This window comes from Mycobacterium sp. P2_H7 (genome assembly GCF_056403275.1).
The window spans coordinates 112,268-338,140 of sequence record NZ_JBFUFU010000005.1; the positions used below are offsets into that span (position 1 = coordinate 112,268).

The following is a 225,873-nucleotide window of genomic DNA, read 5'->3' on the forward strand; positions in this document are numbered from 1 at the left end:
GGCATGTGGGTCTCGCCGACACTTGGGTCGCTGCGGTGGTCGACCGGCCGCGAATCTACCTGCGGTGAATGAGTACCGGGATCCGGAGCGTGGGGCGTCGGAGCTGGGGGAGTCTCCGGTGACGTGCTCGGAGCATCGTGAGTTCCTGTCGGGCTGGGTGATTCCGGCGCGTCGGCCCGTCCCGGCCCGGCATCCGCCGGTGGAACGGAGCGCCCCGGCGGATCGGGCGGGGGACCGTCACCCGAACCGGCACCCTCGTGAGCAGGACCCGGTGTGCTCTGCGGCCCCGGTGGATCCGGCGGCCCGGACGGACCCTCGAATCCACGTGGTGCGGGCGGTGTCTCGATACCGTGGGGCGCCGGCGGTCCGCCGACCAGCGCGTCGGGTACCGCGCCGGCCCTGACTTCTGGAACATCTGGAATCGCCTGTCCGCCAGGAAGATTGTCCAGTCCCTCGACCCTGGGCGCGCCGCGGCTCCATTGACCGATCTCGCCGAGCTTGGGTAGTCGACCTTCCTCCACGATGCGCCTGCCCATGTTCAGGCTCTTGGCGACACTGCCCGTCTTCGACAACGCGCCACCGGGCACGAACAGCGACCCGATGTTGAAGGCCGCCTCACCGGCGCCGCGTCCCGGATGGTCGCCTTTCCACTGGTCCAGGGCGATGAACTGCTTACCCATCTCGGCGAGAACCCCGGGCGCGGTTTCGGGATTGTTGGCCACCGCCCACGCGGTCTTGGCCAGGCCCTCCCACATCTCCGGGTCGGCCATCGACACCACGCCGGACACGGTGTTGATCAGACCGTTCGCGATACCCACTTCGAAGTCGGTATACAGCGTGGCGGCGTCGGCCAGGAAATTACCGACTCCGTCGCCGAACTGGGCCACCAGGACCGGCCGGACCCATTTCTCGAAGGCGTCGGCCGCATCACTGATGAGGTTCTTGAGTTCGGTCAGCAACCCCACAATGCCCTTGACCTGGCGCTGAAAGTTGCCGAGTACGGTGCCGACATCGCGAGCCACTTCACGTACGACCTTCATGCCGTCACCGTTGAAGAAGTCGGTGACGGTGTCCCACAGGCCCGAGAGCGACAACCGGTCCATCAATCGGCGGATGGCGTCCTGTGTCTGCTGCACTTCACCGGCGAAATTCGTGATCGCGTCCGCCAAACCGGAAGAGGCGGTAGCCAGGCTGTTCATCCGGTCACCGAGGTCCTTGAACGCCTCCGCGATCTTCCGGCCTTCCGGTATGTTCTGCGCCGCCACGCCGGGTGTCAGTGCGTTCAGCTCGGACTGGAAGATCGCAAATCCGGTGGCAAAGTTACGCCATTGGGCAGCAACAACATTCATGAGTGCGGCATGCCCGGACGGCCAGGTCATGCCCATGCCTGCGATCAATCCGATCCCGGGCAGCGCCTGCAGGAGGGGTTCGATGACGTACCACATGGTGGGCGGGGGCACCATGATCCCGTTCGGTCCCGTGGGCATGTCACCGGCGGTCGTCTCAGCCGGAGCGGGCCCCAGACCGCCGGCGGGACCGGGCCCGCCAATAGTCGACGCCGCGTCGGCGTTCTTGTAGTTGTAGCCGGTAGCCTCCAGCATGTAGCCGACGGATTTGTACGCATTCGCCGCCACGGCAAGGGTTTCCGCGAACCTCTGGGCGCTGCGCCCATATTCCAGCGCGAAGCTGAGACCGGCCGTGTCATTGCCGGCCGCCAGGCCGCTCGCCAACGCCGAACCCAGCGAGTCGCTCAGCATCGCGAGCTGCGATCCCAGCGAGCCCACCCGCTTGCCCGCGTTGATCAGGACGTCCGGGTCGACCTCGATCCGGCCGTGCGCCGAGGCGACTACCCCCACATCGCGCCGTTCTTGGTGACGGCTTCCGAATAGTTCTTCTCCGCGGACTGGGCGATCGAGCGCAGCTGCTTGAGCGCCGACTTCATCTGCTCGGCGCCGTCCTCCCACTGCTGCTGAGCCTGCGCCTGGGCATCGGAACCATCGCCATGCCAGGACGACCGCAAGGCGGCCATGGTGTGGTCGATGTCCGCGAGGGTTTCGGTGACGTCACGCTCGAAGGCCTGCATGTGCTCGATTGCGGCCTGCATCGTCCCGAAGTCGACCACCAGTTCCGTCATCGCGGTACCTCCCCGTCGCGCGTCTGTGGATCGGCCCGGTTCTGATCGACCGGCGCGGGGCGGGTGTTCGCGTCATCGCCGGGCGACGCATCGTCGCGGTCCTCGGGCTTCGCCGACTGCTCGACAGCCTTCTCGACAACTTGCTCGACAGCCTGTCCCACCTGTTGCGCGAACCCGGCCGCCGACTGGCCGGCCTGCGCGAGTCCCGATGCCACCTGACCCCCGAGCTGTCCCACTTGGGCGGCCGCGCCGGTACCAGAACCAGAACCCGGAGCCGGAGCCGGAGCCGGAGCCGCCGACGATTGCGTCGTCGCCGCAGAGGAGGGAGAACCCGGCCCCGAGCTCGAACCGGAAACGGTGGACGCGAGCGCGCCGGCGCCCTGCTCATCGGTCCTGGCGTATTGATCGCCCGCGACCTTCAACAGGTCCGACATGGTCTGCACGCCCCGGACCACCTGGCCGGCGCCGGTGTGCCACTGCTCCCATGCCGCCGCGAACGCGGACGCCGCATCTCCCTTCCACCCCGAGCCCAACAACTCGCGAGTCTCCAGATCCACACCGGACAAGCCGTCCTGCAGACGCTGCCCGGCGTCGCGGAGACGCGTCGCAGCCAAATGCAGATCCGACACCACAACTTCCACCGGACGCGACATCTCACCCCCGAGTTACTAGACGGCCGGCTCCACTGTGCAGCTTATTCGCCGTGGAGGGGGTCCGATTGCACCAGTTACGCTCGGCCCCGTGCTCATCGTCATCGAAGGTCTGGACGGCGCAGGCAAGCGAACCTTGACCGAAGGGCTGCGCTCGGCCTTCGAGGCCGACGGCAAGAGCGTGACCACGCTGGCGTTCCCGCGCTACGGCGAATCGGTGCACGCCGACATCGCCGCCGAGGCCCTACACGGCGGGCACGGCGATCTGGCCGACTCGGTCTACGCGATGGCGACGTTGTTCGCGTTGGACCGTGCCGGCGCGCACGGCGAGATCAACCGCCGCAACGATTCTCACGACGTGGTCATCCTGGACCGCTATGTGGCGTCGAACGCCGCCTACAGCGCCGCCCGATTGCACCAGGCTGCCGACGGTGAGGTGGTGGCCTGGGTGCACGACCTCGAATTCGGCCGGCTGAACCTGCCCCGACCGGACTGGCAGGTGCTGCTCGACGTCCCGGTCGAGTTGGCCGAGCGGCGCGCCGTGTCCCGCGCCGCGCTGGAGGCCGATCGCGCCCGCGATGCCTACGAGCGCGACGGCGGACTGCAACGCCGGACCGGCGAGGTGTACCGCGCACTGGCCGCAGCCGACTGGGCCGGCCGGTGGGCGGTGGCCGCTCCGGATATCGATCCCGGGCAACTGGCCGGCACGCTCTTCGCATAGGTCGAAACCGTCGCGGTGTGGCACCGGCGGTTTGTCACGGTTTGGTGACACGATGGGGCGCATGAGGCAACGGATCCTGGTCGTGGACGACGACCCCTCCCTGGCCGAGATGCTCACCATCGTGTTGCGGGGGGAGGGTTTCGACACCGCGGTCATCGGTGACGGCACCCAGGCGCTCACCGCAGTTCGCGAGCTGCGCCCCGACCTCGTGCTGCTCGACCTGATGCTGCCCGGCATGAACGGCATCGACGTGTGCAGGGTGCTGCGCGCCGATTCCGGCGTGCCGATCGTCATGCTGACGGCCAAGACCGACACGGTCGACGTGGTGCTGGGCCTGGAATCCGGTGCCGACGACTACGTGATGAAGCCGTTCAAGCCCAAGGAGCTGGTGGCCCGCGTCCGGGCCCGGCTGCGTCGCAACGACGATGAGCCCGCCGAGCTGCTGTCGATCCACGACATCGACATCGACGTGCCCGCGCACAAGGTGACCCGTGCGGGCGAACAGATTTCGCTCACTCCACTGGAGTTCGACCTGCTGGTGGCGCTGGCACGCAAACCGCGGCAGGTGTTTACTCGGGATGTGCTGCTCGAACAGGTGTGGGGATACCGCCACCCCGCGGACACCCGTTTGGTGAACGTGCATGTCCAGCGGTTGCGGGCCAAGGTTGAGACCGACCCGGAGAACCCGCAGGTGGTGCTGACCGTTCGAGGAGTGGGATACAAGGCCGGACCTCCGTGAACTCGAGCGCGGGGTCGTCGTCGTGATCTTCGGCTCGCGACGACGCGTCCGCAGCCGCTTCCGCGGCTCCGGCCCTGTGGTGCGCGGGCTCGGTGCGCTCGGCCGCGCAATCGGTTTCGCGTGGCGACGATCCCTGCAGCTGCGGGTCGTCAGCCTCACCCTCGGGTTGTCGCTGGCCGTCATCATGGTGCTCGGTTTCGTGCTCACCAGTCAGATCACCGACCGCATTCTCGAGGTCAAGGTGCGGGCCGCCACCGAGGAGATCGAACGCGCCCGTAACACGGTCAGCGGCATCGTCGGCGGTGAGGAGACCCGCTCCCTCGACAGCAGTCTCCAACTCGCCCGCAACACCCTGATCGACCGCAAGGTCGACACCGGTGCGGGGCTGGCCGGTGCCTTCGACGCGGTCCTGGTGGTGCCCGGCGACGGTCCCCGCGCGGCCACCGCGGCCGGGCCGGTGCAGCAGGTGCCCAAGGAGTTGCGCGACTTCGTCAAGGCCGGCCAGGTCAGCTATCAGTACGCGGCCGTGCACACCGACGGCTTCTCCGGGCCTGCCCTGATCGTCGGCAGCCCGACGTCGTCGCCCGTCACGAATCTTGAGCTTTACCTGATCTTTCCGCTGACCAACGAGGAATCGACCATCTCGCTGGTGCGTGGCACCATGGCCACCGGCGGCATCGTGCTGCTCGGCCTGCTCGCCGCGATCGCGCTTCTGGTGGCCCGCCAGATCGTGCTCCCGGTACGGTCCGCATCACGGATCGCCGAGCGCTTCGCCGAGGGACATCTCACCGAACGGATGCCGGTCCGCGGTGAGGACGACATGGCGCGACTGGCGGTGTCGTTCAACGACATGGCCGAAAGCCTGAGCCGGCAGATCACCCAACTCGAAGAGTTCGGAAACCTGCAGCGCCGCTTCACCTCTGACGTCAGCCACGAGCTGCGCACCCCGCTGACGACGGTGCGCATGGCGGCCGACCTGATCTATGACCACAGCGAGGATCTGGACCCGGCGCTGCGGCGGTCCAGTGAGCTGATGGTCAACGAACTGGACCGGTTCGAGACCCTGCTGGCCGACCTGCTGGAGATCTCCCGGCACGACGCCGGTGTCGCCGAATTGGCTGTCGAGGCAGTCGATCTGCGATCGGTGGTGCAGAGCGCGCTGGACAACGTCGGGCACCTGTCGGCCGACGCCGGCATCGAGCTGGACGTGGACATGCCGTTGACCGGCGTGATCGCCGAGGTGGATCCCCGTCGGGCAGAGCGCATCCTGCGCAATCTGATCGCCAACGCCATCGATCACGCCGAGCACAAGCCGGTTCAGATCAGGATGGCCGCCGATGAGGACACCGTCGCCGTGACGGTCCGCGACTTCGGTGTCGGTCTGCGCCCCGGTGAGGAGAAGCTGGTGTTCAGCCGATTCTGGCGGTCGGATCCGTCCCGGGTCCGCCGCTCCGGCGGCACCGGGCTGGGGCTGGCCATCAGCATCGAGGACGCCCGGTTGCATCAGGGCCGGCTGGAGGCCTGGGGCGAACCCGGCAAGGGTGCCTGCTTCCGGCTGACCCTGCCGCTGGTGCGCGGCCACAAGGTGACCACAAGTCCGTTGCCGCTCAAGCCCGTCGACCAGACGGCGCCCCCGCGCCGGGATCGCGAACCGGCGGGGGAGGGCGTGTGACGCGCCGCCTGCTGGCGGTGCTCTGCGCGCTGATGCTCGCGCTGTCCGGCTGCGCCGGAGTGCCGACGTCGTCGTCCCCCCAGGCGATCGGCACCGTCGACCGCCCGGCGCCGCCGAGCCTGCCGACGCCCACCCCGGGGATGGACCCCGACGTACTGCTGCGTGAATTCCTCAAGGCCACCGCCGATCCCGCCAACCGGCACTTGGCGGCCCGGCAGTTCCTCACCGAATCCGCCTCCCGCGGGTGGGACGACGCCGGCAGCGCCCTGCTGATCGACCGTGTCGTGTTCGTGGAAACCCGCGGGCCCGATCGGGTCTCGGTGAACATGCGGGCCGACATGCTCGGTTCGCTGTCCGACATCGGGGTGTTCGAAACCGCCGAAGGCGCGCTGCCGGACCCAGGGGCCATCGAACTGGTGAAGACCTCCGGCGGCTGGCGCATCGACAAGCTGCCCAATGGGGTCTTCCTGGACTGGCAGCAGTTTCAGCAGACGTACAAGCGCAGCACCCTGTATTTCTCCGACCCCACCGGCAAGACGGTCGTGCCGGATCCGCGGTATGTCGCCGTCTCTGATGCCGACCAGCTGGCCACCGAACTGATCACCAAGCTGATCATCGGCCCGCGCCCGGAGATGACACGCACGGTTCGCAACCTGCTGGCCGCCCCGCTGCGGCTGCGAGGCCCGGTGACCCGGGCCGACGGCGGGAAGACGGGCGTGGGCCGCGGCTACGGCGGCGCGCGAATCGACCTGGAGAACCTGTCGACGACGGACCCGCACACCCGCCAACTGCTTGCGGCACAGATCATCTGGACCCTGAACCGGGCCGGCCTCAACGGGCCGTACGTGATCAACGCCGACGGCGCGGCGCTCGACGACCGCTTCGCCGACGGATGGGACACCGCCGACGTCGCGGCAAGCGACCCGGGTGCAGCCGATGGTGCCGCGGCCGGCCTGCACGCCCTCATCGGTGGCTCGATGGTGTCCCTGGACGGTCAGAACGCACCGCGGGTGCCCGGCTCGTTCGGTCAGATGCCCGGCCAGGTGTCAGCAGCCCTGTCACGCAGCGGTCAGGAGGCGGCCTCGGTGGTGGTGCTGCGTCCCGGCGCCCCCGACATGTCGTCGTCGCTGTGGATCGGCCCGCTCGGCGGGGACACCGGGCAGGCGATCGACGGCCGCACGCTGACCCGCCCCACCTGGTCGCTCGACGACGCCATCTGGATCGTCGTCGACGGCAACAACGTGGTCCGCGTGCTGCAGGAGGCGGCCTCCGGGCAGCCCGCACGCATCCCCATCGACTCGACGGCGATCGCYACCAGATTCTCCGGGCCCATCTCCGAATTGCAGTTGTCCCGCGACGGCACCCGCGCGGCCATGGTGATCAACGGCCAGGTGATCATGGCGGGTGTCGAGCAGACTCCGGGCGGCCAATACGCGTTGACCTATCCGCGCCGCCTGGGCTTCGGGCTCGGCGACACCGCGGTGTCGCTGTCCTGGCGCACCGGCGACGACATCGTCGTCACGCGCACCGATTCGGCGCACCCGGTCTCATACGTGAACCTCGACGGGGTGAACTCCGACGGCCCGGCCCAGAACCTGCTGGCCCCGGTGACCACCGTCGCGGCCAACCCGTCCACGGTGTACGTCGCCGATCAGCGCGGGGTGTTGCAACTGTCCGGATCGGCGGCCGAGGACGGGATGAACTGGGCCGAGGTACGCCCGCTGATGGTCGCCGGCGCGCTACCCGTGCTGCCCGGCTGACACCTGGGGCGAGCGAGCCACGGGAAATCAGCCCTGCGCTGCCCGCTGCTGATTCACGAAGCGGATGGACATCCGCTGCAGCAGTCCGGGTGCCAGCCGGCTGAACAACCATGCGGTTCGCGCCTGCCGCGGCCACACCAGCAGCGCCTTGTTGGCCTCGATGGCCGCCAGGGTGTCGCGGGCCAGATCGTCGGCGCTGGCGAACCGGTCGCTGCGCTGTCCCATCTTGTAGAAGTCGCGGCCGACGAACCCGCCGACCGATCCCTTGTCCAGGATCGGGGTCTCCACCGCGGTGGGGCAGATCGCCAGCACTCCGACACCGCGCCCGGCCGCCTCGGAGCGCAGTGCGAGTGACAACCCGACGATGGCGTGCTTGCTCATCACATAACTGGTGATCTGCCCGGCGGCCGCCAGCCCCGCCATCGATGCAGTGTTCACGATGTGGCCGTGGCCCTGGCGCACCATCAGCGGATAAGCGGCCGCCACCCCGTGCACGACGCCGCGGATGTTCACGTCGATGATCGCGTTCCACTGATCCAGGGCCAGCAGCTCGGTGTCCCCGCCCCAGGTGATCCCGGCGTTGTTGAACATCAGGTCCAACCGTCCGGCCCGGCCGACGACGTCGTCGACGCAGGCCTGCACGGCCGCGGCGTCGGTGACGTCGAGGCCGCTCCAGCGCGCGCCGAGCGGTTCGGCGGTGGCCCGCGCCGCATCGGCGTCGATATCGGTGCACACCACATCGGCGCCCGAACCTGCCAGGGCGCGGCACAGCGCCGCGCCGATACCGGAGCCGGCGCCGGTGACGATCGCTTGTTTCCCGCTGAATGAGCCCACGAGTCTCCTGTCGTATCTACGGTAAGAGACACGGTAGCCGAGCTGTCGGTGCCCACAGCGAGACTGGCGGAGTGCTGCTCGATCTGGTGCTTCCCGTGGAATGCGGGGGCTGCGGTGCTCCAGGTGTGCGGTGGTGTCCTGCTTGTGCCGCCGAGTTGCAGGCCAAGGCCGCCGAACCCCGCGTGGTGACACCCCGGCTGGACCCCGGCGTGCCGGTGCTCTCGCTGGGCCGCTACGCCGCGGCGCGCAGGCAGGCGATCGTTTCGGTCAAGGAACGGGGCCGTGCCGATCTGGTGCGTCCGCTGTCCCTGGCGGTGCACACCGGCCTGACGCAGCTGCTCACCTGGGGCCTGCTGGAGGTGCCGCTGACGATCGTGCCCGCACCCACCCGCTGGTCAGCGGCCCGGCGGCGTGGGGGCGACCCGGTCACCAGGGTGGCCGAGGCCGCGGCCGGCGGGTTGCCCGGCGTCACCGTCACCCGGGCTCTGCGGCTGACCGGCTTCGCGCGGGACTCGGTGGGGTTGTCCAGCGCGGACCGGCAACGCAACCTGGCGGGCCGGGTCCGCCTCCGCGCGACGCCCGGGATGCCCGTACTTCTGCTCGACGATGTGGTGACCACCGGCGCCACCGCGTGTGCGTCGGTCGCCGCGCTGCAAACCTCCGGCGTATCGGTGCAGGCGGTCCTCGCCATCGCCAATGCCTGATCACCCGTGCCCGCGCAGGCCCGTCGATTGCCGTCAGATGAAGAACTCAAAACAGGTCTGCGAAATTGGTGGCACAGTCAGGTGAACACGGACTACGTTGGGGCCAACCACCCGTGAAGGTTTCGCGGCGGCACCCCTCCCGGGGCGCCCGTGTAAACCGAGCGGCTGCCAAGACGCGGTAGGAGGTGAGTACTCGACACCTTGCCGGCGGGCGCCGCGTATGCACTTTCCCGCTGACGCACTTTTTGACAATCCGGGCACGCACCGCGCGTGCGACTCCGTACAGAAACGAGTTGTCAAGTATGTCAACCAATTCCGTGCAAATCGATCGCACAACCATGGTCGTCGAAGACGAGGACACCCCGCCGGCGACCAACGCCGACGTCGTCGTCAAGGGCCGCAATGTCGAGGTTCCCGACCACTTCCGCCTCTATGTATCCGAAAAGCTGGCACGACTGGAGCGCTTCGACAAGACCATCTACCTGTTCGACGTCGAACTCGACCACGAGAAGAATCGGCGCCAGCGTAAGAACTGCCAGCACGTCGAGATCACCGCGCGCGGCCGCGGCCCCGTAGTACGTGGGGAAGCCTGCGCGGACAGCTTCTACGCTGCCCTGGAATCGGCGGTCTGCAAACTCGAGAACCGGTTACGACGCAGCAAGGACCGTCGCAAGATCCACTACGGCGACAAGCGGCCCGTCTCGCTCCACGAGGCGACCGCCATGATCCCGCCGGAGGACCTGCCCACCATCGCGCCAGAGTCGGTGCAGACCGAGATCGCCGTCGACGACCATGAGCCCGGCCGGATCGTGCGTACCAAGGAGCACGAGGCCACGCCGATGACCGTCGACGACGCCCTGTATGAGATGGAACTGGTGGGACACGACTTCTTCCTGTTCCACGACAAGGAATCCGACCGGCCGACGGTGGTCTACCGCAGGCACGCCTACGACTACGGGCTCATCAGACTGTCCTGACCCCCACTGATCGAGATCCGAGCACGAGCCCCCGGCACGCTGCCGGGGGCTCGTCGCGTCTTCGGGGCAGCCGCCACGACCGGTCACCTACGATGGACCGCAGTTACCAGCTGAGATGTTCATCCACTGAAGAGGAAATAACGTGCTCGATAAGTTGCTCCGTCTCGGTGAAGGCCGCATGGTCAAGCGCCTCAAAAAGGTCGCTGACTATGTGAACACCTTGTCCGATGACGTGGAGAAGCTGACCGACGCCGAGCTGCGTGCCAAGACCGACGAGTTCCGCAAGCGTGTCGCTGACGGAGAACAGCTCGACGATCTGCTGCCCGAGGCGTTCGCGGTGGCCCGGGAAGCCGCCTGGCGCGTACTGGGCCAGCGGCACTTCGACGTCCAGATCATGGGTGGCGCGGCGCTGCACTTCGGGAACGTCGCCGAGATGAAGACCGGTGAGGGCAAGACCCTGACCGGTGTGTTGCCTGCCTACCTCAACGCCCTGTCCGGCAAGGGCGTGCACATCGTCACGGTCAACGACTACCTGGCCAAACGCGACAGCGAGCAGATGGGTCGCGTGCATCGCTTCCTGGGTCTGGAGGTCGGCGTCATCCTGTCGGGTCTGACGCCCGACGAGCGTCGCGCCGCGTACGCCGCGGACATCACCTACGGCACCAACAACGAGTTCGGCTTCGACTATCTGCGCGACAACATGGCGCACTCGGTTCCCGAGATGGTGCAGCGCGGCCACAACTTCGCCGTCGTCGACGAGGTCGACTCGATCCTCATCGACGAGGCCCGTACCCCGCTGATCATCTCCGGCCCGGCCGACGGCGCGTCGAACTGGTATTCCGAGTTCGCCCGGCTGGCGCCGCTGATGAAGAAGGACACCCACTACGAGGTGGACCTGAAGAAGCGCACCATCGGTGTGCACGAGATCGGCGTCGAGTTCGTCGAGGACCAGCTCGGCATCGAGAACCTGTACGAGGCCGCCAACTCGCCGCTGGTCAGTTACCTCAACAACTCGCTGAAGGCCAAGGAGTTGTTCGAGCGCGACAAGGAGTACATCGTCCGCAACGGTGAGGTGCTCATCGTCGACGAGTTCACCGGCCGCGTGCTCATCGGCCGCCGCTACAACGAAGGCATGCACCAGGCCATCGAGGCCAAGGAACACGTCGAGATCAAGGCCGAGAACCAGACGCTGGCCACGATCACGCTGCAGAACTACTTCCGGCTCTACGACCGGCTCTCCGGCATGACCGGTACGGCCGAGACCGAGGCCGCCGAGCTGCACGAGATCTACGCCCTCGGCGTGGTGGCCATCCCCACCAACCGGCCGATGATCCGCGTCGACTCCTCCGATCTGATCTACAAGACCGAAGAGGCCAAGTACATCGCCGTCGTCGACGACGTCGTCGAACGCTATGAGAAGGGTCAGCCGGTCCTGATCGGCACCACGTCGGTGGAGCGTTCGGAGTACCTGTCGCGGCAGTTCACCAAGCGCAAGGTTCCGCACAACGTCCTCAACGCCAAGTACCACGAGCAAGAGGCGAACATCATCGCCGAGGCCGGGCGGCGCGGGGCCATCACCGTCGCCACCAACATGGCCGGCCGTGGTACCGACATCGTGCTGGGCGGCAACGTCGAGTTCCTCGCCGACACCCGGCTGCGCGCGAAGGGGCTGGACCCCGTCGAGACGCCGGAAGAATACGAGGCGGCCTGGGAGTCCACCGTCAAGGCGATCAAGACCGAAGCCAAGGCGGAGGCCGAGGAGGTCATCAACGCCGGCGGTCTCTACGTGCTGGGCACCGAGCGTCACGAATCGCGGCGTATCGACAATCAGCTGCGTGGCCGCTCCGGCCGGCAGGGTGATCCGGGTGAATCGCGGTTCTACCTGTCCCTCGGTGACGAACTCATGCGGCGCTTCAACGGCGCCACCCTGGAGACGTTGCTGACCCGGCTGAACCTGCCCGAGGACGTGCCCATCGAGGCCAAGATGGTGACTCGCGCGATCAAGAGCGCGCAGACGCAGGTCGAGCAGCAGAACTTCGAGGTCCGCAAGAACGTCCTCAAGTACGACGAGGTGATGAACCAGCAGCGCAAGGTCATCTACGTCGAGCGCCGGATGATCCTTGAGGGCGAGAACCTGCAGAAGCAGGCCCACGACATGCTGGTCGACGTCGTCACCGCCTACGTCGACGGCGCCACCGCCGAGGGTTACTCCGAGGACTGGGATCTGGAGAAGCTGTGGGAGGCGCTCAAGACGCTGTACCCGGTGGGTATCGATCACCATGATCTTCTGGACTCCGGATCTGTCGGCGAGCCCGGCGAGCTGACCCGTGAAGAACTGCTGGGCGCGCTGACCGAGGACGCCGAGCGGGCCTACGCGGCGCGCGAGAAGGAGATCGACGCGATCGGCGGCGAGGGTGCGATGCGTCAGCTGGAGCGCAACGTGCTGCTCAACGTGATCGACCGCAAGTGGCGCGAGCACCTTTACGAGATGGACTACCTCAAGGAGGGCATCGGCCTGCGCGCGATGGCCCAGCGTGACCCGCTGGTCGAGTACCAGCGCGAGGGCTACGACATGTTCGTCGCGATGCTCGACGGCCTCAAGGAGGAGTCGGTCGGCTTCCTGTTCAACGTCGCAGTCGAGGCCGCACCCCCGGCGCCGGCCCCCGAGGTGCAGGCGATGTCGCAGGGGCTCGCCGACTTCGCCGCGGCCGCGGCCCAGGCCCAGAAGGCTCAGGGTCAGGGTCAGGTGGCCACGAAGCAGCGGCCATCGGGCCTGCACGCCAAAGGAATTGAGGACAGTGAACGTGCGCCCGCGTTGACGTATTCGGGTCCGGCCGAGGACGGTTCGGCCGAGGTGCAGGGCCCCACCGGCGGGCGGCACTCGGCACCGGAACCGGGCACCCGCAAGGAGCGCCGCGAGGCGGCCCGTCAGCAGGCCCGCGACGCGAAGACCAACCGGCGCTAGTCAGCCCACCTGAAGCGCCACCACCTGCCAGCGGCCGTCGAGGAGTTCGATGCGTGCCGCGATCGCCCGCACCCGCGTACCACGTGTGTAGCTGGCGAACACCTCGGCAACGCGGGCCTGGTCGGCATCGCCTTCGTCGGTTCGGCGCAACCCGACGCGGCGCAGCGTGGCGGTGCCGCCCGGCTGGGGTGTGCGGGTCAGGGCCACCGTGGCGTCGATGAGCGCCGGCACCAGCAGGCCCCGCAGTTGGGTGGCGGGTCGCCGCCGGTCGATCACCTCCAGCACGCGGCGCAAAGCCGCGTCGGCGAAGGCGCCCGCGGGCGGCGGCATGGGCGGCGGCAGCTCGATACGCGCAACGGAACGCAGGTGCGCGGCGGACCGCTTGCGCAACACCGGCGGTGGGCACAGTACGGTGCCCAGCGGCGGTGGCTCGCAATCGATGATGGGCATCGCCACACACGCCGTGGCCGGCTCGGGGGCGGTGTACGGAAGGGTCGTCACTGTGTCTCTCCACGGCAATCCAGCGATACGGCACGGACAGGGCGCTGCTGGAGAGGCACAGGCATATTGATGATCGCACGGTTTGACAGGTGTCCCACGCACCCGTGATGCAGCGCTCGGCCGATGCCGACTAAGTTGACGGTCATTCGTGGATTTATCTGAAACATCAGGTCGGACCAGGGGAGGGGCCACACCGCGATGGTGACCAGGCTGTCGGCATCGGATGCGGCTTTCTTCCACATGGAGAACACCGCCACCCCGATGTACGTGGGGTCGCTGTCGATCGTGCGCAAACCACGCGCCGGGCTGAGCTACGAGTCGGTGCTGGAGACCGTGGAGCGGCGTCTGCCGCAGATCCCGCGCTACCGGCAGAAGGTCCGCGAGGTCAGTTTCGGGCTGGCCCGGCCCGTGTGGGTCGACGACCGCGATTTCGACATCACCTACCACATCCGACGTTCGGCGCTGCCGTCCCCGGGCAGTGACGCGCAACTGCACGACCTGGTGGCCCGCCTGGGTTCGCGGCCCTTGGACAAGACCCGCCCGCTGTGGGAGATGTACATCGTCGAGGGGCTGACCCACAACCGGATCGCCATCTACACCAAGACCCATCAGGCGCTCGTCAACGGGATGTCGGCGCTCGAGATCGGCCACGTCATCGCTGATCGCACGCAGAAGGCACCGGAGTTCGGCGAGGACATCTGGATTCCCGGGCGCGAGCCCAGCGACACCGGGCTCCTGCTCGGTGCTCTCGGCGAATGGATCACCCGGCCCACCGCTCAGCTGGCCGCGATGCGGTCGTCGGTGACCGAGGTGGCGACCAATGCCAGCGCGCTCGTCGACGTCGGCCGCCGGGTCGCCGACGTGGCCCGCACGGTGGCGCGCGGCACCGCGCCGAGCAGCCCACTCAACACCACGGTGTCGCGTAACCGGCGTTTCACGGTCGCCGGCCACCGGTTGGAGGACTACCGGTCGCTCCGTGCCCGGTACGACTGCGATGTCAACGATGTGGTGCTGGCGGTGGTCGCCGGTGCCCTGCGCAACTGGCTGCTGTCCCGCGGCGAGCCGGTGACGGCCACCTCCAGCGTGCGCGCGATGGCACCGAACTCGGTGTACCCCGACGCGGAGATCGATTCCACCGGACCGGGGCAGGCGATCAGCGAGGTGTCCCCGTTCCTGGTGGACCTGCCGATCGGGGAGGGCAACGCGGTGGTCCGGCTGTCCCAGATCGCGCACGCCACTGAGTCCCATTCGACCGCGGCCAGCCTGGTGGATGCGCGCACCATCGTGACGTTGTCCGGGTTCGCGCCGCCGACCCTGCACGCCATGGGCATTCGCGTCGCCACGAGTTTCTCCGCCCGCCAGTTCAACCTGCTGATCACCAACGTGCCGGGCGCGCAGAAGCAGATGTACATCGCGGGCACCAAGCTGGTCGAGACCTACGCGGTGCCACCGCTGCTGACCAATCAGGTGCTGGCCATCGGGGTGACCTCGTATAACGGCATGCTGTACTTCGGGATCAATGCCGACCGCGACGCGATGAGCGACGTGGACGTGTTCCCGATCCTGCTGCGAGAGTCGCTGGACGAGTTGTTGGAAGCGGCCCGCTGACCTGGGTTTGTTTGGTTTCGGCCGGTTCTGGGTAGGCCGATGCTTGACATGTCAACAGAAATACAAGACAACGACCCTGATCTCGCCTCTGCACCGCACCCGGTACTCGATGTGCCGATCGATGAGGATGCGCTCATCCACGACGGCCGGCTCGACTGGGTGGTCTTCGGCGTCACGGCCCTGATCGCGGTCGGGTTCCTGTTCTGGGGTTTCCTGGACACCGCCTCGCTGGCGGCGGCATCGGGTGACGCCCTGCACTGGGTGCTGACGAACACCGGCTGGCTGTTCACTCTGACCGCCTCCGGTTTCGTGGTCTTCGTCTTGTGGATCGCCCTGGGCCGGTTCGGCAACATCCCCCTCGGCCGCGACGGCGAGGAACCCGAATTCCGTACGGTCTCCTGGGTCGCGATGATGTTCAGCGCCGGCATGGGGATCGGGCTGATGTTCTTCGGCGTCTCCGAGCCGCTGTCGCACCTGACGACGCCGCCGCCGGGGACCGGTGACCCCGGAAATCCCGACGCCGTCCAGACCGCGATGGCCACCACGCTGTTCCATTGGACGCTGCACCCGTGGGCCATCTATGCCGTCGTCGGGCTGGCCATCGCCTACGGCGTCTACCGCAAGGGTCGTTTCCAGCTCATCAGCGCGGCCTTCGAACCGCTGCTCGGATCCCGCGTCAACGGCGGGTGGGGCAAGGTCATCGACATGCTGGCGATCTTCGCCACGCTGTTCGGGTCCGCCGCCTCACTCGGCTTGGGAGCCCTGCAGATCCGCAGCGGCCTGCACATCGTCGCCGGCATCGGGGAGACCGGCAACGCCGTCCTGATCGGCATCATCGCGCTGCTCACCTGCGCCTTCGTGCTGTCGGCGGTGTCGGGTGTGGCGCGCGGCATCCAATGGCTGTCCAACATCAACATGGTGCTGGCCGTGCTGCTGGCGGCATTCGTGTTCCTGGTCGGCCCGACGGTGTTCATCCTCAACCTGCTGCCGACCTCGCTGGGCAGTTACTTCCGGGATCTGGCCATGATGTCGGCGCGCACCGGCGCCGAGGGCACCGACGTCAACGAATGGCTGGGCACCTGGACCGTCTTCTACTGGGCCTGGTGGATCTCGTGGACACCGTTCGTCGGGATGTTCATCGCCCGGATCTCCCGCGGCCGGACCATCCGGCAGTTCGTCACCGGCGTGCTGCTGGTGCCCAGCTTGGTGTCCCTGGTCTGGTTTTGCGTGTTCGGCGGCGCCGCGATCGACGCCCAACAACACGGCGCGGACCTTGCAGGCAAGGGCAGCGTGGAGGCTCAGCTGTTCGGGTTGCTCGCGCAGTACCCGATCGCGTCCGTGGCCACGGTCGTCGTGATGGTGCTGGTGGCGATCTTCTTCGTGTCCGGCGCGGACGCCGCGTCGATCGTCATGGGCACGCTGTCCGAGCGGGGCACCATCGAGCCGCAGAAGCGCACGGTCATCTTCTGGGGTGTCGCCACCGGCGCGGTGGCCGCGGTGATGCTGCTGGTCGGCGGCTCCGACGCACTCAACGGGTTGCAGACGATCACGGTCGTCGCTGCGCTGCCGTTCGTCGTGGTCATGGTCGGGCTGGCGGTGGCGCTGGTGAAGGACCTGCGCACCGATCCGATGGTCGTTCGGCGGGAGTACGCGGCAGAGGCTGTCGACTCGGCGGTCATCGCCGGAGTCACCGCGCACGGCGATGATTTCGTCTTCGCGGTGGAGAAGGACCCTGCTGCGGACTGATCCCGATTGCGGCGCACGCTAACCTGCCCTGGTGCGCGTCTATATCCCGGCCACGTTGGCGATGTTGCAACAGTTGGTCTCCGACCGGGTGATCCACGCCCGTAGCGGCACTGCGTTCGCGCTCACCCCGACGCTGCGTGAGGCCTACGCCCATGGTGACGACGAGGAACTCGCCGAGGTGGCGCTCGGTGAGGCGGCGATGGCGTCGCTGCGACTGCTCGCCGGCGGCGTCGGGGATCTGCCGCCGCGGCGCGTGGTGCTCGTCGCCGATGCGCAGGACGTCACTGTGCGGCCCGACCTGGATGACGCGGTGGTGCGGCTGGCCGGTCCGATCGGCTACGACGACGTGGTCGCGGTGTACGTCGACAATGCCGCCGCCGAGGCCGCGGTGGTGACGGCCGTGGAGGTCATCGACRACGCCGACCTCGGCGACGAGGATGCCGAACTCACCGTCGGCGACGCCCAGGATCACGATCTGGCCTGGTATGCGCCCCAGGAGCTTCCGTTCCTGCTCGAACTGCTCTGAGATTGTCGGCGTCGTCACAACGATAAGTTACCGGCGAGTACTAGATACGGAACCGTAGGTTACGGTACCGTAGGTTGCGTGGCCAAGAACACCGTCAAGACCTCGGCCAATGTGGCCGACACGGTCCGTCCTGCCGTCGGTGGAGCGCCGCATTGGAAGACGTTGCGCGCCGTCGCGGGCCGGATCACCACGCCGCTGCTGCCCGACGATTACCTGAAGCTGGCCAACCCGCTGTGGTCGGCCCGCGAGCTGCGTGGCCGGGTCGTCGAGGTGCGGCGGGAGACCGCCGACTCCGCGACGCTGGTGATCAAACCCGGCTGGGGATTCACCTTCGACTACGAGCCCGGCCAATACGTCGGCATCGGGCTCCTCATGGACGGGCGCTGGCGGTGGCGGTCCTATTCGTTGACCTCGGCGCCGGTCCCTGGCCGCGGCAAGCGCACCATCAGCATCACCGTGAAAGCGATGCCCGAGGGGTTCCTGTCCACCCACCTGGTGGACGGGGTCACGCCGGGCACCATCGTCCGGCTCGCCGCGCCGCAGGGCAACTTCGTGATGCCCGACCCGGCACCGGCTCAGGTGCTGTTCGTCACCGCGGGCTCCGGTATCACGCCGGTCATGTCGATGCTGCGCACGCTGGCCCGGCACGACCAGATCACCGACATCGTCCATGTGCATTCGGCGCCCACCGAGGCCGATGTGCTGTTCGCCGCGGAATTGGCCGAGTTGCAGCGGGCACACCCGAGTTACCGGCTGATCGTGCGGCCCACCCGTACGCAGGGCCGACTCGACCTGCTGCGGCTGGCCGACGTGGTGCCGGACTGGCGTGACCGTCAGGTGTGGGCCTGCGGTCCCGAGGGCATGCTCAACGATGCGGAACGGATCTGGACCGCCGCCGGGCTACCCGAACGGTTGCACCTCGAGCGGTTCGCCGTGACTCGAGCCGCTCCACACGGCACCGGCGGGGCGATCACGTTCGAGCGCAGCGGCAAGACGGTCCAGGCCGACGCGGCGACGTCGGTGATGGAGGCCGGCGAGGACGCCGGGATCCGGATGCCGTTCGGCTGCCGGATGGGGATCTGCCAGTCCTGCGTCGTCGGGCTGGTCGAGGGCCACGTGCGGGACTTGCGCACGGGCGTGGAACACGAGCCGGGAACCCGGGTGCAGACCTGTGTCTCGGCGGCGTCCGGCGACTGCGTCGTGGACGCCTAACTGTTAACCGAGAGCTAACCTACGGTTGCGTAGGTTACGCTACAGTAGGAACCGGATAGGAGGTTTGACCAGTGGCTATTACAGATGTACCGGCGTTCGCGCACTTGACCGACGCCGATATCGAGAGCCTCGCCGTCGAACTCGACGCGATCCGCCAGGACATCGAGGACTCCCGCGGTGAGCGCGATGCGCGCTACATCCGCCGCACCATCGCCGCGCAGCGCGCCCTTGAGGTGAGCGCCCGCCTCGTGCTCGCGGCCAGCTCGCGCCGGTCGGCCTGGTGGGCCGGCACCACCGCGCTCGGCGTGGCCAAGATCATCGAGAACATGGAGATCGGCCACAACGTCCTGCACGGCCAGTGGGATTGGATGAACGATCCCGAGATTCACTCCTCGTCGTGGGAGTGGGACATGAACGGCGCCTCCAAGCACTGGCGGTTCACGCACAACTTCATGCATCACAAGTACACCAACATCCTCGGCATGGACGACGACGTGGGCTATGGCCTGCTGCGCGTCACCCGGGATCAGCGGTGGAAGCCGTTCAACCTGTTCAACGTGCTGTACAACACCGTGCTGGCGATGCTCTTCGAGTGGGGCATCGGACTGCAGCATCTGGAGCTGGGCAAGATCGCCAAGGGCCGGGATGACCGCAAGGCGACCATGGTGCGCCTGCGTGAGGTCGGCGCCAAGATCGGGCATCAGCTGTTCAAGGACTACGTGGCCTTCCCGGCACTGACGTCGCTCTCGCCGGCCGCGACCTTCAAGTCGACGGCGAAGGCCAACTTCTGGGCCAACGTAATCCGCAATGTCTGGGCCAACGCCGTGATCTTCTGCGGCCACTTCCCGGACGGCGCAGAGAAGTTCACCAAGACCGACATGATCGGGGAGACCCGCGGCGAGTGGTACCTGCGCCAGATGCTCGGCAGCGCGAACTTCAAGAACGGTCCGGTGTTGCGCTTCATGAGCGGCAACCTGTGCCACCAGATCGAGCACCATCTGTATCCGGACCTGCCCAGCAACCGGCTCTACGAGGTGTCCATCCGGGTGCAGCAGGTGTGCGACAAGTACGACCTGCCCTACACCACGGGTTCGTTCCTGGTGCAGTACGGCAAGACCTGGCGCACCATCGCCAAGCTGTCGCTGCCGAACAAGTACCTGCGCGACACCGCCGACAACGCGCCGGAGACCCGTAGCGAGCGGATGTTCACCGAGTTGGAAGGTTACGGGGTCGCCGATCCCGAGACCGGGAAGCGGCGCGGCCTCAAGACCGCGATCGCGACCGTGCGGGGCTGGCGTCAGGACAAGCGCGCCGCGTAGCTCAGTACGTCGGCTCGTTCAGCGTCACCAGCAGCCGGCGCGCCCCCCCCCCCCCGCGATGTGCGCCAGCCCGAACGACCGGATGCCCGGGGTGTCGATCACCCAGCCCGACTCGCGCAGCGGCAACGCGATGGACTGCGTGGACGTGTGCCTGCCCTTGCCCACCCCGGTCACCGAACCGGTGGCGCGCTCCGCTTCTGGCACAAGGCGATTCACCAGCGTCGACTTGCCCACCCCGGAATGGCCCAGTAGCACCGTCACCTTGCCCGTCAGCATCGGGGCCACCACATCCAACGGATCGTCGCGGCCGGCGGTCACCACCGTCAGATCCAGATCGACGAACTGAGCGGCAAACGATTCCGGCGCCGCGAGATCCGACTTGGTCAGGCACAGGATCGGTTCGAGCCCGCCCGCATAGGCGGCGATCAGGGCCCGCTCCACGAAACCGGTGCGGGGCGGCGGATCGGCCAAGGCCACCACCACGAGCAGCTGATCGGCGTTGGCGACCACCACCCGCTCGGTCGGATCGGTGTCATCGGCGGTGCGGCGCAACACCGTTCGCCGCTCGGAACGACGCACGATACGCGCCAGGGTGTCCGCTCGCCCGGACCGGTCACCGACGATCCCGACCTCGTCGCCGACGACGATCGGGGTGCGTCCCAGCTCCCTGGCCCGCATCGCGGTCACATGCCGGTCCGGGTCGCCGTCCAGCGCGCAACCCCAGCGGCCGCGGTCGACGGTGACGACCATCGCCTCGGCCGCGTCGGCGTGGTCGGGACGGTTCTTGGTGCGCGGCCGCGAGCCCTTGCCTGGGCGCACCCGCACATCGGACTCGTCGTAGTCGGCCGCTTTCACGCTATTCCTGGTCGTCCAGCAGCATTTCGGTCCACATGCCGGGGAAGTCCGGCAGGGTCTTGGCGGTGGTGCCGATGTCCTCGACCGTCACACCCGGCACCCGTAGCCCGATGATCGCGCCCGCGGTGGCCATCCGGTGATCGGCGTACGAATGCCAGGTTCCGCCGTGCAACGGTCCGGCCGTGATCTCCAAACCATCGGGGGTTTCGGCACACTGACCACCCAGGCCGTTGATCTCGGTGGTCAGCGCCGCCAGCCGATCGGTCTCGTGCCCACGCAGATGGGCGATGCCGCGCAGTGTCGACACCGACCCTTCCTCGGCCAGGGCGGCCAGGGCCGCCATCGACGGGGCCAGTTCGCCGACGTCATGCAGGTCGACGTCGATGCCCTGGTAGGAGGATGCACCTTGGACCTCGAGGTACGAATCCTTCGGTACCGCAACGACACCCAGAAGATCGAGCAGGCCTAGGATGACGTCTGCCGGCTGGATGCTCACCGCCGGCCAGCGGCTGATCCGCACCGTCCCGGCGGTGACGGCGGCCGCGGCCAGGAACGGCACCGCATTGGACAGGTCGGGTTCGATCTCCCAGTGCCGCGCGGCGACCGGGCCAGGCTCCACCCGCCAGCGATTGGGCTGCGAATCATCCACGGCCACACCGGCATCGCGCAGCATCGACACCGTCATCCGGACATGCGGCGCCGACGGCACCGACTCACCGGTGTGCACGACGGTGAGCCCATCGCGGAAGGTGGCACCCGCCAGCAGCAGACCCGAGACGAACTGCGACGAACCGGATGCGTCGATGTGCACTTCGCCGCCGTCGGCCGCGCCCCGCCCGCGCACGTCGAACGGCAGACCGTCGCCGTCGATGCGCACCCCGACACCGCGCAACCCGTCCAGCAGCGGGGCGATCGGCCGGGCCCGCGCCTGCTCGTCACCGTCGAAGGTCACCGTCTCGGTACTCAGCGCGGCCACCGCGGGGACGAACCGCAGCACGGTGCCGGCCAGCCCGCAGTCGATGCGGGTACCGGGCGCCGGTGCGATGGACCCGCCGACCGTCAGGTCCGTGTCGCCGGTGACGGTCAGCCCGAGCGCCTGCAGCGCGCCGATCATCAGGTCGGTGTCCCGGCTGCGCAGCGCACCACTCACGGTGGAGCTCCCGTCGGCAAGGGCGGCCAGGATCAACGCTCTATTGGTCAGGGACTTGGAGCCGGGCACGGTCACGGTCGCGTTCACGGGTTCCGATGTCGACGGCGCCGCCCAGTCAGTCACGACCTCTATCCTGCCTGGTATGTGTGGGCGATTTGCGGTGACCACCGACCCGGCGTTGCTGGCGGCGAAAATCGAGGCTCTCGATGAAACCGTGGAGGCCGCCAAAGACGGCGGTCCCAATTACAACGTGGCACCCACCACGACCGTGAGCGCCGTGGTCAAACGGCATGATCATTCCCCGTCGCTTCGCTCGCCCCAGGGAGAACCCGACGACGAGTCGACCCGCCGCATCCGGTCCATGCGGTGGGGCCTGGTGCCGCCGTGGGTCAAGTCCAACGCCAAGGGCGGCCCGGACACCAAGGGCCCGCTGTTGATCAACGCGCGTGCCGAGACCTTGACCACCTCGCCGGCGTTCCGCGGTTCGGCGAAGAGCAAGCGCTGCCTGGTCCCGATGGACGGCTGGTACGAATGGCGGCCCAACCCCGCCGAGGAAGGCAAGACGGCCACCAAGACGCCGTTCTACATGTACGCCGGTGACGGCGAACCGCTGTTCATGGCGGGCCTGTGGTCCACCTGGCGTCCGAAGGACGCACCCAAGGACGCCGCCCCGCTGCTGAGCTGCACCATCATCACCACCGACGCGGCCGCCCAACTGTCCGACATCCACGATCGGATGCCGCTGACCATCAGCCCGGCGGACTGGGATCGCTGGCTGGACCCCGACGCACCCATCGACGAAGGACTGCTGCGCGGACACGGCGATCTGGATCGCATCGAGATCCGCGAGGTGTCCCGGCTGGTGAACAGCGTCCGCAACAACGGCCCGGAACTCATCGAGGCCCTGTGACCCCTGAGCTGATCGACGCACTCGGGGAGGACCTGCGCGCGGCCGGGTACACCGTCGACGGCGTGGCCGCATTGCTCGGCGAGGACGCGCACGCCGCCCTCGGCAGGGGCGTGTGGTGGCCCGCATCGCGCGCCTGCGACGCCACCGACGGGCCGCTGGCCACTGTGGTGCGGCTGTTCCTGCTCGGCGCCGACGAGAGCCCCCAGCGGGTCGCTGCGGCGTTCCCAGCGTCGGGCCTGGCCGCCCTGACCGCCGCGGGCGTGCTGGAGGACACCGGCCACACCGTGCGGGCCATCCTCGACATCCGACCCCACAGCGACGGCGCCCAGGACTTTCTGGTGGTCTCCGATCAGGACGCCGCCCTGCGCAGCGGCCCCGTCCAGTCCGATCATGTGCTCGGCATCGGTGGCGCGTCGTTGTCGCTGGCCCGTGCCGTGGTGCGCACGCCGGTGGGGCGGGCACTCGATCTCGGCACCGGCTGCGGTATCCAGGCCCTGCACCTGGACGGGCACTGCGCCGCGATCGTCGCGACCGACACCAACGAGCGGGCGCTGGCGCTGGCCGCGGCCACGGCCCGGCTGAACGCCATGTCGTGGGATCTGCGCCACGGCAGCCTGTTCGAGCCGGTCGCGGGGGAGCGGTTCGACCTCATCGTGTCCAACCCTCCGTTCGTGGTGAGCGCAGGCAGTCAGGACTACATCTACCGCGACTCCGGTGTCGCCGGAGACGGGTTGTGCCGCAGCATCATCAGTCAGATCGCCGACCACCTGAACCCCGGCGGTACCGCGCACATCATGGCCAACTGGATTGTCCGGGGCGATGATTGGCGCCCACGGGTGCAGGAGTGGCTGGATGGCACCCGCCTGCACGCCTGGGTGGTGCAGCGCGAACTGGCCGACCCGGTCAGCTACGTGTCGCTGTGGCTCGCCGATGCCGGGGAGGAACCCGAGCAGGCCGCGCAGCGCGGCGGTGCCTGGCTGGACTGGTTCGCCGAGCAGGGCATCACCGGTATCGGGATGGGGCTCATCTCGCTGCGGGTACCGCGTCCGGGTGAAGCCTCAGAACAGATCCTGGAGGAGATCCTCGACGAACCGGTGACCGGCCCCGAGGCCGAGGCGTTCTTCGCGCGCCGGGCCTATCTGCGGGATACCACCGACGAACGGCTGCTGGCCGCCCGACTGTCCACCGCGCCGGTGTTCCTGGAGGAACAGTCGTTACCCGGACCGGACGGCTGGCAGCAGGTCGGTGCGGCGGTGCGCAGGCCCGGTGGCCCGGCCGCGGTGCTCGGTGTCGACGAGGTGCTGCGGGCCCTGCTGGCCGGCTGCCGCGGCGAGGTGGCGCTGGGGACACTGCTGCAACTGCTGGCCGCCCACCACGGTGTCGACGCCGACGCACTGGCCGAGGCCGCGCTGCCCGAGGTCCGCCACGCCATCGGCCGCGGAATCCTCTACCAGGCGCAGTGATCAGCGGCGCACGGCCGTCAGCACCGCGTACGACGCACCGAACACCACCCCGTCCGGGCCGGCGTGTGCCTCGAACGCCGCGCTGAATGCCGCCACCAACCGCGCCCTGGTCGCGTCGTCCAAGCGGCCCAGGACGGCCAGATGCATGGGGGATTCGTGGGTGATGAACCGCACCGCCAGCTCCAGTGACGCGAATCGCCAAGGGTGCGTGCCGTTTTCGATCCGGATGTCGGTGAAATCGGTCGCCAGGCGGGATCTGGCGGTGTCCGGTTGGCCCCACTGATCGGGGCTGTACGGTGCGGGCGGGGGCGGCCCGAGCACCTCGACGATCGGAGTGAAGAACGGGTTGTCGGTGTCGCGCACCCAGGTGGAGAACCCGAGCACACCGCCGGGCCGCAGCAGCCGCGCCAGTTCGGCGGCCATGGCGGTGGGCTCGACGAAGATGATGCCCATGTTCGACACTGCCGCACCGAAACCCGCGTCCGGCAGACCGGTGGCACTGGCATCGGCGGCCACCCACCGCACCCCGGCGCCGCCGGGTTTCGCGGCGGCGATCGTCAGCAGTTCGGGTGTGATGTCCACACCGGTGACGGTCGCGCCCGCCGCGGTGGCGGCCAGGGCTACGTTGCCTGTCCCGCAGGCCAGGTCGACCAGTTCGGCGCCTGACAGGGCCGTCCGGTCTCCGACCGCGGCGACCACCTGTGCGGCGATGGGTGCGATGTGTTCGGCGACGGACTCATAGCGTCCCGCGGACCACAGTGACGGCTCAGGCACGGCGCCAGCCTATGTCAGGATGACGCGGTGTCAGGCTTCTCCGTCGCCGCGCCGCCGCTACCGCGCCCGGTGTTCATCGGACAGTTCTGGGGCGACTTGACCTTCGTGCACTGGCCCGTCGATCCGCAGTCCGTCGCGCACCTGTTCCCGGCCGGCACCCGCCCGGATGTGTTCGACGACGGGCTCACCTACGTCGGGCTGGTGCCGTTCGTCATGCGCCGCAGTGCGCTGGGGGACCGGGTGCCGTTGCCCTATGTCGGTGCCTTCGCCGAGACCAATGTCCGGCTCTACTCCGTCGACGACGCAGGGCGGCACGGGGTGCTGTTCCGGTCGCTGGAGACCGAGCGGCTCGCGGTCGTCGGGCTCACCCGCGCCGGCCTCGGCGTGCCCTACACCTGGGCGAAGATGCGAGTCACGCGGCAGGACAACCGGATCCGCTACACCAGTGTCCGGCGCTGGCCGCGGCGCGGCCTGCTGTCGCGGGTCGAGGTGATCGTCGGGGACCCGGTGGCACCGACCCCGCTGGAGATCTGGCTGACCGCACGCTGGGGCGCGCACACCCGCAAGGCGGGGCGTACCTGGTGGGTGCCCAACGAGCATCCGGCGTGGCCGCTGCGCGCCGCTGACATCGTCGACTTCGACGACGACCTGGTGTCGGCCGGCGGGGTGACGGTCGCGGGTGACCGGCTGCGGGCGCTGTATTCGCCGGGGGTGGCGGCCCGCTTCGGCCGCCCCGGGCTGGTCAACTGACCGGCCAGCCGATCAGGTACGCGCCGACGCCCAGGCACGCGGCGCCCACCAGCGTGCTGACCACTCCGCGGCGTGCCGTCAGCAGAGCAACCCCGGCCAGCGCCAGCACGCCGAACTGCCACGCCTGTTGGTTGGCCATCGCCAGCGGCACCGCCGACCCGGTGATCGCCCCAATGACGGCCGGTCCGGCTCCGGTCAGGAACGCCTGCACGTACCTGTTCGCCCGCAGCGCGTCGAAATGCGGACCGCCGGCGATCACCATGACGAAGGACGGACCAAACGCGAAGAGCGCGGCCAGGGCCGCCCCGCCGAACCCCGCGGCGGCGTAACCGACCACCGCGACGGTGTGCAACACCGGGCCCGGTGTGATCTGCCCCAGCGCCACCGCGTTGAGGAACTCCGCGTCGGTCATCCAGTGATGCCGATGTACGGCGTCGTCCTGCATCAGCGGGATGATGACGAACCCGCCGCCGTAGGACAGGGCACCCACCTTGAGCGCGGTCCACACCAGGGCGGGAATGCCGGCCAGCGCCGGGGCGGCGGCCAGCAGCACCGGCCAGGCGTGCGCGGTGACATTCGTCGGGCGGATCCGGGCCGCGATCTCGAGCAGGCCCGCGGCGATCAGCACCAGCACCAGCCACGGACCGGTCAGCGCCGCGGCGACCGCACCCGCGGTGAAGTAGGCGACCCATCGGATCTTCGGTCCCGGGGCGGTTCCGGCGCGTCGCCAGCTCGACGGGATCAGCCCGACCGCGGCGTGCACCGCGACCGCCGCCACGGCCGCACCCGCGCCGGCCGCCGCGCCACGCGCCCAACCGGGCGCACCGCCGGACAGGAAGAACGCCGCCAGCGCGAGGATCACGAAGAGGCCCGGCAGGATGAACGCCAACCCGCCCACGATGGCGCCGCTGAACCCACGTTGCCGCCAGGCCGTGTAGATCGCCAGCTGCGTCGACGCCGGGCCCGGCAGCAGGTTCATGGCAGCGATGGCGTCCTCGAACTCGTCGGCGTCCAGCCAGCGGCGCTGTTCCACGCACAGCTCACGCAGTAACGCGATGTGTGACGGCGGGCCGCCGAAACCCAGACAACCGATCCGGCCCCACTGTCCCGCGATGGTCGTCAGCGGCACCATCAGCGTCGGCGGACCAGCTCGACCGCCGCCTCGGTCACCTCGTCGACGGAAGAGGCGAAGGCTTCATCTTCGGAATGCTTGTCCACAAAGCTTTTCACGAACGGGCACAGCGGGACGATGCGGAGGCCGGATTCGACCGTTTCCGCCAATGCGTGCCGGATGAGCGTGCCGGCCAGACCCTTTCCGCCGAACTGCTCACCGATCTCGGTGTGGAAGAAGAGCCGCCGGCCCTGGTGGTCGAGGTACTCGGCGAAGCCGGCGAGGTCATCGCCGAGGTACACCTCGAAGCGGGACAGCTGCGGTGCGTGGACGACCGTGGGTTGCATGTATTCATGATGCAGGTACCCGGATACTCGATCCGCCGGACCGAGGCGGATCGATACTCGGGCCATGACCCGGACGCAGCCCGCCACAATCACCGTGCGCAACCCGGCCGACGGGCGCGAGGTCGGTTCGGTCCCCGTCGACTCCGCCGGCACCGTCGCCGCCAAAGCCCGGGAACTGCGGCTGTTCCAGCCCGCGTGGGAGGCGCTGGGCCCGCGCGGCCGACGGGCGTGGCTGCTCAAATTCCAGTGCTGGGTGCTCGACCACGCGGAACAGATCATGGACACCGTCTAGTCCGAGACGGGGAAGAGCCGGGCGGACACCAGTTTCGAGCCGATCGCGGTCAGCGGTCTGATCGATTACTGGGCCGGCCACGCCGAGAAGTTCCTGTCCGACGAGCACCCGCGGTCGTGGCATCCCATTGCGATCAGCAAGCGGCTCACCACCGTTCACCGGCCGTATCCGGTGGTAGGCGTCATCACGCCGTGGAACTTCCCGTTCCTGATGCCGGCGCTGGACCTCGTCGCCGCGCTGTCCGCAGGTGCGGCGGTGCTGCTCAAACCGTCGGAAGTGACGCCGCTGAGTGCGGCCGCGCTGGTGCGCGGGTGGAACGAGATCGGCGGCCCACCGGTGCTGGCCCTGGCGACCGGTTACGGCGATACCGGTGCCGCGGTGATCGCCAACTCCGACTGCGTGCAGTTCACCGGATCGACGGCAACCGGCCGAAAGGTGGCGGTGGCCTGCGCCGAGCGACTGATCCCTTACAGCCTGGAACTCGGCGGCAAGGATCCGGCGCTGGTGCTCGCCGACGCCGACCTCGACCGCGCCGTGAACGGGATCACCTGGGGCGGCATGTTCAACTCCGGCCAGATGTGCGTGTCGGTCGAACGGGTCTACGCAGAGGCGCCGATCTACGACGAGTTCGTCAGCCGGCTCACCGCGAAGGTCGGCGCGCTGCGCCAAGGCTGCGACGGCGCGGGGTGGAAGACCGACATCGGTGCGCTGTCCACCGAAAGCCAGCGCGAGATCGTCATCCGCCATGTCGACGGCGCGGTGGCGGCCGGTGCTCGAGTGCTGACCGGCGGCAACCCGGCGGGCATGGGCACCTTCTTCGAGCCGACGGTGCTTGTCGACGTGGACCATTCGATGGCCTGCATGACGGAGGAGACGTTCGGGCCCACCATCCCGGTCATGAAGGTCGCCGACGAGGACGAGGCGATCCGGCTGGCCAACGATTCCTCCTACGGGCTCTCGGCGACGGTGTGGACGCGCGACCTTGAGCGCGGTGAGCGGGTAGCCCGCCGGCTCGATGTCGGTGCCGTCAACATCAACGATGTGTTGTCCAACGCTTTCGCGAGCGAGGTGCCGATGGGCGGCTGGAAGAACTCCGGCATCGGTACGCGTGCCGGCGGCGCGCACGGAATCCTCAAATACTGTCGGCCGCAGGTGATCACCGCCCCGAGGATCCCGACATTGGCCAGCGAGCCGTTGTGGTATCCGGCATCGAAGCGGCGCAGTGCCGCCGCGGTGGGGCTGGTGCGGGTGGCCACCTCCCGCGGTCTGCGACGGCTGGGCATCACCCCGAAAGGCTGATCAGGGCGCGACGTATCCCGGCGGGTTCGGGGTGTCCACCCACAGGTCGACCCCGAGATCGGACCCGGGGATGCAGTCATAGACCGACAGGTCGGTCACCCCGGAATCGAGCAGCACGTCCTCGCACAGCAGGCTCTGCCCGGTGTATTCGCGGGCCGGCCTGGTGAAGATCGCGTACGCCGCATCGGAGTACACCTCGGGTTTGCGGGCTCGGGCCATCGCCTCGTCACCGCCGAGCAGGTTCTGCACCGCTGCGGTGGCAACCATGGTGCGCGGCCACAGCGTGTTCGACGCGATCCCGGCGTCCCGCAGTTCCTCCGCAATTCCCAACGCGCACAGCGTCATACCGAACTTCGCCATCATGTAAGCGGTGGGCGTGAGCCATTGCGGTTCCAGCCGCAGTGGCGGCGACAGGGTCAGGATGTGCGGATTGGCCCGGCCTTTCATATGCGGGATACAGGCCTGGGACACGGCGTAGGTGCCGCGGATCTGGATGCCGTTCATCAGGTCGAAACGCTTGAGCGGCACCTCCTCGATGGAGCCGAGGTTGATCGCCGAGGCGTTGTTGACGCACAGGTCGATACCGCCGAACTGGGCGACTGCCTGTGCGACGGCGGAGGTCACCGATTCGCCGTCGCGGACGTCGCCGACGATGGGCAGGGCCTGGCCGCCGGCCTCCTCGATCTCCTTGGCGGCCGTGTAGACGGTGCCCTCGAGCTTGGGGTGTGGTTCGGCGGTTTTGGCCAGCAGCGCGATGTTGGCACCGTCGGCGGCGGCCCGTTTGGCGATTGCCAGCCCGATGCCGCGGCTGGCGCCGGAGATGAACATGGTCTTCCCGGACAGAGGCGCTTCAGTCATGGCCCAACCCTAAGCCGGATATCGGCGATCACGGCGTCGGTCGCGGTGCTGAGGTCCTGGGGCGCCAGCGCGACATCCCAGCCGCGCTTGCCGGCGCTGCACAGCACCCGGTCCCAGGCCAGCGCGGAGGCGTCGAGGACCGTCGGCAGCCTGCGACGCTGACCCAGCGGCGAGATGCCACCGAGCACGTAGCCGGTCGAGCGTTCGGCAGCGGCCCCGTCGGCCATCACGACCTTCGCGTAGCCCAGTGCCGCGGCTGCCGCCTTCAGCGACAGCTTCGCCGGTACCGGCAGCACGGCCACCGCCAGATCCCGGCCCGAGGCCACCACGAGAGTCTTGAAGATCTGCCCTGGTTCCAGGCCGTGCGCCGCCGCCAACTGGGCGACGGCCTCCTCGCCGAACGACTCGACCCGCGGGTCATGGTCGTAACGCAGGATCTCGTGGGGGAGTCCCGCGGCGATGAGCGCCGTGATGGCCGGAGTCGCTGCACGTGCCACGACCTCAGCGTAGGGCGGGCTCCCACCGGCGGGAATGACCGAGGCCGGTACCGGTGTTACTGCAGGTGCGACGGGGCGCAAACGAAGCCGGCGAGAATTGTCGGCGGCAACCTTTAGAATCGTGGAAGGAGTTTTCAGTGTCTACGGCATGCCTGGAACGTCCGGTGTACTTGCTGGAGCCGTTAGGTCACGCCGCGACGGAAGGGATGGGTCCTGTCACGATGACCGATTTAGACGAGGCTGCGCCCGCTCCGACCGAAGAGTCCGACGCCGAACTCACTGCCCGCTTCGAACGCGACGCCATCCCGCTGCTCGATCAGCTGTACGGCGGCGCGCTGCGGATGACACGCAATCCGGCCGACGCCGAAGACCTGGTGCAGGAAACCATGGTCAAGGCATACGCGGGGTTCCGGTCGTTCCGTGAGGGCACGAATCTCAAGGCGTGGCTCTACCGCATCCTGACCAACACCTACATCAACACTTACCGCAAGAAACAGCGGCAGCCTGCGGAGTATCCGACCGAGGAGATCACCGACTGGCAGCTGGCGGCCAACGCCGAGCACACCTCGACGGGGCTGCGGTCGGCTGAGGTGGAGGCGCTGGAGGCGCTGCCCGACAGCGAGATCAAGGATGCTCTGCAAGCATTACCTGAGGAATTCCGCATGGCGGTCTACTACGCCGATGTCGAAGGGTTCCCGTACAAGGAGATCGCGGAAATCATGGATACCCCGATCGGGACGGTGATGTCCCGACTGCACCGAGGCCGTAAGCAACTGCGCGACCTACTGGCCGATGTGGCCCGCGATCGCGGGTTCCTGCGCGGCGAAGCGCTGGCCACCGAGGAGGTCTCCTCATGAGCGACGAGCACACGTTCGTACCCCCGGTCGGCCCGGTCGACCCTGATCATCCCGAGTGTGCGGCGGTCATCGCCGAAGTGTGGACGCTGCTCGACGGCGAATGCACCGCCGAGACGCGCGACAAGCTGCGCCACCACCTCGACGAGTGCCCGACCTGCCTGCGGCACTACGGGGTAGAGGAGCGGGTGAAGAACCTGATTGCCGCCAAATGCGGCGAGAAGGCGCCTGACACGCTTCGTGCGCGGCTGCGGCTGGAGATCAGCCGCACGACCATCGTCAGGGGCTGAACAGCGCCACAAACGAAACCGCCCGGACTCTGTGAGTCCGGGCGGTTTCGTTATGCGTATGGGTCAGCGCACTGCCTTCGAGCCGCAGTTGGGCCGCTTGCCGTGGTTGGCCTTGGTGTGCTTCCGATCGCGCTTCTTGCGGCCTCGCTTGGCCATGGTGTTACCTCCGTGTTTGTTGACGCTTACCTCGATTGTCTCATGGCGCGGGTGGTGCTCTGTCCACTGCCGGGTGTGGTTCGATAGACACCTCTAGTAAGTGTTCGCCGGAAGATGGGGTGAAGATGGCCGAGGATGTGCGCGCCGAAATCGTGGCCAGTGTGCTCGAGGTCGTCGTCAAGAAGGGTGACCAGATCGGCGCCGGCGACACCGTGGTGCTGCTGGAGTCCATGAAGATGGAGATCCCCGTGCTGGCCGAGGCGGCAGGCACGGTGACCGAGGTCAGCGTCGCGGTCGGTGACGTCATCCAGGCCGGCGACCTCATCGCGGTCATCAGCTAGAACCCCGACAACCCATGTCCACTCTCGGCGACCTGCTTGCCGAGCACACCGTTCTGCCCGGCAATGCCGTCGATCACCTGCATGCGGTGGTCGGAGAGTGGCAGTTGCTCGCGGACCTGTCCTTCGCCGACTACCTGATGTGGGTACGCCGCGACGACGAGCAGCTGGTGTGTGTGGCCCAGGTGCGGCCCAACACGGCCCCCACGGTGCTGTTGACCGACGCCGTCGGCACCACGCAGGAGGCCCCGGCCATGCCTGTCGTGGAGGCCGCCTTCAACTCCGGCAGCATCGGCCGGGAGAGCGATACCGGGGAGGGCGATTCGCAGGACGGCAACTGGCTGAACGTGGAGGCGGTCCCGGTTCGGCACCGTGACCAGGTGGTTGCCGTGCTGACGCATCAGACCGCGCTGGCTGATCGCCGCAAGGTCAGTCCGCTCGAGCGGGCCTATCTGGACTGCGCCCGTGACCTGCTGCGCATGCTCAACGAGGGCACCTTCCCCAACGTCGGCGACGCCGCCATGTCACGCTCCAGTCCCCGCGTGGGCGACGGGTTCATCCGGCTGGATGTGAACGGCGAGGTGACGTTCGCCAGCCCGAACGCGTTGTCGGCATATCACCGGATGGGATTGAACGCCGAACTGGAGGGCCACAACCTGGTGGCCGTCACGCGGCCGCTCATGATGGACCCGTTCGAGGCCCAGGAACTGGCCAAACACGTCCGGGTCTCGGTGGCCGGCGGGGCGAGCACCCGGATGGAACTCGACGCCGGCGGGGCGGCGGTGCTGCTGCGCACCATCCCGCTGCTGACGGGTGGGGAAGCGGCCGGTGCGGCCGTCCTGATCCGCGACGTGACCGAGATCAAGCGCCGGGACCGGGCACTGCTGTCCAAGGACGCCACCATCCGGGAGATCCACCACCGGGTGAAGAACAACTTGCAGACCGTGGCCGCACTGCTGCGGTTGCAGGCGCGGCGCACCAACAACGCCGAGGGTCGCGAGGCACTCAACGAATCGGTGCGCCGAGTGTCCTCCATCGCGCTGGTGCACGATGCGCTGTCGATGTCGGTGGACGAGGAGGTCAACCTCGACGAGGTGGTCGACCGGATCGTGCCGATCATGAATGACGTCGCCTCCGTCGACAGCCCCATCCGGATCACCCGGGAAGGGGATCTGGGCGTGCTGGACGCGGACCGTGCCACCGCCCTGATCATGGTGATCACCGAGCTCGTCCAGAACGCGCTGGAGCATGCGTTCGACGGTCAGGTGCTCGGAGCGGTCACGATTCGCGCCGAGCGGTCCGCCCGGTGGCTCGACGTCGTCGTCCACGACGACGGGCGCGGTCTGCCCGAAGGCTTCAGCCTGGAGAAGTCCGACCGGCTGGGACTGCAGATCGTCCGGACCCTGGTATCCGCCGAACTGGACGGTTCGCTGGGCATGCACGATGTCCCCACCGGGGGCACCGATGTGGTGTTGCGGGTGCCCATCGGTCGCCGCAGCAGGTTCACCCTCGACAGCAAGCTGTGACGCGCGCCATAAAGCATTGGTGAAAAAAGGTGTGGCCCCGCCGATTTCGGCGGGGCCCCCCCGTTACGCGCGGGGCGGCAGACGCCGCGGGGGGGCGTCGGGCGGGTTGCAGACGATCTTCGCGTCAGCAATCTGAGCGATGGCCGGGCCGCTGTTCCCCACGGGGAAGAACAGTTCCGGATCCTCGTCGCGACAGACCGCCTTGTGGCGCCAATCCATGAGTCCAACTCCTTTAGCGTTTGCGCGCGGCAGCGCGCGAGTTTTTATTCTTCGGCTGTTGTTAACGCGTGCACATGAAATGTTTCTGCACTGTTGCATCCGATGCTTTCACAGGCTGAACAGATGTCAATAGCGGCGCGTTAACTCGTGGGCAATGTCACTACCCGGGTGGGTTACCGGTCCCATTACCCGTTTGTACTACACTCAACTCACTTGCGCTCAAAAATTTTTGAGGCTTCTCTAAATTCCCTGGTCAAACCGCTTTTGACGGCGGCGCTACGACGGCCAGTGCGTCCGGGACCGACGTGAACGTCATGGTTTCCCGCTTTCCGATGTAATCACCGTCAATCTGGCAGTCCACCGGTGTGGCACTGCTCACTCGCATCCACGGCAGGTCGTCCTCGCGGATCAGGTGCCCGGCCTTGATGTTCGGTTTGGCCGACACCATGCGCCGCACCAGCGCCAGGTTGGCCCACACGTTCATGCTCGTGATGGCGAAGACGCCCAGGCCGGTGTCGAAGGTCGTGGTGGGATTCGTCCAGACGGGACGGGTGTTGGCGTAGGTCCACGGGCTGGAGTTGGACACGAAGGCGAAATGCACGCCCGACACCGGATCGCGGTCCGGCAGCTCCAGTGTCAGGATCGGCTCTTTGCGGGCGCTGGCCAGCATCTCGCGGATCGCCACCCGGATGTAGCGGGACGCGGTCACCTTGCGGCCCTTCTCGCGCTGCGCCTCCACCGCGGCGACCACGGCGCCGTCGACGCCCATCCCGGCGGTGAACACGCCCCACCGCTCACCGCAGTGCATCAGGCCGATGCGGCGCCACGGGGTGCCGTTGCGGTGCGCACCGAGCTGGTCGATGAGCTGGTTGGTGGCCTCGATCGGGTCCGGGCTGATTCCCAGCGAGCGGGCGAACACGTTCGCCGATCCGCCCGGCACGACGCCCACCGCGGGCCGTTGCGGCGCCTCGGTCTGCAGGATGCCGTTCACCACCTCGTTCACCGTGCCGTCGCCGCCGTGAACGATCACCACGTCGATGCCCGTCGCGGTGGCCTCCTGGCCGATCTCGATGGCATGTCCGCGGTGGTTGGTGTGCACGACGGTGAGCTCGGTGCGGCTCTCCAGGGCGTGCGCCAACAGGTCACGGCCTGCGGCGGTGGTCGACGTAGCGTTCGGGTTCACGATCAGCACTGCACGCACGGGGTACCACCCTATCCCCGAACGGCCGTACTGCGCCGCGGCTACTGCAACGCGAGGTGGCCGGGATGTGGCCATCTGGTGTTGGCATGGCGCGCAGCCCGTTTGGGGGCGGATGTCAGGTGCCGGGGGTGGCGAACACGAACAACGCCATGAAAGCGATGTTGATGAAGTAGATCGCCTCGACCAATCCGACGGTGATGAGAAACGGCGTGAAGAGTCTCGACTGTGCTTCCGGTTGCCTGGCGATGCCGGCGCCGATTGCACCGCCGGCGAGGATGATGGCTCCGGACAGGAGTGCGTATCCCATCAAGGGTGGATCGGCCATGACACTCCTTCAGGTCAGCTTTTTCTCGATGATCGAAATCGCCTGTCCGATGCCGTCTTCTGCATTGATCCCGGCCGCGATTCGATCGGTGCACGCCTTCAGCGTGGGATCGTGCGCGGCGCGGATCGCGTCGGCGAGGCGCTCTGCTGTGAGCCGTCGTTGCGGGACTGTCGCTGCACAGGCGCCCACATCGCGCAGTCGGGCGGCCCAGAACGCACCGTCGCCGTAACCGGGCAGGGCGATGGTGGGCACTCCCGCCCGCAGTCCCGCCGCGACGGTGCCCGCGCCACAGTGGTGGGCGACGGCCGCGGTCTGTGGGAACAGCCAGTCATGCGGCGCCTCGCCGATGGTGAGCACGCGGTCGGTGCCGACGTCGAGGCCGGCCCAGCCGGACTGGACGATCATCCTGACGCCGGCGAGGTCGGCCGCTCGCACGAAGATCTCGCTCAGTTCCCTCGCGCGTGCGCTGTCGGTCATGACGCTGCCGAGCCCGACGAACACCGGTGGCGGTCCGTCGGCGAGGAACGTCGCCAGCTCATCGGAGGGCTCCCAGTCAGGGGACGCAGGCGGCCACCAGTAGCCGGTGACCTCCAGCCCGGGTCGCCAGTCTTCCGGGCGGGGCGCAACCAGCGCTGAATACCCGTGCAGCACCGGCCATTCTGCGGCAGTCCGCTCTCTGCGCAGCTCGCGCGGGGAGTTCTTCGGCAGTCCGAGTTCGCGGCGGAGGTCTGCCGCCACCCCGCGGTAGAGGCGGTCGACAAGCCAGGTTCCGGCGTCTGCAGCCCATCGATTGCCACGTGGGCCGAGGCTGCGGGCGCCGAGTACGGCAGGGGGATAAGCGGTGGTCGCCGACAATGGCTGCAGGCGAACCCCCACTGCTGTAATGCCTTTCGCCTCGGCGAGCGCATGTCCCGCCATCTCGGCGAATGGTGAGAGCAGCACCATGTCGGCGGGTTCGCCGGCATCGGCCGCCACGATCGCCATGCCGAGGTCGCGCATGCCGGACGGTGCGACGAATGCGGCAAGTTCCTTCATCGGGTCGTCAGTGCCCTCGAGTGCGGCGGGCAATTCCCGAAAGGTGAGGCCACAGTCGGTGATTGTGGTTTCGAAAGGGGAGTATGCCGTGACGGCCACCTCGTGACCTGCCCGTGCCATCGCGGCTCCGAGTCCGGCCAAGGGGGCGACGTCGCCGCGGCTGCCGACGGCGATGATGCTGATCCGGCTCATCTGGGCGCTCCCACGGCTCGGGCGAAGATCGCCACCAGATCCTCGCCATAGGTTGTTGCGTCGAAATCGGGCTCGCGCAAGATCTTTTCGACGACCGCGTTGACCGCGCCGCGCAGCGCGACGGCCATCGACTCGGTGGGGAACTCACCGAATTCGCCGTCGCGTTGGCCTGCGGCGAGAATTGTTCCGGGGTCGAGCGCCGCCAGTTGTTCGCCCAGTTCCCCGCTCATCCCGAGCTCGTCGAAGCGACGTCCGTCGGTGGGGGAGAAGTTGGCGCTGATCTGTGTGAGGGCGAGCAGGTGTAGGCGGTTGGTGTCGAAGTAGGCGACGTTGGACCGGATGTAGGCGGCGAGCTTGCCCTGCGCTGTGGTCTCGGCCTCGAGTGCGGGGCGCACCACCTCCAGTGCTGCCCGGTACATCGCCTCGATGATCGCGTCGACCAGTTTGTCCTTGGTGCCGAAGTGGTAGAGCACTGCGCTCATGGCGACGCCGACCCGGTCGGCGATCTTGCGGATGGAGGTCTTGGTCCAGCCGATCTCGGCAACGACCTCGATGGCGCTGGTGACGATCTGTGCGCGGCGGGCCGCCTGGATGAACGTCAGCGGCTTCGCGTCCTCAGATCGCATGATCAAAGAATAGATCATTTGATCTGGTTGTCACAGTGGTGCGCCACCGATGCGCCTGTCAGAAGGGCGGTGAGTCCTCGTTGGCGGCGACTCGGGCTTCGTGTTCGCGGCGCCGGCGTTCGAGGCGGTTGCGGTTGGCTGTTCGTTCGGCGTCGATCCGTCGGGTGCGGTCTTCGGCGCGGGTGCGCTTTCGGGGCGGCATGCTGTGGCACCGTCCGGGTGCGGTGATGACCGGTGCGGCGGTTGCGATGCCGGTGGGGGCGACCAGTCCGGGGAACCAGTGCGCACCTTCGGGTTCGGTGAGGTAGGTGTGGCCAGTTGGCGCGGTCCAGACGACGGTGCCGTCGGGAAGCTGGAAGTCGCTCCACCCGGTGTGGAATGTTTTGAGAAGATGATGAAATCTGCACAGGCACTTCAGGTTTGACGGATGGGTGGGGCCGGCCGGAAACGCTACGGTGTGGTCGACGTCGCAATCCCATGCGGACACATCGCAGCCGGGGAATCGGCAGGTGAGGTCGCGGCACCGGACGAACTCGGCCAGCGCGGTCGAGGGCCGGTACCGCGGTTCGACCCGCGCGGGTGGGACCGTGATCTCGCGCGTCTTGGCGTGTTCAGCGATGTTTCGCAGCACCTCGGCGGCGATGTTGCCGTGGCCGGGCAGGTAGGCCGGTGTGTCGGATTCGCCGTCCAGGGCGGCTTTTTCGGCAACCACGTGAATCAGTACGCCGACGGTGGCCGGCGTCGCGGGTGTGCTGCGGGCGGGACAGCTGGTGTCGTCGCACTGGCATCGTGCATAGTGGCCGGTCGGCACCGCGGCGAAGGCGTCGGCGCGGCGTTCATCCTTGGTGCGGGTGTCGGCAGGGCACACTTTCTCCGCGAGGGCGTCGAGCAGCGCGTCCCACGCCGCGGCCGCGAGGGCGTCGATATTGGCCCACACCGCGCCCATCCCGGGATCTGTCGGAGTGACCTCGACATGACGCCGCCGGCGATGGCGATCAGGATCGCGGACCGCGATGGGATCGGCTGACGCGACTTCGGCGTCTATCCGCTGCTCGGTCTTCGGCCCGGACAACCGCGCCCATCTGCCGACCTTCTCGGCCAGTCGGATGTCGATGCGGGTCATCAGTTCGTCGTCGGTGATCAGCTAGATGCGGGACACGATCATGGCGATCATCCGGTAGTCGATGGCCCCGGTGGCGTACACGGCGGCCACCCGAGGGAGTTTCGTGCGCAGCGTGACGGCCATCCTGACCTGCGCTTCGGCGCGTTTACGGCTGATGGCCAGGGCGGTGGCGACCTCGGCGACAAGGCTCAGGTGTCCGTCGATGGCCCAGCAGCGCTTCTCGACGTCGTCTTCGGGCGCCCGGATGTCGTAGAGGTCGCCGATGGCGGCCAGTCGCAGCGCGCCTTCGGCATTCTCTCGCCGGGCATTGCCTTGCATGCGGTCGATGACAGCGCTGGCGTTGGTATCGAACATGTGTTCGATTTTACTCGGATCGACGACAAGCTGACGCACGGATTTTCATCGTCGCCGCTTAGGTGAGCTAGCTAAATCAGGGTTTCCCTAGCTGATCTAAGCGACGAGGGTCCCATCTAGCCCGCGGCGTCGGGCAGCAGCACTGGGCAATTCCCGTACGGGTCAGCCGTCAGCTCGAAGTGCCACAGCTCGTTGGCATACGTCCGGCACAGCCCGAAGCGCGCGCCGTTCGCGATCAGCCATTGGTCGGCACCCGTCCCGCCCACGTCGACCGCGGCGCCGTACACGTGCTTGGAGTGCTCGGGGGTCTGCACGTACTGGCGGGCGGCTGCAACGGTGCCGTAGGTGGCCACTGCGTCGTCGAGCAGGCGCTGCTGGAATTCGGGGGAGCGCCAGCCGGAGGTGATCGTCATCGTGATGCCCTCGGCGGCGGCCGCGGTGGTGGCGTTCTGGATGGCCGCCAGCAGCGCCGGATCCAGCCGGCCGATCGCCGGATTCTGTACGTCGAACGCGGTCAGTGTCTGGTCGTTCGTCAGCGACCCGTCCGTGGTGTCGGCGTGTGCCACGGGTGCGGCGAACACGCCGATCGCCAGAGCGCCCACCGCCAATGCCGTACGCATGGCCGCCAGCCTACGTTCGCTCGCCGGGGAACACGCCGTCGACATAGCACCACGCACCGTCGGAGTCGCGACGGAAGCGGCTGCGTTCGTGCAGAATCTGTCGCCGGCCGTCCTGCAGGTATTGGGCGCGGAATTCGACGACGCCGGTGGCGTCATCCGGGCCGCCGGCCTCGGTGTCCACGATCTGCAGCCGACGCCAGATGATGGCGTCGTCCAAGTCCAGCACATCGGGTCGGGTGTCCGTATCCCAACTGAGCAACAGGTAATCGGTGTCACGGACAGCGAAAGCGCTGAAACGCGAACGCATCAGAGCTTCGGCGGTCGCGGCGGGCCGCTCACCGCGGTGCACCGCACCGCAGCACGGCGCGTAGTCCTCGCCGGATCCGCACGGGCAGGCGTCATGGCCGGACACGCGCACGCTCCAACTCCTCGGCCAGCTGATCCACCAGCGCCTCCAGGGCGGGCTGTTCGGCCACCCATGCCAGCGCGATCTGAGCTGGCGCCCAAGTGCTTTCGTCGATCGGGATGAGCTTGAACTCCGGTGGCGAGAAGATCCTGCCGATGAACGACGCCGGTGCGTAGGTGACCAGTGCGACCAGCTGGCGATTGAACACCTGGGTCGCCATCTCCAGCTCGCCGCCGAGTTGGTTGGTGGTGCGCACGATTCTGGTGATGCCCTTGGCGGTGAGGCTGCGGGTCAGGCCGGCCAACACCACCGGATTGGGCCGGGCGAAGTCGATCACCACCTCCCGGTCGCGCAACTGCTCGATGGTGACGAGATCGTGTACGGCCAGCGGATCGTCGTGGCGCACCGCGATCGCACCCGGATACCGGGCTACCACGCGATGGCGCAGGCGCTTGTCCGACGACGGCAGGTGGATGAGGCCGATGTCCAGATGTCCGGACACCAGCTTGGCCGTCACCTCGGCCGCCGAGCCGGGCAGGCTGAACTCCGACGGTACCGGGACGGCGGACACCGTGCTCTCCAGCAGCGCAAGGAAATCCGACGGCGCGTACGCGGTGGCGCCGATCCGCACGGGCGCGGCGGCCCCGGTGATGCGGGCCGCCATCGCCCTCAGATCCYCGACCTGATGCAGGATCTCACGCGCGGGCCCGAGCAGTTGTACGCCCAGCGGCGTGAGCCGAACCTCGTGGTAATTGCGTTCGAACAGCGGTCCGCCGAGTTCGTGTTCGAGCAGTTTGATCTGCTTGCTCAGCGGTGGCGGGGTGATCATCAGGCGGTCCGCGGCGCGCTTGAAGTGCAACTCGTCGGCGACCGCGACGAAGTATCGCAACCGGGTGATGTCGATACCCATGATCCCCGCATCGTACGAGGGTGTCAGGGAGCGGGGATCTCCAGCACACCGCGGGTGATCAGTTCCTCGATCTGCGCGTCGGGCAGTCCCAGCAGGTCGCGGGCGATCTCTCGGGTCTGTTCACCCAGCAGCGGCGCTTGGCGCAGCGGCGGGTCGGCGATCCGTTCGGAGTGGATCTGCACGTTCTCCAGCACGAATGGCTCCGCCCCGTAGGGGTGCAACTCTTCGCGGAAGTCCCGACGCGCCACGTAGTACTCCCAGTCCGGCACGTCGGCGGCGTGGAACACCGCCCCGGCGGGCACGCCGGCGGCCTGCAGCGCCTCCATGGCTTCGACGGGGGTGTGCCGGGCCGTCCAGTCGCTTAGGTCCTCGTCGCCGAGCACGGAGCCCAGCGCCTTCTGATCGTCGTCATCGCGGACGGTCACCGCGACCCAGGCATCCTCGCCGGCGGAAGGGAACAGCCCCCAGGGGCGCTCGGGCTCGACAGCGCGGGTGTGCCCGCGCCGGCTGAGCACCTCGCCGGCGATCTCGGCCGCGAGGTGGCTGAGCATCACCTCCGATTGCGCGACGCTGACGGAGCCGCCGGTCCCGGTGCGTTCCCGGCGTAGCAGCAGCGCCAGCGCGCCCAGCGCGCCGATCCGGGCGGCGACGTGGTCGGGGTAGACGGTGACGGTGTCGCAGAAGGTGTCCTTCTGGTCCGGGTACACCCACAGATCGGTGAAGCCGGCGGCCGCACGGACCAGCGGCCCGTAGCCCATCCGGTTGGCCCATGGGCCGGTCGGTCCGAACGCCGAACTGTCCACCACCACGATGCCCGGGTTGATGGCGCGCAGGGTGGCGTGGTCCATGCCGAGCGCCTCGGCCACCCCCGGTTTGAAATTGGTGAGCACCACGTCGGAGATCTCGACGAGGCGGTGCGCCAGCGCACGGCCTTCCGGTCCGCGCAGATCGATGCCGACGGACCGCTTGTTTCGATGCCCCGCAGCATAGGTGTGACTTACGGCGGTCAGATTGCCGCGCAAGCCATCTGGGAACGCGGAGTTCTCGATCTTCACGACGTCGGCACCGAGGTCGCCGAACAGCCGGCCGGTGTCGCTGCCCACCACGATCACCCCGAGGTCGAGCACCCGCAGCCCTTCCAGCGGCAGTCCTTCGTTGCGGCGGGACCGCGCGGTCAGGATCGGCGCGCTGCGCGGTGGCTCGGCGGCCACCTCGGGTGCGTTGAGCGCGCTGGCCCGATGGCCGTCGATCTCGTTGACCCCCAACGGTATCGGGGCTCGCAAACCACCGCCCAGGTCCACCTCGCGGAAGAAGCCGCGCTGCTCGACCTGCTCGGTGCGCAGCGCCTCGGAGACGGTGAGTACCGCCGCGGTGGGCACGCCGTGGCGCTGGCCATCGACCTCCAACTCGGCACGGGTCTGATCTGCGCAGAACCGGCCGATCGCCGCCAGCAGCGCCGGTGAGCTCAACCGGGTCCGCAGCCCGTTGAAGGACGGGTCGGCGAATTCCTCGGGACGGCCCATCCATTCGAACATCCCTTGCCACTGGCGTTTGGCCAGCAGACAGATCCGGATGTGCCCGTCCTTGCACGCGATGATCGGGTAGCGCAGCTGTTCGGCGTGCCAGTTGCGCCGCTGCGCGTTCAGCGCCACCCCGGCCGACGCGGTTCCCGCGGTCCCGAACGGCGGGTCGAGGGTCTGCATCGCCCCGTCGAGCACCGAGAAGTCGATCAGATCACCTGCGCCGGTGCGCAACCGGTCCAGGTACACGCTGACCGTCATCACGGCGGCCTGGGCGGCGGCGACGTGGTACGGCAGCTGGTGAGCCGGCGGTACCAGGGGTTCACGGCCCGGGATGCCCGAGCGGGACAGCTCACTGCTCAGGGCGTGCAGCACCGGGGTGGTGGCCTGCCAGCCGCTGAACCGGGTGTCCCGGCCGAAATCGCTGATCGACAGGATGACCAGGCCTGGGTGCTCGGCGCGGATCGCCTTGACGGACAGCGCCTTTTCCGCGGCGGAGCCCGGGCGGGTGCTCTCGATGAGGATGTCGGCGCCGGCGACGAGGGCCGCCCAGCCGGTCGCGTCCACCTCGACGGGCGTCATCCCGTGCCTGTTGATCGCCGTCGCTACCGGCAACGAATCAATCTGTGGTCCAACGGGATTATTCTCGGTTACGCCTCGCAGCAACACCGGGGTCACGTCCGCGCCGAGGTCGGCGAGTAGGCGGCCGACGGCGGTCATCGGGCCGGCGGACAGGTCCAGGATGCGGACCCCGGACAGGGGCGGGTCGTAGGTCATCCCTTCAGCTCCGCCGGGCCTGGCGGAAGGGGATGTCGCGGTCCACTTCGGGTTCCTTGGGCAGGCCCAGCACCCGTTCGCCGATGATGTTGCGCTGGATCTGGTCGGTACCGCCACCGATGGAGGTGAAGAAGGCGTTGAGCGCCAGGAAGTTCACGTCGTCGGCCTCGGCGTTGTCGGGTCCGGCCAACAGGGCCTCGGCGCCGATCAGCTCGGTCTTCAACGCGGCCTCCGCATGCAGGATGCGCGACATCGCCAGCTTGCCCAGCGACATGATCGAACTGGAGGTGCCTTGTGCTGTTTCGGCTTTAGCACGGGCGTTGTTGAGAGCGTTCAGTTCTCGCAGGGCCAGTACGTCCGCCAGTTCCCGGCGGATGGCCGGGTCGTTCAGGCGGTCGTGGTCGCGGGCCAGTTCGATCAGGCTGTCGGCGCGGGACCGGTTACGGGATCCGCGGCCGGCGTCGCCCATGATCGACCGCTCGTAGGCCAGCGCGGTTTGGAGTACCCGCCAGCCATTACCTTCACCGCCGAGCAGGTTGGCGTCGGGCACCCGTGCGTCGGTGATGAACACCTCGTTGAAATGCGATTCCCCGGTGATCTGGACCAGTGGGCGCACCTCGATCCCGGGCTGGCGCATGGGGATCATGAAGAAGCTGATGCCCTTGTGCTTGGGCACATCCCAGTCGGTGCGCGCGATGAGCAGCCCGTACTCGGCGGACGCCGCGCCGGAGGTCCAGACCTTCTGACCGTTGATCACCCAGTCGTCCCCGTCGCGCACCGCGGTGGTGCGCACCGCGGCCAGATCCGATCCGGCACCGGGTTCGCTGTACAGCAGGCAGGTGCGCGACCGTTCGGTCAGAAAGGCGCGCAGCAGTTGGGCCTTGATCGCGTCACTGCCGAACTTGAGCACGGTGTTGGCGGGGATGCTGTATTTGTCCTGGCGCGCGCCGGGCGCCTTGACCGCCCGGAATTCCTGCTCGATGACGGCGGCCAATTCGCTGGGGTACCCGCGGCCGAACCACTCGGCGGGGTAGGTGGGTACCGCGAAGCCGGCGTCGAGGACCTTCTCCAGCCAGGCGATCTTCTCCGGCGAACTGGCCCACGGGTCGGTGGATTTCGGCAACCCGGTCCAATGCTGGGCCAGCCATTCGCGTACCTCGGTGCGCAAGTCGGACATGTCAGGCACCCTTCGCGGCGAGGTAGCGTTCCCGGAACTGGGCGGGACTGCCGAACAGATGCACCCCCGTGCGGGCCCGGCGCAGGAACAGGTGCGCCGGATGCTCCCAGGTGAAACCGATCCCGCCGTGCATCTGGATGGCCGCCATGGTGGTGGTGTGATAGGCCTGGGCGCAGGCGAAACCGGCGAGTGCGATTGCCGCGCGGGCATTTTCGGGGTCCGCATCGAACTGGGTAGCGGCGTGCTGGGCCGCCGAGGTGGCCGACTCGACCTCCAGCAACAGGTCGGCGGCCATGTGTTTGAGGGCCTGGAAACTGCCGATGGGCCGGCCGAACTGGATCCGGGTCTTGAGGTATTCGATCGTGATGTCGAAGATCCGTCGCGCCCCGCCGGCTTGTTCGCCGGCCAGTGCGATCACCGCGAGGTCGAGTGCCCGTGCGACGGCCTCCCATCCGGCGGTGCCGAGGCGGCGGCCCTGCGCGCCGTCGAAGGTGAAGGTGGACAGCGGCACCGACGGGTCGAAAACTGTTGCGGCCGTGCGCTGCACGCCGGATGCGTCCGATGACACCTCGAAGACACCGATCTCGTGACCGGTGCGCGCCGCGACCAACAGCACATCGGCCACCTGCCCGTGCAGGACGTAGTGCGCGGTGCCGTGCAGGGCGTCGCCGTCGGCGCGCACCGCGACCCCATCTGCGGTCCAGGTACCGCCCGCGCCGGTCAGCGCGACGGTGCCGATCCGGGTGCCGTCGGCCAGGCCGGGCAGCAGCCGGGCCCGGTCGTCCTCGGTGCCGGCCGCCGCGATCAGTGCGGTCGTGAGCACCGCGCTGCCCAGAAACGGAGCGGCTAGCAGCGCCGCACCGGTCTCCTCGGCCACCGCCTCCAACTCGCCGGCGCCCAGGCCCACCCCGCCGTACTCGGTGTCCACCAGCAGGCCCGCCACCCCCTGCGCGGCCAGCTTCCGCCACAGATCCGGGTCGAACTCGCCGGGCGCCTGGCTGGAAAGCAGGTCGCGCACCGCTGATCGCAGTTCGGCGCGTTCGGCCACGCTGATCGTCATGGGTCCATGCAACGGCACCGCGGGCGTGCTGTAAATCACGCATTGCGACACCGGCGCGTTTCCGATCGGGAAATGAGCGGTACCGTACGAGCGTGACCGAACGTGTGCTGCTGCTCGTCAACGGGCCGAACCTGAACCTGCTGGGCACCCGGCAGCCCGAGGTTTACGGCGCCACCACGCTGCCCGAGATCGAGGCCTCGGTGACCGCCCTGGCCACCGAGTTCGGATTCGCGGTGCGTGCCGTCCAGAGCAATCACGAGGGCGCCCTGATCGACGCCATCCACGCCGCGCGCGGCGAATGTGCGGGCATCATCATCAATCCGGGTGCCTACAGCCACACCTCGATCGCCATCCGCGATGCGCTGTCCTCGGTCGAACTGCCGGTCGTGGAGGTGCACCTGAGCAACATCCACGCCCGCGAGGAATTCCGGCACCACTCCTTCGTCTCGGGAGTGGTCGACGCCGTCATCGCAGGGGCGGGCCCCGCCGGGTACGAATACGCGGTGCGTCACCTCGCCGCCACGCTGGCATGAGCCTGCAGCCCCCGATCGTCCGCTACGCCGGTTTTCTGGTCGCCGCGGAAGCGGTGACCGCCATCGTGGTCGCCGTCGTGCTGGCGGTGCTGGCCACCGGCGGCACCGACAAGCACACCCAGGGGTTCAACTCCTATGCCACCGCGGGCTGGTTCGCGATCATGGGCGCGGGGCTGTTCGCCGGTGGCTGGGCACTGATCACCGGCAGGCGCTGGGGCCGCGGGATCGGTGTGTTCGCCAATCTTCTGCTGCTCGGCGTCGCGTGGTACGTCTTCACCTCACACCAGGTGGCGTACGGGATCGCGGTGGCGGGTCTGGCATTGGTCACCCTGGGCATGCTGTTCAGCCCGTCGGCCGTGCAGTGGACCACAGGTCAGGACTGAACCTCGCCGGCCAGCGCCGTGAGTTCCGGGCCCGACACCCGGTAGGTGGTCCACTCGTTCTGCGGTTTGCCGCCGACCGCGTCGTACAGGGCGATGGCGTTGACATTCCAGTTCAGCACCGCCCAGGACAGCCGCGTGCCGCCGCGCCGCACGCATTCGTCGGCCAAGGTGGCCAACAACTTCCGGGCCAGGCCGCGCCGACGGAAGGCTGGACGCACGAACAGGTCCTCCAAGTAGATCCCGGTCACCCCGTCCCAGGTGGAGAAGTTCAGGAACCACACCGCGGTGGCCGCGGCCTGCCCGTCGATCTCGATCACGTGGGCGTAGGCCACCGGTTGCGGCCCGAAAAGGGCGGCATGCAACAGCGTTTCGGTGACGGTGCACTCGTCGGAAGCCTTCTCGAACTCGGCGAGCTCCTGGATCATCGCGACGATCTCGGGCTCGTCGCCGGGTACGGCCCAGCGGATCAACTCAGACATTCTGTGCTCCCAGCCCCGTGAGGATCGTCCGGAATTTGGTGGTGGTCTCGTCGACTTCGTCATCGGGATCGGATTCGGCGACGATCCCGCCCCCGGCGTGTGCCAGTGCCGTGCGGCGGTCCGTGGACAGCACCGCACAACGGATCGACACCACCCACCGGCCGTCGCCGCGGGCGTCACACCAGCCCACCGCGCCCGCATAGAATCCGCGATCACCCTCGAGTTCGGCGATCAAGGCAGTTGCCGCATCGGTGGGCACGCCGCCCACCGCAGGGGTGGGATGCAGCGCCAGGGCGAGATCCAAAGCGGTGGTGCTACTTTCGCGCAACCGTCCGCGGATCGGTGTGCTCAGATGCCACAGCGCGTCGGTGGCGTGCAATTCGGGTTCGGTGGCGATCTGCAGGTCCACACACAACGGGTCCAGCGCCGCGCGCATGACGTCGACGACGAACGCATGCTCGCGACGGTTCTTGCCCGAGGCGGCCAGGCCGGCGGCGTTGGCCGCATCGGTCGCGGGGTCCTCGGAGCGGGGGGCGGATCCGGCGAACGGCTGGCAGCTGACCGTGTCACCCTCGCGCGCCACCAGAAGCTCCGGGCTGGCGCCCACCAGGGTGCCTGCCGCACCGAGGTCTGCCAGGTAGACGGTAGCCGCCGGATCGGCGTCGGCCAGGCGGCGCAGCACCGAGCGCGGATCCCAGGCGCCGTCGGCGGTCAGTTTGAGCGCGCGGGCCAGCACCACCTTGTCCAGGGCTGATTCGCGCAGCCTGCGCACCGCTTCGGTGACCCGGGCCCGGTGTACCTCGCCGGGCGGCAGCGTCTCGCGGGTGAGCACGGCCGGGGCGGCGGTCACCGGCCAGTCCGGCAGCGCACTCGCGAAATCCACCCGCTCGGGGGTGAAGAGCGCGGCGGGCCCGTGCAGGTCAAAAGGCAACGCGCCCAACACAACAGGCGTATCGCCGGCTCGCAGTGCCTCCTGCGCGTCCGGGATCCGAGGGTAGTGCCGGATGGCTCCGTCGGCCAGTACGGTGCCTGACGGTCCGGACAGTACGAACGACGGCGTCACGCCGGCAGACACGGGTTGACGTGGCCGGTCAAGCCCAGTGCGGTGATCTGGCGTACGCCGTGCTCGAATCCGCACACCGCGATGGAGGCCGCCGCCATCGACAGCCGGATGCCCTCGGAGACCGGCAGTTCGATCCACCGGGTCAGCATCGAGCGGGAGAAGTGCCCGTGCCCGACGAACACCACGTCACGGTCGGCCATGTTGTCCAGGGCCAGCGCCACCGCCGCGTCGGCCCGTGCGGTGACATCGTCGATGGTCTCGCCGCCCGGGCAGGGGTGGGTCCACACCGTCCAGTCGGGCACCGTCTGCCGGATCTCCGGTGTGGTGAGCCCCTCGTAGTCGCCGTAATCCCATTCGGCCAGCAGGGGAGAGACCTCGTCGACAGTCAGCCCGGCCAGCTCGGCGGTCACCAGGGCGCGCGTACGCGGACTGCTCACCACCAGCGGATCGCGCAGTTGCAGATCGCTCAACGCTTCGGCGGCGAGCTTGGCCTGTTGGCGCCCGGTGTCGGTGAGCTCCAGATCTGTGCGCCCGGTGTGCTTGCCGCTCTTGGACCATTCGGTCTCGCCGTGCCGAAGCAGAAACAGCCGGTGCTGTTGGACGGTCACCGTAGGGATTCTGCCCCACGGCGGGCCGGATCGGACGGCCGCGTGCTTGGATGGTGGTGTGACGCGAGTATTAGCGGTCGCCAATCAAAAGGGTGGGGTTGCCAAGACGACGACGGTGGCGTCGCTGGGTGCTGCCTTCGTCGAGCAGAAGCAGCGGGTGCTGCTGGTGGACTTGGACCCGCAGGGCTGTCTGACGTTCTCCCTGGGCCAGGACCCCGACGACCTCGCGGTCTCCATCCATGAGGTGCTGCTCGGTGACGTGGAGCCCAATGCCGCGCTGGTGACTGCCGCCGAGGGCATGACGGTGCTGCCCGCCAACATCGACCTGGCCGGTGCCGAGGCGATGCTGCTGATGCGCGCCGGCCGTGAATACGCGCTCAAACGGGCGCTGGCCAAGGTGGCGGACCAATTCGACGTCATCATCATCGACTGCCCGCCGTCCCTCGGTGTCTTGACGCTCAACGGTCTGACCGCCGCCGACGAGGTGATCGTGCCGCTGCAGTGTGAGACCTTGGCGCACCGCGGCGTCGGGCAGTTCCTGCGCACCATCGACGACGTCCAGCAGATCACCAACCCGGACCTCAAACTCCTCGGCGCGTTGCCCACGCTGTACGACTCGCGCACCACCCACAGCCGCGACGTGTTGTTCGATGTCGTCGACCGCTACAACCTGCCTGTGCTCGCGCCGCCGATTCCGCGGACAGTGCGGTTCGCCGAGGCCAGCGCTTCCGGCGCGTCGGTCCTGGCGGGGCGGAAGAACAAGGGCGCCAACGCTTATCGTGAACTGGCCACCGCCCTGCTGCGGCACTGGAAGTCCGGCAAGGCGCTGGCGACGTTCACGCCCGAGGTCTGACTAACCCAGCGCAACCAGGGTGCCGCCGCGCTGCTCCAGCAGCGTGGAACCCGCAGCCGCGGGAATCACGGGGTCCTGCGACGGCGGGCGCTTGAGGTCGATATGGCGCACCCCCGCGCCGGTTTCGGGATTGAACACGTCATACCCCGAGGTGACCGGCACCAGCAGCTCGCCGGCCATCAGGGTGGCGGGTCCGACGGGCGCGTTCGCTCCGGACGGGGCCACCGTGTACTTGTAGCGCAGGTGGTTCGCGTCGAACACCAGCACCGAATCGCCGGTCCACCAGGTGATCAGGTCGCCGGGGTGCGACACCGCAGCCTTGGGGGACACCGCCTGGTTCAACAGGGTGCTCGCTATCACCGTCCCGGTGTCGTCGACGACGTTCACGGCCGGCTTGGGGGTCGGCACATACACCGCAGTGGTGGTGTCGGACACCGCGATCACGCGTGCGTCGGAGTCGACCGAAACACCGGGCTGCTGCTCGAATTTCGTGGTCGGGGTGTCCTCTTCATCCGACGGCGTCAGCAGCGACAGGCGCATATCGGCCTGATTGGGGCAGGCTTCCAACACCGAGACCTGCGATGAGCTGGCCGCGGCGGACACCAGCCGGCACAGCGGATCCTGCGGCACATCGGGTTTGATGCGGGCGTCCAGCGTGCCCCAGCTGAGCGTTCGCACCATGTCCGAACGCCACTGCTCCAGGCGGCTGTCGCCGGCCGAGAGCACCGTGCTGCCGTCGGAGGACAGCGTGACCTCGGGGTCGGCGTAGGCGGAGCGGGTGGGGCCACGACGCCCGGTCTGGGCGTCGATGGTGCTGACCTGCCCGCAGCCCCGGTTGTCCGGGTACACCGCGACGGCGTACTGGTAGACCGAAGTCACTCCGCACAGCTCGAGATCGCGGGCATACGACCACAGCGTGGCCCCGCCCGCCGGATCGTGCCCGACGACCTCGCGGCGGTCGCCGGTGACGACGGCACCGGAGATCACCAGGGGCTGGGTCGTCTTGGCGCTCGGCGCCGACCAGAGCTCGCGCAGCGTGTCCGGCACCTTCGTGGCGGGTTTGAGGCTCGGCACCGGCGACGCGGCGGGCGTGCTGATCGTGGCCCGCGCATCACTGGTCCACCAGATCAGCGCGGCCACCACCGCCACCACCACCACGATCGCCGCGGCTGCCACCATGTCGCCGCGGGTGCGGCGCTCCGGCGGAAGGAGTGCGGGCATCTAGCCGGCGGCGGGGGTCGCGGCCTTGCGCGGACGACGACGGCGCCGGCGCTTGGGGGCGCCACCGGCCTCGCCGCTGCCCTCGTCGGCGGTCTCACCGCTGGTACCGGCGCCGTCGTTCAGCGCCGCACCGTCGACCTGCTCGGGATGGCCGGATGCGCCCTGGCCGCCGCCGCGGGTACGACGACGGTTGCGGGTGCTGGCCGGGCGCTCGGTCTTCTCGGCGCGCTCGCCACCTTCGTCGGTGCGGGTCTTGGGCTTGCGCGGGGCCGCGATCGAGCCCCTGGCCTCGGCCGGGATGTTCAGCTCGGCGTACAGGTGCGGCGAGTTGGAGTAGGTCTCGGCGGGATCGGGGGTGTCGAGTCCCAGGGCCTTGTCGATCATGGTCCAGCGGGGCAGTTCGTCCCAGTCGACCAGGGTCACGGCGATGCCGGTCTTGCCCGCGCGGCCGGTACGCCCGATGCGGTGCACGTAGGCCTGCTCGTCTTCGGGGATCTGGAAGTTGATGACGTGGGTGATGTTGTCGATGTCGATACCGCGGGCGGCCACGTCGGTAGCCACCAGCACGTCGACATCGCCGTTACGGAAACCCTTGAGGGCCTTCTCCCGTGCGATCTGGCCGAGGTCGCCGTGCACGGCGCCGACCTTGAACCCGCGCTCGTTCAGTTCGTCGGCAACCTTCTGCGCGGTGCGCTTGGTGCGGGTGAAGATGATCGTGGCGCCGCGGCCCTCGGCCTGCAGGATCCGGCTGACCATCTCCACCTTGTCCAGCGCGTGCGCGCGGTAGGCGAACTGCTCGGTGGTGTCGTGGGTCTGCGACGACATCGGTGCCTCGGCCCGGATGTGGGTCGGCTGATTCATGAAGGTGCGGGCCAGCGTGATGATCGGGTCCGGCATGGTCGCCGAGAACAGCATGGCCTGGCGCGTGTCGGGGGTGAGCCGCAGGATGCGCTCGATGTCGGGCAGGAAGCCCAGGTCCAGCATCTCGTCGGCCTCGTCGAGCACCAGCACCGAGAGCCCACCGAGCTGCAGGTGGTTTTGCTGGGCCAGGTCCAGAAGCCGGCCCGGGGTGCCGACGACGACGTCGACGCCCTTCTGCAGGGCCTCGATCTGCGGCTCGTAGGGGCGTCCGCCGTAGATGGCGGTGACCTTCAGCTTGCGGCCGTCGGGGCCGGGGACGTACTTGGCGGCGGTGGTCAGGTCCTCGAAGACCTGCAGGCACAGCTCACGGGTGGGGACGACGATCAGCGCGCGGGGGGCGCCGGTCAGGGGGCGGGTCTCATCGGTGGAAACCCGGTGCAGCAGGGGGACGCCGAACGCGAGGGTCTTACCCATGCCGGTGCGGGCCTGGCCGATCAGGTCGTCGCCGGCCAGCGCCAGCGGCATGGTGAGTTCCTGGATGGCGAAGGGGTGTTCCTTGCCGCTCTCGGAGAGAGCACGCACGATCTCTTCGCGCACGCCGAGATCGGCGAAGGTGATGTCAGGTTTGTTGGTCAGAGCGGTCATATGGTGGTCGGCATAGCTTTCGCTGCCTTACTGCCTTTCGGGGTCATTCCTCGTCGCGTTATGTCGTCACGCGCGCACGAAGATGACGAGAAAGCGGTCGCTTCTCCCCGGGGGTGGGGTGATGTCAGCCCGCTGGGCCCTGCCCAGTCGATCGGGCCGGCCGAACCACGTGCACGCACATTGCCGTAGGCGGCGGCGGCAGAAACAGGCCGCTACCTTAGGCCATGATAGCTGGCTCAATCGCCGGTCGGTCGCAACGGCACCTGGCGTCTAGAGTTGGCCCATGCCTCAGACGTCCCCGGCGCAGTCGGGCACCGAGCCGAATCCGGCCGTGTCGGTCGACCATCCCGGCGTCACCGAACTGTTCGCGCTACTGGCCTACGGCGAGGTCGCGGCGTTCTACCGGCTCACCGAGGAGGCGCGGATGGCGCCCAACCTGGCCGGCCGGATCAGCATGGCGAGCATGGCCGCCGCCGAGATGCGGCACTACGAACTGCTGCGCGACGCGTTGGCCGAACGCAATGTCGACGTCGTCCCGGCGATGACGAAATATGCTGCTGCACTTGAGAATTACCATCGATTGACGACTCCGAGCACTTGGCTGGAGGCGTTGGTGAAGACCTATGTCGGCGATGCGCTGGCTGCAGATTTCTATCTCGAGATCGCCGACGTGCTGCCCGACGCGGCGGCCGACGTGGTGCGGTCGGTCCTTTCGGAGACGGGCCACTCGCAGTTCGTGGTCGCCGAGGTGCGTGCCGCGGTCACCGCCAGCGACCGGCAGCGCCATCGGCTGGCGTTGTGGTCGCGGCGGCTGCTCGGTGAGGCCATCACCCAGGCCCAGTACGTGATGGCCGACCATGACGAGCTCGTCGACCTGGTGATCAGCAGCAGCGACGGGCTGCTGCAGATGTCGGAGTTCTTCGACCGGCTGCAGCGCACCCACGCCAGCCGGATGCAGGAACTCGGCCTGGCCTGATCCCTACTTGGTGCATGTCGCGATGATCGTGTTGTTGGCCTGAGTGACCAGCGGTGCGCCCGCCGCGTCGCTGATCGCGCAGTTGAGCTGCGCCCCGATGCTGGTGGCGGTGACCGAGCTGAGCTGCACCCCGGGATCCAGGGTGACCGTCTTGCTCCACGGCAGCGCGGCGTTGACGTCGGTCTGCAACGCGCCCTGCTGATCGGTGTAGATGATCGTGACCAGGTCCAGCATCTGGCGATTGCCGGTGACGGTGTAGGTGATGGTGCGCGCGGCGGCCGGGTCGACGGCGGGTGCGGGCGCGGCGACCGGGGCTTCGGTGACCGGCGGGACCGTGATGGCCGTCGGCGTCGGGGTGACGGTGGTGACCGTCTCCGCCGGCAGGGCCGGGGTCTGCTGCACCGGTGGCACCGGCACCGGGGCAGGTGCCGACGTCGTCGCCGGCGCGCTCGTGGTCGCTTCCGCGGTGGATGTCGAGGCCTGGGTGGCCGACACCGAACCGCTGTCACCGCCTCCGAGGATCACCCCGGTGCAGATGACGGCGATCATCAGGATGACGCCCGCGACGCCCGCGACCCAGATCCATCGGCGGTCCAATTCGTCGTGGTAGTCGGCGGGGTACTCGTATTCGTACTCGGCGCCGGTGTCGGCGTCGGCGTCGTCGTACTCATAGGAGTCGTCCGCGTAGTCGCGGTCGTCGGAATAGCGAGACCGGTAGCCGGTGTCGCGTGTCGCGGTGCTTCGTGAATAAGGCCTGCTCATAGCGCTTCCCCGGTGGTCTCGGTGCGTACTTGGCCGACACTAATGGGGCCGAAGTGACGGGTGAGGCCGACGCGGCGGGGGCAGCGGTCACGGTCCGGACTCGTTCCGATGACCGTCATGTCGCGGCGCGGCAGCACCCACGTGCACATCGCCATTCGCTCTCGGCGTACCGACCTTGGCGTCGCTCGCCGGGCTGCGTCCACTAGCCTGATTGCACGTAAGGCACACCAATCGAAAGGGTCGCAGCGTGGACGTCAAGATCGGGGTGGCCGACAGCCCGCGAGAGCTGGTCATCAACAGCGCGCAGACCCCTGCCGAGGTCGAAGAACTCATCACCAAGGCGCTGGGTTCCGACGGTGTGCTCGCGCTGAACGACGAGAAGGGCCGCCGCTACCTGGTGCAGTCGTCGAAGATCGCCTACGTCGAGATCGGCGCGGCCGATGTGCGCAAGGTCGGTTTCGGGACCGTTGGAGCCGAGGCCCTCAAGAACGGGTGAGCGGCACGTGTGACAGGCCGCCCCAGGCGAACTGCACCGTGCCCTCGATGGCCGCCTCTTTCGTGATGGGGCGGTCATTGTCGAGCCAGTACCGCGCGCAGTCCACACTCGTGGACACCAGGCCGACCGCGATCATCCTGGCTCGATGCGCTTCCAGGCCGGAATCCCGGCTGATCAGGTCGAACACCGCATCGGTGCACGACTCGGTGGCGACCTTCACCTGGGCAGACACCTGCGGCTCGGTGACGTAGTCGTTCTCGAAGATCAGCCGGTAGCCCTGGCTGTCATGCTCGACGAAATCGAAGAAGGCCTGCACCGCCGCCCGCAGCCGCTGCCGGTTGTCGGTGGTGGTGCGCAGGGCTTGACGCACCCCGGACACCAGGTTGTCCACGTGCCGTTGCAACACCGCCAGGTACAGCTCCAACTTCGACGAGAAGTGTTGGTACAGAACGGGTTTGCTGACACCGGCCCGGTCGGCGATCTCGTCCATGCCCGCGGCGTGGTAGCCGCGGTCCACGAATACCTCGCTGGCAGCGATGAGAAGCTGCCCGCGGCGTTCGTCACGGGGCAGCCGATTACCGCGCCGGGTGCCACCGGTGCCCGCCTTGGCGCCTTTGCGTTCGGCGGCGTTGGCGAGATCGCTCATCAGGTCCTCAATCTTGAAAACTCATCTGCGCACTCAAGCGCTACGGGGCATTTGCCCATGTGTTGATCGTCACGACACTACTACCGCACGGTGGGTGAAGCTTCCTCGCAGGTCGTGTGTCGGTGGCGCGCCGGACCGGCGCACGTCACCGTCTATGTAATCCTGGTTCGGTGACCTACGACCCGGAGCGTCGCGGGAGCGACCGCGCGCCGCACACGGGTGAGCGGGGAAACGTGCCCATGCTGCGCAGTGACCGGCGGGAGCCACTGCGTGCCCAGCGTGACCCGCTGGCCGACGACCAGGGCCGGACCCGTTCCAACCGTGACGACCGCCAGCATCTGCGCAAGCAGACCTGGCTGGGCCGGTTCGTGTCCACCTACGGATGGCGGGCCTACGCGCTGCCGGTGCTGGCCGTGCTCACCGTCGTCGTGCTCTATCAGACCGTCACCGGCACGAGCGCGCCCCCGCAGGCCCAGGCCGAAGGCCCCGTGCAGGGTCCGCCGACCATCGAAGCGCCGGGCACCGCCATCATCGGCGCGCCGCCCAAGGGGTTGTCCCAATTCGACGTCAATCTGCCGACCGGGATCCTGCCCAACGGCGGCCCGTTCACCGAGAGCGGCGCCAAGACGTGGCACGTGGTGCCGGGCACCGCGCCCAAGGTCGGCGCGGGCGACTCCAAGACCTTCCGCTACACCGTCGAGGTCGAGGACGGCGTGGACACCACGTCCTTCGGTGGGGACGAGGGCTTCGCGCGCATGGTCAGCGAGACCTTGACCAACCCGAAGAGCTGGACGCACAACCCCCAGTTCGCCTTCGAACGGGTCGACGGCGACGTGCAGCCCGATTTCCGGGTGTCGCTGACCTCGCCGATGACGGTGCGTGAAGGCTGCGGATACGACATCCCGTTGGAGTCGTCCTGCTACAACCCGGCCTACGACGGAAGCCAGCCGCGGGTGTTCGTCAACGAGGCCCGCTGGGTGCGTGGCGCCGTCCCGTTCCAGGGCGATATCGGCTCCTACCGGCAGTACCTGATCAACCACGAGGTAGGTCACGCCATTGGCTACCCGAAGCACGAGCCGTGCCCGGAGAACGGCGCACTGGCGCCGGTGATGATGCAGCAGACGTTCTCCACCGCCAACGACGACGCCTCCAAGTTCGACCCCGAATCGGTCAAGGCGAACGGACTGAGCTGCAAGTTCAACTCCTGGCCATATCCCATCGCCTGAGAGTGAAACCGGGGAAGCATTACCCCTGGATTACCGTTGAAGCTGTGGGCCTGGTGAGATTGACGCCAGCATTGCGATCGACTCAAGGAGAGCCACGGTGACGTCGTTACCACCGCTTGTGGAACCAGCCGCCGAACTGACCCGGGACGAGGTCTCGCGGTACAGCAGGCACCTGATCATCCCGGACCTCGGGGTGGACGGCCAGAAGCGCCTCAAGAACGCCAAAGTGCTGGTCATCGGTGCCGGCGGACTGGGCTCCCCGACGCTGCTGTACCTGGCCGCGGCCGGTGTCGGCACCATCGGGATCGTCGAATTCGACGTCGTCGACGAATCGAACCTGCAGCGCCAGATCATCCACGGCCAGTCCGACATCGGCCGGTCCAAGGCGCAGAGCGCCCGTGACTCCGTGCTCGAGGTCAACCCGTACGTCAACGTCGTGTTGCACGAACTGCGCCTGGAACCCGAGAACGCGGTGGACCTGTTCGCGCAGTACGACCTGATTCTCGACGGCACCGACAACTTCGCGACGCGCTACCTGGTGAACGACGCCGCCGTGCTGGCCCACAAGCCGTACGTGTGGGGTTCGATCTACCGGTTCGAGGGCCAGGTGTCCGTGTTCTGGGAGGACGCGCCGGACGGGCTGGGGTTGAACTACCGCGACCTGTACCCCGAGCCGCCGCCCCCGGGCATGGTGCCGTCCTGCGCCGAAGGCGGCGTGCTGGGCATTCTCTGCGCGTCCATCGCCTCGGTGATGGGCACCGAGGCCATCAAGCTCATCACCGGCATCGGGGAGACCCTGCTGGGCCGGTTGATGGTGTACGACGCGCTGGACATGACCTACCGCACCATCAAGATCCGCAAGGACCCGGCCACGCCGAAGATCACCGAACTGATCGACTACGAGGCCTTCTGCGGTGTCGTGTCGGAGGCTGCCGCGGACGCTGCGGCGGGTTCCACGGTGACTCCTCGGGAGCTGCGCGAGCTGCTGGATTCCGGTAAGCCGGTCGCGTTGATCGACGTACGCGAGCCCGTCGAGTGGGAGATCAACCACATCGAAGGCGCCGAGCTCATCCCGAAGTCGGCGCTGGAGGCCGGCGCCGGTCTGGCCAAGCTGCCGCAGGATCGGGTCGCGGTGCTCTACTGCAAGACCGGTGTGCGGTCGGCCGAGGCGCTGGCCGCGGTGAAGAAGGCCGGATTCGCCGATGCGCTCCATCTGCAGGGCGGAATCGTGGCCTGGGCGAAGCAACTCGAGCCCGACATGGTGATGTACTGAGCGCTCTGTGACACAGGCACCGCCTAGGCTGACGTGCGTGACTGACGAACTGCCACCGGAACATGTGTTGGCGGCGTTCGGGCTCGGCGGGTTGAGCCCCGTCCCGCTGGGGTCCAGCTGGGAGGGTGGCTGGCGCTGCGGCGAAGTGGTGATGTCGATGGTCGCCGACCATGCGCGCGCCGCGTGGTCGGCGAAGATCCGCGAGACGTTGTTCGCCGACGGCATCCGGCTGGCCCGGCCCGTCCGCTCGACCGACGGCCGTTACGTCGTCGCCGGGTGGCGCGCCGACACTTTCGTCGCGGGCACCCCGGAGCCGCGCCATGACGAGGTGGTGTCCGCGGCCGTGCGCCTGCACGAAGCGACGGCCAAACTGGAGCGGCCGCGATTCCTCACCCAGCCTCCGGTGGCGCCGTGGTCTGACGTCGACGTGTTCATCGCCGCCGACCGCGCAGCGTGGGAGGACCGGCCCCTGCACGCGCTGCCGGCCGGTGCCCGTGTCTCGCCGGGTTCGGCGGACGGTCAGAAGTCGGTCGAACTGATCAATCAGCTGGCGTCGTTGCGAAAGCCGACGCGAAGCCCCAGTCAGCTGGTGCACGGCGATCTGTACGGCACCGTGCTTTTCGCCGGTGCCGCCGCGCCCGGCATCACCGACATCACCCCGTACTGGCGGCCCCCGGCCTGGGCCGCCGGTGTCGTCGTCGTGGACGCCCTCGCGTGGGGCGACGCCGATGACGGTCTCGTCGAGCGGTGGAGTCCGCTGCCGGAATGGCCACAGATGCTGCTGCGCGCGCTGATGTTCCGGCTCGCAGTGCACGCCCTGCACCCACGGGCCACCGCGGCGTCGTTCCCCGGACTGGCCCGCACCGCGGCTCTGGTTCGCCTCGCGCTGTAGTCGGCCCGCCCGGTGCCGAGTGCAACGGTGACACCGTCGCGAGCGTGCCATCAGAGCGTGGTTGTGCGTGCTCAGGCGATCTGGGTGCACGCTCGCGCGTCGATGCCGATGCACTTCCCCCGATCGGAGGACATCCAGTTCACCCGGTGCATCCACCCATCACCGGACAGATCCCACGTGTGAATCGCGGCATTCTTATCTCAACGCAGAAAGCCACTCACACAAAGGATTACCGAAATGATCAAGACACTCGGATTCAGCATCGTCACCGCAGGCATCATCGGAGCCGGAGCCCTCGGGCTGGCCGGCACCGCCGCCGCAGCCACCACCAGCACCGCCCCCACCGCCAAGCCCGGCTGGCACAACAACCACGGCCCCGCCCGCATCGTCAACCTGCAGAACGGGTAACTCAACACACCATCAGCGTGTTACGCGGCCATTGCGCCGGTGAGCCACGCGCAATGCAGATGTATTCCATCCCTAACCACCCGGTAATGGTTGGCGCCTGTAATGGGAAGCACCCCAATAACACCCAATCTTGGAGTCCTTCATGGCATTTGACGCATCCATCGCCGAGAACATCGCGACCTCGCTGGCCGAGATCCCGCACCCCTCCCTGCCGAAGGGGTCCAACCTCTACGGCGCCACCAAGATCTTCCCGGATTACCAGGCCGAGGAGGGGGAGAGCTACTTCACGCTGGTGCACGGCATCGCGCACGAATCGTCCGTCTCGTTCGTCGCGGTGCTGCAGGCCACCCGCGCACTGCGCAAGGGCTTCGAATCGGCGATCTACTTCTACGGGCCAGGCGCCATCAATTGCCTTGCCACCCGGGGCTTTCCGAAGACCGGTGATTCCGGATTCCCCGGCGAGCAGAACATCAACGACGCGCTGGGCACCTTCATCAAGGAGGGCGGCACCGTGTTCGCCTGCCGGTTCGGGCTCGCCCTGCACGGCGGCCGTGAAGAGGACCTCATCGAGGGCGTCATCCCGGCGCATCCCCTCGACGTCCAGGATGCGCTCATCTACTACGCCCGCAAGGGCGCCATCATCAACTCCACCTACATGGTCTAGGCGCACCCGGATGACCACCCTCGCCGCCGTCTCGGCGAACTTCACGCGAGATCTGGAACAGAATTACGCGCTGATCGCCTCGCTGACCGAGGAGGCCCGCACCAAGGGCGTCGACTTCCTGGTGTTCCCGGAGGCCGCGATCGGCGGCTACCTGTCCTCGCTGGGCAACCACGGCGATACCGTCAAGAACACCAAACGCTCTCTGCCGCCGGCCATCCGGATCGACGGCCCGGAGATCGCCCGGGTCCAGGAGATCGTCGGGGATCTGGTGGTCGCCATCGGTTTCTGCGAATTGGCCGAGGACGGCGAGACCCGCTACAACACCGCTGCGGTGTTGGACGGCAACACCGTCTACGGCAGGTACCGCAAGGTGCACCAGCCACTCGGCGAGGGCATGTCCTACTCGGCGGGTTCGGACTACGACGTCTTCGACACCCCGGTCGGCCGGGTCGGGCTGCAGATCTGTTACGACAAGGCGTTTCCCGAAGCCGCTCGCATGATGGCTCTCGGCGGAGCCCAGATCATCGCCAGTCTGTCGGCCTGGCCGGCGGCCCGCACCGCCACCGCCGAGAATCTGCAGGACGACCGCTGGACCTACCGGTTCAACCTGTTCGACACCGCTCGCGCGCTGGACAACCAGGTGTTCTGGATCGCCTCCAATCAGAGCGGAACCTTTGGCTCTCTGCGTTATGTCGGTAACGCCAAGGTGGTCGATCCGGGCGGAAACATCCTGGCCACAACACTTCTCGGTAGCGGGATGGCGGTGGCCGAGGTCGACGTGGACGCCACCTTCCGCACCATGCGGGCCGGCATGTTCCACCTGCGTGACCGTAGGCCGGATGTCTACGGCCCGCTCACCGAGGAGTTCGCACATGCCTGAGATGACCTTCGAGGTGCGCTGGCCGGACGGAAGTACCCAGCGGTGCTACTCGCCGAGCCTGGTGATGCATGACTACCTGCATGCCGGAAAGAGCTACACCGTGCACGATTTCGTCGACCGCAGCATCCAGGCGCTCGGCGAGGCCAGTGAACGGGTGCGCGCCAAGTTCGGCTTCGCCTGCACCTCGGCCGCCGACACCGCCGAACGGATCACGACCGCCGCCGGGCGATTCCCCGAGCACGCGGTCGTCGAGATCACCCGCATGCATCCCGCGCTGGAGCAGTCATGACGACGACGCACACCCCAGTCGCCGTCATCGGCGGCGGGCAGGCCGGACTGTCGGTCAGCTGGTACCTCGGCCGTGCAGGCGTCGAGCACGTCGTGCTGGAGGCCGGTACCGCGGTGCATGCCTGGGCCGACACCCGTTGGGACAACTTCACGTTGGTGACACCGAACTGGCACTGCAAACTGCCCGGCTACGCCTACGCGGGGCCCGACCCGGACGGCTTCATGACGCGCGACGAGGTGGTGGCGTGGCTGTCCGGTTGGCTGGACACCTTCACCCCGCCCCTGCGCACGCAGACCAGGGTGACCCGGCTGGCCCAGCATCCAGAGGGATTCGAACTCACCCTCAACGAGGGAGAGACCCTCACCTGCGCGCATGTCGTCATCGCCACCGGCGGTTACCCCCTTCCGGTGATCCCGCCGTACGCGAGCACCTTGGACACCGAGATCACCCAGATCCACTCCGAGCTGTACCGCAACGCCGCGCAGCTGCCCGACGGAGCGGTGCTGGTGGTCGGGACCGGGCAGTCGGGCGCTCAGATCGCCGAAGACCTGCACCTGGCGGGCCGGCAGGTGCACCTCGCGGTCGGCAGCGCGCCGCGGGTGGCCAGGTTCTACCGTGGGCGGGACTGCATGACGTGGCTGGCGGATATGGGCTTGTACGACCGGCCCGCCCAGCAGTACCCCGGTGGCAAGGCCGCGATCGAGAAGACCAACCACTACGTCACCGGGCGCGACGGCGGACGTGATGTCGACCTGCGCCAGTTCGCCGCCGAGGGGATGAAGCTGTACGGCACCCTGGCCGACGGCAAGGACGCCCTGCTGCGGTTCGAACCCACGCTGACCCAGGCGCTGGACCACGCTGACGCGGTGTACAACTCGATCTGCGCCGATATCGACCGGCACATCGAGGCCGCGGGGATCGACGCGCCGCCACCCTCACGGTATGAGCCGGTGTGGGCCTGCGAAAGCGACCCCACCGCACTGGATCTGGCGGCGGCCGGCGTCACCAGCATCGTCTGGGCCATCGGCTACCGGCCCGACTACCGCTGGATCGAGGCCAGCGCGTTCGACGGCGGCGGCAGGCCCATGCAGACCCGCGGCATCACCAACGTCGACGGATTGAATTTCGTCGGGCTGCCGTGGATGCACACCTGGGGCTCCGGGCGTTTCCTGGGCATCGACCGCGACGCGCAACACGTCGCCGATCACATCATCAGCAAGGTTCGCCGACGCACCTTCCGCACCGACGCCGTCGCCAGCTAGGGAGCCGTTGTGTCCGTATCCACCAGAGTCGATCTCGCCCTGTCGGGCTTTCGCGGCCGCCCGCCGGTCAGCCGAACCGCCGGCGCCGGGCCCAGTGCCGACGGCCACCTCGTCATCGACGGCTTGAACGCCGCCATCCCGCGAAACCCGGAAAGCCCCTTCGTGTTCGACGGCTCCCGAGTGCTGCTCGACGGCGTGGACACCGGGCTGGACGTCGAGGTCATCGACCGGCCCCGGTTCTATGACCTGCACACCGCCGAAGGTGTGCCCTACGAGAAGCTGGCGCGGCTACACGGACGGAATGTGTTGGCCACCACAGTGGTACAGACCTGTATCCGGTACGCGGCAGATCAACGCTGCCGGTTCTGCACCATCGAGGAATCGCTGCGCGCGGGTGCCACCACCGCGGTCAAACGCCCCGCCGAACTCGCCGAGGTGGCCGAGGCCGCCGTGCGTCTGGACGGTGTCACCCAGATGGTGATGACCACCGGCACATCGGCCGGAACCGACCGCGGTGCAAGGCATCTGGCCCGGTGCGTGCGTGCGGTCAAGGCCGCCGTCCCGCATCTGCCGATCCAGGTGCAGTGTGAACCCCCGGCAGATCTGGCGGTCCTCACCGAACTCCGGGAGGCCGGTGCCGACGCGATCGGCATCCACGTCGAGTCGTTGGACGACGAGGTACGCCGGCGCTGGATGCCCGGCAAGGCCACCGTGCCGATGGACAGCTACCGGGCGGCGTGGCGGGAGGCGGTGCGGGTCTTCGGCCGCAACCAGGTGTCGACCTATCTTCTGGTCGGTCTCGGGGAGAATCCGGACGAACTCGTCGCCGGGGCAGCCGAATTGGTCGAGATGGGCGTCTACCCGTTCGTGGTGCCCTACCGCCCGCAGGCGGGATCGTTGGCCGTCGACGTGGACTCGGCCGCTTCTCCCGACGCCGCGCTGGTGGAGAAGGTGTCCCGCGAGGTCGCCGCGTTGTTGACCATGGCGGGTATGGCGGGTGCCGATCAGCGTGCCGGGTGCGCGGCCTGCGGGGCCTGTTCGGTGTTGCAGAACCTGGGGGCATGATGACCGAACTGTCCATTCTGTCCGGAACCCGAGCGCCCGCAGCATTTCTCGTGCGTCCAGCCGACGAGGTCGAGATTGAGGGATACCGGCGGTTGCGGCGCGAGGCCTTCGTCGTCGAACAGGGACTTTTCGCCGGCACCGACCGCGATGACGCCGACGATGATCCGCGCATGGTGGTGCTCGTGGCCACCGACCCCGATGGCCACGTCTTGGGCGGTGTTCGACTGGCGCCCGTCGGGGCGGTCGACCTGGGCTGGTGGACCGGCAGCAGGCTGGTCGCCGACCCCGCCGCACCGATCGGTGTCGGCCCGGCGCTGATCCGGGCCGCGTGCGCGCACGCCGAGACCGCCGGGGTGCTGCGTTTCGAGGCCACCGTGCAGCGCCGGTATCTGCCGATGTTCAGTGCATTGGGCTGGCAGACGCTGGGCGACACCGAGATCGCCGGCCACCCGCACACCTGGATCCGTTGGCCGCTCAATCCGTTTCGGGCCCTGGCCTGCGCCACCAAGTCGTTTCTCGGGCCGTCCCTGGCTCCGCTGCGATCGGTGGCGGGCGCGCTCGGACCGGCAGGTTTCCTCGGCGACGACGGGGCACCGGTGTCCGGCACCGATCTGATCGCCGCCTGCGACGCCATCATCCCGTCCATGGTGGAACGCGACCCGGAGTGGGCCGGATGGTGTTCGGTGCTGGTGAATGTCAACGACCTGACCGCGATGGGTGCGGCTCCGGTGGGGCTGCTCGACGCGGTCGGTGCCCCGACACGAGCGCTGCTGGATCGGATCCTCAGTGGTGTCGCCGCGGCGTCGAGGGCGTGGGATGTCCCTGTGCTGGGCGGGCACACGCAACTCGGCGTACCCGCTGCGCTGGCGGTCACCGCGCTGGGCCGCACGGCCGCACCGGTACCCGGCGGGGGCGGCAGGCCCGGTGACGGCGTCGGGCTCACCGTCGATCTGACCGGCACCTGGCGGCCGGGTTACGCTGGCAGGCAATGGGATTCGACCAGCATGCGCGGCGGCGCCGAGTTGCGCGCCATGACCGGTCTGGTCGCAGGGATGGCGCCGCAGGCGGCCAAGGACGTCAGCATGGCCGGCATCGTCGGCACCCTCGGGATGCTGGCCGAGGCCAGTGGCACCGGCGCCGAACTCGACGTCGCCGCCGTCCCGCGTCCCGCCGACGCTTCGATGGGTTCCTGGCTGACGTGTTTTCCCGGCTACGCGATGCTGACCGCGGGCGCCCGGCAATCCGTTCCCACTCCGCACGGGGTGCAGACGGCAGCCTGCGGGTCACTCACCGCGACGGCCGGGGTGCGCCTACGCTGGCCTGACGGAGCGGCGACGACGGTGTTGGCGTCGCCGGTCACCGGTCTCGGAGCGGCCTGAGGGGAGTCATGGCGCCAGTCACGTTGGGAGCGGTCGCAGCCCACTTCGGCCGAGATGTGGACCGCGGGGTGTCGAAAGTGGTCGGCATCGTCGAGTCGGCGGCACAGGACGGAGTCGACCTGCTGGTGTTGCCCGATGCCTGTCTCGGCGGCTACATCGGCGATTTCACCACACCCGATCCGGACGATCCGCCGCCCGCACTGGATCCCGACGGTGCCGAGATCGCCGCGGTCATCGCCGCGGCAGGTGCGATGACGGTCTGTGTCGGCTACGCGGAGGCGGCACCCGGCGGTGCCCGCTACAACGCGGCGATCTGCGTGTCCGGGGACGGCGTGCTCGGCACGTATCGCAAGGTGCACCAGCCCGCCGGCGAGGCCCTCACCTATCTGGCGGGTGACGGGTTCAGCACCTTCGACACCCCGGTCGGACGGGTCGGGATGCTCATCGACTACGACAAGACCTTCCCGGAAGCCGCACGCGCACTTGCCGTCGACGGCGCCGAGATCATCGCCGCGCTGTCGGCGTGGCCGGCGAGCGTCACCGATCGCGCTTCACGGCTGCCGGCCGACCGGCAGTCCCGACTGTTCGACCTCTACGACTGTGCCCGTGCGGCGGAGAACCAAGTCGTCCTGGTGTCCTCCAACCAGACCGGCGTGATGGGCAATCTGCGCTTCCTGGGGCAGGCCAAGGTGGTGGGGCCCGGTGGCGACATCCTCGCCACCACCAGGTCCAAAGGTGGTATCGCGAAGGCGGAAATCGATGTGCTGGCCGAGATCACCCGCGCCAGAAGGGTGTTGAACCATCTGGCCGAACTGCGCCCGGCCACTTACCACGTCAAGTCCGCCCGGGGTTGACCGTGCGCATCGCCCTGCTGACCTATTCCACCAAACCTCGTGGAGGAGTGGTGCACACGCTCTACCTCGCGGAGGCGATGGCCCGCCTGGGGGCCGACGTCACGGTATGGTCGCTGGCCCGCGCGGGCGATCGCGGCTTCTTCCGGGAGATCGACCCGGCCGTCACGGTGCGGTTGGTGGAGTTCGTCGATCATCCCGCCGACACGGTCACCGATCGCATCGTCCGATCGATCGAGGTGCTGGGCCGGGAGTTCACCGCGGGCGAGTACGACGTCGTGCACGCCCAGGATTGCATCAGTGCCAACGCCGTCGGGACGTGCATCCGCACCATCCACCACCTCGACCAGTTCACCACCCCGGTGCTCGCCGAATGCCACGAGAAGGCGATCGTGGAGCCGTCCGCCCGCATCTGCGTGTCCGCCGCGGTCGCGGCCGAGGTCCGGGAGGGCTGGGGCCTGGACCCGGTGGTGATCCCCAATGGTGTTGACGCGCAACGTTTCATCGACGCTTCCGTCGCTGCGGGGAACCGTTGGCAGGACGAGCTCGGGGCGTACGTCCTGACCGTCGGTGGTATCGAACCGCGTAAAGGCACCCTGGATCTGGTCGAGGCCTACCACCTTCTGCGGCAACGCCATCCGGAACTGTCCCTGGTGATCGCGGGCGGGGAGACGCTCTTCGACTATCGGGACTACCGCGTGGCCTTCGACGCCTCCTGCGCGGCACTCGGGGTGCAGCCCGTCATCCTGGGGGCCATCGCCGATGCCGACCTGCCGGCGCTGGTGGCGGGCTGCCGGGTGTTCGCCTTTCCGTCCACCAAGGAAGGGTTCGGCCTGGCGGCCATGGAGGCGCTGGCGGCCGGTAGGCCGGTGGTGACCCGCGACCTACCGGTCTTGCGTGAGGTGTTCGGCGACACGGTGCGTTTCGCCGCCGATGCTGCCGGGTTCGCCGCCGAAATGGCGGCCGCGCTTGCGGTCCCGCACGATCCCGCGCCCGGGCGCGCGCTGGCGAGGTCGATGACGTGGGAGGCGGCCGCTCGCGCACATCTGGACTTCTACGCGAATTCGTGACGGTATTCGCGCAGCGGCACCCGTCCGTCGGCGGCCAACACCCCTTCGGCCCGCAGCCGTTCCAATTGGCGGGTCGCCAGGTGCGGTGCGGGTCGTCCGGACGCGGGAATCACCCTGTGCCACGGCAAGTCCGACGAATCGGTGCGCATCACCCAGCCCACGGTCCGGGGGCTGGACAGGCCTGCCTCCTCCGCGATGTCCCCGTAGGTGCTCACCCGGCCCGCCGGTATCGCGGCCACCAGTGCGCGCACCGCCTCCACCTGCTCCTCGGTGATGCGCGCCATCTCAGCCCAGCTGTGCGCGGATGACGGCGGCGGTCTCGGCCGGGCGGGCCTGGCCCACCATGTGGTCGCAGTCCAGCTCGGTCAGGGTGAGTTGGTCGCCCAGCGGCTCGCGCAGGGTGGCGACCAGTTCCTCGGTGGCATACGGCGGCGAGGTACGGGTGGCGCGGATCAGGGTGACCGGAATCTTGTTGGCAGGCAACGCGACCGGTCGGGTCAGCTCACTCCAGTAGGACATCGCGGCCGGCACGCTGATGCGCCAGCCCAGGCGCCCGTTGGACAGCGTGATCAGATGCTCGTCGAGCTCCCGCTCGAGTTCGTCACGGTCCACCTCGACCCATGACCCGGACAACTTGTCCGCGCGGGCCTCGTCGCGATCGGGGTAATCGGGGGAGGACAGCATCGCCTCGGCGATGTCGCTCATCCACTGACCGTCCAGCGCGACGGCCGGATCGAGCAGGACCAGGCTCGCCACCAGATCGGGCCGGGTGGCCGCCAGCGTCAGCGCCACCGCTCCACCGAACGAGTGCCCCGCCACCAGCACCGGCCCGGAGGCCTCGGCGTCCAGGAGGGCGGCCAGCGCCGCCACATTGGCCTCGATGGTCCACGGTGCCGCCCAACTCGATCGGCCGTGCCCGATCAGGTCCGGCGCCAGGATGGACACGTCCGGCAGATGCTCGGCCGCCAGTGTCTCCCAGCGCTTGCCGTGACCTGTCAGTCCGTGGATGGCCAGTACCTGGATCGGCTTGTCGGGACCGTAGCGGTAGGCGTGCAGCACCATCTGAGGCTACTTGTCGGACCCCCGTGATGACATGTCGGCATGACCGCATCCCGCACCGCGCTGGAGCCCGACGCACTGGGTGACCCCGGGCTGCGCGGCACGGTCCGCGTGCTCGGTGGTCCCGGCACCGGCAAGACGAGACTGCTCACCGGCGCCGCTGCCGCGCACATCGCCGCGGGGGCGCCGACCGAATCGGTCCTGCTGCTCACGGGTTCGGCGCGCCTGGGTGCCGCGGCCAGGGCCGAGATCACCGCCACCCTGCTGCGCAGCGGGGTCGGGGTGGTCCGGGAACCGCTGGTGCGTACGTTGCACTCCTACGCTTTTGCCGTGCTGCGTCTGGCGGCCCAGCGCAACGGCGACCCGCCGCCGCGGCTCATCACGGGCGCCGAACAGGACGGCATCATCCGCGAACTACTCGCCGGTGACCTCGAAGACGGTGCCGCGGCGTGGCCGTCTGCCCTGCACCCCGCATTGGGCACGGCGGGTTTCGCCTCCGAACTTCGCGACCTGATGGCCCGTTGCGCGGAGCGCGGGGTCGACCCGGTGGCGCTGCAGCGCCTCGGCAAGTTGTCCGGACGCACGGAATGGCTGGCCGCCGGGCGCTTCGCGCAGGTGTACGAACAGGTCATGTTGCTCCGTGCCGCGGTCGGGATGGCCGCGCCGCAGGCCACGGTGCCTGCTCTGGGCGCCGCCGAACTCGTCGGTGCCGCGCTGGATGCGCTGGCCACCGATCCGGACCTGCTGGCCGCCGAACGCGCCCGCATCCAACTGCTGCTCGTCGACGACGCCCAGCACCTCGACCCGCAGGCCGCGCTGCTCGTCCGTGTCCTCGCCGCGGGCGCGGGGCTCACCGTCATCGCCGGTGATCCCAACCAGTCGGTGTTCGGATACCGCGGTGCCGATCCCGCGTTGCTGCGCACCGATACTCCCGCCGTCACGTTGACGGCGTCGCATCGCTGTTCGGTTGCGGTGGCCACCGCCATCTCCGGTATCGCCCGCCGGTTGCCCGCCGGCGAAGGTTTCGGCGAGTTCACCGGTGGCGCAGACAACCCCGGGTCGGTCTCGGTGCGCATCGCGGCATCGGCCCACGCCGAGGCCGCCGTGGTCGCCGACGCCGTGCGCCGTGCTCACCTGATCGACGGGGTGCCGTGGTCGCAGATGGCGGTGATCGTGCGATCCGTGCCGCGTGCCGGCGCCGCACTCGGGCGGGCGCTCGCCGCGGCCGGTGTCCCGGTGGACCTGCCCACCGCCGAGCCGGTGCTGGCCCGGCAGCCCGCCGTGCACGCCCTGCTCACGGTGCTCGGTGCCGCTGCGGAGGATGTGTCGGGCGAAGCGGTGCTCGACCTGGTCACCGGTCCGATCGGCCGGGTCGACCCGGTTTCGCTGCGACAGCTGCGCCGGACGTTGCGCCGCCTCGACAACCATCAGCGGGAGTTCCCCGAGCTGCTCGCCGACGCCGTCCGGCGGGTGCCCGCCGGAGTGGCACCCGAGCACGGACGTAGCCTGCAGCGGGTCGGTGGGGTCTTGCGTGCCGCGCAGCGCAGCCGTCGCGCGGGGGAAGATCCCCGCTCCACGCTGTGGCAGGCGTGGCATCGCAGCGGCCTGCAACGCCGCTGGGTGGCGGCCGCGGAGCGCGGCGGCGCGGCGGGGTCGGCCGCCGAACGCGACCTCGACGCCGTCACCACCCTGTTCGACGTGGCCGAGCAGTACGTCACCCGGACCACCGGGGCGACACTGAGGGGTCTGCTCGACCACGTCGACGGGCTGAGCCTGCCGGTCACCGCCGACCGCACCGCCCGCGGCGAGGCGGTTGCCGTGTGCAGCGCCCACGCCGTGCTGGACCGGGAGTGGGACTTCGTCGTCATCGCCGGTGTGCAGGAAGGGTTGTGGCCCAACACCGTTCCACGCGGCGGAGTCCTGGGAACCCAGCATCTGGTCGACATCCTGGACGGGGTGGCCGAGCCGGGGCAGCCGGTCTCGGTACGGGCGCCGCTGGTGGCCGAGGAACGCCGGCTGCTCATCGCCGCGATGGGCCGGGCGCGCACCCGGATCCTGGTGACCGCGGTGGACAGCGACAGCGGGGATGCCGAGATGCTGCCGTCGCCGTTCTGTGCGGAACTCGCCGAACTGGCCACCGACGACCCGGAGCGCGAGCCCGCCCCGGTCGTCGCCCCGCGAGTGCTGGCTCCTGCGGCACTGGTGGGCCGGTTGCGGGCCGTGGTGTGTGCCCCCGACGGGGAGATTGACGACGAGGTCCGTCATTGCGCGGCAACACAATTGGCCCGGCTGGCCGACGCGGGGGTGGCCGGCGCGGACCCGGCGTCCTGGCATGGCCGGTCGGAGCCCTCGACCAGCGAGCCGCTGTGGTCGGGGGACGAGCACGTGGTGACCGTGTCGCCGTCCACGGTGCAGACCCTGTCCGATTGCCCGCTGCGGTGGTTGTTGGAACGCCACGGCGGTAGTGACAGCCGCGACGTCCGCTCGGCCATCGGGTCGCTGATGCACGCCCTGGTCGCCGACTCGACCAAGACGGAGAACCAGCTGCTGGCCGAGCTGGAGAACGTCTGGGGCGCACTGCCGTTCGAATCCCAGTGGTACGCCGACAACGAACTGGCCCGGCACGGCGCCATGCTGTCGGCCTTCGCGCAGTGGCGGGAACTCACCCGCCGCCAGCTGACCGAGGTGGGCACCGAGGTCGCCGTCGACGGACTGGTCGCCCCCGGGGTGCGGGTGCGGGGCCGTGTCGACCGGTTGGAGCGCGACAATGCCGACCGGCTGGTGATCGTCGACGTCAAGACCGGGAAGAGCCCGGTCACCAAGGACGACGCCCAGCGGCACGCACAGCTGGCCCTGTACCAACTGGCCATCGCCGAAGGCGTGCTGCCCCAAGGCGACGAGCCCGGTGGCGGTGTGCTGGTCTACCCCGCCAAACCCAGTGCCGGCGGGGCGACCGAACGCACGCAGGACGCACTGACCCCGGACGCCGCCGTCCAGTGGCGTGACCAGGTTGTGGCGGCCGCGGCGGCCACCCAGGGGCCGGCGTTCGTCGCCAGGGTGAACGACAATTGCGGTCACTGCCCGGTGCGCGCGATGTGCCCGGCGCACCAGCAGGGGGAGTCGCTGTGATCGCCACGAGGTACAGTCCGTTCGAATTGGCCGACGCGCTCGGTCTTTTCGCACCCACCGCTGAGCAGGCGGCGGTCATCGCCGCGCCGCCGGGGCCGCTCGTCGTCATCGCCGGCGCGGGTGCGGGCAAGACCGAGACCATGGCCGCGCGGGTGGTGTGGCTGGTGGCCAACGGGTACGCCGGGCCGGCCGAGGTGCTCGGGCTGACGTTCACCCGCAAGGCCGCCGGACAGCTGCTGCGCCGTGTCCGGGCCAGGCTGGCCCGACTCGCCGGCGCCGGTCTGTGCCCGGAGATGCGCGCTGAGGACCCCCCGACCATCAGTACCTATCACGCCTTCGCCGGAACACTGCTGCGCGAATACGGTCTGCTGCTGCCGGTCGAACCCGACACCCGACTGATCGGGGCAACGGAGCTGTGGCAGTTGGCCTTCCGTGTGGTGTGTGAGCATCCGCGGGTGCTGGAAACCGACAAATCCCCGGCCGCGGTCACCGGGCTGGTACTGCGGTTGGCGGGTGCGCTGTCCGAGCACCTGGTGGACACCGCCGCGCTCACCGACACCCATGTCGAACTGGAGCGGCTCATCCTGAACCTGCCTCCCGGCGCCAACCAGCGGGACAAGGGCCCGGCCCAGTGGCTGCTCAAACTGTTGGACACGCAGACCGAACGCACCCTCCTGGTGCCGCTGATCGATGAGCTGCACCGACGCATGCGCGCGGCGAAGGTGATGGACTTCGGTGCGCAGATGTCGGCGGCCGCGCGGCTGGCCGTGGCGGCTCCCCAGGTGGGAGAGCAACTGCGGCAACGGTATCGGGTGGTCTTGCTCGACGAGTACCAGGACACCGGTCACGCACAGCGGATCGCGCTGTCGTCGCTGTTCGGCGGCGGGGTGGATGACGGGCTGGCCCTCACCGCAGTCGGTGATCCGATCCAGTCCATCTACGGTTGGCGCGGCGCGTCGGCCACCAATCTGCCGCGGTTCGCCACCGACTTCCCCCTCGCCGACGGTACCCCGGCGCCCACCCTTGAACTGCGGACCAGCTGGCGCAATCCACCGCAGGCGCTACACCTGGCCAACGCAGTGTCCGCAGAAGCCCGCCGCCGCTCGGTCAGCGTCCGGGAACTGCTGCCGCGCCCCGACGCCGAGCCCGGCGACATCCGCTGTGCGCTGCTGACCGACGTGGTGACCGAACGCGACTGGATGGCCGACGAGATCGCCGGCCGCTACCTGGCCACTCCGGTGCCGCCGACGACGGCGGTACTGGTGCGCCGCAACGCCGATGCCGCCCCGATGGCCGAGGCGCTGACGGCGCGCGGGGTTCCCGTCGAGGTCGTCGGCCTGGCGGGGCTGCTGGCCATCCCCGAGGTCGCAGATGTCGTCGCGATGCTGCGGTTGATCGCCGACCCGACCGGCGGTGCGGCCGCCATGCGGGTGCTGACCGGACCGCGCTGGCGCCTCGGTGCCCGCGATATCGCGGCGCTGTGGCAGCGGGCCGTGGAGTTGGACGGGCCAGGGACGGCGGCCACCACCGCGCAGATCGTCGCTCAGGCCGCACCCGACGCCGACGCGGCGTGCCTGGCCGACGCCGTCTGCGATCCCGGAGCCGAGACCCACTACTCGGCGTCCGGGTATGCCCGCATCGTGGCGCTCGGTCGTGAATTGACCGCTCTGCGTGCGCATCTGGCGCATCCGCTGCCCGATCTCGTCGCCGAGATACGCCGGGTGCTCGGGGTGGACGTCGAGGCCAGGGCCGCCCGGCCGGTCGCGGCCGGCTGGGGCGGCACCGAACACCTCGACGCGTTCGGCGACGTCGTCGCCGACTTCGCCGAGCGTTCCGATGCCACTGCGGACGGGTTGCTCGCCTACCTGGAGGTGGCGACCGTGATCGAGAACGGTTTGGCCCCCGCCGAAATCGCGGTGGCGACCGACCGGGTCCAGATCCTCACCGTGCACGCGGCCAAGGGCCTGGAGTGGCAGGTGGTGGCGGTGCCGCACCTGAGCGCCCGGGTCTTCCCGTCCACCGCGATGGCCAGGACCTGGCTCTCCGATGCCGGTGACCTGCCGCCGCTGTTGCGCGGGGATCGGGCCATGGAATCCCAACCCGGGGTGCCGGTGCTCGACACCACCGATGTCTTCGACCGGAAAGCGCTGGCCGACAAGATCGCCGAGCACAAGGATCATCTGGCACTTCGGCGCGTGGATGAGGAACGCCGACTGCTGTACGTCGCACTCACCCGGTGTGAACACACCCTGCTGGTGTCGGGCCACCACTGGGGACCCACCGAGTCGAAACCACGTGGACCGTCGGAGTTCCTGCTCGAACTGAAGAACATCATCGAGGCTTCCGCCGAGTCCGGCGAGCCGTGCGGTGTCATCGACCACTGGGCGCCCGAGCCCGCAGACGGTGATCCGAATCCGTTGTGCGACAGCGTCGTCGAGGCGATATGGCCCGCGGAGCCGACGCGCCGTGCGGCTCTCGAGCGTGGCGCCGAACTCGTAAAGGGCGCCGATACCTCAGGCCCGGTCAGCGCCGCGGATGCGGAGGACTGGGCTGCCGATGTCGATGCACTACTCGCCGAACGAGCCCGGGCCGGTGAGCCGGAACCGGTGCCGCTGCCCGGTCAGCTCTCGGTCAGCATGCTGGTCGAACTGGGCAAGGACCGGGCCGCCGCCCTGCAGCGGCTGCGGCGCAGGCTGCCGGTACGTCCCGACCCACATGCCTTGTTGGGCACCGCATTCCATGACTGGGTGCAGCGCTTCTTTCACGCCGAGCGGCTGTTCGACCTGGATGATCTGCCGGGCGCGGTCGACGGCGACGCCGGCCGCGCGGACGCCGAAGATCTGGCCGAGCTGCAGGCCGCGTTCGCGTCGTCGGCGTGGGCGGCGCGGACCCCTCTCGATGTCGAGGTGCCCTTCGACATGATGATCGGCGCCACGGTGGTGCGGGGCCGGATCGACGCCGTGTTCGACGACGGGGACGGCAACCAGGTCGTCGTCGACTGGAAGACCGGCGATGCGCCCGCCACGCCGGAGGCGCAGCGTCACGCCGCCGTCCAGCTGGCGGTGTACCGGCTCGCGTGGGCCGGCATGACGGGCCGCCCGCTGGAATCGGTGCGGGCGGCGTTTCACTACGTCCGCAGCGGGGTCACCCTCCGGCCCGACGAACTCGCCGGACCGGACGAGCTCGCCGCGTTACTGCAGGAGGCCGACTACGAGTTGCGATAGATCTTGTAGGCCTGCGTGATCATCGGGATCTGCAGCGGCAGACGGGCCACCGCGCCGATCCGCATCGGCAACGGCTTGTCCTTCCACAACCGAACCATGTTGACGTTGCCGGGGAACACCCCGACGAACAACGCGATGGAGGTCAGTGCACCCAGCTTGCGGGTCTTCGGTGCGAGCAGCAGTGCGCCCGCGCCGGCCTCGACGACACCGGAGGCGTAGGTGTAGAACCGCGCACTACCCGGCAACTCCTCCGGAATGATGGCGTCGAACGGTTTGGGTGCGACGAAGTGCAGGATGCCCATTCCCACCAGCCACCCACCCATGAAGCGGGCGCGGGACTGATTTGTCGGCTGTCGAACGGCGGAGGAAATGGATGTCATGGTTACATTGTGACGTGCCTTCCTCCCACCGATCGGTGATTCGTGGCCAAAGGTAGGTTGCGTCGGCGCTTGGAGGCGGTCGACCAGAACCTGACGACACGACCGGACGCCGATCTGGTCGAAATCCTCAACATCCCCGAGAAGTTCGTCAGCCCGAGTCGCAAGATTTTCATGCGAGTCATCTGGGCGCTCTCCGCGCTGGTGGCCGCGGTGTTGATCGTCTACATCGACCGGCACGGCTACCGGGACGTCGCGTCCACTCCGGAGGAAAGCGACCCGCTTTCCCTGCTGGACTGCATCTACTACGCCACCGTGTCGCTGTCCACCACGGGCTACGGCGACATCACGCCTTATACCGAATCAGCGCGACTGGTCAACGTTCTGGTGATCACGCCGCTGCGCGTGGCATTCCTGATCGTGCTCATCGGTACCACCGTCGAGACATTGACCACCCAGTCGCGCCAGGCGCTGAAGATCCAGCGATGGAGGAAATCCGTGCGCAACCACACCATCGTCGTCGGCTACGGCACGAAGGGCAGGACCGCGGTTTCCGCGATGATCGGCGATGACGTGGCGCCCGCGGACATCGTCGTGGTCGACGACGACCCGGCCGCCCTGGAACGGGCCAAGAGCGCGGGCCTGGTCACCGTGCGCGGCAGCGCCACCGACTCCGAAGTACTCCGGCTGGCCAGCGCTCAGCACGCCAAGTCGATCATCGTCGCCGCGAACCGGGATGACACCGCCGTGCTCGTCACGCTGACCGCCCGCGAACTCGCGCCCAACGCGAAGATCATCGCCGCGGTCCGCGAGGCCGAGAATCAGCATCTGCTGCGCCAGTCCGGCGCGGACACCACCGTGGTCACCTCCGAGACCGCGGGCCGCCTGCTGGGCATCGCCACCCAGACGCCGAGCGTGGTCGAGATGATGGAAGACCTGCTCACCCCCGACGCCGGGTTCGCGGTCGCGGAACGACCGGTCGAACCCAAGGAAGAAGGCGGGTCGCCCCGCCATCTCACTGACATCGTGCTGGGCGTGGTGCGCGACGGGCAGTTGCTGCGTGTGGATGACGAACGCGTGGACGCCCTCGAGCCGACCGACCGCCTGCTGTACATCCGCTCGAAGGAGTAACCGATGAGCGCCTTCACCCTGCGCAACGTCCCGCTGCTGTCGCGCATCGGAGCCGACCGCGACGACCAGGTCCGCACCGATATCGACGCCGCGATCGCCGGCTGGCCCGACGCGGCAGTGCTGCACGTGGATCGGCGCAATCAGGTGCTGATCTCCGGGACCAGCGTCGTGCTGAGCAAGACCACGGCCCTCGGCGACACCCCGCCCGACCACGCGGTGTTCCTGGGCACGCTCGCTGGCGGCCGGCACGTCTGGGCGATCCGCGGCGCGTTGGAAGCCCCGGAGGACGACTCCGTCGAGACCGAGGTGCTCGACCTGCGCCGTGCCGGCCAGATCTTCGACGACGCCAGTGCGCAGCTGGTGTCCACCGCCACGGCGCTGCTGAACTGGCATGACGCCGCCCGGTTCAGCCCGGTGGACGGCTCGCCGACCAAGACGATGAAAGCCGGCTGGTCACGCGTCAACCCCGTCAACGGGCACGAGGAGTTCCCCCGCATCGACCCGGCGATCATCTGCCTGGTGCACGACGGCCACGACCGCGCGGTGCTGGCCCGCCAGACCGTCTGGCCGGAACGGCTGTTCTCACTGCTGGCCGGTTTCGTGGAGGCGGGGGAGTCGTTCGAGGCGTGCGTGGAGCGCGAGATCGCCGAGGAGGTCGGGCTCGCGGTGCGCGACATCCAGTATCTCGGGAGCCAGCCATGGCCGTTCCCGCGCTCACTGATGGTGGGATTTCACGCCATCGGCGACCCCGATCAGCCGTTCTCGTTCAACGACGGCGAGATCGTCGAGGCCGACTGGTTCACCCGCGCCCAGGTGCGTGACGCCCTGGAGAACGGCGACTGGAACAGCGAGTCACCGTCGCGGCTGCTGCTGCCCGGATCCATCTCGATCGCCCGCGAGATCATCGAGTCCTGGGCGGCGCTGGACTGACCTGCCCGCAGCTCGTACTCCGTGGCGAGATCGCGGGCGCGGTCGCACAGCGACATCAGATGCCAGGCGTCGCGCATCTGCCGGGGTTTGGCTGCCAGTGAGTCGATTTCGGCGTTGACCGCGTCGAACTCGGCGCGCAGCGCGTGCAGGTTACCGTTCATGCATCGAACATTAGTTCGATGCACCGACAACCGCGCGATCAGCCCAGCTTGGCCTTGACCTGCTTGATGCTCGGGTTGGTCAGGGTCGATCCGTCGGCGAATTTGACGGTCGGCACCACGTGGTTACCGCCGTTGACCGAACCGACGAACTCCGCCGCTGCCGGGTCGCCCTCGATGTCGACTTCGGTCCAGGAGATGCCCTCGGACTTGAGCGCGGTCTTGAGGCGCGAGCAGTAGCCGCACCACGAGGTCGTGTACATGGTCAACGCAGTAGTCATAGTCGGTCCAACGTAGCCGACCATCGTGGAATGCCCGAGGCGGGTAGATGTCACAGCGTCCTGCCATGATGGACGCCATGCCGTCCGTCGACAGCCTCCTCGTCGACCTCGACGACGAGCAGCGCGAAGCCGTCCTGGCCCCCCGCGGGCCGGTGTGCGTGCTGGCCGGTGCCGGTACCGGCAAGACCCGGACCATCACCCGCCGCATCGCGCATCTGGTCGCGTCCGGTCACGTCGCGCCCGGCCAGGTACTCGCCGTGACCTTCACCGCGCGGGCCGCGGGGGAGATGCGGGGCCGGCTGCGCACGCTCGGTGACGAGTCCGGGGTGGGCACCGCGGCGGTGCAGGCAGTCACGTTCCATGCCGCGGCGCGGCGCCAGCTGCAGTACTTCTGGCCCCGGGTGGTCGGCAATACCGACTGGCAACTGCTCGACAGCAAGTTCGCCGTGGTGGCCCAGGCCGCCAATCGCGCTGCGCTGCATGCCAGTACCGATGATGTCCGCGACCTCGCCGGTGAGATCGAATGGGCCAAGGCATCCTTGATCACGCCCGAGGGGTACGCGACGGCCGTCGCCAAGGTCGGCCGCGACATCCCGATGGACGCCGCCACCGTGGCCAAGGTGTACGACAACTACGAACACCTCAAGACCCACCGCGACGGCACCGCCCTGCTCGACTTCGACGACCTGCTGCTGCACACCGCCGCGGCCATCGAGAACGACGCCGCCGTGGCCGGCGAATTCCGGGACCGCTACCGGTGTTTCGTGGTCGACGAGTACCAGGACGTCACCCCGCTACAGCAGCGGGTGCTCAACGCGTGGCTGGGCGACCGGGACGACCTGACCGTCGTCGGCGACGCCAACCAGACCATCTATTCGTTCACCGGGGCCACGCCACGGTTCCTGCTCGACTTCTCCCGGCGCTTCCCGGACGCCACCGTGGTGCGCCTGGAACGCGACTACCGTTCCACGCCCGAGGTGGTGTCGCTGGCCAACCGGGTCATCGCGGCGGCCCGCGGCCGGATGGCCGGCAGCAAGCTGCACCTGGTCGGTCAGCGCGACCCCGGCCCCAAGCCGTCGTTCACCGAACACCCCGACGAGGCCGCCGAGGCTGTCGCCGTGGCCAAGCAGATCGCCAAGCTGATCGAATCCGGAACGCCCGCTTCCGAAATCGCGGTGCTGTACCGGATCAACGCGCAGTCCGAGGTTTACGAAGAGGCACTCACCGAGGCCGGTATCGCCTTCCAGGTGCGCGGCGGCGAGGGGTTCTTCAGCCGTCAGGAGGTCCGGCAGGCGCTGCTGGCCATGCAGCGTGCCGCAGGCGCCGAACCCGACGGTGAGCTGCCGCAGGTGGTGCGCGCGCTGCTGGAGCCGCTCGGGTTGACGGCCGAACCGCCGACGGGCACCAAGGCCCGGGAACGGTGGGAGGCGCTGGCCGCGCTGGCCGAACTGGTGGATGACGAAGTGGCGCAACGGCCGACACTCGATCTGCGCGCCCTGCTCGCCGAACTGCGCCAACGCGCCGAGTCGCGACATCCCCCGGTGGTGCAGGGCGTCACGCTGGCATCGCTGCACGCGGCCAAGGGGCTGGAGTGGGACGCCGTATTCCTGGTCGGCGTCACCGATGGCACCCTGCCGATTTCGCACGCCCTGTCCCACGGCCCGGACAGTGAGCAGGTCGAGGAGGAGCGGCGCCTGCTCTACGTCGGGATCACCAGGGCGCGTGTGCATCTGACGCTGAGTTGGGCGCTGGCCCGGGTCGCCGGTGGCAGGCAGGGCCGCCGACCGTCCCGCTTCCTCAACGGGGTGGCCCCACAGTCCCCGGCGGACGCCCCCGCCGGCCGCAGTCGCAAGCCCCGGGGCCCTGCGCCGCGTTGCCGGGTGTGCAACAAGGCGCTGGAATCGGCCACCGCCATCACGCTGCGCCGTTGCGAGAGCTGCCCGTCCGACATCGACGAGGAATTGTTGGCCGAGCTCAAGGACTGGCGGCTGCGCACCTCCAAAGAGATGAACGTGCCGGCCTACGTGGTGTTCACCGACAACACGCTCATCGCCATCGCCGAGACGCTGCCGGCCGACGAGACGGCGCTGGTCTCCATCCCCGGCATCGGGGCCCGCAAGCTCGAGCAGTACGGCCCGGACGTCATCGAACTCGTCAAGAACCGGTCATAACTCCCACAGATCCTGCCAAAACCGCAGGTCAGAAAATCCCTTGTAGGTTTTCGCTGTTAGGCTCTACCCTCAAGATCACCGATTCAGTGCGACTAGACGAAAGGGGGACGACATCATGATTTCCAATCAAGCATTCAGCGGCGTACGCGCCGATGCTGTGGCGATGTCTCTGTACCCCTGGCTGACGCCCTCCGTCATGCCCGCCGTCGCCTCCGCCCATCGAGCTGGTTGGGCGCTCGCTGCCATCAATCCGCAGCACAAGCGCCGGACCGCCGCCGCGACGTCCACGTCCGTGAAGCGGGGCACCATCTAGGTAGCCCCAGAACGCCGAAAAGGCCACGGACCCGATGTCAACGGATCCGTGGCCATTGTTTTGGGAAGCCTCTCCCGAACACCTGGTCACCGGTCCGAAACAAGACCGACACCGATACAACGACCAGGAAGTAGGGAAAGACATGTCTGACGTGACATGCCAGGAACTCGAACTGCCCGCGGTGCCGTGCCACCGGGAGGATCCCGACCTGTGGTTCGCCGAGAGCCCGGTTCAGCTGGAGCAGGCCAAGGCGCTGTGCGCCGACTGCCCCATCCGTGGGCTGTGCCTGTCCGAGGCACTGGAACGCCAGGAGCCGTGGGGCGTCTGGGGCGGGGAGATTCTGGAGCGGGGTTCCGTCGTGGCGCGCAAGCGTCCGCGTGGGCGCCCGCGTAAGGACACCCGAGAGGGGCGGGCGGCCTAGTTCTTGCTAGGCCGCCTGGCCTTCCAGGCAGACGCCGTCAGGCGGCGTCCTCTTCGGCGAAGCCCGGAACCAGCTCTGTCGCAATGGCTTTCATGGGAACGTGCGCGTCGAGCTGGCAGCAGATGGCGATCGTCGACGCGATCACCCGCAGCGGGATGGCCAGCTGCGCAGGCAGGTCGAGCTGCCGGGCCATCTTGATCTGAGCCACCGAGTTGTCCATCTGACCGGCGGCCATCTTCTGCAGCCACCGTCGGGTGTAGTGGAAGACGTCGACCTCGATGGGCTGCACGTACTGGCGCAACATGTCGTCGATCTCTTCGGCCGACACCCGCTCACCCTTCTGGATGAACCCCGCGGCCTCCATCGCGGGCAGCGCCTCTTCGTAGTTCTTGTCGCGCGCCAGCCGGATCGTCTGGCCGAGCGCCACCGGGAAGCCGCCGGGCAGCGGGGCCACCGCACCGAAGTCGATGACACCCATCCGGCCGTCGGGCAGCAGCATGAAATTGCCGGGGTGCGCGTCGCCGTGCATCAACTCCAGCCGCTTCGGCGCGCCGAAGGTCAGTTCGGTCAGCCTGGTGCCCATCAGGTCCCGCTGTTCCGGGGTGCCCTCGCGGATGATCACCGACATGGGGATGCCGTCCATCCATTCGGCGATCACCACCTTGGGGGCGCTGGCCACGATGTGGGGGACCGCGAAATGCGGGTCGTTCTCGTAGGCCTTGGCGAACGCGCGCTGGTTCTCCGCTTCCAGCCGGTAGTCCAGTTCCATCTCGGTGCGTTCGATCAGTTCGCTGACCACGCCCTCGACGTCGGCGCCCGGCGCCAGCTGCTTGAAGACGCTGACCAGGCGCTGGATGGTCTTCAAGTCGGCGCGCAGCGCTTCGTCGGCACCCGGGTACTGGATCTTGACGGCGACGTCACGCCCGTCGGCCCACACCGCTTTGTGCACCTGACCGATGCTGGCCGAGGCGATCGGGGTGTCGTCGAACGACGCGAACCGGTCCCGCCATTTGGTGCCCAACTGCGCGTCCAGGACGCGGTGCACCTTCGCGGCGGGCAGCGGTGGCGCTTCGCGCTGCAGCTTGGTCAGCGCCTCGCGGTAGGGCTTGCCGTACTGCTCGGGAATGGCGGCTTCCATGACCGAAAGGGCTTGGCCGACTTTCATCGCGCCGCCCTTGAGTTCACCCAGCACGGTGAACAACTGCTGGGCCGCCTTGTCCATCAACTCGGCGGTGACCTCGTCCTTGGACTTGCCGGTCAGGCGCTTGCCGAAGCCCAGCGCGGCCCGGCCCGCGAAACCGACCGGCAGCGTCGCGAGCTTGGCATTGCGAGCGATGCTTCCACGCTTGATATCAGCCACATGTCCATCATCCACGACGTCGCTGACTATCCCGCAACGAACAGGCAACGGGGCGAGCTCAGCAGGGGCAGCCCGGGTGCCGTGACCACCGGCGGGCCAGCACCGAGCCGCTGCCGACGTCGAACTCCAGGGTGGTGTCCAGCGTCATCGGCGGGTCCGGGATGCCCAGCGGATCGTCCGCACAGCGCAGGGCGCGGACCACCCGGTCCACCTGGTTGAGGGCCAGCGCCGCGGTGCCCATCAGGGTGGCGCGGTCGGCCGCCCCGACGGTGTGCCGCAATTGGGCGGCCACCGCGGGCCAGGCCGCGTCCCGATCGCGGCGGTGCCGGTCGGCACACGCCAGACACGACGTCACGCCGGGGATGACGAGCGGACCCACCAGCCCGGTGCCGTCGCGCACCCGCACGGGCAGGTGCGGCACCTCGGCCGCATGCAGGTCGCGCAGCACCCGCGGGTCGGCGATCAGGGCGTCGGCGAGCACCACGAGGTCGGTGCGGTCGGCGGTCACGACGGCGTGGGGCTGGCTGCTGTGCGTGATCCGGGTGCCGGAGCATTTCAGCGCCCCGGCCAGCAGGTCCGACAGCGGGCCCCGGCCGTGGATGCGGACGGTCACCGTCCGGCCGACGGGGTGTCCCGTGGTCAGCACCCCGGCCTGGGTGAGGACACCGAAAAGTTCGGCCACGATGGACGCGCAGGACGGGTCGGGCACCCCGAGTCGTCGGGCGTGCCCGCACACTTCGTCCGGGGAGCAGGCGGACTGCATTCCGCGCAGCAGGGCGGCCAGCGCACCGGAGGTCAGTCCGGCCGGGGGATGCACCTCCACTGCCCGGCGTGGGTCCCAACCCACCTGCACCGTGTCATCCGGTCGCAGCAGCACCGGCATCGACGGATTGAGCAGATAGCGCCTCATGCACTGACTGTGCCACGGCCCGGCGGGGTGCCGAATCAGTTGTTTTCGGGCTCCGCGGGTCCGTCGTTCCCCTCGTCTTCGAGCTGGGCCAGCGCCTCGTCGATGCCGCTGGTGTCACCGCCGACGGCCCGGTCGATGAACGCGGCGGGCTCGTCGAGATCCTCGGCGCGGGGGAGCAGATCGGGATGCTGCCAGACGGCATCGCGCGCGTCGGCGCCGACGGCGTCGGTGAGCTTCTCCCACAGCAGGGCCGCTTCGCGCAGCTTGCGTGGCCGCAATTCCAGGCCGACCAGGGTGGCGAACGTCTGCTCGGCCGGACCGCCGGTCGCACGCCGGCGCCGCAAGGTCTCCGACAACGCGGCCGTTCCGGGGATGCGTTCGCCGAGCGCGGCGGTGACGACGGTCTGCACCCAGCCTTCGACCAGGGCGAGCAGCGTTTCCAGCCGTTCCAGCGCCGCGACCTGCTCGGGGGTGGCCTTCGGTTCGAAAATGCCCTGGTTGAGTAGCTGCTCCATGGCGGCAGGGTCGGTCAGAGCGGCCGGGTTGATACCGCTGGCCAGGTCTTCGATCCCGCTCATGTCGATCTTCATGCCCTTGGCGAACGCCTCGACGGCGCTGAGCAACTGGCTCGACAGCCACGGGACATGGCTGAACAGCCGGTGGTGGGCGGCCTCACGCGCGGCCAGGAAGGTCAGCACCTCGCTGCGCGGTTGCTCCAGACCTTCCGACAGCGTTTCGACGGCCTCGGGCAGCAACGCGGCAACGCCCTTGGGGCCCAGCGGCAGCCCGATATCGGTGGAGGTGAGCACCTCCTTGGACAGCTTGCCCAGCGCCTGGCCGAGCTGACTGCCGAAGGCCATCCCGCCCATCTGCGACATCATCGCCAGCAGGGGACCGGCCATGGTCTGGGCCTCTTCGGGCAGTGCCGAGGCCCAGACCGTCGAGATCTGTTCGGCGACCGGGTCGCACAACCGCTTCCAGGTGTCCAGCGTGTTGTCCAGCCAGTCGGTGGCGGTCCATGCCACGGCACGGGTGGTGCCGGCGGGCAGCGGGGTCACCCCGTCGAGCCAGGTTTCGGCGAGGCGCACCGCATCGGAGATGGCGGCCCCCGTCTTCTCCGACACCGGAGCGACGAATCCGATCGAGCTGGACGCCAACTGGCGGGCCAGGTCGTAGTTCACCGGACCGGACTGTTGGCCGGGGTTCATCACATTGCCTGCGCCGCTGAACATTTCGCCGAGCTTGGTGAATATCTGGCCCAGATCGCCCATGTCGAAGCCGGCACCGCCCAGGCCGAAGGGATCCGCGCCAGAACCCTGGCCGGGGTTTTCGTTGCGCTTGTCGCGGTCGGGGTCGTCCCCGCTGGAGAAGCCGAAGGGCAGGTCAGCCATGGCTTCAACGGTACTCACACCTGACCGCCGACGTGGGGCCGCGGGTCACGCTGTGGGTGAACGCGCTCTACTGTGGGCGGCGTGAACAGGCGGATTATGACGCTGGTGGTCGCGCTGGTGCCGATCGTGGCGTTCGGCGTGCTGCTGTCGTTGGTGACGGTCCCTTACGTGTCGCTGGGCCCGGGCCCGACGTTCAACACCCTCGGTGAGGTGGAGGGCAAACAGGTCGTCGACATCAAGAGCACCGACGGCACCGCCGGCTCCATCGTGCATCCCACCTCGGGACACCTGAACATGACGACGGTGTCGCAGCGCGACGGTCTCACCCTCGGTGAAGCCCTCGCCCTGTGGATGTCCGGACGCGATCAGCTGGTGCCGCGCGATCTGGTGTACCCGCCGGAGAAGTCCAAGGACGACATCGACAAGGCCAACACCAACGAGTTCAAGGCGTCGGAGGACAACGCGGAATACGCGGCGCTGTCCTTTCTGAAGTACCCGAAATCGGTGACCGTCGAGTCGGTGAGCGATCCCGGGCCGTCGGCGGGAAAGCTCAAGGACGGCGACGCGATCGACATGGTCAACAACGTCGAGGTGCCCAATATGGAGGCCTTCCAGGCGATCGTGAAGAGCACGAAGCCGGGGGATCAGATGGTGATCGACTACCGCCGCAAGAATCAGCCGGCCGGCACCGTCACCATCACGCTGGGCTCCAACCCCGACCGTGAGCACGGATTCCTGGGCATCGGGGTGCTCGACGCGCCGTGGGCTCCGTTCGACATCGAGTTCAACCTTGCCAATATCGGCGGCCCGTCGGCCGGGTTGATGTTCAGCCTGGCCGTCGTCGACAAGCTCACCACCGGCGACCTCAACGACGGAAAGTTCATCGCGGGCACCGGCACCATCAGTGCCGACGGCGCCGTCGGCTCGATCGGCGGCATCACGCACAAGATGATGGCGGCCCAGGAAGCGGGCGCCACCGTGTTCCTGGTGCCTGCCGACAACTGCGCCGAAGCGCTGACGGCGCGTGACGACAGGCTGCAGCTGGTCAAGGTGGACACCCTGACCACCGCCGTCGACGCGTTGCACACCATTTCTGCCGGTGGCGAACCTCCGCGTTGCTGAGAGTGCCCTTGGCGGGCTTTGCGTAGAGTTATTGCAGTTCCACGGACCACAAGACTGGAGTTGACGAGTGGGAATGCGGCCCGCGGCGCGAATGCCGAAGCTGACACGACGAAGCAGGATCCTCATCGCGGTGGCCCTGGCGGTCGTCCTGCTGTTGTTGGTGGGGCCCCGCGTCATCGACACCTACGTCGACTGGCTCTGGTTCGGTGAGCTCGGCTACCGGTCGGTGTTCACCACCCGGCTGATGACCGAGATCGTTCTGGGGCTGGCCGCTGCCGTGGTGTTCGGCGCGCTGGTGTTCGGCGGGATGACGCTGGCCTACCGCACCCGTCCGGTGTTCGTGCCGTCCGCCGGGCCCAACGATCCGGTCGCCCGGTACCGCACCACCGTGATGAGCCGGTTGCGGCTGTTCGGGATCGGCATCCCGGTGTTCGTCGGTCTGTGCGCCGGCGTCGTCGCGTGGCAGTCCTGGACGACGGTGCAAATGTTCCTGCACGGTGGCGATTTCGGCGTCACCGATCCGCAGTTCGGCCGCGATCTCGGCTTCTACGCGTTCGATCTGCCGTTCTACCGGTGGCTGCTGGACTTCCTGATGATCGGCGTCTTCATCGCGTTCCTGGCGAACCTGGTGAGCCACTACCTGTTCGGCGGGATCCGGCTGTCCGGACGGACCGGCGCGCTCAGCAAGGCCGCACGTATCCAGTTGGTGGCGCTGGCCGGCACGCTGGTGCTGTTCAAGGCCGCGGCCTACTGGCTGGACCGCTACGAGCTGCTCAGTAACACCCGTGGCGGCAAACCGTTCACCGGCGCGGGCTACACCGACATCAACGCCGTGCTGCCCGCGAAGCTGATCCTGCTGGCCATCGCGGTGATCTGTGCGGTCGCCGTGTTCTCCGCGCTGTTCATGCGTGACCTGCGCATCCCGGCCATCGGGCTGGTGCTGCTGTTGCTGTCCTCCCTCATCATCGGCGCGGGCTGGCCCATGATCGTCGAGCAGTTCAGCGTCAAACCCAATGCCGCGCAGAAGGAAAGCGAATACATCGGCCGAAGTATCACGGCGACCAGACAGGCCTACGGGCTGACCGATCAGACCGTCACCTACCGCGATTACAGCGGTAACGCGGCGACGACGGCCCAGCAGGTGGCCGCCGATCGCGCGACGACGTCGAACATCCGTCTGCTGGACCCGACCATCGTCAGCCCAGCGTTCACACAGTTCCAGCAGGGCAAGAACTTCTACAGCTTTCCCGAGCAACTGGCCATGGACCGCTACAACGGGCCGGACGGCAACCTGCGCGACTTCGTCGTCGCCGCGCGCGAACTCAACCCCGAGCGGTTGATCGACAACCAGCGCGACTGGATCAACCGGCACACCGTCTATACGCACGGCAACGGTTTCATCGCATCGCCGGCCAACACGGTGCGCGGGGTGGCCAACGATCCCAACCAGAACGGTGGCTACCCGGAGTTCCTCGCCAGCGTGGTGGGGGCCAACGGCGGGGTGGTCTCGCCCGGGCCCGCGCCGCTGGATCAGCCCCGGGTCTACTACGGCCCGGTGATCGCCAGTGCGCCCGGCGATTACGCGATCGTCGGCCGCAACGGCGGTGACCGTGAATACGACTACGAGACCAACACCGAGACCAAGAACTACACCTATACCGGTGGCGGTGGTGTGTCGATCGGTAACTGGCTGGCGCGCAGCGTGTTCGCGGCGAAGTTCGCCGAGCGGAACTTCTTGTTCTCCAACGTGATCGGCTCCAACAGCAAGATCTTGTTCAACCGCGATCCGTCCGAGCGGGTCGAGGCGGTGGCGCCGTGGCTCACCACCGACAACGGGGTCTACCCGGCCATTGTCAACAAGCGGATGGTGTGGATCGTCGACGGCTACACCACGCTGGACAACTACCCGTATTCCGAGCTGACGTCGCTGTCCAGTGCGACCATCGACTCCAACGAGGTCGCGGTCAACCGGTTGCTGCCCGACAAGCAGGTGTCCTACATCCGGAACTCGGTGAAGGCCACCGTCGACGCCTACGACGGCACCGTCACGCTCTATGCGCAGGACGAGAACGATCCGGTGCTCAAGGCGTGGATGTCGGTGTTCCCGGGCACGGTGAAGCCGAAGAGCGACATGTCCACGGAACTGCAGGACCACCTGCGCTACCCGGAGGACCTGTTCAAGATCCAGCGGTCGTTGCTGGCCAAGTACCACGTCAACGATCCGGTGACGTTCTTCTCCACCTCGGACTTCTGGGACGTCCCGCTGGATCCGAACCCGACGGCCAGCAGTTATCAGCCGCCGTATTACATCGTGGCCAAAGACATTGCGCAGAACGACAATTCGGCGTCATTCCAGCTGACCAGCGCGATGAACCGGTTCCGGCGGGACTTCCTGGCGGCGTACATCAGCGCCAGTTCGGATCCGCAGACGTACGGCAAGATCACCGTGCTCACCATCCCCGGTCAGGTCAACGGACCCAAGCTGGCGTTCAACGCCATCAGTACCGATACCGCGGTCAGTCAGGACCTCGGTGTCATCGGCCGGGACAACCAGAACCGGATCCGGTGGGGCAACCTGCTGACCCTGCCGGTCAGCGCGGGTGGCCTGTTGTATGTGGCACCCGTGTACGCCTCACCGGGCGCCAGTGACGCGGCGTCGTCCTACCCGCGCCTGATCCGGGTGGCGATGATGTACAACGACAAGGTCGGCTACGGTCCGACGGTCGGTGACGCGCTCACCGAGATCTTCGGTCCGGGTGCGGCGGCCACGGCCACCGGTCCGGCTCCGGCGGACGGCTCCGGTGCCAAACCTCTTGCGACGCCGCCTCCTGCGGCTCAGGTCCCTGCTGCGCCGCCGCAGCAGGGTCAGGCGCYCGAGGTGCCGGTGCCCGTAGGGGCGGTCCCCGGTGGCGGCGTGCAGCTCTCGACGGCCAAGGCGGCTGCGCTGCAGGACGTCAACGCCGCGCTCGATGCGGTGCAGCAGGCGCAGCGGACCGGCAACTTCGCCGATTACGGGGGCGCGCTGCAGAAGCTCGACGACGCGATGAACAAGTATCGCGAAGCCAAGTAGCTTGCGGATTGGCGCGATAGGTAAGCCAAGTAGCCTGCTCTGACCGCACAATCGCGGCTCTTGGAATGCGTTCCAAGAAGATCCCAAGTGGGATGGTCCATTCTTTCGGCCTGTCTATGCGCATGGTCGAAAGGACCTCTGATGACCCTGGCCGAAACCGTCGGCGATGATGTTCTGTCCACACTTCCCGGGCACCTCAGCGCGCTGGTCGCGCTGCCCGGGGAGCCCGGCTACGAACGTTGCAACCCATGGAATGCCGCCGTGCAGGTGCAACCGGCCGCGGTGGTCTTCGCCACGGAGCCGCACCACGTGGCCGAGACCGTCCGGTTCGCCGGTTGGCACGGCCTACGCGTCGCGGTGCAGGCAACCGGGCACGGGGCCGTCCCGATCGGGCAGGACGCCATTCTGGTGCTCACCTCGGCGATGACCGAATGCGTCGTCGATCCCGAGGGCCGCACCGCGCGGGTGGCCGCCGGCGTGAGATGGCAGCAGGTGATCGATGCCGCTGCCCCGTATGGCCTTGCGCCGTTGTGTGGTTCGTCCACCACCGTCGGTGTGGTGGGGTATCTCAGCGGCGGCGGCGTCGGACCGCTGGCGCGCAGTGTCGGGGTGTCCTCGGACCATGTGCGGTCCTTCGACGTGGTCACCGGGGCGGGGGAGCTGCTGCACGTCACCCCGGACGCGTACCCGGAGTTGTTCTGGGGGCTGCGCGGCGGCAAGGCGGCGCTCGGCATCGTCACGGCGGTGGAGATAGATCTCCTCCCGATCCCCGAGTTCTACGGCGGCGCAGTGTATTTCGACGGCGACGAGGCGCCCGCGGTGTTGCGCGCGTGGTACGGCTGGTGCGCGACGCTGCCCGAGAACGTCAACACCTCGATCGCGCTTCAGTGTCTGCCACCGCTGCCGGGAGTGCCCGATCCGCTGGCGGGTCGGCTGACGGTCGCGGTCCGCTATGCCGCCCTCGACGATTTCACGGAGGCAGCGGCTCTTCTGGATCCGTTGCGGGCCGCGGGGACTCCGCTGCTGGACACCGTCGAGGTGCGGCCGTATGCGGCGATCGCCGTGGTACACGCGGACCCGGTCGACCCGATGCCGGTGTACGAGGAGCAGACGTTGTTGCGCGAGTTGACCTCCGAGGTGGTCGACATCCTGCTGGCCGCGGCCGGCCCGGGTTCGGCGTCCGTGCAGACCATCGTCGAGGTGCGGATGCTCGGCGGTGCGTTCGCTCGGCAGGCGGAGCACAGCAGCGCGTTCTGCCACCGCAACGCCGCCTACGCGGTCACCACCATCGGGGTGCCTGTCGGGCCGACGGGCGAATTGGTGCCGGCTCAGGCGAGCGCGCTGGCTCGTGCGCTGGAGCCATGGTCGACCGGTGGCCTGATGCCCAATTTCGCGCCCTCCGCAGATCCGGGACGGCTGGCCCGCGTGTACGACGAGGACACCCGGCACTGGCTGGGTGCGCTGGCCGACAAGTTTGACCCCGACGGGGTCTTGCGGACCGGTCAAGTGGTGCGTATGCCGAGCTCAGAATTGCCTCAAAACAGCCTCTGAGCACCCGATTTGGAGCTGCGCGCACCCCTTCTGTAACGTTGTATTCACCAACGCGGGGTGGAGCAGCTCGGTAGCTCGCTGGGCTCATAACCCAGAGGTCGCAGGTTCGAATCCTGTCCCCGCTACCAGTTGAAATGGCCCCCGGAGTTTCTCCGGGGGCCATTTTCATGCCCGTTGGGAACACTTTTGGGAACATTCGCAAAGCGCACCTCAGATCTGCGAAAGTTGCTGACCGTCACCACCCAGGCCGGTGCGAAAACAATCTTTGTCGGTGATCCGCATCAGTTGGCGCCGGTGAAAGCCCGGGGTGGGATGTTCGCCCAACTGTGCGAGGACCTGCCTGGACCCAGAAACTCACCGAAGTCTGGCGGATGCGCGACTCCGAGGAACGCGCCGCTTCCCTCGCATTGCGCGACGGCGACCAGAAAGAAGTGAGCCGTGCCGTTGACTGGTACCGCCGCCACGACCGGCTGCGCTGCGGGGATGAGGCCACCATGGCCGCCGACGCACTCGCGGCCTATAAAGCGGACATCGCTGCGGGTCGGGATGCGCTGTTGTTGTGCGACACCCGGGAGATAGCCGATGCGCTCAACCGGCGTCTGCACCGCGAAGCGGTCGCCGCCCACGCCCCAACCGTGACGGGCATAAACGGTTACCGGATCGGTGTCGGGGATCTCACCGTGACTCGACATAACGACGCTTCGATCCCGGTTCGCGACCAGGAGAACGCCGCCGCGGAAGCGAGTCCTGTACGCAACGGCCAACGCTGGTTGGTCGAGGTCGTCAATCCGGCCAACAACCGTTTAGGTGCCCGCCGGCTGGAGGACAACGTTGTCGGCGTGTTCAACGGTGGTTACGTTCAGGAGCACATCAGCCACGGTTACGCCGTCACCGTGCACTCTGCCCAGGGCGTCACCGCCGACACCAGCCACGCTGTCCTGAGCGAGAACGCTGAGCGCCGCCTGCTGTACGTTGCGATGACACGCGGACGGCACACCAACACCGCGCAGATCTATCAACCTACTGGCGAGGCAGGCGAATACAGCCACCAATCCACCTTGGCAGCTGTACCCGATCGCGGCACCGGGCACGACGCGGCCGAGTTGGTGCGCGGCATCATCGCCAACGACACCCGTCACCACCGCACACGACTATGGCGCGGGGCTTTCAGACGCCTTGGTGCCCAACAGCGTTCGTCACTTACGAGCTTCCCGTGTGCAGGCAGTGCAGCGGCGCACAGCGGACTTTCAGACTTGGAGGTCGCAGCGGTACGCGTTCGTGCGCGATAGGGAGGTAGCATGCACCCAGCGCCGTACCAGGAGTAGAGAACGCATGGCCGACTACGGACTCGAACTGTGATCGCATCGGACCAATCGGGCTAGCGACTTTCGGCGATAAGCGCGCTCCGCCGTCGATTCGTCAGACCTGTGCACTTCGTCGATTCGAGGGCGGGGCGGGCTACGTACCGACCTGTTGAAGGGGTTGTCCGGAAGGATTAGCATCTGACTGCCCTGAGGGGAAGGTTCAGTCAATTAACATGTCGTTGCTGGGCCGCCACCGTGAGTGTGTGGCGCTCGATGAGCTGCTTGGCCGGATACGCCGGGGAAGCAGCGGTGTTCTCGTCGTGCGGGGTGATGCGGGAATCGGTAAGACGGCGTTGCTGCGGCATCTTGTCGCTAGCGCTTCCGGGGTTACGATTCTGCGGTGCGCGGGCGTGGAATCGGAGATGGAGTTACCGTTCGCGGGCCTGCACGAATTGTGTTCTTCCTTGGTGGGGACTTTCGGCTCGCTGCCTGAGCCGCAGCGAGCCGCGCTGAGTGTCGCGCTCGGCTTGGAGTCGGGAGCCAGTCCCGACCGACTCCTGGTGGCCCTCGCAACGTTAGGCCTTCTGGCTGCATCCGCGGAGGACGGACCCTTGCTCTGCGTCGTCGAGGATGCACACTGGCTGGATCAAGCTTCGGCGCAAGTCCTCGGCTTCGTCGCGCGCAGGCTCCTCGCCGAGCCGGTCGCAATGGTCTTTGCCGCCCGAGCGCCCGTCCTGGCGCCGGACCCACTCTTTGGCCTGCCGCAGTTGCGCGTCGAAGGTCTTGGCGTCAACCATGCCGACGAGCTTTTGAGGTCAGCAGGCACCGCGCCTATCGACCGAGACGTCAGACGTCGGATCATCGATGAGACACAAGGCAATCCGTTGGCGTTGCTCGAACTCGGTTCCAAGATGGCGGCGGCGGCTTTCGCCGGCGGGTTCGCAGCACTCGACGGCCGGAGCCTGAGTGTCCGCATCGAGAACGAATACCTTGCACGCTTTCACGACCTGCCGCCGGATACCCGAGAACTCCTGCTTCTGGCCGCTGCCGATCCAGCAGGTGACGTCGCGCTCATCGGCCGCGCGGCCACCAGTCTGGGCATCGGTATCGATGCCGCCGACGCCGCGGTGGACGTGGGCTTGTTGGCTGAAGGAGGTGCTCTCCTGTTCCGGCACCCGCTCCTGCGCTCGGGTGTCTACCGCGCCGCCAGCGCCGAGGAACGGCAAGCGGTGCATCGCGCTCTCGCCGACGCCACCGACGAGACGCTTGATCCGGATCGTCGAGCGTGGCATCGGGCCTATGGAGCGTCAGTACCTGACGATGAGGTAGCCGAGGAACTCAGTGCATCGGCCGGTCGCGCTCGTGCACGCGGAGGTGCGGCGGCCGCCGCGGCATTCCTTGAGCGCGCGGCGGCATTGACTCCCGAACCGGGCAAGCGCGCATCACGTGCGCTCGCTGCTGCCGAGGCTAAGTGTGCGGTCGGCGATGCGGCCGCCGCCGCCCGCCTGATTGCGCAGGCTGACGGCGGTCCGTTGTCTGAGATTGATCGGGCGAGGGCGTCCCTGATCCGCGGGATGATTGCGTTTTCGCAGTATTCCGGTGGTGATGCCCCTGCTCTGTTGCTGAAGGCGGCCAACGACTTAGCGCCACTGGACGTGGAATTGGCGCGCGTGACCTACCTGCAGGCGCTGACTGCTGCGGGATCGGCGGGCCGCCTTGGCGAGCCCGACGCTCGACAGCGCATAGCTCGACGGGCCTTGGAGTTACCGTTGGACCAGGAACCGACTCCTGCCATCCAGCTGCTGGTGCGTGGGATCGCGACCTGGATGGCGCACGGGTACGTCGCAGCAGCGCCGACACTTAAGGAGGCATTGCGGCGCCACCGCAACGCAGCGCCCGATCCAGGCATCGTGGGTTACGCCTTCAACATCATGGGCATGCACATGTGCGACGACGTGGTCTGGTACGACATGGTGCTTAGTCAAGTGGAATTAGCTCGCGAGACCGGCACATTGAGTTGGCTGCCGCTCGCGCTCGGTTCTCTGGCGGAGTTCTATGTTCACGCTGGCCGATTCGCCGAGGCAGAGGCGCTGATCGACGAGGTACAGCGAATAGATCCGACGCTTGCCGCCACAGCTGGACCTCGAATTGCCTTTCTCATCGCAGCTTGGCGAGGCGACGCTCCCGCGGCCCGCACCGCACGTGACATGTTCGTCGCGGCGGCGACGGAGCGCGGCGAGGGCTGGGCGTTGACCTACGTTGAGTACGGGAATGCTGTGCTGTGCAACGGCCTCGCCGATTATGAGGCAGCAGCCGATTCTGCCGAATATCCCAGCGGGAGAGTCGATTCGGAGCCAGGCTATAGCGTGCGTGCATTGTTCGAAATGGTCGAGAGCGGCGTGCGCTGCGAACGTCGTGAACGCGCCCAGTTCGCCTCCGATCAGATGGCAGCAGTCGCGGCGGCCAGCGGGACCGATTATGCCCGTGCCATGGACGCACGTTGTCGCGCGATGCTCGCCGATGACGATGATGCCGAAAGGCTTTACGGCGAGGCGATTACGCTATTTGGCCGGACCAGAATGGCCGTCCTGCTGGCCCGTACCCGCCTGAGCTATGGAGAATGGCTACGCCGCCAGAATCGTCGCGTCGATGCACGGGTGCAATTGAATTCGGCGTTCGAGGACCTGACCCGGATGGGTGCCCATGGGTTCGCGGCGCGGGCCCGTGCCGAATTGGAGGCCACAGGGGAGAAGGTGCGCAAACGCACCGGACCTTCCAGGGGTGGGCTCACGGCCCAAGAAGAGCAGATCGCGCAGCTCGCGCGCCGACGCAGGACCAATCCCGAGATCGGTGCGCAGTTGTTCTTGAGTCCGCGCACGGTTGAGTGGCATCTTCACAACATCTTCGCCAAGCTCGAAATCGGTTCTCGACGTGAGCTCGACGCGGCGCTGCAGCGCCGAGAAACGCAGCGCATCTAGGGTGCGGACGCGAGGTCACCCAGTCCGGCACCGAAACCCGCTTCCAGGGCACCGTCGGTCTGCATTCCGGCGGCGAAGAGCTGCTGCATCCGGGCTTTGGTTTCCGGGCGGGCCAGTCCTGCTAAGAACAGCTGACTGTCCTCGTGCAGCGCATCTACGTCGGGAAGGGCGATGGCGTTGACCCGACGTTTGGCGTCGGCGATGCCGCGCGCGGGAAAGCGTGCGATCCGGTGGGCGAGCGCGGAGGTGAACGCCGGTAACTCGTCGTCGGGAAGCGAGCGGTTAATCCAGCCGTACTGGGCGGCGAGTTCGGCGGGAAAGTCTTCGGCGCCGATGAGCGCTTCTAATGCCCGCCCTCGCCCCATCAGACGGGTGAGGTGTTGCAGCGCACCGGCTCCGGGCACGGCTCCCAGGCCGATCTCGGGTTGTCCGAACATCGCACGATGACCGGCGAAGCGCATGTCGCACGCAAGGATGAATTCGCTGCCGGCGCCGCGGACGCGGCCGGTGATGGCGGCGATGGAGACTTGTTTGAGGGTGCTGATGCGCCGGTACAGTGCGCCCAGCGGTGCTCCTGGTTCGAGGCGGGCGACTTCGGTGCCCAGTTCGGAAGCGCGGTGCATGTCGACGTGGGCGCTGAAGAATTCAGGGCTGGCACTGCGGAATAGAAGCACGGAGATGTCGTCGTGCTCTTCGAGGTAGAGGATCAGGTTGACCAGATCGCGTACCAGTTCCGGGCCGATCAGGTTCAGCGGTGGGGCGTCCAGGGTGGCGTAGAGGACTCGGTTGTCGACGCGCAGGTCGAGGGTTTCGGTGGTGATCACGTGGTCCTCAGTTCGGAAGGGGGGTGCCGGTGTGTTCGGCGATCAGGTAGGTGGCGTACCAGTCGGGCCAGTCGGGGTCTTCTGCACCGAGTCGGGTTTCGTGTTCGCCGTGAGCGTCGGCGGCGCGTCGCAGCGCTGCGGCTAGATCGTCCGCCGAACTGAACGCTGCGATGCCTTCGACCCGACCGGGCAGTCGGGTGGTGATTTCTTGTAACCACCAACGGTTTCCGTCGGGATCGGTGAAGGTGGCAAACGAGCCATAACTGCCGCGGTCTGGTTGCGGCCCTGCGACCCGTGCGGTCTCTCCAGCGTGGTGGAAGACGCCGCCGGCATCGTGGAACACCTCGCTCACCTCTGCTCCGGAGCTGAGGAGTTCTGTTCTGGCGGTGTCGATGTCGCTTACGGCCAGATGCAGTCCGATGACCGGGGAATCTGCGTCGGTGACACCGGTGCCGAAGATGATCGAGCACGGTGACCCGGGTGGGGTGAATTGGATGACACGGAAGTCCGGGCCGGTGCTGACGTCGGCATCAATGCGCCAACCCAGTGACGCGTAGAACTGTTTGGCCCGGTCGACGTCGGTGACGGGCAGCACGACGACTTCGAGTTTGAGGTCCATGGGTTGCGTTTCCTCAGCGCCCGACCGGTGCAGCGTTTCTGAGCGCGGCGCGTTCGATGCTCGCCGCAAACCGGGGAGTTTCTAAGGCATTGTGGCGGGACGACGCGGTGGTGTGTGCAGCAGCGGCCTGCTCCAGGGTGAGACCGGCACCGTCGAGGAATGCCAGGAAGTCTTCGGTGGGTCGGACGACCACTTCGTTGGTGAACAACAGCCCGTCGCCGTCGGGTTCGGCGGTCAGCTCCCAGGTCACGTGGATGGTGGTGCGGCTGCCGTCCTCGGTAAATACGTCGGAGACCGACACCATCTTGGCGTGCAGGGGCTCGACGATTTCCCCAACGTAGTGCTCAACGATCAGGGAGTCACCAACCTTCTCGACGTTGATCGACATGGGACGGCCGTCGTCGGTGGTGGTGTACCCGGCGGCGATGTGATCCGGCGGGGCGCAGCGCTGGTACTCGGCATCGGGGATGCTAAGCAGCCAGGCGCCGATGTCGACGCGATCGGCTGGGGCGTTGATCCGGGCCTGGAATGCGGAGCGGGCGAGCAACAGGTCGGTGTGCGCGATGGTCATGCGAGTGCCTTTCGGTGGTTGAGGAGTGCGAGCAGTTCGTCGGTGGTGTGGATGGCGTGGGCGTACTGGGGTGCGTTGATGTCGAACGTGGCGGTCATCTCGTCCCAGCTGAACGCTCCGATGGCGTCGCGGATGAGGGTGACGTGGTAGCCAAGTTCTTGCGCGAAGCGTGCGGTGGTGTCAACGCAGGTGTTGGCTTTCATGCCGATGATGACCACCTTGGTGAGGCGGTGCTGCTTGAGCAGCATGTCCAGGTCTGTGTTGGCGAAACCGCTTGAGGCCCAGTGCTGAGTGGCCACCAGTTCGTCGTCGCGGGGGACGAAGTCGGGATGCCATTGGGCGCCCCAGCTGCCGACAGCGAACGTCTGCCGCTCCAGGACCCGACGCTGGGTGGGGGAGAGGTGATCCCAGCTGCGGTAGTCGTTGGGGGCGGTTTGGTGATGCGGGACGATGAAGACCCGGATGCCGCGCTGGCGGGCGGCGGCGAGGACGGCGCGCATGTGGTCGAGCAGCTGGATTCTGTCGGCGACGTTTTTGACGGCGTCCCACAACTTCCCGCCCTCGGAGATGAAGTCGTTGTACGGGTCGATGATGAGCAGCGCCGTGTCGTCCGCGTTGTAAGTCTCTGCCGGATCGGTCATGGTTCGAGCATCGCCGCTACGGATGCCGTTCGCGCCGGGGTAAATACCGGGCCCATACCCTGGTAGCGCCGAGATGCCCCCGGGGCGTACTCGGGGGCGCTGGTCGGAGACGCGCCGAACAAGGTTCATATTGGGTCAGCGCGACTGTCATCTGACGAATAGCGGCGAATGCCCACGCCGGTGAACACGTCGAAATGATCGTTCCAACGGTGACAAATCGCTTCTTGGATGCGCGGTGCCGTGCTAGGGAGATGGTCATGACCGTGGAACTCGAGTTGGCTGGACAAACCGTCGTTCTGATCGGTGGTAGCGCCGGGATCGGGCTGGCAACTGCGCGACGGGCTCGCGCCGCCGGCGCTGCAGTGATCCTCACAGGTCGGGATCCGAATCGGCTGGCCGCAGCCTCTGCCGATGTGGGTGCGCACAGCACCGCAGCCTTTGACGCCAACGATTCCGATGCGCTCGCCGAGTTCTTCCAAGATCTTCCCGGCCGGATCGACCACATCCTCGTGACGGCAGGCGGGCCGAGCTACAAGCCGATGCTGCAGATGTCCGGAGCGGAGGTTCGTGAGGCGCTCAGCGGACATGCCGTACTCGGCCTCGACGTAGCGCGGCACGCCCGAACGGCAGTCCGCCCTGCGGGTTCACTCATCCTTATGGGTGGTACCGGTGGTCGCCGTATCGACCACCGAATCGGAATCGTCTCGGCTGCAACAGCAGTCCTTCCGCCGTTCACGGCGGCGCTGGCCCTGGAACTAGCTCCTGTGCGGGTCAACCTCATCGCAGCCGGATTCGTAGACACACCACTATCTGCAGCGCTGCTGGGGGACCAGCTCGAGCACCGCCGCGACGAACTCGCGCAGAACCTACCGATTGGACGCGTCGTCACAGCCGAGGACGTCGCCGCACTCGGAGTGCATCTCATGGTCAATACCGCGCTCACCGGCGCCACCTACGACATCGATGGCGGGCAACAGTTCGTCTGAAGCAGCTTCCAGCTTCCAGCTTGGCCGGCCGGTCGAGGGTTGGCGACGGTCAGCCGGAAGGCTCTCCGGGCGGTTCCGCAGCGACGCGTTTTTGGGAACACTTTTGGGAACACAACGCTGCGAAACACCCCCCAAATCGGTGGGATCCAGCGGTACCGAGCGGACCTATGCACCGCACTACCTGCACTTATGGGACCGGACGGGGTATCAAAAATTCCCGGTGGCTAGCTCATAACCCAGAGGTCGCAGGTTCGAATCCTGTCCCCGCTACCAGTTGAAATGGCCCCCGGAGCCTTCTTCGGGGGCCATTTCTTTGGCTTTGCGAACACGCTGGGGAACATTCGCGAAGCTGACGAGTCGTGGGAGTACCCCTCAAGAAGCAACTGTCGAGGCGACAGATCAGCGCGCACATGCCAGCACTCCCATAAGCGCTGGCTCAGTTGTCGTAGTCCACTGCGACGTTGGGCGTGGTGGGATGTGATTGGCAGGTCAGGACGAAGCCGGCTTCCAGCTCTGCTTTGTTGAGTGCAAAATTTTGTTCCATCGACACTGCTCCTGCAGTGACCTTGGCTTTGCACGTGCCACACGCTCCGCCGAGGCAGGCGTAGGGGGCTTCGATGTCGTTCTTCAAAGCGGATTCGAGAATGGTCTCGCCGGCGGCGACGTGCACGGTGTGCGCTTCGCCGGACAGCGTGATGGTGGCCTCGGTTTCGGGAAAGCCGTCGACATGGGCGGGTCGGTTCGTGCCGCGGAAGAGTTCGAGATTTATTTTCTCGGCCTGCACCGCCTCGGTGATGAGGTCATCGCGCAGTACCGTGACGAGCGCGCTGGGGCCGCACAGGTACCAGCGGTCGATTGTCGTGAGGTCAGCGCCGAGCAGGCGTCGAACCATCGGCAGATCGATGCGGCCGCGAAGGGGCGCTGGATGGTGGGCCTGGGCTGAGCGGACGTGGAAGATGCGCAGGCGGTCTGCATAGCGTGCTTCGAGCTCGTCGAGTTCGGTGGCGAACATGGTCGATTCAGCGGTCCGGTTGCCGTAGAAGAGGGTGAAGCGGCTCTCGGTCTCGATCGCCATTGTGGTGCCGATGATCGACAGGATGGGTGTGATACCGCTCCCGGCCGCCACCGCGACATAATCGCGCCGAGCCAGTGGATCAAGAGGCGCACCGAAGCTCCCCGTGGGGGTCATCAACTCCAGAACGTCACCGGCGCAGAGTGTCTCGACCGCGAACGTCGAAAACGCCCCACCGTCGACGTGCCGTATTCCGATCGCCAGCTTCCCCGATGTGGCGGGGGCGCAGATCGAGTAGTTACGTCGTACTTCCTTGCCGGCGATGCGTGTTTTGACGGTGAGGTGCTGGCCGGCCTGGAATTGGAACCGGTCGCTGAGATGAGCGGGAACGTCGAAGGTGACCTGGACGCTCCCCGGAGTCAGGGGCTGCACGCTCTTGACGGGGATCCGGTGCGTACTGGAGTGCCGCGCCGCAGAAGGCCGAGGTACCCGGATCGGAAGCAGCGCAGCGAGTTTCCCATTGAGACGTTTCCACTCGTGGAATTGCGGCGCGTCCAGCTGCTGCCCGAAGACGGTGCTCATTGCCGGGTCGCGTTCGAGGTACGCGGCCTCATTTCGCCGCCACGCAGCGACATAACGGTAGAAGGGGATGGAGGGGTGCAAGTGGTGGACCAGGTGATAGTTCTGCGACAGGAGCAGGGGAGTCAGGATCCACTCCGAGCCGACGCGGTTGCGGGTCGCCCGGTACCGGTTCCCGCGCTGGGTGTCCTCCAGGTCGTGGTGGGGTAGCCAGTCGAACCACCACGCCAGCACGAACATCGCCACCCGCTCCGGGATCAGGTAGATCACCGCGAGCGTCCACAGCTGTCCGGCGAATGCGGCCCCCACGATAACCGTCACCGAGAGAGTCATCAACGCCGCCGTTTCCACAATCTCGGAGCGCGGGCGGCGGCGGATGTTGCGGACCAAGAGGCCGATGTAGGGCAGGTCCATCGCCGGGAAGCGGACGGGTAGCTGCCACCAGGGCGCGGCGCTGACGAAGTGATCGGGGTCGTTCGCACCGTCATTGGTGTTGCGGTGGTGCTCGATGTGAATGAACGCAAACGACTTGAAAGAGATCAGCGGCGAGACGAAGAACATCGCCACCCGCCCGAACGCGACGTTGACCCAACGATGTGAGCTGATCGAGTAGTGCGACGCATCGTGCAGCACGGTGAACATGATGAAGATCGCTGCGGCGCTCGCGGCGATGGTCGCGATCGCAGGCCAAGTGTCGGTGAGGGCAGCCCACGTCGACCCACCGAGGAGTACGAGCGCGAAGGTGAAGATCCCGACAATCGGCCAGGACAGGGTCGGCACCTGCTCACCTGGATCAGGCAAGGCCAGCTGCGAGGGTTGGGAGTGTTGCGCCGTGGTCACCGTCGAACTCCTCGATCGTGCTCGGGATGTGGTGACTCGAAAACTATTGGTGATCGATATCGGTCATCAAGACCCTTGCAGCCCTGTGTGGTGTGCTGTCAGCACATCGGGTGCGGGCCTGACTGCTATCTCGGTCAGGCTACGGGTCCGGCAGCATCGCCGACCGCAGCACGTCGCAGACGACGAGGGCGGCGTGCAGGTCGACGACCCTGGCCGTTGCCGGCCGGCCCATGCGTTGTTCGGCGCGACGGACTCTTTGCAGGATCGTGTTGCGGTGGATCCCGAGGGTGCGCGCTGCCGCGACCAGACTGCCTTGGGCGTCGAGCACCGCCAACAGTGCGGCGCGTTCGTCGCGCTCCTTGGCATCGTCTCGAGCAAGGTCGCCGAGTTGAGCGGCGACGAACTCCCGTGCCGCATCAAGGTCGCGTGAGATGGCGTCGACCAACGCGACATCGGTGAACGCCGTGATCGACGGTGCCGTGCGCTCGGACAGGTCGATGATCCGTCGGGTACGGAGGGCTTCGCGGTGAGAGCTACGAAAGCCTGCCGCCCCAGGATGGGCAGAGCCGAGCGCGATGTGAACGTTGTCGTAGTCGCCGGAAAGCTCGGTCGCCATGCCCTTCGACGACGTTGGCATGTCCGCGGTAGGCGCCGCCCATCCCCACACTGCAAGTGGGCCGTCTGCGACGACCAGTGAGTGGCTTGCTCCGAGATGTCTGCCGGTGTGCCTGGCGACTCGATCGAGGTTGACGCTGCGGTCATCGGTCCAGCAGACGAAACCGACTTGTGGGCCGGTGAGCCGGTAGCCGAGCACACGTTCGGCGCGCGCGTTGTCGATCCGCTCCCCGGCGAGCAGTGCCCGGACGACTTCGTCTCGCTCGGCTCGCGCCTGATTCTGGCGTCGATCGAGCTCGGCGACATACTCCGCTGCCACAAGACTGGAGATGCGGTCGATGTATCGGAACCCGAATCGCTCCAGATCGGCGAAGATTCGCAACGAAACTGCGGGGTCACCGATGCCGTCCCTCAGCGCCTCGGAGAGTCGCTCGGTGAAGTACTCGTGGCCCAGCCGGTAGAACCGCAGCATCACATCGACGCTGTGTCCCCTCGACGCCATCGCTCGTGCATGCTCAAGCGCTGTCACTGGGGCTTGGGCCGCCTCGACGTGGATGCCGTGACGGTACATCGACAGCGCGGCTTCGAGATTTGACGAGCAGGATCCCAGGGTGAGGCCGCGAAGCTCGGAGTCCCCGCCGACCTCCGGGATGCGCTGGGCCAGATACTCCAGCATGTCCTCGGCCATACCCGACACATTCGCCAGCATGGACGCGGCGATCCCCGTGCCCGCGGTCGAGCTGGGGGCCGGTTCCTCTCGCCCGTCCATCACTGCACCCTAGCGGCGCAAGGGACAGGATCGACTGCACACCGGGCGCGCTGCCTCCGGAACGGGGCCCGACTTGGTCAACGGAAGACGAAATACCTCAACCACAGGTACGGCGCGGCAAGGGCGATCGTCACGATGGTGACGACGGCGCCTTTACGGGGTGAACTCCCAGAAGCTGATCGGATGGCCTTCGCGGGCGATACCCAGCATGACGACGTGGCGCTGGCGCCCACCGCGGTGAGGTTTCCGCCGAAGTCGGCGCCCGCCGCCAGCGCCCACCAGAGTGCTTGCGCCTGAACAGGATCGGTGATCGCAGCGGTCAGGTCGGCGACGACGGGGCTCATGGTCGCGACGTACGGGATGTTGTCGATGATGCCGGACAGGCCGGCGGACACGATGAGGATCAGCATCGTCGCGGTGACCCAGTAACGCCACGATTGAGGGCGCGATGTGGATGACGGAATGGCCGATGAAGGCCGTGAACACCAGTGCCAGCACCACACCGCACTTCGTCAGCAGGCGCGGGTCGCGGATGGCCTCGCGTTCGTTGAGCGCCATCACGTCCGCAACCCGGTCAGGATGAACGACGAACGCCCCGCGGAACAGGATCGGCAGGATGAGCACAAAAGCCATCAGGACGACGAGCACCAGGGGAGTCATGTGCGTCAGAAAGTCGTTGAAGGACAAGCCTGCTCGGCTGGCAAGATGATGTTCGGCGGGTCACCGACCAGGGTGGCCGCACCGCCGATGTTGGAGGCGAACACCTCCGCCATCAGAAATGGCACCGGATTGATGCCAAGGCGCTCGCACACCAGCAGGGTCACCGGTGCGATCAACAGCACGGTGGTGACGTTGTCCAGGAACGCCAGGGTGCGGTGGCTGGAGAAAACGCTGCCGGTGGATCACGCGAATGGGATGCGGTCCCGGGGTTCTGGACCACCATCGGTGAAGCGACCGTCAAGTACCACGCCTGGGGCGACGGCTACGACCACAGTCGGTTCCTCGATCGCGGCGATGGATTCACCGTCTGGTACGAGTCGAATGGGGTCGCCGTCGGCGTGTTGACCCACAACAGTGACGACGATTATGAACTCGGCGAAGAAGTCATCGCCGCGCGCAAACCTGCACCGAAAAAGTACTGATATACCCGTACCAGGGAAACACGTTGCGGCACTGAGCCACTCGTGTCCGACGGCAGGCAATCGGCGCCGACTCGGTGTATCCGCGTCGATTTCTCGCGCCCAGCGCGAGCATTTTTTGGCGGCGTATCGCAGAAGGCTTTAATTAACGTCTTCGTTAGTTGAATAAACGTGATGCCGAAATCCGAAATCGTGGCCGGAACCGGCGGGCTGTCGTATGAACGGTACGGTTTCCGGCTATGTCATATTTGCCGCCGCAGATACCTCAAGCTTCTCGTCGCCTAAGTGAAGCCCGTCAACTCGCTAATAAATCATGAGAGTTTGGTAGTTGATATGTGAAGCAGCGTGAACTCGCTGGTAGCCTGCGAAGGCAATCGAACAGATGGGGGCTTTTTCAATGGCCGAACGAGTTGTCCGCCAATTAATTGACGACCTGGATGGTTCTGAGATTTCGGATGGCGGCGGTGAGCGTGTCGAGTTCTCGGTGCGCGGGGTTGAGTATCAGATCGACTTGGCGGCGTCCAACATCGCCAAGCTCGATAAGGCTTTGAAGCCTTTCGTCGAGGCAGCTTCGAAGGTTCGCGGCACGCGCTCGCGCCGCGCCGTGAAGTCGATCTCCCTGAACGGCAACGGCAATGGCGGCGGCTCCAAGGAACAGCTGGCGGCCATCCGCAAGTGGGCCCGCAAGAATGGGTTCGAGGTCTCCGACCGCGGGCGTATCAAGGGCGAGATCCTCGAGGCGTTCGAAGCCGCCCACTAGATTTCCCGGCGAACGTCGACTTCTCGTCGGTAACGGACAACTTTGGCGACGAGAAGTCGATGTTGGCGTTTTCAGCGCCTAACAGTGGACCAGTCGTTACAGCGCAGCTATTCGCCTTGTCCCTTCGCGACGTAGGTCGCGCCACGGGTCGGCGAGTTGGAAGCGGCAATTCCGTCAATAACGTCGATTCTCGGATATCCGCAGCTTTCCTGCCGTGACACGAGGTATCTCGCCATCTCGGGCAAAAAGAATTGACGCTATGAAGCGTTTAGTCGTGATCGTGTCCTCGCCGGTCGGCCGGCAAACGTCGATTTCACCATCGACCGGCGCCGCTCGGGTGCCGCTGATCGGCGAACAAACGGCCGAACCAACCCTGACCATCAGGTTCCAGCGTGACCGATTGTTACCCTTGCCAACGTGTCCGATGAGAACGAGCCCGACGGCGAGAACATATCCGAGGAAGCCGCACCGGACGCAGAGGAGACCAAGTCCGGGTCGAACTTCGGTCCCGGTGTGCTGGCCACGGTCGCGATGCTGGTCGCGATAGCCACCCTCGGTGCGTCGGCCTGGATGTGGCGTAATCCCACGCAAGCGGCCAGTGCAGCACCGACGGAGGCCGCCGCGCCCACCTTCAGCGACACCGAGAAGAACGACGCCAAAACCAAAATGTGCGCCGCGTTCGAGTTGGTGCGGGCCGGTGTGGCCAACAGCAGCGCCCTGCAGTCGCCCGGGGGCGAGGAGGACGTCACCGGCGCGCTGGCCGTGGCGGCCAATGCCCGTCTGGCGCTCTATGGCGGCGGTCAGTACCTGCTGTCCCGGATCGAACCGGCTGCACCCGCCGACGTCACCGACGCGGTACGCAAGTTCGGGAACACGTTGATGGATATCGGCGCCGCCGCCATGGCCGAGGTACCCAAGAGCGATCCGGGGCAGGACGCCCGCCTCAAGGAGGCGGACACGCAGAACGCCGCCGTCGAGGAGCTCTGCAAGTAGGTACTACCGGGGTGTGACGATGCGCTGCTCGTAGGCGAGCACGATCGCCGAAGCCCGGTCGCGCAGACCGAGTTTGGTGAAGATCCGGCCGATGTGGGTTTTCACCGTCAACTCCGAGATGAACAGCTCCTCGGCGATCTCGCTGTTGGTGTGCCCCTTGGCGATCAGGGTGAGTACGTCGCGTTCGCGCGGTGTGAGCTCGTCCAGCGCGGAGACATCGGCGGGCGGTGCGCTGGAGCTCCGATACGTCGTGAGGACGCGTGCCGTCACGGCCGTGTCGAGATAACTCTGGGCACTGCCGACGGCGCGGACGGCGCGAATCAATTCCTCAGCCGGCGAATCCTTGAGTACGAATCCGGCCGCACCGGCACGCAAGACACCCGACAGCAGCTCGTCATCGTTGAAGGTGGTGAGCGCGAGCACGGGCGGTCCGCCCGCGGCGGTGAGCCGTCGGGTCGCCTCGACGCCGTCGATTCGTTTCATCCGCAGATCCATCACCACGACATCCGGGCGATGTCTGGCGACCGCGTCAGGAACCTCGTCACCGTCGGAACATTCGCCGACAATCACGACGCCGTGCTTCTCCCGCAGGATGAGTGACAGGCCGGACCGCACGAGTTCCTGATCGTCGACGATGAGCGCGGTGACCGGCGCGGCGGCGGTCACGACGCGCGCACCCGGGCCGGGAGATCCGCATTCGCGGCGTAGGACGGGACGGTTGTCTGTACGGACCACGCGACCGGCCCTGCGCCGATGTCCACCGTGCCGCCGAGCAGTTCGATGCGTTGGCGCATGCCGCGGATGCCGCGGCCCGGCGCGGAGTTCGCGACGACGGCGGCGCGGGGCAACTCGTTCATGACCACCAGCGTCGCCGCGGTGCGCGACACCGACAGCGTCAGCACGGCCGGTGCACCCGGCGCATGCTTGGCGATGTTGGACAGCGACTCCTGCGCGATCCGGTACAGCGCCAGACCCGCGGCGGCGGAGACGTGTTCGAGCCTGCCGCTGATGTCTATCGTGACGTCCAGGCCGGCCCGGGCGAAATCCTCAGCCAGAGTGCTGATGTCGGCCACCCCGGGTTCCGGTGTCACCGGAACCGCATCGCCCGCGAGCAACCCGACGGTATGGCGGATGTCGTCCATGGCCTGGCGGCCCAGGCGTTCGGCCTGCTGCAGGGCGCTGACGGCTTCGATCTCGTCCCCGTCGTGCTGGAGCGCGTGGCGCGCACCGGTGAGGTGCAGCAGCGTGATGCTCAGCGAATGCGCGATGACGTCGTGGACTTCGCGGGCGATCCGGCGCCGCTCGTCGGCAGCGGCATGAGCGGCCAACTGGGCCTGGGCTTCGCGCTGCTGCACCAGCAGAATCTGTTGGCCGCGTACCAGATAGCCGATCAGCCAGGCAATCCCGATGAAGGTGAGGTACAGCGCCGGAGTTTCGATGCGGTGGGTGGCGGCGGCGATGCCCAGCAACACGGCCGCTGATGCGGCGGCCAGGATGCCGCCGCGCAGCGAGGTGATGGCGCCGACCACGCCGACGGTCAACTGCAACAGCAGCGGTGCGAAGTCGCCGTGGATGGGTGTCGAGGTACCGAAGATCAGGATCGCCGACCCGGCCGTCCACGCTGCCCACAGCGCGGGCCCCTCGCAGCCGTGATTCTTGAACAGGAAGAACATCGCCCACGGAATGATCGCGATGGCGTTGGCGAGCACCGCCGCGGGCCAGTCCGACATCGGCCGCTGCAGGGTGGCGATGACGCCGATGACCACCATGGTGACGTCGACGGTCAGGACGAAAGGCCAGCTGAATCCGCCCGGGATGCGCGACTCCTGCGTGCGCGCCCAGGCCTGTAGGTACCGTGTGGCCGCCTCCAGCATCGTTTCATGCTAATTCGATCGGCCGTCATTCACGTCATGCTCGGGTTGTACTACTGCGGTAGGAGCTAGAGCCGGTACATCTCGCGCGCCATGGCCGCTTCCTCGACGAATGCGGTCCGCTGCGGTGGGTAGTAGGGCTCGTTCTTCTCGGCCGGCGTGCTGCGCGTCGCGGCGCGCACGGCCGCGACCAGCGCGGCGAACCGTCTCTTGACGGCCCCCCGCGCGAACGGGGGAGCGACACTGATGCTCGGCTGCACGGTGTGCGCGACCAACAGGAACCCGAGCGCGCCGGTGCACAGGCCGGGGCGTCTCGGACTTGTGTTGCTAGCCATGAACTTTGGCTTCTTCTGATGTCATACCTCGACGCTACGAAGCGGCGGGCCCCGGCACATCGTGCCGAGGACCGATCTTGATCTGCGACCGTGGTAGTAGGTCGGGCCCCACCAGGGCATGAGACTGCCGGTGAGAAAAAATCTCACTTTCGTGTGGACAGCTCACACTTCGTGTCATAGATTCACATTCAATGAATGAATCGGCTGCGGTGAAACCAATAACGGTCACTGTTTATGTGAATTTTACACAGTGGGGTCGGGCGTGAGCGTGGACGCACGGACTCGCCGCGACCGCATCGAGCAGCGCGTCCGAACCGACTTCGAAGTCGGCTACGCAGAATTGGCCGCCGAATTCGCCGTCTCCGAGATGACCATCCGCCGGGACGTCGAAGCACTCGAGACCCTCGGCGTGGTGCGCCGGGTAGTCGGTGGGGCGATCGCCGTCAAGGGCAAGGACGCCGAACCGTCCTTCGCGACGCGCGTCGCCGACGCGGCCGAGGAGAAACGGCATATCGCTGACGCCGTCGCCGATCTGGTCAGCCCAGGAGAGACGCTGATCCTGGACTCCGGCAGTACCGCACTCGCCGTGGCCCGGTCGCTGCGCGGCCGCCGGCTCGGTCTGACCGTCGTGACACCGAGCATCCTGGTGGCGCTGGAACTGGTCGACGAACCGGACACCACCGTCGTCCTCACCGGCGGTGAGGTCCGTCCCGGCGAGCTGAGCCTGATCGGCCCCACTGCCGAGGACACGCTGGCCCAGTACAACTGCGACACCTTCGTCATGGGCGTCGCCGGCATCGACGTCGACCGCGGAATCTCCGACTACCACCACGGCGAGAGCCGGGTGAAAAGAGCGGCGACGCGCCGTGCGGACCGGGTCATCGTCGCGGCCGACAAGAGCAAGCTGGGTCGCGTCACCTTTGTCAGCATCGCCGCTTTGGCCGATGTCGGCGTCATCGTCACCGACGGTGAGGTCGACCATCCCGCGCTGGTCGCCGCCCGCGGCGCCGGGGTCGAGGTCATCTGCGTCGCCGGGCACGAGGACGGCGCTTCATGAGCGAGTACACCATCGGCGTCGACATCGGCACCACCGGCACCAAGACGGTGCTGTTGCACACCGAGCGAGGCATCGTCGCGACCGCGACCCGCGAGACCGTCCTGCATTCGACCGGCCCCGGGATCGCCGAAGCCGATACCGCCCAGTGGCACAACAACGTCGTCGAGTCGATCCGCGAAGTCCTCGCCGCCGGTGCGGTTTCCGCCGATGCCGTCGGCGCGGTGGCCACCTCCGGCATGGTGCCGGCGGTCATACCGGTGGACCGGCAGGGAAAGCCACTGCGGCGGGCCATCCTTCAGAACGACGCCAGGGCGCACCGCGAGGTCGGCACCCTGGCCGCCGAGTTGTCCGGCGTCGACCTGGTGACGCTGACCGGGTCGGCACTCACCCAGCAGTCGGTGGCGCCGACCACCGCCTGGCTGCGCGAGCATGAACCCGACGTCTACGCACGCACCGCGCACTGGGTCGGCTCCTATGACTGGGTGCTCACGGCGCTGGGCGCGCCGTGTCACGTCGAACAGAACTGGGCGCTGGAATCCGGACTGTTCAGCATCGACGGCCAGATCGCCGCCCCGGTGCTCGCCGCCGCCGACCTCGACCCGGAAACCCTTGCGCCGGTGCACCGCCCGGGCAGCCGGGTCGGCGAGCTCAGTGCGCAGGCCGCCGAGCTGACCGGTCTGCGGCCCGGCACCGCGCTGGTGGTCGGGGGAGCAGACCACGTGCTGTCCGCCTACGCGGCGGGTGTCAACCATCCCGGTGATGCGCTGGTGAAACTCGGTGGTGCGGGCGACATCCTGGTCGCCAGCGACACCCCGGTCGTCGACGAACGACTTTATCTGGACGCGCACCCGGTGCCCGGGCACTGGCTGCCCAACGGGTGCATGGCGACCAGCGGCAGCCTGATCCGCTGGTTCCAGGCACTCGTCGGCGGGGCCGAGCTGACCACCCTCGACGACGAAGCGGCGCAGCGGGCGCCGGCAGAGGTGCTGTGCCTGCCGTACTTCCTCGGCGAGAAGAGCCCGCTGCACGACCCCGATCTGCGCGGCACGTTCGCCGGGTTGCACCTCGGCCACACCCGGGCGGACCTGTATCGCTCGGTGCTCGAGGCGATCGCCTTCGGGTTCCGCCACCACGTCGACGTCTTCACCGATATCGGCATCCCGTTGAACCGGGTGATGATCACCAACGGCGGCTCGAAATCCACACTGTGGAAACAGATCCACGCCGACGTGCTCGGCCTGCAGATGCTCCCCGTCCGCGGTCATCCCGGCGCCTCGCTGGGCGCAGCGGTGATCGCCGCCATCGGCATCGGCGCGCTGGACGACTGGTCCGATGCCGCCCGCTTCATAGCCCTGGACGAACCGTACGTCCCCGACCCGACCCGTGCCGCGGCCTACGACGACGCCTACGCGACGTGGCGTGAACTCGGCACGGCGATGACACCCATCTCGCACCGATTGGCTCGCGCCGCCCGATGAGTACAGAACACGAAAGGAACAGTGCTGCAATGAGAATCACCACCACCCCGACACCCGGTCGGAGGCGCCCGTTCTTCGTGGCGGCCTTGGTCGCCCTGGTGTCCGCGATCGCGCTGCTGCTGAGCTCCTGTGCCGGCAGCGGCGGTCCGGAGCAGACGCAATCGACCGGCACCGGTGAGGTCCCGAAGAACACCGCGGGCAACGTGCGGATCCTGATGGAGAACGTCCCCGACAGCGACATCGTGAAATCGATGGTGGCCGACTTCAACAAGGACTACCCGGACGTCAAGGTCGATATCGAGCAGTTGACCTACGACCAGATGCGCGACAAGCTGGTCTCGTCCTTCCAGTCCAGCACCCCCAACTACGACCTGATCGTGGTGGACAACCCATGGATGGTTGACTTCGCCAACGCGAAGTTCCTCCAGCCGCTGGACGCCCGGATCGACAGCACGCCCGACTACGACGCGGGTGACTTCTTCAAGCCGCTGACCGACATCACCACCGTCGACGGCGTGCGCTACGGTGTGCCGTTCTACAACTACGCGCTCGGCTACCTGTACAACACAGACGATCTCGCGCAGGCCAAGCAGACCGTGCCCACCACCCTGGACCAGTTGGTCAGCACCTCCAAGGCGCTCAAGTCCGGGGACCGCGCCGGTATCGCGATGCAGCCGCAGCGTGGTTACAAGATCTTCGAAGAGTGGGGCAACTGGCTGTTCGCCGCGGGCGGCTCCATCTACGGCGCCGACGGCAAGCCCACGCTGAACACGCCGGAAGCCAAGCGCGCGTTGGCCGCCTATATCGACACGTACAAGAACGCCGCGCCGGCGAACAGCCTCAACTGGAGCATGGATGAGGCCCAGCGCTCGCTGGCCGCCGGTCAGTCCGCGTCGATGATCAACTACAACTGGCAGCTGCCGGCTGTCAACGAGCCCGGATCCGGGCCGGCCGCAGGCAAGTTCAAGCTGGCGACCATCCCCGGTGGCAAGCAGGTGCTGGGCTCGTGGAGCTGGGCCATCCCGGCCAACTCCGGTGCCTCGGATGCCGCGTGGGCCTTCGCATCCTGGATCACGGCCAAGCCGCATGACGTCACCCGCACCGAGAAGGGTGGCGCGGCCATCCGGCAGAGCACGCTGAAGGATCCGGCCGTGCTCAACGGACAATTCGGCGCCGACTACTACCAGACCGTGGAAAAGCTGCTCGCCGACTCGGCGCCACTGAGCCAGGGTCCCAGCGGCGAAGAGATGATCCAGGCCGTCGGCACCGAACTCAACGAGGCCGTCGCAGGCACCAAGAGCGTCGATGACGCACTGGCCGCCGCGCAGGCCGCCGCCGAGAAGATCCAGGGCTAGCTCCACCCCCCGGGGAGCGAGCCCTACGAAGAAACCGACCACCCCGCGAAAGGAGCACGGACCATGGTGCAGTTCAAACACGGCATGGTCGCCCCCCTCGTTGCACTTTTCGTCGGGGTGGTCGGTTTCCCGCTGGCCTACGCGTTCTACCTGAGCATCACCGACTACAAGCTGACCAACCACGGCGCACCGAATCTGGTGGGCGCCGACAACTACGTCGACACCTTCGGCAACGGTGAGTTCTGGCACGCCTTCGGCACCACCGCGCTCTACGTTCTGGTCGCGGTCGGGCTGGAGCTGATCATCGGGCTCGCGATTGCGCTCTCCTTGCAGAAGCAGCGCTGGGCAAGGGATCTCACCCGCTCGATGCTGCTGGCGCCGATGTTCATCACTCCCATCGCCGTGGGCCTGATCTTCCGCTTCCTGCTCAACGATCAGCTCGGCGCCATCCCACACCTGTTGCGCGCCATCGGCATCGACTACGACTTCTTCGGACCCGGCCGGGCCCTGTTCACCATGGCGTTCATCGATGTCTGGCAATGGACGCCGTTCATGGTGCTACTGCTGCTGGCCGGGCTGGAATCCATTCCGCGCCAACCGCTGGAAGCGGCCCGGGTGGACGGCGCGAACGGCTGGTACGTGCTGCGGCGCGTGACGCTCCCGCTGCTGGGCCCGGTGCTGGTGGTGGCCATCATGCTGCGCTCCCTGGACGCCATGAAGGTATTCGAGTACGTCTTCGCCACCACCCGCGGTGGGCCGGGGACCGAAACCGAGACGCTGCAGTACTTCATCTATCAGACCGGGATCCAGTTCTTCCGTCTCGGGTCCGCCTCGTCGATGGCATTCGTGGTGCTGCTACTGGTGCTGACGGTCATCGTGATCGCCTTCCGCCGGATGGAGAAGGCCAAACAGTCATGAAGAACTCCCGTGTCCTGACCATCTGCCGGATCGCCCTGCTGTGGGCGGCCGCGATCACTGTCCTGTTCCCGCTGTTGTGGGTGGCACTGGCCAGTGTGAAAACCGCACAGCAGCTCAATGATCCGTTCCTGCTGAGCTTCACCCCGGTGCTGGACAGCTGGCGCAACGTGCTGTCCTCGGACATCCTGGGCGCCGCCGGCCGCAGTGCGCTGGTCGCGTCCGTCACCGTCGGCATCAGTGTGGTGGTGGGCAGCATGGGCGCCTACGCCATCGCCCGGTTCCGGGCCGGCGGCACCGCCACCCGGTTCGGCATGCTCGCTGCCCAGGTGCTGCCCCCCGCGGTGCTGGTGTTCCCGTTCCTCACCATGGCCTACGCGCTGCGCCTCAACGACACCGTCGTCCCTGTCATCTTCGCGCACCTGAGTTTCGTTCTGCCCGTGGTCACCTGGTTCCTCATCGGGTTCTTCGAGGCGGTACCCCGCTCGCTGGAGGAACAGGCCCAGGTCGACGGCTTCACCCGTTTCCAGGCGTTCCGGATCGTGGTGCTGCCCCAGGTGTTCCCCGGCATCGGCGCCGCGGCCATCTTCGGCTTCACCTTGTCGTGGAACGACTTGTTCTACGGCCTCATCCTGGCGCCGGGCAAGGCCGCCATCCTGCCGGTGGCGATCGCCGGCTTCAACACCTTCCGTGGTGTGCAGATCGGCTCGATGAGCGCGGCGATCCTCATTGCCGTGGTGCCGGTCGTCATCGCCAGCTTCTTCATCCAGCGCCGGCTCGTCCAGGGCATCAGCGGCGGCGCGGTCAAGTTCTAACGATTGGTGAGCACAGCTTCATGGCAACAGTCCGCTTCTCCGGCGTCAACAAGTCCTACGGGTCCACGTCCATCGTCACCGACCTGAACCTGGAACTGCCCGACGGTTCCTTCACCGTGCTGGTCGGACCGTCCGGGTGTGGCAAGTCGACCTCACTGCGCATGCTCGCGGGGCTGGAGACCGTCACCTCGGGCACCGTCACCATCGGTGAGCGCGACGTCACCAACCTGCAGCCACGAGACCGCGATATCGCCATGGTGTTCCAGAACTATGCGCTCTATCCGCATCTGACGGTGCGGGAGAACATCGCCTTCCCGCTGCGGGCGTCCAAGACGCCGCGCGCAGAGGCCGGACGCCGCGCCGACGAGGTGGCCGAGTCGCTGGGCCTGGGAAAGTTGTTGGACCGCAAGCCCAAGGATCTCAGCGGTGGTCAACAGCAGCGGGTGGCCATCGGCCGCGCCATCATCCGGGAGCCGTCGGTGTTCCTGTTCGACGAGCCATTGTCCAACCTGGACGCGAAGCTGCGGGTCGAGACGCGCACCGAACTGCTGCAGATCCAGCGCAGGTTGGGCATCACCTCGGTGTACGTCACGCACGATCAGGAAGAGGCGATGACGCTCTCGGACCGCATGGTGGTGCTGCGGGACGGGCGCATCGCGCAGGAGGGCACTCCGCTGGAGGTGTACAACACCCCGGTGGACACCTTCGTCGCGTCCTTCGTCGGCAGCCCCAAGATGAACCTGGTCGACGGTGATTTGGCCGGCCGGACCTTCACCCTGCCAACCGGTTTCACCGTCGATGTCGATGGCGTCGATGCCGCCGGCCCGATCACGCTCGGGGTGCGTCCCGACGACCTGGTGCCGGTGGCGGCCGACGATGCGACGGCCCGGGTGACCCTGATCGAACTGCTGGGCCCGCGCGCCATCGTCACCATCGACGCCCTCGGGACCGAATTGACCAGCGTGGTGGAGACGTCCCGGCTCACCGGCATCACCGAGGGCGCCCCGGTGGCGCTGTCCGTCCGGCCCGGAGCCGCCCACGCCTTCGACGCACAGACTCACCTGCGCCTGGCCGGCGCAACCCGATAAGTAGAGGAAAAAGCACAGATATGACCAAGACAGTCGTGGTGACCGGCGCCGGATCCGGCATCGGACGGGCCATCGCCACCACACTCGCACAACGTGATTGGCGCGTCGTCGTGACCGATATCAACGGGGACGCCGCCCGCGAGGTCGCCGCCGCGCTGCCCAACCCGGATGTCGGGCACGAATCGGCGGTGCTCAACGTCAGCGCACCCGAGGACGCCGCGTCGGTCGCCTACGGCATCGCCGACCGCCTCGGTCTCGACGCATGGGTGAGCAACGCCGGAATCTCCTTCATGCACACGTTTCTCGATGCGCCGGTGGCCGCCTACGACCAGACCATGGACGTGAACCTCAAAGGTGTGTTCGTTTGCGGCCAGGCAGCGGCCCGGGCCATGGTGCGTAGCGGCATCGCAGGCAGCATCGTCAACACCGCCTCCATGGCCGGCAAGCAGGGCCGGGTGCCTTTTCTCTCGGATTACGTGGCCTCCAAGTTCGGTGTCGTCGGTCTCACCCAGGCCATGGCCTACGAGCTCGGTGAACACGGCATCACTGTCAACTGCGTGTGTCCCGGCTACGTCGAGACACCCATGCAGACAAGGGAACTGGAGTGGGAGGCGAAGCTGCGCGGCATGAGCGGGGACGGGGTGCGCACCATGATGATCGCCGACACCCCGCTGGGCCGCCTCGAACAGCCCGACGACGTCGCCCGCGTGGTGGCGTTCCTGCTGTCCGAAGACGCCCGATTCGTCACCGGTGAGGCGCTGGCCGTCAACGGCGGCGCCTACATGGACTAGCCGTCCACCCCCGAAACGCTTGTATATCAACCAGAAAGGCATATCAGTGACCACCACCTGGCTCGACGAGGTCTTCGGAGTACGGAAGCCCGTCATCGCCATGCTCCACCTGAGCGCACTGCCCGGAGATCCCGGCTACGACTCCGCCGGCGGTATCGCCGCGGTCGTCGACCGGGCTCGTGCCGAGCTCGATGCACTGCAGTCCGGGGGAGTGGACGGCGTGATGATCAGCAATGAGTTCAGCCTGCCGTACCTGACGAAGACCGAGCCCATCACCGCGATCACGATGGCGCGGATCATCGGTGAGCTGCTCCCCGACCTCTTCCTGCCGTACGGGGTCAATGTGCTGTGGGACGGCCGGGCCTCCATCGACCTGGCGGTCGCCACCGGTGCGAAGTTCGTCCGGGAGATCTTCACCGGTGTGTACGCCAGCGATTTCGGCCTGTGGGACACCAACGTCGGCGAGGTGGCCCGGCACCGGGCTCGTGTCGGTGGGTCAGGGGTGAAGCTGCTGTTCAACATCGTGCCCGAGTCGGCCACCTACCTGGCCGCCCGCGACCTCGCGTCGATCACCCGCACCACGGTCTTCGCCACGCTGCCGGACGCGATCTGCGTCTCGGGCGCCACCGCAGGCGCACCGACCGATGCCGAAGCGCTACGGGTGGTGAAGTCCGCGGCCGGCGATGTGCCGGTGTTCGTGAACACCGGGGTGAAGGCCGAGAACGTCGCAACCCAACTCGCGATCGCCGACGGGGCCGTGGTGGGAACGTACTTCAAGGAAGGCGGCGTGTTCGAGAACCGGGCCGATCAGAAGCGGGTCGAAGAATTGATGTTGGCCGCCAGGGCTTTCCGCGAGCAGCTGGTCTAGCTACTGCACAGTTCGGCGGATTCCGGTGCGGGGGTGGTCCGCCCTCGGTCCACGGTGACATCGATCGCCAGCAGGCCGAGGGCCGCCACCCCCAGCGCCGCGCCGATCCACATCACGATCGGGTAGCCGAAGCCGGCGGTGAGCGCGATACCGGCCAGCCACGGTCCGACACCGATGCCCACGTTGAAGGCCGCGGTGGTACCGGCCGCGGTGAGCGTCGGGGCCGACGGTGCCAGGCTGAACACCCTGGCGTTCAGGGCGGGATTGACGCCGAAGCCGGCCAGTCCGAGTAGCACGGTCAGGATGGTGAACAACGCGATGTGGTGTGTGCTCAGGGCCATCAGCACCAGGATGACGATCAGCGCGGTGAAGCCGACCGCCAGGGTGGCGCGGGGCCGGCGGTCGGCCGTCTGCCCGCCGATCGCCATCCCGGCCACCGCGCCCGCCCCGTAGCCCGCCAGCACCATCGGCACCCACCGCGCCTCGAGCCCGCTCGTCGTGATCAACAGTGCACTCAAATAGGTGAACGGACCGACCAGCGCGGAAACGGACACCGCGGTCATGGTGTAGGACAACCACAATCGAGGTGTGGCCAGGGTGCGCAGTTCGTCGGCGAGCCGGGGCGCGGGGTTCGGGCGGGTGTCAGGCACCGCCAGCAGCACGGCGACGGTGGCGACCGCGGTCAGAACGGCGACCGCCCAGAACGCGCCGCGCCAGCCCAGGTGCTGCCCGATCCAGGTGCCTGCAGGCAGGCCGATCACGGTGGCGACGGTGAGACCGCCGGCCACCACGCTCATGGCCCGGCCTCGCCGGTCCGGGGTGACCAGGGATATGGCGGTGCCTGCGCCGACCGCCCAGAACCCGGCGTAGACGAAGGCTGAGATGTAGCGAACGGCCAGCAGCACAAAGTAACTCGATGTCAGTGCGCCGGCGACGTGCGCGGCGATGAAGACGCCGAGGAACATCAGCATGGCGCGGCGGCGCGGCCAGCGCAGAGTGAGGACAGCCAGCACCGGGGCGCCGATCAGCATGCCGAGGGCGAACACCGACACCAGCAGCCCGGCCTGCGGGACCGTCACCGAGAGGTCGGCAGACAGCTCAGGCAGCAGGCCGGCCAGCATGAGTTCGCTCGTACCCTGCGCGAAGATCGCTGCACCGAGAACCCAGACCGCGGCAGGGATCACGGCGCGTCCTTTCGTCTCGATCGATCGCTGCAGAACGCTAGCACCACGGGCCTCGGTTCACGGCGAGTCGATCTCTGGCCTCCGGTCGCCCTGCCCGCGACACTGGCAGCAAACGAGTGACCGGGACAGGAGGCGTTGTCGGGAGATGACGGTACTGAGCGATGGCGAGTGGCGAACGGTGCGGCCACTGGCCGAGGACTGGACCTGGCAAACGATGGGAACCTGCAGGCAGCTCGCCCCGGAGGTCTTCTTCCCCGAGGATTCTGGCCGCTCCGGGCTGCGGGCCCGCGAGGAGCGGGCCAAGCAGATCTGCCGCGCCTGCCCCGTCCTCGCGCTGTGCCGTGATCATGCGCTGGCGACGCGCGAAACCCACGGTGTGTGGGGTGCGCTGTCAGCTCGCGACCGCGCCAAGCTGCTGACCTCGCACGGGAAGTAACGCTCACCCCGCCGCCGCGGCGGGGGCCCCGAACCGGTCCCGCCAGTGCCGGGCGGGGTGGCGCTGCGGCAGCTGGGCGTCGGCGCCGAACAATTTCTCCCGCAACGTTCCCGGCCGGTATTCGGACTGGGCCAGGCCACGTCGGCGCAACTCCGGCACCACATGGTCGATGAATTCGGCGAACGAGCCCGGCGTGGTGATGTAGCGGATGTTGAGGCCGTCGACGCCCGCGTCCTGCCGCTTCTCCAGGGCGTCGGCGATCTGCTCCGGAGTGCCGACCACCCGGGTCGCTTCCTGCTGCTGACGGATCAGGTCGGCGATCGTGGGGTTGGTCCCGGGCGGGGCGGCGTTGACGAGTGCCTCGATGGTGCTGCGCGTGCCCTGAACCTGGGCGGCCAGATCGCCGATCGGGGTGTCGTGGGCCAGCCCGCCGAGGTCGATGCCGATCCCACCGCTGCGGTGCGCGATCAGCCCGTCCACGCTGAGGTACTCGTCGAGTTCGGCCGCTTTGGCGCGCGCCTCGGCCTCGGTCGATCCGACGACGAACGACAGGCCTTGGAAGAACTTGATGTCGGTACCGAGCCGGCCGGCGGCTGCCGCCGTGGCCCGGGTGTCCTCGATCACCTTGCGGGCGCCCGCAGGGGAGGCCGCGTTGATGAACACGCCTTCCGCGTGCCGGGCCGCGAAGGCGCGGCCCGCACTGGAGGTACCGGCCTGGAAGAGCACCGGGGTGCGTTGCGGTGACGGGAAGCTCAGGTGCGGGCCCTCGACGCGGTACCGCGCACCCACATGGTTGATCTTGTGCACGCGGTCGGGGTCGGCATGCACGCCCCGTGCCCGGTCCCGCACCAGCGCGCCGTCCTCCCAGGATCCCTCCCACAGCTTGTACACCACTTCGGTGTACTCCTCGGCCCACTCGTAGCGCGCATCGTGTTCCTCCCGCTCGGGCAGGCCGAAGTTGCGGGCCGAGTTGCGCAGGGCGCTGGTGACCACGTTCCAGCCGATCCGCCCGTTCGACGCGTGATCGAGGGTGGAGATCTTGCGGGCGAAGGAAAACGGATGATCCTGCAGCACCGAGCTGGTGATGACCAGCCCGAGGTGTTCGGTCACCAACGCCAGCGCCGACACGATGGCCGACGGATCGTGATTGGGTATCTGCAGCCCTTCGCGCAGATAGGTGTCCCAGCCGCCGCGGTAGTCGTCGTACAGTCCGACGACATCGGCGAAGAACACCGAGTCGAAGGTGCCCCGCTCCAGGAGTTTGACGAGTTCGATCCACGGGTCGAGCTGGTCGAATTCGACGCTGCGCGTGTCGGGGTTCCGCCAGGTCCCGTACGAGACGTGGGTGGCGGTGTTCATGGTGAAGGCATTGAGGATCAGTCTGGGACGGGTCACGTTCTCACTCCTGATGGTGCGGATTGTGCTGGCGCAGCGTTTAACTCGGCCAATCGAGCAGGTTATGGCGAGAATTGTTCACGCTCAACCGTTTTCCTTGAACTGCGCAAAAGGCCGGTCGGCGGCAGGTGGTCAGGAGCCCAGTTGCGCGAGACTCGCCCCGGCATCCAGCGAGCGTGGCGGCCGGCCCAGGCGTGCGTGTTCGGCGGTGACCCGCTGGATCAGCTCGTTGGCAGGCGCGGTGGTGCCGTGCAGGCGGGCCAGCAGCACGATTTCGCCGTTGAACCAATCGGTTTCGACTTGGGTGTGGCCGCGGGTGACGCTCTGCCAGGTGGACCCGTGCTGATCGGTACGGGCCCGGCCGGCCAGGATGGCACCGCGACGGTGCTGATCCTGTTCGGCGGTGACGACGGCGATTCCGGCCTCGCGCAGCACCTGCTCTGCTTCGGCACGGGCGAGTCGGACGAGTTCGTCGGCCCCGGGCCCGGGGCGGAACGCCGCGATCACCCCGTTGGCGAGGTTGGCGATGAGTTTGCGGTATTTCCACGCCATGATGTCGTCGCGGACCTCGGAGACGAACTGCGCCCCACGTAGTGCCGAGGACACCCTCGCCGCGTGCTCGTCATGTCCGCCCGGATAGCGGCCGAGGTCGAGAATGCCGGCCACGGGATGGCTCTGCTGGACCACCACGCCCGGCTCGAGATGGCCGGCCGGCAGCATGACGGCGACCCCGTACACGTTGGCGAACCGCCGGAGTGCCGCCGACTCGTTGGCCACCCCGTTCTGGGCGATGAACAGGGGCGTCCCGGCGGGGGCATGCGCGGCCAGATCATCGAGCGCCGAAGCAGTTTGGTGACTCTTGACCGCCAGCACGACAGCGGGTGAGGCGGCCCAATCGATCTCACCGGCGTCGGCGGCCGTCGGCAGCGGGACGCGCTCGCTGCCGGTCTGGGTCACCACTGTCAGTCCGTCGTCGCGGATCCTGTTCAGGTGCTCCCCACGGGCGACTGCCACCACGGTGGTGCCGGCCAGCGCCAGCCGTGCTGCGATGACCCCGCCGATGGCACCGGCGCCGTACACCACCACGAACGGACTGCTTCGGGTCACCACAGGTTCACGGTACCGAGCCCGACTGTCGACATACTGGGAGCAGCAGGCCGCCCGTTCGTCATACGCTCACCGGTGCAGGCAGGTTCGCGTTGGCGGGGCGGGCCAGCCCGTAGTGGCCACGCAGCGTGGCCGCCGAGTACTCGGTCCGGAACAGCCCGCGCCTGCGCAAGATCGGTATCACCTGGTCGACGAAGATCTCCAGGCCCGATGGCAGCACGGCGGGCATGATGTTGAATCCGTCTGCGGCGCCGCCGGTGAACCATTCCTCGATCGCGTCGGCGACCTGTTCGGGGGTGCCGGTGAACGTCCGGTGCCCGCGCCCGCCACCGAGCCGGCCGATCAGTTCCCGCACCGTCAGCCGATCGCGGCGGGCCAGTTCCACGATCAGGGTGAATCTGCTCTTGGCGCCCTGGATCTCGGTTTCGTCGGGCAGATCGTCGGGCAGCTGTTCGTCCAGCGGTAGCCGTTCGACGGGGACGCGCAAGGTATCGGCCAATTGACGCTGTGCATGCAGTGGCACGATGGCTTCGTCGAGTTCGCGGTCCTTCGCCCGCGCTTCGGCCTCGGTGCTGCCGATGACGGGCACGATGCCGGGCAGGATCTTCACGGTGTCGGGGTCGCGGCCGAACCCGGCGGCCCGGGCTTTGAGGTCGGCATAGAACGCGCGGGCCTCCGCGGTGGTCTGTTGTGCGGTGAACACCGCCTCGGCGTAGCGTGCCGCCAGTTGCTTGCCGTCCTCGGACGACCCGGCCTGCACCAGCAGCGGGTAGCCCTGCGGGGAGCGCGGGATGTTCAGCGCGCCCTGGACGGAGAAATGCTCACCCCGGTGGTGCGGCGGGTGCACCTTGTCGTGATCACCCCACGTGCCGGAGGCCTTGTCGGCCAGGATCGCATCGTCTTCCCAGCTGTCCCAGAGCTTCTTGGCGACATCGATGAACTCGCCTGCCCGGGCGTAGCGGCTGCCGTGTTCGGGCAGCTGATCCAGGCCGAAGTTGCGGGCCGCCTCGACGGTCGCTGTGGTGACGACGTTCCAGCCGGCCCGGCCGTTGCTCACATGATCCAGCGACGCGAACCGGCGCGCCAGGTTGTACGGCGAGTTGTACGTCGTCGACGCGGTGGCGATCAGCCCGATCCGCTCGGTCACGCCGGCCAGCACCGTCAACAGTGTCAGCGGTTCCAGGATGCCCAGCGGCCGGCGGCCGATATCGCCGTTCAGTTGCGGGCTGTCGGCCAGGAACAGGGAATCGAAGGTGCCGCGTTCGGCGAGCTGGGCCAACTTGATGTAGTGCGCCACGTCGGTCGCGGCATGCGGATCGGACTCCGGCAGCCGCCACGACGCCTCGTGGTGGCCGGTGGTCATCAGGAACACGTTCAGATGTAGTTGACGCCCACGCATCAGAACAACCGCCCTCTCCACGCTTCCAATTCCGTTCTATCCGAACGTATCCGGCGGCGGGCGAAGAATCCGTACCTTTTCGCTACGCGAAATGTGTAGCAGGATCGGGTGTCAGGATGCGACGCTGAGTTGCTCGGGCAGGGCTTCGGCTGCGATGGTCCGCAAGGTGCGCAGGATGAGGGCGAGGTTCGGGTCACGCTGGCGGCCGGCCCGGACCACGGCGCTGATGGTACGGCCACCGACGTTGACCTCGGGCACGATGAGCGATTCCAGCCTTGTCGGCACGGACAGCCGGGGCACCACCGCCGAGGCGACCTCGGTGGCGGCCAGGTCGCAGATGTTCTGCGCGCCGATGAGCCGGTGCTTGACCTGCGGGGTGAACCCGGCGTGCTCGCCCGCGCGCAGGACCGCTGATTCCAGGCCGGAGTTCTGCGGTCCCGTCACCCAGGGACCGTCGGCCAATGCCGCCAGGCCCTGCTTGGCGATGCGCAGATGCAATTCCTTGGGCGCCAGCAGGACCAGCGGCTCGTGCATCAACGGCTCGGCGGCCAGACCGCCCAGGGGTTCCTCGCCGCCGAAGTCGTACCGGCAGGTGATGGCCACGTCCACCTCACCCTGACGCAGCAGTCGCAGGGCGACCGCGCTGGTCTCCTGCTGGACCAGCACACGCAGGTTCGGCTCGGCGGCACTCAGGCGCGCCATCATCGGTGCGGCAAGCGTCGGGATGCCCATGTTGAACGCGGCGATGGCGACCTGTCCGGAGACGTGGTCGCGGGTGGCGGCGACCGCGCTCATCGCCTCGTCCACGGCGGTCAGCACCCGGCGCACATGCTCGACGAGCACGTGCCCGCTGCGGGTCAGGCCCAGCGTCCGTCCCTCCCGGCGGAACAGGATGGCGCCCGCTTCGTCTTCAAGAACCCGGAGTTGTTGTGACACAGCGGAACTGGTGATGCTGCGCCTCTCGGCCACAGCTGTCACCGAACCTAGGTCAGCCAGGTCGCACAGCAACATCATGCGGCGCAGATCGAGCATCGGACCAGCCTGGCACAGTACGGCGCCGGGCACACCCGTGCACCTGCCGGCCGCTGCCGTCGCTGGGCCCTCTCAACTGGGCTTACGTGCTATCGGACGGCAGCAATCACCGCGGATGTAATTCCCGCGTCATCCAGACGCCGGCGAGCCTCGCCGTACACGTCGGCGGGCAATGCGCCGCGCCGCGCGGCGGCGGCGTTGGCCCGTACGTGGTCCGGGTCGGCGGTGCCGGCGATCACTGTCGTGACGCCCGGGGTGCTGATCGCGAACCGCAGCAGGAAGCCGTGCCGGGAGTCGCCGTCGAGCAGTCCGTCGAGCCCGGTGTCCGCCCAGGTCACGGGGCGTCCGTCCACGGTCGTCTTCTCCCGCTTGCCGCCCTGGGCCACGCCACCGCGCACGATGATGCCGAACCCGCGGGTGCCGGCGAGTTCGATCCTGCTCTCCAGTTGGCGTTCCAGCGCCGAGTAGGGCACCTGGAAGGCCGCGAAGTCGTCGATGTCCAGATGGTCGTCGATATCCGGAAGTGTCGAGGACACGCCGAACGCCAGGATCTTGCCCTCGTCACGCAGCGCGCTCAGCGTCTCCACAGCGTGATCACGGCGCAACACCTCCAGGGACGGGCTGATGTGCAGTTGCACCAGATCGAGGCGGTCGGTCCGCAACCGCCACAGACTCTGTTCCACTCCGGCGCGGATGTTGGCCGGTGAATAGTCATGGGGCAGCGGCCGGCCCGGCGTCGCGTCCGGTGCGAAGTCCAGCGGACAGCCGGCCTTGGAGGCCAGCACGTATTCGTCGCGCCGCGAACCGATATGCCTGCCGATCCGCTCCTCACTGAGCGCATAGTCGATCGAGGTGTCGATGAAGGTGATGCCCTCGTCCAGCACCGTGTTCAGCACGGCGCCGGCCACCTCCTCGTCGAGAGGGCGCGGATTGCGGTGCGGCGTCCCGCGCAGTTCCATCGCGCCGAATCCCAGCACCGTGACCTCGGGCCCGTCCCGGCCCAGCCGGCGCAATTCCAGCTCACCCACCGTGTACTCCTCGCTGTCGTGTCGGCACCGATTGTGGTCCGCCGGGGCTCGGGTGAACCACAGGCGCCGGCTACCGATTCGGTGAACCAAAACTACGCAGTCCCGCTGTGAGCAGTTAAGAACCGCTGAAAGGTTCTGGTAGCACAACACCGTTGTTCGTGGCGCGTCCGGCCCTGACGCTGACAGGCACCACATTGCGACGACAAGGGAGTCAGCCCATGACAGATCTGCAGGACAGCGCATTACGCCTCGATGTGGTGCCGGCCGCCGGGTACATCGGCGCCGAGATCAGCGGAGTCGATCTGCGGGAAGCACTCTCGCCCAGCGTCGTCGAGGAGGTCCGTGCCGCACTGCACCGGTACAAAGTGGTGTTCTTCCGCGACCAGCAGATCGGGCACGCAGAGCAGGTCGCCTTCGCGCGGTTGTTCGGCAAGGTGACCCCGGCGCACCCCCATGAGGAGAATCCGCCCGAGGGTTTCCCGGAGATCCTGCCCATCGACAGCAGACGGTATGAGACCAGCCTCGGCCGCAAGCGCACGTCCTACGATCACAGCTGGCACACCGATGTCACCGCGCTGGTGAACCCGCCTGCAGCGTCGATTCTGCGCGCGGACATCCTGCCGCCGTACGGTGGTGACACCAGCTGGACGAATCTGGTTGCCGCGTACGAGAACCTGCCCCGGGACCTGCGTGACTTCGTCGACACCCTCGATATCAAGCATCAGTTCAACGCCAAGGCGGCAGCGGGCAGCCAGCGTGACCGCAAGGTCCGGGAGGCGAATCTGGCCGCCTACCATCCCGCCGTGCGGGTGCATCCGGTGACGGGGGAGCGCGCCCTGTTCGTCAGCCCGGGGTTCACCCGTGGGCCCCGGGAGATCCGTGGCTTCACCCCGACCCAGAGTGAGCGCCTGCTGAACCTGCTGTGGGAGGAGGCAACCCGGACCGAGTACACCGTGCGCTTCCGGTGGGCGCCGGGCAGCGTGGCGTTCTGGGACAACCGGGCGACCGCGCATCTGGCGATCGCCGACGCGTCCCACCTGGACCACGATCGCGTGCTCTACCGGGTGACCCTGGAAGGCGACATCCCCAGAGGCGTCGACGGGCGGGAGTCCGAGCTCATCTCCGGGGAGCAGTTCCTCGGATCCTGATCAACCCATCGACCACACAGAACGGATACGTATGACACTCCCACTGCGCAAGCTCGGCACCGACGGCCTCGAGGTGTCCTCGATCGGCCTGGGATTCATGAGCTTTCGCACCACGGCCGGCGCCGACGACGAACGCAACGCCCGCGAGGTCGTCGACGCCGCCATCGACGCGGGCATCACCTTCATCGACACCGCCGACATCTACGGGCCCGAGGTCAGTGAAATCCTGCTCGGCCGCGCCATCAAGGGCAGACGGGATTCGCTGACCATTGCCACGAAGTTCGGTAACACCCTGGACCGCGACACCAACCCCCGTGCGCTGGACGGTCGGCCAGAATACGTGCGTACCGCCATCGAGGATTCGCTGCGCCGGCTCGGAATCGACCACGTCGACCTGTACTACCAGCACCGGGTCGACCCCGAGGTGCCCATCGAGGACACCGTCGGCGCGCTCAAAGAACTCGTCGAAGCGGGCAAGGTGCGCTACATCGGGCTGTCCGAGCCGGGCTTGCAGACGTTGCGCCGTGCGCATGCCGTGCATCCCGTCACCGCGATCCAGAACGAATGGTCCGTGTTCACCAGGGATATCGAAGACGAGACCGTACCACTGGCGCGTGAACTGGGCATCGGCATCGTGCCGTATTCGCCACTGGGGCGTGGCTGGTTGTCCGGACGGATCAACTCCGCCGACGACGTCAGCGGCACCCACCGTCAGCATCCGCGGTTCGCGCAGGAAGCCTTCGAGCGCAACCGGGAACTGGCCGCCCAGGTGACCGCGCTGGCCGGCGAACTCGGTGTGCAGGCCGGGCAAGTGGCCCTGGCATGGGTACTGTCCCGCGGCGAGGACGTCGTGCCGATCCCCGGCACCCGGCATCCGGAGTACGTGCGGGAGAACGTCGGTGCCGCCACGGTGACGCTGACCGCTGACCAGCTCGCACGACTGGACGCCATCGCCGGCCAGGTTGCCGGGCACCGGTCGATCCGGCCGGAGAATCTGGGCACGGAAGCTCCGCTCGTCGGCGCGTCCTCGTGACGGTCATCAGCCGCTACGGGGATACCGAAGCGGCACTGGAGGTTCACAATGAGACGCTGGCGTTGCAATTGGCACATCGCTCCGTGCGCAAGTTCCGCGCGGATCCCGTCACCGAAGGCCAGTTGGCGGCGATCGTCGCCGCCGCGCAGTCAGCTGCTACTTCATCGAACCTGCAACCGTGGAGTGTGATCGCGGTCCGCGACACGGAACACAAGGCCCGGTTGGCGGTGCTGGCCAACAACCAGAAGTTCATCGATGAGGCGCCGTTGTTCCTGGTCTGGATCGCCGACCTCAGCCGGGCGCGGCGCCTGGCGGTGCGGGAGGGTGTGCCGCTGGACGGCGCCGACTATCTGGAGACGACGGTGATCGGCTTCGTGGACACCGCGCTGGCCGCGCAGAACGCTGTCGTCGCCGCTGAATCCCTCGGTCTGGGAACGGTGTTCGTGGGAGCTATCCGCAACCACCCCGAAGAGGTCGCCGCCGAACTGGGCCTGCCGCCGCATGCGGTGGCGACCTTCGGCCTGGCCGTCGGGGTGCCGGATCCCACGGAGAACGCCGGCATCAAACCCCGGTTACCGTTGCACGCCGTGCTGCATCGCGAACGCTATGACGTGGCCACCGCCGACGCCCATGTCCCCACCTATGACGAGCGGCTGGCCGCCTACAACGGCCGGTTCGGTCTGCCCGGCAACTGGAGTGCTCGGGTGCTGGACCGGTTGGCCGGTCCGCAGTCGCTGTCCGGCAGGCACCGGCTGCGCGAACAGCTCGAGCGCCTGGGCCTACCCTCCCGTTAGGACCGTGATTTGTGGAGCCGCAACCGTAATGAGTACGGGTGCGGCTCCACAAATCACTGATCAGTAGAAGCTGGACGGCGGCAGTGGGGCGCCGTTGACGGCGATGTCGCCGAGCACCCGCGCTTTGTACACGGTTGGATTGTGCGAGAACAGAGTCCGCAGGTTGCGCCAGTGCCGGTCCAGGTGTGTGGAGGCGCGGACGGACGACGCTCCACCGATGTCGAAGATGCGTGATGCCGCCCGCAGCGCAGGCTCCTCGATCGCCACCTTCACCCGGGCGGCCGCGATCGATCCGTTCGCCTCGAGCTCGGCGTCGATCCCGGTGACCCGTGCGGAGTCCAGGGCGGGTGCGAGTTCGGCAGCGGCGCTGCGCACCAGTGCCGCAGCGGTGTAGGCCACCGCGTCGATCTCACCCACGACTTCGAGTAGCTGCGGATCGGCGGCCGGGGTATCGGCGGTGGCGAACGTGTACGTGCGGTGCCTGCCCCGTACCAGCGCGGCCGCATCGGCGGTCAGCGCGCGCAGGATGCCCGCGGCGATGGCGTGCAGGTACAGCTGCACCAGCGCGCCCCGGGCCCGGTCCACACCCACGGTGGTGCCCAACCGGATCACCTCGTCGGCCTCGACGGCCACGTCGTCGAGGATGGTGGTGCCACTGCCGGTGTGCCGCTGGCCGATACCGTCCCAGTCGTCGGCGTGCACCACCCCGGCACGGTCGGCCGGGATCACCGCCGCCACCGGCCGACCGTCCTCGTCTTCGGCGCTGACCCTGATGAAGTCGGAGAACTGCGCGCCCGTGCTGTAGAACTTGCGACCGCGCAACCGGAATCCACCGTCGGTGGCCACCAGCTTCGTGTCATAGGCCTGGGCCCCGACCGCGCGGCTGCTCTGCTCCGAGCTGGTCCCGCCGATCAGCAGACCCCGCGCAACCTGCTCGATCCAGTGGTCGGCGCCCGGCTTGTGGGGAGCCCGCTGCAACTCCTCGACCAACGAGAAGTGTACGCGCAGAATGTGAGTCAGGTCCGGGTCGGCCTCGGCCAGGGCGATCGCGAACTCGAAGAACTCGCCGACGCTGTAGCCTGCGCCGCCGAACTCACGGGCCAGCCGCACCGCCCCCAGTCGGTGCTCGCGGACCAGCCGCAGTCCCTCCGCGGGAGGCTGCAGCCCGCCGGCGTCCAGGCGCCGCCGGTAATCCGCGGCGATCAGGGCCAGCACTCCTTGTACGTCGGTGTCGGTTTCGCGCTCAATCGTGTCAGCGGTCATGGTCAGTCCCTCCCTGATGGATGTCATCGATCCAGGTGTCGTAGAACCACGGCACCGAGTTCGCGGCGTTGGCGAACCCCTGCACCCGAGGGGCGACCGCGAAGATCTGGGTGTCCTCGAGCAACGGGATCGTGTAGGCGTTGTCGATGACGTAGTTGTTGTACTGCTGCAGGATCGCCAGCCGCTGCGCGGGATCGGTGGCCCCGATCTGCGCGGTGAGCAGTTGGTCGATCTTGGGATCGGACCCCTTCAGTGCGTAGAGGTCGCCGAGCTTGCTGCCGTAGTTCTGCCACAGCCGAACCGGGTCGGAGGTGGGCCAGCCGTTGCGGCGCAGGCCGACGGACGGGTCGATACTGGCGGTGGGGTAGTTCGCGAAGTCGGTCTGTCGGATGTTCAGCCGGATGCCGATCAGCTTGAGCTGACGCTGGATCAACTCGTACATCGGCTTGGCGGTGTGGTCGTAGACGTCGACGTAGATCAGCGCGGCCAACTCCTGGCCGTCCTTCACCCGGTAGCCCTCGGCGTTCAGATGCGTCCAGCCCGACGCCTCCAGCAGCCGGACTGCCTCGGCCTGGTCGTAGCGCACCGCGTCACTACGATCGGTATAGCCGGGGAAGTTCTTGGTGACGATGTTCTGCGCGGGCTTCCAGTTGTCGGTGTACAGCGTGCTCAGGATCTCCCGGCGGTCGATGCCGAAGCCGATTGCCTTGCGCACATTGACGTCCCGCATGAACGGGGCCGTCTGGCGGATGTCCAGGGTGTTGGCCAGTCCGGGGGTGCGCAGGCCCCGGACGTCGAAGCCTTCGCGGGTCAGCAGCCGCTCGTCGGGCGGCTGGGCGTAGCGGATGGCGTCGGCCTGGTGCGCCCGTAGCGCACCCACCCGCACACTGTCCTCGGTGACCGGGATGACGGTGACGGTGTCCAAGTAGGCCTCACCCTGATGCGGCGCGGTGTAGGGGGCCCAGTTGTACCCGCGGCGTTTGGCCAGCACGATCTTCTTGTCGGGCACCTCGGATTCGGCGTAGAACGGCCCGGACCCGATGAGGTTGGTCACCACCGACTGCTGCTCCTTGGTGGCGTCGATGGTGGCGTCGGCCACCAGACCCGACGTGTTCAGCGACAACACGGCGATGAACGGGGCGTACGGTTCGGTCAGCGTGACCCGGACGGTGCGCCGCGCGTTGTCGGCAGTGACGGATTCGACCTTCGGGAAGTAGGGATTGCGGGTGATGCCTTTGGGCTTGTCGCCGTTGGCCTCCCACTGCAGATTTCGCCGCACCGACTCCGCGTCCAGCTGCTGGCCGTTGCTGTAGGTGACGCCGTCGCGGACGGTGAACTCGTACACCTTTTTCGAATCGTCGACCGTCCACTTCTCAGCGATCCACGGCACGAAACCGAAGGTCTTGGGATCCTGATACACCAGCCGGTCCAGCATCTGGTCCTTGAGCAGACTGTTCTGCCAGTAGCTCACCTGGATCTGCAGGGACGCGGGCGCTTCGGCGTCCAGGTAGGTGAAGTGCCCACCGCGCTGCTGAGTCTGTCCGGTCGCCTGGGTGGCGGGCTCGCTGCCGCAACCGGCGAGCAGCAGGACGGGGGCGAGTGCGACCGCGAGCCGCCGGGTGAGCCTCATGCCGCGCGTGCCGGTGCGCCGGGCACCGCGTCGAGCAGCCGCTGTGTGTACGTCGCCGCCGGGTTCGCGAACACCGTTGCCACCGAACCGGTCTCCACCAGGCGGCCGCGCTCCAGCACGCTCACATCGTCGGCGATCTGCCGGACCAGGCTCAGATCGTGGGAGATGAACAGGTAGGTCAGCGTCAGCTCCCGCTGCAGTTCGATCAGCAGGTCCACCACCTGCGCCTGCACCGTGACGTCCAGTGCCGAGGTGGGCTCGTCGAGCACGAGTACCGGCGGGTGCAGCACCAGGGCCCGGGCAAGCACCACCCGTTGTCGTTGACCGCCGGAGATCTCTTGTGGTCTGCGCTCGGCCAGCGTGGCGGGCAGTCCGACCCGGTCCAGCGCCCCGGCCACCTCGGCGCGGCGCTGTGCGCGGGATCCGATCTTGTTGATGCGTAAGGGTTCGGCGATGGCTTCACCGATGGTGAAGCGGGGATCCAGCGCGGCCAGCGGGTTCTGATGCACCATCTGTAAGGTCCGTGCCTGCGTCCGCTGCTGGGCCGGTCCGAAGCGGCTGCCTGCCTGGCGGACGACACCGTCGACGTGCACTTCACCGGCGTCGAAGTCGGTCAGCCCGGCCAGGATGCGCGCCGCGGTGGTCTTTCCCGAACCTGACTCGCCCACCAGGGCGTGGATGGACCCGGTGCGGACCTCGAAGGACACCCGATCCAGCGCGGAGGCGCCGGCGAAGCGTTTGATCAGATCGCGCACGACCAGAATCGTTTCGGAGTCGGTGGGTGCGTTGTGCCGGGCGTACTTGTCCGGCGAGAGCGCGGGTGCGTCGGCGATCAACTGACGGGTGTAGTCGTCGGCCGGGCCGGCCAGCACCCGCGCGGTCAACCCGGACTCGCGCACCTGCCCGTCCCTCAGCACCACCACGTGATCGCTGTGGTGTTCAGCCAGGGCCAGGTCGTGGGTGATGAAGATGACACCGAGACCACGGTCGCGGCGCAGTTCGTCGAGCAGCTCCAGGATGCGTTGCTGCACCGTGACATCGAGCGCGGAGGTCGGTTCGTCGGCGATCAGCAGGCTGGGATCGCCGGCGATCGCGATGGCGATCAGGACACGTTGCAGTTGACCGCCGGAGAGTTGGTGCGGATAGTCGCGGGCCCGTCGCTGCGGGTCGGCGATGTGTACCCGCTCGAGTAGTTCGACTGCCCGCTTGCGGGCATCGGCGCGGCCGGCGATCCGGTGCACGATCAGCACCTCGGCGATCTGGTCGCCGACCCGTTTGAACGGGTCCAGCGAGCCGAGCGGATCCTGCGGCACGAAACCCACTCGGGTGCCACGTAGTTCGCGCCACTCTCGCTGGGTCAGCGCCGTCACGTCTGTACCTTCCAGGCTGATCTGCCCGGCGGTGACCGCCCCGGTGTCGGGCAGCAGGCCCTGCACCGTGCGGGCGATGGTGGACTTGCCCGATCCGGATTGCCCGACGACCGCGACGATCTGCCCGGCTCGGACGTCGAAGGACACATCGCGTACGACGGGTCCACCACCGTACTGAACCGTCAGACCCGAGACCGACAGCAGCGTTGGTGAATTCATGTCAACCGACCTTCTTTCGGACGATGTGGGCGAGGCGGGACAGGCTCATCACGGTCAGCACGATGGCCACCGACGGGAAGTAGACCAGCCCCGGCGCGGAGTTGATGTAGTTGCGGCCCTCCGAGATCAACAGTCCCCATTCGGGTTCCGGTGGCTGCGCGCCGTAGCCGAGGAAGCTCAGCGAGGCGATCGCCAGGATTGCGGTACCGAACTGCAGGGCGGCCAGGGACAGCACCGCGGAGTAGGAGTTGGGCAGCACGTGGCGGAACAGCAGGGTGGTGTGGCGGGCACCGAGGTGCTCGCTGGCCTCGACGAACGGCAGGTTGCGGATGGCCAGCACCTCGGATCGGGCCAGCCGGGCGAACACCGCGATGGAGGACACCCCGACGGCGATGGCGGCGTTCACGGTGCCGAATCCCAGCGCCACGATGATCGTGATCGACAGCAGCAGCGTCGGAATGGACAGCAGCACATCGACGATGCGGCTGATGATGCTGTCGGTGGCCCGGCCGAAGTAGGCGGCAAACAAGCCCAGGACGGTGCCGATCAGCAGCCCGATGATCACCGCGATGAACGATCCGGCGATGGTGGCGGTGGTGCCGGCGATGACCCTGCTCAGCAGGTCGCGCCCGATGTAGTCGGTGCCGAAGGGGTGGGCCAGGGTGGGCCCGGCCAGCGGTAGGGCCGGATCCTCCTGCAGCGGGTCGTACGGGGCGATCAATCCGGGAGCGATGATCATCGCCGTGACGAGTGCCAGGAAGGCCAGCGGCGGAAAGTCCCACGGGTTGGCGCGCCACCTGCGCCGGGGTGCAGCGGCGGCAGCCGGTGGCGTCGGCGGAGCCTCGACCAGGGTCATGCGGGAACCGCCTCTACTTTCTGCGGGGTGGGGGACGTCGCCGCGCGGTCGATGCGGGGGTCGATCAGCGGGTAGAGCAGGTCGACGGCCAGGTTGATGACCACGAAGGTCACCGAGACGGTGATGACCACCGCCTGGATGATCGGAGTGTCCTGGTTGCGCACGGCCGTCTCGGTCAGATAGCCGATCCCGGTGCGGTTGAAGATCGTCTCGGTGATGACCGAGCCGGCCAGCAGTTCACCGACGGTGATGGCCACGATGGTGACGGTCGGGATCGAGCCGTTCTTCAGCAGGTGCCCGAAGATGATGCGGTTCTCGCTGAGCCCCTTGGCGCGCAGCACCTCGACGTACGGTTGCCCCGACGCGTTGCTCAATCCCTGGATGAGCACCTGGGCGATGGGGGCGGCCACGGGCAACGCCAGCGGGATGGCGGCCAGCACGGTCGAGCGTAGTCCCTCGTCCCGAACGGCGGACACCCACCCCAACTTGAACGAGATGAGCTGCAGCGCAATCAATCCCGTGACGAATACGGGCACGGACAAGAATGCCGGAGGCAGCGACCGGGCCAGTTCGCGGAGCGCGGGCCGGCGGGCGAACACCGCGGTCAGGGCGATGCCCAGACCCAGGACGGCCGCGATCAGGAAGGCGACCCCGGCCAGCGCGGCAGTCGAGGGCAGGGCGTGGCCCAGCAACCGGGACACCTCCTGACCACTGTTCAGGGAGTAACCGAGATCGCCGGTGAACAGCCGCTTGACCGAGACGCCGAACTGCACGACCGCGGGTTCGCTGAGCCGGTAGTAGTCCCGCAGTACCTTCGCGTCCTCATCTGAGATCGGATTCTCCGGGTTGGAGATCTGCGTCTCGATCGGGTCGCCCGGAAGCACGTTGAGCACGAAAAAGACTGCCGTGTAAGCGAGTACGATCACGATGATCGACTGTCCGATACGCCGCAGCGTGAAACCCAGCACGAGTGGTAACGCTATGGACGACCGATGCCCCCGGCAACGATTGCGCCCTTAAGGAATTTTAAGCCGATAGTTCACCTGAACTTAAGGGTTGCACGCGTTGGCAATTGGATTGCCGTGATCGCAACCGTAGCGCCTCCCGTCACGTTGGCTAACGTCAGGAACATGACTGTCGCACTGTCGGTGGGGGTCGAAGTGGTCGGCGACGGAGTGGGGGAACTCGGCGGCACGCCAAGTCCGGTGCGGGACGTCGCGTCGCTGGCGCAGCGCCTCGAGGCGGCGGGTGTCGGCTACTGGATCATCGGTGCCGAACGCGGTGAGCGCAGCGACGCCACGCACGTGACCCTCGACCCGTCCCTGCTCGCCACCGTCGCCGCCCGCCACACCTCGGCGCTGGGCCTGGTGGTCGCCGCCGCTGCGCACCGAGATCACCCGTACAACCTGGCCAGGCGTCTCCTTTCGGTCGATCATGCCGCCCGGGGCCGGGTCGGCTGGCTGGCGCTGGACTTCGACCACGGCACCGCGCTCAACGCCGCGACCGACACCTGGCTCGGCGATGAGCTCGGGCCCGCCCACACCGCCGACGCGGTGGCCGCGGTGCGCACACTGTGGCGCACTTGGCCCCTGAAATCTGTGGTGGGGGACCGTGCCACCGGCGTCTTCGCCGATACCGCTCAGATCCGTCGCGCCGACGTGGCACTCGGCTACCGGATCGCCGGGCCGTTGAACGTACCCGGTTCCGTGCAGGGGGACCTGCCCGTGTGGCGGCAGGCGATCTCCGGCATCGATGCGTCCGTCAGTGGGGCCGACATCGTCGTCGTCGAGGAGGGCTCGCCCGTGCCCGCGGGCCGGCCGGCGGTGGTGCGGGTGCGTTCCATCCAGCGCATCGGTTCGGTTCTGGAACGGTTGTCGGCCAACGGAAATGCAGCCGGAATCGTGGTGCGCCTCGCCCCGCATGCGCTGATACCGTTCCTGGACGGGGCACTGCCTGAGGCGAGGCGGCGGGGCTTCGTCGCCTCCGGCACGCGATCCGCATCCCTGCGGCAGCGGCTGCATCTCCCGGTGCCCCGGCAACCCGATCTGGCCGGCCATGCGCTGGCCTTCGCTTCCGCACCCAACCCAGGAGGACGCTTGTGACCGCCGGACAGTTGATTCTCAACGTCAACGTGCTCAACACCGGCATCCACACCGGATCCTGGCAGCGCACCAGCGAACCGCCGACGGCATTCGCCGACCCCGGCTACTACGTACGGATGGCGCGCATCGCCGAACGCGGCACCCTCGACGCGCTGTTCCTGGCCGACGGTCCCGCACTGCGTGACCACCCGGCGCTGCGGCCTTCACAGGCACTGGAACCCAGCGTCATCCTCGCGGCGGTGGCCGCCGAGACCGAGTATCTCGGCATCATCGGCACGCTGTCGTCCACCTTCAACGACCCGGTGGAACTCGCGCACCGGCTGCTTGCCCTCGACGAACTCTCGGGCGGCCGCTTCGCCTGGAATGTCGTCACCACCTACTCGCTGCCCGCCGGCGCCAACTTCGGGGTGGCCGACTACCCGGACCGGCACACCCGGTACCGGCGCGCCGCCGAGTTCGTGGACGTGGTCCGTGCGCTCTGGCGCGACGCCGCGGACCTCGGCCGGCGCGGCATCTCCCATCAAGGCGAGTTCTTCACCGTGGTCGGATCGCTGCCACAGGGCCCGTCGGCCCAGGGATACCCGTTGCTGGTGCAGGCGGGCGGGTCCCCACAGGGCCGGGACCTGGCCGGCCGGGTCGCCGACGCGGTGTTCAGCGCCGAACTCGACGTGGACGCCGGAATCGACCACTACCGGTACGTCAAGGACGTCGCGGTGGCCCACGGCCGGCGCCGGCACGATGTGAAGATCCTGCCGGGCCTGATCACCACCATCGGCAGTACCCGCGCCGAGGCCGACCGTCGATTCGAGGAGCAGAACGCGCTGCTGCCACCGGGGCAGGATCTGGAGCGGCTGTCGCAGGTGCTCGGCGAGGACCTGTCCGATCACGACCTCGACGCCCCGGTACCGGGCCATCTCCTCGGCGAGGTCAGCGACCCGGCCGCGTTCGCCGCATCGCTGGGCTTCCGGGAATCGGTGGTGCGGCTCATCGAGAGCCGGTCGCTGACCCTGCGCGAGGCCGTCCGCGAGTTCAGCGGGGCGGGTCATCGCGTCGTCGTCGGAACGCCCGTCGAGGTGGCCGACACCATCGAGGCGTGGTTCCGGGCCGGTGCGGCCGACGGGTTCAACCTGATGCCCGACGTGTTCCCCGACGGGCTGGAGGTCTTCGTCGACGAGGTGGTGCCCATCCTGCGGGCGCGGGGGCTGTTCCGCCGGGAGTACACCGAATCGACGCTGCGCGAACGGTTCACCGGCAGCACCCATCCGTGCGGTCGGTTGACCCTCGTGAAACGGGCCTGACGGCTGGGTTGACGCTGTCGTCAAGGTGCGCGTCCGCGTGCCGCGCCTTTGCTGTAATTTCCTCCCATGACGCTCGGCACGCCCACGACCATTGCCAGAATCGCGCCGTCGTGGTGAACCCGCTCGCCGCCGCCCTCAGCGACCGGCTGTCGGTCAGCGCCAATCATCTGGTGCTGCTGGAAGACGGAGTCTGGGTCCGGCACCCGTGGCCGGAAATCTATGCGCGGGCCGAGAATGTCGCCGAGTGGGTGGCCGATGCCGGCATCACCCGCGTCGGGCTCGTCGGCGAGCCGACGGCCGAGTTCGTCGCCGCCGTCATCGGCGCCTTCCTGGCCGGTGCCGCGGTCTCGATCCTGCCCGGACCCATCCGCGGCGCCGATCCCGCGCAGTGGGCTCGGGGCACGCTGGCGCGGTTCGACACGATCGGCAGCGAGCGGGTGCTGAGCCAGGGCAGCTACCTGGAGCTCCTCGCCGCGCAGTCGCCCGCGGTCGGCGCACTCACCGCCGTCGCACACGCGCAGCGATCGGCCACCCTCGCGCTGCCCGACGCCGACGCCCCGATCGCCGTCTTGCAGGGCACCGCCGGATCGACGGGGACTCCCCGCACGGTGGCGATGTCCCCCGCCGCGGTGCTGGCCAATCTCAACGGCCTCAACGAGCGAATCGGCGTCGACCCGAGCGACGTCGGATGTTCGTGGCTGCCGCTGTACCACGACATGGGCCTGAGCTTCCTGCTGTCGGGGGCCGTGGGCGGCACCGATGTGTGGCAGGCCCCGACGTCGGCGTTCCAGGCGTCGCCGTTCCGCTGGCTGAACTGGCTCAGTGAAAGCCGCGCCACCATCACGGCCGGACCCAACATGGCCTACGGGATGATCGGCAAGTACTCCCGCCGGGTCACCGATGTGGACCTGTCCGCGCTGCGGTTCGCGCTCAACGGCGGCGAGCCCGTCGACTGCGAACTCACCGGACGCTTCGCCACGGAGATGGCGCGGTTCGGTTTCGACGCCGGCGCGTTGTCGCCGTCCTACGGTCTGGCCGAAGCCAATTGCGCGGTCACGGTTCCGGTGCCCGGGGTGGGTCTGCGCGCCGTCGAGACCGCGACCCGTACACATGCCGTGCTCGGTGAGCCGATCGCCGGCATGGAGGTGCGGATCGAAGAACACGACGGCGAGGCCGGGGAGATCGCCATCCGGGGCACGTCGATGATGTCCGGCTACCTCGGGGACGATCCGCTGGGTGACGGATCCTGGTTCCGCACCGGCGATCTCGGCTACTTCACCGAGGGCGGGCTGGTGGTGTGCGGCCGGGCCAAGGAGATCATCACCGTCGCCGGGCGCAACATCTTCCCGACCGAGGTCGAGCAGCTGGCTGCGCAGGTGCCCGGGGTGCGCGAAGGTGCGGTGGTGGCCGTCGGGATCGGCGAGGGGTCGATACGGCCCGCCCTGGTGGTGACCGCCGAATTCCGTGGACCTGACGAGGCCGGGGCCCGCGCCCAGGTGATGGCGCAGGTCGCGTCGGGATGCGGTGTCATGCCCGCTGATGTCATCTTCGTCAAGCCCGGCACGCTGCCCAGGACCTCGTCGGGCAAGCTGCGGCGCCTCGAAGTCCGGCGCGGTCTGGAGGACCGTTAGCTACTCTGGGCACACATGTCTGCCTTCACGCCGGCCAAACGTGCGCTGACCCATCTCGCGCTGCGGGCCGCCGCGGCGCGGCTCGGCCTGGGCCGGCCGACGACGGGCTACGGCGTGACCCGCGATGTCGAGGTCCCCACGCGGGACGGGCAGCGACTGCGCACCGATGTCTACACCCCGGCGTCGGCGACGGTGAGCACCTTGTTGCTCCGCACCCCGTACGGCCGTTCCGCGCTGATGGCCACCATCGTCGCCGGCTTGTTCGCCGGACGTGGTTATCGCGTCGTCGTGCAGAGCACGCGTGGAACTTTCGGCTCTACCGGCACCTTCGACCCGGTTCGCAACGAAACCGAGGACGGGGCCGACACGGTTGCCTGGCTGCGCGCCCAGCCGTGGTTCGAGGGACGGTTCGCCACCCTGGGCTCGTCCTATCTCGGGTTCACCCAGTGGGCCCTGCTGTCCGATCCGCCGCCGGAACTGGAAACCTCGGTGATCGCCATGGCGACCCACGATTACGGGCAATATGCCTGGGGCGCAGGGTCTTTCCCGCTGGCCGACCTGCTCACCTGGACCTATCATCTGGCGCACCAGGAAAGCGACGGCGCGCTGCGGGGCCTGGTGCGCTCGCTCACCACGTCGCGCAAGGTACGTGGACCGCTGTACACGGTGCCGCTGCGCGACGCCGCCGATCAGCTTCTCGCCGGTGCCACGCCATGGTTCGAATCCTGGGTGCGCCATCAGGATCCGGCCGACCCGTACTGGGAGCCCGCCCGGCGCTCGGTTGCCCTGCAACGGGCCGACACGCCGGTCCTGCTGATCGCCGGGTGGCAGGACATCCTCGTCACGTCGGCGTTCCGGGAGTACGCCCAGTTGGCCGCCCGGGGTGTCGAGCCGGCACTAATCGTCGGGCCCTGGACGCACAGCGACGGCGGCGGTGAGGTGCTCCGGGAGACGATGGCCTGGTTGACCGGGCCGCGCTGGAGCGGGGTGCGGATCCACGTCAGGGGGCGTGACACGTGGCGGGAGTTGGACGCCTGGCCACCGCCGGCCGACGACACAGTGCTCTATCTTCACCCGCGGGCCGCGCTCGCCGACAGCCCGCCCGCCGAGGCGGGCACCATCGCCGGGTTCGTGTTCGATCCGGCCGACCCGACCCCGTCGCTCGGCGGCCGGCTCCTGTTCTCGCCCAACGGTTATCAAGAGGACAGTGCGCTGGCAGCGCGTCCCGACGTCGTGACGTTCGCCAGCGCGCCGCTCGACCAAGCACTCGAGGTCATCGGCGTTCCGCGGGTCGAACTCGCGCACCGCACCGACATCGGATGGGCCGACGTCTGGGTGCGGATCAGCGAGGTCGGCGCCGACGGCCGGTCACACAACGTCTGCGACGGCTATGTGCGACGCGAACCCGGCGCCGAACCGGTGCTGCATCTGGACCTCGACCCGATCGCCCACCGGTTCGCCGCGGGATCCCGGGTCAGGTTGATGATCGCCGGCGGGTCGCATCCGCACTATGCGCGCAATCCCGGCACCGGCGAATCCATATGGACGGCAACCCATATGGTGCCGTCCACCCACGAGATCGGCGCCGGCTCGCGGCTGCTGCTACCGGTCGTGCGCGCCTAACGCACCTTCAGCACGACTTTGCCGGTGGCACTGCGGTTTTCCAGCGACTCGATGGCCGCACCGGCCCGCTCGAACGGGTAGACGACGGGTTCGGGCGCGCTGATCGCACCCGACGCCAGCAGCGGGGCCAGCTCCTCCCACTGCTGCGCCAGGTAGCCCGGGTGGGTCATGGTCCAGGCGCCCCAACCGACCCCGATGGCGTCGACGTTGTTGAGCAGCAACCGATTCACCTTGACGGTGGGGATGTCGCCGCCGGTGAAACCGACCACCAGGAGCCGCCCACCGGGGGACAGGGAGCGCAGCGAATCGGTGAACCGGTCCCCGCCGACCGGATCCAGCACGATGTCCACACCGCGGCCACCGGTCAGCTCGGCGACCTTGTCCTTGAATCCTTCGGCGAGCACCACATCGGTGGCTCCCGCGGCGCGCGCGATCTCACCCTTGGCCTCGGTGCTCACCACCGCGATCACCCGGGACGCGCCGAACGCCGGGGCCAGCCGCAGCGTCGACGTGCCGATGCCGCCCGCGGCCCCGTGCACCAGCACCGTCTCGCCGTCGGCCAGCCGGCCGCGGGTGCGCAGCGCGAAGTGCACCGTCAGGTCGTTGAACAACACGCCCGCGCCGGCCTCGAAGGACACCGAGTCGGGCAGGGCGAACACCCGCTCCGCGGGCAGCGTCACCACCTCGGCCATCCCGCCGGTCAACAGGGTCAGCGCCGCCACCCGGTCGCCCGCGGCGACGTGCGCACCGGCAGGCGCGCTGCGGACCACACCGGCGACCTCGGCACCCGGGATGTACGGCAGGGGTGCCTTGTACTGATAGAGCCCCCGGGTCTGTAGGGCATCGGGGAACGCGACCCCGGCCGCGTGCACCTCGATCACCACGCCGTCGGTGCCCGGCTCCTCGATCTCCACCAACTCCGCGACCGACGGACCGTCCAACCGGGGTATGTGTATGGCGCGCATGAAGCACCATTTAACATCCCGGCGTGATCAAGGCACGTGCCGCGGTACTCCGCGAAGCAGGGCAGGACCCGCAGCTGACCGAGGTCGAATTGCGCGATCCGGTGGCCGACGAGGTCCTCGTCCGCATCGACGCCGTGGGCATCTGCCACACCGACATCAGCGTCGCGTCCTGGTTCGCCAAGGTGCCCATGGTGTTCGGGCACGAAGGCGCGGGCACCGTCGTCGCCGCGGGACCCCGCGCGCAGGACCGCATCGGGGCGCGGGTGGTGCTCACCTTCGCCAGCTGCGGTGCGTGCGCGAACTGCGCCTCCGACCGGCCGGCCTACTGCGACCAGTCGGCCCACCTGAACATGCGGGGCAGCCGCCGCGACGACACCAGCGCGCTACGCCTCGACGGGCAGCCCATCACGAGTGGATTCTTCGGCCAGTCCAGCTTCGCCACCTACGCCATCGCCCGCAGCCGCAACGCCGTCACGGTGCCCGACGGCATCGACCCGGCGCTGGCCGCACCGCTGGGCTGCAGCGTGCAGACCGGTGCCGGCGCGGTGCTCAACGTGCTGACCCCGGCCGCCGATGACGCTGTCGTGGTCTTCGGTGCGGGCGCGGTGGGGCTCTCGGCGGTGATGGGTGCGCGCATCGCCCGCTGCCGCACGATCATCGCCGTCGATCCGATCGCCGCGCGCCGCGACGTGGCCGCCGAGCTGGGGGCCACCCACACGTTCGACCCGGCAGGCGCCGACGTCGCGGCCGGGGTACTGGAGCTGACCGGCGGGGCCGCGGGTGTCATCGACACCACCGCCCGCCCCGACGTCATCGCCGCGGCGGTCGGGCTGCTGCGCTCCCGCGGCACACTGGCGCTGCTCGGTTTGGGTGCACCCACGGCCGAGCTACCGGTGGCGCTCATCATGGCAAAGGGGATCAGCGTGCGCGGTGTCGTCGAGGGCGACAGCGACCCGCACGTCTTCATCCCGTACCTGGCCGACCTCTACGTCCGCGGTGAGCTGCCGCTGGACAAGCTGATCACCACTTTCCCATTCGACGATTTCGGTCGGGTGTGGACCGCGGCGAAGGCCGCCGAGGTGATCAAACCGGTGCTCGTCACGGCGTAAGCTGGCGGGTCCCGGCAAAGAGGCCGAGACGAACGGAGCAGCCCATGACGCTTCCACCGCTACCTGCGGGCCGCACCATGACGGTCCGCTCGGCTGACGGGACACGCTTGCACGCCCGGGTGTTCGGCCCGGAGAACGGCTACCCGATCGTGCTGGCGCACGGCATCACCTGCGCCCTGGAGGTGTGGGCCCACCAGATCGCGGACCTGGTCGGCGACTACCGCGTCATCGCCTACGACCACCGCGGCCACGGCCGCAGTGAGACGCCCCGGCAGCGGCGTGGCTACAGCCTCGACCATCTGGCCGCCGATCTGGACGCCGTGCTGGACGCGACGTTGGCGTCCGGTGAGCGGGCCGTCATCGCGGGGCATTCGATGGGCGGCATCGCCATCTCGTCGTGGTCGCAGCGCTACCCGGACCGCGTGACGTCCTGCGCCGACGGCGTCGCGCTGATCAACACCACGACCGGGGACCTGCTGCGGGATGTGCGGCTCGCGCCGGTGCCCGCCCCGCTGACCCAGGCCCGCATCCGCGCTGCCGGGACCTTCTTGAAGACGTTCGGCGCCACCCCGATCCCGGGTCTGGCCGGTGGCCCCAACAAACGCTTCGTCCAGTACCTGGCAGTCGGCCGCGACGCCGCCCCCGAGGTGGCGGACCTGATCTACCGGCAGTTCGCCGCCACCCCGCCGGCCGGGCGCGGAGGCTGGGCGAGGGTGCTGGTGGACAACCTTGGGCCCAAACATATTTCGCTGCACAACCTGACGGTGCCGACACTGGTCATCGGCAGCCGCAAGGACCGGCTATTGCCGATCATCGCGTCCCGCCACATCGCCGAGCACGCGCCGAATCTGGCGGCGTTCGTCGAGCTGTCCGGCGGTCACTGCGCCATTCTGGAACGGCCCGCCGAGGTGAACCAGCAGCTGCGCGCACTGGCCGAATCGGTGGCGCGGCAACGCCTCAGCTCGTGAGGTAACCGATCGTCTCGGTGGCGGCCCGCTGTCCGGACCGGACCGCACCGTCCAGGAATCCGGTCCACTCGTCGGCGGTCTCGGTACCGGCCCAGAACACGCCCTCCACCGGAGCGCGCAACACGTGCCCATAACTGCTCCACGACCCCGGCGGCACCGCGGCGGTGGGCCCGCCCGGCGCGAACGGCTCTGCGCCCCAACAGTGGTCGACGTAGTCGATGGGTTCGGCGGCGGCGGCGCCGAACAGTGCGGTGAAGTTGCGCACCGCCCGTTCGCGGCGCTGTTGCGGGGGCAGCGGGTCGAAGGTGCGGGCATCGGTGAAGCCCAGCAGGACACCGGGTCCGTTATCGCCGGGGCTGACGTCGAAGGTGATGAACACCGGTCCCTCGTCGGACAGCGCCTCCCCGGAGAACCCGGCGGCGCGCCAGAACGGCTTCTCGTAGGCGACGTAGGCCTTGCTCAGATTGCCCTGCGGCCAATGGGCGATCAGCTCGCGATGGTCCTCGGACAGGGCCGGCTCGAAGGTGATCGCGGCGCGATGTGCGGGCGGGATCGCGACGATCACCGCCGCCGCCGTCCAGGACCCGGTATCAGAGTCCACGCGATACCCGGCACCCTCGCGGGCGACGCGGCGGACCGCGGTGCTCAGGTGCACCGTCAGGTCGTCGGCCATCCGCTCCGCGATCTGCTGGGTCCCGGCAGGGAAGCGTTCCTGCTGCGCGCCGCCCTCGACGTCGAGCATCGGGCCCAGTCCGCCGGCGGCCTTCACGTAACGCACCGCGTGCAGCATGGAGACCTCGTCGGGTTCACAGCCCCAGGTCACCCGGGACATGATCGCCATCAGGTTGCGGGTGGAAGCGTTCGCGTGCACCGAGCGCAACCAGCTGTCCAGGCTGCGCCTGTCCAGGCGCTCGGCGGCCGGGGCCGACCAGGGGTCGGTGACCGGGATCAGCCGGGACAACCGCTCGAAGCGCCACTGGATGCGGGACACGTCGAACAGTTCGATCATCGACAGCTTGGGGATGGTGCTGCGGTAGGAGCGCACCCGGCCGTGCCAGTCGATCAGGTTCTTACCGCGGCTGTGGGTGGGCACGGTGTCGCAGCCCAGTTCGGCGGCCAGCTTGAGCACCGCGTCCTGGGTGGGACCGACGAAGGTGCCGCCCAGGTCCACCGGGACGCCGGCGATCGTCGTCGTGTACGACCGGCCGCCGACACGGTCCCGGCCCTCCAACACCACGACGTCGTGCCCGAATTTGGTCAGTTCCCGTGCCGCCGACAGCCCCGCGAACCCTGCTCCCACCACGATCACATCGCCCACGGCCCCAGTCTGCCCCGAAGCATGGCCCGGGCGCATTAAGGTGAGCCGCTGTGAAGGTCATGACAGCGTTGTACGGGCCCACCGATGCCATCGACCGGGCGCGCGCCTTGCGCGATGCCGGTGCCAGTGGGGTGTTCACCTTCGAGGGTCCGCATGACGTCTTCACCCCGCTGACGCTGGCGTCCACCGTCGGCGGCCTGGACCTGATGACCAACGTGGCGATCGCGTTCCCGCGCAACCCGATTCACCTGGCGCATCAGGCGATCGACCATCAGATCCTCACCGGCGGCCGGTTCACCCTGGGACTGGGCACCCAGATCCGCACGCAGATCGAGAAGCGGTTCGGCGCTGATTTCGACCGGCCGGTGGCGCGGATGACCGAACTGGTCGCGGCGCTGCGCGCCATCTTCGCGACGTGGTCGACGGGGGAGCGACTCGACTTTCGGGGCGACTACTACCGGCACACCCTGATGACACCGACGTTCACCCCGCGCGGCAACGATTACGGGCCGCCGCCGATCTATGTCGGGGCGCTGGGACCGCGCCTCACCCGGGCGGTGGCCGAACACGCCGATGGGTTGCTGGTGATGCCGTTCGGGTCCAAGCGTTTCCTGCACGAGGTGACGATGGCCGGTGTCGACGCCGGGCTGGCGGCGTCGGGGCGCAGTCGCGAAGACCTTGCTGTGGTGCCGGAGATCATCGTGTCCGTCGAGTCGGACAGCAATCCCGGGCATGCGGCGACGCGCCAGCTGCTGGCCTTCTACGGTTCGACCCCGGCGTACCGGCCGGTGCTGGAGACGCACGGCTGGGGGGACCTGCAGCCCGACCTGCACGCCCTGTCCAAGCAGGGGCGATGGTCGGAGATGGGGGCGCTGATCGACGACGAGGTGCTGCACACCATCGCCGCGTGCGGCACCCCGGCCGACATCGCCGGCCACATCAAAGACAGGGTGGCCGGCGTGTCCGACCGGATCTGCATCTACCAGCCCGGACCGATCGCGGTGGATTCGCTGGCCCAGATCGTTGACGCACTGCGCACCTGAGCACCTATGGTGGTGGTACGGCGCGGGACCACAAGGAGGTCGTCCATGGGCGAGCAGCAGGCCGAGTTCTCTGATGTGCTGATCATCGGGGCCGGTATCTCCGGGATCAACGCCGCTTACCGCATCCATGAACAGAACCCGCGGCTGACCTACACCATCCTGGAACGGCGCGAACGCATCGGCGGCACCTGGGACCTGTTCCGCTACCCGGGTATTCGATCCGACAGCGACATCTTTACCCTCAGCTTCCCGTACGAGCCGTGGACCCGCGAGGAACATGTCGCCGATGGAGCGGATATCCGCCAGTACCTGACCGATGCGGCCCGCAAGTACGGCATCGACCGGCACATCGTCTTCGATACCAAGGTGATCTCCGCGGATTGGGACTCGGCCGCCGACACCTGGTCGGTGCGCACCGAAACCGGTGGGGTGCAGCAGACCCGACGAGCCCGCTTTCTGTTCTTCGGCACCGGCTACTACAACTACGACCAGCCGCACACCCCGCAGATCGCCGGGATGGACGACTTCGGCGGCGAGGTGGTGCACCCGCAGTTCTGGCCGGAGTCCCTGGACTACGCGGGCAAGAACGTGGTGGTGATCGGTAGCGGCGCGACGGCCATCAGCCTGGTGCCCGCGTTGGCCGAGCAGGCCGCCCACGTCACCATGCTGCAGCGCTCACCCACGTACATGATGCCGATGCCTGCCGTTCCGATGGCGATGCAGACGGTACGGAAGGTGTTGCCGCGCAAGCTCGCCCACCGGTTCATCCGGTTCAGGAACGCGTGGATGCACTACGCGATGTTCTGGTTCTTCCGCAAGGCCCCCAAGCGCGGGCGGTGGCTGATCCGCAACCGCACCATCGCGCGGCTGCCGCAGGGCTATCCCGTCGACGTCCACTTCAAGCCGAAGTACAAGCCGTGGGATCAGCGGATGTGTCTGGTGCTCGACGGTGATCTGTACGAGGACATCAGCGCCGGGCGGGCCGACATCGTCACCGACCACATCGACCACATCGACGCCACCGGCATCGTGCTCGCCTCCGGTGCCCGCCTGGACGCCGACATCATCGTGACCGCGACGGGTTTGCAGTTGCAGGCACTCGGCGGCATCGGGTTGAGCATCGACGGCGTGCGTATCGAACCGACCGACCGGTTCGTCTACAAAGAGCATCTGCTCGAAGAGGTGCCGAACATGGCGTGGTGCGTCGGCTACACCAATGCCTCGTGGACACTGCGTGCCGACATGACCGCGAAATCGGTGGCAAAGCTGCTGGCGTACATGGATTCCCATGGCTACACCCATGCCTATCCTCATCTGGGCGGGGTGGCGATGGAAGAGAAGCCGGCCTGGGACATCAACGCCGGCTATGTGCAGCGAGCCCCGCATGCGTTGCCGAAATCCGGTATGCACCGGCCTTGGACAGTGCGGCACAACTACGGCCTCGACGTGCTGGAGCACCGGTTCGACAAGATCGGGGAGTCGATGGTGTTCGGCCGGGCCCCCGTCGTCGCCGAGAAGCCCGAGAAGTCGCCTGTCACGTCGAAGATCGCCATCTGAGCGGCTACTCGCCGGACATCCTGGCCACCGGACTGGACGTCGTGTTCTGTGGCATCAACCCCGCGTCGACCGCGGCAGCCGACGGCCACAACTTCTCCAGCCCGAGCAACCGATTCTGGGCCGTGCTGCATCAGGCCGGGTACACCGATGTCCGTCTGCGACCCGACGAGGAGCGCAGGCTGCTGACGTACGGCTGCGGCATCACCGCGGTGGTGACCCGCCCGACCCCGCGGGCATCCGATGTCACCGCCGACGAATTCCGCCGGGCGGCAACGGCGTTCGAGGCCAAGATCCAGCGGTACGCACCCCGGGTGGTGGCGTTCCTCGGCAAGCGGGCGCTGGCGGCCATGGCGTCCCGACCCGATCTGGACTGGGGACGGCAGCCCGACGCCGCCGCCGTCGCGGGCGCGCAGGCGTGGGTGCTGCCCAATCCGAGCGGGCTGAACCGGAACTTCACCCTCGACGGTCTGGTCGAGTCCTACGGTGAGTTGCGCGCTGCGCTGAAGCAGGAGGGTTGACGTGGTCGAACTCGTCGTCGCGGTGTTCTTCGTCGGCATGGGGATCTACGCCCTCGCCGCCCCGGCCGCCATGCTGCGCCCGTTCGGCGTCACCCTGGGCAACGCGACCGCACGCTCCGAGGTGCGCGCCGTGTACGGCGGTTTCGGGCTGGCCGTCGCCGCCGTGCTGGTTTACGCGTCACGCGTGCCGGAGGTACGCACCGGTGTGCTCGTCACCGTCGGCGCCGCGCTGGCAGGGATGGCGATGGGACGGCTGCTGTCGATATTCGGGGAGCGGACGCCGTTCTACCCCAACTGGTTCTACTGCCTGGTCGAGGCGGCGGCCGCGGCGGTGCTGTTCTGGTCTGCCTACTGACTGCTTTTCCCGTGCTCCGACGAGATTGCGTCCAGGGTTGTTGATTGGCGTCGAACAGCCCGGAGGCACGACCCTGGACGCAATCTCGTCAGAGCAGCGAGAGCGGAGTCTTCCTAGGGCGCGACGGTCAGCCAGTCGGCGAACCCGGACGGGTCGTGGCGCCCGAGTGCGCCGTGCTCGAACAGGCCCCACCCTTCGGCGGGGGCGTTGTCACCCTCGGTGCACACCGCGCGGCCGACGTGATCGATGACCCCGAACCCGGACCGCCCGACGATCGCGGGGTCGGTCATGTCATAGGTCAGCCGCTCGGTGAACTTCTCGCCGCGCCACACTCCGTGCGTCCAGTCGGAGTCGCCGCCGTAGCCGCCGCCGACGTGAATCGGCACGGGCAGTTTGGATTCCACGTCGAACCGCACCGGTGAACCGTCCTGCGCGGTGGCGTCGATGGTGGCCCCGGTGGGGATGCGGGTCCCGGAGCGGTAGTGGATCTTCACCCGGGGCCAGCCGAGCTGCTCGACGCGTCCGTCCTTCCAGATGCGGGTGCAGTCGTTGAGGGACCGGAATCCGTTGGGCTCCTCCTGCAGGATCACGACAATGGAGAAGTCGTCGAACGCCATCGGCACGTAGAGCCACCACATGCCCTCGAACGGCGGATCGGCGGGCCGGCCGGCAGGCTCGGCTTCACCGATCGGGCGGATGCCCCAGGACCGGTCCCGGGAGCCGATCCACACGTCGGGATCCACCGTGATGCGCTCGCCGTCGATCTCCAAAGAGCCGCTCCACGAACCGAGTTGGGCGAACCGCTGAGCATCCAGCGTGACGCGGTTGCCGGTGCGCATGATGTGGGGCTGTTCCTGCACCACGTCGAACAAACCGTTCCAGGTGAGGTCGGCGGCGATCCCGTCGGTCTCGTCGAGGGTGATTCGCAGTGTGCGCAGCGGATCCTGCACGTCGACCCGGTAGCCGAGCACGTGCTGGTTGAGGCGATCCTGGTCGATGGCATCCGACAGGTGTACCGCGGTCTGGGTGTCCCCGCGCCGGACCAGGAGGAAAGCGTCCTTCACCCCGAGATTGGGGTAGTAGCCGATGCCGGTGACGAGGAAGATGTCGCCGGTGCGGTCGTGTGCGTTGAAGTAGGACCGGTCATAGAAGTTGCGGTCCGAAGATCCCGGCCAGGCAATGGGTTTCGGGATCTGGTGTACCGGGAATTCATCCATCGGGCCGAGCATTACGCCTCCTCGAGAAGTCGCCGCAGCAGTGAGGCGTGGTAGAAGGTGGACTCCACGTCCTCGGGCTTGTCCATCTCACCGAAGTGCACCCGCCGGGCGGTGGTGCGCATGAACACGCAACACCAGATCACCCCGGAATATATGTAGAACCAGCGCAGGTCGCCCAGGGTGGTGCCGGTCAGCCGCTCGTAGGTGGCGCGCACATCTTGCTCGCGCAGCACCTCGGGCAGGCCTGGCAGCCCGGCCAGGCCGGACAACTCCTGGAACACCATGTGCGCGAAGATGATCCACGACACATCGAGTTCGCGGGGGCCGACGGTGGCCATCTCCCAGTCCAGCACCGCGGCGGGCCGGAAGTCCTCGTACAGGACGTTCCCGATGCGCGAGTCGCCCCACGCCAGCACCGGCGCCGTCGCGGCGACGTCGGCCGGGAAGTTGTCCTCCAGCCAGCCCAGTGCCCGCTCGACCAGTTCGGAGCGCCCGATGTCGGGCACCGAGAACTCATACCAGTCCTTGAGCCAGCCGAAATGCCGGCGTAGTGGGGTGTCCCCGGCCGGGTCGGACTCGGACAGGAAGGCAAACCGTTGCGCCGCATCGGGAATCGAGTGCAGTTTGGCCAGCACCTCGACGGTGGAGTCCTGCAGTTCGCGCTGACGGTGCTCGGGTGCGTCGGCGAACCAGTTGTCGCCGAACGTGTACGGCATGACGTCGGGCGGGACGATGCCGTCGACGCGGTCCATCAGGAAGAACGGGGTGCCCAGCACGTCACCGGTGGTATCGATCCAGCGAACGCGGGGGACCGGCACGTCGGTGAGTTCGCCGACCTGGCGCATGAGTTCGAACTGGTGGTCCAGCCGGTAGGAGGAGAACACCGGAACGTCCGCATCGGTGGGCGCCACCCGGGCGACCAGACGCTGCTCGGTGCCGTCCCAATCGACGGTCAACAGAATGGTCTCCGACGACATCCCGTTCGCGTCCACGCCGCTTTCGACGGTGACGGTGGGGGTGCCATTGCCGGGCCGCTGCGTCGCGAGCCACTGCGCGATCGCGGCGGGCACGGTGCTGACATCTCGACTGGAGTGCTGGAGGCGGCTGACGTCTTCGACGGCCGGTTCGTTCGACACGATGTTCCTTCCAATACCAATTACGCTACTATTGGTAGCGATATGAAAGCAGACTCACCCTCGGTTGACAAGGGGGCCGGGCGGCCCCGGGATCCTCGTATCGACGCTGCCATACTCGGCGCCACCGCGGATCTGCTTGTGGAGATCGGTTATTCGAATCTGACGATGGCCGCCGTCGCCGAGCGGGCCGGCACCACCAAGACCGCGCTGTACCGCCGCTGGTCGAGCAAAGCCGAACTGGTGCACGAGGCAGCGTTTCCCGTCGCACCGACCGCACTCGGCATGCCGGAGGGCGACATCGCCACCGATGTCCGGGCCATGATCGCCGCGGCCGGCGCGGTGTTCACCAGCCCGGTGGTCCGCGCCGCGCTACCCGGGGTGATCGCCGACATGGCTGCCGATCCCGATCTGAGTCACCGGGTGATGAGCCGATTCACCGGACTGTTCGAGGTCGTCCGCGACCGGCTGGTGCACGCCGTCGAACGAGGCGAGGTGCATGCCGACATCGACCCGGACCGCCTCATCGAGGTGATCGGCGGGGCGAACCTGCTGCGCATGCTGCTCGTCCCCGGGTGGGAGATCGACGACGAGTGGGTGGACCAGACCGCCGCGATCGTGGTGCATGGCGTCGTCCGCTGACATCGTCGGCTAGTGGATCTGACTCTTGTTGCGTTCGGACACCGCGCGGAACTGGTCGCCCAGACTGTCGAAATCGCGGTGCTGCGCGTACGCGATCCGGGCTTCGGCATCCAGCGCGGGATCGATCATGGCTGCCGCACCTTCGGTGTAGATCTGCTTGAGCCCCAGCATGATCGGACCCGGCACCTCGGCGATCTCGCCCGCCAACTGCAGCGCGCGGCCCAGTAACTGCGAGGGCTCGACCACCTCGGTCACCAACCCGATGCGTTCGGCGCGCGCCGCATCGATCACCTCGCCCGTCATCGAGAGCCGGCGCGCCATCGCCAGACCGACCACCTGAGGCAGTCGCGCGGTCATCCCGCCGCCCGGCAGGATCCCCACCCGGGCATGGGTGTCGGCGAACACCGCACGCTGCGAGGCCACCAGGAAATCGCAGCCGAGCGCGATCTCCAGGCCGCCGGTGAACGTGGCGCCGTTGATCGCCCCGATGATCGGGGTCCGCATCTCGCGCACCGCGGTGATGCAACTCTGCGACCGGAACTCCTCGAAATACTTCAGGCCATCCCGTGCGGCTTCCTTGAGGTCGACACCCGCGCAGAACGCGGGATCGGTCCCGGTGAGCACCACCGCGCGTACCGCCTCGTCGGCGTCGGCTTCGGTGAGCGCCGCGTACAACGCGCGGATCAATTCCCGGTTCAGCGCGTTCCTGGCCTCCGGCCTGTTCAGGGTCAGCAGCCGCACGGCGCCGTGATCGGAGGTCAGGACGGTGGTCACCGCGGGGGTCATCGGTCGAACCTATGCGTATGGTCGAAGGCGTGTCCGTGTTATCGACGCCCATCCTTGCCGACAACCTGGCCCGAGTCTTCTCCCGGATCGTCAACCCCAGCCCGAAACCCGGGGTGCGTTTCCCTGAATTGGTCGCCGCGACCACGGAGATCACCATTCCGACCCGCCACGGTGACACGCCGGCGACCGTCTACCACCCCGAGGGCCCATCGTCCGGGGTGTACGTCAACATCCACGGGGGTGGCTTCGTCGTCGGGCACCGCGAGCAGGACGACCCGTGGTGCCGCTACCTGGCGGCCCGCGCCGGCGTCACCGTGGTCAACACCGACTATCTGCTGGCCCCCGACCACCGATTCCCGACGCCCGTCGAGCAGCTGTACGACGTGGTGCTGTGGGCGGCCGGTAACTGGCCCGATGAGCGGCTCTGCGTGGGCGGCCAGAGCGCGGGCGGCAATCTGTCCGCGGCCGTCGCGCGGATGGCGCTGACGCACAACGGTCCACCGATCGCGCTGCAGGTGCTGCACTATGCACCTTTGGATCTGGTGACGGCAACGGATCGCAAACGGTCACCGCGGGGCGGCAAGGCCGTCATGAAACCGTGGATGGGCGAGGTGTTCGACACCGCCTATATTCCGGACCACAAGAGGCGCCGCGACCCGCTGGCCTCACCGGCGTGGGGCGACAATGCCGACGAGATTGCCGGGATCGCACCGGCTTTGGTGATCGCGTGCGAATACGACCGGTTGCGTGACGAGGCCGCCGCGTACGCCAAGAGCCTGGATGCTGTCGCCGCGCTCGCCGACTACGTCGAGGTGCCCGCCGTCGATCACGGCTACAACATCATGAGTGATGCCACCGAGGTCACCCGCGGCATGTATGAGTTGATCGCCCGGCAGGTGGGCCACGCCGTCAGCCGGTGAACTGCAGGCCGTTGACCAGATCCAGCAGCGGTTGCGGCAGTGCGCCGAGGGCGAAGGTGACGGCGGCGGTAACGGTCACGGTTGCGGTGCTCAGGATGCTCGGCACCACGACGGTGGGCGGATTCTCGGGTGGATCGGTGAAGAACATCAACACGATCACCCGGACGTAGAAGTAGGCCGCCACGGCACTGGCCACCACACCGACGATCACCAGGGGCGCGGCGCCGCCCTCGGCCGCAGCCTTGAACACCGCGAACTTGCTGACGAAACCACTGGTCAGTGGGATACCCGCAAAAGCCAGCAGAAACAGCGAAAACACCACGCCCACCAGCGGATAACGCCGGCCCAGCCCGGCCCACTCCGCGAGCGAGCTCACCTCGTCGCCATCGGCGTTGCGTACCAGACCCGCCAACGCGAACGCGCCCAGCGTGCTGAAACCGTAGGCGAACAGGTAGAACAGCGTCGCGGACAGACCGGCGCCATTGAGCGCGATCACCCCGGTGAGGATGAAACCCGCGTGGGCCACCGACGAATACGCCAGCATTCGCTTGACATCGCTCTGCGACACCGCGGTGAGGGTGCCGACGGCCATGGTGAGGATGGCGATCACCCACAGCACCGGACGCCAGTCATCGGCCAGGCCGGGTAGCGCCACGTAGAAGATGCGCAGCATGGCCCCGAACGCCGCGATCTTCGTGGCGGCAGCCATGAACGCCGTGACCGGCGTCGGGGCGCCCTGATACACGTCGGGAATCCACGAATGAAACGGCACGGCGCCGACTTTGAACAGCACCCCGACCGAAATCAGTGCGACGCCCACCACCGCCATCGAGGTGTCCCCGCCGGTGGTCACCGCGGCCGCGATACCGCTGAGGCTGAAGACCCCGGAGAACCCGTAGAGCATCGCGATCCCGTACAGGAAGAAGGCCGACGAGAACGCGCCCAGCAGAAAGTATTTCAGCGCGGCTTCCTGGGACAGCAACCGGCGCCTGCGGGCCAGCCCGCACATCAGGTACAGCGGCAGCGAGAACACCTCGAGGGCGACGAACATCGTCAGCAGATCATCGGCGGCCGGGAACAGCATCATCCCCGCGACGGCGAACATGGTCAGCGGGAACACCTCGGTCTGCGCCACAACGGCTTTCGCGGCGATCTTCTCCGCGACGCTGCCCGGGACCGCGGCGGCCTGCGGGGTGAACCCATCCAGACCCCGGCCGGCCGCTTCGTCGGGGGCGGGTACCCGGCGCTCGGCGATCAGCAGGGTACCCAGGATGCCGATCAGAAGAAGGGTGCCCTGCAGGAACAGTGCGGGCCGGTCCACGGCAACGGCGCCGACCGCGGCGGGTGCGCCCGTCCCCTGCAACGCGAACGCCACCAGCACCACGGCCGCCAGCGCAGCGATCTGACCACCGACCGCGAGCGCCAGCTGAGCGCCGTACCGGACTCCGCGCGGCAGGAACGCCTCTATCAGAACGCCGGCCACCGCGACCCCGAGGACGATGAGAACCGGTGAGAGTTGGAAGTATTCGATGGAGGGCGCCTGGATAGTCATTTGACGGGCCCTTCCGCAGTGGGGACGGGGTCTTGCTGATTGATGGTGCGCAGCGTGTGGTCCACGGCTGGGTTGATGACGTCCAGCGCAGGCTTGGGGTAGACACCCAGCACGAGCAGCAGCGCGATCAGCGGTGTGACCACGATCAGTTCCCGCGGCACCAGGTCACGCAGCCGTTCGTTGCCGTCCTTCACCGGGCCCGTCATCATCCGCTGATAGGCCCACAGAATGTAGATCGCCGAGAGCACCAGTGCGCTGACCGCGAACACGGCGATCGCCGGGTACCGGGTGAACGTGCCGATGAGGACCAGGAATTCGGAGATGAACGGGGCCAGCCCGGGCAGTGACAGGGTGGCCAGGCCGGCGATCAGGAAGGTGCCGGCGAGCACCGGGGCTACCTTCTGCACGCCGCCGAAATCGGCGATGAGACGAGAACCGCGGCGCGACACCAGGAATCCGGCGATCAGGAACAGGGCTGCGGTCGAGATGCCGTGGTTGACCATGTAGAGCGTGGACCCGGACTGGCCCTGACTGGTCATCACGAAGATGCCCAGGATGATGAACCCGAAGTGCGAGATCGAGGTGTAGGCGATCAGGCGCATCACATCGGTCTGGCCGATGGCCACGATGGCGCCGTAGACGATGCCGATCACCGCCAGGGTGATGATCAACGGGCGGAACGTCATCGACGCATCGGGGAACAGTTGCAGGCAGTACCGCAGCATCCCGAACGTGCCGACCTTGTCGACGACGGCCATCATCAGCACCGCCGTGGTCGGGGTGGACTCCACGGCAGCGTCCGGCAGCCAGCGATGGAACGGCCACAGCGGGGCCTTCACCGCGAACGCGAACATGAACCCCAAGAACAACGCATTCAGCACGGCCGGGCTGGCGCCGAGTTCGCCTGCCGAGACCGCCGCGACGATGGCCCGGAAGTCGAACGTCCCGCCGAGGGAATCGGTGGTCACCACGTACAGCCCGATCACCGCGGCCAGCATGATGAGGCCGCCGAACAGGTTGTACAGCAAAAACTTCACCGCGGCCGCGCTCCTGTTGGCGCCGCCGAAGCCGCCGATCAGGAAGTACATCGGGATGAGCATCGCCTCGAAGAACACGTAGAACAGCAACACGTCCAGGGCCACCAGGGAGATGAGCACCATGCCCTGGACGGCCAACGTCAGCGCGAGGTAGCTCTGCGTGGAACGCGCACCGAACCGCGAATCATCCGAACCGTCATTCCAGCCCGCGATCAGCAGCAGCGGCACCAGCACCGCGGTCAGCACCACCAGCGCCAGCGCGATCCCGTCCACCCCGAGGATGTAGCCGGTGCCGAACGACGGGATCCACTCGTGGTTCTCGACGAACTGGAACTGCTCACCGCCGGGCTGGAATCGCACGGCCAGCACGATCGCGATGGCCAGCACCGCCAGCGACACCGCCAGCGCCAGGTAACGGGCGAACTGCTTGGCGGGCAACAGGATCACCACCGCGGCACCGACCATCGGCACGGCCCACAACGCACTCAGCAAGCCGATGCCGTTCACCAGACCCTCACCACCAGGAACGCTCCGATCACCAGGGCGGCCCCGCCGAGCATCGACAGGGCGTAGGACCGGGCGAATCCGGTCTGCCAGGACCGCATCCGCTGCGACGCGCCGCCGATCAGGGCGGCCAAGCCGCGGGTGGCGCCGTCGACGGCGTCGTCGTCGATTTCGACCAGGCCTTCGGTGAGTTGCCGGCCCGGCCGCATGAACGTGTTCTCGTTGAACCGGTCGCCGTACAGGTCGGCGCGCGCGGCGGTCGTCAGTGCCGAACCTTGGGGGGCGGTTTCGGGGATGGGCCGTAGCGCGTACATCCGGTACGCGACGCCGACCCCGATCGCCACCACCGACAGGGTCACCACCGTCATCACCCAAACCGGCACGCTGCCGTGGGCTTCGTGGCTGCCGACGACCGGTTCGAGCCAATGCGTCAGCGTGCCACCGATGGCCAGCAGCGCACCGGCGCCGACGGAGCCGATCGCCAGCACGATCATCGGGGCGGTCATGATGCCGGGTGACTCATGGGGCTTTGACTCAGGAGCCCAACGCTTTTCACCGAAGAACGTCATCAGCATCACCCGCGTCATGTAGAACGCGGTGATCCCGGCGCCCAGCAGCGCCGCCCCACCCAGCAGCCAGCCGCGGGCACCACCGGCGGCGAACGCGGTCTCGATGATGGCGTCCTTGGAGAAGAAGCCGGCGAACGGCGGCACCCCGATGATGGCCAGGTAACCCAGCCCGAACGTCACGAACGTCACCGGCATGTACGCGCGCAGACCGCCGTAGCGGCGCATATCGGTTTCGTCGTTCATGCCGTGCATCACGGACCCGGCGCCCAGGAACAGTCCGGCCTTGAAGAAGCCGTGGGTCAGCAGGTGCATGATCGCCACCGCGTAGCCGGCCGGCCCCAGCCCGGCGGCCAGCACCATGTAGCCGATCTGCGACATGGTAGACGCGGCAAGGGCTTTCTTGATGTCGTCCTTCGCACAACCGATGACGGCGCCGAACAGCAGGGTGACCGCGCCGACCACGGTGACGGCCAGTTGCGCGTCGGGGGCGAGATTGAACACCGGCCCGGACCGCACGATCAGATACACCCCGGCGGTGACCATGGTGGCGGCGTGGATGAGCGCCGACACCGGTGTCGGACCTTCCATGGCGTCACCCAGCCAGGACTGCAGCGGCACCTGCGCGGACTTGCCGCAGGCGGCGAGCAGCAACAGCAACCCGATCGCGTTGAGTGAGCCCTCGGACAGTCCCGGCGCCGCATCGAAAAGCCCGGCGTAGGAGACGGTTCCGGCCGTACTGAACATCACCATCAGCGCCAGCGCCAGTCCCATGTCGCCGACCCGGTTGACGATGAACGCCTTCTTGGCCGCGGTGGCCGCTGACGGTTTGTGCGACCAGAACCCGATGAGCAGGTAGGACGCCAGGCCGACGCCCTCCCAGCCCATGTACAGGCCGAGGTAGTTGTCGGCGAGCACCAGCAGAAGCATGGCCGCGACGAACAGGTTGAGATAGGCAAAGAACCGTCGGCGAGCGGCGTCCTCACGCATGTAGCCGATGGAGTAGAGGTGGATCAGCGACCCGACCCCGGTGATCAGCAGCACGAAGCAGATGGAGAGCGCGTCCACCTGCAGCCCGAAATCGACGTGCAGGGCGCCGACCGGTACCCAGGAGAACAGCGTCTGATGGATCTCCCGGTCCTCGGCGCCGCGGCCCAGCAGATCGGCGAACAACACCGCGCCCACCACGAAAGAGGCCAGCGCCGTTGCGCAACCCAGCAGGTGACCCCACGCGTCGGTGGCCCGGCCGCCGAGGAGCAGGATGACGGCTCCGGCGAGGGGCAGCGCGATCAGCAGCCACGGGCTCATCAATTCAGTTCCTCAGCAGACTGGCCGCGTCCACCGACGCGGATCGTCGCGCCCGGAAGATGGTCATGATGATGGCCAGACCCACCACCACCTCGCACGCGGCGACCACCATGGTGAAGAACGCGACCACCTGCCCGTCGAGATGACCGTGCATCCGGGAGAAGGTGACAAAGGCCAGGTTGGCCGCGTTGAGCATCAGCTCGACGCACATGAACATCACGATGGCGTTGCGGCGCAACAGGACCCCGGCCGCACCGATGGTGAACAGCAGCGCCGACAGGTAGAGGTAGTTGGCGGGATTCATCATTTCCTCCCGTCACGCGGAATGAGGATCGTGCTGACCGAAGTCCGTGCCGCGGTGCCGTCGGGCAACCGGGCGGGCACGTCGACGGCGTTGTGCCGCGCGTACACACCGGGATTGGGCAGGGTGGTCGGATAGCCGCCCGGGCCGAATCGCTCGATCGCCAGTTCGCGCTGGGTCTTGCGGCGGTCGAACCGCTCCCGGTGCGCCAGCACCATCGCGCCCAGGGTGGCGGTGATCAGCAGCGCACTGGTCAGTTCGAAGGCCCAGACATAGCGGGTGAAGATCAACACCGCCAGACCCTCGACGTTCCCGTCGGCGTTGGCCGCCTCGAGCCCGGTGAAGCCGTTCACCGAGACGTTGCCGATCCCGCCGATCAGCAGTACCCCGAACCCGACGGCGGCGACGATGGCCGCAACCCGTTGGCCGCGAATCGTTTCCACCAGAGACTCCGAGGTGTCGACGCCGATCAGCATGAGGACGAACAGGAAGAGCATCATCACCGCGCCGGTGTAGACCACCACCTGGACGATGCCGAGGAACAGCGCATCCTGGGCGATGTAGAGCACCGCGAGGTTGATCATCGTGATCGCCAGGAACAACGCCGAGTACACCGCTTTGGTGCCCGTCACCACCCCGATCGCGCCGAGGACGGCCAGGGTGCCCACGATCCAGAAGGTGACGGCTTCCGCGGTGGAGGTCATCGGGCCGGTACCGTCGGAATGCCGAGGTCCCGCAGGCCACCGGTGGTGATGTGGCCGCGGTAGTAGTCCTCATCGCTACTGCCAGAAGCCATCTCGTGCGGCGGTGCGGTCATCTCCGGTGTCAGCGGTGCCAGCAGCTTGTCCTTGCCGTAGATCAGGTCGGCGCGGTTGTCGTCGGCCATCTCGTAGTCGTTGGTCATGGTCAGCGCCCGGGTGGGGCAGGCCTCGATACACAGCCCGCAGCCGATGCACCGCAGATAGTTGATCTGGTAGACCCGGCCGTACCGCTCGCCGGGTGAGAACCGTTGCCCCTCGGTGTTGTCCGCGCCTTCGACGAAAATCGCGTCGGCGGGGCAGGCCCAGGCGCACAGTTCGCAGCCGATGCACTTCTCCAGCCCATCGGCGTACCGGTTGAGTTGGTGACGGCCGTGATAGCGCGGGGCCACGGGGCCGGGCTGTTCCGGGTACTGCTCGGTGATCGGCTTCTTGAACATCGTCTTGAAGGTGACACCGAACCCGGCGAGTGCATCGCCGACCTTAGACATCTGCGGCCTCCTTGTTGGGCAGCGGCGGCACCGGGAAAGCCCCGGCGTCAGGCGGTGGTGGCGGCACTGCGGTGTTGTGCCGCACCGCATTCCAGACCATCAAGAGCAGGACGGCGGCCGCGATGACCCCGATGCTGACCAGTGCGGTCATCCATGAGGGGGAGCCCTGCGCCCGCAGTTCGTGGGTGACGGCGACGACGACGATCCAGCCCAGCGACAGCGGGATCAGGATTTTCCAGCCCAGGGCCATGAACTGGTCATAGCGCAGCCTGGGAAGGGTGGCGCGCAGCCAGATGAAGAGGAACAGGAACGTCCACACCTTCGCGACGAACCACAGCAGCGGCCACCAACCGGAATTCGCGCCGTCGATCAGGTTGAACGGGAACGGGGCGTGCCAGCCGCCGAGGAACATCGTGGTGGCCAGCGCCGACACCGTGGTCATGTTGACGTATTCGGCGAGCATGAACATCGCGAACTTCAGCGACGAGTACTCGGTGTGGAAGCCGCCCACCAGTTCACCTTCGGCTTCGGGCAGGTCGAACGGTGCCCGGTTGGTCTCGCCGACCATCGAGGTCACGTACACCACGAAGGACGGCAGCAGCAGGAACACATACCAGGTGTCGTGCTGGGCGGCGACGATGCCGGAGGTCGACATGGTGCCCGCGTAGAGGAACACCGCCGCGAACGACAGCGCCATCGCGATCTCGTAGGAGATCACCTGCGCGCTGGAGCGCAGCCCACCCAGCAGCGGGTACGTCGAGCCGGAGGCCCAGCCGGCCAACACGATTCCGTACACCCCGATGGAGGTGACCGCCAGCACGTAGAGCACCGCCACGGGCATGTCGGTCAGTTGCAGCGGCGTGGTGTGCCCGACCACCGACACGTTGCCGCCCATCGGGATGACGGCGAACGCCATGATCGCCGGGATCACCGCGAGGACGGGTGCCAGCAGGTAGATCGGTTTGTCGACGCCGGCCGGGATGAGTCCCTCTTTGAGGGCGAGTTTGACGCCGTCGGCGAGGCTCTGTAGCAGGCCGAACGGGCCGACCCGGTTGGGTCCGAAACGCATCTGCATGCGGCCCAGCACTTTTCGTTCGACCAGGATGGCCACCAGCACGGTGAGCAGCAGGAAGACGAAGATGCCCAGGGCTTTCGCCAGCATCAGCCACCACGGGTCGTGGCCGAACGACGTCAGATCGGGGTAGGTCATGGCGCCTCGATCCGCACGACGTCGCCGATCTGCGCGCCGAGGCCGGCGTGCACCGCCGAACCGGCCGAGTTCAGCGGCAGCCACACCACCCGGTCCGGCATGTCGGTGATCTCCAGTGCGAGGGTGACCGACCCGCGGTCGGTGCTGACCCGAATTCCGTCGGTGCAACCGATGTCGGCCGCGGTGCCCGCGGACAACCGGGCCACGACGGGACGGGCGGTGCCGGCCAGGTACGGTTCCCCGTCCTGCAGCCGGCCGGCGTCCAGCAACATCCGCCAGGAGGCGAGCACGGCCTCACCCGGCCCCGGCTGGACCTGTTCGGCAGCGACGTCCGGTGCGGGTGCGGGAGCGCCCTGCCACACGCCGAGGCGGGCGATGTCGGCGCGCACCCGGGTGGCGTCGGTGAGGCCCAGGTCGACGCCCACCTCGTCGGCCAGGGCGGCCAACACCCGCATGTCGGAGGTCGCCGAGGGCGGCAGGGCGCCGTCGAAGGCGCGCGGGCGGCCCTCCCAGTTGACGAAGGCGCCGCTCTTCTCGGTCACCGGTGCGACGGGGAACACCACGTCGGCGCGTTCGGTGATCGCGCTGTGCCGCAATTCGAGGCTGACCACGAATCCGGTTGCCTCGACGGCGGCGAGTGCGGTCGCGGGGTCGGGCAGATCGTCGAGGTCCACCCCGCCGATCAGCAGGGCGGCCAACTCGCCGCCGGCCGCCGCGGCCAGGATGCCCGCGGTGTCGCGGCCGGGTCGGTCCGGCAGCCGATCGACATTCCACCCGGCGGCGACTTCCGCGCGCGCGACCGGATCTGCGATCAGCCGGCCGCCGGGCAACAGGTTCGGTGCCGCACCGGCTTCCAGCGCCCCACGATCACCGGCACGCCGCGGCACCCAGCCGATCCGGGCGCCCGTCGTCTCCGCCAGCCGGACGGCCGCCGAGCAGGCACCGGGTGCGCACGCCAGTCGCTCACCGACCAGGATGATGCTGCCGGCGGGCAGGTCGTCGCGCAGCCCGTCCAGTGCCGCCGCCTCACCGCCGGGCGCCGCGCCGACGAGCCGGCCGCCCATCTTCGTCAGGCCCCGGGTGGCGAACGGAGCTATGGCGAGCACCGGCAGCCCGCGCTTGCGGAATGCCTTGCGCAGGCGCAGGAACACGATGGGGGATTCCTCTTCGGGTTCCAGCCCGGCGAGGACGACGGCGGGGGCGGCTTCCAGGTCGGCGTAGGTCACCGCGAACGGTCGGCCGGCCACTGCGTGGGCCAGGAACTGCAGCTCCTCATCCGAGCCCGCCCGGGCTCGGAAGTCGATGTCGTTGGTGGCGAGCATGATTCGCGCGAACTTCGCGTAGCCGTACGCGTCTTCGAGGGTGAGTCGCCCCCCGGTCAGCACCCCGGCCTTGCCGGAGGTCAGCCCGCGCAGGGCCACCGCGACCGCCTCCGACCACGAGGCCGGCCGTTGGGAGCCGTCGGGATCGCGCAGTAACGGGGTGGTGATCCGGTCGCCCTGGGTGGCGTAGGCGAACGCCCACCTGCCCTTGTCGCAGTTCCATTCCTCGTTGACCTCGGGATCGTCACCGGCCAAGCGGCGCAACACCTTCCCGCGCCGGTGGTCGGTGCGCTGAGCGCAACCGGAGGCGCAGTGTTCACAGGCGCTCGGCGAGGAGACCAGGTCGAACGGCCGGGCCCGGAACCGGTAGGCGGTGCCGGTCAGCGCGCCGACCGGGCAGATCTGCACGGTGTTGCCGGAGAAATATGAGTCGAACGGGGTCTCGTCCGCGATGCCCACCTGTTGCAGCGCACCGCGCTCCAGCAACTCGATGAACGGGTCACCGGCGATCTGTTCGGAGAACCGCGTGCAGCGGGCGCACAGCACGCAGCGTTCGCGGTCCAGCAGTACCTGCGCGGACAGGTTGATCGGCTTGGGGTAGGTGCGTTTGACATCGGTGAACCGTGTCTCGCTGCGGCCGTTGGACATTGCCTGGTTCTGCAGCGGGCATTCGCCACCTTTGTCGCAGACGGGGCAGTCCAGCGGATGGTTGATCAGCAGCAGTTCCATCACCCCGTGCTGGGCCTTGTCGGCGGTGGGGGAGGTCAGTTGCGTGCGCACCACCATGTCGGGGGTGCAGGTGGTGGTGCACGATGCCAGCGGCTTGCGTTGGCCTTCGACCTCGACCAGGCATTGCCGGCAGGCGCCCACCGGATCCAGCAGCGGGTGGTCGCAGAACCGCGGGATCTGGATGCCCATCAGCTCGGCCGCGCGGATCACCAACGTGCCCTTGGGAACACTGATCTCGTGCTCGTCGATGGTCAACGTCACCATCTCGACGGGCGTGGTGTCCCCACGAGGCCGTGGCGATTCAGCCAATGTCATGCCTGCGCCCCCTCCGTCGCGAACACCGTGGACGCCTGCGGATCGAACGGGCAGCCGACGCCCAGGTGCGCCTCGTACTCGTCGCGGAAATACTTGATCGACGAGATGATGGGGCTCGCCGCGCCGTCACCGAGAGCGCAGAACGACTTACCGAGGATCGCATCGGAGATGTCGAGCAGCTTCTCGATGTCGCCCTGCTCGCCGGTGCCGGTCTCCAGCCGTTCGAAGATCTGCGCCAGCCAGTAGGTGCCCTCGCGACACGGCGTGCATTTACCGCAGGATTCGTGGGCGTAGAACTGGGTCCAGCGCCGCACCGCCCGCACCACGCAGGTGGTCTCGTCGAAGATCTGCAGGGCCTTGGTTCCCAGCATCGACCCGGCGCCGCCCACGCCTTCGTAATCCAGTGGCACGTCGAGGTGTTCGGGCGTCAGCATCGGCGTCGAGGACCCGCCCGGGGTCCAGAACTTCAGCTGATGACCGGCCCGGACCCCGCCCGCGTAGTCGAGCAGTTCGCGCAGCGTGATGCCCAGCGGCGCCTCGTATTGCCCGGGGCGGGTGACGTGGCCGGACAGTGAGTACAGCGTGAACCCGGGCGATTTCTCCGAGCCCATCGACTTGAACCAGTCCACCCCGCGGCGCACGATCGGCGGCACGCTGGCAATGGATTCGACGTTGTTGACCACCGTTGGGCAGGCGTACAGCCCGGCCACCGCGGGGAACGGCGGCCGCAGCCGGGGCTGGCCGCGACGGCCCTCCAGGGAGTCCAGCAACGCGGTCTCCTCACCGCAGATGTAGGCACCGGCGCCGGCGTGCACCACCAGGTCCAGATCGAAACCGGAGCCCAGGATGTCGCGGCCCAGATAGCCGGCCTCGTACGCCTCGGCCACGGCCGCACGCAGCCGGCGCAGTACCGGTACCACCTCACCGCGCACATAGATGAAGGCGTGCCGGGCCCTGATGGCATAGGAGGCGATGATCGCTCCCTCGACCAGCACGTGCGGGGTGGCCATCATCAGCGGAATGTCCTTGCACGTACCGGGTTCGGACTCGTCGGCGTTGATCACCAGATAGTGCGGTTTCGGGTCCGACTGGTTGATGAACGACCATTTCTGGCCGGTCGGGAAGCCCGCACCACCGCGCCCGCGCAACCCGGAATCCTTCACCAGTGCGATGACGGCATCGGGATCCATGTCCAGGGCCGCATCCAGCGCCTGATAGCCGTCGTGGTGCAGATACGTGGACAGCGTCCAGGAGTGCGGTGCGTCCCAGTAACTGCTGAGCACCGGTGCAAGTTCGGTCATTGCTCACCCCTGGCGACCCGCAGCCCGGCCAACGTCGCCGGGCCCGGCGGGGAAAGATCAGGCGAACCGCTTTCCACACCGGCCAGGATCCGGGCGGTGTGCCGGAACGTGCACAGCGTGGCGCCGCGGCTGGGCTGTACCGGTTGCCCGGCGCGCAGATCATCGACGAGTTCTCTTACCGAGGAGGGGGTTTGGTTGTCGAAGAACTCCCAGTTCACCATGACCACCGGCGCGAAGTCGCAGGCGGCATTGCATTCGATGTGTTCCAAGGTGACGGAGCCGTCGGGCGTCGTCTCGCCGGCGTGCACACCGAGGTGCTCTTGCAGGATCTCCAGCAGCGCGTCGCCGCCCATGATGGCACACAGCGTGTTGGTGCACACGCCGACCAGATAGTCGCCGGTGGGGGTGCGCCGGTACATCGAATAGAAGGTAGCCACGGCGGTCACCTCGGCGGGGCTCAGATCCAGTTGAGCCGCGCAGAACCGGACGCCGGCCGGCGTCAGATAGCCGTCCTGCGCCTGAACCAGGTGCAGCAGTGGCAGCAGCGCCGAGCGGGATTGCGGGTAGCGGGCGATGATCTGCTCGGCGTCGGAGGTCAGCTCTGCCGTCACCTCGGGCGAGTAGGATTGCGGTCCAGCAGATATCGGGGGCCCGGCCTCGTCGGGCCGCTGCCCCAACCGGAGCTCGATCGCCGTCACCTGTCCACGCCTCCCATGACCGGATCCAACGACGCCACCGCAGAGATCGCGTCGGCCACCATGCCGCCTTCGCACATCGCCGCCACCGCTTGCAGATTCGTGAACGACGGGTCGCGGTAATGCACCCGATACGGCCGGGTGCCGCCATCGCTGACGATGTGGACACCGAGTTCCCCACGCGGTGATTCGACCGCCACGTACACCTGCCCCGCAGGTACCCGGATGCCCTCGGTGACCAATTTGAAGTGGTGGATCAGCGCTTCCATCGAGGTGCCCATGATCTTGGCGATGTGGTCGGGCGAGTTGCCCAGCCCGTCGGGACCGATCTTCAGGTCGGCCGGCCAGGCCAGTTTCTTGTCGGTCAGCATCACCGGTCCCGGCTTGAGCCGATCGATGCACTGCTCGACGATCCTGAGCGATTCCTTCATCTCGTCGACCCGGATCAGATAGCGGCCGAACGCATCACAGCCGTCGGCCGTGCAGACGTCGAATTCATAGGTCTCGTAGCCGCAGTAGGGCTGCGCCTTGCGCAGATCGTGGGGCAGTCCGGTGGATCGCAGCACCGGCCCGGTGATCCCCAGGGCCATACATCCCGTGAGGTCGAGGTAGCCGATACCCTCGGTGCGGGCTTTCCAGATGTAGTTGTCGCGCAGCAGTTTCTCCATGTCGCGGAGCTGTCCCGGCAGCGCCTTCACCAGTTCACGCAGCTGCGGCATGGCCTCATCGGGCAGGTCTGACGCCAAGCCGCCGGGCCGGATGTAGGCGTTGTTCATCCGCAGACCGGTGATGGTCTCGAACATGGACAGAATCGATTCCCGTCCGCGGAATCCGAAGAACATCGCCGACATGGCGCCAAGTTCCATGCCGCCGGTGGCCAGCGCCACCAGATGACTGGAGATGCGGTTGAGTTCCATCAGCAACACCCGGATGACGCTGGCGCGCTCCGGGATGTCGTCGGTGACGTCGAGCAGTTTTTCCACGCCGAGGCAGTAGGCGGTTTCGTTGAAGAACGGGGACAGGTAGTCCATCCGGGTCACGAAGGTGACGCCTTGAGTCCAGGTGCGGTATTCGAGGTTCTTCTCGATACCGGTGTGCAGATAACCGATTCCGCACCGGGCCTCGGTGATGGTCTCGCCCTCGATCTCCAGGATCAGCCGCAGCACCCCGTGCGTCGACGGGTGCTGCGGACCCATGTTGACGACGATGCGTTCCCCGGCGTGCTCCCGGGCGGCCGCGACGACGGCGTCCCAGTCCTGTCCGCCGACCACGACGACGGGCGGTTCGCTCTGCAGTGTCATCAGTTGTACGACCTCCGCTGATCGGGCGGCGGGATCTCGGCGCCGTGGTACTCCACCGGGATTCCGCCCAGCGGGTAGTCCTTGCGCTGCGGATGTCCCACCCAGTCGTCGGGCATCTCGATCCGGGCCAGTGCGGGATGGCCGTCGAAGATGATGCCGAAGAAGTCGTAGGTCTCGCGCTCGTGCCAGTCGGTGGTCGGGTACACCGAAAAGAGCGACGGCACATGAGGATCGGCGTCCGGTATGGCGACCTCGACGCGGATCCGGCGGTTGTGGGTGATCGACATCAGCGGATAGACCGCGTGTAGTTCCCGATCGGGCTCATCGGGGTAGTGCACCCCAGATACCCCGAGGCACAACTCGAATCGCAGGGCCGGGTCGTCGCGCAGAGTCTGTGCCACTGCCATCAGGTGAGCGCGGCGCACCTCCAGGGTCAGCTCGTCGCGGAACACCACGACGCGTTCCATGGCCGCCTCGAACACGTCGGGGCCCAGCGCTTCGGAAAGTCGGTCGACCACCTCGTCGAAGTATCCGCCGTAGGGCCGCGGGGAACTGCCGGGCAGGGCGACTTCGCGGACCAGGCGGCCGTATCCGGAGGTGTCGCCGGTGCCGTGCACGCCGAACATGCCGCGGCGCTCACCGATGACCTCCACATCAGGCTTGTCGGTCATCGCAGCAGCCCCGTCAGCTCGATCGTCGGCCGCGACGCCAGCGCGGCCTCTTCGGCGGCGGCGATGGCCTCGGCCCGGTTCACCCCGAGCGGCATCTCGGCAATCTTGGCGTGCAGCTTGAGGATTGCGTTGAGCAACATCTCGGGACGCGGGGGACAGCCCGGGAGGTAGATGTCCACCGGCACGATGTGGTCGACGCCCTGCACCACCGCGTAGTTGTTGAACATCCCGCCCGAGGAGGCGCACACCCCCATGGCCAGTACCCATTTGGGCTCGGCCATCTGGTCGTAGACCTGGCGCAGTACCGGGGCCATCTTCTGGCTGACCCGGCCGGCCACGATCATCAGATCGGCCTGGCGCGGCGTGGCCGAGAACCGCTCCATGCCGAACCGAGCGATGTCGAACCGCGGGCCGGCGGTGGCCATCATCTCGATGGCGCAGCACGCCAGCCCGAATGTCGCCGGCCACAACGATCCTTTGCGGACGTAGCCGGCCACCTTCTCCACCGTCGAGAGCAGGATGCCGCCTGGCAGTTGTTCTTCTAATCCCATGACAGACCTCCCCGTCGCCACACGTAGGCGTAGGCAACGAACACTGTGAGCATGAACAGGATCATCTCCACCAGCGCGAACATCCCGAGCGAGTCGAACGACACCGCCCACGGGTAGAGGAAGACGATCTCGATGTCGAAGACGATGAACAACATCGCCGTCAGGTAGTACTTGATCGGAAATCTTTGGCCCGTCGCCAGCTTGGCGTCCTCCGCGGGCAGCAGTGGTTCGATGCCGCACTCGTAGGCCTCGAGTTTGGCTCGGTTGTACCGGCGCGGTCCGATCAGCACGGCGATGCCGACCGAGCCGACCGCGAACGCTGCCGCGATACCCCCGAGAACGAGGATGGGTAGGTAGATGTTCATAGCTCCCTCGTTGGGCTTTCGATGTGAGCTAGAACACAGCTTAGTCACGCTACCGGTCGGACCGGCGCATTTTGGCTAGGATGAAAATGACAGCTGGGTTACCACGTCCTCACCGACGACGACGTGAAGAATTAACGGCCACAGCGCTTTTCGTGCTGCTTAGAGTGCGTCCCCGCGCAGTACCGCAGCCACGGCTTCGCCGAGTGCGATCGGGTCGATCGGATGAGATACCGCTGCCTCCGCCCGCGACCAGGTCGCCAGCCAGGCGTCATCGGGGCGTCCGGTCAGCACCAGGATGGGCGGGCAGTCGGTGATTTCGTCCTTGAGCTGCTTGGCCAGGCCCAACCCGCCGGCCGGGGCGGCCTCACCGTCGAGAATTGCCAGATCGAACCCGCCGCCTTCGATCTGCTGGACCACCATCGGCGCGGTCGCGACATCCAGATAGCTCAGCTCGGGCAGATCGGGGTGCACACGGCGGCCGAGTGCCGAACGCACAGCGTCGCGGGTGCGGGGGTTGGAGCTGTATACGAGGATCCGGACCTGCGCATCGGTGTCGGCCACTCCTGGGATGTTACGACTGCCGGACGAAGACCGCGGTGGCTTCGATGTTCACCGCTTCGCCCATCATGCCCATCAGGTTGCCGTCCACGCCGTAGTGCAGCCGGTTCAGGGTCGTGGTGGTCTGCAGGCGCAGCGCACCATCGCCGGCGGCCCGCACGTGGGTGGCCAGCTCGACGTCGCGCTGCACGCCCTTCACCGATAGTTGTGCGTGCAGCAGGACCCAGCCCGTCCCGGTGACCTCGCCGGACTCGACGACGACGGCGATACTGGGAAACGCCTGTACGTCGAAGAAATCCGGCGACATCAGGTGCGTGTCGCGTTTGCGGATGCCGGTGTGCACCGAGGCCGCGTCGATCTCCAGGTGCCCGGTGACGTCGATACCCTCATCGGCGGCGGCGGCCCGGGCGGACCCGCTGACCCCGGCGAAGGTGCCTTTGACGTGTGCCAGTCCCCAGAAGGTGGGGCTGTGAAACTCCAGCGTCGTGCGCTCGGGATCGAGCCGCCACTCGCCGATCCAATCGGTGCTCATTTCGCTCATGACATCAACGGTGCCATATCGGCCGGATCGAAATACTCGTCGATCCGGGTGATCAGCCCATCAGCCCCGACCTTGATGACGATGCAGACACGCAAGGCGATCGAGGCGCCGTTGGTCGCATCCGCGTGCAGGACATGTTGCTGCACGAATCCACCCTCGAAGAACTGCCGGTCCAGGATCTCGTAGCGGCGGGTGGTGCTGACCCCGAGGAACCACTGGATCACCTTCAGCGCGCGCCGCCGGTCGTTGTCGTGGGTGTCACCGCTGTGCCACACCGTGACATCGTCGGCCCACAGCTGCTCGACGCTCGCGTAGTCGCCGCGTTCGATGGCACCGAACAACTGGTTCGCCACGTCAATGGTCATCGTTCCTCCTCGTAACCCGGATGTGCGACGGCCAGCCGGTGGCGCACCAGTGCGTGCAGGGCGGCCAGCACCTCATCGCCGGTGTCGCCGGCGCGGATGGCCGCGGCCAATGCGGCCTCGTCCGGGAAGCCGAGTGCGCCCAGCGCTTGGCGAGGGATGTCCGCGGTGTCGTCGAGCAGTTCGCGTTCGACGGTGCGCAGTGCATTGGCCGCGACGCGGGCGTGGAAGTTCAGCGCCCCACTCGTGCCGTCGCGTACGTCGGTTTCCAGGAATTCCGCGACGGCTGCGACGAGTTCGGCCGCGGTCGGCTTGTAGTGCAGGCTCACGGGGCCTCCAGCAGCGTCAGCAGATCATGTTCAGTCTCGCAGACCCGTCGACCGATCGCGGCCAGCTCCACCGAGCGGGTCTGCCCGCAGCGGTGCCGCTCGTACTGGTAGCGGCAGATGACGCCCCACCGCAGGGTCGCCAGCACCAGCCACCAGTGCAAGGCGTCCCGGTCGATCGTTGCGCCACCGGCGGTTTCGTACGCGGTGACGAAATCCTCGATGCTGCCCAGGCCGCCCGCACCGAGTTCCTTGGGAGCGCCGAACCGCCAGGCCCGGATGCAGAACCACGCCAGGTCGTCGGCGGCCTCGCCGATGTGGGTCAGCTCCCAATCCAGGACGGCGGCCAGTTGACCATCGGCGACGATGAGGTTGCCCATCCGGAAGTCGCCGTGCGCCAGGACGGCTGCGGTAGGGGCCGGGCGGTGGCGTTCCAGCCACCGGAACGCGTACTCGAATGGGGCGGTGGTATCACCCATTTCGTCGAGTTCGCGCCGCCAGTCCTGCAGGGGATCGGAGACGGCCAGTCCGATGCCGTCGGGATCAGCGCGGTGGATCTGAGCCAGCGCCTGCGCGCACTGGGTCAGCAGCGCGGACCGCGACGTGTCGTCCAAGGTGCGGGCGATCTTGCGGACAATCGTCTCACCGGCGATGAAATCGCAGACCAGGTAGGGATTACCGAGGGCCTCAACAGAATTGGACGCAGTGACGATGCCCGGAACCGGCGCGCCGGTGTCCGCCGCCCGGCGCAGCGCCGCGGCCTCCAGCTCCATCCCGGCGTGAATCTCGTCGGGTGGGCCGGTGCGCAGGATGAGGGGCCGGTCGTCGGCGGTGAAGGCCCAGGTGGCGCGGCTGGCCCCGCCGGTGAGCACCCGCAAGTCCTCGATGCGCGTCGCACCCAGCACCCCCGCCAGTGCCTCCGGATCGATCACTTGCGGCCGAACTTCAGCATCCGCTGCGCGACGCGGCGGATCTGGATCTCCTCGGCCCCTTCGGTGATCCGGTATCGCCGATGGTGCCGGTAGATGTGCTCGAACGGCTCGTGCCGGCTGTAGCCGACGCCACCGTGGATCTGCATGGCACGGTCGGCCGCCTCGCACACCAGCCTGTTGGCCCGGTAGTTGGCCATCGACACCTTGTCCGAAACCTCCATGTGGTGGTCGCGGTCCAGGTGCCAGGCGGCGTAATACACCAGCAGGCGCACCATCTGGGCTTCGGTCTGCAATTCGGCCAGCGGCCATTGCACGGCCTGATTCACCGACAGCGGCTTGCCGAAGACGATGCGGTCGCCGGCGTATTGCGCAGCGCGGTCGATACAGTACTGCGCCGCGCCCAGGCTGCTGGCGGCCTGCCGGATCCTGTTCTCGTGCAGGAACGTCTGGCCGACCTCCAGGCCGTGGTCGACCTCACCGAGCACGGCGTCAGCGGGCACCCGGACGTCTTCGAGTTCGACCTCGCCGTGGTCACTGGGCATGTTGAACGTCCACCAGTAGTAGGGGACGGTGAAACCCGGTGTGTCGGTGGGCACCAGGAAGGCGGTGATGCCGGTGGCCGATCCGTCTTGGCCGGAGGTGCGGGCGAAGATCAGGTCGTGAGTGGCGCGGTGCACCCCGGTGTTCCAGCGTTTGGCGCCGTTGATCACCCAGTCGTCGCCGTCGCGCACCGCGGTGGTCTCCATCCAGGTGGCGTCGCTGCCGTGGTTGGGTTCGGTCAGCCCGAAGGCCATGGAACGCTTGCCGGTGAGCATGGCCTCGACCCACTCGGCCTTCTGCGCGTCGGTGCCGAACCGGCTCATCATGATGACCTGAGGGAAGTTCCCGACGATCGACGACTCGTCCTGCAGATCGTTGTGCAGGCCAAGACCCTTGTGCGCCAGATGTTCCCGGATGACCGCCATGTCGAGGTTGCTGCCGCCGCGGCCGCCGAACTCTTTCGGCAGCCCGTAGCGCAGCCAGCCCGCCGCGTCGGCGCGCCTGCGCATCTCGTCGAGCAGGTCCTCCCATTCCCGGGTCGGCACCCCGCCGTTCTCCAGGTCGGTGCGGGCGAATTCGCGCCGGCGGTCGAAGTACTGCATGTTCTCGCGTTCCAGCGGTTTGATCTCCGCCTCGATGAACGCATCCATCTCGTCGAGCAGCCCCGGAAGGTGTTCGGGTAAAGCGAAATCCACTCTGATCTCTCTTTCGTCCTTTAGAAGCCGTACAGGGTTTTCTTCCAGATCGTCGACAGGGTCTTGATGGCATCCGCATCGCTGATCTGCAGTTCCGAGCCGGGATTGCCGACCACGACGACGGTGAAGTTCTCGAACAGCAGGGCGATCGCGGCGGCGATGTGCTCGGTCTGCAGATCCTGCGCGTACCCCTGCTCGCGGGCCCGGCGCACCGAATCACCCACCATGTCCATACCGAACCGGCGGAACTCGTGCTGCACCTTGGCGAACCGTGGCTGGGTGGCGCCCAGTTGGGCGACGGCGATCATGATGCCGATGTTCTGCTTGAAGAGATTCCAGTACCCCGTCACCACCATGGCGAAATACTCGGTGTCCTCGGGGGAATCAGGCAGTGGTACCCGCATGCCGGAGGGCTCGACGATGTCGTGCAGGAAGGACTCGGCCAGTGAGGCCAGGAGGTCTTCCTTATCGTCGAAGTAGCGGTAGAACACCGCCGAGGACTTGCCCGCCGCCGAGGTGATGTCCGCCAGGGTGGTGCCGTGAAAGCCGCGTTCGGCGAACAGCTTTCTGGCCGCCAGTTCGATGGCCTCACGGGTCTGGCGGCCTTTGGCGGTCAGCGATTCGGCGGGTGTCATCTCAGGCCAGGATGCGATCGCCCGCGCGCAGCAGCGCGCTGGGCAGTTCGTGGCCGACGGCATCTTGGGCCACCCTGGCGGCATCGATCGCGAGGTCCAGGTCGACGTCGACGTCGATATCACTGTCGCGCAACAGGTACACCAGGTCCTCGGTGGCGATGTTGCCCGAGGCGCCCGGCGCGAACGGGCAACCACCCAGGCCGCCGACGGAGGCATCCAGGCGGGTCACCCCGGCCTGCACCGCCGCGTAGGCGCTGGCCAGCCCCGCTCCACGGGTGTTGTGGAAGTGCGCACCGAGCGGGACGTCACCGATCAGCGGCTTCACCTTGCCGATCAGTGCACTGACGCGCCGCGGGGTGGTGGTGCCGATGGTGTCGGCGATGGCGATCCGGTCGACGCCGAGTTCGACTGCCGCCATGGCGATGTCGAGGACGTGTCGGGCCGGTGTCGGGCCGTCGAACGGGCAGTCCCAGGCGGTGGCGATGATGACCTCGACGGTGGCGCCGTTGTCGTGGGCGATGCGTGCCACGTCGGCGATCGCCGCGGTGGCCTCGCTGCTGGAGCGGCCGACGTTGGCCACACTGTGGGCATCCGACGCCGACACCACGTATTCGATGGACCGCAGCCCGGATGCGATGGCGCGGGTGGCGCCGTTGGGGCTGGCCACCAGGGCGGAGAACTCGACGTCCGGGAAGCGGTACAGCTCGGCGGCCAACTCCGCGGCATCCGCGAGTGCGGGCACCTTGGACGGGGAGACGAACGCCGTCGCCTCGACCTCGCGTACCCCGGTCGCCACGATGGCTTCGAGCAGTGCGACCTTGGCCGCCAACGGAATCGGTGCCTCGATCTGTAGACCGTCGCGCAGGCACACTTCGCGGATGTCGACTTTCACAGGACCCTCTCCTCTCGCAAGGAATCGACCTCGTCGGCGGACAGGCCGAGCAGCCCGGAGTACACCTCGTCGTTGTGCTGGCCGGGGTGCGCCGAGCCGGCGTTGCGCACCGAGCCGGGCGACTCCGACAGCACCGGAACGACGCCGGGCCCCTTGACGTTGCGTTCGATCCGTTCATCCCAGTGATCGGCGATCATGTTGCGCGCCTGCAGTTGCGGATCCTGCACCACCTCGGCGACGGTGTTGATCGGGCCGGAGATCACCCCGGCTTTCGACAGTGTCTCGATGATCTCGGCGGGCTGGCGTTCGGCCGCCCACGCGCCGATGATCTTGTCGATCTCGTCCTGATTGCGTCCCCGCGCAACATGATTGACGAAACGGTCATCAGTGGCCAGGTCGGGACGGCCCATCGCCTCGCACAGCCGGCGGAACACGGTGTCCTGGTTGGCGGCGATCACCACCCAGCTGCCGTTGGCACTCTGGTAGATGTTGGACGGCGCGATGCCCTCCAGTCGGGTGCCCGAGGGCCCACGCACCACACCGCCGATGTCGTAGTCGGGGATGGTGGATTCCTGGATGGCCAAGCAGGATTCGGTGAGCGCGGTGTCGACCACCTGTCCCTCGCCGGTGACGCTGCGCCGATACAGGGCGGCCAGCGCGCCCTGGGCCGCGAACATTCCGGCCAGGCTGTCGCCGAGCGAGAGCGCCAGTCGCGGGGGAGGGCCGCCGGGGAAACCGTTCATGTGGCGCAGTCCGCTGGCGGCTTCGGCGACCGAGGCGTACCCGGCCTTGCCGGCATCCGGACCGGTCTGCCCGTACCCGGACACCCGCACCAGGATGATGCCCTTGTTGCGTTCGCGCAGCACGTCGTAGCCGAGGTTCCACTTCTCCAGGGTGCCGGGCCGGAAGTTCTCCACGATCACGTCGGAGCGGTCGACCAACTCCAGGAACAAGTCTCGGCCGCGTGGGGTGCGCAGGTCGAGCGTGACGGCCTTCTTGTTGCGGGCATGCACGGTCCAGAAGAAATGATGGCCGTCCAGTTCGGCCTGGCCCCAGGTGCGCAGTGGGTCCGGCGTGGTGGGCAGCTCGATCTTGAGCACTTCGGCGCCCATGTCGCCGAGTAGCCGGCCGGCGAACGGGCCGGAGATCAGGGTGCCCAGTTCGAGCACCCTGATGCCGTCCAGCGCGCCGGTGGTCATACCGAGAATCCGTGCCGGTGCAGCCAATCCGTGCAGATCCCGACGGCCTGACGCAGCGTCCCGCGCTGATCCGGCCCTGAGTAGTAGTGATTGGCGCCGGGGATTTCGTGCATCTCCTTGTCCGGATGCCCGATCGCCTCGTACAACCGGCGGGTGTGGCTGGGGGTGCACGCGTCGTCGGCGAGGTTGCCGATCACCAGCGCCGGCACCGCGATGTCGGGGCCGGCCTTCACGGCGTCGCCGTTGGCGTCGTCATAGCTCCACTGTGACAGCCAGCTGCGCAGGGTGTTGTATCGGGCCAGCCCGACGGGGGAGTTGTTGACCACCTGTGGGTCGCCCAGATAGCACTGGCCGGGCATGCGGTCGTTGGGGTCGACGGCCGGGTCCAGCCAGCGCGGGTCGGCCATGGTGCCGTGTACGACGAACGCGTATTCGTCATCGGGTCGGCCCGCGGCCCTGAGCTCGGCCAACTTTTCCTTGACCCACTTGGTGATCCGTCGATTTCGGGCGATCTGCGCCTCGTGGTAGCGCTCCAGGAATTCCGGGGTGTACGGCGGCTGGTTCGGGTTGTCCGGGTCGTACAGATCCAGTTCCGGATCACGCTGGGACGGGTCGTTCTCATCGAGGATGGAGGCGTCCATCCATTCGGTCATGGTGCCGTGCCTGCTGATGTGTGCGGCCAGCAGCATGATGCCGTCGGCGGGCAGCAGGCCGAGCTTGGTCAGGTCGGGGCCGTCGCCGGACGGGCTGGCCGTGACCGTCGGATGCTGAGCCTGCTGTTGGTAGAACACCGACAGCGAGCCACCGCCGCTCCAGCCGGCCAGCACCACCTTGTCGTAGCCCAGCCGGTTCTTGGCGTCCTTGATGCATTCGCCCAGATCTTCGACCACCTTCTCCATCAGCAGCGCGGAGTCGGTGCCGCGGAACCGGCTGTTGCAGTAGATGACATGGTGACCGGCGCGGGCCAGCGCGTTGATCATCGGCAGGTAGGCGCCGCCGCCGATCGGGTGCATGAACACCAGCACGGTGTCGGACTCTTTGGTCTTCGGTTTCAGCAGGTAGCTCTCCAGCACCACCAACTCGGCCACGCCGCCGTACACATCGCGTACCGACGACGTGTTCTGGTAGGCAACCAGATACGGGATGCGCTCGTACTCGAATTTGACGGGCTGTTCAGTGACGGTCATCAGTGCTGCCCCAGATCGTTGGCGAGGATGTCGGCGGACGGAATGAGCCGGCGCCGGGTGTCGATGGCGATCACCGACCAGTCCACCCGGTCGTAGTCGTCGAACTTGCGGCGGGCCCGTTCGCGCGCCTTTTCGGGTGCGCCGTGGTGAACTCCTTGCGGCGCATGCGAAACCAGCCCGGGTGGCATCGGGATGCCGTACAGCGACCCGGAGTGGAAGAACGCGATCTCGTCGAAATCGACGTTGCGGTGATACCACGGGGTGCGTTCGGTGCCGGGCACACTCTCGGCGGGCTTGGGCAGGAAGTTCATCACGTAAACCCCGGTCGCCTGCATGAACAGGTGCACCGTCGGCGGCAGATGCACGCTCTCGGAGGTGATGACGGTGTAATCCTCGATGTTGAACGTGAACGGGAAGTTGTCCCCGCGCCAGCCCTCAACGTCCAGCGGATTATGTTGGTAGATAAGCGAAGTCGGGCCACCCTCGTGAATGAGGCGCACCTCGTACTCATCCCGGCCGTCATCATCGATCGGGGCAGGTTCGGGGATGGTGACCTGCGCCGGATCGAACGGGAAATGCCGGCCCAGGATGCCTGCCGGCGGTACCCGGAAGTCGTCGGTGGCCTGGATCATCAGCCAGGTCGATTCGGAGTCCGGGAGCTGGCGGAATGTGCATGCCTTCGGGATGTACACCCAGTCGCCCTCGCGGTAGGGCAGTGGGCCGAACTCGGTCTCCAGTAGCCCGGCGCCCTTGTGTACGAACAGCAACAGGTCGCCGTCGACGTAGCGGACGAAGAACGGCATCTCCTCGCTACGCCGGCTCAGCAGCACCTGGCAGTCGTCGTTGGAGAACATCAGCAGCGGACCGCCGTGCGCGTCGGCGGCGTCGCTGGGCTTGAGCTCCGAGGACAGCACATCGGTGGGCCGCAGGGGGCCGATGGTGCGATAAGCGGTCGGGTCGTTACGCCGGTACATGTTGGCGGTGCGGCCGACGAAGCCGCCGCGGCCGAGCTCGTCGTCCTTGAGGCCGTCGAGGTCGGCATGCACACGCTTGGGCGTCTTGCCTTTGCGCAGGTGAACGAAGGATTCCATCTCGCTCCTCGGTGATCGGGCGATGCAAAACTGAAAGTGACTTTACTTTTTGTTTCGCGAGACCACAAGGGCGCGGCATGCCGATTTGGCTCCTCCGACGAGATTGCGCTGAGGGTCGTGAAAAAGGTCCAGGCGCGGCGAACAACAACCCTGAAAGCAATCTCGTCGGAACATCGCAGCGGGTATCTGACCGGGAACCCGGCGCTCAGGGGACGGGCACGCCCTCTTTGAGCAACTTCAGGCTGGAGATGGTGCCGTCGGGCTGAACCGCCAGCCGGAACTGTCCGGGGCGCTGTTGCATCTGCAGTGGCACGTTGACGATCGTGAGATTGTCGCGGGGGATGCTCTCGGGGGCGCCGTGGGACTGGAAGGCCCCGAACGTCCGCTGATACATGTCCCACGATTCCTGCAGCGCCTTCACGGGGAGCAGCTTCTGCATGGTCGGGTTGAATTCGGCGGCCGCGGCGGGGTAGTCGCCCCGGACGATCTCGTCCAGGGTGGTCAGCGCGACCTGGTCCGGAGTGTCGGCAGCCATGGCCGTCGGCGCAGCGATGCCTGCCCCGACGAGGAGTGCTGTGAACGTGAGCAGGTGACCTGACCGCATGGAACCAACAATAGGCATCGTCAGCCCGGCAAGTTGCGAAAACGGCGCACCATTCCGTACCGGACGGTATGGTATGGAGCTGTTTGGTGAGCACATGTGCGTCGTGTCTCCGCGGTGTTCTGAGGGGTCGCCGCGGACATCATGGCCGCAGCATGAACTCCAGGAACTGCTCGCGCTGAGAGGCGCTGAGCGGGCTGGGTTTTGCGCCCGCCATATGCAGAAAGCCGATGCCCGCGGCGAAGGTGAGGCCCGCGCGCAACTCGGCCTGTTCGGCGGGGAACCCGAGATCGAGATAGGCCTGCCGCACCGCGCGGTGCACCTTCCGGTCGGACGCGTCGACCCCGGAGGCGACGGCGGCATCGGTACGGGCCCACTCCCGCATGGTGCGTTCCAGCTTCCAGTGCCGCGGGTTGACCAGGCCGGCGATCATCATCGACAACCGCTCGCGCGGGGGTTGATCCTCGATGTCGTGGTAGACCTTGTGCTCGTCACCGCGCTGGGTGCCCCAGGACTCGATCAGGGCGGCGCGATAGGCAGCCAGATCGGTGAAGTGCCAATAGAAGCTGCCCTTGGTGACGCCCAGCCGGGTGCACAGCCGATCGATCTTCAGGGCGGGCAACCCGTCGTCGGCCAGCAGCGAGTACCCGGCCTGTATCCAATCGTCCACGGCGAGGCGGCGGGCGGTCGACATGCGGGCAGCCTACGCCCACGCGGCAGTCCGAAGGGGTCGCCCTATCGTCCTGCCGCGCGGGCACGTTCGATCGCCTCGGCGCGCAGCTGCGCTCGCTCGGCCGGGGTCCACCGTGTGGTGGGCTCGACGACCAGGGTGTCCACGGTGTAGCCGAGCATGCCGAACACATACTCCAGGTACGGCTTCTGGAAGTCCTGCAACTCGGGATGGCGGCCGTCGTATGCGCTACTGCGAGTCAGCAACAGCTGCAACGGCTTTCCGGCGCCCAGGGTGCCCACATGCTCGCCCCGCTCGTTGAGGGTGAAGCTGGCGATGGGCTGCACGATGATGTCGATCCATGCCTTGAGGGCATGCGGGACATGCCAATTCCACATCGGCGAGGACACCACCAGCCGGTCGAAGCCACGGACCCGCTCGATCTCGTCGATCACCCGCTGCCATTGCGCATCCTGGTCCGCGGTGGTCGGCTCGCCGAACAGCCCGGCGAATTTCGCGATGGCAGCATCCCGTCCGAACCGGAGCACGTCGTCGCCCCACACCGAGAACCGCTCGTAGTCTTGGCCTTCCAGATAGGCCATGGCCAGTTGCGAGGACAAAGCGTCATCGCCCTTGGGGCTGGCCTCGACCCACAGCGTCCGCATCAGATCATCGAGGTTCGCGGGATACGCAGGCCCAGTGTCAGTGCACCGGCCAGCTCCCGGCTGGTGTCGTAGTCGAACACCACATGCCCGGCGAGCACGTCGACGTCGCGTTTGAAGCGCTGCAACGGACTGGACAAGAAGTGGATGCTCGCCCCGCCCGCACCCAGCAATTCGCCGATGACCGAGCGTGATTCGGCGACGATGTGCGCCGCGGCCAGTCTGGCCTGGGCGCGGACCGGCTTCTCGACGGTGTCGCCGGCCACCACGATGGACTCGATCTCCCCGACGGTGTCGGCGAGCAGTCCGCGCAGTGCGCGTAACCGCACCTGGGCTCCCGCGAGGTGCGCCTGAGCGATCGGCTTGTCCTTCTGCATCACGCCCTCGTACGGCAGCACCCGCTCGGCGAGTCGTTCGGCGTAGATCTCGGTCACCCGCTCGGCACTGCCCAGCGCGGGCATCGACGCCAGCAGCGCCAGCGCGGGCACCATCGGCCAGCGGTAGGTGGCCGCGTCGTGCAACCCGGCCCCCGGCGCGGTGCCCGCGTAGATGTCGGTCACCTTCACCAGTCGGTGCTCGGGCACGAAGGCGTCGGTGATGACGGCGTCGTTGGATCCGGTGGCCCGCATGCCGTCGGTGTGCCAGACGTCGGCGACGGTGACCTCACTCATCGGCAGCAGCGCCAACGCTGGGTAGATGCCGTCGTCGGGCCCGCAGAGCGCGGACACGATGATCCAGTTGCCGTGCATCACCCCGGTCGACCAGGACCACCGTCCGGTCAGCCGGATGCCGCCGTCGACCGGCACGCCGCGGCCGGTTGGCGCGAGAGGAGCGGGTGCGAGAAACGGCCGGGAGCCGAATGCCTCCTCTTGGGCCTGCTCACCGAACAACGCCAGCATCCAGTTGTGCAACGTGAAGAAGCCGATGGTCCACGCGCTCGACGTGCAGCCGTGGGCCAGTCGGCGGACCGGGTCGAGAAGCGCGGGGAAGGGGGCCTGCTGACCTCCGTAGCGGGCGGGAACCAGGAGATCGGTGAAACCCGAGCTCACCAAGTCCTCGACGGTGGCGTCGGGCAGGCGGCGCAGTGTCTCCGCCTCGGGCGCGCGATCGGCGAGAGCGGTGACGAACGCGTCGGTGATCTGGGGCTGCGTGGTCAGCATGGCCGAACCGTACCATACCTTTTAGTATGGAAGCCTCAGGTGGCCAGCATGAGGTCCAGAAAACGTTCGCTGCGGGCCGCCTGGCGAGGGTGGGGGACGGGTCCCGACAGATGCAGGAGCCCCACCCCGACGGCAAACGTCGCATCGGCCCGCAGTTCGGCCTCGTCGATGTCGAAACCGAAGTCGACGAATGCGTTGCGCACCGCGGCCCGCACCCGGCGATCGGCAGCCCGCACGCTTTCTGCCACAGCGGCGTCGGTGCGGGCCCATTCGCGCATCGCCCGCTCCAGCGTCCAATGCCCGGGACTGATCAGCGACGCCATCATGTGGCGTAGTCGGTCGCGGGGCGGCAACGATCCGATCTCTTCTATTGAGCGCCGATCCTCGTCGCGAAGCTCACCCCAACCCTGAATGAGAGCTGTGCGATAGCTCGGCATGCCGTCGAAATGCCAATAAAAGCTGCCTTTGGTGACCCCGAGGTGGCGGCATAAACGGTCGATTTTCAGGGCTTTTATCCCTTCGGCGGCCAGGATTGCGTACCCGGCCTGTAGCCAGTCATCGACCGACAGACGATTGCTGGAAGACGTTCGCTCAGCCGCCATGATTCGAAGCGTACGGCGGCACGCCGCGACCCCGGACTTTCTGAACCCGCTGGCACCGTGTTTTACTGCAACCTGCGACAACTGAATTTCTCGGTCCGCTCTGCTGCCCGAACGTCAGGTCGAGCGGACGCGTGATACCGCCATGCAACGAGGCAAGCGGTTATCACTGGGTGGTGCCGTCATCGCCCAGGGGCGAGCGTGACCGTGAACAATCTGAGTTGGGATGGATTTATGCAGAACGTTGTAGGTCGGTGGATGCGCCGGATCGGCGCCGCGGCCGCGGCTGCCCTGGTGATACCCGGTGCGGTGGCCATGACCGGCGAGACCGCACCCGCAGGTGCCTTCTCCCGCCCGGGCTTGCCGGTGGAGTACCTCATGGTGCCGTCACCGTCGATGGGTCGAGACATCAAGATCCAGTTCCAGAGCGGCGGCGAAGGCTCGCCGGCCGTATACCTGCTCGACGGCCTGCGTGCCCAGGACGACTTCAACGGCTGGGACATCAACACCCCGGCGTTCGAGTGGTTCCAGAACAGCGGCCTGTCGGCGATCATGCCGGTCGGTGGCCAGTCCAGCTTCTACGCCGACTGGTACGCCCCCGCCCGTAACAAGGCCGGGCCGCCGCTCACGTACAAGTGGGAGACCTTCCTCACCCAGGAGCTCCCGCAGTGGCTGCAGGCCAACCGGAGCGTCAAGCCCACCGGTAGCGCCGCCGTCGGTCTGTCGATGGCCGGTTCCGCATCGCTGACCCTGTCGATCTGGCATCCCGAGCAGTTCGTCTACGCCGGCTCGCTGTCGGGCTTCCTGAACCCCTCCGAGGGCTGGTGGCCCTTCCTGATCAACATCTCCATGGGTGACGCCGGTGGCTTCAAGGCCGACGACATGTGGGGCAAGACCGAGGATCCCAACAGCGGCTGGAAGCGCAACGACCCGATGGTCAACATCGACCGCCTCGTTGCGAACGGCACCCGCATCTGGGTCTACTGCGGTAACGGCCAGCCCGACGAACTCGGCGGCGGCGATCTGCCCGCCACCTTCCTCGAGGGTCTGACCATCAAGACCAACATCACCTTCCGCGACAACTACCTGGCCGCGGGCGGCAAGAACGGTGTCTTCAACTTCCCGGACAACGGCACGCACAACTGGGCGTACTGGGGCCGCGAGCTGCAGGCGATGATCCCCGACATGCAGCGCGTGCTCGGCTGATCTGAAGCAACAAAGAAATCCCCGGGACCGTCTGGTCCCGGGGATTTCTTTTATGCCGATTCGCGGGCGGGAGCGGGCACCGCGTGCAGCGGGGCCGGCGGCTGATGCTTGCGGCGGTTGACCCGTGCGACGTGGGCGACGAATCCGGGACGGAACAACCGCAGCGGGGAATCCAACATGCCCGTCACCCGTGCCAGTTGGGCCGTCGTGTCGACGTCGGTCTCGGCGGCGCGCATCACCCAGTTCAGATAGGCGTTCGACAGCCGCATCGCCAGCGGGCGCGGGCCTTCGACCTCGGGCAGTGACAGGTCGGACCCCACCGCGGTCTGCCAGGCCACCCGCAGCTTCCGGGCGCTGGCCCGGAAGAACCGCCGAGCCAGGTCTTTGTCCCCCTGGCGCAGGCAGTCCCGCAGGATGGTCGACTCGATGGCAGCCATCGTCATGCCCTGGCCGTAGACGGGATTGAAGCTGCAGATCGCGTCGCCGAATACCAGCAGGCCCTGCGGGAACTGCTTCATCTTGTCGTAGCGCCGCCACCGACTCGATGGGACGCGATAGTGCTCGACCTCGCTCAGCGGTGTGGCGGCACGGACCGCCGCCAACGCGTGCGGGGCTGCGAAACCTTCACCCCAGGTGAGCATCTCGGCCCGGTTGGCAGGTGCCTGGTGGCCGGCCATCGACCCCAGGGTCATCATCCACGTGTCGTTCTCGTGGCTGACGATCGTCCATGTCGTTGGGCGGCCGGGCGCGGGGAAGTACCCGATCAGCTGCTCGGCCAGGGCCCCGGGCGGCAGGCGCAGCAGTTGGCTGGCATAGGCGAGTTTGACGACGAGCTCGTCCGTGGGTGGGTGGCTGTAGCCCATCTCCTGGAGGAAGAGCGGCGCCCGCGAACCCCGACCGGTCGCATCGACCACGAGGGCGGCATTGATCAACCGCGGATCGTCGCCGCCCTGTCGGACGATTCGTGCTCCGGTGACGCGTCCTGCGTCGGCGGTGCAGACCAGCCCGACCACGTCATGGCCGTCCAGCAACGTCACGTTGTCGATGCCGCGCACCCGCCTGCGGATGTTGCGCTCCAGTAGCGGGCGGCTGGCACCGTAGAGGTACTCGGCGTCATTGAGTGTGGTGTCGTGGGCGTGGAAGAGCTCGTGACCGCCAACGGAGAATACGACTTTGGACAGGGCACCGCCCGCCATGATGGGTGCACCATCGGCGGCGAGTTCGTCGCGAAAACCGGGGAACAGTTCGTCGAGAATCCGTGAGCCGCGCGCCAGCAGCAGGTGCCCGTGCCGGCCCTGCGGGACACCGCGGCGGGGGACCGGCTCGTCGGTCAGCACATCGCGTTCGACGACGGTGACGCGGTGATAGTGCTCGGAGAGCACCCGGGCCGCCAGCAGACCGCCGATACTGCCGCCCAACACCACCGCGTGTTCACCGAGGTTAGCCATTTCTGGAGTCTCGGTCCGCAGGTGAGCGCGGCATAGAGTAGATCGGTACTCGAATGTCGACGGCGCCCGCACCAGCTCGGTGCGGACGGTACGGATGAACCTACTTCAGCTGTGCCGAGGACAACCCCAGCAGACGCCGCGCGACCACCAGCTGCTGAATCTGCTGGGTGCCTTCGAAGATGTCCAGGATCTTGGAGTCGCGCGCCCACTTCTCCAGCAGCGCCTCCTCGGAATAGCCTGCGGTACCGGCCATCTCGACGGTCTTGAGGGTGATGTCGGTACCCACCCGGGCGGCCTTGGCCTTGCCCATCGAGGCTTCCTTGGAGTTCGGGATCTTGTTGTCGGCCTGCCACGCCGAGCGCACCGTCAGCAGATAACCGGCTTCCCAGTCGGCCTCCATCCGCAGGAATTCCGCGGCTGCGGCACTCTGTGAGTGGGCGGGCTTGTCGTAGGAGATCTCGATCCCGGCCTCGGTGAGGATGGTGCGCAGTTCCTCCAGGGCCGCGCGGGCGACGCCGACGGCCATGGCTGCCACGATGGGCCGGGTGTTGTCGAAGGTCTCCATGACCCCACCGAAACCCTTGTCCGTCTTGACTTCCCGATCACCGAGCAGGTTGTCCTTGGGGATGCGGGCGTTCTCGAAGCGGATCACCGCGGTGTCGGAGGCCTTGATGCCGAGCTTGTGCTCCAGGCGCTCCACCGTCACACCCGGATGCTCACGCGGCACGATGAACGACTTGATCGCCGCCCGCCCCAGCGACTTGTCCACCGTCGCCCACACCACGATGTGGGTGGCCCGTGAACCGGCCGTCACGAAGATCTTCTCGCCGTTGATGACGTACTCGTCGCCGTCGAGGGTGGCCGTCGTCGACACCGCGGCCGAGTCCGAACCGAAGGACGGCTCGGTGATGGCCATGGCGGCCCACACCTTGCCGAGGCGCCCCAGCTGCTCCTTGCTGGCGACGCTGGAGATGGACGCGTTGCCAAGGCCCTGGTACGGCACCGACAGCAGCAGGGCGACGTCACCCCAGCTGACCTCCAGCGCGTTCAGCAGCGCGGACATGTTGGCGCCGTTGACATTCTTCTCCGAGCCCTCACCGGCGGTGAACGCGTCGGCCCCGGCGAAGGAGATGGTCTTGGCCTCCGAGATCCCTTCGAACAGGGTGGCCAGGGTGTCCAGCTCGACCGGGTAGGCGTGCTCGGCCTTGTCGTATTTGCGCGAGATCGGCCGCAGCATCTCGGCGGCGCCCTGATGGCCCTTCTCGATGACGGCCTGCAACTTCTTCGGCATTTCCAGATTGATAGCCATGATTCACAAGCCTTTCTAGAGGACCACAACACCTTCGGCGACACCGATTGCCCGCAGATCGCGGTACCAGCGTTCGACCGGGTGTTCCTTGGTGTAACCGTGACCGCCGAGCAGCTGGACCCCGTCCAGGCCGATCTGCATGCCCTTGTCGGCACCGAACTTGTGTGCCAGCGCGGCCTCGCGGATGAACGAAAGGCCTTGTTCGGCACGGGAAGCCCCGCGCCAGGTGATCAGCCGCAGCCCGTCGAGTTCGATGGCGATGTTGGCGGCCATGAATGCGACCGACTGACGGTGCGCGACGGGCTCGCCGAACGCCTCGCGTTCCTTGATGTAGGGGATGACGTAGTCGAGCACCGCGTGCGAGGTGCCGACCGCCAGTGCGGCCCAACCCAATCGGGATAAGGCGACGGCTTCAGAATAATCCCGAGCGTAGTCGGTGTCGGGGTCCTCTTGATCCCCGAGGCGGTTGTGCAACGGGACAGCGACGTTGTCGAGCTCGATCTTGCCCAGCGCGGCGGCGCGGATGCCCATGCTCGGGTCGGCCTTGACGGTCAGGCCCTCCGACGACGACTCGACGATGAACAGCGCGGGCTTGCCGTTGAGTTGCGCACCGATGATGAACAGTTCGGCGTCGGCAGCGGCGGGCACCAGCGACTTGACGCCGGAGAGCCGGTAGCCGCTGGGGGTGCGCACCGCGGTGGTCTTCAGCGCGGTCGGGTCGAACAGTGCGTGCGGCTCGGCGATGGCGACGCAGGCCTGCGGCACGTTCTCGCCGGAGAACTCGGGCAGGTAGGTGGCCTGCTGGTCGGCGCTGCCCCAGTGGGTCAGGGCCGAGGCGACGCCGCCGGGCGCCAGGATCGGCAGGGCCAGGCCCATGTCGCCGTAGGCCAGGGCCTCGGCGACCAGCGCGGTGGTGACGGTGGAGCGATGCGCGGCGATCCCGTCGAAATCCTCGGGGACGTTGATCGCGGTGATGCCGAGTTCGGCGGCCTTGGCGATCAGGTCGGCGGGATAGGTGGCGACGTCGTCGGCGTCGTGCGCGGCGGGACGCAGGATCTCGGCGGCGAACTCCTGGACCGTCTCGACGATCAGCTTCTGATCCTCGTCGGGGGTCAGGTCGAAGTAGTCCGAACCGCTCGGCTTGAGCCGGGTGGCCGGCTTGCCGATGCCCTGGATGCGCTTGATCTGCCGGGTCGAGGCGCCGGCAGCGGAGAACGCCGTCTTCACGCCGTAGCGCAGGCTCCGGTTGAGCGGGTCGCGCAGGCCGTAGCGGTCGAGGAATTCCTGGCCGATCAGCGGCGTGAGCAGCGCGATACCGATGTCCGTGGCCGTCCGCTTGTGCTTCTGCAGCCCGACGGCGCTCTCCGATCCGGTGCGCTTCGGTCGGGATTCGATCTGGGTCATGTGCAGCCTCAGCTAGTAGGTGCGGTGTGCGATGACCGTATCTTACTCCCGAGTAAGATCGACGAAGGCTGTTACCAACTTCACACCAGGTGTTGCAGTACCTGGTCATGCAGCAGCCCGTTGGTGGCCAGCGCACTTCCGCCGTGCGGACCGGGTTTGCCGTCCACGCTCGTGAACCTGCCCCCGGCCTCCCTGATGAGAATGTCCAATGGCGCGATGTCCCACACCTTGACTTCGGGTTCGCAGGCAATGTCGACCGCACCCTCGGCGACCATGCAGTACGACCAGAAGTCGCCGTAGGCCCGCACGCGCCACACCTCGTCGGTGAGGGCGACGAACTTCTCGCGACGGTCCTCCCACCCGGTGGTGAGATCCGAATACGACACGCTGGCCGCCCCGAGGTCGCCCACGCCGGAGACCTGAAGGCGGCGGGTGGTGCCGTTGAACGACGCGTGCGCGCCCTCGCCCGCGGCCGCCCACCACCGTCGGCCCAGCGCCGGTGCGCTGACGACGCCGACCACCGGCACGCCGTCGTCGACCAGTGCGATCAGGGTGCACCACACCGGCACCCCGCGCACGAAGTTCTTGGTGCCGTCGATCGGGTCGATGATCCAGATGCGGCCCGCTGTCGTCTCGGAAGTCGTTGTGCCGCCGAACTCTTCGCCGAACACGGCGTCGTCGGGGCGGGCCTGGGACAGAGCGGTGCGCAATGTCCGCTCGGCGCCCTGGTCGGCGTCGGTCACCGGGGTCAGATCGGGTTTGGTCTCGACCCGCAGATCCAGCGCGCCGAAGCGCTCCATGGTGAGCGCGTCAGCCTGATCGGCGAGTTGCAGGGCGAGAGCGAGATCTGGACTCATGGCTGCAGTCCTACCATGTGGGCATGTGGGAATTCGTCGTGCTGTTGCTGTTGGTCGGAGCGCTCGTCCTCATCGTCGTGCCACGCCTGCGCAACAGGCGCGGCACGCCCGGTGATTGGCAGTCGGGGAACCTGCTCGTCACCGGTGTGAGCCCGCGCCCCGACGCCACGGGTCAGCAGCTCGTCACCATCACCGGGGTGATCAACGGACCGACCGTCGGCGAGCACGTGGTGTACCAGCAGCTGGCGGTCGACGTTGACCAGTGGCCGACCATCGGGCAGATCATCCCCGTCGTGTACTCGCCGAAGAACCCGGACCGCTGGGGTTTCGCGCCCGAACCGCAGGTGCCCGACCATCCCGGCGACTTGACCTAGCTGGCGAGTGGCGAGCGCAAGAACCGCAGCTTCGCGGCGAGTCCGGCCCGGGACGGATGCGCGGGGCCGAGTTTGCCGTCCCAACCGCGCGCGACCAACGCGTCGTAGGTCCGCTCGACGATTACCCAGTCGACGTCTTCCTTGATCACCCGGATGACGGTCCAGCCGAGTTGCTCGATACGGGGCATGACGCGCAGGTCCTTCACGTACTGAATCCGGTTGGTCCGGTGCTGATCTCCGTCGTACTCGACGACGACCTTGAACTTCTCCCAGCCCATGTCGACGGTGCGCACCACCTGCCCGCCATCGCGCACCGGGATCTGGGTGACTGGCGTCGGGAAGCCCATATCGAGGAACAACAGTCGAAGTCGGCTCTCCTGGGGTGAGGCGGCGCCACCGTCCACCAAGGGAAGCAGGGTGCGCAGGTGCTTGAGCCCACGGGCCCCGCGGTAGCGCTCGATCAGGGTGAGTATCTCGTCGGGGTTGAAGTCCGTGGCCCGCGTAGCTCATGGCGCGTCATCCCGGCTGCCAATGCCTGGGTGCCGACGATGAGCTTTCGCATGAACGCATGGTGGCGCCGGGTACCGACAACCGCTCGCGAGCCTGTAGTTATGGCGTGAAAGTGCGAGTAGGTGTCGCCGTAACTACAGCTTCGCGGTGGCGGGGCGTGGCCGCGCCTACCCTCGACCCCATGGCACAACCACTCCCCGCAGGCCTGCTCGACCTCCTCGCCAAGCCCAGCCCGTGCTTCGTGGCGACGCTGATGCCCGACGGCTCACCGCAACTCACCGAGACGTGGGTGCACACCGACGGCGAGCACGTCGTCATCAACATCGTCGACGGCCACCAGAAGGCGCGCAACATCGCCCGCGACCCGCGAGTCGCCGTGAACATCGCAGACCCCGACGACATCCGCCGGTTCTACGCCGTCCGCGGCCGGGTCGTCGATGTCACGACGGAAGGCGGCCGGGAGAGCATCGACGAGATCTCCCACAAGTACCTGGGCGTCCCGTACCCGAACTTCAGCGGAAACCCTGATGAGACAAGGCTGATCGTCACCATCGAAGCCGACAAGGTGCTCAACCCGCCGGGGGAATGATCAGCCGTGCGCGATGCCCAGCATGTCGGCCAGGCTGACCAACTTCACCCGCGGCCGGTGCTGGGCCTCCCCGGTGGCGCGTTCGTGGGCGTCGATGCGCTGCCAATGATCGTCGGTGACGACCTTCGGCTGCCGCTCCACCAGCCACTGCATCAACTCCGCGGCGTGCTCCTCGCCGAAACCGGGTTCGCCCAGCCCGCCCAGCAGCGTGTCGATGGTGTCCGCCGAGTCCTTCTTGTTCGACCCGATCACGCCCGACGGCCCGCGCTTGATCCAGCCGACGACGTACTCGTTGCGTGAACCCTCGATGAGTCCGTCGGTATGCGGGATGGTGCCCGCACGGTCGTCGAACGGCAGCCCGGCCAGCGGCACCCCGCGGTAGCCGACGGCGCGGACCACCAGCTGCACCGGGATCTCCTCGCGCTCGCCGGTGTCCTTGGCGACCACCCTGCCGCCCTCGTTCACAAGTTCGTTGCGGCCCAGCACTATTGACTCGACCCGGCCGTCGCCGCGGATCTCGATGGGGGAGGTGGCGAACTTGAACACCACGCGCCGCTGGGCACCTTCCGGAACCATTTCGGCGTACTCGCGCAGCACCTTCACGTTCTGCTTGACGCCCTTACCGGCCGCCTCGAGCTCCTCGTCGGTGATCGCGTCGAAGTCGGCGTGGTCCACCACGATGTCCACTTCGGCCATCTGCTCCATGTGTCCGAGCTCGCGCAGTTCCAGCGTGGTGAACGGAGCCTGCAGCGGACCGCGCCGGCCCACCACGATGACTTCCCGGACCCCGCGCGGACCCAGCAGGTCCAGCGCGTGGTCGGCGATGTCGGTCTGCGCCAGGATCTCCGGGTCGCTGATCAGGATGCGCGCGACGTCCAGCGCCACATTGCCGTTGCCGATCACCACCGCGCGGTCGGCGCTGAGGTCCGGAGTCACCTCCCCGAAGTGCGGATGGGCGTTGTACCAGCCGACGAAGTCGACGGCGGCGACGCTGCCGGGCAGTTCCTCGCCGGGGATCCCCAGGGCGCGGTCGGACTGGGCGCCGACGGCGTAGACCACCGCGTCGTAGCGCTCCGCCAACTCCGACGCCTGCACGTGTTCGCCGATCTTCACGTTGCCGAAGAAACGGAACCGCGGGTCGTCCGACGTCTTCACGAACTGCGCACTGATCGATTTGATCTTCGGATGATCAGGCGCCACCCCCGACCGCACCAGGCCCCAGGGGGTCGGCAACATCTCCAACATGTCGACGCGAAAGTCGTGATCTGATTTCAACAGCGAGGCGGCGGCGAAGAACCCGGAGGGTCCCGAGCCGACGATCGCCACGTGGTACGGGCGCATGCGCAAAGCCTTTTCGTGAGGCTGACCGGTGGCGCGCAAGGGGCTGTCGCGACGTCGCCGGACCATTTACCAGGCCGATGCTAGCCGCGCCGCGCCGATCGAGGGCCGAGTCTGGATAAGCGGCCGGTACGCTCAATTTTCGTGGATCCAGACCTACTTGCAGATATCGCCGCACTCGACGGAACGCTCACCACCGTGGAGCGGGTGCTCGATGTCGACGGTCTGCGCGCGCGCATCGCCACGCTGGAGGCCGAGGCCACCGATCCGAACCTGTGGAACGACCAGGCCAATGCGCAGAAGGTGACCAGCAGCCTGTCCCACGCGCAGAGCGAGCTGCGCCGCGTCGAGGAACTGCGACAGCGCATCGACGATCTGCCGGTGCTCTACGAACTGGCCCAAGAAGAAGGCGGCGAGGACGCCAGGGCCGAAGCCGACGCCGAACGCGCCCAGCTGCGCGAGGACCTGGAGGCGCTGGAAGTCCGGACCCTGCTGTCGGGGGAGTACGACGAGCGTGAGGCGCTGGTCAACATCCGCTCCGGCGCCGGGGGCGTCGACGCCGCGGACTGGGCCGAGATGCTGATGCGGATGTACATCCGCTGGGCCGAAGCGCACAAGTACCCCGTCGAGGTGTTCGACACGTCCTACGCCGAAGAGGCCGGCATCAAGAGCGCCACCTTCGCCGTGCACGCGCCGTACGCCTACGGCACCCTGTCGGTCGAGCAGGGCACCCACCGGCTGGTCCGCATCAGCCCGTTCGACAACCAGGGCCGCCGCCAGACGTCGTTCGCCGAGGTCGAGGTGCTGCCCGTCGTCGAGACCACCGACCACATCGAGATCCCGGAAGGCGACATCCGGGTCGACGTCTACCGCTCCAGCGGCCCGGGCGGTCAGTCGGTCAACACCACCGACTCGGCGGTGCGCCTGACGCACATCCCCACCGGCATCGTCGTCACCTGCCAGAACGAGAAGTCGCAGCTGCAGAACAAGGTCTCGGCCATGCGCGTGCTGCAGGCCAAGCTGATGGAGCGCAAGCGTCAGGAGGAACGCGCCGAGATGGACGCCCTCAAGAGCGACAGCGGAAGTTCGTGGGGCAACCAGATGCGCTCCTACGTGCTACACCCGTATCAAATGGTCAAAGACCTACGCACCGAATTCGAGGTCGGGAGCCCGGCGGCGGTTCTCGACGGCGACATCGACGGCTTCCTGGAGGCCGGGATCCGTTGGCGCAACCGCAAAGATGACGAGTAGCCCGTGAACTGGTGGTCGCAGCACTGGCACGATTTCTGGCGGGGCGAGATCGGCGAATGGGTTCTCACCCGCGGGTTGCGCATAGTCCTGCTGGTGCTCGCCGCGATGCTGGCGGCCCGGTTCGTCAACTGGATCGCGCAGAAGTTCACCCAGCGCATCGACGCGGACTTCCGCGAGAGTGACGCGCTGGTCCGATCGGAGACCGCCAAGCACCGCCAGGCCGTCGCATCGGTGATCTCCTGGGTGACCATCGCGATGCTCGTGGTCATCGTCTTCGTCGAATTCACCGACATCGTCGAGATCCCGATCGCTTCCCTGGTGGCACCCGCCGCGGTCATCGGTGCCGCCCTCGGTTTCGGCGCGCAGCGGCTGGTGCAGGACCTGCTGTCGGGGTTCTTCATCATCACCGAGAAGCAGTACGGCTTCGGTGACCTGGTCGCGCTCACGGTCTCCGGTATCGCGCTGCCCGCCGAGGGCACCGTCACCGACGTGACGCTGCGGGTCACCAAGCTGCGCTCTTCCGAAGGAGAGATGCTGACCATCCCGAACGGCCAGATCGTCAAGACGGTCAACCTGTCCAAGGACTGGGCGCGCGCGGTGGTGGACATCCCGGTGCCGAAGACGGCCGACCTGCACACCGTCAACGACTTGCTCAACGGCGTCTGCGAATCCGCGATGAACGATCCGCACATGCGCGAGCTGCTGCTGGACAAGCCGCAGGTGATGGGTGTGGAGAGCATCCAGGTCGACACCGTGAACCTGCAGATGGTGGCCCGCACCCTGCCCGGTAAGCAGTTCGAGGTGGGCCGGCGGCTGCGGCTGCTGGTCATCGCGTCCCTGGCCGGCGCGGGCATCGCCTCGCCCGCCGAGAGCTCGACCCTGGCACCCGCCGTGGCGCAGGAGCCCAAACCGTGAAGTTCACCCTGCGCCGCGAAGGCGAGAGCCGGCAGTGGCCGGCCTATCTGTTCTGGGGCCGGATGCGGACGTCGACGGCGGGGCTGATCCTCGCCTTCTTCGTCACGTCCTGGGTGTACAACACCTACCAACCGCCCGCCCCGGCGCCCGCGGTCCCGGCCCAGCAGGTGGTGCCGCCCGGTTTCGTACCCGACCCGGACTACACCTGGGTGCCGCGCACCAACGTCGAAGCCCCGCGCACCACCACGACGCGGACCACCACGACGACGACGACCCCGACGACGACGGAGTCGCCCGAGCCGACGGACACCACGACCACGACGACCCTTCCGGGTGTGCCACCGACCACTACTGTGCCCTCCGCGACGGCACCCGGGTCGGCGCCGACGACGACGGTGATCGACCCGGACGGCCCCGGCCCGATTCCGCCGCTGACCTTGCCCGTCCTGCCGGGCGCGGCGCCGCCGGTGACGACGCAGACGACGATCGATCCCGGCCTGGCGCCGGCGACACCACCGCTGCCCGCACGCAGCGCGACCTGACACGCGTCACCTTCCGGCTACACTGGCGTGCCGTGATGATCACCCTCGACAAAGTGAGCAAGCAGTACAAATCCTCGGCGCGGCCCGCGCTCGATGACGTGTCGCTCAAGATCGACAAGGGTGAATTCGTCTTCCTGATCGGCCCCTCCGGGTCGGGAAAGTCGACGTTCATGCGGCTGCTGCTGGCGGCCGAACACCCGACCAAGGGCGATATCCGCGTCTCGAAATTCCACGTCAACAAGCTCTCCGGCCGGCACATCCCGCAGTTGCGCCAGGTCATCGGTTGCGTGTTCCAGGATTTCCGGCTGTTGCAGCAGAAGTCGGTCTTCGACAACGTGGCCTTCGCCCTCGAGGTCATCGGCAAGCGCGGCGACGTCATCAACCGGGTGGTGCCCGACGTGCTGGAGATGGTCGGGCTGTCGGGCAAGGCGAACCGGCTGCCGCACGAGCTCTCCGGTGGCGAGCAGCAACGGGTGGCCATCGCGCGGGCGTTCGTGAACCGGCCGCTGCTGCTGATCGCCGACGAGCCCACCGGCAACCTGGACCCCGAGACCAGTAAAGACATCATGGATCTGCTCGAGCGGATCAACCGCACCGGCACCACCGTGCTGATGGCGACGCACGACCACCACATCGTGGACTCCATGCGTCAGCGCGTCATCGAGCTCGAACTGGGCCGGCTCATCCGCGACGAACAGCGCGGCGTCTACGGAATGGATCGCTAAGTGCGTTTTGGCTTCCTCATCAATGAGGTTTTGACCGGTTTTCGTCGGAACGTCACCATGACGGTGGCGATGATCCTGACGACGGCCATCTCGATCGGCTTGTTCGGCGGTGGTCTGCTGGTGGTGCTGCTGGCCGACCACTCCAAGACCATCTATCTGGACCGGGTGGAGAGCCAGGTCTTCCTGACCAACGACGTGTCGGCCAACGACCTCACGTGCGACTCCGATCAGTGCAAGGCGCTGCGCGCCCAGATCGAGTCCCGCGATGACGTGAAGTCCGTCCGTTTCCTCAACCGCGACCAGGCCTACGACGACGCGGTGACGAAGTTCCCGCAGTACAAGGACGTCGCGGGCAAGGAAGCGTTCCCGGCGTCGTTCATCGTCAAGCTCGACAATCCCGAGCAGCACAAGGACTTCGACCAGGCCATGCAGGGCCAGCCCGGGGTGCTCAACGTGCTCAACCAGAAGGACCTGATCGACCGGTTGTTCGCCGTGCTCGACGGGATCAGCAGCGTCGCGTTCGCGGTCGCGCTGGTGCAGGCGATCGGTGCGGTGTTGCTGATCGCGAACATGGTGCAGGTCGCGGCGTACACGCGGCGCAACGAGATCGGCATCATGCGATTGGTCGGCGCGACCCGCTGGTACACCCAGTTGCCGTTCCTCGTGGAGGCGATGCTGGCCGCGCTGATCGGTGTGGTGCTGGCCATCCTCGGCCTGGTCGTGGTGCGGGCATTGTTCCTGGACAAGGCGCTCAGCCAGTTCACGCAGGCTAATTTGATTGCGCCCATCGACTACGCTGACATTTTCTACATCACCCCCGCCCTGCTGTTCGTGGGCGTGGCGATGGCGGGTGTCACCGCCTATGTCACGTTGCGTCTGTACGTCCGAAGATAGAGATGTCCAAGAAACCCGCCAAGCCCGACAAGGCCAACAACCAGGTCGTCGCGACCAATCGCAAAGCCCGGCACAACTATTCGATCCTGGATGTGTACGAGGCCGGCGTGGTGCTGGTGGGCACCGAGGTGAAGAGCCTGCGCGAAGGTCAGGCCTCGCTGGTCGACGCGTTCGCCACCGTCGACGACGGCGAGATCTGGCTGCGCAACCTGCACATCGCCGAATATCACCACGGCACCTGGACCAACCATGCGCCGCGACGCAACCGCAAGCTGCTGATGCACCGGCGCGAGATCGACAACCTGGTCGGAAAGATCCGCGACGGCAACCTGACCTTGGTGCCGTTGTCGCTGTACTTCACCGACGGCAAGGTCAAGGTCGAGTTGGCGCTGGCCCGCGGTAAAGAAGCCCACGACAAGCGCCAGGACCTCGCCAAGCGTGATGCGGACCGCGAGATCATCCGCGAGATGGGCCGGCGCAACAAGGGCATGCGCTGATCGGGGTCATCCTCGCGCTGGTGTCCGCTGCGGGCTACGGGGTGAGCGATTTCGTCGGCGGTATCGCCTCGCGCCGGGTCGCCGCGCTGCGCGTGGTGATCGTCTCCTACCCGGTGGCCTTGCTGCTGCTGACCGTGCTGGCGTTCTTCGTCGGCGGGCATGTCACCGGGCCCGCGGTGTGGTGGGGCCTGCTGTGCGGGTTCTGCCAGGCGTTCGGGGTGTGGTGGTTCTACGCCGCCCTGGGTTCGGGTCCCATCTCGGTGGTGTCGCCGCTGACCGCGATCCTGGTGGCCGGCGTCCCCGTCGGCTTCGGCGTGCTGATGGGCGAACGGCCCGGACCGGTGGCCCTGGCCGGTATCGCGGTAGCGCTGGTCGCGGTGGTGCTCGTCTCCCGGGGTGTCTCCGATGAAGACGTCACCGAGCACCGGTTCACCACCAAGGTCGCCTGGCTGACGCTCGGGTCCGGGCTGGCGTTCGGGCTGAACTTCGTGGTGATCGATCAGGCCCCGCACGAGGCCGGACTGTGGCCGCTGGTGTTCGCCCGCGTCGCCGCGTCGGTGATGGTGGTGCTGATCGCGCTTGCCGCCCGGCAGTTGAAGGTGCCGACCGGGGTGCCGCTGCGGCTCGCGATATCGGCGGGTGTGCTGGACACCGTCGCCAACGTGGCCATGTTGTTGGCGCTGCAGAACTCGCTGCTGTCGCTGACCGGGGTGCTGATCTCGCTCTACCCGGCGGGCACGGTGGCGCTGGCGCTGCTGGTGCTCAAGGAGAAGGTCACCCGCTGGCAGGTGGTCGGCATGGTTGCCGCCCTGGCCGCGGTCGCCATGATCGCTACCTAACTGCCGGCGAGCGTGCGGGTCTGCACAGTGACCCGCCGTGTTTCGTGGCTTTCTGCGCACCCTCGCGGCTAGCGACTGCGACGCAACTGCCATCGGGCGATGCCCGCGAACCCGACCGCCAGCACCCCGAGCATCACCATGTCGAACAGCCACGCGCTGGCCGTGTGCTGCCAGTGCCCGTCCTGCGCGACGCCGACCACGAGGTTGCTCAGATCCGCCGTCGACGCGGTCGCCGAGAAACCCCACCGGGCCGGCGTGAACGACGCGATCGCCGACAGCGCCGGGCGGCCCGTCACCGGGATGAATCCGCCGGCCAGCACCAGTTGCGCGGTCAGGGTCACCGCGAGGAGCGGCATCACCTGATCGGCGGTGCGGGCCACGGCCGAGATGGCCAGGCCGAGGATCGCGGCCACCAGACCGGAGGCGGCGACACCGACGACGAGTTCGAGCCGTGGGCTGCCCAGCGCCGCCGCGTGCGCCGGTCCCGGCTTACCGAAGTTGACGATGAGCACCAGCAGCACCGACTGCAGCACGGCGACCGCGCCGAACACCGCGATCTTGGCCGACAGGTAGGCCCCTGCCGACAGCCCGGCGGCCTGCTCGCGGCGGAACAGTGCGCGCTCGCCCGTCAGGTCGCGCACCGTGAGGGTGACGCCCATCAGGATGGCGGCGAAGTTGGTCAGCGCGATCACCTGCTTGGCTTCGAACGGCGCCGACGCCGCCGCGGTGAGGAGCCCGGCGTGCCCGGACACCGTCAGCGGCAGAATCCCGACGAGCAGCGGCAGGACGGCCAGAAACGCGACATGCCCACGGTCGGCCAGCAGCAGCCGGACCTGGCGGCGCGCCAGGATGAGGAACTGATCCCACCGGGTCACCCGGTGCAGGGGCGGTGTCGGCGCGAGCTTGATCAGCCGCAGCCGTGGCGGCGCGCTGGGCGCCCACCGCCGTTCAAGGTAACGGCGTTGGGCCCCTTCGGGATCGGTGCACAGGCCGGCGAAGATCTCGGCCCAGTCGGTGCTGCCCATGACCGGCCCGAGGTCGGTCGGGGTGCCGCAGTAGGCGATCTTCCCGCCGGGGGCCAGCAGCAGTACCTGATCGCAGACGTCGATGAACGCCAGCGAGTGCGTCACGACGATGACGATCCGGCCTGCGTCGGCCAGCGCGCGCAGCATGGTCATCACCTGGCGGTCCAGCGCGGGATCCAGGCCGGTGGTCGGTTCGTCGAGGATCAGCAGCGCCGGGTCGGTCAGCAGTTCGATGGCGACCGACACCCGTTTGCGTTGTCCGCCGGACAGTTTGTCGATGCGGGTGCCGGTGTGCGCCGTCATCTCCAGTTCGGCGAGCACGTCGGCGATGACGCGCGGGCTGGCGCCCCGCAACTCGGCCGCATAGTGCAAAGCTTTTGCGACGGTGAGCTTTCCGTGCACGATGTCGTCTTGGGGGACCATGCCGATGCTGCCGTCGAAGCGCACGGTCCCCGAATCGGGCTGTGTCGCCCCGGCCAGCACGCCGGCCAGGGTGGACTTGCCTGCGCCGGACGGACCGATGAGCGCGGTCAGAGTGCCGGGTCGGGCCGTGAACGACACCGAGTCCAGGCGGGTATCGAGGGTGACGTCGTAGACGTCGAGGCTGAGGTCGGTCAATTGCGTTGTCATGTCAGTACATACACCAGGGGGAGGGCCAGTAGGAGTGAGTCGATGCGGTCGAGCAGGCCACCGAATCCGGGCAGCCAGTCGCCGGCGTCCTTGACCTGGGCCTGACGCTTGAGCATCGATTCGAGCAGATCGCCGAACAGGCCGCCGAGCGAGACGGCGAGCACCAGTCCGACCGAGACGGTACCGAGCAGGAACAGCACCGCGGTGGCGCCGAGAATCGCGCCGACCACGCCGCCAAGGGTCTTGTTCGGGCTCAGCGGGGAGATGGGCCGGCGGGCCCAGGCCATGAACCGCAGGCCTTTCCCGCCGCACCAGGCGGCGACGTCGGTGGCAGCGACCGCGAAACACACCAGGAAGGCGTCCGGCCACAGCAGGACCAGGTGCGCCAGCGCCCAGCAGATCCAGATGGAGCCGAAGGCGGTGAAAGCGGTTCGCCGCGAACCATTTTCGATGTCGCCGGACAACACCGACGGTGCCGCGCAGAGCAGGATCAGCAGCGGGGTCAGGCCCAGCAGCGACGGGCGCAACCAGGCCGCCGCGGGGTAGGCCACGGCCAGTGCGATCAGGATGACGGTGTCGGCGCGGCCCAGGCGGACCAGGCGCGCGTATTCGAGGACGGCCACCACCGCCAGCGCCGCGGCGAATGCGGCGGTGGTGCCGGTTCCGAGGAGGGTCGGGATACCGACGGCGGGGGCGATCAGCACCCAGGTGCGCCATTTGCGGATCAGTTCGGGTTTGCGTGAGATCAGCACCGCGATGCCGGCGACGGCGAGGATGGCGACGGTCAGGATCGGCAGGAACCAGGGGCCCCGGTCGAAGCGCACGGTCTCAAGCAGCGAGGGCATGGCGCGCCCCCGTCTGCAATGCGACAACTTCGGCGCGCAGCTGAGCGGCCGTGGTGTGCCGCGGGTCGACGGGGTTGCCGATGCGCACCTGCATCGGGGAGCCGGGGGTGAACTTGCCGCCCTTCGGCAGCACCGCGGCGGTGCCCAGCAGTGCGACGGGGATGATCGGCACCCCGCAGTCCTGCGCCAGGCGTACTGCGCCGGAACGGAACTCGGCGATGCTACCGTCCATGGACCGGGTGCCTTCGGGGTAGATGACGATGGTGTGGCCTTGCCGCAGCAGTGGGCCGGCGGCCTCCAGAAGGGCGGTGTAGCCACCGTCGCCCGAGCGACGCAGCGGCAGCACGCCGACCAGCGAGCTGGCGATCATCCTGCGGATCGGGACGTCGAACCAATAGTCCGCGGCGGCACCGAACTTCGCCTTCGCAGACGAGGGCAGTGCGGCCAGCAGGACCGCACTGTCGGCGTGTGAGGAGTGGTTGGCGACGACCACGGCGCCGCCGCTGACCTGCCAGCGTCCGGTGACGGTAACACCGCCCGACGCGCCGCAGACGGTGCGCCACAGCCAGTGCCGCAGCGCGCTCACGCCGCCACCGCCCGCATCGGCCGGGTCACCAGGTTGGTGACGGGTCGCCGCATCGGCACGGTCACCGCGTCGTCGGCGGCCTGCTTGAGTTCACGGTGCGCGCTGCGCAGCCGCAGCGCGGTGGTGATCAGCGAGCCGTTGACCAGTTGGGCCAACAGGATCGGCATGAGTCCGGGGAACGCGGTGGCCAGCACCGTGAAGACGCAGCGCTCGGTCTTGCCGAGCGGCCCGCCGTTGATGCGGGTGGCGCCGGCGCCCGCCGCGGCCAGTGAGGCGAAGGTGGGCAGCGTCGACGCCAGTGCGGCCAGTACCACCTGCAGCACGGTCCAGGACAACCAGTGCATCCCGGGGCCGTCCTGGCGGGCGGCCCAGACCGCGAGTCCGCCGAAGGTCAGCAGATCCGAAGTGCGGTCACCGATCTCGTTGAGGACGAAGCCCCAGGGCCGGCTGACACCGCGGGCGCGGGCGACGGCTCCGTCGAGGTTGGCACCGGCCAGGCGCAGCACCAGGAACACTGCGGCCAGATGCCACCAGCCCAGGGCGATGAACACCCCGGCTCCCGCGGCGGCAAGCATGCCTGCCGCGGTGAAGACATCGGGCGAAATGTGATGGGCGACTGCGGTATCGAGGATGGGGGCGAGGCGGGCGGTGAACCACGGCTTCAACGCGTAGAGGCCGGCCATGCGGCGTCGCTGCGGGGAAGGCACATGCTGGTTCATGGCTGGCTCCTTTCGTGACGGGTCTTGTGGTCACGAATAGGTTGCGGCCAGGTGCTTGGCGGATTCTTGCGGTCTGAGACCTAGTCGCCGGTGCGGGTGAAGGTCTCGTCGAAACCGGTGTCCACCGGGCACGATCCGGTCTGCACCCAGGTGCCGCGACCGCGCAGCGTGGGGATGGGATCGGTCGTCGGCTGAGGCAACGCGTACTGTGCCATCGCCTTCAGATGCGACGGCGTGCCTCCCGGACAAAGGCCATCGGAATCGTCACGCCAGGCCCAGGTGCCGGTGCTGAATTCCATCGGCAGGTCACCGGACGCCAACGGGACGTAGCTCATGCAGCGGTCCCCGGTACGCAGGCAGTAGGTGGTGACGGCGGATTCGCCCAGCGATTGAGGTGCTCTGCCGCTGAAGGTACGGACGACGCTGTATCGACCGTGCAGGCCCTCGGCGGGTGAGGCCACCCGGGGCGCGAGATCGCCAGGGTCGGCGGCCGCGGCGGAGCCGGCGTCGAGGTCGCCGACCCGGGTGAACGTCACCGACCGTTTCTCCTGGCACCGGTTGCGGGTGGTTCTGATGTTCGCACCGGTCAGGGTGCCGTCGGGCTGCGGTTGCAGGGTGATCACCTGCCAGCCGTCGACTTTCCCGTTGGGGCAGGGGCTCGGGGCCACGGCGACCGCCACCCAACTCGGACCGATCTGGTCGAACACCATGATCGGCGCGAACGAGTTGTCGCCCGAATTACGGGCGGCGGTGGCGACGCAGCCGCTGCGGCGGCACACCGAACGGATGCCGTAGGTGGCCGTGAGGGGTTGTGAACCTGGATTGCCGACACCGTCGAGCTGGGTGGCGCGGCCGAATTCTGCTCGGTAGAGGCCGGTGAACGGCCCGGTGTCGGATGCGACGGGAGCCGCCTTGTCGTCGTGGCCGTTCAGCGTCACCGCCGCGACCACACCGCCCGCGACCAGCAGCACCGTTGCGGTGATCGCGCCGAGCACCAGGGCGCGCCGGGATCTGGGACGGGTGGGCGTCTTGACCCAGGGTTGGGTGGCGGCGGGGTCGGTGAGCGCCCGCCGGGCGGCAGTGGCCATCGCGAGAGCGTTGGGGTAGCGGTCGGTGGGTTGTTTCGCCAGCCCGACGGCGATGACATCGTCGATGGCGGTCGGGATGGTGTCGAGATCCGCGGAGGGTTTGGGCGGCGGCGACATGAGGTGGCTCAGCGCGACGTGTTCCAGGGCGGCACCGGGGAACGGCGGGTGGCCGGTGAGGCATTGGTAGAACACACACGCCAGCGCGTAGATGTCCGACGCCGGAGCGCTTTCGCCGGTGCGGAACCGCTCGGGGGCCATGTAGGCCCAGGTGCCGACGGTGGAGTTGGCGGAGGTGAGCGCGCTGTCTCCGGTGGAGCGTGCGATGCCGAAGTCGATGAGGTAGGCGAAGTCATTGTGCGCCAACAGAATATTCGACGGTTTGACGTCCCGGTGCACCAGTCCGGCCTGGTGTGCGGTGTTCAGCGCGGAGGCGATCTGTTCGATGATGTGCACGGCGCGTGCGGGTTCCAGCGGACCCTGCTTCAGTAGCGTCTGCAAGTCGACGCCGTCGATCAGGCGCATCGTCACGTAGAGCCTGTCGTCGACCTGTCCGACATCGAAGATGGGCACGATGTGTGGGTCGTCGACCCGGGCGGCGGCCCGTGCCTCGCGACGGAACCGCTGCTCGAAGTCGGGGTCCGCGGCGTAGTGGGGCAGCAGCATTTTCAGCGCCACCACCCGGTCGATGGCGGTGTCGTGCGCGCGCCATACCTCGCCCATGCCGCCCCGGCCGATCAGTTCGATCAGCTGGTAGCGACCAAAGGCCGTCCCCTCCATCGGCTCACGATAGCGTGTGGTGGGGGGTGCTAATCGCCGATGCGCGTGAATGTTTCGTCGAACTCCACCGTGGCGGCACACGGTGCCGCCTGAGTCTGCACCCCGTGACCGGTGAGTGTGGTGATCGGGTTCTGCAGCGGTTGCGGTAGCGGGAACTGAGCCTGTTTCGTCACCCGGATCAGATCGGTATCGGTGCATTTCTCTTGAATGTCGATGCTCAATGTCCATGCGCCGTCGGCGAACACCAGCGGCACCGCGACGGTAGAGGGGTCGTGGAAATAGCTGATGCATCGCTCGCCGGTGCGCAGGCAGTCGGTGACCACGCTGAGTTCTGCTTGGTGTGAGTCGCCGGGTGCGTTCTTCTGTGTCTGGCGGTACCGGCCGTGCAGGGCCTCGGCGGGGGAGGTCACCCGCGGCGGGAGGTCAGCCGGGTCGGGCACGGCCTGGTCGCCGAGATCGCCGGTACGGGTGAATTTCACCGAACGTTGGACGGCGCACAGGTTGGCGGCCGTGCCGGTGTAGTCGCCGGCCAGCGACCCGTCCGGTTGCGGCGCCAGTCTGAAGACCTGCCAGCTCTCGGCGGCTGCTGCGTCGCGGCATTGTTCGGAGGCCAGCGTGACCGCCAGCCATTTCCCGTCGACCTCGTCGAACTGCACGCTCGGTGCGAAGCCGTCGTCGCCGCCGAGTCGGGCCGCGGTCGCGACGCAACCGATGGGGCGGCAAGCCGAGCGCAGGGCATAGGTGGCCGTCACCGGGCCGGCCCCGGGTTCGGCTGTCGGACCGAAGTCCGCGCGGTACAGACCGGTGAACGGCCCGGTGTTCGGTGCGGCTGCCGGGCGGTCGTGACCACCGAGAGTCAGGGCTGCGACGGTGCCGCCGGCGATGAGCAGCATGACTGCGGCGATCACACCGATGACCAGCCTGTTGGGCCGGCGAGGAGGTTTTGGGGGAGGCGCGGGTGGCGGTGGCTGGCTGACGGTGTGGGGCAGGGTCAGTGCCTGCCGGGCGGCGACGGCGAGGTCGCGGATGTCGGAGTAGCGGTCTTCGGGCTGCTTGGCCAGACCGGTGGCGATCACGTCGTCCATGGCCTGCGGAACAGTGGCCAGTTCGGTGGAGGGTCGCGGCGGTGGCATCACCAGGTGGCTGACGGCGACCTGTTCGAGGTTGGTTCCGGGGAACGGCAACTGTCCGGTGAGGCACTGATAGAGCACGCACGTCAGCGCATACGTGTCCGAGGCGGGTCCGCTGTCCCCGGTCTGGAATCGCTCGGGCGCCATGTAGGCCATCGTGCCGACCGTCGAGTCTGCAGCGGTCAGTGCGGTGTCCGTCGTGGCACGCGCGATGCCGAAGTCGATGAGGTAGGCGAAGTCGTTGTGCGCCAATAGGATATTGGAGGGTTTGACGTCGCGATGCACCAGGCCGGCCGCATGCGCGCTGTGCAGCGCCGAGGCGATCTGCCCGATGATGTGGGCGGCGCGGGCCGGCTCCAGCGGGCCGTTGTCGAGCAGGTGCTGTAGGTCGACACCGTCGATGAGGCGCATGGTCACGTAGAGCCGGCCGTCGATCTCACCGACGTCGAAGACGGGGACGATGTTGGGGTCGTCGAGGCGCGCGGCGGCGCGGGCTTCGCGGCGGAACCGCTGCTCGAATTCCGGGTCCTGGGTCAACTGCGGCAGCAGCATTTTCAGGGCCACGACCCGGCCGATCTCGGTGTCGTGCGCCCGCCAGACTTCACCCATGCCGCCGCGGCCCAACAGTTCGATCAGCTGATAGCGGCCAAAGGGCGTGCCCTCCACCGCTTCACGATAAACGGTTCAGTGCTGATTGACGTTGATGTTCACCTTGACGACCGGCCGTCCCGGGGGATCGGGCTGCGGGTTGAAGCCGTGTGCCTCGGCCGGGGTGACGCGGGACGGCATGGTGGGCGGCTCGGGCTGGGGGTTGAACGCCGAGGCGGTCCCGGATGCGATGGCCAGGCTGGCGATCGCGAGGGCGGTGGCGATGACGGCTTGCTTGATGCTGTTCATGGCGTTCCTTTCGTGGGTCTGTGGGTAGAGCGTGCGGTCCAGCGCTTGGCGGATTCTTGGTGCAGATTTCCGTATGTCGTCGTAGCGTCTGCAGCGTGAGCCGCCCTGTCACCGTGCTGTCCAAAGATGACGTGTTGCCCGCCCTTTTCGGGGTCTGGAGCGATATCGATCGACTGCTGGCCGGACTGCCCGACGGGCGGTGGGAGGCGCCGGTGCCGCTGCCCGCCTGGCGGGTGCGCGACGTGGTTGCCTACGTCCTGGGCACCGAGCTGATTCTGCAAGGGGAGGTGGCGCCGCCCGCCGATATGTCCGGGCTGACGCATGTGCGAAATCCGATCGGTGAGATGAACGAGGCCTGGGTGCAGCACCTCGGGGAGCTTTCCCCCGACGCCTTGCTGACGCGGTTCCGCGAGGTGACGGCGAAACGGCGCGAAGAGCTTGAGGCGATGCCGGCCGACGGCTGGAACGCGGTGATGCCGACGCCGGTCGGTCCGGAGACCTACGGCCGTTTCATGCGGGTGCGGATCTTCGACTGCTGGATGCACGAGGAGGACATTCGGGACGGCCTGGGCCGGCCGTCGACCGATGAGGATCTTTCCTGCGCCGGGGCGGCGATGGCGCTGGACGAGATCGCGGCGGGGATGGCGCGCGTTGTCGGCAAGCAGGGGCAGGCGCCCGCCGGGTCGAGGGTGCTGCTGTCGTTGACCGGGCCGCTGGCCCGCGAGATCCGGGTGGCTGTCGATGAGCGCGCCGCGGTCGTCGAAGCGTTCGACGGGGAGCCGACGACGATGCTCCGGATGGACGGCCTGCAGTTCACCCGACGCTGCGGCGGCAGGCCGCTGGCGATGACGCGGTCAGGCGAGGTGGAATACGAAGGTGACCGCGAGGTGGGGACGCGTCTCGTCGAGAACCTGGCGTTCGTGATCTGACCTCGGCCCCTGTGCACGCAATTGCGCTGTGGGGCGTGCATAAGGCCCACACTCGTCAGTCGCTGTTCGCCAGCTGACCCGTTTGTGCGATGTCGTCCGCGACGCGCCGGGCCCAGCGGAGTAGACCGCACAAACCCGCCTCCTCGCTAATCAGTGGGAGCTTGTCGGACGTGCGGGTATAGTTGACCTTCCTGCTGAACGTCGGCAGGGGTGCGAGGGGCTGAACGGTTTCGACTTCGCGCATCGAATCAAGGGAAGCGTGCCGGTGCAGGCAAATGACCACCGTAAGCGTCGTTGCAACCAATTAAGCGCCGATTCCAATCAGCGCGACTACGCCCTCGCTGCCTAAGTAGCGACTGCGTGTCTGTCAGACCGGGAGCGCCCTCGGCCCGGACCCTGGCATCAGCTAGAGGGACCCACCCACGGGTTCGGTCGCGGGACCCGTGGGGACATCAAACAGCGACTGGGATCGTCATCTCGGCTTGTCCACGTGACCGGGAGATCCAAGTAGAGACATAGCGGACTGCGCACGGAGAAGCCTTGAGGGAATGCCGTAGGACCCGGGTTCAATTCCCGGCAGCTCCACAAGAGAAGGCCAGGGCACACAAGCCCTGGCCTTCTTTCGTTTCGTCACCTCGTGGCGCGGTGCTGCCAGCGTTTCCGGGCGGCGGCGACGGCCCGTCCGCCGATCCGATGCGGCTGACCGTTCGCCAGATCGATGATCGAATCTGCCACCGGCCAGGACAGCTTGCCGTCGCTCATGGTGACCATCTGCTCAAGACTCTGGTAGGCGGCCATGCCGACGAACATCGCCGCCTCGCTGTCGCTGGCGGCTGTCTTCTTGGCCTGCCCGGCGACGACGCGGCGCAGGAGCCTCCCGACCCGCGAGGCGGTGAGTTCCTGAAGGGTCGACTGGCGCGTGAAGTGCGGACGTGACGGTGCGGGGACCTCAGCCGCTGGTGCGGGCGGCGGTGCCGGTACCAGCCGGGTCCCGACGGCGGGAAGATCGGAGTAGCCGACGATGCCGGGCCGCGCAGCGACGACGCCCGGGATGGCGTTGACGACGGGCATGGCCGTGATGACCGACCCGATACCGATCATCTCGTCCATGGTCATCGAGCCGAACTCGGGCAGCACCCCGGCTTTCAGCGTCACGTTCGGATGGCCGCGGATCTCGATCTGGTAGGCCATCGCGATGTCCCAGGCTGGGCTGAGGTCCGGTGTGATCGTCCACTTCACGGCTGTCTCGAGGACGTCGAGCCCGCCGACCGAGCCGATCCAGCGTGCGTAGACACCGGCGACGGTGCCTTTGCGAACGTCGCGTCCGGGGATGTCGAGATCTTTTGCTGCGTAGGAGAACTCGACATCGCACCGGATTCCGTCGAGGGACAGGCCGAGCAACGCTGCCAGTGCCTCGCAGGTGTCGCCGAACGGGATGGTGGCGTGCTCGATGTCGGCTGCGTGGTTCGCGTCACCCGCCGGACGCCCCCAGCCCAGTTCGTCCTGGTTCGCGTCGCCTGCCCACGGCCCGATGTCGAAGGATTCGAGGATGCTGACGTAGTTGGCGGTACGGCACACGTTGGTGGCGACCGACGCCAGATACTGCACATAGCCAGGGTTCACGCCGCTGCCGAACATGCTGACACCACCCTCGACGGCGGCGGCCTCGATCCGCGCACGAGCCTCCTCGCCGTAGGCGCGGCCGGTCATGAAGTGCGCAGTCGTCGCGACATTGATGCCCGCTCGCAGCAGCGTCTCCAGGTGGTCGATGTCAGGATGCAACGGCATGTACACGACGCAGTCTGGCTTCAGCGCGATGATCTGCTCGATGTCGTTGGTGGCCGTGACGCCGAGTGTGCGGTCCAGACCACACAATTCGCCGAGGTCTTTGCCGACCTTGTCATCGCTGTAGGCGAAGACACCGACGAGTTCCAGACCGGGTCGTTCGAGGATGCCCTTGACCGCCTCGCGGGAGATGTTCCCGGTTGTCCACTGCACCAGGCGAATCGGGGGATTGGTCACTTGACGCTCCAGGGGTTGACTGGGATGGGGTTCACGAACCGGCGACGATACGCACCGGGATGTTCGCCTGCCGCGGCATCCCGGTGATCGGGTCGTATTCGGCGTCGGTGGGCACCAGCCGACCGACATTGCTGCCGTGATCTGAGTAGGCCCGGTCCTGGGTGGGGAACCCGCCGAACGCGTGGTGCATGGAGATCACGTCGCGGCGCATGGTGTCGTCGGCCTCGACCACGCACGCGATGTCGGCATGACGTGACGCGACCGTCGCCGCCGCACCGGACTCCAGACCCAGCGCCGCCAGCGTGTCGGGATGCACGTACGCCGGGTTGTAGGGCTTACCGCGGTTGAGGGCCGACAGCGTGATGCCCGAGGAGTTCATGAAATTCGGGTGCCGGCGCGGGATCAGCCGCATCGGGAACTCGGGGTCGTCCTGGGTGCCCCGGAAGTCCTCGGCCAACACCACGGCGAGGCCGGCCAGCAGCACCTCATTCCCGACGTCCAGGCGCGCCGTGCAGTCGGCATCGCGTTTCTCGACCACCGCGTCGACGGCGAAGAGGCCGCCGTGCGGATGGCTGCGCACCTCGTCGAGAAGGATGCGCGACGTCGAACACATCTGCTCGAACAACTCCTCGGTGCTCAGTTCGCTCTCGCCGTCGAACTTCACGATGATCGGCGGTGCCTCCATGAAACGTCCTCCGCCGCTTCCGAAGAAGTTGACGAACCACAACTCCAGCTCCATCCGCTTGGCCAGGCCGAGGAAGAACTGCCATTCCTCGGTGAGGTCCGAGCCCTCAGGCGGGTCGATGAGCCGCGGGGCGTACTGCGCATACGGCGCGGGAATGCCGGTGCCGCTGGTGTAGTACTTGATCAGCTCGCTGCCGGCCGTCATCGCCGGCGTCTCCATCTGCATCATCGGCGCGATCACGTAGTCGGCCATCCGCGAGGTGCCCGACATCTCGGTGTCGAGGGTGACCAACAGTTCCAGGCTCTCCAACGCCTGCTCGGTCTTGCGCTGATCCGGCCACGCGGCCATCGGGTTGCCGCCGATGCAGATCAACGCACGCACCTGCCCATCACCGTCGAGCAGAATCTCGTCGGCCAGTGCGGCAGTGGGCATTCCGGCGACCGTGTCGGTCAGGCCGCGCACCCGGAGCCTTTCGCCGTACCCCCACCCCTCATACGGGGCGTGCGCCTGGGCTTTGGCGGTGAAGGCCGGCAACAAGGTGTTGGGCCGCAACACTTTGTCCCCGGCGCGCGCCCAGCGCCCGCAGATCGTCGTCAGGCACATGCACAAATACTCCAGCAGACTGCCGTCGCGGCCCATGTTGGGGCCGGTGCCGGCGTTGACCATGCCACCCCGCGTGCCATGGGTGGCGAAAAGGCGTGCGGCGTCGACGATCTGGGACACCGGCACGTCGGCGCGCGTCGCCGCGTATTCGGGGGTGAACCCCGATACCGCGGCGGTGAGTGCGTCGAACCCGTCGACGTGCTCGGCCAGGAACTCCGTGTCGCACAAGCCCTCGGTGATGATCAGGTTGATGAACGCCGCGAGGATCGACACGTCCTCGCCCGGGCGCGGCTGGATGTGGATCGCGGCGCGCGCCGCGGTCTGCGACTGCCGCGGATCCACCACGATCAACTGCATCCCGCGTGCGACGGCGGCTTTGAGGTGTTGGGACGGATTCTGGCCGGGAATGCCAATCGCCTTGGACACCACCGGGTTCGTGCCCACCAGCAACCAGCTGTCGGCCTCGTCGAAGCTGACGTCACCGCCCAGCCAATGCCCGTGCGCGGCCAGCGCGATCTGCTTGCCCGGCTGATCGATCGTGTTCGCGGTGAAGAACATCGGCGACTCGATGGCGCGGATGAACGCATTGGCCATCAACGCCGACGCCGGATACGGCAAACCGTTGGTACCCAGATACAGGGCCACCGAGCGGGGGCCGTGCTCCTCGATCAGGGCGGTCAGCTTCGCGGCGATCTCATCCATCGCTTGGCCGGCCTCGACGGCCGCGTAGGTGCCGTCGGCGGCACGCTTCTGGCTGACCAGCAGGCGCTGCGGATTATTGTGGATGGCCGGCAACGCGCGACCCTTGGCGCAGGTATAGCCCTTGAACAGAGGGTTGTCGGGATCGCCGGCGACCTTGGTGAGTCGCCCGTCGGTGACCGTGGCGAGGACGCCGCAGTGCGCGGAACAGATCCGGCAGATCGCAGGATGCGTCGTCGTGTGCGGCATGGGGTAACTCCCTCAGGGCGGTGGGCGTGCCCCATGCTAAGCGATCGCTCAGCACTGGCGAGGGCGAAAGGCGAAACCAATCCGGCAAACCCGCTTCCCTGCCGCGCCCGGAGCGTGGCCGACGAAGTCTGCGCCGGCCGCAGAGTTGCGTAATCTCTAACCGGTACCCACGACGAAGGACTCACCCATGGCGGGAGCACTCACCCCCGAAGCCGAAAGCGCTGTCGCCGACATCGCCCAGCGTTACGGCCTCTCGCGCGAGGCGGTACTGGCCATGCTGATTGCCGTCAATTCCGGCGGAGGCACCATGGCCCAGTTCTCCATCCCCGAACTCGGTGGGTCCGGGCAGTGGATGCGGGGTGGCATGACGATGGTCGGCAACATGTTCGACAACGGGCTCAAGGCGCGCGTCGACGGACTGTGCGCCGAGTTGTCCCAATTGTTGGCCACCACCACGGTGTTCCCCGCCGTCACGAACTCCGCTCCCGGGTACGCCTCGGGCAACTGGTGGCCCGGCGACCTGGGCTTCCCGAGTTCATCGGGCGGCCAGAACGACTCGCGCTACGCCATCTTCCCCAACACCCAGCGGCTGGCCATCCAGATCAACGGTGTGACACGGATCTTCGACACCGGCGAACACCGGATCGGAGGCGTTCAGCAGCAACAGGGCAGCGGCTACGGAACGGCCAGTTTCACCAGCCAGTTCGGCACCTTCGACGTATCGAGCCTGCGTGAACTCGGAGCACAGCAGGTGGCCGAGACGCCGGTGGCGGCGCCTGTACCGGAGTACCAACCCGAACCCGCACCCCAGTTCACTCCTCAGCCACCGGCACCCGCGCAGACCTCCGGCGTCTCCGGGGATTCAGCGGCCATCATCGCCGCCATCGAGTCGCTCGCCGGCCTGCGCGAGCGCGGCATCCTTTCGGATGAGGAGTTCTCCGTGAAGAAAGCCGAACTGCTTGGCCGCCTCTGAGCCTGCTCGTCGCCGAGCAAACGACCGGGGTGATCAGGGTGAGCCCGTAACATCGCCGCTGCGCTCTCCCAGCGGGCTCGCGTCGCCATCGCAGCCCCCAAACGAGGAGGGCTGAGCTCATTCTCAGGTTCCCCCACCCCGGTCGCGTACTATGCCCCTGACTCGCCTGATTCTTTGCTGTGGGATGGGTTCGGATGAGGCTGCGGCGGCGCGGCCGCTGCTAGTTTGCGAATATGACCGACACCATCACCCGTCGGCCGGGGGGCCTCGAGATCAGCGTCGTCATTCCCTGCCGGAACGGTTCTCCGTTCATCCGTAAGCAATTGGACGCGCTTCTGGCACAACGGACTGACGCCGATTTCGAGGTGATCGTCGCCGATAACGGCTCTACCGACGACACCGCCGACATCGTCCGTTCCTATGCCGATCCGCGGGTGCATCTCGTCGACGCCGGACGGTCGCCAGGCGTCAACGTCGGACGCAATGAAGGCGTTGCTGCGGCTCGCGGTGACGTGATCCTGCTGACCGACGCCGACGATTTCGTCCATGAAGGCTGGATCGACGCGTACGCGACGGCGTTCCGCGACGGCACGCAGGTCGCCGGCGGTGGACTGGACCGCGTCCTGGCCGACGGCCGGGTGCTGGAGCGCAACAGGCAGCTGTACAAAGTGCTGGTCGGCGGTATCCGTTTTGCGAACGGTACGAACTGCGCCTTCACCCGCGAGGTGTTCGACGCGGTCGGCGGGTTCGACGAGTCGTTCAGGGGCGGTGCGGACGAGGTCGAGTTCTTCTGGCGTATTGCCGACGCCGGGTACACCCTCGAGTTGGTGCCCGACGCTGTGGTGTCCAAGACGCAGCACGCCGACCTCGGCGATGCGTTCCAGCAGCACTTCAACTTCGGCCGCGGCGAGGCCCGCCTGCTACGCAAGCACCGGCCCCAACTGCTCGCGGCGGTCACCGTCGTGGCCATGATGCAGGCGGTGCTGTGGGGCCTGATCAGGTCGACGGTCGTGCGCGTGGCACCGGCGGGGGATCGGAAGGCGACGTGCACGCTGGCGTGGAACCTGGGCCTGTGGGCCGAGAGCAGTCGCTTGCGGCACGGCGACACTTGCGCGCGACGCCTACCCGTGGCGTAACGGGGTTAGGCGGCCCGGAAATGCGGTATGTGTGGTGGCATGACGCGTTTGCTCGCCCAGCTGGCTCGCGTCGCCATCGCAGCCCCCAAACGAGTACTGCTGGTAGTCGGGCTGCTGACCCTGTTGGCCGGGATCTTCGGCGCCACGGTCACCGAGCACCTCGGCGCGGCCGGCTTCCAGGACCCGAACTCCGAGTCGGCGCGTGGCACGAAGGTGCTCACCGAGACCTTCGGCCAGGGCGACATGGATGTGACGTTCGTGGTGCAGGGTGCCGGCGACATGCGGGCCCCGGCCGCTGCGGCGGCGGGCCGCAAACTCGTCGAGGACCTTCGACGCGCCCCGCACGTCAGCGGGGTCCAGTCACCCTGGGATGGCCCCCCGGGAGCGATCAGCGCCGACCGCCGGACGGCGGTGGTCATCGCGCAGATCACCGGCGGCGAGAACGACGCCCCCAAACACGGCAAGGAAGCCGCCGACACGGTCACCGGTGAGCGCGACGGTCTCACCGTGCGGGCCGGCGGCTCGGCGATGGTCGCAGCGGAGATCAACGAGCAGTCCGAGAAGGACCTGCTCATCGCCGAGGCGATCGCGCTGCCGCTCTCGCTCATCGTGCTCATCTGGGTGTTCGGCGGGGTGTTCGCCGCGCTGCTCCCGCTGGTGGTCGGCGGGCTGGCCATCGTCGGCACCCTCGGATTACTGCGCGGGATCACGCTTTTCACGGACGTGTCGATCTTCGCGCTGGACCTCACCACCGCCATGGGTCTCGCGCTGGCGATCGACTACACCTTGCTCCTGATCAGCCGCTACCGCGAGGAATATCAACGGGTCGGCGACCGCGACGAAGCCCTGCACCTGGCGGTCGCGAAAGCCGGTCGCACCATCCTGTTCTCGGCGTGCACCGTGTTCCTCGCCGTCGGCGCGCTCGCGGTGTTCCCGATGTACTTCCTGCGGTCGATGGCCTATGCCGGATGCGGTGTGGTCGCCCTGGCCGGCCTCTACGCCGTCGTGGTCGCACCGGCGGTCGTCAAACTTCTCGGCGACCGGATCGAATCCTTCACCCTGCGGCGCACGCCGCAGGAAACCGACATCACGCAGAGCCGCCTCTACCGCACCGCGACTTTCGTGATGCGGCACGCTATTCCGTGCGCGCTGGTGGTGGTCGCGCTGCTGCTGATCCTCGGTGGCCCGTTCCTCAGCGCGCGGTTCGGCCTACCCGACGACCGGGTGCTGCCCGCCAGCGCGCAGTCGCGTCAGGTGGGGGACACGTTGCGCGCGGAATTCCCGGACAATGCCGCGTCGGCCACCTCGATCGTCATCCCTGACGCCGGCACGCTGACCAAGCGCGACATCGCCGGGTACGCCACAGCCTTGTCGAATGTGCCTGGCGCGGTGACGGTCTCGGCCCCGGTCGGCTCCTACGTCGACGGGCGGGCGGTCGGGCCGCCGCTGCTGCCCGCCGCGGTCAAGGACGGCAGCGTGTGGCTCTCGGTCGCGATCGAGCACCCGTCGTCGGACTCACTATCGCGGGCCGAGCTCGACCGGCTGCGCGCGGTCCCGGTGCCGCACAACGCGGAAGCCCTGTTCACCGGCGCGAATCAGCTCAACCAGGACTCGGTGGATGAGATCGTCCGCCTGCTGCCGGTGGTGCTGATCCTTATCGCGTTGACGACGTTCGTGCTGATCTTCCTGCTCACCGGAAGCCTGGTTCTGCCGCTGAAGGCGTTGGTGCTCAACACGTTGTCGCTGTCGGCGACGCTCGGCGCGCTGGTGTGGGTGTTCCAGGAGGGGCATCTGGGCGGCCTGGGCACCACACCGACCGGGACTCTGGTCGCCGACGTGTTGGTGTTCCTGTTCGCGACGGCGTTCGGCCTGTCGATGGACTATGAGGTGTTCCTGCTGTCACGGATCAGGGAGCACTGGCTCGCGACGGGGAACAACGACGAGGCGGTGGCGCTCGGGATTGCCGGTGCGGGCCGGGTCATCACGGCGGCCGCGCTGCTGATGGTGATCGTCTTCGCCGCGCTGAGCAGCGGCCAGGTCGCCTTCATGCGAATGGTCGGCGTCGGTCTGGCGCTGGCCGTCGTCGTCGACGCCACCCTGGTGCGCATGGTGTTGGTACCGGCGGTCATGAAGCTCGCAGGCACGTGGAACTGGTGGGCTCCCGCGCCGCTGGCGAAGCTGCACGCCAAGATCGGGATCAGCGAGTCAGGCTGATCTCCCCGGCCAATTCGTGGTCGAGCAGGAAGGTGCCCGCCTCACGCAGGTTCGGCGGATGGAACGAGTAGGCCGAGATACACGAAGCCAGGTAAGAGATTTCGGGATCGGTGGCGAACGCCACGCCGCCCACCTTCGAGACCATGCGAGCGACGCTGGTCTGCAGGTGGTCGCGCAGGGCGAGCCGGATCCACAAGAGGTCGGCGAAGAGGTCGTCGCTGCGGTCGCCGGTGTCGTAGCGGGCGGCGATCATTCGCAGGCTGCGCCACGCACCTTCGACGGGGGAGAACATCTCCACGAAGTCGGCTGGTGTGACGTCGTCGCGGGTGGCGAGTTTGAGCGCCAACCTGGTCGCGGCGCCGACATAGCCGGCCGTGATGATCAGGCCGAACAGCACGTAGCCCGATTTCTCGTTGCGGCCGTCGGGATCTTCGACGTCGCTGACCATCATCAGATCGTTGGGCACGAAGACGTTCTCGAAGTCCACCGCGTGGGTCTGTGCGCCGGAAAGCGGCGCGCTGGTCCACAGTGGAGTGACGGTGACGCCGGGACTTCCGTTGAAGATCAAGGTGATCGCCCGCTGTCCGGTGTCGTCGAGCACCACACTGGCCATCACACAGTCCATGCTGTCGGCGAGGCTGCACGGTTTCTTGCTGCCGGTCAGCGTGTACCCGCCGTCGGCGGGGGCTGCCTGCATGGTGGGCCGGAAGACGCTGCCGTTGATCTTGCCCTCCGAGAACCCGGACGCGAAGACGGTGCGCTGTTCGATCAGCGTTTTGATCAGGCCGACGGTCTCCTCGTCGGTGGACTCCGCGAAGTCGGCCAGGCCCGCCACCGACAGGTAGTGCATGGTGGTCGCCGCGGCCAGCGACGGGCTCAGGTAGCCGACGCCGCGTTGCAGCTCAAGGGTTTCCACGCAGGTCGCGCCCAGGCCGCCGAGGTCGATGGGCGCGGTCAGTCGGGGGCCGTCGTGCTCCTTCCAGAGCGTGACGACGTCGGTGGCCGGGTCCTCGGCGGCCGTCAGCCCGAGGTCCTCCAGCGTGTCAGCGAGTTTCGGTAGGTGCTTGCGGACGGCTGCCACGTGCGACAGTCGTTCCTCCAGTCCGGTGTGGTCCATCGGAATGTCCTTCCCGTTCAGCGTCGAGTGATGTAGCGCCGCAGTGCGTCTGCGGAACCGGTGGCGGGCGTCCAGTCAGTTGTGGAGCGCAATAATTGCGAGTCCAGCAGCGGGTCGCCACGAGTCACCCAGTGCCCCGAGAACGGCGACGCGTGCAACCGAAACGCCAGATCGGCGCCGGTTTTCAGTAGGCGCAGTGGCCCGGAGATCAAGCGTGCCTGGGTTATCGAGGCGATCTGCGCAACGCTGGTCTGATCGGTCGGGGCGATGTTGTAAATGCCGGTCAAACCCTCGTCGAGAATGGTGGCGTAAGCAGCCACCAGGTCTGTGTCCCAGAGGAATTGGTAATAGGAGCGTCCCGGATCCGGGTAGACCACCGTTTTGGCCAGGAATGCCTGCAGACCCGAGTTCTCGAAGTGCTCGCCGACGATGTAGCAGGGCCGCGCGACGGCCACCTGGGTGCCGCCCGGCTCACCGTGCGACCAGTACCAGTTGGCCAGGTGCTCCAAGAGCGCCTTGTGATAGAAGTAGTAGTGGTCGGGGTTCTGATCGCCGGCCGGATAGCTGTTCTCCGGCAACTGTATTCCGGTGCCGCACGCCGCCACGCCGAGTGCGTTGGCACTCGAGGTGAGAATCAGGTGTCCGATACCCACCCGGTTGGCTTCCTCGAGCAGGGTTTGGGTGGCCAGCACGTTGACCTGGAAGGCTTGGCGCTTGTTTCTGGGCTCCTCCACGCAATAGGCCAGATGGATGAGCGCGTCATACCCGGCGACCGATTCCAGGTCGACATGGTTGCTCAGGTCGAGGAACGCTTCGTGGACCTTGGGGTGTTTCGTCTGGGGCTGTCGGCGACCGAGAACGGTGATCTCTTTGATGTCATCGTTGTCGACGGCCCACTGCAGCATGGACCGTCCGAAGTCGCCGGTGGCTCCGGTGATGGCGAGGCGGAGGCCCCCACTCATGCAGCCGCCAGGGCCCAGGACAGTTCCTTGTTCAGTAGTTCGGCAGACCGCAAGACGTCGTCCTCGCTCAGTTCGGAGGTCATGCAGACACGCAGGATCGGGTTACCCACCGGAACCGCCGGATAGATCGCCGGGGTGACGAACACCCCTTCATCGCGAAGTTGGTTCCAGCTCAACACGGTTCGCATCTCGTCGAACAGTCGGATGGGGATGATCGGTGACCAGTCCGGGCTGTGCTCGTCGGGCTGGTGCAGGGCCACGTCCAAGGGCGTGAGCGCCTCGCGCATCAGGCGTGAGTTGCGCTCCAGCCGGCTGCGCCGCTCGCCGCCCTCGGTGCTGCGAATGATCTTGACCGCGGCCGAGGCGGCGGCCATCGCACCAGGGGTGGCAGACGTACTGAACCAGAACGACCGCGCACTGAGCCGGATCTCGTCGATGAAATCGCGTGATGCGGTGATGAACCCGCCGAGCCCGCCGATCGCCTTCGACAATGAGCCCATCACGATGTCGACGTCCTGGGAGACGTTGTTGCGTTGCGTCAAACCGCCGCCGGTGGGTCCGAACACCCCTATTCCGTGGGCTTCGTCGACCATGAGAATGGCGCCGGCGCTCTTGCAGATGTCGATGATCCGCTCCAGCGGAGCGGTCGAGCCTTCCATCGAATACAGCGAGTCGACGATGACCAGGATGCGCCGGTAGTCGGTGCCCGCCTGGCTGCGCAGAATCGCGGCCAGCGACTCGGCGTCGTTGTGCTCGAACTTGGCTTCCACGGCCTGACTCAGCCGGACGCCGTCGCGGATGGAGGCGTGGGCCAGTGAATCGACCACCGCCAGGCAGTCGCTGCCGAGCAGTGCCTGGATGGTGCCGACGTTGGTCTGATAGCCAGTGGTAAAGACCAGCGCCTCTTCCTTGCCGAGCCATGCGGCGATCTGCTGTTCGAGCGCCACGTGCAGGCTGTACGTGCCGTTGAGCAGACGGCTGCCGGTGGTGCCGGTCCCGAACTCCTGGGTGGCCGCCACCGATGCGGCGATGACGTCCGGATGGGTCGACAAGCCGATATAGGAGTTGGAGCCCAGCAGCACGCATTCGTGCCCGCCGACCTCGACCAGCGGGGTGTCGACCGCGTCGATTTGCTGGAAAAACGGGAGTTGGCCGGTCGAGTCGAAATGGCGCAACAACTCGATTCGTTGCCCCACATCCTGCGCGATGTCACCGGTCTCCGCGAACTCTTCAAGATCGCTTTCCATGGTTCCCCCCCGATTTTCGGCTGCGGAAGCTACTGAGCATTCGTAAAACTCACGTCAAAGAAGAGATTCGAGTTCAACGGTGCCGCGGATGGGTCAGAACCCTGAGAATCTGGACAGAGTTGCATGGTCACGGGGCTCCCTCGGTCGAGCCAGACTTGCTGAAATACCCGTTCCTCGGCGGCCGCAACCTGTGAATCGTCGTTGCTGACGCTGTTAACCCAAAGTTGGGACGCGGACCCCCGCTGTCGGGCGGAGAGTGTGCTGTGAAGTGGCTGTGCCGGAGCGCCTGACGTTCCGGTCCCGCTCTGCCACGCTGTCCACGTGGACCTGATGTGGAGCGTCGTCGCGGTGACCGTCGCGACGTTCACTGTGCTGCTCGCCGTGCGCCGGTTCGTGATGGCGGGCAGCCAGTTGGCCTTCTCGCGCTACGTCGCCGTCGGCGGGTTGGTGGCGTTCACCGCCGACCGGGACGGTGACGTCTACCGAGTTCGGTTCGAAGTGGGCGGACCCGGCATCTTCCACAACGTGACGGTGCAGTTGTTCGGCGCGGACGGACCGCCAGCGCCCGCGTTGCGGCACACGATGACCGCCGGCGACGCCCCGATCGAATGGACGGTGCCTGGCGGCCAGCGGGCGTGGGTGATGGTGACGTGGGTGCGGCCGTACCTGCAGGGCGTCGAGTCCGAGGCACTTGCCTTGGTGCTCGACACCGGTCGGCTGTATGAGTGGCGCTGGTATGCCGAGACCACCCGCTACATCCGGACGGTCGTCCGGTACCTGGCGCGACGATGGTCCACGGTAGGAAGCGAGCTGCCCTTGTATGGGCGGTGGCGCACGACGTCGTCGAATTCAGCCGCCGACCTGTTGGGTCCGGGGGCGACGGTGCCGCCGCTCGGGTGACGCGCTCACAAGGGCGTGTAGACGACGATCTGGAACTCGGGCTGATCCGAGGGCCGCAGCTGATGGTGTTCGTAACGCACCGTGCCGAATTCGGGGTGGTGAAAGATCCGCTCGCGGGACTCGAACCCGCCGATGTCGTGGCGTTCCCACCCGGCGCGAAACTCCGGGCTGACCTCCGAAAGGCGTGACACCAGATCCAACAACGCGGGATCGCCTAGGCGCGAACCACTTTCGGCGCGGAACTCGGCGAGGAAGCGCTGACTGGTGACCTGCCAGTCGTCGAGCAGGTCTCGGACCGCGGGGTCGGTGAACACCACCCACAACAGGTTGCGTTCGGCAGGTGGCGTGGTCCCGACATTGGGATAGAGCCGTTGGTAGGCCGTGTTCCAGCCGGCGATGCCCCACTCCGGGGTCAGCGCGTAGGCGGGATTGTCGCCGATCGCGTCGAGGAAGCGTTGCACGTGCGGCGGCACCGTCGTAACGTCGTCGGCGGCAGCGGCGGGCAGGGGAGCGAACCCCGCCAAGCCCAGGACGTAGCGGTGCTCGGGCACCCCGAGTCGCAGTGTGCGGCTGACGGCGTCGAGCACCTGGCGCGACGGGTTGATGTCGCGGCCCTGTTCCAGCCAGGTGTACCAGGTGACGCTCACCCCGGACAGGTAGGAGACCTCCTCGCGCCGCAATCCGACGGTGCGGCCGCGCCCGGCCGGTGGCAGGCCGAAGTCGGCGCGGACCAGGCGTTCGCGACTGGAACGCAGGAACGCGCCCAGTTCGGCGCGACGGTCCTCGTCGGTGGGCACGCGCTCAAGACTAGTACTGCCACTACTAGTGTTGGCGGCGTCTTCCCAGCGTGCGGCCCAGGCCCGACAGTGGAAGCATGATCCCGCTGCGTTCCCGCACCGTCACCCATGGCCGCAACATGGCCGGAGCCCGCGCCCTGCTGCGCGCGGCCGGCGTCGCCCGCGAGGACTTCGGCAAGCCCATCGTGGCGGTGGCCAACAGCTTCACCGAGTTCGTCCCCGGGCACACGCACCTGCAACCGGTCGGGCGCATTGTGTCCGAGGCGATCAAGCAGGCGGGTGGTATCCCGCGTGAGTTCAACACCATCGCCGTCGACGACGGAATCGCCATGGGGCACAGCGGCATGCTGTACTCGCTGCCGTCGCGCGATCTGATCGCCGACTCGGTCGAGTACATGGTCGAGGCGCACAAGGCCGATGCGCTGGTGTGTATCTCCAACTGCGACAAGATCACTCCGGGCATGCTGATGGCCGCGCTGCGGCTGAACGTCCCGACGGTGTTCGTCTCCGGCGGTCCGATGGAGGGCGGCCGCGCCACCCTGGTCGACGGCCGGGTGCGGACCGGCCTGCACCTGATCGACCCGATGGCCGGTGCCGCCGACCCGTCGATCTCGGATGAGGACCTGTCCCGGATCGAGGAAGCCGCGTGCCCGACGTGCGGGTCGTGCTCGGGCATGTTCACCGCCAACTCGATGAACTGTCTGGTCGAGGCGCTCGGCCTGGCGCTGCCCGGCAACGGCTCGGTGCTCGCCACCCACACAGCGCGCCGAGCCCTGTACGAGAAGGCCGGTACCGCCGTCGTCGACATCACCACCCGGTACTACGACCACGGTGACGTGTCGGTGCTGCCGCGGGCCATCGCGTCGCGCGCGGCGTTCGAGAACGCGATGGCCATGGACGTCGCGATGGGCGGGTCCACCAATACGGTGCTGCACCTGATGGCCGCCGCGCACGAGGCCGAGCTGGACTTCGTGCTCGGCGAGATCGACGAGATCTCCCGCCGGGTGCCGTGTCTGTGCAAGGTGGCGCCCAACGGGCCTTACCTGATGGAGGACGTGCACCGGGCCGGCGGCATCCCCGCGATCCTCGGCGAACTGCACCGCGGCGGGCTGCTGGCCAAAGATGTTCACGCTGTGCATTCGGGAAATCTCGACGATTGGTTGCACCACTGGGACATTCGGGGTCCCGGTGCGTGTGCGGAAGCTGTCGAACTGTTCCACGCCGCACCGGGTGGACGTCGCAGCGCGACCGCGTTCTCGCAGTCCGAACGCTGGGAAAGCCTGGACGTCGACGCCGCACACGGCTGCATTCGTGATGTCGCCCATGCCTATTCGCCTGACGGCGGGTTGGCCGTGCTCACCGGGAACCTCGCGCCCGACGGTGCCGTCGTCAAGACCGCCGGCGTGGACCCCGGCGCACTCACCTTCGAAGGTCCCGCGGTGGTGGTCGAATCGCAGGAGCAGGCGGTCGACGCGATCCTCGGCGGCCGCGTCGCCGCGGGCGACGTGCTGGTGGTCCGGTACGAAGGCCCGCGGGGTGGACCGGGTATGCAGGAAATGCTCTATCCCACGTCCTTCCTGAAAGGACGGGGCCTGGGCAAGGTGTGTGCGCTGGTCACCGACGGCCGGTTCTCCGGTGGCAGCTCCGGTCTGTCGATCGGGCACGTGTCGCCGGAGGCGGCGGCCGGTGGGCCCATCGCGCTGGTCCGCGAAGGCGACCGGATCGTCATCGACATCGCCTCGCGGGCAATCACTCTCGACGTGACGCACGACGAGCTCGACCGTCGGCGCACCGAACTCGACGGGCGGTTCCGGCCGCGGGACCGGAACAGGCCCGTCTCGGTGGCACTGCGCGCCTACGCGCTGCTGGCCACCTCGGCCGACAGAGGAGCCGTCCGGGCGATCCCAGCCGAGGTGTGACGGCGGGCGTAGGCTCAGACCATCACCACTTCCGAGAGCGGCGAGCATCTCCGCGTCGCCGTGCTGTCGCCGATCGCCTGGCGGACCCCACCGCGGCACTACGGGCCATGGGAGCAGTTCGCGTCGTTGCTCACCGAGGGATTGGTGGCCGCCGGGCATCAGGTGACGTTGTTCGCGACAGCCGACTCGATCACCGCCGCGCAGTTGCACGCGACGGCTCCGACCGGCTGGTCGGAGGACACCACCATCGACGCCAAGGTCGCCGAATGCCTGCACATCGCGTCGGTCTTCGAACGTGCCGAGGAATTCGACATCATCCACAACGGATTCGACTTCCTGCCGCTCACCTACAGCAATCTGGTCCGTACGCCGGTCGTCACGACCATTCACGGGTTCTCGTCGGAAAAGATCGTCCCCGTCTACGAACGCTATGACAGCGCCGGCGCGTACGTGTCGATCAGTGATGCCGACCGGCATCCGGCACTGCACTATGCCGCCACCATTCACCACGGCATCGATATCGCCCAGTTCGCGGTGCACCCGAGCCCGGGTGAGCACTTGTTGTTCTTCGGCCGGATCCATCCGGACAAGGGCACCGCGCACGCCATCGAGGTGGCCCGCCGCTGTGGTCGCCGGCTCGACATCGCCGGAATCATCCAGGACGAGAACTATTTTCGTGATGCGGTGGCACCGCACCTCGACGGTGACCAGGTGCGCTACCTCGGTCCGGTGGACGCCGCCAGGCGTGCCGACGTCCTGGGCGGCGCGCATGCCCTGCTGCACCTGATCGACTTCGACGAGCCGTTCGGCTACAGCGTCGTCGAATCCATGGCCTGCGGCACGCCGGTGATCGCACACGACAGAGGGTCGATGGGCGAACTGATCGAACACGGCCATACCGGCTTCCTCGTCACCGACACCGATGCCGCGGTGGCGGCCGTCGCAGCGGCAGGCGGCCTCGACCGCCCCACCATTGCCGCCCACGCCTCGGCCCGCTTCTCGGTGCCGGCGATGGTCGACAAGTACGTCGACGTCTACCGTGATGTCATCGGCCGCTCGGCATGACCGAAGCGTGGTGGAAAACCGCTGTCGTGTATCAGATCTACCCCCGCAGCTTCGCCGATTCCAACGTTGACGGGATCGGTGATCTGGTCGGGATCATCGAACGGTTGGATCATCTGCACGCCCTCGGCGTCGATGTCCTCTGGTTGTCCCCGATCTACCGGTCACCGCAAGCCGACAACGGTTACGACATCAGCGATTACCGCGATGTCGACCCGTCGTTCGGCACCCTCGCCGACTTCGACGCGCTGATCGGCAAGGTGCATACCCTCGGGATGAGGCTGGTGATGGACCTGGTGGTCAATCACACCTCCGACGAGCACCCGTGGTTCCGGGAATCGCGGTCGGCGCGGGACAACCCCAAGCGGGATTGGTACATCTGGCGCGACGCGCGTGACGGTGGGGTACCGAACAACTGGCAGTCCTTCTTCTCCGGGCCGGCCTGGCAGTGGGACGCGGTCAGCGAGCAGTACTACCTGCACCTGTTCGACCGTAAGCAGCCCGACCTCAACTGGGCGAATCCGCAGGTACGAAAAGCTTTGCAGGACATGATGATGTGGTGGCTGGACCGCGGTGTGGACGGATTCCGGATGGACGTCATCAACTTCGTCTCCAAAGCGGACGGGCTGCCGGACGCCTTCGCCCCACACAATTTCGTTGCCGGGCCGCACGTACACGAATACTTGTCCGAGCTGACCGAGGCGGTCTTCGGCGGTCGCGCCGGCGACTTCCTCACCATCGGCGAAATGCCCGGCGTGACAACCGATGAGGCGCGGCTCTACACCGACCCGGCGCGGGGTGAGCTGGACATGGTGTTCCAGTTCGAGCACATGGCCGTCGACCAGAACCCGACGGACAAGTTCGACGATACCGGGCTCGACCTGGTTGCCCTGAAGCAGATCATGCACCGGTGGCAGGCCGCGCTGGCGGATACCGGGTGGAACAGCCTGTATTGGAACAACCATGACCAGCCGCGCGTCGTCAGCCGGTTCGGGGATGACCACCCCGATTACTGGGCCGCATCGGCCACGGCGCTGGCCACCGTGCTGCACGGGATGCGCGGTACCCCGTTCGTCTACCAAGGCGAAGAAATCGGAATGACCAACTACCCGTTCCGGTTTCCACAGGAGTACGCCGATATCGAATCGGTGAACTACCTCAAGGACCACGCCGACCCAGGACCCGGGTTGGCGAAGATGAGTCGCGACAACGCGCGCACCCCGATGCAATGGGATGCCGGACCCCACGCCGGCTTCACCTCCGGGGTGCCGTGGCTGCCGATCAACCCGAACCACGACTGGCTCAACGTCGCCGCGCAAACGGCCGCAACCGATTCGGTGCTCGCGCACTACCGCAGCCTCATCCGGCTCCGCCACGAACTGCGCGTATTGGTCGACGGTGACTTCACCCCACTGATGGACGACGACCCGCAGATCTGGGCGTACACCCGGGCCACCGTGGATCAGAAGCTGCTGGTGATAGCCAACTGCGGACGTACCCCACGGACGATCGATATCGGCCCCGCGTGGGCATCCGCTGAACTGCTGCTCGCCAACGTAGCCGGCACGCCGCCGAAGCTGACATCCACGGCAGTCGAGCTGTCGGCCTGGGATGCACGGATCTACGCCGTCGACGTCTGACAGGCGCGTGCTCGGGGTTCGGCGTACAGTCGAGGCATCAAGGGCGTTCGGGCGGGGCAACACCTCGTCGGGTTCACGCCTGCGTCTGCCACGAGTCAGATCAACCCGTTCTTACGAAGCGGGGAATCGGCATGCGCAGCAGGTGTCTCTGGTGACCTACTGCATCGGCGTCATGCTCACCGACGGGCTCATCTTCGCCGCTGATTCCCGCACCAATGCGGGCGTGGACAATGTCGCCAAGTTCTGCAAGATGACGGTGTTCGAGAACCCCGGAAACCGCGTCATCGTGCTGCTCAGCTCCGGCAATCTGGCCGGCACTCAGGCCGTCATCAGCATCTTGACCCAGCGCTGCGCCGACGGCGCGTCGGCCGGCAATCTGCACGGCGCCGCCACGATGTTCGATGTGGTCCGGCTGGTCTCGGATGCGATGCGCGAGACCGAGAACCGCGACGCGAAGTACCTGAACGGCAACGCGACCGGATTCAACGCGTCGTTCATCGTCGGCGGGCAGCTGGCCGGTGAACCGATGCGGCTGTTTCGCATCTACGCCGAAGGCAACTTCATCGAGGCCGGTGCGGACACGTTGTTCTTGCAGACCGGCGAGACCAAGTACGGCAAGCCGATCCTCGACCGCGTCCTCGCGCCGGACACCTCCCTGTCCGATGCCACGAAATGCGTTCTGGTGTCTTTCGATTCGACCATGCGTAGCAATCTGTCCGTGGGCATGCCGATCGACTTCATCAGCTACGAGCGGGACAGCCTGGTGGTGCGGCGGCGGCGTTTCGACGACGGAGACCCGTACTTCACGGCCGTCGGTGAGGCATGGGGTGAAGGCACCCGGGCGGTCTTCAGCAAGCTGCCCGAGCTTCGTTGGGAGTGAGTGGCGATGACGGAGTTCGTCCTGATCACCTGTGAGCACGGGGGAAACCGCATCCCTGCACCGTTTCGGGGATTGTTCCGCGCGCACCGGGCCCTGTTGCAGACACACCGCGGGTGGGATCCCGGCGCCTTGGCGGTGGCCGAGGCGTTGGCCACCGCGTACCAGGCGCCCCTGGTCGCCTCCACCACCAGTCGGCTACTCATCGATCTCAATCGTTCGATCGGTCATTCGCAGGTGTTCTCAACGGTGACCCGCGAGCTGCCCGCGGCGACCAAGGCGCAGATCATCGCCGAGCACTACCGACCGCACCGTGACGAAGTGGAACGCCTTGTCGAGCACGCCGTTTCCCGCGGGCAGCGGGTCATTCACGTTGCGTCGCACAGTTTCACCCCCGAACTGGACGGCGTGGTGCGCGCCGCGGACGTCGGTCTGCTCTACGATCCCCGCCGGCATCTGGAGGTCGAGACCAGCGCGCGGTGGAAGAAAACGTTGGCCTCCCGGAATCCGGCGTTGCGTGTGCGCCGCAACTACCCGTATGCCGGGAAGGCCGACGGGCTCACGTCGCATCTGCGGCAATGCTTCCCGCCCAACGTGTATGCCGGCATCGAAGTGGAAGTGAATCAGCGCTTCGTCCTCGCCGGCGGCCGGCCCTGGTCGGCGCTGCGCCGCGTGTTGATCGAATCCCTTTGCGAGAACCAAAGTCAGAGATAGCGAGACAATCATGAAAATCAACGTCGGTTTCGAGATGATCTTCGAGTGCCCCAAACCCACCCCGATGATCTTCAACCTCAACGTGCACTACACCCGCGTGTCGGATCTCATCGGCCGTGACGTCCTGATCGCTGACCCGCCGGTGCCGATGAAGGCCTACCGCGACGACTTCGGCAATTGGTGCACTCGCATCGTCGCCCCGACCGGGCGCACGGTGGTCAGCGCCGATGCGACCGTCTCCGACAGCGGTCTGCCCGACGTGCTGGTTCCCGCGGCACGTCAAATGGCGGTGGAGGATCTGCCCGACGAGACGTTGATCTTCCTGCTCGGCAGCCGCTACTGCGATACCGACCGGCTGTCCCAGACGGCCTGGGATCTGTTCGGGCAGACCCCCACCGGCTGGGACCGCGTGCAGGCGATCTGTGACTACGTCCACCGGCACATCACCTTCGACTACGAGCAGGCGGACAACACCCGCACCGCGTTGGAGGCGTTCAACGGACGGGTCGGGGTGTGCCGGGATTTCACGCATCTGGCCGTCACGTTCTGCCGGTGCATGAACATCCCGACCCGCTACTGCACCGGCTATCTGGGCGATATCGGAATGCCGCCGCCGTACGGTCCGATGGATTTCGCCGCCTGGTTCGAGGTGTTCCTCGACGGGCAGTGGCATACCTTCGATGCGCGCAACAACACGCCGCGCATCGGCCGGGTACTGATCGCCCGTGGCCGCGACGCCGCGGACGTTGCGCTCAGCAATGCGTTCGGCGCCAACACCTTGACGGGCTTTCGGGTGTGGACCGACGAGGTCGGCTGAGCTGTCTCACGGCAGCACAGGTTCGGGCTCATTGACGGCGCCGGGGCGAGCGAGCCACCGGCCGAATCGCTCGTAGCAGAAGATGGTGCACAGGTAGAAGATGGCGTCGGCCGCGAACCCGCCGACAACCCAGCCCAGCCACACGTTGCCGAGCAATACCGGTGCGGCGTAATACAACACCGGACGCAGGAAGACGCTGTCGAGCGCTTCGGCGGCGCCGAATTCGACGGTGATGCTGCGGACGGCAAGGAGATTGCTCATCGCCAGCTTGGCGCGCCGGCTGCCCGGGGGCAGGGTCGGCCAGCTCCACCGGACGGCATTGACGTAGGCGGGGATGTAATAGGACACCGCCGAGCCGACGGTCGCCACCACCGCCGCGACGGCCAGTGAGCCGGTGAGCGCGTAGGCGATCCAGGCCGACCCCAGTTCGCCGACCCAGCCCGCGAGTTCCAGGGGCAGGTAGCGGCGGGTCCACTCGATGGCCTTGGTCCGCCGGTCCCGCGGCATCGCGTCCCCTCCCCGTTCGGGCCCGATGACCGGGCCCGAACTGAGAGTCTCCGACGGGCGAGGGGGTGCCTAGAGTAGTCGGCTACCCGAACGTGATCAGAGCTGGATCTGACCGCCGTCGACGGGCAGTTCCGCACCGGTCATGAAGCTGCTCTGATCCGAGGCCAGGAACAGGACGGCCGAGGCGATTTCCTCGGGGCGTCCCAGTCGCTTCATCGGTACCTGCGCGGCCATCCCGTCGAGCAGGTCCTGCTTCTGGTCGGCGGGGGCCAGGCCGGTCAGTCCGGGGGTTTCGATCGGTCCGGGCACGATGGTGTTGACCCGGATGTTGCGGTCGGCCAGTTCGGCGGCCCAAGTGCGCCCGAGCGAGCGGATGGCCGCCTTGGAGGCGGCGTACAGCCCGAATGCCGGTACGCCTTCGGAGGCGGCGGTCGATCCGGCGAGCACGATCGAGGCACCGTCGTTGAGCAGCGGCAGCGTCTTCTGCACGGTGAACACGGTGCCGGCGACGTTGCGGTCGAAGTTGTCCCGGTAGTGCTCGATGGTCACGTCGGCGAGGGTGGCGAAGTCGCCGCCGCCGGCGTTGGCGAAGACGATGTCGAGGCCCTTTCCGTGTTTCTCGATGTCGGCGGCCAGGATGTCGAGTTCTTCGGGCTTGCTGATGTCGCTCTGGACACCGTGGGCGCCGATGGAGGCGGCGGCCTTATCGAGGCGGGCGCGGTCGCGTCCGGTGATGAAGACGTAGGCGCCTTCATCGGCGAGGCGCTTGGCGGTGGCCAGGCCGATGCCCGAGGTGCCGCCCGTGACCAGTGCTGTCTTGCCGTCGAGTTGTCCCATGATCGTTGTCCTGTCTGTGCTTGTGTGGTCCGCCCGCCACAACATAGGTGATACATCACCTATTCCGGTGCGTTGAGTACCGTCCACATTTTGGCGATGCGGTCATCGATGATCTCGGCGACATCGAAGCCCGACGCCACCGCGGTGCCGTCCGGGGTGTGCACCTCCCAGGCCAGGAATCCCAGGCCGCGGGTCTGGCGCACCGGGCCTGCCTTCACGAAGTGCAGCCCGGGCAGCTTTTCCTGCAGCTCAGCGGCCTTGGCGTCCAATTCTTCGTGGCCGGTGGCGACGCCCTCGTCGTCGATCCACTGCACGGCGGCCGCATAGGTTTCGGCGATGGCCGCGGCGCGACGCTGCGGGTCGCGCTGGTCGAACACGCTCAGCAGGTTGGCTTCCATCAGTCGGGTGATGACATCGCTCACGCGAGCTCCTCAGTTAGGTGATGTTTCACTCAACTCTAGCTCGGTGCGGGCGGCAGCGAGCTGTTGTGGTTGAGGTTCACATGAATATGTTCCAGCGCGGCGGTGAACGGGGCGAGCAGATTCTCGGGCAGGGGATCGAAGAAGAGGCGCCGCACCAGGTCGACGTGTCCCGGCGCGGCCTCGTTGATCGCCTCCCGCCCCGCAGCGGTCAGCACCACGTTGGTGGTGCGCCCGTCCTCGGCGCTGGGCCGGCGCTCGGTCAGTCCGCGATCCTCCATGCGGCGCAACTGATGTGACAGGCGACTGCGTTCCCAGCCGATCTGCGCGGCCAGATCGCTCACCCGCATGCCCTCGTCGCGGTTTCCGCTGAGTGCGACCAGCACGTCATAGTCGGCCAGCGACAAACCCGACTCCGCCTGCAGCTGGCGGTTCATCTCGTAGCTCATCCGCAGCTGCACGCGCATGTACGCGACCCAGGCCCGCTGCTGTTTGGGCGTCAGCCATTCCGGCTTCGGTGATGTGTCCCGCACTTTTCTTGGCGCCACGGTTGTGAGTATGCCGTGCCCGTCGTCGGTTGAACGTCCGAAACATTGCAGAAAACCGGCACACAGGGAATTGACGAGGGAGGATATTTGCCATGGCTGTGTCGTTTCGCCCAGTGCTCACGTCCGGTCTCGTCGCTGCCAGCGCCAGTGCCGTCCTGTTCAGCGCGGTGGTGACGCCGACGCCCGAGGCGCCCGTGGCCCGAATCGCGCCCATGGTGTCCTGCGCGCATGTCCAGTTGGCGGCTGCGGTCAAGCCGATGCCGCCGGGGATCGCCACGCTGACCCCGGCGCAGGTGCTCTCCGTTCACCAGACGCTGCGCACCGCCGCGGTCACGCCGAACCTGATCACCACCCCGGGGCTGATCAACCTCGCGACCGCCATCGACAACGCCTACAACGCGATCGAGCCGTGGGTGCGGTACGCGTTCGACCTGGTCGCCTACGCGGTGTCCTGGGTGCCCTACATCGGCTGGATCATCGACGACCAGATCCACGTGGTCTACAACTTCGTCGAAGCCCTGGTGAACAGCGGCGTCTTCAACGTCACCGACTGGATGCGCGGGGAAGGCAGCTTCGCCAAGAACCTGGCCGACTGGGTCGCCGATCTCGGCCTGTCCCTGGTGTGGCTGGCCATCGACGAAGCAGGGGCGTGGGTTCCGTTGCCGCCCATCAACTATCCGCCGCGCGCACCGTATTTCAACCTGCCCGAGGGCCTGTTCGGCGACGTCCTCGTCGACCTGTCCGCAGCGGTGGCCCGGATCTCCAACGGCATCTGGAACGTCTGGGAGCCCATCAAGAACGGCATCACCACCGGCGTCGAGTGGGTCAGTGGCGTGCTGGACCAGATCTCCCGGGTGCCGTTCGTCCCGCTGATCAACTTCGAGCTGACCGAAGGGTGGAAGCTGATCGCCACCGGCGGGGACCAGCTCACCGGCTTCGCCCACGACATGATCAACGCCGGCAACCAGTTCGTCCACGACACGGTCAGGGGCGGTGGGCTGATCACCGCGACGGTCAATGCCCTCAACACCACGGTCGCGTCCATCAAGAAGCGGCTCAGCGCGTCGGCCAAGGCTTTCGCGGACTGGGGTCGGGCGCAGGTCGACTTCGTCGTCGACCGTCTGACGCCTGGTGCCGCTCGGGTCCCGGCTGTGACGAAGGCGAAGGCCGACGTCGCCGAGGCTCCGGTGAAGACGGCGAAGGCGCCCACCCCGGTGAAGCCCGACGACGACACGCCCGCCGCCGAAACGCCGAAAGCCCAGACATCGGACAAGGCCGAGCAGCCCGCGCCGAAGAAGGTTCGCAAGCCGTGGCACCGGACGCCCAAGGTCAAGAAGGCGGCGGCGCCCGTCATCGACAAGGTTGACCCCGACTCTGAGGTGGCATCCGGGTCCGCCGAAACGCCCACCAAAGCCGATGAGCCCGCCCCCAAGAAGTTGCGCAAACCATGGCAGCGGACACCCAAGGTCTAGAAGGCGCGGCCGATCGAGGAGAAGCAGCCGGGGCACTCGAGTCTGGATAGCGATATCGCATGCGATATCGCTATCCGCGGCCAGGGGGGCGCGATCAGGCGGCGACGGTGGGTAGTCAGCGATAGAAACCTGTGAGCTTCCTGTCAGCTGCGGAGCGAAAGTGCAGTTGACAGGCAAAGGTTTGACGAGCTAGGTATATTACGCACGATAGCGCAGCTGTAATGCCGACGAGCTCCCCACGGGCCGGGGCCTGATCGGAGTATCGATGTCTTCCACGACCACGGGACGATCCAAGATCGCGCGCCTCATCCGGGTGCTGTCGGTACCGATCGTCATCGGCTGGATCCTGCTCAACGTCGCCACCAACGTGCTCGTCCCGTCGCTGGAAAAGGTCGGCGAGGCGCATACCGTCGGGCTGAGCTCTCAGAATGCGCCGGCCATGATCTCGATGAAGCGCATCGGCTCGAACTTCCAGGAGTTCGACTCCGACAGCAACGCGATGATCGTGCTGGAGGGCGATCAACCGCTCGGGGCCGACGCGCACCACTACTACGACGGCTTGATCGCCGATTTCCGTGCCGACCCGGCTCATGTCGAGCATGTGGCCGACTTCTGGGGTGACCCCCTGACCGCGGCCGGTGCGCAGAGTGAGGACGGCAAGGCCGCCTACGTCCAGCTGTACCTGAAGGGCAATCAGGGCGAGACGATCGCCAACGACTCGGTTGCCGCGGTGCGTGACATCATCGCCAAGAACCCGCCGCCGCCCGGTCTGCAGGTATTCGTCACCGGCGGTGCTCCGCTGATCTCCGATCAGCACCACGCCGGCGACAAGAGCATCGCCCTGGTCACGATGATCACCCTCGGCGTGATCGCGCTGATGCTGCTGATCGTCTACCGCTCCGTCGTGACGATGATCCTGACGCTGCTCATGGTGTTCATGGAGCTGGGCGCCGCCCGTGGCGTGGTCGCCTTCCTGGCCAACGCCGACATCATCGGGCTCTCGACCTTCGCCGTGAACCTGCTGACGTTGTTGGTGATCGCCGCGGGGACGGACTATGCGATCTTCGCGATCGGCCGCTATCAGGAAGCCCGCGGCGCCGGCGACGAGCGGGAGACCGCGTACTACACGATGTTCGGTGGCACCGCGCACGTGGTGCTCGGGTCGGGTCTGACGATCGCCGGCGCCATGCTGTGCCTGTCGTTCACCCGGTTGCCGTACTTCCAGACCATGGGTGTGCCATGTGCCATCGGCACGTTCGTGGCCGTCGTCGCGGCGCTGACACTGGGGCCCGCGGTCATCACCATCGGCAGCCGGTTCGGGCTTTTCGATCCCAAGCGCGCCATCAAGTCCCGCGGCTGGCGGCGCGTCGGCATCACCGTGGTGCGCTGGCCCGGCCCGGTCCTGGTGGCAACCCTGGCGCTGGCGCTGATCGGGTTGGTCACCCTGCCCGGCTATAAGACCAACTACGACGCCCGCAAGTACCTGCCGACCGATATCAGCGCCAACGTCGGATACGCGGCGGCGGAGCGGCATTTCAGCGCCGCCCGGATGAATCCCGATCTGCTGATGGTCGAGAGCGACCACGACCTACGCAACTCGGCGGACTTCCTGGTGATCAACAAGATCGCCAAGGCCATACTCGCGGTGCCCGGTATCGGCAAGGTGCAGACCATCACCCGGCCCAACGGCAAGCCGATCGAGCACACCACCATTCCGTTCATGCTCGGCCAGCAGGGCGCGACGCAGAAGATGAACGA

The 225,873-nt window shown here is 67.6% G+C and carries 214 protein-coding genes, 1 tRNA gene, 1 other RNA gene and 6 pseudogenes (2 of these 222 only partly in view); 103 read left to right on the forward strand and 119 right to left on the reverse strand.

Annotated features, from left to right (window positions below; all coding sequences use genetic code 11):
• The 3 genes in view from AC1DY7_RS06410 to AC1DY7_RS06420 are tightly spaced (each overlapping or abutting the next) and all read right to left on the reverse strand, a layout consistent with a single transcriptional unit that may run on beyond the window.
• Positions 1-1,964, reverse strand: partial view of a PE domain-containing protein gene (locus AC1DY7_RS06410; protein ID WP_477492829.1) — the 5' portion only. 1,351 nt of this gene lie to the left of the window's left edge; 1,964 of the gene's 3,315 nt are visible here — the first part of the coding sequence; its start codon is at positions 1,962-1,964; its stop codon lies off the left edge, out of view.
• Positions 1,847-2,134: a WXG100 family type VII secretion target gene (locus AC1DY7_RS06415; RefSeq protein WP_477492830.1), complete on the reverse strand. Its 288-nt coding sequence runs from the start codon at positions 2,132-2,134 to the stop codon at positions 1,847-1,849. The genes AC1DY7_RS06410 and AC1DY7_RS06415 overlap by 118 nt, the downstream gene beginning before the upstream one ends.
• Positions 2,131-2,787 (reverse strand): WXG100 family type VII secretion target, encoded by a 657-nt coding sequence (locus AC1DY7_RS06420; protein WP_477492831.1) that lies wholly within the window; start codon positions 2,785-2,787, stop codon positions 2,131-2,133. The genes AC1DY7_RS06415 and AC1DY7_RS06420 overlap by 4 nt, the downstream gene beginning before the upstream one ends.
• Positions 2,788-2,875: 88 nt before the next feature.
• On the opposite strand from AC1DY7_RS06420, the gene AC1DY7_RS06425 reads away from it, so the two are divergent.
• Genes AC1DY7_RS06425 through lpqB form a run of 4 tightly spaced genes read left to right on the forward strand, consistent with a single transcriptional unit; the run spans position 2,876 to position 7,676 of the window.
• Positions 2,876-3,505, forward strand: a complete 630-nt coding sequence (locus AC1DY7_RS06425) for a dTMP kinase (protein ID WP_477492832.1) — start codon at positions 2,876-2,878, stop codon at positions 3,503-3,505.
• 52 nt (positions 3,506-3,557) lie between these two features.
• Positions 3,558-4,244 carry a two-component system response regulator MtrA gene (gene mtrA, locus AC1DY7_RS06430; RefSeq protein WP_477492833.1) on the forward strand — a complete coding sequence of 229 codons (687 nt, stop codon included), beginning with the start codon at positions 3,558-3,560 and terminating at the stop codon, positions 4,242-4,244.
• A 22-nt stretch (positions 4,245-4,266) separates the two neighbouring features.
• Positions 4,267-5,916: an MtrAB system histidine kinase MtrB gene (gene mtrB / locus AC1DY7_RS06435; protein WP_477492834.1), complete on the forward strand. Its 1,650-nt coding sequence runs from the start codon at positions 4,267-4,269 to the stop codon at positions 5,914-5,916.
• A gap of 8 nt (positions 5,917-5,924) precedes the next feature.
• Positions 5,925-7,676, forward strand: coding sequence for an MtrAB system accessory lipoprotein LpqB (gene lpqB / locus AC1DY7_RS06440; RefSeq protein WP_477493215.1), 1,752 nt, complete (start codon positions 5,925-5,927; stop codon positions 7,674-7,676).
• Between the two features lie 27 nt (positions 7,677-7,703).
• Here the strand turns inward: lpqB and AC1DY7_RS06445 are convergent, their stop codons facing one another.
• Positions 7,704-8,510, reverse strand: coding sequence for an SDR family NAD(P)-dependent oxidoreductase (locus AC1DY7_RS06445; RefSeq protein ID WP_477492835.1), 807 nt, complete (start codon positions 8,508-8,510; stop codon positions 7,704-7,706).
• A gap of 74 nt (positions 8,511-8,584) precedes the next feature.
• Between AC1DY7_RS06445 and AC1DY7_RS06450 the strand changes: the two genes are divergently transcribed.
• From AC1DY7_RS06450 to secA, 3 genes are all read left to right on the forward strand, one after another.
• Positions 8,585-9,214: a ComF family protein gene (locus AC1DY7_RS06450; protein ID WP_477493216.1), complete on the forward strand. Its 630-nt coding sequence runs from the start codon at positions 8,585-8,587 to the stop codon at positions 9,212-9,214.
• A 338-nt stretch (positions 9,215-9,552) separates the two neighbouring features.
• Entirely contained in the window at positions 9,553-10,191 is a 639-nt protein-coding gene (gene hpf, locus AC1DY7_RS06455) for a ribosome hibernation-promoting factor, HPF/YfiA family (protein ID WP_477492836.1), read from the forward strand.
• Between the two features lie 142 nt (positions 10,192-10,333).
• Positions 10,334-13,156 carry a preprotein translocase subunit SecA gene (gene secA / locus AC1DY7_RS06460; RefSeq protein WP_477492837.1) on the forward strand — a complete coding sequence of 941 codons (2,823 nt, stop codon included), beginning with the start codon at positions 10,334-10,336 and terminating at the stop codon, positions 13,154-13,156.
• On the opposite strand, the gene AC1DY7_RS06465 is transcribed toward secA, so the two are convergent.
• Positions 13,157-13,657, reverse strand: a complete 501-nt coding sequence (locus AC1DY7_RS06465; RefSeq protein WP_477492838.1) for an Rv3235 family protein — start codon at positions 13,655-13,657, stop codon at positions 13,157-13,159. It abuts the gene before it with no gap.
• 198 nt (positions 13,658-13,855) lie between these two features.
• Here AC1DY7_RS06465 and AC1DY7_RS06470 point away from each other — a divergent pair, with 198 nt between their 5' ends.
• From AC1DY7_RS06470 to AC1DY7_RS06490, 5 genes are all read left to right on the forward strand, one after another.
• Positions 13,856-15,265, forward strand: a complete 1,410-nt coding sequence (locus AC1DY7_RS06470; protein WP_477492839.1) for a WS/DGAT/MGAT family O-acyltransferase — start codon at positions 13,856-13,858, stop codon at positions 15,263-15,265.
• 39 nt (positions 15,266-15,304) lie between these two features.
• The gene (locus tag AC1DY7_RS06475) at positions 15,305-17,011 is read left to right on the forward strand and encodes a BCCT family transporter (protein ID WP_477492840.1); all 1,707 of its coding nucleotides are present in this window, start codon (positions 15,305-15,307) and stop codon (positions 17,009-17,011) included.
• 28 nt (positions 17,012-17,039) lie between these two features.
• The gene (locus AC1DY7_RS06480; protein WP_477493217.1) at positions 17,040-17,537 is read left to right on the forward strand and encodes a DUF6912 family protein; all 498 of its coding nucleotides are present in this window, start codon (positions 17,040-17,042) and stop codon (positions 17,535-17,537) included.
• Positions 17,538-17,615: 78 nt separating this feature from the next.
• Positions 17,616-18,749, forward strand: coding sequence for a ferredoxin reductase (locus AC1DY7_RS06485; protein WP_477492841.1), 1,134 nt, complete (start codon positions 17,616-17,618; stop codon positions 18,747-18,749).
• A 71-nt stretch (positions 18,750-18,820) separates the two neighbouring features.
• On the forward strand, positions 18,821-20,068 hold the full coding sequence (locus AC1DY7_RS06490; RefSeq protein WP_477492842.1) for a fatty acid desaturase family protein: 1,248 nt from the start codon (positions 18,821-18,823) through the stop codon (positions 20,066-20,068).
• 57 nt (positions 20,069-20,125) lie between these two features.
• Here AC1DY7_RS06490 and rsgA read toward each other — a convergent pair.
• Positions 20,126-20,923: pseudogene (gene rsgA / locus AC1DY7_RS06495) on the reverse strand (ribosome small subunit-dependent GTPase A); the annotation flags it as partial.
• A 1-nt stretch (position 20,924) separates the two neighbouring features.
• Entirely contained in the window at positions 20,925-22,196 is a 1,272-nt protein-coding gene (gene aroA, locus AC1DY7_RS06500) for a 3-phosphoshikimate 1-carboxyvinyltransferase (RefSeq protein ID WP_477492843.1), read from the reverse strand.
• A gap of 19 nt (positions 22,197-22,215) precedes the next feature.
• Here aroA and AC1DY7_RS06505 point away from each other — a divergent pair, with 19 nt between their 5' ends.
• Together AC1DY7_RS06505 and AC1DY7_RS06510 are read left to right on the forward strand one after the other, a co-directional pair.
• Entirely contained in the window at positions 22,216-22,983 is a 768-nt protein-coding gene (locus AC1DY7_RS06505) for an SOS response-associated peptidase (protein WP_477492844.1), read from the forward strand.
• On the forward strand, positions 22,980-24,446 hold the full coding sequence (locus tag AC1DY7_RS06510) for a DUF7782 domain-containing protein (RefSeq protein ID WP_477492845.1): 1,467 nt from the start codon (positions 22,980-22,982) through the stop codon (positions 24,444-24,446). The genes AC1DY7_RS06505 and AC1DY7_RS06510 overlap by 4 nt, the downstream gene beginning before the upstream one ends.
• Here the strand turns inward: AC1DY7_RS06510 and AC1DY7_RS06515 are convergent, their stop codons facing one another.
• Entirely contained in the window at positions 24,447-25,220 is a 774-nt protein-coding gene (locus tag AC1DY7_RS06515) for a class I SAM-dependent methyltransferase (RefSeq protein ID WP_477492846.1), read from the reverse strand.
• 27 nt (positions 25,221-25,247) lie between these two features.
• On the opposite strand from AC1DY7_RS06515, the gene AC1DY7_RS06520 reads away from it, so the two are divergent.
• Complete coding sequence (locus AC1DY7_RS06520) at positions 25,248-25,970, forward strand: YqjF family protein (protein ID WP_477492847.1); 723 nt, start codon at positions 25,248-25,250, stop codon at positions 25,968-25,970.
• On the opposite strand, the gene chrA is transcribed toward AC1DY7_RS06520, so the two are convergent.
• Together chrA and AC1DY7_RS06530 are read right to left on the reverse strand one after the other, a co-directional pair.
• A complete protein-coding gene (gene chrA / locus AC1DY7_RS06525; RefSeq protein ID WP_477492848.1) occupies positions 25,963-27,102 on the reverse strand; it encodes a chromate efflux transporter in 1,140 nt (379 codons plus the stop codon). The two genes, AC1DY7_RS06520 and chrA, sit on opposite strands and share 8 nt — an antisense overlap.
• Entirely contained in the window at positions 27,102-27,428 is a 327-nt protein-coding gene (locus tag AC1DY7_RS06530; RefSeq protein ID WP_477492849.1) for a GNAT family N-acetyltransferase, read from the reverse strand. The genes chrA and AC1DY7_RS06530 overlap by 1 nt, the downstream gene beginning before the upstream one ends.
• Positions 27,429-27,492: 64 nt before the next feature.
• On the opposite strand from AC1DY7_RS06530, the pseudogene AC1DY7_RS06535 reads away from it, so the two are divergent.
• A pseudogene (locus AC1DY7_RS06535) lies at positions 27,493-29,019 on the forward strand (aldehyde dehydrogenase family protein).
• Here the strand turns inward: AC1DY7_RS06535 and AC1DY7_RS06540 are convergent.
• The gene (locus AC1DY7_RS06540; RefSeq protein WP_477492850.1) at positions 29,020-29,877 is read right to left on the reverse strand and encodes an SDR family oxidoreductase; all 858 of its coding nucleotides are present in this window, start codon (positions 29,875-29,877) and stop codon (positions 29,020-29,022) included.
• The gene (locus AC1DY7_RS06545) at positions 29,874-30,374 is read right to left on the reverse strand and encodes an aminoacyl-tRNA deacylase (RefSeq protein ID WP_477492851.1); all 501 of its coding nucleotides are present in this window, start codon (positions 30,372-30,374) and stop codon (positions 29,874-29,876) included. Before AC1DY7_RS06545 ends, AC1DY7_RS06540 begins: the two co-directional genes overlap by 4 nt.
• A gap of 206 nt (positions 30,375-30,580) precedes the next feature.
• Here AC1DY7_RS06545 and AC1DY7_RS06550 point away from each other — a divergent pair, with 206 nt between their 5' ends.
• Positions 30,581-31,231, forward strand: a complete 651-nt coding sequence (locus AC1DY7_RS06550) for a sigma-70 family RNA polymerase sigma factor (RefSeq protein ID WP_477493218.1) — start codon at positions 30,581-30,583, stop codon at positions 31,229-31,231.
• A complete protein-coding gene (gene rsrA, locus AC1DY7_RS06555; RefSeq protein ID WP_477492852.1) occupies positions 31,228-31,518 on the forward strand; it encodes a mycothiol system anti-sigma-R factor in 291 nt (96 codons plus the stop codon). The genes AC1DY7_RS06550 and rsrA overlap by 4 nt, the downstream gene beginning before the upstream one ends.
• Before the next feature lie 63 nt (positions 31,519-31,581).
• On the opposite strand, the gene AC1DY7_RS06560 is transcribed toward rsrA, so the two are convergent.
• Positions 31,582-31,674, reverse strand: coding sequence for a 50S ribosomal protein bL37 (locus AC1DY7_RS06560; RefSeq protein WP_372510120.1), 93 nt, complete (start codon positions 31,672-31,674; stop codon positions 31,582-31,584).
• A 125-nt stretch (positions 31,675-31,799) separates the two neighbouring features.
• On the opposite strand from AC1DY7_RS06560, the gene AC1DY7_RS06565 reads away from it, so the two are divergent.
• Both AC1DY7_RS06565 and AC1DY7_RS06570 read left to right on the forward strand, forming a co-directional pair.
• Entirely contained in the window at positions 31,800-32,015 is a 216-nt protein-coding gene (locus tag AC1DY7_RS06565; RefSeq protein WP_477492853.1) for a biotin/lipoyl-binding carrier protein, read from the forward strand.
• A gap of 14 nt (positions 32,016-32,029) precedes the next feature.
• Positions 32,030-33,538, forward strand: coding sequence for a sensor histidine kinase (locus tag AC1DY7_RS06570; protein WP_477492854.1), 1,509 nt, complete (start codon positions 32,030-32,032; stop codon positions 33,536-33,538).
• Positions 33,539-33,643: 105 nt separating this feature from the next.
• Here AC1DY7_RS06570 and AC1DY7_RS06575 read toward each other — a convergent pair.
• The 12 genes and pseudogenes from AC1DY7_RS06575 to AC1DY7_RS06630 all read right to left on the reverse strand — a co-directional run.
• Positions 33,644-33,757 (reverse strand): annotated as a pseudogene (locus AC1DY7_RS06575) (WhiB family transcriptional regulator); the annotation flags it as partial.
• Positions 33,758-34,010: 253 nt separating this feature from the next.
• Positions 34,011-34,958 carry a diacylglycerol/lipid kinase family protein gene (locus tag AC1DY7_RS06580; protein ID WP_477492855.1) on the reverse strand — a complete coding sequence of 316 codons (948 nt, stop codon included), beginning with the start codon at positions 34,956-34,958 and terminating at the stop codon, positions 34,011-34,013.
• Positions 34,959-35,073: 115 nt separating this feature from the next.
• A complete protein-coding gene (locus tag AC1DY7_RS06585) occupies positions 35,074-35,283 on the reverse strand; it encodes an ATP synthase subunit c family protein (protein ID WP_477492856.1) in 210 nt (69 codons plus the stop codon).
• Positions 35,284-35,292: 9 nt separating this feature from the next.
• On the reverse strand, positions 35,293-36,510 hold the full coding sequence (locus tag AC1DY7_RS06590) for a glycosyltransferase (protein ID WP_477492857.1): 1,218 nt from the start codon (positions 36,508-36,510) through the stop codon (positions 35,293-35,295).
• Entirely contained in the window at positions 36,507-37,154 is a 648-nt protein-coding gene (locus AC1DY7_RS06595; protein WP_477492858.1) for a TetR/AcrR family transcriptional regulator, read from the reverse strand. Before AC1DY7_RS06595 ends, AC1DY7_RS06590 begins: the two co-directional genes overlap by 4 nt.
• A gap of 40 nt (positions 37,155-37,194) precedes the next feature.
• Positions 37,195-38,613: pseudogene (locus AC1DY7_RS06600) on the reverse strand (HNH endonuclease signature motif containing protein).
• A 116-nt stretch (positions 38,614-38,729) separates the two neighbouring features.
• Complete coding sequence (locus AC1DY7_RS06605; protein WP_477492859.1) at positions 38,730-39,233, reverse strand: M15 family metallopeptidase; 504 nt, start codon at positions 39,231-39,233, stop codon at positions 38,730-38,732.
• 10 nt (positions 39,234-39,243) lie between these two features.
• Positions 39,244-39,651, reverse strand: coding sequence for a YchJ family protein (locus tag AC1DY7_RS06610; RefSeq protein WP_477492860.1), 408 nt, complete (start codon positions 39,649-39,651; stop codon positions 39,244-39,246).
• Entirely contained in the window at positions 39,632-40,549 is a 918-nt protein-coding gene (locus AC1DY7_RS06615; protein ID WP_477492861.1) for a LysR family transcriptional regulator, read from the reverse strand. The genes AC1DY7_RS06610 and AC1DY7_RS06615 overlap by 20 nt, the downstream gene beginning before the upstream one ends.
• A gap of 23 nt (positions 40,550-40,572) precedes the next feature.
• On the reverse strand, positions 40,573-42,846 hold the full coding sequence (locus AC1DY7_RS06620; protein WP_477492862.1) for a CaiB/BaiF CoA-transferase family protein: 2,274 nt from the start codon (positions 42,844-42,846) through the stop codon (positions 40,573-40,575).
• 4 nt (positions 42,847-42,850) lie between these two features.
• Complete coding sequence (locus AC1DY7_RS06625; RefSeq protein ID WP_477492863.1) at positions 42,851-44,023, reverse strand: acyl-CoA dehydrogenase family protein; 1,173 nt, start codon at positions 44,021-44,023, stop codon at positions 42,851-42,853.
• Position 44,024: 1 nt separating this feature from the next.
• On the reverse strand, positions 44,025-45,083 hold the full coding sequence (locus AC1DY7_RS06630; protein ID WP_477492864.1) for an acyl-CoA dehydrogenase family protein: 1,059 nt from the start codon (positions 45,081-45,083) through the stop codon (positions 44,025-44,027).
• A 92-nt stretch (positions 45,084-45,175) separates the two neighbouring features.
• Here AC1DY7_RS06630 and aroQ point away from each other — a divergent pair, with 92 nt between their 5' ends.
• Positions 45,176-45,616: a type II 3-dehydroquinate dehydratase gene (gene aroQ / locus AC1DY7_RS06635; RefSeq protein WP_477492865.1), complete on the forward strand. Its 441-nt coding sequence runs from the start codon at positions 45,176-45,178 to the stop codon at positions 45,614-45,616.
• Positions 45,613-45,999 carry a hypothetical protein gene (locus tag AC1DY7_RS06640; RefSeq protein ID WP_477492866.1) on the forward strand — a complete coding sequence of 129 codons (387 nt, stop codon included), beginning with the start codon at positions 45,613-45,615 and terminating at the stop codon, positions 45,997-45,999. The genes aroQ and AC1DY7_RS06640 overlap by 4 nt, the downstream gene beginning before the upstream one ends.
• Here the strand turns inward: AC1DY7_RS06640 and AC1DY7_RS06645 are convergent.
• The 3 genes from AC1DY7_RS06645 to AC1DY7_RS06655 are packed head-to-tail and all read right to left on the reverse strand — an operon-like array spanning position 45,990 to position 48,149.
• Positions 45,990-46,478, reverse strand: a complete 489-nt coding sequence (locus AC1DY7_RS06645; protein WP_477492867.1) for an N-acetyltransferase family protein — start codon at positions 46,476-46,478, stop codon at positions 45,990-45,992. The two genes, AC1DY7_RS06640 and AC1DY7_RS06645, sit on opposite strands and share 10 nt — an antisense overlap.
• Positions 46,471-47,553, reverse strand: coding sequence for an isochorismate synthase (locus AC1DY7_RS06650; RefSeq protein WP_477492868.1), 1,083 nt, complete (start codon positions 47,551-47,553; stop codon positions 46,471-46,473). Before AC1DY7_RS06650 ends, AC1DY7_RS06645 begins: the two co-directional genes overlap by 8 nt.
• A complete protein-coding gene (locus AC1DY7_RS06655) occupies positions 47,538-48,149 on the reverse strand; it encodes an acid phosphatase (RefSeq protein ID WP_477492869.1) in 612 nt (203 codons plus the stop codon). The genes AC1DY7_RS06650 and AC1DY7_RS06655 overlap by 16 nt, the downstream gene beginning before the upstream one ends.
• A 58-nt stretch (positions 48,150-48,207) precedes the next feature.
• Between AC1DY7_RS06655 and AC1DY7_RS06660 the strand changes: the two genes are divergently transcribed.
• Positions 48,208-49,002 carry a ParA family protein gene (locus AC1DY7_RS06660; protein ID WP_477492870.1) on the forward strand — a complete coding sequence of 265 codons (795 nt, stop codon included), beginning with the start codon at positions 48,208-48,210 and terminating at the stop codon, positions 49,000-49,002.
• On the opposite strand, the gene AC1DY7_RS06665 is transcribed toward AC1DY7_RS06660, so the two are convergent.
• Both AC1DY7_RS06665 and AC1DY7_RS06670 read right to left on the reverse strand, forming a co-directional pair.
• Complete coding sequence (locus AC1DY7_RS06665) at positions 49,003-50,223, reverse strand: Rv3212 family protein (protein WP_477492871.1); 1,221 nt, start codon at positions 50,221-50,223, stop codon at positions 49,003-49,005.
• Positions 50,224-51,729 (reverse strand): DEAD/DEAH box helicase, encoded by a 1,506-nt coding sequence (locus AC1DY7_RS06670; protein ID WP_477492872.1) that lies wholly within the window; start codon positions 51,727-51,729, stop codon positions 50,224-50,226.
• A 283-nt stretch (positions 51,730-52,012) separates the two neighbouring features.
• On the opposite strand from AC1DY7_RS06670, the gene AC1DY7_RS06675 reads away from it, so the two are divergent.
• Positions 52,013-52,705, forward strand: coding sequence for a ferritin-like fold-containing protein (locus tag AC1DY7_RS06675; protein ID WP_477492873.1), 693 nt, complete (start codon positions 52,013-52,015; stop codon positions 52,703-52,705).
• Between the two features lie 3 nt (positions 52,706-52,708).
• Here AC1DY7_RS06675 and AC1DY7_RS06680 read toward each other — a convergent pair whose 3' ends face one another.
• Positions 52,709-53,467 carry a hypothetical protein gene (locus tag AC1DY7_RS06680; protein WP_477492874.1) on the reverse strand — a complete coding sequence of 253 codons (759 nt, stop codon included), beginning with the start codon at positions 53,465-53,467 and terminating at the stop codon, positions 52,709-52,711.
• A 247-nt stretch (positions 53,468-53,714) separates the two neighbouring features.
• Between AC1DY7_RS06680 and AC1DY7_RS06685 the strand changes: the two genes are divergently transcribed.
• Positions 53,715-53,963 (forward strand): DUF3107 domain-containing protein, encoded by a 249-nt coding sequence (locus AC1DY7_RS06685; RefSeq protein ID WP_477492875.1) that lies wholly within the window; start codon positions 53,715-53,717, stop codon positions 53,961-53,963.
• Here AC1DY7_RS06685 and AC1DY7_RS06690 read toward each other — a convergent pair.
• Positions 53,950-54,609, reverse strand: coding sequence for a TetR/AcrR family transcriptional regulator (locus AC1DY7_RS06690; protein WP_477492876.1), 660 nt, complete (start codon positions 54,607-54,609; stop codon positions 53,950-53,952). The two genes, AC1DY7_RS06685 and AC1DY7_RS06690, sit on opposite strands and share 14 nt — an antisense overlap.
• 170 nt (positions 54,610-54,779) lie before the next feature.
• Here AC1DY7_RS06690 and AC1DY7_RS06695 point away from each other — a divergent pair, with 170 nt between their 5' ends.
• From AC1DY7_RS06695 to AC1DY7_RS06750, 12 genes are all read left to right on the forward strand, one after another.
• On the forward strand, positions 54,780-55,835 hold the full coding sequence (locus AC1DY7_RS06695) for a DUF3152 domain-containing protein (protein WP_477492877.1): 1,056 nt from the start codon (positions 54,780-54,782) through the stop codon (positions 55,833-55,835).
• A gap of 97 nt (positions 55,836-55,932) precedes the next feature.
• Positions 55,933-57,108, forward strand: a complete 1,176-nt coding sequence (gene moeZ, locus AC1DY7_RS06700) for an adenylyltransferase/sulfurtransferase MoeZ (protein ID WP_477492878.1) — start codon at positions 55,933-55,935, stop codon at positions 57,106-57,108.
• A 37-nt stretch (positions 57,109-57,145) separates the two neighbouring features.
• Positions 57,146-58,000, forward strand: coding sequence for a TIGR02569 family protein (locus AC1DY7_RS06705; RefSeq protein WP_477492879.1), 855 nt, complete (start codon positions 57,146-57,148; stop codon positions 57,998-58,000).
• A 237-nt stretch (positions 58,001-58,237) separates the two neighbouring features.
• Positions 58,238-58,408 (forward strand): hypothetical protein, encoded by a 171-nt coding sequence (locus tag AC1DY7_RS06710; RefSeq protein WP_477492880.1) that lies wholly within the window; start codon positions 58,238-58,240, stop codon positions 58,406-58,408.
• 142 nt (positions 58,409-58,550) lie between these two features.
• Positions 58,551-59,072: an MSMEG_0572/Sll0783 family nitrogen starvation response protein gene (locus tag AC1DY7_RS06715; RefSeq protein ID WP_477492881.1), complete on the forward strand. Its 522-nt coding sequence runs from the start codon at positions 58,551-58,553 to the stop codon at positions 59,070-59,072.
• Between the two features lie 10 nt (positions 59,073-59,082).
• A complete protein-coding gene (locus tag AC1DY7_RS06720) occupies positions 59,083-59,952 on the forward strand; it encodes a carbon-nitrogen hydrolase family protein (RefSeq protein ID WP_477492882.1) in 870 nt (289 codons plus the stop codon).
• A complete protein-coding gene (locus AC1DY7_RS06725) occupies positions 59,945-60,241 on the forward strand; it encodes an MSMEG_0570 family nitrogen starvation response protein (RefSeq protein WP_477492883.1) in 297 nt (98 codons plus the stop codon). The genes AC1DY7_RS06720 and AC1DY7_RS06725 overlap by 8 nt, the downstream gene beginning before the upstream one ends.
• The gene (locus AC1DY7_RS06730) at positions 60,238-61,503 is read left to right on the forward strand and encodes an MSMEG_0569 family flavin-dependent oxidoreductase (RefSeq protein WP_477492884.1); all 1,266 of its coding nucleotides are present in this window, start codon (positions 60,238-60,240) and stop codon (positions 61,501-61,503) included. The genes AC1DY7_RS06725 and AC1DY7_RS06730 overlap by 4 nt, the downstream gene beginning before the upstream one ends.
• A 9-nt stretch (positions 61,504-61,512) precedes the next feature.
• Complete coding sequence (locus AC1DY7_RS06735; RefSeq protein ID WP_477492885.1) at positions 61,513-62,568, forward strand: MSMEG_0568 family radical SAM protein; 1,056 nt, start codon at positions 61,513-61,515, stop codon at positions 62,566-62,568.
• Positions 62,568-63,947, forward strand: a complete 1,380-nt coding sequence (locus AC1DY7_RS06740) for an MSMEG_0567/sll0787 family protein (RefSeq protein ID WP_477493219.1) — start codon at positions 62,568-62,570, stop codon at positions 63,945-63,947. Before AC1DY7_RS06735 ends, AC1DY7_RS06740 begins: the two co-directional genes overlap by 1 nt.
• 8 nt (positions 63,948-63,955) lie before the next feature.
• Positions 63,956-64,801 carry a carbon-nitrogen hydrolase family protein gene (locus AC1DY7_RS06745; RefSeq protein WP_477492886.1) on the forward strand — a complete coding sequence of 282 codons (846 nt, stop codon included), beginning with the start codon at positions 63,956-63,958 and terminating at the stop codon, positions 64,799-64,801.
• 2 nt (positions 64,802-64,803) lie between these two features.
• Complete coding sequence (locus tag AC1DY7_RS06750; protein WP_477492887.1) at positions 64,804-65,868, forward strand: MSMEG_0565 family glycosyltransferase; 1,065 nt, start codon at positions 64,804-64,806, stop codon at positions 65,866-65,868.
• Here the strand turns inward: AC1DY7_RS06750 and AC1DY7_RS06755 are convergent.
• Both AC1DY7_RS06755 and AC1DY7_RS06760 read right to left on the reverse strand, forming a co-directional pair.
• Complete coding sequence (locus AC1DY7_RS06755; protein ID WP_477492888.1) at positions 65,853-66,152, reverse strand: MGMT family protein; 300 nt, start codon at positions 66,150-66,152, stop codon at positions 65,853-65,855. The genes AC1DY7_RS06750 and AC1DY7_RS06755 overlap by 16 nt on opposite strands.
• 1 nt (position 66,153) lies before the next feature.
• On the reverse strand, positions 66,154-66,930 hold the full coding sequence (locus tag AC1DY7_RS06760; protein WP_477492889.1) for an alpha/beta fold hydrolase: 777 nt from the start codon (positions 66,928-66,930) through the stop codon (positions 66,154-66,156).
• 39 nt (positions 66,931-66,969) lie between these two features.
• On the opposite strand from AC1DY7_RS06760, the gene AC1DY7_RS06765 reads away from it, so the two are divergent.
• Positions 66,970-70,056 carry a PD-(D/E)XK nuclease family protein gene (locus tag AC1DY7_RS06765; protein ID WP_477492890.1) on the forward strand — a complete coding sequence of 1,029 codons (3,087 nt, stop codon included), beginning with the start codon at positions 66,970-66,972 and terminating at the stop codon, positions 70,054-70,056.
• On the forward strand, positions 70,056-73,280 hold the full coding sequence (locus tag AC1DY7_RS06770; protein WP_477493220.1) for an ATP-dependent helicase: 3,225 nt from the start codon (positions 70,056-70,058) through the stop codon (positions 73,278-73,280). Before AC1DY7_RS06765 ends, AC1DY7_RS06770 begins: the two co-directional genes overlap by 1 nt.
• Here the strand turns inward: AC1DY7_RS06770 and AC1DY7_RS06775 are convergent.
• Positions 73,265-73,660, reverse strand: a complete 396-nt coding sequence (locus tag AC1DY7_RS06775) for a DoxX family protein (protein WP_477492891.1) — start codon at positions 73,658-73,660, stop codon at positions 73,265-73,267. The genes AC1DY7_RS06770 and AC1DY7_RS06775 overlap by 16 nt on opposite strands.
• Positions 73,661-73,702: 42 nt before the next feature.
• Here AC1DY7_RS06775 and AC1DY7_RS06780 point away from each other — a divergent pair, with 42 nt between their 5' ends.
• Together AC1DY7_RS06780 and nudC are read left to right on the forward strand one after the other, a co-directional pair.
• Positions 73,703-74,788 carry a potassium channel family protein gene (locus tag AC1DY7_RS06780; protein WP_477492892.1) on the forward strand — a complete coding sequence of 362 codons (1,086 nt, stop codon included), beginning with the start codon at positions 73,703-73,705 and terminating at the stop codon, positions 74,786-74,788.
• Between the two features lie 3 nt (positions 74,789-74,791).
• Positions 74,792-75,718 carry an NAD(+) diphosphatase gene (nudC, locus tag AC1DY7_RS06785; RefSeq protein ID WP_477492893.1) on the forward strand — a complete coding sequence of 309 codons (927 nt, stop codon included), beginning with the start codon at positions 74,792-74,794 and terminating at the stop codon, positions 75,716-75,718.
• A 199-nt stretch (positions 75,719-75,917) separates the two neighbouring features.
• On the opposite strand, the gene mrx1 is transcribed toward nudC, so the two are convergent.
• On the reverse strand, positions 75,918-76,157 hold the full coding sequence (gene mrx1 / locus AC1DY7_RS06790; RefSeq protein WP_477492894.1) for a mycoredoxin Mrx1: 240 nt from the start codon (positions 76,155-76,157) through the stop codon (positions 75,918-75,920).
• Positions 76,158-76,234: 77 nt separating this feature from the next.
• On the opposite strand from mrx1, the gene AC1DY7_RS06795 reads away from it, so the two are divergent.
• The 3 genes from AC1DY7_RS06795 to AC1DY7_RS06805 all read left to right on the forward strand — a co-directional run bounded on the left by AC1DY7_RS06795 (position 76,235) and on the right by AC1DY7_RS06805 (position 79,062).
• Positions 76,235-78,328 carry an ATP-dependent DNA helicase UvrD2 gene (locus AC1DY7_RS06795; protein ID WP_477493221.1) on the forward strand — a complete coding sequence of 698 codons (2,094 nt, stop codon included), beginning with the start codon at positions 76,235-76,237 and terminating at the stop codon, positions 78,326-78,328.
• 163 nt (positions 78,329-78,491) lie between these two features.
• On the forward strand, positions 78,492-78,641 hold the full coding sequence (locus AC1DY7_RS06800; RefSeq protein ID WP_477492895.1) for a hypothetical protein: 150 nt from the start codon (positions 78,492-78,494) through the stop codon (positions 78,639-78,641).
• Positions 78,642-78,783: 142 nt separating this feature from the next.
• Positions 78,784-79,062 carry a WhiB family transcriptional regulator gene (locus AC1DY7_RS06805; protein WP_477492896.1) on the forward strand — a complete coding sequence of 93 codons (279 nt, stop codon included), beginning with the start codon at positions 78,784-78,786 and terminating at the stop codon, positions 79,060-79,062.
• 37 nt (positions 79,063-79,099) lie between these two features.
• Here the strand turns inward: AC1DY7_RS06805 and AC1DY7_RS06810 are convergent, their stop codons facing one another.
• Genes AC1DY7_RS06810 through AC1DY7_RS06820 form a run of 3 tightly spaced genes read right to left on the reverse strand, consistent with a single transcriptional unit; the run spans position 79,100 to position 82,741 of the window.
• The gene (locus AC1DY7_RS06810) at positions 79,100-80,437 is read right to left on the reverse strand and encodes a macrolide-binding ATPase MABP-1 (protein ID WP_477492897.1); all 1,338 of its coding nucleotides are present in this window, start codon (positions 80,435-80,437) and stop codon (positions 79,100-79,102) included.
• 43 nt (positions 80,438-80,480) lie between these two features.
• Positions 80,481-81,332, reverse strand: coding sequence for a cyclodehydratase (locus tag AC1DY7_RS06815; protein ID WP_477492898.1), 852 nt, complete (start codon positions 81,330-81,332; stop codon positions 80,481-80,483).
• Between the two features lie 35 nt (positions 81,333-81,367).
• Entirely contained in the window at positions 81,368-82,741 is a 1,374-nt protein-coding gene (locus AC1DY7_RS06820) for a zinc-dependent metalloprotease (protein WP_477492899.1), read from the reverse strand.
• A gap of 63 nt (positions 82,742-82,804) precedes the next feature.
• Here AC1DY7_RS06820 and AC1DY7_RS06825 point away from each other — a divergent pair, with 63 nt between their 5' ends.
• The 7 genes from AC1DY7_RS06825 to AC1DY7_RS06855 all read left to right on the forward strand — a co-directional run bounded on the left by AC1DY7_RS06825 (position 82,805) and on the right by AC1DY7_RS06855 (position 92,748).
• Positions 82,805-83,845 carry a YlbL family protein gene (locus AC1DY7_RS06825; protein ID WP_477492900.1) on the forward strand — a complete coding sequence of 347 codons (1,041 nt, stop codon included), beginning with the start codon at positions 82,805-82,807 and terminating at the stop codon, positions 83,843-83,845.
• A gap of 67 nt (positions 83,846-83,912) precedes the next feature.
• Entirely contained in the window at positions 83,913-86,915 is a 3,003-nt protein-coding gene (locus AC1DY7_RS06830; RefSeq protein WP_477492901.1) for a UPF0182 family protein, read from the forward strand.
• Between the two features lie 141 nt (positions 86,916-87,056).
• A complete protein-coding gene (locus AC1DY7_RS06835) occupies positions 87,057-88,466 on the forward strand; it encodes an FAD-binding oxidoreductase (RefSeq protein WP_477492902.1) in 1,410 nt (469 codons plus the stop codon).
• Between the two features lie 51 nt (positions 88,467-88,517).
• Positions 88,518-88,594: transfer RNA gene (locus AC1DY7_RS06840), tRNA-Met, on the forward strand.
• Positions 88,595-88,652: 58 nt separating this feature from the next.
• On the forward strand, positions 88,653-88,901 hold the full coding sequence (locus tag AC1DY7_RS06845; RefSeq protein ID WP_477493222.1) for an AAA family ATPase: 249 nt from the start codon (positions 88,653-88,655) through the stop codon (positions 88,899-88,901).
• A complete protein-coding gene (locus AC1DY7_RS06850) occupies positions 88,793-89,755 on the forward strand; it encodes an AAA family ATPase (RefSeq protein ID WP_477492903.1) in 963 nt (320 codons plus the stop codon). Before AC1DY7_RS06845 ends, AC1DY7_RS06850 begins: the two co-directional genes overlap by 109 nt.
• A 248-nt stretch (positions 89,756-90,003) precedes the next feature.
• On the forward strand, positions 90,004-92,748 hold the full coding sequence (locus AC1DY7_RS06855) for an AAA family ATPase (RefSeq protein ID WP_477492904.1): 2,745 nt from the start codon (positions 90,004-90,006) through the stop codon (positions 92,746-92,748).
• Here AC1DY7_RS06855 and AC1DY7_RS06860 read toward each other — a convergent pair.
• From AC1DY7_RS06860 to AC1DY7_RS06875, 4 genes are read right to left on the reverse strand one after another with little or no spacing between them, the layout of a single operon-like run.
• The gene (locus tag AC1DY7_RS06860; RefSeq protein WP_477492905.1) at positions 92,745-93,572 is read right to left on the reverse strand and encodes an enoyl-CoA hydratase/isomerase family protein; all 828 of its coding nucleotides are present in this window, start codon (positions 93,570-93,572) and stop codon (positions 92,745-92,747) included. The two genes, AC1DY7_RS06855 and AC1DY7_RS06860, sit on opposite strands and share 4 nt — an antisense overlap.
• Before the next feature lie 7 nt (positions 93,573-93,579).
• Positions 93,580-94,191, reverse strand: a complete 612-nt coding sequence (locus AC1DY7_RS06865) for a VOC family protein (protein WP_477492906.1) — start codon at positions 94,189-94,191, stop codon at positions 93,580-93,582.
• A gap of 13 nt (positions 94,192-94,204) precedes the next feature.
• Positions 94,205-94,762 carry an SAM domain-containing protein gene (locus AC1DY7_RS06870; protein WP_477492907.1) on the reverse strand — a complete coding sequence of 186 codons (558 nt, stop codon included), beginning with the start codon at positions 94,760-94,762 and terminating at the stop codon, positions 94,205-94,207.
• On the reverse strand, positions 94,759-95,403 hold the full coding sequence (locus AC1DY7_RS06875) for a cysteine hydrolase family protein (RefSeq protein WP_477492908.1): 645 nt from the start codon (positions 95,401-95,403) through the stop codon (positions 94,759-94,761). The genes AC1DY7_RS06870 and AC1DY7_RS06875 overlap by 4 nt, the downstream gene beginning before the upstream one ends.
• Before the next feature lie 257 nt (positions 95,404-95,660).
• Here AC1DY7_RS06875 and AC1DY7_RS06880 point away from each other — a divergent pair, with 257 nt between their 5' ends.
• A complete protein-coding gene (locus AC1DY7_RS06880; RefSeq protein WP_477492909.1) occupies positions 95,661-96,389 on the forward strand; it encodes an SDR family oxidoreductase in 729 nt (242 codons plus the stop codon).
• 436 nt (positions 96,390-96,825) lie between these two features.
• Here the strand turns inward: AC1DY7_RS06880 and AC1DY7_RS06885 are convergent, their stop codons facing one another.
• The 3 genes and pseudogenes from AC1DY7_RS06885 to AC1DY7_RS06895 form a co-directional block, all read right to left on the reverse strand.
• Positions 96,826-98,820, reverse strand: a complete 1,995-nt coding sequence (locus AC1DY7_RS06885; RefSeq protein ID WP_477492910.1) for a fatty acid desaturase — start codon at positions 98,818-98,820, stop codon at positions 96,826-96,828.
• 139 nt (positions 98,821-98,959) lie between these two features.
• On the reverse strand, positions 98,960-100,204 hold the full coding sequence (locus tag AC1DY7_RS06890; protein WP_477492911.1) for a PucR family transcriptional regulator: 1,245 nt from the start codon (positions 100,202-100,204) through the stop codon (positions 98,960-98,962).
• Positions 100,205-100,281: 77 nt separating this feature from the next.
• Positions 100,282-101,070: pseudogene (locus AC1DY7_RS06895) on the reverse strand (SLC13 family permease); the annotation flags it as partial.
• Positions 101,071-101,079: 9 nt separating this feature from the next.
• Between AC1DY7_RS06895 and AC1DY7_RS06900 the strand changes: the two are divergent.
• The 3 genes from AC1DY7_RS06900 (at position 101,080) to AC1DY7_RS06910 (ending at position 103,096) form a co-directional block, all read left to right on the forward strand.
• Positions 101,080-101,346: a hypothetical protein gene (locus AC1DY7_RS06900; protein ID WP_477492912.1), complete on the forward strand. Its 267-nt coding sequence runs from the start codon at positions 101,080-101,082 to the stop codon at positions 101,344-101,346.
• A 394-nt stretch (positions 101,347-101,740) separates the two neighbouring features.
• A complete protein-coding gene (locus AC1DY7_RS06905; RefSeq protein WP_477492913.1) occupies positions 101,741-102,103 on the forward strand; it encodes a histone-like nucleoid-structuring protein Lsr2 in 363 nt (120 codons plus the stop codon).
• Positions 102,104-102,520: 417 nt separating this feature from the next.
• Positions 102,521-103,096 carry a hypothetical protein gene (locus AC1DY7_RS06910; protein WP_477492914.1) on the forward strand — a complete coding sequence of 192 codons (576 nt, stop codon included), beginning with the start codon at positions 102,521-102,523 and terminating at the stop codon, positions 103,094-103,096.
• A gap of 3 nt (positions 103,097-103,099) precedes the next feature.
• Here AC1DY7_RS06910 and AC1DY7_RS06915 read toward each other — a convergent pair whose 3' ends face one another.
• From AC1DY7_RS06915 to AC1DY7_RS06925, 3 genes are all read right to left on the reverse strand, one after another.
• Complete coding sequence (locus AC1DY7_RS06915; protein WP_477492915.1) at positions 103,100-103,762, reverse strand: response regulator; 663 nt, start codon at positions 103,760-103,762, stop codon at positions 103,100-103,102.
• Positions 103,759-104,970 (reverse strand): sensor histidine kinase, encoded by a 1,212-nt coding sequence (locus AC1DY7_RS06920; RefSeq protein ID WP_477492916.1) that lies wholly within the window; start codon positions 104,968-104,970, stop codon positions 103,759-103,761. Before AC1DY7_RS06920 ends, AC1DY7_RS06915 begins: the two co-directional genes overlap by 4 nt.
• A gap of 65 nt (positions 104,971-105,035) precedes the next feature.
• On the reverse strand, positions 105,036-105,302 hold the full coding sequence (locus AC1DY7_RS06925) for a hypothetical protein (protein WP_477492917.1): 267 nt from the start codon (positions 105,300-105,302) through the stop codon (positions 105,036-105,038).
• Positions 105,303-105,564: 262 nt separating this feature from the next.
• Here AC1DY7_RS06925 and AC1DY7_RS06930 point away from each other — a divergent pair, with 262 nt between their 5' ends.
• The 8 genes from AC1DY7_RS06930 (at position 105,565) to AC1DY7_RS06965 (ending at position 113,669) form a co-directional block, all read left to right on the forward strand.
• Positions 105,565-106,359, forward strand: coding sequence for a DeoR/GlpR family DNA-binding transcription regulator (locus AC1DY7_RS06930; protein ID WP_477492918.1), 795 nt, complete (start codon positions 105,565-105,567; stop codon positions 106,357-106,359).
• Positions 106,356-107,837 carry an FGGY-family carbohydrate kinase gene (locus AC1DY7_RS06935; RefSeq protein ID WP_477492919.1) on the forward strand — a complete coding sequence of 494 codons (1,482 nt, stop codon included), beginning with the start codon at positions 106,356-106,358 and terminating at the stop codon, positions 107,835-107,837. Before AC1DY7_RS06930 ends, AC1DY7_RS06935 begins: the two co-directional genes overlap by 4 nt.
• Before the next feature lie 29 nt (positions 107,838-107,866).
• Entirely contained in the window at positions 107,867-109,192 is a 1,326-nt protein-coding gene (locus tag AC1DY7_RS06940; RefSeq protein WP_477492920.1) for an ABC transporter substrate-binding protein, read from the forward strand.
• 66 nt (positions 109,193-109,258) lie between these two features.
• The gene (locus AC1DY7_RS06945; RefSeq protein WP_477493223.1) at positions 109,259-110,110 is read left to right on the forward strand and encodes a carbohydrate ABC transporter permease; all 852 of its coding nucleotides are present in this window, start codon (positions 109,259-109,261) and stop codon (positions 110,108-110,110) included.
• Entirely contained in the window at positions 110,107-110,922 is an 816-nt protein-coding gene (locus AC1DY7_RS06950) for a carbohydrate ABC transporter permease (RefSeq protein WP_477492921.1), read from the forward strand. Before AC1DY7_RS06945 ends, AC1DY7_RS06950 begins: the two co-directional genes overlap by 4 nt.
• Positions 110,923-110,942: 20 nt before the next feature.
• Positions 110,943-112,010, forward strand: a complete 1,068-nt coding sequence (locus AC1DY7_RS06955; protein WP_477492922.1) for an ABC transporter ATP-binding protein — start codon at positions 110,943-110,945, stop codon at positions 112,008-112,010.
• A 20-nt stretch (positions 112,011-112,030) separates the two neighbouring features.
• On the forward strand, positions 112,031-112,801 hold the full coding sequence (locus tag AC1DY7_RS06960; protein WP_477492923.1) for an SDR family NAD(P)-dependent oxidoreductase: 771 nt from the start codon (positions 112,031-112,033) through the stop codon (positions 112,799-112,801).
• A gap of 46 nt (positions 112,802-112,847) precedes the next feature.
• A complete protein-coding gene (locus tag AC1DY7_RS06965; RefSeq protein WP_477492924.1) occupies positions 112,848-113,669 on the forward strand; it encodes a BtpA/SgcQ family protein in 822 nt (273 codons plus the stop codon).
• On the opposite strand, the gene AC1DY7_RS06970 is transcribed toward AC1DY7_RS06965, so the two are convergent.
• A complete protein-coding gene (locus tag AC1DY7_RS06970; RefSeq protein ID WP_477492925.1) occupies positions 113,666-114,853 on the reverse strand; it encodes a Cmx/CmrA family chloramphenicol efflux MFS transporter in 1,188 nt (395 codons plus the stop codon). The genes AC1DY7_RS06965 and AC1DY7_RS06970 overlap by 4 nt on opposite strands.
• A gap of 145 nt (positions 114,854-114,998) precedes the next feature.
• Here AC1DY7_RS06970 and AC1DY7_RS06975 point away from each other — a divergent pair, with 145 nt between their 5' ends.
• Entirely contained in the window at positions 114,999-115,289 is a 291-nt protein-coding gene (locus AC1DY7_RS06975) for a WhiB family transcriptional regulator (protein ID WP_477492926.1), read from the forward strand.
• Positions 115,290-115,292: 3 nt separating this feature from the next.
• On the opposite strand, the gene AC1DY7_RS06980 is transcribed toward AC1DY7_RS06975, so the two are convergent.
• The 5 genes from AC1DY7_RS06980 to AC1DY7_RS07000 form a co-directional block, all read right to left on the reverse strand.
• Complete coding sequence (locus tag AC1DY7_RS06980; RefSeq protein WP_477492927.1) at positions 115,293-116,684, reverse strand: NtaA/DmoA family FMN-dependent monooxygenase; 1,392 nt, start codon at positions 116,682-116,684, stop codon at positions 115,293-115,295.
• Between the two features lie 132 nt (positions 116,685-116,816).
• Entirely contained in the window at positions 116,817-117,794 is a 978-nt protein-coding gene (locus tag AC1DY7_RS06985; RefSeq protein WP_477492928.1) for a ketopantoate reductase family protein, read from the reverse strand.
• A 58-nt stretch (positions 117,795-117,852) separates the two neighbouring features.
• Positions 117,853-119,190: an LLM class flavin-dependent oxidoreductase gene (locus tag AC1DY7_RS06990; RefSeq protein ID WP_477492929.1), complete on the reverse strand. Its 1,338-nt coding sequence runs from the start codon at positions 119,188-119,190 to the stop codon at positions 117,853-117,855.
• A gap of 111 nt (positions 119,191-119,301) precedes the next feature.
• Positions 119,302-120,222 carry a LysR family transcriptional regulator gene (locus AC1DY7_RS06995; RefSeq protein WP_477492930.1) on the reverse strand — a complete coding sequence of 307 codons (921 nt, stop codon included), beginning with the start codon at positions 120,220-120,222 and terminating at the stop codon, positions 119,302-119,304.
• A gap of 89 nt (positions 120,223-120,311) precedes the next feature.
• Positions 120,312-121,250, reverse strand: coding sequence for an aldo/keto reductase (locus AC1DY7_RS07000; RefSeq protein ID WP_477492931.1), 939 nt, complete (start codon positions 121,248-121,250; stop codon positions 120,312-120,314).
• Between the two features lie 218 nt (positions 121,251-121,468).
• Between AC1DY7_RS07000 and AC1DY7_RS07005 the strand changes: the two genes are divergently transcribed.
• From AC1DY7_RS07005 to AC1DY7_RS07015, 3 genes are read left to right on the forward strand one after another with little or no spacing between them, the layout of a single operon-like run.
• Complete coding sequence (locus AC1DY7_RS07005; RefSeq protein ID WP_477492932.1) at positions 121,469-122,398, forward strand: TauD/TfdA dioxygenase family protein; 930 nt, start codon at positions 121,469-121,471, stop codon at positions 122,396-122,398.
• Positions 122,399-122,429: 31 nt separating this feature from the next.
• The gene (locus AC1DY7_RS07010; protein ID WP_477492933.1) at positions 122,430-123,431 is read left to right on the forward strand and encodes an aldo/keto reductase; all 1,002 of its coding nucleotides are present in this window, start codon (positions 122,430-122,432) and stop codon (positions 123,429-123,431) included.
• On the forward strand, positions 123,428-124,225 hold the full coding sequence (locus AC1DY7_RS07015) for an NADPH-dependent oxidoreductase (protein ID WP_477492934.1): 798 nt from the start codon (positions 123,428-123,430) through the stop codon (positions 124,223-124,225). Before AC1DY7_RS07010 ends, AC1DY7_RS07015 begins: the two co-directional genes overlap by 4 nt.
• Before the next feature lie 60 nt (positions 124,226-124,285).
• On the opposite strand, the gene AC1DY7_RS07020 is transcribed toward AC1DY7_RS07015, so the two are convergent.
• Genes AC1DY7_RS07020 through AC1DY7_RS07040 form a run of 5 tightly spaced genes read right to left on the reverse strand, consistent with a single transcriptional unit; the run spans position 124,286 to position 130,531 of the window.
• Positions 124,286-125,488, reverse strand: a complete 1,203-nt coding sequence (locus tag AC1DY7_RS07020; RefSeq protein WP_477492935.1) for an acyl-CoA dehydrogenase family protein — start codon at positions 125,486-125,488, stop codon at positions 124,286-124,288.
• The gene (locus tag AC1DY7_RS07025) at positions 125,478-127,118 is read right to left on the reverse strand and encodes an ABC transporter substrate-binding protein (RefSeq protein WP_477492936.1); all 1,641 of its coding nucleotides are present in this window, start codon (positions 127,116-127,118) and stop codon (positions 125,478-125,480) included. Before AC1DY7_RS07025 ends, AC1DY7_RS07020 begins: the two co-directional genes overlap by 11 nt.
• The gene (locus tag AC1DY7_RS07030) at positions 127,115-128,707 is read right to left on the reverse strand and encodes a dipeptide ABC transporter ATP-binding protein (protein WP_477492937.1); all 1,593 of its coding nucleotides are present in this window, start codon (positions 128,705-128,707) and stop codon (positions 127,115-127,117) included. The genes AC1DY7_RS07025 and AC1DY7_RS07030 overlap by 4 nt, the downstream gene beginning before the upstream one ends.
• Position 128,708: 1 nt before the next feature.
• The gene (locus tag AC1DY7_RS07035) at positions 128,709-129,563 is read right to left on the reverse strand and encodes an ABC transporter permease (RefSeq protein WP_477492938.1); all 855 of its coding nucleotides are present in this window, start codon (positions 129,561-129,563) and stop codon (positions 128,709-128,711) included.
• Positions 129,560-130,531, reverse strand: a complete 972-nt coding sequence (locus AC1DY7_RS07040; protein WP_477492939.1) for an ABC transporter permease — start codon at positions 130,529-130,531, stop codon at positions 129,560-129,562. Before AC1DY7_RS07040 ends, AC1DY7_RS07035 begins: the two co-directional genes overlap by 4 nt.
• 162 nt (positions 130,532-130,693) lie before the next feature.
• Between AC1DY7_RS07040 and AC1DY7_RS07045 the strand changes: the two genes are divergently transcribed.
• The 4 genes from AC1DY7_RS07045 (at position 130,694) to AC1DY7_RS07060 (ending at position 136,217) form a co-directional block, all read left to right on the forward strand.
• Positions 130,694-131,665 (forward strand): LLM class oxidoreductase, encoded by a 972-nt coding sequence (locus AC1DY7_RS07045; RefSeq protein WP_477492940.1) that lies wholly within the window; start codon positions 130,694-130,696, stop codon positions 131,663-131,665.
• Between the two features lie 29 nt (positions 131,666-131,694).
• Entirely contained in the window at positions 131,695-132,963 is a 1,269-nt protein-coding gene (locus tag AC1DY7_RS07050; RefSeq protein WP_477493224.1) for an NtaA/DmoA family FMN-dependent monooxygenase, read from the forward strand.
• Between the two features lie 113 nt (positions 132,964-133,076).
• Positions 133,077-134,594: a long-chain-fatty acid--ACP ligase MbtM gene (gene mbtM / locus AC1DY7_RS07055; RefSeq protein WP_477493225.1), complete on the forward strand. Its 1,518-nt coding sequence runs from the start codon at positions 133,077-133,079 to the stop codon at positions 134,592-134,594.
• 15 nt (positions 134,595-134,609) lie between these two features.
• Positions 134,610-136,217 carry a CocE/NonD family hydrolase gene (locus tag AC1DY7_RS07060; protein ID WP_477492941.1) on the forward strand — a complete coding sequence of 536 codons (1,608 nt, stop codon included), beginning with the start codon at positions 134,610-134,612 and terminating at the stop codon, positions 136,215-136,217.
• Here the strand turns inward: AC1DY7_RS07060 and AC1DY7_RS07065 are convergent.
• Positions 136,214-137,182 (reverse strand): NADPH:quinone oxidoreductase family protein, encoded by a 969-nt coding sequence (locus AC1DY7_RS07065; RefSeq protein WP_477492942.1) that lies wholly within the window; start codon positions 137,180-137,182, stop codon positions 136,214-136,216. The genes AC1DY7_RS07060 and AC1DY7_RS07065 overlap by 4 nt on opposite strands.
• Positions 137,183-137,208: 26 nt before the next feature.
• Here AC1DY7_RS07065 and AC1DY7_RS07070 point away from each other — a divergent pair, with 26 nt between their 5' ends.
• Positions 137,209-138,291: an NAD(P)-dependent alcohol dehydrogenase gene (locus AC1DY7_RS07070; protein ID WP_477493226.1), complete on the forward strand. Its 1,083-nt coding sequence runs from the start codon at positions 137,209-137,211 to the stop codon at positions 138,289-138,291.
• 44 nt (positions 138,292-138,335) lie between these two features.
• Entirely contained in the window at positions 138,336-139,259 is a 924-nt protein-coding gene (locus AC1DY7_RS07075; RefSeq protein ID WP_477492943.1) for an alpha/beta fold hydrolase, read from the forward strand.
• Here AC1DY7_RS07075 and AC1DY7_RS07080 read toward each other — a convergent pair.
• A complete protein-coding gene (locus tag AC1DY7_RS07080) occupies positions 139,249-140,613 on the reverse strand; it encodes a flavin monoamine oxidase family protein (RefSeq protein ID WP_477492944.1) in 1,365 nt (454 codons plus the stop codon). The two genes, AC1DY7_RS07075 and AC1DY7_RS07080, sit on opposite strands and share 11 nt — an antisense overlap.
• 23 nt (positions 140,614-140,636) lie before the next feature.
• Here AC1DY7_RS07080 and AC1DY7_RS07085 point away from each other — a divergent pair, with 23 nt between their 5' ends.
• The 4 genes from AC1DY7_RS07085 to AC1DY7_RS07100 are packed head-to-tail and all read left to right on the forward strand — an operon-like array spanning position 140,637 to position 144,050.
• A complete protein-coding gene (locus AC1DY7_RS07085) occupies positions 140,637-141,620 on the forward strand; it encodes a TIGR03617 family F420-dependent LLM class oxidoreductase (RefSeq protein ID WP_477493227.1) in 984 nt (327 codons plus the stop codon).
• A 45-nt stretch (positions 141,621-141,665) separates the two neighbouring features.
• Positions 141,666-143,177, forward strand: coding sequence for a flavin-containing monooxygenase (locus tag AC1DY7_RS07090; protein WP_477492945.1), 1,512 nt, complete (start codon positions 141,666-141,668; stop codon positions 143,175-143,177).
• A gap of 32 nt (positions 143,178-143,209) precedes the next feature.
• Positions 143,210-143,695 (forward strand): G/U mismatch-specific DNA glycosylase, encoded by a 486-nt coding sequence (gene mug, locus AC1DY7_RS07095; RefSeq protein WP_477493228.1) that lies wholly within the window; start codon positions 143,210-143,212, stop codon positions 143,693-143,695.
• Position 143,696: 1 nt separating this feature from the next.
• Positions 143,697-144,050: a DUF4345 domain-containing protein gene (locus tag AC1DY7_RS07100; protein ID WP_477492946.1), complete on the forward strand. Its 354-nt coding sequence runs from the start codon at positions 143,697-143,699 to the stop codon at positions 144,048-144,050.
• A gap of 113 nt (positions 144,051-144,163) precedes the next feature.
• Here AC1DY7_RS07100 and AC1DY7_RS07105 read toward each other — a convergent pair whose 3' ends face one another.
• Both AC1DY7_RS07105 and AC1DY7_RS07110 read right to left on the reverse strand, forming a co-directional pair.
• Positions 144,164-145,279: an Rv3169 family protein gene (locus AC1DY7_RS07105; RefSeq protein ID WP_477492947.1), complete on the reverse strand. Its 1,116-nt coding sequence runs from the start codon at positions 145,277-145,279 to the stop codon at positions 144,164-144,166.
• Positions 145,279-146,403 carry a phosphotransferase family protein gene (locus tag AC1DY7_RS07110; protein ID WP_477492948.1) on the reverse strand — a complete coding sequence of 375 codons (1,125 nt, stop codon included), beginning with the start codon at positions 146,401-146,403 and terminating at the stop codon, positions 145,279-145,281. The genes AC1DY7_RS07105 and AC1DY7_RS07110 overlap by 1 nt, the downstream gene beginning before the upstream one ends.
• A gap of 42 nt (positions 146,404-146,445) precedes the next feature.
• Between AC1DY7_RS07110 and AC1DY7_RS07115 the strand changes: the two genes are divergently transcribed.
• Entirely contained in the window at positions 146,446-147,042 is a 597-nt protein-coding gene (locus AC1DY7_RS07115; RefSeq protein WP_477492949.1) for a TetR/AcrR family transcriptional regulator, read from the forward strand.
• Between the two features lie 9 nt (positions 147,043-147,051).
• On the opposite strand, the gene AC1DY7_RS07120 is transcribed toward AC1DY7_RS07115, so the two are convergent.
• Positions 147,052-147,828, reverse strand: a complete 777-nt coding sequence (locus AC1DY7_RS07120) for an enoyl-CoA hydratase (RefSeq protein WP_477492950.1) — start codon at positions 147,826-147,828, stop codon at positions 147,052-147,054.
• Positions 147,829-147,857: 29 nt separating this feature from the next.
• Between AC1DY7_RS07120 and AC1DY7_RS07125 the strand changes: the two genes are divergently transcribed.
• Entirely contained in the window at positions 147,858-148,748 is an 891-nt protein-coding gene (locus AC1DY7_RS07125; RefSeq protein ID WP_477492951.1) for an alpha/beta hydrolase, read from the forward strand.
• Here the strand turns inward: AC1DY7_RS07125 and nuoN are convergent.
• The 30 genes from nuoN to AC1DY7_RS07275 form a co-directional block, all read right to left on the reverse strand.
• Complete coding sequence (gene nuoN / locus AC1DY7_RS07130; protein ID WP_477492952.1) at positions 148,738-150,300, reverse strand: NADH-quinone oxidoreductase subunit NuoN; 1,563 nt, start codon at positions 150,298-150,300, stop codon at positions 148,738-148,740. The genes AC1DY7_RS07125 and nuoN overlap by 11 nt on opposite strands.
• Positions 150,297-151,844 (reverse strand): NADH-quinone oxidoreductase subunit M, encoded by a 1,548-nt coding sequence (locus tag AC1DY7_RS07135; protein WP_477492953.1) that lies wholly within the window; start codon positions 151,842-151,844, stop codon positions 150,297-150,299. Before AC1DY7_RS07135 ends, nuoN begins: the two co-directional genes overlap by 4 nt.
• The gene (gene nuoL / locus AC1DY7_RS07140; RefSeq protein ID WP_477492954.1) at positions 151,841-153,715 is read right to left on the reverse strand and encodes an NADH-quinone oxidoreductase subunit L; all 1,875 of its coding nucleotides are present in this window, start codon (positions 153,713-153,715) and stop codon (positions 151,841-151,843) included. Before nuoL ends, AC1DY7_RS07135 begins: the two co-directional genes overlap by 4 nt.
• Before the next feature lie 4 nt (positions 153,716-153,719).
• Positions 153,720-154,019: an NADH-quinone oxidoreductase subunit NuoK gene (gene nuoK / locus AC1DY7_RS07145; RefSeq protein ID WP_477492955.1), complete on the reverse strand. Its 300-nt coding sequence runs from the start codon at positions 154,017-154,019 to the stop codon at positions 153,720-153,722.
• Entirely contained in the window at positions 154,019-154,720 is a 702-nt protein-coding gene (locus AC1DY7_RS07150; RefSeq protein WP_477492956.1) for an NADH-quinone oxidoreductase subunit J, read from the reverse strand. Before AC1DY7_RS07150 ends, nuoK begins: the two co-directional genes overlap by 1 nt.
• Complete coding sequence (gene nuoI / locus AC1DY7_RS07155; protein WP_477492957.1) at positions 154,717-155,355, reverse strand: NADH-quinone oxidoreductase subunit NuoI; 639 nt, start codon at positions 155,353-155,355, stop codon at positions 154,717-154,719. Before nuoI ends, AC1DY7_RS07150 begins: the two co-directional genes overlap by 4 nt.
• Complete coding sequence (nuoH, locus tag AC1DY7_RS07160) at positions 155,258-156,475, reverse strand: NADH-quinone oxidoreductase subunit NuoH (protein ID WP_477492958.1); 1,218 nt, start codon at positions 156,473-156,475, stop codon at positions 155,258-155,260. The genes nuoI and nuoH overlap by 98 nt, the downstream gene beginning before the upstream one ends.
• Positions 156,472-158,841, reverse strand: coding sequence for an NADH-quinone oxidoreductase subunit G (locus AC1DY7_RS07165; RefSeq protein WP_477492959.1), 2,370 nt, complete (start codon positions 158,839-158,841; stop codon positions 156,472-156,474). Before AC1DY7_RS07165 ends, nuoH begins: the two co-directional genes overlap by 4 nt.
• The gene (gene nuoF / locus AC1DY7_RS07170; RefSeq protein WP_477492960.1) at positions 158,838-160,142 is read right to left on the reverse strand and encodes an NADH-quinone oxidoreductase subunit NuoF; all 1,305 of its coding nucleotides are present in this window, start codon (positions 160,140-160,142) and stop codon (positions 158,838-158,840) included. The genes AC1DY7_RS07165 and nuoF overlap by 4 nt, the downstream gene beginning before the upstream one ends.
• A complete protein-coding gene (gene nuoE, locus AC1DY7_RS07175; protein WP_477492961.1) occupies positions 160,139-160,840 on the reverse strand; it encodes an NADH-quinone oxidoreductase subunit NuoE in 702 nt (233 codons plus the stop codon). Before nuoE ends, nuoF begins: the two co-directional genes overlap by 4 nt.
• Positions 160,837-162,138, reverse strand: a complete 1,302-nt coding sequence (gene nuoD, locus AC1DY7_RS07180) for an NADH dehydrogenase (quinone) subunit D (protein WP_477492962.1) — start codon at positions 162,136-162,138, stop codon at positions 160,837-160,839. Before nuoD ends, nuoE begins: the two co-directional genes overlap by 4 nt.
• Entirely contained in the window at positions 162,138-162,809 is a 672-nt protein-coding gene (locus AC1DY7_RS07185; RefSeq protein ID WP_477492963.1) for an NADH-quinone oxidoreductase subunit C, read from the reverse strand. Before AC1DY7_RS07185 ends, nuoD begins: the two co-directional genes overlap by 1 nt.
• The gene (locus AC1DY7_RS07190; RefSeq protein WP_477492964.1) at positions 162,806-163,360 is read right to left on the reverse strand and encodes a NuoB/complex I 20 kDa subunit family protein; all 555 of its coding nucleotides are present in this window, start codon (positions 163,358-163,360) and stop codon (positions 162,806-162,808) included. The genes AC1DY7_RS07185 and AC1DY7_RS07190 overlap by 4 nt, the downstream gene beginning before the upstream one ends.
• Positions 163,351-163,725 (reverse strand): NADH-quinone oxidoreductase subunit A, encoded by a 375-nt coding sequence (locus AC1DY7_RS07195; RefSeq protein WP_477492965.1) that lies wholly within the window; start codon positions 163,723-163,725, stop codon positions 163,351-163,353. The genes AC1DY7_RS07190 and AC1DY7_RS07195 overlap by 10 nt, the downstream gene beginning before the upstream one ends.
• Positions 163,726-163,884: 159 nt before the next feature.
• Positions 163,885-164,286 (reverse strand): Rv3143 family two-component system response regulator, encoded by a 402-nt coding sequence (locus tag AC1DY7_RS07200; RefSeq protein WP_477492966.1) that lies wholly within the window; start codon positions 164,284-164,286, stop codon positions 163,885-163,887.
• 10 nt (positions 164,287-164,296) lie between these two features.
• The gene (locus AC1DY7_RS07205) at positions 164,297-164,824 is read right to left on the reverse strand and encodes a YceI family protein (RefSeq protein WP_477492967.1); all 528 of its coding nucleotides are present in this window, start codon (positions 164,822-164,824) and stop codon (positions 164,297-164,299) included.
• Positions 164,821-165,189, reverse strand: coding sequence for a nuclear transport factor 2 family protein (locus tag AC1DY7_RS07210; RefSeq protein WP_477492968.1), 369 nt, complete (start codon positions 165,187-165,189; stop codon positions 164,821-164,823). The genes AC1DY7_RS07205 and AC1DY7_RS07210 overlap by 4 nt, the downstream gene beginning before the upstream one ends.
• Entirely contained in the window at positions 165,186-165,515 is a 330-nt protein-coding gene (locus AC1DY7_RS07215; RefSeq protein WP_477492969.1) for a DUF6285 domain-containing protein, read from the reverse strand. The genes AC1DY7_RS07210 and AC1DY7_RS07215 overlap by 4 nt, the downstream gene beginning before the upstream one ends.
• A complete protein-coding gene (locus AC1DY7_RS07220; RefSeq protein ID WP_477492970.1) occupies positions 165,512-166,444 on the reverse strand; it encodes a phosphotransferase family protein in 933 nt (310 codons plus the stop codon). The genes AC1DY7_RS07215 and AC1DY7_RS07220 overlap by 4 nt, the downstream gene beginning before the upstream one ends.
• The gene (locus AC1DY7_RS07225) at positions 166,441-167,679 is read right to left on the reverse strand and encodes an acyl-CoA dehydrogenase family protein (protein WP_477492971.1); all 1,239 of its coding nucleotides are present in this window, start codon (positions 167,677-167,679) and stop codon (positions 166,441-166,443) included. Before AC1DY7_RS07225 ends, AC1DY7_RS07220 begins: the two co-directional genes overlap by 4 nt.
• 20 nt (positions 167,680-167,699) lie before the next feature.
• Positions 167,700-168,314, reverse strand: a complete 615-nt coding sequence (locus tag AC1DY7_RS07230; protein ID WP_477492972.1) for a TetR/AcrR family transcriptional regulator — start codon at positions 168,312-168,314, stop codon at positions 167,700-167,702.
• 1 nt (position 168,315) lies between these two features.
• Positions 168,316-169,206 carry a hydroxymethylglutaryl-CoA lyase gene (locus AC1DY7_RS07235; RefSeq protein WP_477492973.1) on the reverse strand — a complete coding sequence of 297 codons (891 nt, stop codon included), beginning with the start codon at positions 169,204-169,206 and terminating at the stop codon, positions 168,316-168,318.
• Positions 169,203-170,405: a CaiB/BaiF CoA transferase family protein gene (locus AC1DY7_RS07240; protein ID WP_477492974.1), complete on the reverse strand. Its 1,203-nt coding sequence runs from the start codon at positions 170,403-170,405 to the stop codon at positions 169,203-169,205. Before AC1DY7_RS07240 ends, AC1DY7_RS07235 begins: the two co-directional genes overlap by 4 nt.
• Positions 170,402-171,592 (reverse strand): alpha/beta hydrolase family protein, encoded by a 1,191-nt coding sequence (locus AC1DY7_RS07245; RefSeq protein WP_477492975.1) that lies wholly within the window; start codon positions 171,590-171,592, stop codon positions 170,402-170,404. The genes AC1DY7_RS07240 and AC1DY7_RS07245 overlap by 4 nt, the downstream gene beginning before the upstream one ends.
• Positions 171,592-172,683 (reverse strand): homogentisate 1,2-dioxygenase, encoded by a 1,092-nt coding sequence (locus AC1DY7_RS07250; protein ID WP_477492976.1) that lies wholly within the window; start codon positions 172,681-172,683, stop codon positions 171,592-171,594. Before AC1DY7_RS07250 ends, AC1DY7_RS07245 begins: the two co-directional genes overlap by 1 nt.
• 205 nt (positions 172,684-172,888) lie before the next feature.
• A complete protein-coding gene (locus AC1DY7_RS07255) occupies positions 172,889-173,287 on the reverse strand; it encodes a DUF3887 domain-containing protein (RefSeq protein ID WP_477492977.1) in 399 nt (132 codons plus the stop codon).
• 139 nt (positions 173,288-173,426) lie between these two features.
• Positions 173,427-173,978 (reverse strand): TetR/AcrR family transcriptional regulator, encoded by a 552-nt coding sequence (locus AC1DY7_RS07260; protein WP_477492978.1) that lies wholly within the window; start codon positions 173,976-173,978, stop codon positions 173,427-173,429.
• A 41-nt stretch (positions 173,979-174,019) separates the two neighbouring features.
• The gene (locus tag AC1DY7_RS07265; RefSeq protein ID WP_477492979.1) at positions 174,020-174,619 is read right to left on the reverse strand and encodes an NAD(P)H-dependent oxidoreductase; all 600 of its coding nucleotides are present in this window, start codon (positions 174,617-174,619) and stop codon (positions 174,020-174,022) included.
• On the reverse strand, positions 174,619-175,776 hold the full coding sequence (locus AC1DY7_RS07270; protein WP_477492980.1) for an acyl-CoA dehydrogenase family protein: 1,158 nt from the start codon (positions 175,774-175,776) through the stop codon (positions 174,619-174,621). The genes AC1DY7_RS07265 and AC1DY7_RS07270 overlap by 1 nt, the downstream gene beginning before the upstream one ends.
• A gap of 35 nt (positions 175,777-175,811) precedes the next feature.
• A complete protein-coding gene (locus AC1DY7_RS07275) occupies positions 175,812-176,378 on the reverse strand; it encodes a TetR/AcrR family transcriptional regulator (RefSeq protein WP_477492981.1) in 567 nt (188 codons plus the stop codon).
• A 231-nt stretch (positions 176,379-176,609) separates the two neighbouring features.
• Here AC1DY7_RS07275 and AC1DY7_RS07280 point away from each other — a divergent pair, with 231 nt between their 5' ends.
• A complete protein-coding gene (locus AC1DY7_RS07280) occupies positions 176,610-177,581 on the forward strand; it encodes an esterase family protein (protein ID WP_477492982.1) in 972 nt (323 codons plus the stop codon).
• Positions 177,582-177,631: 50 nt separating this feature from the next.
• Here AC1DY7_RS07280 and AC1DY7_RS07285 read toward each other — a convergent pair whose 3' ends face one another.
• The 4 genes from AC1DY7_RS07285 to hisN all read right to left on the reverse strand — a co-directional run bounded on the left by AC1DY7_RS07285 (position 177,632) and on the right by hisN (position 182,599).
• On the reverse strand, positions 177,632-179,029 hold the full coding sequence (locus tag AC1DY7_RS07285; protein WP_477492983.1) for an FAD-dependent oxidoreductase: 1,398 nt from the start codon (positions 179,027-179,029) through the stop codon (positions 177,632-177,634).
• A 100-nt stretch (positions 179,030-179,129) separates the two neighbouring features.
• Positions 179,130-180,338, reverse strand: coding sequence for an acyl-CoA dehydrogenase family protein (locus AC1DY7_RS07290; protein ID WP_477492984.1), 1,209 nt, complete (start codon positions 180,336-180,338; stop codon positions 179,130-179,132).
• A gap of 15 nt (positions 180,339-180,353) precedes the next feature.
• Positions 180,354-181,742 carry an acyl-CoA dehydrogenase family protein gene (locus tag AC1DY7_RS07295; protein ID WP_477492985.1) on the reverse strand — a complete coding sequence of 463 codons (1,389 nt, stop codon included), beginning with the start codon at positions 181,740-181,742 and terminating at the stop codon, positions 180,354-180,356.
• Between the two features lie 80 nt (positions 181,743-181,822).
• Entirely contained in the window at positions 181,823-182,599 is a 777-nt protein-coding gene (hisN, locus tag AC1DY7_RS07300; RefSeq protein WP_477492986.1) for a histidinol-phosphatase, read from the reverse strand.
• Between the two features lie 23 nt (positions 182,600-182,622).
• On the opposite strand from hisN, the gene AC1DY7_RS07305 reads away from it, so the two are divergent.
• Complete coding sequence (locus AC1DY7_RS07305) at positions 182,623-182,973, forward strand: hypothetical protein (protein WP_477492987.1); 351 nt, start codon at positions 182,623-182,625, stop codon at positions 182,971-182,973.
• On the opposite strand, the gene AC1DY7_RS07310 is transcribed toward AC1DY7_RS07305, so the two are convergent.
• The gene (locus AC1DY7_RS07310; RefSeq protein WP_477493229.1) at positions 182,970-183,377 is read right to left on the reverse strand and encodes a DUF559 domain-containing protein; all 408 of its coding nucleotides are present in this window, start codon (positions 183,375-183,377) and stop codon (positions 182,970-182,972) included. The genes AC1DY7_RS07305 and AC1DY7_RS07310 overlap by 4 nt on opposite strands.
• 287 nt (positions 183,378-183,664) lie before the next feature.
• Between AC1DY7_RS07310 and AC1DY7_RS07315 the strand changes: the two genes are divergently transcribed.
• The gene (locus tag AC1DY7_RS07315; protein WP_477492988.1) at positions 183,665-184,072 is read left to right on the forward strand and encodes a PPOX class F420-dependent oxidoreductase; all 408 of its coding nucleotides are present in this window, start codon (positions 183,665-183,667) and stop codon (positions 184,070-184,072) included.
• Here AC1DY7_RS07315 and AC1DY7_RS07320 read toward each other — a convergent pair whose 3' ends face one another.
• Complete coding sequence (locus AC1DY7_RS07320) at positions 184,073-185,413, reverse strand: FAD-dependent oxidoreductase (RefSeq protein WP_477492989.1); 1,341 nt, start codon at positions 185,411-185,413, stop codon at positions 184,073-184,075.
• Between the two features lie 141 nt (positions 185,414-185,554).
• Here AC1DY7_RS07320 and prfB point away from each other — a divergent pair, with 141 nt between their 5' ends.
• Genes prfB through AC1DY7_RS07355 form a run of 7 tightly spaced genes read left to right on the forward strand, consistent with a single transcriptional unit; the run spans position 185,555 to position 191,073 of the window.
• On the forward strand, positions 185,555-186,661 hold the full coding sequence (gene prfB, locus AC1DY7_RS07325) for a peptide chain release factor 2 (protein WP_477492990.1): 1,107 nt from the start codon (positions 185,555-185,557) through the stop codon (positions 186,659-186,661).
• A gap of 3 nt (positions 186,662-186,664) precedes the next feature.
• Positions 186,665-187,576, forward strand: a complete 912-nt coding sequence (locus AC1DY7_RS07330) for a mechanosensitive ion channel family protein (protein ID WP_477492991.1) — start codon at positions 186,665-186,667, stop codon at positions 187,574-187,576.
• Positions 187,573-188,118 carry a hypothetical protein gene (locus AC1DY7_RS07335; protein WP_477492992.1) on the forward strand — a complete coding sequence of 182 codons (546 nt, stop codon included), beginning with the start codon at positions 187,573-187,575 and terminating at the stop codon, positions 188,116-188,118. Before AC1DY7_RS07330 ends, AC1DY7_RS07335 begins: the two co-directional genes overlap by 4 nt.
• A 35-nt stretch (positions 188,119-188,153) precedes the next feature.
• Entirely contained in the window at positions 188,154-188,843 is a 690-nt protein-coding gene (gene ftsE / locus AC1DY7_RS07340; protein WP_477493230.1) for a cell division ATP-binding protein FtsE, read from the forward strand.
• Entirely contained in the window at positions 188,844-189,737 is an 894-nt protein-coding gene (gene ftsX, locus AC1DY7_RS07345; protein WP_477492993.1) for a permease-like cell division protein FtsX, read from the forward strand.
• Between the two features lie 2 nt (positions 189,738-189,739).
• Positions 189,740-190,234, forward strand: coding sequence for an SsrA-binding protein SmpB (gene smpB / locus AC1DY7_RS07350; RefSeq protein WP_477492994.1), 495 nt, complete (start codon positions 189,740-189,742; stop codon positions 190,232-190,234).
• Complete coding sequence (locus tag AC1DY7_RS07355) at positions 190,231-191,073, forward strand: EamA family transporter (protein WP_477493231.1); 843 nt, start codon at positions 190,231-190,233, stop codon at positions 191,071-191,073. The genes smpB and AC1DY7_RS07355 overlap by 4 nt, the downstream gene beginning before the upstream one ends.
• Before the next feature lie 68 nt (positions 191,074-191,141).
• Here the strand turns inward: AC1DY7_RS07355 and AC1DY7_RS07360 are convergent, their stop codons facing one another.
• The 8 genes and pseudogenes from AC1DY7_RS07360 to AC1DY7_RS07395 all read right to left on the reverse strand — a co-directional run bounded on the left by AC1DY7_RS07360 (position 191,142) and on the right by AC1DY7_RS07395 (position 198,770).
• A complete protein-coding gene (locus AC1DY7_RS07360) occupies positions 191,142-192,098 on the reverse strand; it encodes an ABC transporter permease (RefSeq protein WP_477493232.1) in 957 nt (318 codons plus the stop codon).
• A gap of 90 nt (positions 192,099-192,188) precedes the next feature.
• Positions 192,189-192,728, reverse strand: a pseudogene (locus AC1DY7_RS07365) (ATP-binding cassette domain-containing protein); the annotation flags it as partial.
• The gene (locus AC1DY7_RS07370; protein ID WP_477492995.1) at positions 192,725-193,573 is read right to left on the reverse strand and encodes a phosphatidate cytidylyltransferase; all 849 of its coding nucleotides are present in this window, start codon (positions 193,571-193,573) and stop codon (positions 192,725-192,727) included. The gene AC1DY7_RS07370 and the pseudogene AC1DY7_RS07365, both read right to left, overlap by 4 nt.
• The gene (locus AC1DY7_RS07375; RefSeq protein ID WP_477492996.1) at positions 193,557-194,159 is read right to left on the reverse strand and encodes a lysophospholipid acyltransferase family protein; all 603 of its coding nucleotides are present in this window, start codon (positions 194,157-194,159) and stop codon (positions 193,557-193,559) included. Before AC1DY7_RS07375 ends, AC1DY7_RS07370 begins: the two co-directional genes overlap by 17 nt.
• Positions 194,156-194,878 carry a CDP-alcohol phosphatidyltransferase family protein gene (locus AC1DY7_RS07380; protein ID WP_477492997.1) on the reverse strand — a complete coding sequence of 241 codons (723 nt, stop codon included), beginning with the start codon at positions 194,876-194,878 and terminating at the stop codon, positions 194,156-194,158. The genes AC1DY7_RS07375 and AC1DY7_RS07380 overlap by 4 nt, the downstream gene beginning before the upstream one ends.
• 80 nt (positions 194,879-194,958) lie before the next feature.
• Complete coding sequence (locus AC1DY7_RS07385; protein WP_477492998.1) at positions 194,959-196,743, reverse strand: serine/threonine-protein kinase; 1,785 nt, start codon at positions 196,741-196,743, stop codon at positions 194,959-194,961.
• 29 nt (positions 196,744-196,772) lie between these two features.
• Positions 196,773-198,539 (reverse strand): serine/threonine-protein kinase, encoded by a 1,767-nt coding sequence (locus AC1DY7_RS07390; RefSeq protein ID WP_477492999.1) that lies wholly within the window; start codon positions 198,537-198,539, stop codon positions 196,773-196,775.
• 18 nt (positions 198,540-198,557) lie between these two features.
• Complete coding sequence (locus tag AC1DY7_RS07395; RefSeq protein WP_477493000.1) at positions 198,558-198,770, reverse strand: hypothetical protein; 213 nt, start codon at positions 198,768-198,770, stop codon at positions 198,558-198,560.
• Positions 198,771-198,865: 95 nt separating this feature from the next.
• On the opposite strand from AC1DY7_RS07395, the gene AC1DY7_RS07400 reads away from it, so the two are divergent.
• Both AC1DY7_RS07400 and ssrA read left to right on the forward strand, forming a co-directional pair.
• On the forward strand, positions 198,866-199,699 hold the full coding sequence (locus AC1DY7_RS07400) for a maleylpyruvate isomerase family mycothiol-dependent enzyme (protein ID WP_477493001.1): 834 nt from the start codon (positions 198,866-198,868) through the stop codon (positions 199,697-199,699).
• Between the two features lie 216 nt (positions 199,700-199,915).
• Positions 199,916-200,287: a transfer-messenger RNA gene (gene ssrA, locus AC1DY7_RS07405) on the forward strand.
• Positions 200,288-200,329: 42 nt separating this feature from the next.
• On the opposite strand, the gene AC1DY7_RS07410 is transcribed toward ssrA, so the two are convergent.
• Together AC1DY7_RS07410 and AC1DY7_RS07415 are read right to left on the reverse strand one after the other, a co-directional pair.
• Complete coding sequence (locus AC1DY7_RS07410) at positions 200,330-201,721, reverse strand: NAD(P)H-dependent amine dehydrogenase family protein (protein ID WP_477493002.1); 1,392 nt, start codon at positions 201,719-201,721, stop codon at positions 200,330-200,332.
• A gap of 31 nt (positions 201,722-201,752) precedes the next feature.
• Entirely contained in the window at positions 201,753-203,957 is a 2,205-nt protein-coding gene (locus tag AC1DY7_RS07415; RefSeq protein WP_477493003.1) for a molybdopterin-containing oxidoreductase family protein, read from the reverse strand.
• A 187-nt stretch (positions 203,958-204,144) separates the two neighbouring features.
• Between AC1DY7_RS07415 and AC1DY7_RS07420 the strand changes: the two genes are divergently transcribed.
• From AC1DY7_RS07420 to AC1DY7_RS07430, 3 genes are all read left to right on the forward strand, one after another.
• Positions 204,145-204,930, forward strand: coding sequence for an SHOCT domain-containing protein (locus AC1DY7_RS07420; RefSeq protein WP_477493004.1), 786 nt, complete (start codon positions 204,145-204,147; stop codon positions 204,928-204,930).
• A 233-nt stretch (positions 204,931-205,163) separates the two neighbouring features.
• Positions 205,164-206,066 (forward strand): glycosyltransferase family 2 protein, encoded by a 903-nt coding sequence (locus AC1DY7_RS07425; RefSeq protein WP_477493005.1) that lies wholly within the window; start codon positions 205,164-205,166, stop codon positions 206,064-206,066.
• 39 nt (positions 206,067-206,105) lie between these two features.
• Entirely contained in the window at positions 206,106-208,280 is a 2,175-nt protein-coding gene (locus AC1DY7_RS07430; protein WP_477493006.1) for an MMPL family transporter, read from the forward strand.
• Here AC1DY7_RS07430 and AC1DY7_RS07435 read toward each other — a convergent pair.
• The 3 genes from AC1DY7_RS07435 to AC1DY7_RS07445 are packed head-to-tail and all read right to left on the reverse strand — an operon-like array spanning position 208,264 to position 211,606.
• The gene (locus AC1DY7_RS07435) at positions 208,264-209,397 is read right to left on the reverse strand and encodes an acyl-CoA dehydrogenase family protein (RefSeq protein ID WP_477493007.1); all 1,134 of its coding nucleotides are present in this window, start codon (positions 209,395-209,397) and stop codon (positions 208,264-208,266) included. The two genes, AC1DY7_RS07430 and AC1DY7_RS07435, sit on opposite strands and share 17 nt — an antisense overlap.
• 17 nt (positions 209,398-209,414) lie before the next feature.
• Complete coding sequence (locus tag AC1DY7_RS07440) at positions 209,415-210,359, reverse strand: NAD-dependent epimerase/dehydratase family protein (protein WP_477493008.1); 945 nt, start codon at positions 210,357-210,359, stop codon at positions 209,415-209,417.
• Positions 210,356-211,606 carry an aminotransferase class I/II-fold pyridoxal phosphate-dependent enzyme gene (locus AC1DY7_RS07445; protein ID WP_477493009.1) on the reverse strand — a complete coding sequence of 417 codons (1,251 nt, stop codon included), beginning with the start codon at positions 211,604-211,606 and terminating at the stop codon, positions 210,356-210,358. The genes AC1DY7_RS07440 and AC1DY7_RS07445 overlap by 4 nt, the downstream gene beginning before the upstream one ends.
• 321 nt (positions 211,607-211,927) lie before the next feature.
• Here AC1DY7_RS07445 and AC1DY7_RS07450 point away from each other — a divergent pair, with 321 nt between their 5' ends.
• Positions 211,928-212,506: a hypothetical protein gene (locus tag AC1DY7_RS07450; RefSeq protein ID WP_477493010.1), complete on the forward strand. Its 579-nt coding sequence runs from the start codon at positions 211,928-211,930 to the stop codon at positions 212,504-212,506.
• A gap of 5 nt (positions 212,507-212,511) precedes the next feature.
• On the opposite strand, the gene AC1DY7_RS07455 is transcribed toward AC1DY7_RS07450, so the two are convergent.
• Positions 212,512-213,303, reverse strand: a complete 792-nt coding sequence (locus tag AC1DY7_RS07455) for a helix-turn-helix transcriptional regulator (RefSeq protein ID WP_477493011.1) — start codon at positions 213,301-213,303, stop codon at positions 212,512-212,514.
• 77 nt (positions 213,304-213,380) lie between these two features.
• Here AC1DY7_RS07455 and ilvD point away from each other — a divergent pair, with 77 nt between their 5' ends.
• The 6 genes from ilvD (at position 213,381) to AC1DY7_RS07485 (ending at position 220,332) form a co-directional block, all read left to right on the forward strand.
• Positions 213,381-215,222, forward strand: a complete 1,842-nt coding sequence (gene ilvD / locus AC1DY7_RS07460) for a dihydroxy-acid dehydratase (RefSeq protein ID WP_477493012.1) — start codon at positions 213,381-213,383, stop codon at positions 215,220-215,222.
• Between the two features lie 60 nt (positions 215,223-215,282).
• Entirely contained in the window at positions 215,283-216,287 is a 1,005-nt protein-coding gene (locus AC1DY7_RS07465; protein ID WP_477493013.1) for a glycosyltransferase family 4 protein, read from the forward strand.
• Complete coding sequence (locus tag AC1DY7_RS07470) at positions 216,284-217,924, forward strand: alpha-glucosidase (protein WP_477493014.1); 1,641 nt, start codon at positions 216,284-216,286, stop codon at positions 217,922-217,924. The genes AC1DY7_RS07465 and AC1DY7_RS07470 overlap by 4 nt, the downstream gene beginning before the upstream one ends.
• A 151-nt stretch (positions 217,925-218,075) precedes the next feature.
• Positions 218,076-218,804 carry a proteasome-type protease gene (locus AC1DY7_RS07475; protein ID WP_477493015.1) on the forward strand — a complete coding sequence of 243 codons (729 nt, stop codon included), beginning with the start codon at positions 218,076-218,078 and terminating at the stop codon, positions 218,802-218,804.
• Between the two features lie 6 nt (positions 218,805-218,810).
• On the forward strand, positions 218,811-219,515 hold the full coding sequence (locus AC1DY7_RS07480; RefSeq protein ID WP_477493016.1) for an N-formylglutamate amidohydrolase: 705 nt from the start codon (positions 218,811-218,813) through the stop codon (positions 219,513-219,515).
• A gap of 10 nt (positions 219,516-219,525) precedes the next feature.
• Positions 219,526-220,332 (forward strand): transglutaminase-like domain-containing protein, encoded by an 807-nt coding sequence (locus AC1DY7_RS07485; protein ID WP_477493017.1) that lies wholly within the window; start codon positions 219,526-219,528, stop codon positions 220,330-220,332.
• Positions 220,333-220,338: 6 nt separating this feature from the next.
• On the opposite strand, the gene AC1DY7_RS07490 is transcribed toward AC1DY7_RS07485, so the two are convergent.
• From AC1DY7_RS07490 to AC1DY7_RS07505, 4 genes are all read right to left on the reverse strand, one after another.
• Positions 220,339-220,839 carry a hypothetical protein gene (locus AC1DY7_RS07490; protein ID WP_477493018.1) on the reverse strand — a complete coding sequence of 167 codons (501 nt, stop codon included), beginning with the start codon at positions 220,837-220,839 and terminating at the stop codon, positions 220,339-220,341.
• A gap of 96 nt (positions 220,840-220,935) precedes the next feature.
• On the reverse strand, positions 220,936-221,676 hold the full coding sequence (locus tag AC1DY7_RS07495) for an SDR family NAD(P)-dependent oxidoreductase (protein WP_477493019.1): 741 nt from the start codon (positions 221,674-221,676) through the stop codon (positions 220,936-220,938).
• 59 nt (positions 221,677-221,735) lie between these two features.
• Positions 221,736-222,098 carry a nuclear transport factor 2 family protein gene (locus AC1DY7_RS07500; protein WP_477493020.1) on the reverse strand — a complete coding sequence of 121 codons (363 nt, stop codon included), beginning with the start codon at positions 222,096-222,098 and terminating at the stop codon, positions 221,736-221,738.
• Positions 222,099-222,133: 35 nt separating this feature from the next.
• Positions 222,134-222,643 carry a MarR family winged helix-turn-helix transcriptional regulator gene (locus AC1DY7_RS07505; RefSeq protein ID WP_477493021.1) on the reverse strand — a complete coding sequence of 170 codons (510 nt, stop codon included), beginning with the start codon at positions 222,641-222,643 and terminating at the stop codon, positions 222,134-222,136.
• A gap of 92 nt (positions 222,644-222,735) precedes the next feature.
• Here AC1DY7_RS07505 and AC1DY7_RS07510 point away from each other — a divergent pair, with 92 nt between their 5' ends.
• Both AC1DY7_RS07510 and AC1DY7_RS07515 read left to right on the forward strand, forming a co-directional pair.
• Positions 222,736-224,115, forward strand: a complete 1,380-nt coding sequence (locus tag AC1DY7_RS07510; RefSeq protein WP_477493022.1) for a phage tail family protein — start codon at positions 222,736-222,738, stop codon at positions 224,113-224,115.
• A gap of 265 nt (positions 224,116-224,380) precedes the next feature.
• Positions 224,381-225,873 carry the 5' portion of an MMPL/RND family transporter gene (locus tag AC1DY7_RS07515; RefSeq protein ID WP_477493023.1) on the forward strand. Its footprint extends 1,357 nt past the window's final position, so only the first 1,493 of its 2,850 coding nucleotides appear in the window; its start codon is at positions 224,381-224,383; the stop codon falls past the right edge of the window.

What these genes read in the sequence shown, in the direction of transcription:
- AC1DY7_RS06415 (WP_477492830.1), bottom strand. Translation starts at nt 2,134, where the DNA reads ATGACGGAACTGGTGGTCGACTTCGGGACGATGCAGGCCGCAATCGAG.
- AC1DY7_RS06420 (WP_477492831.1), bottom strand. Translation starts at nt 2,787, where the DNA reads ATGTCGCGTCCGGTGGAAGTTGTGGTGTCGGATCTGCATTTGGCTGCG.
- mtrA (WP_477492833.1), top strand. Translation starts at nt 3,558, where the DNA reads ATGGGGCGCATGAGGCAACGGATCCTGGTCGTGGACGACGACCCCTCC.
- hpf (WP_477492836.1), top strand. Translation starts at nt 9,553, where the DNA reads ATGGTCGTCGAAGACGAGGACACCCCGCCGGCGACCAACGCCGACGTC.
- AC1DY7_RS06470 (WP_477492839.1), top strand. Translation starts at nt 13,856, where the DNA reads ATGGTGACCAGGCTGTCGGCATCGGATGCGGCTTTCTTCCACATGGAG.
- AC1DY7_RS06475 (WP_477492840.1), top strand. Translation starts at nt 15,305, where the DNA reads ATGCTTGACATGTCAACAGAAATACAAGACAACGACCCTGATCTCGCC.
- AC1DY7_RS06505 (WP_477492844.1), top strand. Translation starts at nt 22,216, where the DNA reads ATGTGTGGGCGATTTGCGGTGACCACCGACCCGGCGTTGCTGGCGGCG.
- chrA (WP_477492848.1), bottom strand. Translation starts at nt 27,102, where the DNA reads ATGGTGCCGCTGACGACCATCGCGGGACAGTGGGGCCGGATCGGTTGT.
- AC1DY7_RS06530 (WP_477492849.1), bottom strand. Translation starts at nt 27,428, where the DNA reads ATGCAACCCACGGTCGTCCACGCACCGCAGCTGTCCCGCTTCGAGGTG.
- AC1DY7_RS06540 (WP_477492850.1), bottom strand. Translation starts at nt 29,877, where the DNA reads ATGACTGAAGCGCCTCTGTCCGGGAAGACCATGTTCATCTCCGGCGCC.
- AC1DY7_RS06550 (WP_477493218.1), top strand. Translation starts at nt 30,581, where the DNA reads ATGGGTCCTGTCACGATGACCGATTTAGACGAGGCTGCGCCCGCTCCG.
- rsrA (WP_477492852.1), top strand. Translation starts at nt 31,228, where the DNA reads ATGAGCGACGAGCACACGTTCGTACCCCCGGTCGGCCCGGTCGACCCT.
- AC1DY7_RS06560 (WP_372510120.1), bottom strand. Translation starts at nt 31,674, where the DNA reads ATGGCCAAGCGAGGCCGCAAGAAGCGCGATCGGAAGCACACCAAGGCC.
- AC1DY7_RS06565 (WP_477492853.1), top strand. Translation starts at nt 31,800, where the DNA reads ATGGCCGAGGATGTGCGCGCCGAAATCGTGGCCAGTGTGCTCGAGGTC.
- AC1DY7_RS06570 (WP_477492854.1), top strand. Translation starts at nt 32,030, where the DNA reads ATGTCCACTCTCGGCGACCTGCTTGCCGAGCACACCGTTCTGCCCGGC.
- AC1DY7_RS06585 (WP_477492856.1), bottom strand. Translation starts at nt 35,283, where the DNA reads ATGGCCGATCCACCCTTGATGGGATACGCACTCCTGTCCGGAGCCATC.
- AC1DY7_RS06590 (WP_477492857.1), bottom strand. Translation starts at nt 36,510, where the DNA reads ATGAGCCGGATCAGCATCATCGCCGTCGGCAGCCGCGGCGACGTCGCC.
- AC1DY7_RS06595 (WP_477492858.1), bottom strand. Translation starts at nt 37,154, where the DNA reads ATGATCTATTCTTTGATCATGCGATCTGAGGACGCGAAGCCGCTGACG.
- AC1DY7_RS06605 (WP_477492859.1), bottom strand. Translation starts at nt 39,233, where the DNA reads ATGCGTACGGCATTGGCGGTGGGCGCTCTGGCGATCGGCGTGTTCGCC.
- AC1DY7_RS06620 (WP_477492862.1), bottom strand. Translation starts at nt 42,846, where the DNA reads ATGACCTACGACCCGCCCCTGTCCGGGGTCCGCATCCTGGACCTGTCC.
- AC1DY7_RS06625 (WP_477492863.1), bottom strand. Translation starts at nt 44,023, where the DNA reads ATGTCCGACTTGCGCACCGAGGTACGCGAATGGCTGGCCCAGCATTGG.
- AC1DY7_RS06630 (WP_477492864.1), bottom strand. Translation starts at nt 45,083, where the DNA reads ATGACGATCAGCGTGGCCGAACGCGCCGAACTGCGATCAGCGGTGCGC.
- AC1DY7_RS06640 (WP_477492866.1), top strand. Translation starts at nt 45,613, where the DNA reads ATGAGCCTGCAGCCCCCGATCGTCCGCTACGCCGGTTTTCTGGTCGCC.
- AC1DY7_RS06645 (WP_477492867.1), bottom strand. Translation starts at nt 46,478, where the DNA reads ATGTCTGAGTTGATCCGCTGGGCCGTACCCGGCGACGAGCCCGAGATC.
- AC1DY7_RS06665 (WP_477492871.1), bottom strand. Translation starts at nt 50,223, where the DNA reads ATGCCCGCACTCCTTCCGCCGGAGCGCCGCACCCGCGGCGACATGGTG.
- AC1DY7_RS06670 (WP_477492872.1), bottom strand. Translation starts at nt 51,729, where the DNA reads ATGACCGCTCTGACCAACAAACCTGACATCACCTTCGCCGATCTCGGC.
- AC1DY7_RS06675 (WP_477492873.1), top strand. Translation starts at nt 52,013, where the DNA reads ATGCCTCAGACGTCCCCGGCGCAGTCGGGCACCGAGCCGAATCCGGCC.
- AC1DY7_RS06680 (WP_477492874.1), bottom strand. Translation starts at nt 53,467, where the DNA reads ATGAGCAGGCCTTATTCACGAAGCACCGCGACACGCGACACCGGCTAC.
- AC1DY7_RS06690 (WP_477492876.1), bottom strand. Translation starts at nt 54,609, where the DNA reads ATGAGCGATCTCGCCAACGCCGCCGAACGCAAAGGCGCCAAGGCGGGC.
- AC1DY7_RS06710 (WP_477492880.1), top strand. Translation starts at nt 58,238, where the DNA reads ATGATCAAGACACTCGGATTCAGCATCGTCACCGCAGGCATCATCGGA.
- AC1DY7_RS06715 (WP_477492881.1), top strand. Translation starts at nt 58,551, where the DNA reads ATGGCATTTGACGCATCCATCGCCGAGAACATCGCGACCTCGCTGGCC.
- AC1DY7_RS06720 (WP_477492882.1), top strand. Translation starts at nt 59,083, where the DNA reads ATGACCACCCTCGCCGCCGTCTCGGCGAACTTCACGCGAGATCTGGAA.
- AC1DY7_RS06725 (WP_477492883.1), top strand. Translation starts at nt 59,945, where the DNA reads ATGCCTGAGATGACCTTCGAGGTGCGCTGGCCGGACGGAAGTACCCAG.
- AC1DY7_RS06730 (WP_477492884.1), top strand. Translation starts at nt 60,238, where the DNA reads ATGACGACGACGCACACCCCAGTCGCCGTCATCGGCGGCGGGCAGGCC.
- AC1DY7_RS06740 (WP_477493219.1), top strand. Translation starts at nt 62,568, where the DNA reads ATGACCGAACTGTCCATTCTGTCCGGAACCCGAGCGCCCGCAGCATTT.
- AC1DY7_RS06745 (WP_477492886.1), top strand. Translation starts at nt 63,956, where the DNA reads ATGGCGCCAGTCACGTTGGGAGCGGTCGCAGCCCACTTCGGCCGAGAT.
- AC1DY7_RS06755 (WP_477492888.1), bottom strand. Translation starts at nt 66,152, where the DNA reads ATGGCGCGCATCACCGAGGAGCAGGTGGAGGCGGTGCGCGCACTGGTG.
- AC1DY7_RS06760 (WP_477492889.1), bottom strand. Translation starts at nt 66,930, where the DNA reads ATGGTGCTGCACGCCTACCGCTACGGTCCCGACAAGCCGATCCAGGTA.
- AC1DY7_RS06765 (WP_477492890.1), top strand. Translation starts at nt 66,970, where the DNA reads ATGACCGCATCCCGCACCGCGCTGGAGCCCGACGCACTGGGTGACCCC.
- AC1DY7_RS06775 (WP_477492891.1), bottom strand. Translation starts at nt 73,660, where the DNA reads ATGACATCCATTTCCTCCGCCGTTCGACAGCCGACAAATCAGTCCCGC.
- nudC (WP_477492893.1), top strand. Translation starts at nt 74,792, where the DNA reads ATGAGCGCCTTCACCCTGCGCAACGTCCCGCTGCTGTCGCGCATCGGA.
- mrx1 (WP_477492894.1), bottom strand. Translation starts at nt 76,157, where the DNA reads ATGACTACTGCGTTGACCATGTACACGACCTCGTGGTGCGGCTACTGC.
- AC1DY7_RS06795 (WP_477493221.1), top strand. Translation starts at nt 76,235, where the DNA reads ATGCCGTCCGTCGACAGCCTCCTCGTCGACCTCGACGACGAGCAGCGC.
- AC1DY7_RS06800 (WP_477492895.1), top strand. Translation starts at nt 78,492, where the DNA reads ATGTCTCTGTACCCCTGGCTGACGCCCTCCGTCATGCCCGCCGTCGCC.
- AC1DY7_RS06805 (WP_477492896.1), top strand. Translation starts at nt 78,784, where the DNA reads ATGTCTGACGTGACATGCCAGGAACTCGAACTGCCCGCGGTGCCGTGC.
- AC1DY7_RS06815 (WP_477492898.1), bottom strand. Translation starts at nt 81,332, where the DNA reads ATGAGGCGCTATCTGCTCAATCCGTCGATGCCGGTGCTGCTGCGACCG.
- AC1DY7_RS06835 (WP_477492902.1), top strand. Translation starts at nt 87,057, where the DNA reads ATGACCCTGGCCGAAACCGTCGGCGATGATGTTCTGTCCACACTTCCC.
- AC1DY7_RS06855 (WP_477492904.1), top strand. Translation starts at nt 90,004, where the DNA reads ATGTCGTTGCTGGGCCGCCACCGTGAGTGTGTGGCGCTCGATGAGCTG.
- AC1DY7_RS06865 (WP_477492906.1), bottom strand. Translation starts at nt 94,191, where the DNA reads ATGGACCTCAAACTCGAAGTCGTCGTGCTGCCCGTCACCGACGTCGAC.
- AC1DY7_RS06870 (WP_477492907.1), bottom strand. Translation starts at nt 94,762, where the DNA reads ATGACCATCGCGCACACCGACCTGTTGCTCGCCCGCTCCGCATTCCAG.
- AC1DY7_RS06875 (WP_477492908.1), bottom strand. Translation starts at nt 95,403, where the DNA reads ATGACCGATCCGGCAGAGACTTACAACGCGGACGACACGGCGCTGCTC.
- AC1DY7_RS06880 (WP_477492909.1), top strand. Translation starts at nt 95,661, where the DNA reads ATGACCGTGGAACTCGAGTTGGCTGGACAAACCGTCGTTCTGATCGGT.
- AC1DY7_RS06890 (WP_477492911.1), bottom strand. Translation starts at nt 100,204, where the DNA reads ATGGACGGGCGAGAGGAACCGGCCCCCAGCTCGACCGCGGGCACGGGG.
- AC1DY7_RS06905 (WP_477492913.1), top strand. Translation starts at nt 101,741, where the DNA reads ATGGCCGAACGAGTTGTCCGCCAATTAATTGACGACCTGGATGGTTCT.
- AC1DY7_RS06920 (WP_477492916.1), bottom strand. Translation starts at nt 104,970, where the DNA reads ATGCTGGAGGCGGCCACACGGTACCTACAGGCCTGGGCGCGCACGCAG.
- AC1DY7_RS06925 (WP_477492917.1), bottom strand. Translation starts at nt 105,302, where the DNA reads ATGGCTAGCAACACAAGTCCGAGACGCCCCGGCCTGTGCACCGGCGCG.
- AC1DY7_RS06935 (WP_477492919.1), top strand. Translation starts at nt 106,356, where the DNA reads ATGAGCGAGTACACCATCGGCGTCGACATCGGCACCACCGGCACCAAG.
- AC1DY7_RS06940 (WP_477492920.1), top strand. Translation starts at nt 107,867, where the DNA reads ATGAGAATCACCACCACCCCGACACCCGGTCGGAGGCGCCCGTTCTTC.
- AC1DY7_RS06950 (WP_477492921.1), top strand. Translation starts at nt 110,107, where the DNA reads ATGAAGAACTCCCGTGTCCTGACCATCTGCCGGATCGCCCTGCTGTGG.
- AC1DY7_RS06955 (WP_477492922.1), top strand. Translation starts at nt 110,943, where the DNA reads ATGGCAACAGTCCGCTTCTCCGGCGTCAACAAGTCCTACGGGTCCACG.
- AC1DY7_RS06960 (WP_477492923.1), top strand. Translation starts at nt 112,031, where the DNA reads ATGACCAAGACAGTCGTGGTGACCGGCGCCGGATCCGGCATCGGACGG.
- AC1DY7_RS06975 (WP_477492926.1), top strand. Translation starts at nt 114,999, where the DNA reads ATGACGGTACTGAGCGATGGCGAGTGGCGAACGGTGCGGCCACTGGCC.
- AC1DY7_RS06990 (WP_477492929.1), bottom strand. Translation starts at nt 119,190, where the DNA reads ATGCGTGGGCGTCAACTACATCTGAACGTGTTCCTGATGACCACCGGC.
- AC1DY7_RS06995 (WP_477492930.1), bottom strand. Translation starts at nt 120,222, where the DNA reads ATGCTCGATCTGCGCCGCATGATGTTGCTGTGCGACCTGGCTGACCTA.
- AC1DY7_RS07005 (WP_477492932.1), top strand. Translation starts at nt 121,469, where the DNA reads ATGACAGATCTGCAGGACAGCGCATTACGCCTCGATGTGGTGCCGGCC.
- AC1DY7_RS07010 (WP_477492933.1), top strand. Translation starts at nt 122,430, where the DNA reads ATGACACTCCCACTGCGCAAGCTCGGCACCGACGGCCTCGAGGTGTCC.
- AC1DY7_RS07020 (WP_477492935.1), bottom strand. Translation starts at nt 125,488, where the DNA reads ATGACCGCTGACACGATTGAGCGCGAAACCGACACCGACGTACAAGGA.
- AC1DY7_RS07025 (WP_477492936.1), bottom strand. Translation starts at nt 127,118, where the DNA reads ATGAGGCTCACCCGGCGGCTCGCGGTCGCACTCGCCCCCGTCCTGCTG.
- AC1DY7_RS07030 (WP_477492937.1), bottom strand. Translation starts at nt 128,707, where the DNA reads ATGAATTCACCAACGCTGCTGTCGGTCTCGGGTCTGACGGTTCAGTAC.
- AC1DY7_RS07035 (WP_477492938.1), bottom strand. Translation starts at nt 129,563, where the DNA reads ATGACCCTGGTCGAGGCTCCGCCGACGCCACCGGCTGCCGCCGCTGCA.
- AC1DY7_RS07045 (WP_477492940.1), top strand. Translation starts at nt 130,694, where the DNA reads ATGACTGTCGCACTGTCGGTGGGGGTCGAAGTGGTCGGCGACGGAGTG.
- AC1DY7_RS07060 (WP_477492941.1), top strand. Translation starts at nt 134,610, where the DNA reads ATGTCTGCCTTCACGCCGGCCAAACGTGCGCTGACCCATCTCGCGCTG.
- AC1DY7_RS07065 (WP_477492942.1), bottom strand. Translation starts at nt 137,182, where the DNA reads ATGCGCGCCATACACATACCCCGGTTGGACGGTCCGTCGGTCGCGGAG.
- AC1DY7_RS07075 (WP_477492943.1), top strand. Translation starts at nt 138,336, where the DNA reads ATGACGCTTCCACCGCTACCTGCGGGCCGCACCATGACGGTCCGCTCG.
- AC1DY7_RS07080 (WP_477492944.1), bottom strand. Translation starts at nt 140,613, where the DNA reads ATGCGCCCGGGCCATGCTTCGGGGCAGACTGGGGCCGTGGGCGATGTG.
- AC1DY7_RS07085 (WP_477493227.1), top strand. Translation starts at nt 140,637, where the DNA reads ATGACAGCGTTGTACGGGCCCACCGATGCCATCGACCGGGCGCGCGCC.
- AC1DY7_RS07090 (WP_477492945.1), top strand. Translation starts at nt 141,666, where the DNA reads ATGGGCGAGCAGCAGGCCGAGTTCTCTGATGTGCTGATCATCGGGGCC.
- AC1DY7_RS07105 (WP_477492947.1), bottom strand. Translation starts at nt 145,279, where the DNA reads ATGCTCGGCCCGATGGATGAATTCCCGGTACACCAGATCCCGAAACCC.
- AC1DY7_RS07115 (WP_477492949.1), top strand. Translation starts at nt 146,446, where the DNA reads ATGAAAGCAGACTCACCCTCGGTTGACAAGGGGGCCGGGCGGCCCCGG.
- AC1DY7_RS07120 (WP_477492950.1), bottom strand. Translation starts at nt 147,828, where the DNA reads ATGACCCCCGCGGTGACCACCGTCCTGACCTCCGATCACGGCGCCGTG.
- nuoN (WP_477492952.1), bottom strand. Translation starts at nt 150,300, where the DNA reads ATGACTATCCAGGCGCCCTCCATCGAATACTTCCAACTCTCACCGGTT.
- nuoL (WP_477492954.1), bottom strand. Translation starts at nt 153,715, where the DNA reads ATGAGCCCGTGGCTGCTGATCGCGCTGCCCCTCGCCGGAGCCGTCATC.
- nuoK (WP_477492955.1), bottom strand. Translation starts at nt 154,019, where the DNA reads ATGAATCCCGCCAACTACCTCTACCTGTCGGCGCTGCTGTTCACCATC.
- AC1DY7_RS07150 (WP_477492956.1), bottom strand. Translation starts at nt 154,720, where the DNA reads ATGACCTCCACCGCGGAAGCCGTCACCTTCTGGATCGTGGGCACCCTG.
- nuoI (WP_477492957.1), bottom strand. Translation starts at nt 155,355, where the DNA reads ATGCGGTGCGGCACAACACCGCAGTGCCGCCACCACCGCCTGACGCCG.
- nuoH (WP_477492958.1), bottom strand. Translation starts at nt 156,475, where the DNA reads ATGACCTACCCCGATCTGACGTCGTTCGGCCACGACCCGTGGTGGCTG.
- AC1DY7_RS07165 (WP_477492959.1), bottom strand. Translation starts at nt 158,841, where the DNA reads ATGACATTGGCTGAATCGCCACGGCCTCGTGGGGACACCACGCCCGTC.
- nuoF (WP_477492960.1), bottom strand. Translation starts at nt 160,142, where the DNA reads ATGACCGAACTTGCACCGGTGCTCAGCAGTTACTGGGACGCACCGCAC.
- nuoD (WP_477492962.1), bottom strand. Translation starts at nt 162,138, where the DNA reads ATGACACTGCAGAGCGAACCGCCCGTCGTCGTGGTCGGCGGACAGGAC.
- AC1DY7_RS07185 (WP_477492963.1), bottom strand. Translation starts at nt 162,809, where the DNA reads ATGACCGACAAGCCTGATGTGGAGGTCATCGGTGAGCGCCGCGGCATG.
- AC1DY7_RS07190 (WP_477492964.1), bottom strand. Translation starts at nt 163,360, where the DNA reads ATGGGATTAGAAGAACAACTGCCAGGCGGCATCCTGCTCTCGACGGTG.
- AC1DY7_RS07195 (WP_477492965.1), bottom strand. Translation starts at nt 163,725, where the DNA reads ATGAACATCTACCTACCCATCCTCGTTCTCGGGGGTATCGCGGCAGCG.
- AC1DY7_RS07205 (WP_477492967.1), bottom strand. Translation starts at nt 164,824, where the DNA reads ATGAGCGAAATGAGCACCGATTGGATCGGCGAGTGGCGGCTCGATCCC.
- AC1DY7_RS07210 (WP_477492968.1), bottom strand. Translation starts at nt 165,189, where the DNA reads ATGACCATTGACGTGGCGAACCAGTTGTTCGGTGCCATCGAACGCGGC.
- AC1DY7_RS07230 (WP_477492972.1), bottom strand. Translation starts at nt 168,314, where the DNA reads ATGACACCCGCCGAATCGCTGACCGCCAAAGGCCGCCAGACCCGTGAG.
- AC1DY7_RS07240 (WP_477492974.1), bottom strand. Translation starts at nt 170,405, where the DNA reads ATGACCACCGGCGCGCTGGACGGCATCAGGGTGCTCGAACTGGGCACC.
- AC1DY7_RS07245 (WP_477492975.1), bottom strand. Translation starts at nt 171,592, where the DNA reads ATGACCGTCACTGAACAGCCCGTCAAATTCGAGTACGAGCGCATCCCG.
- AC1DY7_RS07250 (WP_477492976.1), bottom strand. Translation starts at nt 172,683, where the DNA reads ATGGAATCCTTCGTTCACCTGCGCAAAGGCAAGACGCCCAAGCGTGTG.
- AC1DY7_RS07255 (WP_477492977.1), bottom strand. Translation starts at nt 173,287, where the DNA reads ATGCGGTCAGGTCACCTGCTCACGTTCACAGCACTCCTCGTCGGGGCA.
- AC1DY7_RS07260 (WP_477492978.1), bottom strand. Translation starts at nt 173,978, where the DNA reads ATGTCGACCGCCCGCCGCCTCGCCGTGGACGATTGGATACAGGCCGGG.
- AC1DY7_RS07265 (WP_477492979.1), bottom strand. Translation starts at nt 174,619, where the DNA reads ATGCGGACGCTGTGGGTCGAGGCCAGCCCCAAGGGCGATGACGCTTTG.
- AC1DY7_RS07270 (WP_477492980.1), bottom strand. Translation starts at nt 175,776, where the DNA reads ATGCTGACCACGCAGCCCCAGATCACCGACGCGTTCGTCACCGCTCTC.
- AC1DY7_RS07275 (WP_477492981.1), bottom strand. Translation starts at nt 176,378, where the DNA reads ATGGCGGCTGAGCGAACGTCTTCCAGCAATCGTCTGTCGGTCGATGAC.
- AC1DY7_RS07280 (WP_477492982.1), top strand. Translation starts at nt 176,610, where the DNA reads ATGCAGAACGTTGTAGGTCGGTGGATGCGCCGGATCGGCGCCGCGGCC.
- AC1DY7_RS07285 (WP_477492983.1), bottom strand. Translation starts at nt 179,029, where the DNA reads ATGGCTAACCTCGGTGAACACGCGGTGGTGTTGGGCGGCAGTATCGGC.
- AC1DY7_RS07290 (WP_477492984.1), bottom strand. Translation starts at nt 180,338, where the DNA reads ATGGCTATCAATCTGGAAATGCCGAAGAAGTTGCAGGCCGTCATCGAG.
- AC1DY7_RS07295 (WP_477492985.1), bottom strand. Translation starts at nt 181,742, where the DNA reads ATGACCCAGATCGAATCCCGACCGAAGCGCACCGGATCGGAGAGCGCC.
- hisN (WP_477492986.1), bottom strand. Translation starts at nt 182,599, where the DNA reads ATGAGTCCAGATCTCGCTCTCGCCCTGCAACTCGCCGATCAGGCTGAC.
- AC1DY7_RS07305 (WP_477492987.1), top strand. Translation starts at nt 182,623, where the DNA reads ATGTGGGAATTCGTCGTGCTGTTGCTGTTGGTCGGAGCGCTCGTCCTC.
- AC1DY7_RS07315 (WP_477492988.1), top strand. Translation starts at nt 183,665, where the DNA reads ATGGCACAACCACTCCCCGCAGGCCTGCTCGACCTCCTCGCCAAGCCC.
- AC1DY7_RS07320 (WP_477492989.1), bottom strand. Translation starts at nt 185,413, where the DNA reads ATGCGCCCGTACCACGTGGCGATCGTCGGCTCGGGACCCTCCGGGTTC.
- ftsE (WP_477493230.1), top strand. Translation starts at nt 188,154, where the DNA reads ATGATCACCCTCGACAAAGTGAGCAAGCAGTACAAATCCTCGGCGCGG.
- smpB (WP_477492994.1), top strand. Translation starts at nt 189,740, where the DNA reads ATGTCCAAGAAACCCGCCAAGCCCGACAAGGCCAACAACCAGGTCGTC.
- AC1DY7_RS07360 (WP_477493232.1), bottom strand. Translation starts at nt 192,098, where the DNA reads ATGGGCAGCACCGACTGGGCCGAGATCTTCGCCGGCCTGTGCACCGAT.
- AC1DY7_RS07370 (WP_477492995.1), bottom strand. Translation starts at nt 193,573, where the DNA reads ATGCCCTCGCTGCTTGAGACCGTGCGCTTCGACCGGGGCCCCTGGTTC.
- AC1DY7_RS07380 (WP_477492997.1), bottom strand. Translation starts at nt 194,878, where the DNA reads ATGAACCAGCATGTGCCTTCCCCGCAGCGACGCCGCATGGCCGGCCTC.
- AC1DY7_RS07385 (WP_477492998.1), bottom strand. Translation starts at nt 196,743, where the DNA reads ATGGAGGGGACGGCCTTTGGTCGCTACCAGCTGATCGAACTGATCGGC.
- AC1DY7_RS07395 (WP_477493000.1), bottom strand. Translation starts at nt 198,770, where the DNA reads ATGAACAGCATCAAGCAAGCCGTCATCGCCACCGCCCTCGCGATCGCC.
- AC1DY7_RS07415 (WP_477493003.1), bottom strand. Translation starts at nt 203,957, where the DNA reads ATGCCGCACACGACGACGCATCCTGCGATCTGCCGGATCTGTTCCGCG.
- AC1DY7_RS07420 (WP_477493004.1), top strand. Translation starts at nt 204,145, where the DNA reads ATGGCGGGAGCACTCACCCCCGAAGCCGAAAGCGCTGTCGCCGACATC.
- AC1DY7_RS07425 (WP_477493005.1), top strand. Translation starts at nt 205,164, where the DNA reads ATGACCGACACCATCACCCGTCGGCCGGGGGGCCTCGAGATCAGCGTC.
- AC1DY7_RS07430 (WP_477493006.1), top strand. Translation starts at nt 206,106, where the DNA reads ATGACGCGTTTGCTCGCCCAGCTGGCTCGCGTCGCCATCGCAGCCCCC.
- AC1DY7_RS07435 (WP_477493007.1), bottom strand. Translation starts at nt 209,397, where the DNA reads ATGGACCACACCGGACTGGAGGAACGACTGTCGCACGTGGCAGCCGTC.
- AC1DY7_RS07440 (WP_477493008.1), bottom strand. Translation starts at nt 210,359, where the DNA reads ATGAGTGGGGGCCTCCGCCTCGCCATCACCGGAGCCACCGGCGACTTC.
- AC1DY7_RS07445 (WP_477493009.1), bottom strand. Translation starts at nt 211,606, where the DNA reads ATGGAAAGCGATCTTGAAGAGTTCGCGGAGACCGGTGACATCGCGCAG.
- ilvD (WP_477493012.1), top strand. Translation starts at nt 213,381, where the DNA reads ATGATCCCGCTGCGTTCCCGCACCGTCACCCATGGCCGCAACATGGCC.
- AC1DY7_RS07470 (WP_477493014.1), top strand. Translation starts at nt 216,284, where the DNA reads ATGACCGAAGCGTGGTGGAAAACCGCTGTCGTGTATCAGATCTACCCC.
- AC1DY7_RS07480 (WP_477493016.1), top strand. Translation starts at nt 218,811, where the DNA reads ATGACGGAGTTCGTCCTGATCACCTGTGAGCACGGGGGAAACCGCATC.
- AC1DY7_RS07485 (WP_477493017.1), top strand. Translation starts at nt 219,526, where the DNA reads ATGAAAATCAACGTCGGTTTCGAGATGATCTTCGAGTGCCCCAAACCC.
- AC1DY7_RS07490 (WP_477493018.1), bottom strand. Translation starts at nt 220,839, where the DNA reads ATGCCGCGGGACCGGCGGACCAAGGCCATCGAGTGGACCCGCCGCTAC.
- AC1DY7_RS07495 (WP_477493019.1), bottom strand. Translation starts at nt 221,676, where the DNA reads ATGGGACAACTCGACGGCAAGACAGCACTGGTCACGGGCGGCACCTCG.
- AC1DY7_RS07510 (WP_477493022.1), top strand. Translation starts at nt 222,736, where the DNA reads ATGGCTGTGTCGTTTCGCCCAGTGCTCACGTCCGGTCTCGTCGCTGCC.